This is a genomic window from Pseudomonas sp. TE36184 (assembly GCF_054060055.1).
This window is the reverse complement of the sequence record NZ_JBSSCU010000001.1, coordinates 3240467-3471152: the sequence shown is the minus strand read 5'-3', so window position 1 is coordinate 3471152 and position 230686 is coordinate 3240467. Positions and strand designations below refer to the sequence as shown.

The 230686-nt window shown below is 62.4% G+C and carries 177 protein-coding genes and 9 pseudogenes (2 of these 186 cut by a window edge); 104 read left to right on the top strand and 82 right to left on the bottom strand.

What is annotated here, in order from left to right; translation table 11 throughout:
* From ACVWZP_RS15515 to lpxC, 12 genes and pseudogenes are all read left to right on the top strand, one after another.
* Positions 1–673 carry the 3' end of a UDP-N-acetylmuramoyl-L-alanyl-D-glutamate--2,6-diaminopimelate ligase gene (locus ACVWZP_RS15515; protein WP_017845932.1) on the top strand. Its footprint begins 791 nt before the window's first position, so only the last 673 of its 1464 coding nucleotides appear in the window; the start codon falls outside the window, past its left edge; its stop codon occupies positions 671–673.
* Complete coding sequence (locus tag ACVWZP_RS15510) at positions 666–2036, top strand: UDP-N-acetylmuramoyl-tripeptide--D-alanyl-D-alanine ligase (protein WP_169881199.1); 1371 nt, start codon at positions 666–668, stop codon at positions 2034–2036. The genes ACVWZP_RS15515 and ACVWZP_RS15510 overlap by 8 nt, the downstream gene beginning before the upstream one ends.
* The gene (mraY, locus tag ACVWZP_RS15505) at positions 2036–3118 is read left to right on the top strand and encodes a phospho-N-acetylmuramoyl-pentapeptide-transferase (protein WP_017845930.1); all 1083 of its coding nucleotides are present in this window, start codon (positions 2036–2038) and stop codon (positions 3116–3118) included. Before ACVWZP_RS15510 ends, mraY begins: the two co-directional genes overlap by 1 nt.
* 6 nt (positions 3119–3124) lie before the next feature.
* Positions 3125–4472: pseudogene (gene murD / locus ACVWZP_RS15500) on the top strand (UDP-N-acetylmuramoyl-L-alanine--D-glutamate ligase).
* Positions 4469–5692 (top strand): putative lipid II flippase FtsW, encoded by a 1224-nt coding sequence (gene ftsW, locus ACVWZP_RS15495; RefSeq protein WP_017845928.1) that lies wholly within the window; start codon positions 4469–4471, stop codon positions 5690–5692. Before murD ends, ftsW begins: the two are co-directional and overlap by 4 nt.
* Positions 5682–6752 carry an undecaprenyldiphospho-muramoylpentapeptide beta-N-acetylglucosaminyltransferase gene (gene murG, locus ACVWZP_RS15490; protein ID WP_457369912.1) on the top strand — a complete coding sequence of 357 codons (1071 nt, stop codon included), beginning with the start codon at positions 5682–5684 and terminating at the stop codon, positions 6750–6752. The genes ftsW and murG overlap by 11 nt, the downstream gene beginning before the upstream one ends.
* Positions 6745–8205 (top strand): UDP-N-acetylmuramate--L-alanine ligase, encoded by a 1461-nt coding sequence (murC, locus tag ACVWZP_RS15485; protein WP_046384651.1) that lies wholly within the window; start codon positions 6745–6747, stop codon positions 8203–8205. Before murG ends, murC begins: the two co-directional genes overlap by 8 nt.
* Entirely contained in the window at positions 8202–9170 is a 969-nt protein-coding gene (locus ACVWZP_RS15480) for a D-alanine--D-alanine ligase (protein ID WP_017845925.1), read from the top strand. The genes murC and ACVWZP_RS15480 overlap by 4 nt, the downstream gene beginning before the upstream one ends.
* A gap of 3 nt (positions 9171–9173) precedes the next feature.
* Entirely contained in the window at positions 9174–10043 is an 870-nt protein-coding gene (locus tag ACVWZP_RS15475) for a cell division protein FtsQ/DivIB (RefSeq protein ID WP_026139894.1), read from the top strand.
* Between the two features lie 15 nt (positions 10044–10058).
* Positions 10059–11321, top strand: a complete 1263-nt coding sequence (gene ftsA / locus ACVWZP_RS15470; protein ID WP_017845923.1) for a cell division protein FtsA — start codon at positions 10059–10061, stop codon at positions 11319–11321.
* Positions 11322–11388: 67 nt separating this feature from the next.
* Positions 11389–12594 carry a cell division protein FtsZ gene (gene ftsZ, locus ACVWZP_RS15465; RefSeq protein ID WP_017845922.1) on the top strand — a complete coding sequence of 402 codons (1206 nt, stop codon included), beginning with the start codon at positions 11389–11391 and terminating at the stop codon, positions 12592–12594.
* A gap of 112 nt (positions 12595–12706) precedes the next feature.
* The gene (lpxC, locus tag ACVWZP_RS15460; RefSeq protein ID WP_003171886.1) at positions 12707–13618 is read left to right on the top strand and encodes a UDP-3-O-acyl-N-acetylglucosamine deacetylase; all 912 of its coding nucleotides are present in this window, start codon (positions 12707–12709) and stop codon (positions 13616–13618) included.
* A 95-nt stretch (positions 13619–13713) separates the two neighbouring features.
* On the opposite strand, the gene ACVWZP_RS15455 is transcribed toward lpxC, so the two are convergent.
* The 6 genes from ACVWZP_RS15455 to ACVWZP_RS15430 all read right to left on the bottom strand — a co-directional run bounded on the left by ACVWZP_RS15455 (position 13714) and on the right by ACVWZP_RS15430 (position 23256).
* Positions 13714–15207 carry a sensor domain-containing diguanylate cyclase gene (locus ACVWZP_RS15455; protein WP_046384650.1) on the bottom strand — a complete coding sequence of 498 codons (1494 nt, stop codon included), beginning with the start codon at positions 15205–15207 and terminating at the stop codon, positions 13714–13716.
* 86 nt (positions 15208–15293) lie between these two features.
* A complete protein-coding gene (locus tag ACVWZP_RS15450) occupies positions 15294–16622 on the bottom strand; it encodes an OprD family porin (protein ID WP_457369911.1) in 1329 nt (442 codons plus the stop codon).
* Between the two features lie 334 nt (positions 16623–16956).
* Positions 16957–18321, bottom strand: a complete 1365-nt coding sequence (locus ACVWZP_RS15445; protein WP_457369910.1) for a heavy metal sensor histidine kinase — start codon at positions 18319–18321, stop codon at positions 16957–16959.
* Positions 18311–18988, bottom strand: a complete 678-nt coding sequence (locus ACVWZP_RS15440; RefSeq protein ID WP_017845918.1) for a heavy metal response regulator transcription factor — start codon at positions 18986–18988, stop codon at positions 18311–18313. The genes ACVWZP_RS15445 and ACVWZP_RS15440 overlap by 11 nt, the downstream gene beginning before the upstream one ends.
* A 9-nt stretch (positions 18989–18997) precedes the next feature.
* The gene (locus tag ACVWZP_RS15435) at positions 18998–22093 is read right to left on the bottom strand and encodes a multidrug efflux RND transporter permease subunit (RefSeq protein WP_079442882.1); all 3096 of its coding nucleotides are present in this window, start codon (positions 22091–22093) and stop codon (positions 18998–19000) included.
* On the bottom strand, positions 22090–23256 hold the full coding sequence (locus ACVWZP_RS15430) for an efflux RND transporter periplasmic adaptor subunit (protein ID WP_457369909.1): 1167 nt from the start codon (positions 23254–23256) through the stop codon (positions 22090–22092). Before ACVWZP_RS15430 ends, ACVWZP_RS15435 begins: the two co-directional genes overlap by 4 nt.
* A 215-nt stretch (positions 23257–23471) precedes the next feature.
* Between ACVWZP_RS15430 and ACVWZP_RS15425 the strand changes: the two genes are divergently transcribed.
* Together ACVWZP_RS15425 and ACVWZP_RS15420 are read left to right on the top strand one after the other, a co-directional pair.
* Entirely contained in the window at positions 23472–23705 is a 234-nt protein-coding gene (locus tag ACVWZP_RS15425; protein ID WP_017845915.1) for a hypothetical protein, read from the top strand.
* 168 nt (positions 23706–23873) lie between these two features.
* Entirely contained in the window at positions 23874–24662 is a 789-nt protein-coding gene (locus ACVWZP_RS15420; RefSeq protein ID WP_057004272.1) for a transporter substrate-binding domain-containing protein, read from the top strand.
* Here ACVWZP_RS15420 and ACVWZP_RS15415 read toward each other — a convergent pair.
* From ACVWZP_RS15415 to ACVWZP_RS15395, 5 genes are all read right to left on the bottom strand, one after another.
* On the bottom strand, positions 24659–25402 hold the full coding sequence (locus ACVWZP_RS15415) for a YkgJ family cysteine cluster protein (RefSeq protein ID WP_046484579.1): 744 nt from the start codon (positions 25400–25402) through the stop codon (positions 24659–24661). The two genes, ACVWZP_RS15420 and ACVWZP_RS15415, sit on opposite strands and share 4 nt — an antisense overlap.
* A gap of 108 nt (positions 25403–25510) precedes the next feature.
* The gene (locus ACVWZP_RS15410; RefSeq protein ID WP_457369908.1) at positions 25511–25993 is read right to left on the bottom strand and encodes a GNAT family N-acetyltransferase; all 483 of its coding nucleotides are present in this window, start codon (positions 25991–25993) and stop codon (positions 25511–25513) included.
* Between the two features lie 3 nt (positions 25994–25996).
* On the bottom strand, positions 25997–26899 hold the full coding sequence (locus ACVWZP_RS15405) for a chemotaxis protein (RefSeq protein ID WP_017845911.1): 903 nt from the start codon (positions 26897–26899) through the stop codon (positions 25997–25999).
* Positions 26900–26995: 96 nt separating this feature from the next.
* Positions 26996–27970, bottom strand: a complete 975-nt coding sequence (locus ACVWZP_RS15400) for a 2-hydroxyacid dehydrogenase (protein WP_046384642.1) — start codon at positions 27968–27970, stop codon at positions 26996–26998.
* Positions 27971–28976: 1006 nt separating this feature from the next.
* A complete protein-coding gene (locus ACVWZP_RS15395) occupies positions 28977–29945 on the bottom strand; it encodes a LysR family transcriptional regulator (RefSeq protein ID WP_017845908.1) in 969 nt (322 codons plus the stop codon).
* A 182-nt stretch (positions 29946–30127) separates the two neighbouring features.
* On the opposite strand from ACVWZP_RS15395, the gene ACVWZP_RS15390 reads away from it, so the two are divergent.
* Genes ACVWZP_RS15390 through ACVWZP_RS15375 form a run of 4 tightly spaced genes read left to right on the top strand, consistent with a single transcriptional unit; the run spans position 30128 to position 34912 of the window.
* Complete coding sequence (locus ACVWZP_RS15390; RefSeq protein ID WP_079442885.1) at positions 30128–31639, top strand: efflux transporter outer membrane subunit; 1512 nt, start codon at positions 30128–30130, stop codon at positions 31637–31639.
* 10 nt (positions 31640–31649) lie between these two features.
* Positions 31650–33851, top strand: coding sequence for an FUSC family protein (locus ACVWZP_RS15385; protein WP_079442886.1), 2202 nt, complete (start codon positions 31650–31652; stop codon positions 33849–33851).
* Positions 33841–34041 (top strand): DUF1656 domain-containing protein, encoded by a 201-nt coding sequence (locus tag ACVWZP_RS15380; protein WP_017845905.1) that lies wholly within the window; start codon positions 33841–33843, stop codon positions 34039–34041. The genes ACVWZP_RS15385 and ACVWZP_RS15380 overlap by 11 nt, the downstream gene beginning before the upstream one ends.
* A 10-nt stretch (positions 34042–34051) precedes the next feature.
* On the top strand, positions 34052–34912 hold the full coding sequence (locus ACVWZP_RS15375) for an efflux RND transporter periplasmic adaptor subunit (protein WP_046484565.1): 861 nt from the start codon (positions 34052–34054) through the stop codon (positions 34910–34912).
* 34 nt (positions 34913–34946) lie between these two features.
* Here the strand turns inward: ACVWZP_RS15375 and ACVWZP_RS15370 are convergent, their stop codons facing one another.
* The 20 genes and pseudogenes from ACVWZP_RS15370 to yaaA form a co-directional block, all read right to left on the bottom strand.
* The gene (locus tag ACVWZP_RS15370) at positions 34947–35849 is read right to left on the bottom strand and encodes an HlyD family secretion protein (RefSeq protein WP_017845903.1); all 903 of its coding nucleotides are present in this window, start codon (positions 35847–35849) and stop codon (positions 34947–34949) included.
* Positions 35846–36496 (bottom strand): annotated as a pseudogene (locus tag ACVWZP_RS15365) (ABC transporter ATP-binding protein); the annotation flags it as partial. The gene ACVWZP_RS15370 and the pseudogene ACVWZP_RS15365, both read right to left, overlap by 4 nt.
* Before the next feature lie 109 nt (positions 36497–36605).
* Entirely contained in the window at positions 36606–37736 is a 1131-nt protein-coding gene (locus tag ACVWZP_RS15360; protein ID WP_046484561.1) for an ABC transporter permease, read from the bottom strand.
* Positions 37736–39082 (bottom strand): efflux transporter outer membrane subunit, encoded by a 1347-nt coding sequence (locus tag ACVWZP_RS15355; RefSeq protein WP_457369907.1) that lies wholly within the window; start codon positions 39080–39082, stop codon positions 37736–37738. The genes ACVWZP_RS15360 and ACVWZP_RS15355 overlap by 1 nt, the downstream gene beginning before the upstream one ends.
* Before the next feature lie 310 nt (positions 39083–39392).
* Complete coding sequence (locus ACVWZP_RS15350; RefSeq protein ID WP_017845899.1) at positions 39393–39794, bottom strand: hypothetical protein; 402 nt, start codon at positions 39792–39794, stop codon at positions 39393–39395.
* Positions 39795–40607, bottom strand: a complete 813-nt coding sequence (locus tag ACVWZP_RS15345; protein WP_017845898.1) for an SDR family oxidoreductase — start codon at positions 40605–40607, stop codon at positions 39795–39797.
* Between the two features lie 14 nt (positions 40608–40621).
* Positions 40622–41086, bottom strand: a complete 465-nt coding sequence (locus ACVWZP_RS15340; RefSeq protein WP_288077334.1) for a multidrug transporter — start codon at positions 41084–41086, stop codon at positions 40622–40624.
* Positions 41087–41733: 647 nt separating this feature from the next.
* On the bottom strand, positions 41734–43185 hold the full coding sequence (locus ACVWZP_RS15335) for a mannose-1-phosphate guanylyltransferase/mannose-6-phosphate isomerase (RefSeq protein WP_046384632.1): 1452 nt from the start codon (positions 43183–43185) through the stop codon (positions 41734–41736).
* Positions 43186–43406: 221 nt separating this feature from the next.
* On the bottom strand, positions 43407–44060 hold the full coding sequence (locus ACVWZP_RS15330; protein ID WP_046384631.1) for an alginate O-acetyltransferase AlgF: 654 nt from the start codon (positions 44058–44060) through the stop codon (positions 43407–43409).
* A gap of 16 nt (positions 44061–44076) precedes the next feature.
* Positions 44077–45261, bottom strand: coding sequence for an alginate O-acetyltransferase (locus tag ACVWZP_RS15325; protein WP_457369906.1), 1185 nt, complete (start codon positions 45259–45261; stop codon positions 44077–44079).
* 11 nt (positions 45262–45272) lie between these two features.
* The gene (locus ACVWZP_RS15320) at positions 45273–46805 is read right to left on the bottom strand and encodes an MBOAT family O-acyltransferase (RefSeq protein WP_046384629.1); all 1533 of its coding nucleotides are present in this window, start codon (positions 46803–46805) and stop codon (positions 45273–45275) included.
* A gap of 195 nt (positions 46806–47000) precedes the next feature.
* The gene (locus tag ACVWZP_RS15315; RefSeq protein ID WP_126587567.1) at positions 47001–48110 is read right to left on the bottom strand and encodes a mannuronate-specific alginate lyase; all 1110 of its coding nucleotides are present in this window, start codon (positions 48108–48110) and stop codon (positions 47001–47003) included.
* Positions 48111–48118: 8 nt separating this feature from the next.
* The gene (locus tag ACVWZP_RS15310; RefSeq protein WP_046385355.1) at positions 48119–49567 is read right to left on the bottom strand and encodes an alginate O-acetyltransferase; all 1449 of its coding nucleotides are present in this window, start codon (positions 49565–49567) and stop codon (positions 48119–48121) included.
* 11 nt (positions 49568–49578) lie between these two features.
* Positions 49579–51168 (bottom strand): mannuronan 5-epimerase AlgG, encoded by a 1590-nt coding sequence (gene algG / locus ACVWZP_RS15305; RefSeq protein WP_457369905.1) that lies wholly within the window; start codon positions 51166–51168, stop codon positions 49579–49581.
* A complete protein-coding gene (locus tag ACVWZP_RS15300) occupies positions 51168–52655 on the bottom strand; it encodes an alginate export family protein (RefSeq protein WP_457369904.1) in 1488 nt (495 codons plus the stop codon). Before ACVWZP_RS15300 ends, algG begins: the two co-directional genes overlap by 1 nt.
* Positions 52652–54079 (bottom strand): alginate biosynthesis TPR repeat lipoprotein AlgK, encoded by a 1428-nt coding sequence (gene algK, locus ACVWZP_RS15295; RefSeq protein WP_457369903.1) that lies wholly within the window; start codon positions 54077–54079, stop codon positions 52652–52654. The genes ACVWZP_RS15300 and algK overlap by 4 nt, the downstream gene beginning before the upstream one ends.
* A gap of 83 nt (positions 54080–54162) precedes the next feature.
* On the bottom strand, positions 54163–55329 hold the full coding sequence (locus ACVWZP_RS15290; RefSeq protein ID WP_017848639.1) for an alginate biosynthesis protein Alg44: 1167 nt from the start codon (positions 55327–55329) through the stop codon (positions 54163–54165).
* Between the two features lie 38 nt (positions 55330–55367).
* Positions 55368–56849 (bottom strand): mannuronan synthase, encoded by a 1482-nt coding sequence (gene alg8 / locus ACVWZP_RS15285; RefSeq protein WP_457369902.1) that lies wholly within the window; start codon positions 56847–56849, stop codon positions 55368–55370.
* Positions 56850–56932: 83 nt separating this feature from the next.
* Complete coding sequence (locus tag ACVWZP_RS15280) at positions 56933–58249, bottom strand: nucleotide sugar dehydrogenase (RefSeq protein ID WP_046384626.1); 1317 nt, start codon at positions 58247–58249, stop codon at positions 56933–56935.
* 887 nt (positions 58250–59136) lie between these two features.
* Positions 59137–59916 (bottom strand): peroxide stress protein YaaA, encoded by a 780-nt coding sequence (gene yaaA / locus ACVWZP_RS15275; RefSeq protein ID WP_457369901.1) that lies wholly within the window; start codon positions 59914–59916, stop codon positions 59137–59139.
* A gap of 131 nt (positions 59917–60047) precedes the next feature.
* Here yaaA and ACVWZP_RS15270 point away from each other — a divergent pair, with 131 nt between their 5' ends.
* The 5 genes from ACVWZP_RS15270 to moaE all read left to right on the top strand — a co-directional run bounded on the left by ACVWZP_RS15270 (position 60048) and on the right by moaE (position 64228).
* Positions 60048–61172, top strand: a complete 1125-nt coding sequence (locus ACVWZP_RS15270) for a polysaccharide deacetylase family protein (RefSeq protein WP_126587572.1) — start codon at positions 60048–60050, stop codon at positions 61170–61172.
* Between the two features lie 349 nt (positions 61173–61521).
* A complete protein-coding gene (locus ACVWZP_RS15265) occupies positions 61522–62916 on the top strand; it encodes a PhoH family protein (RefSeq protein WP_017848644.1) in 1395 nt (464 codons plus the stop codon).
* Between the two features lie 147 nt (positions 62917–63063).
* Positions 63064–63537: a cyclic pyranopterin monophosphate synthase MoaC gene (gene moaC / locus ACVWZP_RS15260; RefSeq protein ID WP_301555812.1), complete on the top strand. Its 474-nt coding sequence runs from the start codon at positions 63064–63066 to the stop codon at positions 63535–63537.
* A complete protein-coding gene (locus tag ACVWZP_RS15255) occupies positions 63534–63776 on the top strand; it encodes a MoaD/ThiS family protein (RefSeq protein ID WP_046384622.1) in 243 nt (80 codons plus the stop codon). Before moaC ends, ACVWZP_RS15255 begins: the two co-directional genes overlap by 4 nt.
* A 2-nt stretch (positions 63777–63778) precedes the next feature.
* Complete coding sequence (gene moaE / locus ACVWZP_RS15250; RefSeq protein WP_017848647.1) at positions 63779–64228, top strand: molybdopterin synthase catalytic subunit MoaE; 450 nt, start codon at positions 63779–63781, stop codon at positions 64226–64228.
* A gap of 147 nt (positions 64229–64375) precedes the next feature.
* Here moaE and rhlB read toward each other — a convergent pair whose 3' ends face one another.
* Positions 64376–65851: an ATP-dependent RNA helicase RhlB gene (rhlB, locus tag ACVWZP_RS15245; protein WP_032804813.1), complete on the bottom strand. Its 1476-nt coding sequence runs from the start codon at positions 65849–65851 to the stop codon at positions 64376–64378.
* A gap of 96 nt (positions 65852–65947) precedes the next feature.
* Positions 65948–66604 (bottom strand): alpha/beta hydrolase, encoded by a 657-nt coding sequence (locus ACVWZP_RS15240; protein WP_017848649.1) that lies wholly within the window; start codon positions 66602–66604, stop codon positions 65948–65950.
* A 345-nt stretch (positions 66605–66949) separates the two neighbouring features.
* On the opposite strand from ACVWZP_RS15240, the gene ACVWZP_RS15235 reads away from it, so the two are divergent.
* The 4 genes from ACVWZP_RS15235 to ACVWZP_RS15220 all read left to right on the top strand — a co-directional run bounded on the left by ACVWZP_RS15235 (position 66950) and on the right by ACVWZP_RS15220 (position 71119).
* Positions 66950–67981, top strand: coding sequence for an amino acid ABC transporter substrate-binding protein (locus ACVWZP_RS15235; RefSeq protein WP_010564018.1), 1032 nt, complete (start codon positions 66950–66952; stop codon positions 67979–67981).
* A 72-nt stretch (positions 67982–68053) separates the two neighbouring features.
* On the top strand, positions 68054–69235 hold the full coding sequence (locus ACVWZP_RS15230) for an amino acid ABC transporter permease (protein ID WP_288082850.1): 1182 nt from the start codon (positions 68054–68056) through the stop codon (positions 69233–69235).
* A gap of 10 nt (positions 69236–69245) precedes the next feature.
* Positions 69246–70343 (top strand): amino acid ABC transporter permease, encoded by a 1098-nt coding sequence (locus ACVWZP_RS15225; protein WP_017848652.1) that lies wholly within the window; start codon positions 69246–69248, stop codon positions 70341–70343.
* An 11-nt stretch (positions 70344–70354) separates the two neighbouring features.
* Complete coding sequence (locus ACVWZP_RS15220) at positions 70355–71119, top strand: amino acid ABC transporter ATP-binding protein (RefSeq protein WP_003171943.1); 765 nt, start codon at positions 70355–70357, stop codon at positions 71117–71119.
* Positions 71120–71183: 64 nt separating this feature from the next.
* On the opposite strand, the gene ACVWZP_RS15215 is transcribed toward ACVWZP_RS15220, so the two are convergent.
* Positions 71184–71672 carry a type II toxin-antitoxin system MqsA family antitoxin gene (locus ACVWZP_RS15215; RefSeq protein WP_046384619.1) on the bottom strand — a complete coding sequence of 163 codons (489 nt, stop codon included), beginning with the start codon at positions 71670–71672 and terminating at the stop codon, positions 71184–71186.
* Positions 71669–71980 (bottom strand): type II toxin-antitoxin system MqsR family toxin, encoded by a 312-nt coding sequence (locus tag ACVWZP_RS15210; RefSeq protein WP_057004286.1) that lies wholly within the window; start codon positions 71978–71980, stop codon positions 71669–71671. Before ACVWZP_RS15210 ends, ACVWZP_RS15215 begins: the two co-directional genes overlap by 4 nt.
* A 159-nt stretch (positions 71981–72139) precedes the next feature.
* Between ACVWZP_RS15210 and ACVWZP_RS15205 the strand changes: the two genes are divergently transcribed.
* Together ACVWZP_RS15205 and ACVWZP_RS15200 are read left to right on the top strand one after the other, a co-directional pair.
* A complete protein-coding gene (locus ACVWZP_RS15205; RefSeq protein WP_017848655.1) occupies positions 72140–72799 on the top strand; it encodes a FadR/GntR family transcriptional regulator in 660 nt (219 codons plus the stop codon).
* Positions 72789–74054 carry a CynX/NimT family MFS transporter gene (locus ACVWZP_RS15200; RefSeq protein WP_079442897.1) on the top strand — a complete coding sequence of 422 codons (1266 nt, stop codon included), beginning with the start codon at positions 72789–72791 and terminating at the stop codon, positions 74052–74054. The genes ACVWZP_RS15205 and ACVWZP_RS15200 overlap by 11 nt, the downstream gene beginning before the upstream one ends.
* Here the strand turns inward: ACVWZP_RS15200 and ACVWZP_RS15195 are convergent.
* From ACVWZP_RS15195 to ACVWZP_RS15160, 8 genes and pseudogenes are all read right to left on the bottom strand, one after another.
* Positions 74051–74692 (bottom strand): DUF1120 domain-containing protein, encoded by a 642-nt coding sequence (locus tag ACVWZP_RS15195; protein WP_017848657.1) that lies wholly within the window; start codon positions 74690–74692, stop codon positions 74051–74053. The two genes, ACVWZP_RS15200 and ACVWZP_RS15195, sit on opposite strands and share 4 nt — an antisense overlap.
* A gap of 17 nt (positions 74693–74709) precedes the next feature.
* Complete coding sequence (locus tag ACVWZP_RS15190; protein ID WP_457369900.1) at positions 74710–75834, bottom strand: DUF1120 domain-containing protein; 1125 nt, start codon at positions 75832–75834, stop codon at positions 74710–74712.
* 10 nt (positions 75835–75844) lie between these two features.
* Positions 75845–78284: pseudogene (locus ACVWZP_RS15185) on the bottom strand (fimbria/pilus outer membrane usher protein).
* Positions 78285–78408: 124 nt separating this feature from the next.
* On the bottom strand, positions 78409–79137 hold the full coding sequence (locus tag ACVWZP_RS15180; RefSeq protein ID WP_046384613.1) for a fimbria/pilus chaperone family protein: 729 nt from the start codon (positions 79135–79137) through the stop codon (positions 78409–78411).
* Positions 79138–79216: 79 nt separating this feature from the next.
* Complete coding sequence (locus ACVWZP_RS15175; protein WP_017848661.1) at positions 79217–79843, bottom strand: DUF1120 domain-containing protein; 627 nt, start codon at positions 79841–79843, stop codon at positions 79217–79219.
* 56 nt (positions 79844–79899) lie between these two features.
* The gene (locus tag ACVWZP_RS15170; RefSeq protein WP_046488637.1) at positions 79900–80526 is read right to left on the bottom strand and encodes a DUF1120 domain-containing protein; all 627 of its coding nucleotides are present in this window, start codon (positions 80524–80526) and stop codon (positions 79900–79902) included.
* Positions 80527–80582: 56 nt separating this feature from the next.
* A complete protein-coding gene (locus ACVWZP_RS15165) occupies positions 80583–81203 on the bottom strand; it encodes a DUF1120 domain-containing protein (RefSeq protein ID WP_104903870.1) in 621 nt (206 codons plus the stop codon).
* A 44-nt stretch (positions 81204–81247) separates the two neighbouring features.
* Positions 81248–81877, bottom strand: a complete 630-nt coding sequence (locus tag ACVWZP_RS15160) for a DUF1120 domain-containing protein (RefSeq protein ID WP_017848664.1) — start codon at positions 81875–81877, stop codon at positions 81248–81250.
* Positions 81878–82291: 414 nt separating this feature from the next.
* On the opposite strand from ACVWZP_RS15160, the gene ACVWZP_RS15155 reads away from it, so the two are divergent.
* The 8 genes from ACVWZP_RS15155 (at position 82292) to dacB (ending at position 90811) form a co-directional block, all read left to right on the top strand.
* Positions 82292–83119 carry a response regulator gene (locus tag ACVWZP_RS15155; protein ID WP_232566258.1) on the top strand — a complete coding sequence of 276 codons (828 nt, stop codon included), beginning with the start codon at positions 82292–82294 and terminating at the stop codon, positions 83117–83119.
* Positions 83120–83300: 181 nt separating this feature from the next.
* Positions 83301–83936: a response regulator transcription factor gene (locus ACVWZP_RS15150; protein ID WP_026140231.1), complete on the top strand. Its 636-nt coding sequence runs from the start codon at positions 83301–83303 to the stop codon at positions 83934–83936.
* A gap of 227 nt (positions 83937–84163) precedes the next feature.
* Positions 84164–84802, top strand: a complete 639-nt coding sequence (locus ACVWZP_RS15145) for a DUF1120 domain-containing protein (protein ID WP_046384610.1) — start codon at positions 84164–84166, stop codon at positions 84800–84802.
* A 100-nt stretch (positions 84803–84902) separates the two neighbouring features.
* The gene (locus tag ACVWZP_RS15140) at positions 84903–85373 is read left to right on the top strand and encodes a nuclear transport factor 2 family protein (protein WP_079444987.1); all 471 of its coding nucleotides are present in this window, start codon (positions 84903–84905) and stop codon (positions 85371–85373) included.
* Positions 85374–85409: 36 nt separating this feature from the next.
* The gene (locus ACVWZP_RS15135) at positions 85410–85685 is read left to right on the top strand and encodes a GIY-YIG nuclease family protein (protein ID WP_026140234.1); all 276 of its coding nucleotides are present in this window, start codon (positions 85410–85412) and stop codon (positions 85683–85685) included.
* Positions 85686–85761: 76 nt separating this feature from the next.
* Positions 85762–86697, top strand: a complete 936-nt coding sequence (locus ACVWZP_RS15130; protein ID WP_017848670.1) for a glutathione S-transferase family protein — start codon at positions 85762–85764, stop codon at positions 86695–86697.
* A 111-nt stretch (positions 86698–86808) separates the two neighbouring features.
* Positions 86809–89223 (top strand): TonB-dependent siderophore receptor, encoded by a 2415-nt coding sequence (locus ACVWZP_RS15125; RefSeq protein ID WP_457369899.1) that lies wholly within the window; start codon positions 86809–86811, stop codon positions 89221–89223.
* Positions 89224–89353: 130 nt separating this feature from the next.
* Entirely contained in the window at positions 89354–90811 is a 1458-nt protein-coding gene (gene dacB / locus ACVWZP_RS15120) for a D-alanyl-D-alanine carboxypeptidase/D-alanyl-D-alanine endopeptidase (RefSeq protein WP_457369898.1), read from the top strand.
* A 1-nt stretch (position 90812) separates the two neighbouring features.
* On the opposite strand, the gene ACVWZP_RS15115 is transcribed toward dacB, so the two are convergent.
* Entirely contained in the window at positions 90813–91592 is a 780-nt protein-coding gene (locus tag ACVWZP_RS15115; RefSeq protein WP_046384607.1) for an IclR family transcriptional regulator, read from the bottom strand.
* A gap of 119 nt (positions 91593–91711) precedes the next feature.
* Between ACVWZP_RS15115 and hmgA the strand changes: the two genes are divergently transcribed.
* The 3 genes from hmgA to maiA are packed head-to-tail and all read left to right on the top strand — an operon-like array spanning position 91712 to position 94932.
* Positions 91712–92995, top strand: coding sequence for a homogentisate 1,2-dioxygenase (gene hmgA / locus ACVWZP_RS15110; RefSeq protein WP_017848674.1), 1284 nt, complete (start codon positions 91712–91714; stop codon positions 92993–92995).
* A 3-nt stretch (positions 92996–92998) separates the two neighbouring features.
* Positions 92999–94285 (top strand): fumarylacetoacetase, encoded by a 1287-nt coding sequence (gene fahA / locus ACVWZP_RS15105; RefSeq protein ID WP_177031849.1) that lies wholly within the window; start codon positions 92999–93001, stop codon positions 94283–94285.
* An 11-nt stretch (positions 94286–94296) separates the two neighbouring features.
* Positions 94297–94932 (top strand): maleylacetoacetate isomerase, encoded by a 636-nt coding sequence (maiA, locus tag ACVWZP_RS15100; RefSeq protein ID WP_457369897.1) that lies wholly within the window; start codon positions 94297–94299, stop codon positions 94930–94932.
* A gap of 15 nt (positions 94933–94947) precedes the next feature.
* Here the strand turns inward: maiA and ACVWZP_RS15095 are convergent, their stop codons facing one another.
* Positions 94948–95751 (bottom strand): SirB1 family protein, encoded by an 804-nt coding sequence (locus ACVWZP_RS15095; protein ID WP_046488617.1) that lies wholly within the window; start codon positions 95749–95751, stop codon positions 94948–94950.
* A 185-nt stretch (positions 95752–95936) separates the two neighbouring features.
* On the opposite strand from ACVWZP_RS15095, the gene ACVWZP_RS15090 reads away from it, so the two are divergent.
* Positions 95937–96956 carry a Leu/Phe/Val dehydrogenase gene (locus ACVWZP_RS15090; RefSeq protein ID WP_017848678.1) on the top strand — a complete coding sequence of 340 codons (1020 nt, stop codon included), beginning with the start codon at positions 95937–95939 and terminating at the stop codon, positions 96954–96956.
* A gap of 55 nt (positions 96957–97011) precedes the next feature.
* Here the strand turns inward: ACVWZP_RS15090 and ACVWZP_RS15085 are convergent, their stop codons facing one another.
* A complete protein-coding gene (locus tag ACVWZP_RS15085) occupies positions 97012–97272 on the bottom strand; it encodes a YebG family protein (protein WP_010564043.1) in 261 nt (86 codons plus the stop codon).
* A gap of 248 nt (positions 97273–97520) precedes the next feature.
* On the opposite strand from ACVWZP_RS15085, the gene ACVWZP_RS15080 reads away from it, so the two are divergent.
* Both ACVWZP_RS15080 and ACVWZP_RS15075 read left to right on the top strand, forming a co-directional pair.
* Positions 97521–97727: a hypothetical protein gene (locus ACVWZP_RS15080; protein WP_457369896.1), complete on the top strand. Its 207-nt coding sequence runs from the start codon at positions 97521–97523 to the stop codon at positions 97725–97727.
* A gap of 89 nt (positions 97728–97816) precedes the next feature.
* Complete coding sequence (locus ACVWZP_RS15075) at positions 97817–98254, top strand: phosphate-starvation-inducible protein PsiE (protein WP_057004297.1); 438 nt, start codon at positions 97817–97819, stop codon at positions 98252–98254.
* Between the two features lie 121 nt (positions 98255–98375).
* On the opposite strand, the gene ACVWZP_RS15070 is transcribed toward ACVWZP_RS15075, so the two are convergent.
* Positions 98376–99593, bottom strand: a complete 1218-nt coding sequence (locus tag ACVWZP_RS15070) for a DNA cytosine methyltransferase (protein ID WP_082643817.1) — start codon at positions 99591–99593, stop codon at positions 98376–98378.
* 60 nt (positions 99594–99653) lie between these two features.
* Here ACVWZP_RS15070 and ACVWZP_RS15065 point away from each other — a divergent pair, with 60 nt between their 5' ends.
* Positions 99654–99935 (top strand): helix-turn-helix domain-containing protein, encoded by a 282-nt coding sequence (locus tag ACVWZP_RS15065; RefSeq protein ID WP_338137034.1) that lies wholly within the window; start codon positions 99654–99656, stop codon positions 99933–99935.
* Position 99936: 1 nt separating this feature from the next.
* A complete protein-coding gene (locus ACVWZP_RS15060) occupies positions 99937–100695 on the top strand; it encodes a hypothetical protein (protein WP_169881184.1) in 759 nt (252 codons plus the stop codon).
* A 435-nt stretch (positions 100696–101130) separates the two neighbouring features.
* Here the strand turns inward: ACVWZP_RS15060 and ACVWZP_RS15055 are convergent, their stop codons facing one another.
* Positions 101131–101448 carry a DUF3509 domain-containing protein gene (locus ACVWZP_RS15055; protein WP_057004300.1) on the bottom strand — a complete coding sequence of 106 codons (318 nt, stop codon included), beginning with the start codon at positions 101446–101448 and terminating at the stop codon, positions 101131–101133.
* 569 nt (positions 101449–102017) lie between these two features.
* Here ACVWZP_RS15055 and ACVWZP_RS15050 point away from each other — a divergent pair.
* Entirely contained in the window at positions 102018–102428 is a 411-nt protein-coding gene (locus tag ACVWZP_RS15050; RefSeq protein ID WP_046384600.1) for an HPF/RaiA family ribosome-associated protein, read from the top strand.
* A 54-nt stretch (positions 102429–102482) separates the two neighbouring features.
* Here the strand turns inward: ACVWZP_RS15050 and ACVWZP_RS15045 are convergent, their stop codons facing one another.
* Entirely contained in the window at positions 102483–104003 is a 1521-nt protein-coding gene (locus tag ACVWZP_RS15045; RefSeq protein ID WP_079442910.1) for an MFS transporter, read from the bottom strand.
* 106 nt (positions 104004–104109) lie between these two features.
* On the opposite strand from ACVWZP_RS15045, the gene ACVWZP_RS15040 reads away from it, so the two are divergent.
* The 6 genes and pseudogenes from ACVWZP_RS15040 to ACVWZP_RS15015 all read left to right on the top strand — a co-directional run bounded on the left by ACVWZP_RS15040 (position 104110) and on the right by ACVWZP_RS15015 (position 108879).
* Entirely contained in the window at positions 104110–105021 is a 912-nt protein-coding gene (locus ACVWZP_RS15040; protein ID WP_026139741.1) for a LysR family transcriptional regulator, read from the top strand.
* A 96-nt stretch (positions 105022–105117) separates the two neighbouring features.
* Positions 105118–105420 carry a DUF3649 domain-containing protein gene (locus tag ACVWZP_RS15035; RefSeq protein WP_457369895.1) on the top strand — a complete coding sequence of 101 codons (303 nt, stop codon included), beginning with the start codon at positions 105118–105120 and terminating at the stop codon, positions 105418–105420.
* Positions 105417–106991 carry a PepSY domain-containing protein gene (locus ACVWZP_RS15030; RefSeq protein ID WP_108525914.1) on the top strand — a complete coding sequence of 525 codons (1575 nt, stop codon included), beginning with the start codon at positions 105417–105419 and terminating at the stop codon, positions 106989–106991. The genes ACVWZP_RS15035 and ACVWZP_RS15030 overlap by 4 nt, the downstream gene beginning before the upstream one ends.
* The gene (locus ACVWZP_RS15025; RefSeq protein WP_046384596.1) at positions 106992–107318 is read left to right on the top strand and encodes a DUF3325 domain-containing protein; all 327 of its coding nucleotides are present in this window, start codon (positions 106992–106994) and stop codon (positions 107316–107318) included.
* A gap of 7 nt (positions 107319–107325) precedes the next feature.
* A pseudogene (locus ACVWZP_RS15020) lies at positions 107326–107905 on the top strand (RNA polymerase sigma factor).
* The gene (locus tag ACVWZP_RS15015) at positions 107902–108879 is read left to right on the top strand and encodes a FecR family protein (RefSeq protein ID WP_457369894.1); all 978 of its coding nucleotides are present in this window, start codon (positions 107902–107904) and stop codon (positions 108877–108879) included. The pseudogene ACVWZP_RS15020 and the gene ACVWZP_RS15015 overlap by 4 nt, the downstream one beginning before the upstream one ends.
* Here ACVWZP_RS15015 and ACVWZP_RS15010 read toward each other — a convergent pair whose 3' ends face one another.
* The gene (locus ACVWZP_RS15010; protein ID WP_017844532.1) at positions 108880–109230 is read right to left on the bottom strand and encodes a glutaredoxin family protein; all 351 of its coding nucleotides are present in this window, start codon (positions 109228–109230) and stop codon (positions 108880–108882) included.
* Positions 109230–110234, bottom strand: coding sequence for a nucleoid-associated protein YejK (gene yejK / locus ACVWZP_RS15005; RefSeq protein WP_017844533.1), 1005 nt, complete (start codon positions 110232–110234; stop codon positions 109230–109232). Before yejK ends, ACVWZP_RS15010 begins: the two co-directional genes overlap by 1 nt.
* A gap of 397 nt (positions 110235–110631) precedes the next feature.
* Here yejK and ACVWZP_RS15000 point away from each other — a divergent pair, with 397 nt between their 5' ends.
* On the top strand, positions 110632–110913 hold the full coding sequence (locus tag ACVWZP_RS15000) for an HU family DNA-binding protein (protein WP_003188840.1): 282 nt from the start codon (positions 110632–110634) through the stop codon (positions 110911–110913).
* 68 nt (positions 110914–110981) lie between these two features.
* Here the strand turns inward: ACVWZP_RS15000 and rlmF are convergent, their stop codons facing one another.
* The 5 genes from rlmF to ACVWZP_RS14975 form a co-directional block, all read right to left on the bottom strand.
* The gene (rlmF, locus tag ACVWZP_RS14995; RefSeq protein WP_046384592.1) at positions 110982–112004 is read right to left on the bottom strand and encodes a 23S rRNA (adenine(1618)-N(6))-methyltransferase RlmF; all 1023 of its coding nucleotides are present in this window, start codon (positions 112002–112004) and stop codon (positions 110982–110984) included.
* Positions 112005–112160: 156 nt separating this feature from the next.
* Complete coding sequence (locus tag ACVWZP_RS14990) at positions 112161–115007, bottom strand: valine--tRNA ligase (RefSeq protein ID WP_457369893.1); 2847 nt, start codon at positions 115005–115007, stop codon at positions 112161–112163.
* A 174-nt stretch (positions 115008–115181) separates the two neighbouring features.
* Positions 115182–115586, bottom strand: a complete 405-nt coding sequence (locus ACVWZP_RS14985; protein ID WP_457369892.1) for a DNA polymerase III subunit chi — start codon at positions 115584–115586, stop codon at positions 115182–115184.
* Positions 115587–115593: 7 nt separating this feature from the next.
* Positions 115594–116022, bottom strand: coding sequence for a DNA polymerase III subunit chi (locus ACVWZP_RS14980; protein WP_177029750.1), 429 nt, complete (start codon positions 116020–116022; stop codon positions 115594–115596).
* Positions 116023–116074: 52 nt separating this feature from the next.
* On the bottom strand, positions 116075–117565 hold the full coding sequence (locus ACVWZP_RS14975) for a leucyl aminopeptidase (RefSeq protein WP_017844539.1): 1491 nt from the start codon (positions 117563–117565) through the stop codon (positions 116075–116077).
* Positions 117566–117851: 286 nt separating this feature from the next.
* On the opposite strand from ACVWZP_RS14975, the gene lptF reads away from it, so the two are divergent.
* The 10 genes from lptF to tadA all read left to right on the top strand — a co-directional run bounded on the left by lptF (position 117852) and on the right by tadA (position 128331).
* A complete protein-coding gene (lptF, locus tag ACVWZP_RS14970) occupies positions 117852–118970 on the top strand; it encodes an LPS export ABC transporter permease LptF (RefSeq protein WP_457369891.1) in 1119 nt (372 codons plus the stop codon).
* Entirely contained in the window at positions 118963–120042 is a 1080-nt protein-coding gene (lptG, locus tag ACVWZP_RS14965; protein WP_288078306.1) for an LPS export ABC transporter permease LptG, read from the top strand. The genes lptF and lptG overlap by 8 nt, the downstream gene beginning before the upstream one ends.
* A gap of 151 nt (positions 120043–120193) precedes the next feature.
* The gene (gene lepA / locus ACVWZP_RS14960; protein ID WP_017844542.1) at positions 120194–121993 is read left to right on the top strand and encodes a translation elongation factor 4; all 1800 of its coding nucleotides are present in this window, start codon (positions 120194–120196) and stop codon (positions 121991–121993) included.
* Positions 121994–121998: 5 nt separating this feature from the next.
* Positions 121999–122853 (top strand): signal peptidase I, encoded by an 855-nt coding sequence (gene lepB / locus ACVWZP_RS14955; protein WP_046384586.1) that lies wholly within the window; start codon positions 121999–122001, stop codon positions 122851–122853.
* Positions 122854–123000: 147 nt separating this feature from the next.
* A complete protein-coding gene (gene rnc / locus ACVWZP_RS14950; RefSeq protein WP_046384585.1) occupies positions 123001–123690 on the top strand; it encodes a ribonuclease III in 690 nt (229 codons plus the stop codon).
* The gene (gene era, locus ACVWZP_RS14945) at positions 123683–124585 is read left to right on the top strand and encodes a GTPase Era (protein ID WP_003210432.1); all 903 of its coding nucleotides are present in this window, start codon (positions 123683–123685) and stop codon (positions 124583–124585) included. The genes rnc and era overlap by 8 nt, the downstream gene beginning before the upstream one ends.
* Before the next feature lie 156 nt (positions 124586–124741).
* Positions 124742–125431 carry a DNA repair protein RecO gene (recO, locus tag ACVWZP_RS14940; RefSeq protein ID WP_017844545.1) on the top strand — a complete coding sequence of 230 codons (690 nt, stop codon included), beginning with the start codon at positions 124742–124744 and terminating at the stop codon, positions 125429–125431.
* Between the two features lie 52 nt (positions 125432–125483).
* Complete coding sequence (gene pdxJ, locus ACVWZP_RS14935) at positions 125484–126227, top strand: pyridoxine 5'-phosphate synthase (RefSeq protein WP_128191559.1); 744 nt, start codon at positions 125484–125486, stop codon at positions 126225–126227.
* A gap of 224 nt (positions 126228–126451) precedes the next feature.
* Positions 126452–127834, top strand: a complete 1383-nt coding sequence (locus tag ACVWZP_RS14930; protein ID WP_102617542.1) for a multicopper oxidase family protein — start codon at positions 126452–126454, stop codon at positions 127832–127834.
* On the top strand, positions 127834–128331 hold the full coding sequence (gene tadA / locus ACVWZP_RS14925; RefSeq protein ID WP_046384584.1) for a tRNA adenosine(34) deaminase TadA: 498 nt from the start codon (positions 127834–127836) through the stop codon (positions 128329–128331). The genes ACVWZP_RS14930 and tadA overlap by 1 nt, the downstream gene beginning before the upstream one ends.
* A gap of 140 nt (positions 128332–128471) precedes the next feature.
* Here the strand turns inward: tadA and cmoB are convergent, their stop codons facing one another.
* From cmoB to ACVWZP_RS14895, 6 genes and pseudogenes are all read right to left on the bottom strand, one after another.
* Positions 128472–129428 carry a tRNA 5-methoxyuridine(34)/uridine 5-oxyacetic acid(34) synthase CmoB gene (gene cmoB, locus ACVWZP_RS14920; RefSeq protein ID WP_046384583.1) on the bottom strand — a complete coding sequence of 319 codons (957 nt, stop codon included), beginning with the start codon at positions 129426–129428 and terminating at the stop codon, positions 128472–128474.
* A complete protein-coding gene (gene cmoA / locus ACVWZP_RS14915) occupies positions 129425–130168 on the bottom strand; it encodes a carboxy-S-adenosyl-L-methionine synthase CmoA (RefSeq protein WP_017844550.1) in 744 nt (247 codons plus the stop codon). Before cmoA ends, cmoB begins: the two co-directional genes overlap by 4 nt.
* Positions 130169–130204: 36 nt before the next feature.
* The gene (locus ACVWZP_RS14910; protein WP_046384582.1) at positions 130205–130861 is read right to left on the bottom strand and encodes a lysoplasmalogenase; all 657 of its coding nucleotides are present in this window, start codon (positions 130859–130861) and stop codon (positions 130205–130207) included.
* A gap of 1 nt (position 130862) precedes the next feature.
* On the bottom strand, positions 130863–131252 hold the full coding sequence (locus ACVWZP_RS14905; protein WP_017844552.1) for a protease inhibitor I42 family protein: 390 nt from the start codon (positions 131250–131252) through the stop codon (positions 130863–130865).
* A gap of 191 nt (positions 131253–131443) precedes the next feature.
* Positions 131444–133865: pseudogene (gene lon, locus ACVWZP_RS14900) on the bottom strand (endopeptidase La).
* Between the two features lie 154 nt (positions 133866–134019).
* A complete protein-coding gene (locus tag ACVWZP_RS14895; RefSeq protein ID WP_046384581.1) occupies positions 134020–135009 on the bottom strand; it encodes a GntR family transcriptional regulator in 990 nt (329 codons plus the stop codon).
* A 350-nt stretch (positions 135010–135359) separates the two neighbouring features.
* Here ACVWZP_RS14895 and ACVWZP_RS14890 point away from each other — a divergent pair, with 350 nt between their 5' ends.
* From ACVWZP_RS14890 to ACVWZP_RS14835, 12 genes and pseudogenes are all read left to right on the top strand, one after another.
* On the top strand, positions 135360–136691 hold the full coding sequence (locus ACVWZP_RS14890) for an amidase (protein ID WP_457369890.1): 1332 nt from the start codon (positions 135360–135362) through the stop codon (positions 136689–136691).
* Positions 136692–136703: 12 nt separating this feature from the next.
* Positions 136704–137582: a polysaccharide deacetylase family protein gene (locus tag ACVWZP_RS14885; protein WP_046488589.1), complete on the top strand. Its 879-nt coding sequence runs from the start codon at positions 136704–136706 to the stop codon at positions 137580–137582.
* A 160-nt stretch (positions 137583–137742) separates the two neighbouring features.
* Positions 137743–139083, top strand: coding sequence for an MFS transporter (locus ACVWZP_RS14880; protein WP_017844557.1), 1341 nt, complete (start codon positions 137743–137745; stop codon positions 139081–139083).
* A 10-nt stretch (positions 139084–139093) separates the two neighbouring features.
* The gene (locus ACVWZP_RS14875) at positions 139094–139855 is read left to right on the top strand and encodes an SDR family NAD(P)-dependent oxidoreductase (RefSeq protein WP_017844558.1); all 762 of its coding nucleotides are present in this window, start codon (positions 139094–139096) and stop codon (positions 139853–139855) included.
* 37 nt (positions 139856–139892) lie between these two features.
* Positions 139893–140642 carry an SDR family NAD(P)-dependent oxidoreductase gene (locus ACVWZP_RS14870; RefSeq protein WP_017844559.1) on the top strand — a complete coding sequence of 250 codons (750 nt, stop codon included), beginning with the start codon at positions 139893–139895 and terminating at the stop codon, positions 140640–140642.
* 13 nt (positions 140643–140655) lie between these two features.
* Positions 140656–140955 (top strand): hypothetical protein, encoded by a 300-nt coding sequence (locus tag ACVWZP_RS14865; protein WP_017844560.1) that lies wholly within the window; start codon positions 140656–140658, stop codon positions 140953–140955.
* Between the two features lie 112 nt (positions 140956–141067).
* A pseudogene (locus ACVWZP_RS14860) lies at positions 141068–141381 on the top strand (GTP-binding protein); the annotation flags it as partial.
* 154 nt (positions 141382–141535) lie between these two features.
* A pseudogene (locus tag ACVWZP_RS14855) lies at positions 141536–141888 on the top strand (GTP-binding protein); the annotation flags it as partial.
* Positions 141889–142042: 154 nt separating this feature from the next.
* Positions 142043–142357, top strand: a pseudogene (locus ACVWZP_RS14850) (GTP-binding protein); the annotation flags it as partial.
* Between the two features lie 154 nt (positions 142358–142511).
* A pseudogene (locus tag ACVWZP_RS14845) lies at positions 142512–142864 on the top strand (GTP-binding protein); the annotation flags it as partial.
* Positions 142865–143017: 153 nt separating this feature from the next.
* Positions 143018–143992, top strand: coding sequence for a CobW family GTP-binding protein (locus tag ACVWZP_RS14840; RefSeq protein WP_046384577.1), 975 nt, complete (start codon positions 143018–143020; stop codon positions 143990–143992).
* Entirely contained in the window at positions 143989–145161 is a 1173-nt protein-coding gene (locus ACVWZP_RS14835) for an ABC transporter substrate-binding protein (RefSeq protein ID WP_026139746.1), read from the top strand. The genes ACVWZP_RS14840 and ACVWZP_RS14835 overlap by 4 nt, the downstream gene beginning before the upstream one ends.
* 62 nt (positions 145162–145223) lie before the next feature.
* Here the strand turns inward: ACVWZP_RS14835 and ACVWZP_RS14830 are convergent, their stop codons facing one another.
* Positions 145224–147635 (bottom strand): glucose/quinate/shikimate family membrane-bound PQQ-dependent dehydrogenase, encoded by a 2412-nt coding sequence (locus tag ACVWZP_RS14830; RefSeq protein ID WP_046384576.1) that lies wholly within the window; start codon positions 147633–147635, stop codon positions 145224–145226.
* Between the two features lie 533 nt (positions 147636–148168).
* On the opposite strand from ACVWZP_RS14830, the gene ACVWZP_RS14825 reads away from it, so the two are divergent.
* Entirely contained in the window at positions 148169–149293 is a 1125-nt protein-coding gene (locus ACVWZP_RS14825; protein ID WP_032804350.1) for an IS481 family transposase, read from the top strand.
* A gap of 443 nt (positions 149294–149736) precedes the next feature.
* On the opposite strand, the gene ACVWZP_RS14820 is transcribed toward ACVWZP_RS14825, so the two are convergent.
* Positions 149737–151755, bottom strand: coding sequence for a TonB-dependent receptor (locus tag ACVWZP_RS14820; RefSeq protein ID WP_046384575.1), 2019 nt, complete (start codon positions 151753–151755; stop codon positions 149737–149739).
* A 210-nt stretch (positions 151756–151965) separates the two neighbouring features.
* Between ACVWZP_RS14820 and ACVWZP_RS14815 the strand changes: the two genes are divergently transcribed.
* The gene (locus tag ACVWZP_RS14815) at positions 151966–152199 is read left to right on the top strand and encodes a VF530 family protein (RefSeq protein WP_010212838.1); all 234 of its coding nucleotides are present in this window, start codon (positions 151966–151968) and stop codon (positions 152197–152199) included.
* A gap of 4 nt (positions 152200–152203) precedes the next feature.
* Positions 152204–152827, top strand: coding sequence for a Pr6Pr family membrane protein (locus tag ACVWZP_RS14810; RefSeq protein WP_017844565.1), 624 nt, complete (start codon positions 152204–152206; stop codon positions 152825–152827).
* A 1-nt stretch (position 152828) separates the two neighbouring features.
* On the opposite strand, the gene ACVWZP_RS14805 is transcribed toward ACVWZP_RS14810, so the two are convergent.
* Both ACVWZP_RS14805 and ACVWZP_RS14800 read right to left on the bottom strand, forming a co-directional pair.
* Complete coding sequence (locus ACVWZP_RS14805; RefSeq protein WP_046384574.1) at positions 152829–153596, bottom strand: siderophore-interacting protein; 768 nt, start codon at positions 153594–153596, stop codon at positions 152829–152831.
* Positions 153593–154162: a PadR family transcriptional regulator gene (locus ACVWZP_RS14800; RefSeq protein ID WP_457369889.1), complete on the bottom strand. Its 570-nt coding sequence runs from the start codon at positions 154160–154162 to the stop codon at positions 153593–153595. The genes ACVWZP_RS14805 and ACVWZP_RS14800 overlap by 4 nt, the downstream gene beginning before the upstream one ends.
* 157 nt (positions 154163–154319) lie before the next feature.
* On the opposite strand from ACVWZP_RS14800, the gene ACVWZP_RS14795 reads away from it, so the two are divergent.
* From ACVWZP_RS14795 to ACVWZP_RS14770, 6 genes are all read left to right on the top strand, one after another.
* On the top strand, positions 154320–160031 hold the full coding sequence (locus ACVWZP_RS14795) for a dermonecrotic toxin domain-containing protein (protein WP_457369888.1): 5712 nt from the start codon (positions 154320–154322) through the stop codon (positions 160029–160031).
* Positions 160032–160475: 444 nt separating this feature from the next.
* Positions 160476–160967 (top strand): CS1 type fimbrial major subunit, encoded by a 492-nt coding sequence (locus ACVWZP_RS14790; RefSeq protein WP_046384572.1) that lies wholly within the window; start codon positions 160476–160478, stop codon positions 160965–160967.
* A gap of 114 nt (positions 160968–161081) precedes the next feature.
* The gene (locus ACVWZP_RS14785) at positions 161082–163601 is read left to right on the top strand and encodes a TcfC E-set like domain-containing protein (RefSeq protein WP_457369887.1); all 2520 of its coding nucleotides are present in this window, start codon (positions 161082–161084) and stop codon (positions 163599–163601) included.
* A gap of 118 nt (positions 163602–163719) precedes the next feature.
* Positions 163720–164460 carry a hypothetical protein gene (locus tag ACVWZP_RS14780; protein ID WP_017844572.1) on the top strand — a complete coding sequence of 247 codons (741 nt, stop codon included), beginning with the start codon at positions 163720–163722 and terminating at the stop codon, positions 164458–164460.
* The gene (locus ACVWZP_RS14775; RefSeq protein WP_017844573.1) at positions 164457–164927 is read left to right on the top strand and encodes a CS1 type fimbrial major subunit; all 471 of its coding nucleotides are present in this window, start codon (positions 164457–164459) and stop codon (positions 164925–164927) included. Before ACVWZP_RS14780 ends, ACVWZP_RS14775 begins: the two co-directional genes overlap by 4 nt.
* A 41-nt stretch (positions 164928–164968) precedes the next feature.
* Positions 164969–166183: a hypothetical protein gene (locus ACVWZP_RS14770; RefSeq protein ID WP_017844574.1), complete on the top strand. Its 1215-nt coding sequence runs from the start codon at positions 164969–164971 to the stop codon at positions 166181–166183.
* Positions 166184–166226: 43 nt separating this feature from the next.
* On the opposite strand, the gene ACVWZP_RS14765 is transcribed toward ACVWZP_RS14770, so the two are convergent.
* The 3 genes from ACVWZP_RS14765 to ACVWZP_RS14755 all read right to left on the bottom strand — a co-directional run bounded on the left by ACVWZP_RS14765 (position 166227) and on the right by ACVWZP_RS14755 (position 179764).
* On the bottom strand, positions 166227–171305 hold the full coding sequence (locus ACVWZP_RS14765; protein WP_457369886.1) for an NEL-type E3 ubiquitin ligase domain-containing protein: 5079 nt from the start codon (positions 171303–171305) through the stop codon (positions 166227–166229).
* Between the two features lie 82 nt (positions 171306–171387).
* The gene (locus tag ACVWZP_RS14760) at positions 171388–174489 is read right to left on the bottom strand and encodes a transglycosylase domain-containing protein (RefSeq protein WP_057004325.1); all 3102 of its coding nucleotides are present in this window, start codon (positions 174487–174489) and stop codon (positions 171388–171390) included.
* Between the two features lie 73 nt (positions 174490–174562).
* Positions 174563–179764 carry a hypothetical protein gene (locus ACVWZP_RS14755; protein WP_457369885.1) on the bottom strand — a complete coding sequence of 1734 codons (5202 nt, stop codon included), beginning with the start codon at positions 179762–179764 and terminating at the stop codon, positions 174563–174565.
* A gap of 481 nt (positions 179765–180245) precedes the next feature.
* Here ACVWZP_RS14755 and ACVWZP_RS14750 point away from each other — a divergent pair, with 481 nt between their 5' ends.
* The gene (locus tag ACVWZP_RS14750) at positions 180246–181664 is read left to right on the top strand and encodes an amino acid permease (protein ID WP_017844578.1); all 1419 of its coding nucleotides are present in this window, start codon (positions 180246–180248) and stop codon (positions 181662–181664) included.
* A 45-nt stretch (positions 181665–181709) separates the two neighbouring features.
* Here ACVWZP_RS14750 and ACVWZP_RS14745 read toward each other — a convergent pair whose 3' ends face one another.
* Entirely contained in the window at positions 181710–188231 is a 6522-nt protein-coding gene (locus ACVWZP_RS14745) for an NEL-type E3 ubiquitin ligase domain-containing protein (RefSeq protein WP_457369884.1), read from the bottom strand.
* Between the two features lie 62 nt (positions 188232–188293).
* Complete coding sequence (locus ACVWZP_RS14740) at positions 188294–189442, bottom strand: OpgC family protein (RefSeq protein WP_457369883.1); 1149 nt, start codon at positions 189440–189442, stop codon at positions 188294–188296.
* 222 nt (positions 189443–189664) lie between these two features.
* On the opposite strand from ACVWZP_RS14740, the gene ACVWZP_RS14735 reads away from it, so the two are divergent.
* The 3 genes from ACVWZP_RS14735 to ACVWZP_RS14725 are packed head-to-tail and all read left to right on the top strand — an operon-like array spanning position 189665 to position 192578.
* Positions 189665–190039, top strand: coding sequence for a GtrA family protein (locus tag ACVWZP_RS14735; protein WP_046384565.1), 375 nt, complete (start codon positions 189665–189667; stop codon positions 190037–190039).
* Positions 190036–191010: a glycosyltransferase family 2 protein gene (locus ACVWZP_RS14730; protein WP_046384564.1), complete on the top strand. Its 975-nt coding sequence runs from the start codon at positions 190036–190038 to the stop codon at positions 191008–191010. Before ACVWZP_RS14735 ends, ACVWZP_RS14730 begins: the two co-directional genes overlap by 4 nt.
* A complete protein-coding gene (locus ACVWZP_RS14725; protein WP_457369882.1) occupies positions 191007–192578 on the top strand; it encodes a glycosyltransferase family 39 protein in 1572 nt (523 codons plus the stop codon). Before ACVWZP_RS14730 ends, ACVWZP_RS14725 begins: the two co-directional genes overlap by 4 nt.
* A gap of 79 nt (positions 192579–192657) precedes the next feature.
* Here the strand turns inward: ACVWZP_RS14725 and ACVWZP_RS14720 are convergent, their stop codons facing one another.
* Entirely contained in the window at positions 192658–194277 is a 1620-nt protein-coding gene (locus ACVWZP_RS14720) for an FMN-binding glutamate synthase family protein (protein ID WP_046384562.1), read from the bottom strand.
* A gap of 303 nt (positions 194278–194580) precedes the next feature.
* On the opposite strand from ACVWZP_RS14720, the gene ACVWZP_RS14715 reads away from it, so the two are divergent.
* Both ACVWZP_RS14715 and ACVWZP_RS14710 read left to right on the top strand, forming a co-directional pair.
* Positions 194581–194859, top strand: coding sequence for a type II toxin-antitoxin system RelE/ParE family toxin (locus ACVWZP_RS14715; protein WP_457369881.1), 279 nt, complete (start codon positions 194581–194583; stop codon positions 194857–194859).
* 8 nt (positions 194860–194867) lie between these two features.
* Entirely contained in the window at positions 194868–195173 is a 306-nt protein-coding gene (locus ACVWZP_RS14710; RefSeq protein WP_017844583.1) for a HigA family addiction module antitoxin, read from the top strand.
* A gap of 80 nt (positions 195174–195253) precedes the next feature.
* Here ACVWZP_RS14710 and ACVWZP_RS14705 read toward each other — a convergent pair whose 3' ends face one another.
* The 4 genes from ACVWZP_RS14705 to ACVWZP_RS14690 are packed head-to-tail and all read right to left on the bottom strand — an operon-like array spanning position 195254 to position 201351.
* Entirely contained in the window at positions 195254–196645 is a 1392-nt protein-coding gene (locus ACVWZP_RS14705; RefSeq protein WP_046384561.1) for an ATP-binding protein, read from the bottom strand.
* Positions 196642–198456, bottom strand: coding sequence for a DAHL domain-containing protein (locus ACVWZP_RS14700; RefSeq protein ID WP_457369880.1), 1815 nt, complete (start codon positions 198454–198456; stop codon positions 196642–196644). Before ACVWZP_RS14700 ends, ACVWZP_RS14705 begins: the two co-directional genes overlap by 4 nt.
* Positions 198457–198466: 10 nt before the next feature.
* Entirely contained in the window at positions 198467–199453 is a 987-nt protein-coding gene (locus ACVWZP_RS14695; RefSeq protein WP_457369879.1) for a cytochrome-c peroxidase, read from the bottom strand.
* Between the two features lie 23 nt (positions 199454–199476).
* Positions 199477–201351: a putative bifunctional diguanylate cyclase/phosphodiesterase gene (locus ACVWZP_RS14690; RefSeq protein WP_457369878.1), complete on the bottom strand. Its 1875-nt coding sequence runs from the start codon at positions 201349–201351 to the stop codon at positions 199477–199479.
* A gap of 257 nt (positions 201352–201608) precedes the next feature.
* Between ACVWZP_RS14690 and ACVWZP_RS14685 the strand changes: the two genes are divergently transcribed.
* Complete coding sequence (locus ACVWZP_RS14685) at positions 201609–202955, top strand: HD domain-containing phosphohydrolase (protein WP_448125803.1); 1347 nt, start codon at positions 201609–201611, stop codon at positions 202953–202955.
* A 48-nt stretch (positions 202956–203003) separates the two neighbouring features.
* Positions 203004–203417 (top strand): NUDIX hydrolase, encoded by a 414-nt coding sequence (locus ACVWZP_RS14680; protein WP_017844589.1) that lies wholly within the window; start codon positions 203004–203006, stop codon positions 203415–203417.
* 31 nt (positions 203418–203448) lie between these two features.
* On the opposite strand, the gene metR is transcribed toward ACVWZP_RS14680, so the two are convergent.
* Positions 203449–204366 carry a transcriptional regulator MetR gene (metR, locus tag ACVWZP_RS14675; RefSeq protein WP_017844590.1) on the bottom strand — a complete coding sequence of 306 codons (918 nt, stop codon included), beginning with the start codon at positions 204364–204366 and terminating at the stop codon, positions 203449–203451.
* A 289-nt stretch (positions 204367–204655) separates the two neighbouring features.
* On the opposite strand from metR, the gene ACVWZP_RS14670 reads away from it, so the two are divergent.
* On the top strand, positions 204656–209590 hold the full coding sequence (locus tag ACVWZP_RS14670) for a dermonecrotic toxin domain-containing protein (RefSeq protein ID WP_457369877.1): 4935 nt from the start codon (positions 204656–204658) through the stop codon (positions 209588–209590).
* Positions 209591–209626: 36 nt separating this feature from the next.
* Here ACVWZP_RS14670 and ACVWZP_RS14665 read toward each other — a convergent pair whose 3' ends face one another.
* Positions 209627–215278 (bottom strand): dermonecrotic toxin domain-containing protein, encoded by a 5652-nt coding sequence (locus ACVWZP_RS14665; RefSeq protein ID WP_457369876.1) that lies wholly within the window; start codon positions 215276–215278, stop codon positions 209627–209629.
* A gap of 207 nt (positions 215279–215485) precedes the next feature.
* Between ACVWZP_RS14665 and ACVWZP_RS14660 the strand changes: the two genes are divergently transcribed.
* From ACVWZP_RS14660 to ACVWZP_RS14640, 5 genes are all read left to right on the top strand, one after another.
* Entirely contained in the window at positions 215486–216505 is a 1020-nt protein-coding gene (locus ACVWZP_RS14660; RefSeq protein WP_046485800.1) for an alpha/beta fold hydrolase, read from the top strand.
* 55 nt (positions 216506–216560) lie between these two features.
* Positions 216561–217214 carry a DsbA family oxidoreductase gene (locus tag ACVWZP_RS14655; protein WP_046384553.1) on the top strand — a complete coding sequence of 218 codons (654 nt, stop codon included), beginning with the start codon at positions 216561–216563 and terminating at the stop codon, positions 217212–217214.
* 123 nt (positions 217215–217337) lie between these two features.
* The gene (locus ACVWZP_RS14650) at positions 217338–218258 is read left to right on the top strand and encodes an arginase family protein (RefSeq protein WP_017844595.1); all 921 of its coding nucleotides are present in this window, start codon (positions 217338–217340) and stop codon (positions 218256–218258) included.
* Complete coding sequence (locus ACVWZP_RS14645; protein WP_017844596.1) at positions 218255–218635, top strand: DMT family transporter; 381 nt, start codon at positions 218255–218257, stop codon at positions 218633–218635. The genes ACVWZP_RS14650 and ACVWZP_RS14645 overlap by 4 nt, the downstream gene beginning before the upstream one ends.
* Entirely contained in the window at positions 218632–219036 is a 405-nt protein-coding gene (locus ACVWZP_RS14640) for an EamA family transporter (RefSeq protein ID WP_017844597.1), read from the top strand. Before ACVWZP_RS14645 ends, ACVWZP_RS14640 begins: the two co-directional genes overlap by 4 nt.
* 132 nt (positions 219037–219168) lie before the next feature.
* Here ACVWZP_RS14640 and ACVWZP_RS14635 read toward each other — a convergent pair whose 3' ends face one another.
* Positions 219169–219939, bottom strand: a complete 771-nt coding sequence (locus ACVWZP_RS14635; RefSeq protein ID WP_457369875.1) for a MipA/OmpV family protein — start codon at positions 219937–219939, stop codon at positions 219169–219171.
* A 229-nt stretch (positions 219940–220168) separates the two neighbouring features.
* Between ACVWZP_RS14635 and ACVWZP_RS14630 the strand changes: the two genes are divergently transcribed.
* From ACVWZP_RS14630 to ACVWZP_RS14605, 6 genes are all read left to right on the top strand, one after another.
* Entirely contained in the window at positions 220169–220882 is a 714-nt protein-coding gene (locus ACVWZP_RS14630) for an MtnX-like HAD-IB family phosphatase (RefSeq protein ID WP_457369874.1), read from the top strand.
* The gene (locus ACVWZP_RS14625) at positions 220875–222269 is read left to right on the top strand and encodes an aspartate aminotransferase family protein (protein WP_017844600.1); all 1395 of its coding nucleotides are present in this window, start codon (positions 220875–220877) and stop codon (positions 222267–222269) included. Before ACVWZP_RS14630 ends, ACVWZP_RS14625 begins: the two co-directional genes overlap by 8 nt.
* A complete protein-coding gene (locus tag ACVWZP_RS14620) occupies positions 222266–223177 on the top strand; it encodes an alpha/beta hydrolase (protein WP_126587626.1) in 912 nt (303 codons plus the stop codon). Before ACVWZP_RS14625 ends, ACVWZP_RS14620 begins: the two co-directional genes overlap by 4 nt.
* Positions 223178–223255: 78 nt before the next feature.
* A complete protein-coding gene (locus ACVWZP_RS14615) occupies positions 223256–224380 on the top strand; it encodes a GNAT family N-acetyltransferase (protein WP_046384550.1) in 1125 nt (374 codons plus the stop codon).
* Positions 224380–226149: a HAMP domain-containing sensor histidine kinase gene (locus tag ACVWZP_RS14610; protein WP_046384549.1), complete on the top strand. Its 1770-nt coding sequence runs from the start codon at positions 224380–224382 to the stop codon at positions 226147–226149. Before ACVWZP_RS14615 ends, ACVWZP_RS14610 begins: the two co-directional genes overlap by 1 nt.
* Positions 226139–227536, top strand: a complete 1398-nt coding sequence (locus tag ACVWZP_RS14605; protein ID WP_017844604.1) for a sigma-54-dependent transcriptional regulator — start codon at positions 226139–226141, stop codon at positions 227534–227536. Before ACVWZP_RS14610 ends, ACVWZP_RS14605 begins: the two co-directional genes overlap by 11 nt.
* 131 nt (positions 227537–227667) lie before the next feature.
* Here ACVWZP_RS14605 and ACVWZP_RS14600 read toward each other — a convergent pair whose 3' ends face one another.
* The 3 genes in view from ACVWZP_RS14600 to aauS are tightly spaced (at most 19 nt apart) and all read right to left on the bottom strand, a layout consistent with a single transcriptional unit that may run on beyond the window.
* Entirely contained in the window at positions 227668–227997 is a 330-nt protein-coding gene (locus ACVWZP_RS14600) for a GlpM family protein (protein ID WP_162231505.1), read from the bottom strand.
* A gap of 19 nt (positions 227998–228016) precedes the next feature.
* Complete coding sequence (aauR, locus tag ACVWZP_RS14595; protein ID WP_017844606.1) at positions 228017–229357, bottom strand: two-component response regulator AauR; 1341 nt, start codon at positions 229355–229357, stop codon at positions 228017–228019.
* On the bottom strand, positions 229354–230686 hold the 3' portion of the coding sequence (gene aauS / locus ACVWZP_RS14590; protein ID WP_017844607.1) for a two-component sensor histidine kinase AauS. It continues 569 nt past the right edge of the window; 1333 of the gene's 1902 nt are visible here — the last part of the coding sequence; its start codon lies beyond the right edge, outside the window — the gene reads right to left on this strand; the stop codon is at positions 229354–229356. Before aauS ends, aauR begins: the two co-directional genes overlap by 4 nt.

The following is a 230686-nucleotide window of genomic DNA, read 5'->3' as shown; positions in this document are numbered from 1 at the left end:
CCGCGAAGCCCAATTCAATGACGAGGGCGTGCGCGCCACGTTGGTGACGCCGCAGGGCGAGCACCATTTGCGCAGCACCTTGCTGGGTCGTTTCAACCTGAGCAACGTCCTCGCGGCGATCGGTGCGCTACTCGGCCTGGATTACGCGCTCGATGAAATCCTGCGCGTGCTGCCGAAGCTGGAAGGCCCGGCCGGTCGCATGCAACGTCTGGGCGGCGGTTCGCAGCCGCTGGTGGTGGTCGATTACGCCCACACCCCGGACGCACTGGAAAAAGTCCTGCTGGCCCTGCGCCCACACGCCAAGGGCAAGTTGCTGTGCCTGTTCGGCTGTGGCGGTGATCGCGACCGCGGCAAGCGTCCATTGATGGCCGAGATTGTCGAGCGTCTGGCCGATGGCGTGCTGGTCACCGACGACAACCCGCGCAGCGAAGACCCGAGCCAGATTTTCGACGACATCCGCGTCGGCTTCAAAGACCCATCCAAAGCCAGTTTCATTGCCGGTCGCGGCGCGGCCATTGCCCAATTGATCGCCAGCGCCAGCGTCGACGATGTCGTGGTACTGGCTGGTAAAGGTCACGAGGACTACCAGGAAATCAACGGCGAGCGCCACGCTTTCTCCGATCTGGTCGAGGCCGATCATGCCTTGACCGCCTGGGAGGTCGCCCATGCTTAAAGCGATGAAATTCAGCGAGCTGACCCAGGCCCTCTCGGCGCGCATGCTGTCGGGTGATTGCAGTTTCAATGGCGTCAGTATCGATAGCCGTGCGATCAAGCCGGGCCAACTGTTTGTTGCCCTGGCCGGTCCGCGTTTCGACGGCCATGACTACCTGAATGAGGTCGCCGCCAAAGGCGCGGTCGGTGCCCTGGTGCAACGCGAAGTGGCGGACTCCACCCTGCCGCAATTGCTGGTGGCCGACACGCGCCTGGCCTTGGGCCAACTGGGTGCGCTGAACCGTGCGGCGTTCACCAAGCCGGTGGCCGCGATCACCGGCTCCAGCGGCAAGACCACGGTCAAGGAACTGCTCGCCGGTGTCCTGCGCACGCGCGGGCCGGTGCTGGCCACCCGTGGCAACCTGAACAACGATTTCGGCGCACCGCTGACCCTGCTCGAACTGGCCCCGGAACACACGGCGGCCGTGATCGAGCTGGGCGCTTCGCGTATTGGCGAAATTGCCTACACCGTGGCGCTGACCAAGCCTCACGTGGCAATTATCAACAACGCCGGGACCGCCCACGTCGGCGAGTTCGGCGGCCCGGAAAAAATCGTCGAAGCCAAGGGCGAAATCCTCGAAGGCCTCGATGCCTCGGGCATAGCTGTGTTGAATCTTGACGACAAGGCCTTCGAGACCTGGCGTGTACGCGCCGCCGGTCGCAAGGTGCTGACGTTCGCCGTGCTGAATGCTGCGGCCGATTTCCACGCGTCGAACATCGCGGTCGACGCCCGTGGTTGCCCGTCCTTTACCTTGCATTCGCCGCAAGGCGAGCAGCATGTGCAGTTGAACCTGCTGGGCAACCATAACATCGCCAATGCCTTGGCGGCCGCGGCTGCGGCTTACGCCCTGGGCGTGTCGCTGTTTGGCATCGCCACCGGCCTGGGCGCGGTGCAACCGGTCAAGGGCCGTACCGTCGCGCAATTGGCCAGCAATGGCATGCGCGTGATCGATGACACTTACAACGCCAACCAGTCCTCGGTCTGCGCCGCCATCGACCTGCTCAAGGGTTTCGATGGGCGCAAGGTGCTGGTGCTGGGTGATATCGCCGAACTGGGCGATTGGGCCGAACAGTCCCATCGGGAAGTCGGCGCTTACGCCAACGGCAAAGTCGACGCGCTCTACGCCGTCGGCCCGAACATGGCTCATGCCGTCAATGCCTTCGGCCCCGGTGCGCGGCATTTCGCCACCCAGGCCGAGTTGATCCAGGCGCTGCGTGCGGGCGAACAAGACAAACACACAACCATTTTGATCAAGGGATCGCGCAGCGCGGTGATGGAAAACGTCGTCGTGGCCTTGTGTGGCTCAAGTACGGAGAAACATTAATGCTGCTGCTGCTGGCTGAGTATCTGCAACAGTTCCACAAAGGCTTCGCGGTCTTCCAGTACCTGACCCTGCGCGGGATTCTGGGCGTGCTGACCGCGCTGTCTCTGTCGCTGTTCCTGGGGCCGTGGATGATCCGCACCCTGCAGAGCCTGCAAATTGGTCAATCGGTTCGCAATGACGGCCCGCAGTCGCACCTGTCCAAATCCGGCACCCCGACCATGGGCGGCGCGCTGATTCTGTCGTCCATCGGCATCAGCACCTTGCTCTGGGCCGACCTGTACAACCGCTACGTTTGGGTGGTGCTGCTGGTGACCTTGTTGTTCGGCGCCATCGGCTGGGTCGATGACTATCGCAAAGTGATCGAGAAAAACTCCAAGGGGCTGCCAAGCCGCTGGAAGTATTTCTGGCAGTCGGTGTTCGGCCTGGCCGCCGCGATCTTCCTCTACATGACGGCTCCAAGCGCGGTCGAGACCACCTTGATCATCCCGATGCTCAAGGATGCGAGCATTCCGCTGGGCATCGGCTTCGTGGTGCTGACCTACTTCGTCATCGTCGGCTCCAGCAACGCGGTGAACCTGACCGACGGCCTCGACGGCCTGGCGATCATGCCGACGGTGATGGTAGGCGGCGCACTGGGCATCTTCTGCTACCTGTCGGGTAACGTGAAATTCGCTGAATACCTGCTGATCCCGTATGTGCCGGGCGCCGGTGAACTGATCGTGTTCTGCGGCGCGCTGATCGGTGCCGGGCTGGGCTTCCTGTGGTTCAACACCTATCCCGCGCAAGTGTTCATGGGCGATGTCGGCGCACTGGCGCTGGGCGCGGCCCTGGGCACCATCGCGGTGATCGTTCGCCAGGAAATCGTGCTGTTCATCATGGGCGGTGTGTTCGTGATGGAAACCCTGTCGGTGGTCATCCAGGTGGCTTCCTTCAAATTGACCGGGCGCCGCGTGTTCCGCATGGCGCCGATCCACCACCACTTTGAACTCAAGGGCTGGCCTGAGCCGCGTGTGATTGTCCGATTCTGGATCATCACCGTGATTCTCGTGCTGGTCGGTCTTGCCACCCTGAAACTGAGGTAGAAACGAGTGTCCCTGATCGCTTCAGACCACTTCCGCATCGTTGTCGGCCTCGGCAAGAGCGGCATGTCCCTGGTTCGCTTCCTGGCGAACCAGGGCACGTCGTTTGCCGTCGCCGATACGCGGGAAAATCCACCGGAGCTGGTCACGCTGCGCCGTGACTACCCGCACGTGGAAGTGCGTTGTGGCGAGTTGGATGTCGAGTTTCTGTGCCGTGCCGACGAGCTCTACGTGAGCCCCGGCCTGGCCCTGGCGACACCGGCCCTGCAAGCCGCAGCGGCGCGTGGCGTGAAGCTGTCCGGCGATATCGACCTGTTCGCGCGCAACGCGAAGGCGCCGATCATCGCGATCAGCGGTTCCAACGCGAAAAGCACCGTGACCACCCTGGTCGGCGAGATGGCGGCTGCGGCCGGCAAGCGCGTGGCCGTGGGCGGCAACCTCGGCACCCCGGCGCTGGACCTGCTCAGCGACGACGTCGAGCTGTACGTGATGGAACTGTCGAGCTTCCAGCTGGAAACCACCCACGACCTGGGCGCTGAAGTGGCCACCGTATTGAACGTCAGCGAAGACCACATGGACCGCTACAGCGGCCTGCCGGCCTATCACCTGGCCAAGCACCGGATCTTCCGCGGCGCCAAACAAGTGGTGGTCAACCGCCAGGATGCCCTGAGCCGTCCGCTGATGGGTGAAGGCCTGCCGTGCTGGACCTTCGGCCTGGGCAAACCCGACTTCAAGGCCTTCGGTATCCGTGAAGAGAACGGCGAGAAATACCTGGCCTTCGAATTCCAGAACCTGATGCCGGTGCGCGAGCTGAAAATCCGTGGCGCCCACAACCAATCCAATGCCCTCGCGGCCTTGGCGCTGGGGCATGCCGTGGGCTTGCCGTTCGACGCCATGCTCGCGAGCCTGCGCACCTTCGGCGGCCTCGAGCATCGCTGCCAGTGGGTCCGCGACCTGAATGGCGTCAGCTATTACAACGACTCCAAGGCCACCAACGTCGGTGCGGCCCTGGCCGCCATCGAAGGCCTGGGGGCCGATATCGACGGCAAGCTGCTGCTGATCGCCGGTGGCGACGGCAAAGGCGCCGACTTCAAGGACCTCAAGGGGCCGGTGGCCGCCCATTGCCGCGCCGGTGGTGCTGATGGGCCGCGATGCCGACTTGATCGCCGCCGCCCTCGGTGATGCGGTGCCGCAAGTGCGCGCCAGCTCCCTCGACGACGCGATTGCCCAGTGCAAAGCCCTGGCCCAGCCGGGTGATGCGGTGCTGCTGTCGCCGGCGTGCGCCAGTTTCGACATGTTCAAGAACTACGAAGAGCGCGGCCAGCTGTTCGCCCGCGCCGTGGAGGCCTTGGCATGAATCTCAACCTCCGTAACATCATCAAGCCGTACCCGTCGCCGATCATTACCGGGCGCGGCATCGACCTCGACTTCCCGATGCTCGCCGGTTGCCTGGCTTTGCTGGGCCTTGGGCTGGTGATGATCACGTCGGCGTCCTCCGAAGTGGCGGCCGTGCAGTCGGGCAACACCCTGTACATGATGATCCGTCACCTGGTGTACCTAGTGATCGGCCTCGGCGCGTGCATCGTCACCATGATGATCCCCATCGCCACCTGGCAGCGTCTGGGCTGGCTGATGCTGATCGGTGCGTTTGGCTTGCTGATCATGGTGATCCTGCCCGGCATCGGCCGCGAGGTGAACGGTTCGATGCGCTGGATCGGCTTCGGTGCGTTCAACGTGCAGCCGTCGGAAATCGCCAAGGTGTTCGTGGTGATCTACCTCGCCGGCTACCTGGTGCGGCGTCAGAAAGAAGTGCGTGAAAGCTGGATGGGCTTCTTCAAGCCGTTCATCGTGCTGCTGCCCATGGCCGGCCTGTTGCTGATGGAACCCGACTTCGGGGCCACCGTCGTGATGATGGGCGCCGCTGCGGCGATGCTGTTCCTCGGCGGGGTCGGGCTGTTCCGCTTCACCTTGATGGTGGTGCTGGCGGTGGCTGCCGTGACCGTGCTGGTGCAGGCGCAACCTTATCGGATGGCCCGTCTGATCACCTTTACCGACCCGTGGTCCGACCAGTTCGGCTCCGGCTATCAGTTGACCCAGGCGCTGATCGCCTTCGGTCGCGGCGAGTGGCTGGGCGTGGGCCTGGGCAACAGCGTGCAGAAACAATTCTACCTGCCGGAAGCGCACACCGACTTCGTGTTCTCGGTGCTCGCCGAAGAGCTGGGCGTGGTCGGTTCGCTGTGTACCGTCGCGCTGTTCGTGTTCGTGTGTGTGCGCGGCATGTACATCGGCTTGTGGGCCGAGAAGGCCAAACAGTATTTCGCTGCGTATGTGGCGTATGGCTTGTCGTTCCTGTGGATCGGCCAGTTCCTGATCAATATCGGCGTGAACGTCGGCCTGCTGCCGACCAAGGGCCTGACCTTGCCGTTCCTCAGTTACGGCGGCAGTTCGTTGGTGATCTGCTGTGCCTGTCTTGGCTTGTTGCTGCGCATCGAGTGGGAGAGTCGAACCCACCTGGGCAGCGAAGAGATGGAGTTCAGCGAAAGCGACTTCGCCGAGGAGCCGACCCATGGGCGCTAACGTGCTGATCATGGCGGGCGGCACCGGGGGCCATGTGTTCCCGGCCCTGGCCTGTGCGCGCGAATTCCAGAGCCGTGGCTACAGCGTGCATTGGCTGGGAACGCCGCGTGGTATCGAAAACGAACTGGTGCCGAGCGCCGGCTTGCCGCTGCATTTGATCAACGTCACCGGCCTGCGCGGCAAGGGCAAGCTGTCGCTGCTCAAGGCACCGTTCGTGTTGCTCAAGGCGGTGTGGCAGGCGCGCAAGGTCATCCGTGAATTGCGGCCGGTGTGTGTGCTCGGTTTCGGCGGTTACGTGACCGGCCCCGGCGGCGTCGCGGCCAGGCTCGCGGGCGTGCCGGTGATCGTGCATGAGCAGAACGCGGTCGCCGGCACCGCCAACCGCTTGCTGGTGCCGCTGGCGGCGCGGGTGTGCGAAGCGTTCCCGAATACCTTCGGCGCCTCGGACAAACGCCGCACCACCGGCAACCCGGTACGCACCGAGCTGTTTATGGACATTGCCCGGCAGCCCTTGGCCGGGCGCAAGGCGCACCTGCTGATCCTGGGCGGGAGCCTGGGCGCCGAGCCGCTGAATAAATTGCTGCCGCAAGCGCTGGCGCAACTGCCTGTGGACGTGCGCCCGCAGGTCTTTCACCAGGCCGGCAAGAACCACGATGAAGTCACCGCCACGCGTTATCGCGAGGCCGGTGTCGAGGCTGATGTGCAGCCCTTCATCAAAGACATGGCCCAAGCCTATGGCTGGGCCGACCTGGTGGTCTGTCGCGCTGGTGCGCTGACCGTCAGTGAACTGGCCGCCGCCGGTCTGCCGTCCTTGCTGGTGCCTTTGCCCCATGCGATCGACGATCACCAGACCCGCAACGCCGAATATTTGGCCGGGGAGGGCGCTGCCTTCCTACTGCCGCAAAGAACGACTGGCGCCGCCGATTTGGCCGCACGCCTGACCGAGGTTTTGATGCAACCGGAACGACTCAACAACATGGCGAGCACCGCACGCCGCCTGGCCAAACCTGACGCAACCCGCACCGTGGTCGATATCTGCCTGGAGGTGGCCCATGGTTGAGAATCAGAAAGCCATGCCGCAACCGGAAATGCGCCGCATCCGTCGTATCCACTTCGTCGGGATCGGCGGCGTGGGCATGTGTGGCATTGCCGAAGTATTGTTGAACCTGGGCTACCAGGTGTCCGGCTCCGACTTGAAAGAGTCGCCGGTCACCGAGCGCCTGAAGTCCTTCGGCGCGAAAATCTTCATCGGCCACCGCGCCGAGAACGCCGTCGAGGCCGACGTGCTGGTGGTGTCCAGCGCCGTGAACACCTCCAACCCGGAAGTCGCCAGCGCCCTTGAGCGTCGCATTCCCGTGGTGCCCCGCGCCGAGATGCTGGCCGAGCTGATGCGCTACCGCCATGGCATTGCTGTCGCCGGTACCCACGGCAAGACCACCACCACCAGCCTGATCGCCTCGGTGTTCGCCGCCGGTGGCCTGGACCCGACTTTCGTGATCGGTGGCCGCCTGAATGCAGCTGGCACCAATGCACAACTGGGCACCAGCCGCTACCTGATCGCCGAAGCCGACGAAAGCGATGCCAGCTTCCTGCACCTGCAACCGCTGGTGGCCGTGGTCACCAACATCGACGCCGACCACATGGCGACCTACGACGGCGACTTCAACAAGTTGAAGAAAACCTTCGTCGAGTTCCTGCATAACCTGCCGTTCTACGGTTTGGCAGTGGTGTGCCTGGATGACCCGGTGGTGCGCGAGATCCTGCCGCTGGTCAAGCGTCCGACCGTGACCTACGGCTTCAGCGAAGACGCCGACGTGCGTGCGATCAATGTGCGCCAGCAAGGCATGCAGACATTCTTCACCGTGCTGCGCCCGGACCGCGAACCGCTGGACGTGTCGGTGAACATGCCGGGCAACCACAACGTGCTCAATTCCCTGGCGACCATCTGCATTGCCTCCGATGAAGGCGTCAGCGATGAAGCCATTGTCGAGGGCCTGTCGGGCTTTGCCGGCGTGGGCCGGCGCTTCCAGGTCTACGGGCAACTGCCGGTGGAAGGTGGCGAGGTGATGCTGGTGGACGACTACGGTCACCACCCGACCGAAGTCGCCGCCGTGATCAAGGCCGTGCGCGGTGGTTGGCCGGAGCGTCGCCTGGTGATGGTCTACCAGCCGCACCGCTACAGCCGCACCCGCGACCTGTATGACGATTTCGTCAATGTACTGGCCGATGCCAACGTGCTGCTGCTGATGGAAGTCTACCCGGCCGGTGAAGAACCGATCCCCGGGGCGGACAGCCGCAAACTGTGCAACAGCATCCGTCAGCGTGGCCAGTTGGACCCGATCTACATCGAGCGCGGTGTGGACCTGGCGCCGATCGTCAAGCCGCTGCTGCGCGCCGGCGACATCCTGTTGTGCCAGGGTGCCGGTGATATCGGCGGTCTTGCGCCTAAATTGCTGGCGAGCCCCTTGTTTGTAAACAAAGCACTTGCTGCTGAACAGGGGAAGTCGAAATGACCACGAACTACGCCTCCCTGTTCTCCACCATCGCCCCTGCCGACTTCGGCCGCGTGGCCGTGCTGTTCGGCGGTAAGAGCGCTGAGCGTGAAGTGTCGCTCAAGTCCGGCAACGCCGTGCTCGAAGCACTGCAAAGCGCGGGCGTGAATGCGTTCGGGATCGACGTGGGTGACGACTTCCTCGCACGCCTGCAGGCCGAGAAGATCGACCGCGCCTTCATCATCCTGCACGGCCGTGGTGGTGAAGACGGCAGCATGCAAGGCCTGCTGGAGTGCGCCGGGATTCCTTACACCGGCAGCGGCATCCTCGCCTCGGCGCTGGCCATGGACAAGTTGCGCACCAAGCAGGTGTGGCACAGCCTGGGAATTCCTACCCCGCGTCACAGTGTGCTGTGCAGCGAAGACGATTGTATTTCTGCAGCCAAGGAACTGGGCCTGCCTTTGATCGTCAAACCTGCCCATGAAGGCTCCAGTATCGGCATGGCTAAAGTGAACTCGGCCGCCGAATTGATCGACGCATGGAAAGCGGCAAGTACCTACGATTCGCAAGTGTTGGTGGAACAGTGGATCCAAGGTCCCGAGTACACCATCGCCACCCTGCGTGGGCAGGTATTGCCGCCCATCGCCTTGGGCACGCCCCACACCTTTTACGATTACGACGCCAAGTACCTGGCTTCCGATACCCAGTACCGGATCCCCTGCGGCCTTGACGCAAGCAAAGAACAGGAATTGATGGACCTCACGGCGAAAGCCTGTGAGGCGCTGGGTATCGCCGGTTGGGCGCGGGCAGACGTGATGCAGGACGACCAAGGGAATTTCTGGTTCCTGGAAGTCAACACCGCACCGGGCATGACCGACCACAGCCTGGTCCCTATGGCCGCGCGCGCAGCCGGCCTGGATTTCCAGCAGTTGGTGCTGGCGATCCTGGCGGCCAGCGTTGCCGGTGAAGAAAGGCAGCGAGGCTAAGACATGAAAGGCGCATCGCTTCGTCATCAGCCCCCACCCGCACCCGGCCGCAAGCCGGTGCCACGGGGTGCCAGCCGAATGGTGGCTAAAGAGCCGATGTCGGCGCGCCTGCCGAAAGCCAACTTTGGTTTCCTCAAGGCGCTGTTCTGGCCGGTGTTGCTGGTGGTGTTGGGCTTCGGCACTTACGAAGGCGCGCAGCGTCTATTGCCTTATGCCGACCGGCCGATCACCAAGATCAGCGTGCAGGGCGACTTGAGCTACATCAGCCAGCAAGCGGTGCAGCAGCGCATCGGCCCGTTCCTGGCGGCGAGCTTCTTCACCATCGACCTGGCCGGCATGCGCCGGGAGCTGGAGCAGATGCCGTGGATCGCCCACGCCGAAGTCCGCCGTGTATGGCCGGACCAGGTGACGATCCGCCTGGAAGAACAACTGCCCGTGGCCCGTTGGGGCGATGAGGCACTGTTGAACAACCAGGGCCAGGCGTTCACCCCGCGTGAGCTGGCCAATTACGAGCACCTGCCGCAGCTGTTCGGGCCGCAGCGGGCGCAGCAGCAAGTGATGCAGCAGTACCAGGCCTTGAGCCAGATGCTGCGGCCGCTGGGCTTCTCCATTGCACGCCTGGAATTGCGTGAACGGGGCAGCTGGTTTTTGACGACCGGGGCAGGCAGTTCCGGCCCGGGCATCGAGTTGTTGCTGGGACGCGACCGCTTGGTGGAAAAGATGCGCCGCTTTATTGCCATCTATGAAAAGACCTTGAAAGAACAGATTACGAACATTGCGAGCGTCGACCTGCGTTACGCCAACGGCCTTGCCGTCGGCTGGCGTGAACCGGCTGCGCCCACGGCAGCGCAACCCGCTGTCGCGAAGAATTAAGAAGAGGCAGGACCCATGGCAAACGTGCAAAGCGGCAAAATGATCGTCGGTCTCGATATCGGCACCTCCAAGGTGGTGGCGCTGGTGGGCGAGGTCGGGGAAGACGGCACGATCGAAATCGTCGGTATTGGCACGCATCCGTCCCGGGGCCTGAAGAAGGGCGTGGTGGTGAACATCGAGTCCACCGTGCAATCGATCCAGCGCGCCATCGAAGAAGCGCAGCTGATGGCCGGTTGCCGGATTCACTCGGCGTTCGTCGGCGTGGCGGGCAATCACATCCGCAGCCTGAACTCCCACGGCATCGTGGCGATCCGCGACCGCGAAGTCAGCGCGGCCGACCTTGAGCGCGTACTCGACGCCGCCCAGGCCGTGGCGATCCCGGCGGACCAGCGCGTGCTGCACACCCTGCCGCAGGACTACGTGATCGACAACCAGGAAGGCGTGCGCGAGCCCCTGGGCATGTCAGGCGTGCGCCTGGAAGCCAAGGTCCACGTGGTGACCTGCGCGGTCAATGCCGCACAGAACATTGAAAAGTGCGTGCGTCGCTGCGGCCTGGAAATCGACGACATCATTCTCGAGCAACTGGCTTCGGCCTACTCGGTACTGACCGACGACGAAAAAGAACTGGGCGTGTGCCTGGTCGACATCGGCGGCGGCACCACCGACATCGCGATCTTCACCGAGGGTGCGATCCGTCACACCGCCGTGATCCCGATTGCCGGCGACCAGGTCACCAACGACATCGCCATGGCGTTGCGCACACCGACGCAGTACGCCGAAGAGATCAAGATCCGCTATGCCTGCGCCCTGGCCAAACTGGCCGGCGCCGGTGAAACCATCAAGGTGCCGAGCGTGGGCGACCGTCCACCGCGCGAGCTGTCGCGCCAGGCCCTGGCCGAAGTGGTCGAGCCGCGTTACGACGAGCTGTTCACCCTGATCCAGGCGGAACTGCGCCGCAGCGGCTACGAAGATTTGATCCCGGCCGGCATCGTGCTGACCGGTGGCACCTCGAAGATGGAAGGCGCGGTCGAACTGGCCGAAGAGATCTTCCACATGCCAGTTCGCCTGGGCGTGCCCCATGGCGTCAAAGGCCTGGGCGACGTGGTGCGCAACCCGATTTATTCCACCGGTGTGGGCTTGCTGTTGTACGGGCTGCAAAAGCAGACCGACGGCATTTCCCTGTCGGGCCCGAGCATCCGCGACAGCTACCGCGGCGACGACGAAGCGAAAGCGCCGTTGTTCGAACGGTTGCAGGCTTGGGTCAAAGGCAATTTCTAACGATTTACCGCAACACCGTAAAAAAGCAGTAGGCGAAAAAACTAGAGAACACGAAAGGAGAGGGAAAATGTTCGAACTCGTAGACAACATCCCCGCAAGCCCGGTCATCAAAGTGATCGGTGTCGGCGGTGGCGGCGGCAACGCTGTCAACCATATGGTCAAGAGCAACATTGAAGGCGTTGAATTCATCTGCGCCAACACTGATGCCCAGGCGCTGAAGAGCATCGGCGCGCGGACCATCCTGCAATTGGGCACCGCCGTGACCAAGGGCCTCGGCGCTGGCGCCAACCCGGAAGTCGGCCGTCAAGCCGCGCTGGAAGACCGCGAGCGTATCGCCGAAGTGCTGCAAGGCACCAACATGGTGTTCATCACCACCGGCATGGGCGGCGGTACCGGTACCGGTGCAGCGCCGATCATCGCCGAAGTGGCCAAGGAAATGGGGATTCTGACGGTCGCCGTCGTGACCCGTCCGTTCCCGTTCGAAGGCCGCAAGCGCATGCAGATCGCCGACGAAGGTATCCGTCTGCTGTCTGAAAGCGTCGACTCGTTGATCACCATCCCCAACGAGAAGCTGCTGACCATCCTGGGCAAGGACGCGAGCCTGCTGTCCGCGTTCGCCAAGGCTGACGATGTACTGGCCGGTGCCGTCCGCGGTATCTCCGACATCATCAAGCGCCCGGGCATGATCAACGTCGACTTTGCCGACGTGCGTACCGTGATGAGCGAAATGGGCATGGCGATGATGGGCACTGGCTGCGCCAGCGGTCCGAACCGTGCGCGTGAAGCCACCGAAGCGGCCATCCGCAACCCGTTGCTCGAAGACGTGAACCTGCAAGGCGCACGCGGCATCCTGGTGAACATCACCGCCGGTCCTGACCTGTCCCTGGGTGAGTACTCCGACGTGGGTAGCATCATCGAAGCCTTCGCTTCCGAGCACGCGATGGTCAAAGTCGGCACCGTGATCGATCCGGACATGCGCGACGAACTGCATGTGACCGTGGTCGCGACCGGCCTGGGCGCAAAAATCGAGAAGCCTGTAAAGGTCATCGACAATACCGTTCACACCGGCCACAACAGTCACGCCAGCCAGGCGGCTGCCGCTCCAGCGCCTGCGCGCCAGGAACTGCCGTCGGTGAACTACCGTGATCTGGACCGTCCGACCGTGATGCGCAATCAGGCTCAGGCCGGTGCTGCAGCGTCCCGTAGCCCGAATCCGCAAGATGATCTGGACTACCTGGACATCCCGGCATTCCTGCGTCGTCAGGCCGATTAATGGAATGTATCAGGGCTATGAAGGTGATTGGTGTTCAGCAAAGGTCTGGTCTGCTATTATCGCCAGCCTTTGTTGATACCAGTTCGCAATTTGCGCTGAAGCGGTCCAAGCCATGATTAAACAACGCACCCTGAAGAATATTATTCGTGCCACAGGTGTAGGTCTGCACTCCGGGGAGAAGGTATACCTGACCCTCAAACCTGCACCTGTCGACACCGGCATCGTGTTTGTTCGTGCCGACCTGGACCCTGTGGTGCAGATTCCTGCTCGCGCGGAAAACGTCGGCGAAACCACGATGTCGACCACATTGGTCAACGGTGACGTCAAGGTGGACACGGTGGAGCACTTGCTCTCGGCCATGGCTGGCCTGGGCATCGATAACGCCTACGTCGAGCTCTCCGCGTCCGAAGTCCCCATCATGGATGGCAGCGCTGGTCCCTTCGTATTCTTGATTCAATCTGCCGGCCTGGAAGAACAGGACGCAGCCAAGAAGTTCATTCGCATTCTGCGGGAAGTGACAGTAGAAGACGGCGACAAGCGCGCCACCTTCGTCCCGTTCGAAGGCTTTAAAGTGAGCTTTGAGATCGATTTCGATCACCCGGTATTTCGCGACCGCACCCAAAGCGCAAGCGTGGATTTTTCCAGTACTTCGTTCGTAAAAGAAGTCAGCCGCGCCCGCACCTTTGGTTTCATGAGTGACATCGAGTACCTGCGCAAGCACAACCTCGCACTCGGCGGCAGCGTTGAAAACGCCATTGTGGTCGACGCGGATGGTGTACTGAACGAAGACGGCCTTCGCTATGAAGACGAATTCGTGAAGCACAAGATCCTCGATGCAATCGGTGACCTCTACCTGCTGGGCAATAGCCTGATAGGCGAGTTCAAAGGCTTCAAGTCGGGCCACGCCCTTAACAACCAGTTGCTGCGCAAGTTGATTGAGCAGACAGATGCTTGGGAAGTCGTGACCTTCGAAGATGCCAGCACCGCACCGATCTCTTACATGCGTCCCGTTGCGGCGGTGTAAGTAACAACTCTCTTTCTTTAGTTTTTAAGGGCTGCCTTCGGGTGGCCCTTTTTATTTTCCGTGGCGAGCGAGCCACAATGGCCTGTTCGCCTCAGTCATCGCGCCGTTGCCTCCACGATGCAATTGCGCCCACTGTGCTTGGCTTCATACAGCGCGCGGTCCGCACTGAGCTGCAAGTCCTCCAGGGACATGCGACTGCGCTTGTCCCACGTACTCAGGCCAATGCTCACGGTAATCGGCCGTTCATCCCCCGCCACCCGTGGCAAGTGCTCGACGCCGCGGCGGATATGCTCGGCGATTAGCCATGCGCCCCTGATATCGGTAGACGGCAACACCACGGCGAACTCTTCACCGCCATAACGTGCGGCCAGGTCGGCCGGGCGACGGATGTTGCCGCCGATCACCTGGGCGACGTTGCGCAACGCCTCATCGCCGCCGTGATGGCCATGACGGTCGTTAAATGCCTTGAAGTGGTCGACGTCGATCATCAACAGCGTCAACGGTTCGGCGGAGCGCTGGGCGCGGTCCCATTCCAGGCGCAGGCGTTGGTCCAGAATGCGCCGGTTGGCCAGGCCGGTGAGCGCGTCGGTGGCTGCCAGTTCTGACAGCACCTTCTCCGCGCGAAAACGGCGGCGCAGTTCCCGGCGCAGCATCCAGGTCAGCCATAACAGGCCGATACACAGGATGCCGGTGGCGCCGCCGGTCAGCGTCGCCGCGCGCTTCCATGGCGCGAACACGTCCTCACTGGACAATGCCACGACCACAATCAGCGGCAGCTCGCCGACATTGGTGAAGGTATACAGGCGCTCCTTGCCGGTGATGGTCGAGATGGCCCGAAAGCTGCCGCTTCTTTCGCGCAGCATGCGCTTGAAGTTGGGGCGATCACTCAGGTCCTTGTTGATCATGTCGCGCTCCAGCAGCGGTTGCTGGGCCAGGAGAATGCCGTGGCTGCTCAACAGGTTGACCGAGCTGCTATTGCCGATGGTCAGGCTGTTGAACAACTGATCGAAGTACGCCAGGCGCATGGTGGCCACCGCGACCCCGAGGAACTCGCCGTTGGCGCCGGTGACGCGGCGGCTGAACGCGATGCGCCAGACTTGCTCGCAATGGCACTGAATCATGAACGGCCGGCTGATGAACAGGTCGCTCTGGTTGGTGATTTTATGCACGAGGAAGTAGTCGCGATCAGCCAAATTACGCGAGGTCGGCTTGAGCGTCGAAGAGTCAGCAACGACGGCGCCATTGGCGTCCAGCAACAGCACTTGGTCTTTGAACAGCGCGGCCGTCGACAGCTCGAATTGCACCAGATGCCGGATATCCCCCGATACCTTGGACAAATCCGTGCGCTGCGTGGCGGCGATCAACCCTTGCAGCGCGAGGTCGTATAGCTCGACGTTACGCAGCACATCGGCGTTGATCAGTTGGGTGATGTTGGTGGTTGAGCGTTTCGCCGCCTGCAGGGTGCTGGCGTGTTCGCGGATCAACAGCACCGCGACGATAATCACAATCAATGCGACGGTGAAGCCGCTGCCTAGCATCAACAATAATTCTGTGCGTTCAGATGGGGTACGAAAAGGGCGTGGACTCATCGGGCAGACTTCAACGGTGAAGATACTGGCAGTTTAGTTCTACCCGATGAAAATTGATTGTTTGGTTGCAAAGAAAGTGCGGCGACTTAGAACACGTTGATCGGATAGTCGACGATCACCCGGTATTCATCCACATCCCGATCCACCGCCGAGTAGCCATTGCTGCCGCGGTTGGTCGCCCATTGCAGGCGCAGGGACAGATCCTTGGCCTTGCCGCCCTGTACCACGTATTTCACGTCGATGTCCCGTTCCCAGTGCTTGGCGTCCTGGCCGTCGGCGCTGTACCAGGCGCTGTAGCCCCGGCTGGTGGGATCGACTTTGCTCAGGTCGGTCTTACCGCTGCTGTAGGACACGGCAGTGGTCAGGCCCGGCATGCCGAGGCCGATGAAGTCGTAGGCGTACTTGAGCTTCCACGACCGCTCGTTGGGGCCGTTGAAGTCCGAGTATTGCTGGGAGTTGTCCAGGTACACGCTGTCGCCCTGGGTGATGTAGTCGAACGGTGTGTTGCCGTTGACCCGCTGGTACGCGGCGGTGACGCTGTGGCTGCCCACGACTACGGTGAAATGCAGGCTGTAGGTGTTGTTGTCGATGTTACCCAGCAACGACTGGCCGCTGTCTTGGGTGTGGTAGTAGTGCAGGCCGGGGTTGAGGCTGACCAGGTCGTTCAGCGCGTAGGTGTAGTCCAGGTCGTAGTAGTACTGGTGCCACACATCCTTGAGTTCGGCGGCGTACAGGTTGCTGGTCAGTCCCGGCACGCCGCTGAACGACACGCCGGCCCAGTCCAGGTGCTGGCTGTCGGTGTGTTCCGGCAGTGTGCCGTAGCTGGTGCCGATGCGCTGGTGGCCGCTCTGGTTGTAGAGCTTGGTGAAGCTGGCCTGGCCGCCTTCGATCATCCAGCCGTCGAGGCTGTGGTTGGTCAGGCTTACGCCGCGAAAGGTCTGGGGCAGCATGCGGGTCATGCCGCCGGCGATCACCGGGTTGTTGAGGAACAGGTCGCCGGCTTTCAGTTCCGTGTCGAACGCGCGCATCTTCAACGTGCCGCCTGCGGTGGAGAACGACCCCGGCGCCTTGCCGCTGCCTTGACTGTTGCCATACGGGAGGATGCTGGAGCCGTCGGTGCCGCCACCGCCGTCGAGCTTGAGGCCGAGCATGGCGTGGGCATCCAGGCCGAAACCGACGGTGCCCTGGGTGTAGCCGGATTCGAAGACGCCGAGAAAGCCCTGGCCCCATTCTTTGTTGTCATCGGTGTGGATGTCGTGACGGTCGCGGTTCATGTAGTAGTTGCGGGCGTTGAGCTTGAGGCTTGCGCCTTCGACGAAACCGTCGACGGGGGTGGTGTCTGCTGCGTGGGCGAGGGGGGCGATCGTTGCTGTAATCGCGAGGAATAACGGGGTGAACGTCAGCGAGTTCTTCACCGGTGGAGCTCCTTTGGTCAAACGGAAACGGCCAATGTCGTGGGGGTGTGCCTGGCCTTTTTTGCGGCAAAAAAAAAGCCGCTGAAGTCAGCGGCTTTAAGACAGATTCCCAGTGTAGAGCCCTGGAAAAAAGTCGAGGGAAATTCGGGTAAGCGGGTCAGCTGTCTTTGCCGTCGCGCTCATCGATGCGTCAAATTAACGCAGGCGAGCGCTGCGATACAGAGTGTAACAAGATAATGACTGTTGCCCAAATCGCAACAGTCAGAGTTTTGGCGCAAGCCAATGTGGGAGGGGGCAAGCCCCCTCCCACATTGGTCTGAAGTGTTCTCAAGCGTTAGACGGGCAGGGTAATACCGAAGGTGTTGCCGCCCGCGTCACTGCGCACGAACACATCGCCGCCATGCATCAGCGCAATCGCCTTGACGATGGCCAGCCCCAGCCCATGGTTGGCGCCGCTGTTGCTGCGCGATGCGTCCACTCGATAGAAGCGTTCGAACAGCCGAGGCAGGTGCTCGCTGGCAATCGCGTCGCCGGGGTTGGTCACGGCGATCGCCACCTGATGCTCCCGCACGTCGATGTTCACCGCGATGACCTGCCCTGGCGCGGTGTGCTGCACCGCGTTGCTCAGCAGGTTGATCAGTGCGCGGCGCAGGTGGGCTCTTTCGATCTGCACCTGGGCGTCGCCGTGGACGTGCACCCGGACCTGGGCGTCTTCGAGGATGAAGTCCAGGTAGTCGAGGGTGGTCGCCACTTCGTCGGCCAGGGAGCTTTCGATCAGCTTGGTGGCCTTGCTGCCCTGGTCGGCGCTGGCGAGGAACAGCATGTCGTTGATGATCGAACGCAGGCGCTCCAGTTCTTCCAGGTTCGATTGCAGCACCTCGAAATAATGTTCGGCCGAGCGCCCGCGTGTCAGGGCCACCTGGGTCTGGCCGATCAGGTTGGTCAGGGGCGAGCGCAGTTCATGGGCGACGTCGGCATTGAACGATTCCAGGCGCGAGTAGGCCTGTTCGACGCGGTCCAGGGTGGCGTTGAACGAGTTGACGAACTGACGCAACTCCGGCGGCAGCGGCGACAGTTGCAGGCGCCCGGAGAGTTTCGGCGGTGCGAGTTTCTGTGCTTCGTCCGAGAGTTTGCTCAGCGGCTTGAGGCCGATGCGCGAGACCCAGAACCCCAGCAGCGCCGCCAGCACCACGCCGATAAACGCCAGGCTGATCAGCGCCACCAGCAAGTGGTGCTGGGTGGCGCGGAAGTTTTCGGTGTCGATGGCGATCATGAAGCGCAACGGCGGGCGCTGGTCCTGGGCGGGGAACTGGCTCACCAGCACCTTGAACGGTTCGGCGTGATCGGCCAGGCGCAAGTCGCGCTTGCCGGTCGGGCCGGTGGCGAAGGCGCGGATCTGTGCGTCCGGGCTGCCATATTCGTAGTTCGGGTCGCTGCTCACCACCCAGAAACGGATGCGCTTGTCTTCCTCGGCCAACAACTTGAGTTTGGCCTTGATCTTGGTCCAATGCTCCGGCGTGCCGAAGCGCTTCACCGAGGACTCCAACACGCTGTAGCGCGCATCCAGTTCGGCCTCGGGTAACAGGCCCAAGCCACGGTCCACCTGCTGATAGAGCGCGCCGCCGATCAACAGGAAGATCAGCAGCGCCACCAGGGTGAACATGCCACTCAAGCGCAGCGCGATGGAGTTAGTTGACACCGCGGTTCTCCAGCACATAACCCATGCCACGGATGGTGTGCAGCAGCTTCTGTTCGAACGGCCCGTCGAGCTTGGCGCGCAGGCGTTTGATCGCGACTTCGACCACGTTGGCGTCGCTGTCGAAGTTGATGTCCCAGACCATCTCCGCGATGGCGGTCTTGGACAGGATCTCACCCTGGCGCCGCGCCAATACGCTGAGCAGCGAGAACTCCTTGGCGGTCAGGTCCAGGCGCACGCCGTTGCGGCTGGCTTTGCGGCTGATCAGGTCGATCCACAGGTCGGCGACCGTCACCTGCACCGGTTCGTGCCCGCCACTGCGGCGGGTCAGGGCTTGCAGGCGCGCCACCAGCTCCAGGAACGAAAACGGCTTGCCCAGGTAATCATCGGCGCCTTCACGCAGGCCGCGAATACGGTCTTCCACGCGCTCGCGGGCGGTGAGCATGATCACCGGCGTTTGCTTGCGCGCGCGCAGGGCACGCAACACGCCGAAGCCGTCGAGACCGGGCAGCATCACGTCGAGCACGATCACCGCGTAATCGTTTTCCAGCGCCAGGTGCAAACCTTCGACGCCTTCACGCGCCACGTCGACGGTGTAGCCTTGCTCCGTCAGGCCGCGATGCAGGTAGTCCGCGGTTTTTTCTTCATCTTCAACGATCAGTACGCGCATGACCCCGCCTTAATGTGTGGTCGCCAACGCGGGCGTTGGTGTGGGCCGGTGGAAAAACCGCTCAAGGTACAAGTATATGATCGGCGTGGTGAACAGCGTCAGCGCCTGGCTCACCAGCAAGCCGCCGACCACCGCGATCCCCAGCGGTTGGCGCAACTCGGCACCGGGGCCTGCGCCAAGCATCAGCGGCACGGCGCCGAGCAGGGCGGCGAGGGTGGTCATGATGATCGGCCGGAACCGCGTGACGCAGGCTTCGTAGATCGCTTCCTCCGGCGGCAGGCCTCTGACCCGCTGGGCTTCGAGGGCGAAGTCGATCATCAGGATGCCATTCTTCTTCACGATGCCGATCAGCAACACCAGGCCGATCAGGGCCATGATCGAAAAGTCCTGGCCCAGCAGCCACAACATGATCAACGCGCCCAAGCCAGCCGAGGGCAGGGTGGAAATGATCGTCAGCGGGTGGACGAAACTTTCGTACAGCACGCCGAGAATGATGTACACCGCCACCAGCGCCGCGAGGATCAGCCACGGCTGGCTGGCCAATGAACTCTGGAACGCCTGGGCCGCGCCCTGGAAGTTGCCGAGGATGGTGGCCGGCATGCCGATTTCGTTCTTGGCCTGGTTGAGCATGATCACCGCATCCCCCAACGCCACGCCGGGCGCCAGGTTGAACGACAGGTTGGCCGCCGGGAACATGCCGTCATGGCTGATGGACAGCGGGCCCACGCTGGGCGGGTCGACCTTGGCCAGGGCCGACAACGGCACCATCTCGTTGGTCAGTGGCGAGCGCAGGTAGAAGTAATTGAGGCTTTCGGCTTTGCCGCGTTGCTGGGTATCGAGTTCCAGCACCACTTGGTATTGGTTGATTTCGGTCTGGAACTCGTTGATCTGGCGCTGGCCGAACGCGTCGTACAACGCCTGGTCGACATCGGTGGCGGTCAGGCCGAAGCGCGCGGCGGCCTGGCGGTCGATGCTGATGTGGGTGATGCTGCCGCCCAGTTGCAGGTCGTTGGACAGGTCGCGAAACGCCGGGTTGGCGCGCAGTTTTTCGGTGAGGCGCTGGGTCCAGGTATTCAATGTCGCGCCGTCGTTGCTCTTGAGCACGTACTGGTACTGGGCGCGGCTGGGGCCGGAGCTGAGGTTGATGTCCTGGCCGGCGCGCAGGTACAGCACGATGCCCGGCACCTTCGCCAGTTTCGAGCGGATGCGGTCGATGAACTGGCTGGCGGACACGTCGCGATCGCCGCGGTCTTTCAAGGCGATCCAGAAACGGCCGTTGGCGATGGTCTGGTTGCTGCCGGTGACGCCCACCGAATGGGAAAACGTTGCCACCGCCGGGTCAGCCTTGATGATCTCGGCCAGGGCCTTGTGCTTGGCGACCATGTCCGGGAACGACACATCGGCCGCCGCTTCGCTGGTGCCAAGCACGAAGCCGGTGTCCTGCACCGGGAAAAAGCCCTTGGGGATGAACACGTAGCCGACCACCGCCAGCGCCAGCGTGACCACGAAGATCGCCAGCATGCTGCGTTGATGGACCAGGGCGCGGCGCAGGTTGCGCGCATAGCCGGCCAGCAGGCGTTCGCTGAAACCGGGCTTGGCCTGGGCCGGATGGGTCGGGGCGCGCATGAACAGCGCCGCCAGGGTCGGCGCCAGGGTCAGCGAAACCACCACCGAAATCAGGATGGTCGAGGTCGCCGTCAGCGCGAATTCCTTGAACAGGCGCCCGACCACGCCGCCCATGAACAGCAGCGGAATGAACGCCGCCACCAGCGAGAAGCTGATGGACACCACGGTAAAGCCAATCTCGCCGGCGCCCTTGATCGCCGCTTCACGCTTGCCCAGCCCGGCTTCGAGATGGCGGTGAATGTTCTCCACCACCACGATCGCATCGTCCACCACAAAGCCCACGGCGATGACGATCGCCACCAGGGTCAGGTTGTTCAGGCTGAAGCCCATCAGGTACATCAGGGCGAAGCTGGCGATCAGCGACACCCCGAGCACGCTCGACACAATCAACGTCGCCGACAGCTGGCGCAGGAACAACGCCATCACCGCCACCACCAGCAGCACGGCGATCAGCAGGGTCACTTCCACTTCATGCAGGGAGGCGCGGATGGTCTTGGTGCGGTCGCTCAACACGCTGACCTGCACCGACGCCGGCAGCATGGCCTGCAGGCGCGGCAGTTGCGCTTGAATGCGGTCGACGGTCTCGACGATGTTCGCGCCGGGCTGGCGTGAGATCACCAGGTTGACCCCCGGGGTGTCGCCGGACCAGGCCTGTACGTAGGCGTTTTCCGAGCCGTTGATGACTTTAGCGATATCGCGCAGTTGAACCGGTGCGCCATTCTTGTAGGACACGATCAGTTGGGCGTAGTCCCCGGGCTGAAACAGCTGGTCGTTGGTCGACAGCGTCGACACGCTGTTCTCCCCGTAGATCGCGCCTTTGGCCAGGTTCAGGCTCGACTGCTGGATCGCCACGCGGATGTCGGCCAGGGTCAGGCCGATGGCCGCGAGCTTGTCGGGCGAAGCCTGCACGCGAATCGCCGGACGTTGCTGGCCGGTGATGTTGATCTGGCCGACGCCGTCGATCTGGCTGATCTGCCGTGCCAGCAGGGTTTCCACGTAATCGCTCAGCTCGGTGCTGGGCATGCTGTCGGAACTGACGCTGAGGATCAGCACCGGGCTGTCTGCCGGGTTGACCTTCTTCCAGGTCGGCAGGGTCGGCATATCCCTGGGTAGCTTGCCGGAAGCGGTGTTGATCGCCGCCTGGACTTCCTGGGCGGCGGTGTCGATGCTCTTGTTCAGGGTGAATTGCAGGGTCAAGAGGCTGGAGCCCAAGGCGCTGCTGGAGGTCATCTGGGTCATGCCGGGGATGGCGCTGAATTGCACCTCCAGCGGCGTGGCCACCGACGAGGCCATGGTGTCCGGGCTGGCGCCGGGCAGTTGCGCGCTGACCTGGATTGTCGGAAATTCCGCTTCCGGCAACGGGGCGATGGCCAGTTGCGGGAAGGCAATCAGCCCGAGCAACACCAGGGCGAAGGTCAGCAGCAGGGTCGCGACCGGGTGGTCGACGCACCACGCCGACGGCGAGCGGCTGGCGTTCATGGTTGCACCTTGGCGTCGACGGTCTGGATCACTTGCGGCGGTTCTTTGAGCACGTCGACCCGAGCGCCGGCCTTGAGCCGCGACTGGCCATCGCTGACCAGCACATCACCGGCCTGTACGCCTTTGATGAGCGTCACGTCGCTGTTCTGGTAGGTGACCTGCACCGGCACCACCTCCACCTTGTCGCCGTTGACCCGGTACACAAAGTGCGCGTCCAGGCCGCGTTGCACCACGGTCGGCGGCACCACCAGGGCGTTTTTGTCGAGGCCGGTCTGGATCTTGATGGTCACCAGTTGCCCCGGCCACAGGCGCTGCGTGGCGTTGTTGAACTCGGCCTTGGCGCGCAGGGTGCCGGTGGTGGAACTGATCTGGTTGTCGATCAGGCTCAGGTGGCCTTCACCGAGCAGGTCGCCGGTCTGGCCGTCGGTGTCGGCGCCCAGGTAGGCGTCGACGCTGGCCGGGATAGGGGCCGCGATCAGGCTTTGCAGAGCGGGCAGCATCTGTTGCGGCAGGGAAAATTCGACGGCAATCGGGTCGATCTGCGTCACCGAGAACAGCCCCTGGGCATCGCTCGTGCGCAGGAAGTTGCCTTCATCCACCGTGCGAATCCCTACGCGGCCGCTGACCGGTGAGCGAATCTGAGTGTAGGAAAGCTGCACCTTTGCCGCATCGATCGCGGCCTGATTGCCCTGGACGGTGGCATTGAGTTGGTTGACCAACGCCTGTTGCTGGTCATAGGTCTGCTTGGACACGCCGTCGTCGACACTCAATGCCTTGTAGCGCTTGAGGTTGATCAGCGCGACTTGCAACTGCGCCTGGTTTTCCGCCAACAGCGCCTTGGCCTGCTCGAGGCTGGCGCGGATCGAGCGGTCATCGATGGTCGCCAACAGGTCCCCGGCCTTGACCTGCTGGCCTTCCTTGACCAGCAATCGGGTGAGGATGCCGTCGACCTGTGGGCGGATCACCACGCTGTGCAACGACAGCACCGTCCCAATGCCGCTGACGAAACGCGGGATGTCCTGTTGCGCCACGCTCACCACCCGTACCGGGATCGCTGTCGGCGCCGCCAGTTTGGGTTTGGCCGGCCGCGTCAGGGCCCAGGCTGCAATCGCCAGCACCACGAGGACTCCGACGATCAGCGCGGTTTTTCGTTGAATTTGCATGGAAGTGAGGTGCCAGGGCAGAGGAACGGAAGAGTGAGGTGTCTTTATAGCCCGTCAACCCGGTCAGCAAGGTGACTGCTAACTGACAGCGCTGTCAGTAAACGCCGACCATTCGTACAGGCGGTGGTTAAAGATCCTGAGGGCGCAGGTATACTGCGCGCCAGTGTGGCCCGCAAGCTGGCCCCGCATCAATTTTTGCCTGCTCCGGAGCTTCCATGACTTCCCCGACACATCCCCCTGTTGAAGCGGCCGACCTCGTCGATCCGGCCAGCGCTGAAAGCGTTGAAAAAACCGAGATCCCGGCGTTCAAGTTTCCGTTCAAGCCGGGTGAACTGGCCGGGGCCAAGAATGCCGCCCAGCCGTGGTACAAGAACGGCGCCAAGAATGGGCATACCAAGTCCCCGGGCATGGCGCCGCCGGGCACCCGTCGTTCGATGGGTAAACGCTGAGAATAATAAGTCGCACGCTGTGTCGACTATTGCCTACAACGTCTGCTGAAATTTCTGATTGTAGGGCCACGACCGTTTCTTGAAAGCTTGCACAGCCTCCGTGCCGCCCCGGCGTTTTCCGTCGGTGCGGGAGGGTGAGGTTGGACTTTCCGGAAAAGGACGTTTCCTGTGGCTCTGATACACATTTGTGCCGTGCTCGCGTTATTGCTGGCGGCCGATAACGTTGCCGCCGGTGAGTCGCCACGGCGCGAGATCCGTTTCGCCGTCGCTGCGCAATTCTCGCCTTTCCAGAGCCGCAACCCGCAAGGCCAACTGGTCGGCCTGAACATCGACCTGGGTAATGCCCTGTGCGTGCAGTTGAATGTGCGTTGCACCTGGGTCGACCAGGTGCTGGTGGAAAACTTCCCGGCCCTGGAGGCCCGGCAGTTCGACGCAATCATGGGCATGGCGCCTACGTCGATGCGTCGGCGCTGGGTCAACTTCACCGATGAGCTGTATCCGTTCACCACGCGCCTGGTCGCCCGCAGAACATCCGGCCTGCTGCCGACCGTGCGGTCGCTCAAGGGCAAGCGTGTCGGGGTGTTGCTGGGCAGTAATCGCGAAGCCTTCGCCCGAGCGCGGTGGGCGCCCAAGGGCGTTATCGTCAAGAGCTTCTGGCTCAATGACGAACTGATTCGCAGCCTGGTGGCGGGGGATATCGATGCGACCCTGCAAGGCACCGTGGAAATCCGTGAGGTGCTGCTCGATACCGTCGATGGCCAGGACTTTGACTTCCTCGGCCCCGCGATTTCGGCCGAACTCCTGGGCAGCGGCGTGGCGATCGCGGTGCGCAAGCCCGATACCGCCTTGCGCAATGCCCTCAACTGCGCCCTTGAACAACTGATGCAAAGCGGCGAATACCAACGGATCATTCAGCCCTACCGCCTGGATGCCGTTTCCGTCGCGCCCAACGACTAGGCGGCGCGCAGCGGGATAAACGCATAGTTGGCCGGCACCTCGGTGGCAAGCTGTGCCCCCGCGTCCAGCAACTGTTCGGCGATGTCCATCGCGGACACATGAAACACCCACTCATTCGCCACGCCAGGCTGGCTCGCCGCCCGCTCGATCGCCTGGGTAAAGGCATCCATCTGCGGCAGGTACGCCGTAAAGCCATCGCCCTTGAGCGCCGTGGTGCGAATCCCCAACAGGGCACACACCGCCTCTTTGGTCTGCACATCGTCGCGGTCGGCCTGGCGCGAGCGGCGGATCAGTTCAGCCAGTTCCGCGTCCATCAACTCGCCGCCGGCAATCAATACCGGGCCCTGTTCCCACGACTCCGGCGGGCATTCCTTGGCGGCAGGGTTCAACGGGATGTGCGGGTTGATCTCCATCGGATAGATGCGGCAGACCAACGGTCGGCGTTCATAGATGCGGCACAGGTTGTCTTCGTCAAGATTCCGGCAGCGTCCGGGGTTGTAGGCGGCAAAGGTGATGGCCACGAATGCCTGGGTCGTGCCGCTGGGCACCATCGCCGAACGGCGTTCGGCATGTTCGCGTTGTTGCAGTGGCAGGCCCAGGCCGTTGCCGAGAAAACCTTCCACCAGAACGATCACGCTGCCGCCGTCAGCCGCCCACTGGCGGGCTTCTGCGAGGGTCAGGGGGACATGGTGGTCGGTGCAGCATTTGCCACAACCGACGCAGGAAAAATGAGTGTTCATGGCAGATCTGTCACCAGGCTAGGTCAGAGGGCTCGCGCGAACGGTGACGGGTTTTCACCTCTTTTCAACGTTCGGGAGCACTGAAAGCAAGTTGTGCGCCAGTGCCCGTCAGTCTTCGCTGACCACATCGCGCAGCACGAACACCATGCCTGCGCTTTCATAGAGTTGCCGGGCGCGTCGGTTGCTTTCCAGGACCTTGAGGTCCACGTAGGGTTCGCCGCGCTGCTTGAACACCTGGAAGGCGTGCAGCAACAAGGCGCGGCCCAGCCCCTGGCCCTGGGCGCAGGGGTGTACAGACAGGTTCTTGATGAAGGCGCTGGTCCAGCACTGGGCCACGCCGAGGATGCCCTCGGCATTGTTCGCCACCAGGCACAGCGTGGGATCGAACTCGGCATCGGTCACGAACTGCCGCTGCCAGGTTTGCAGGTCGGCGACGTGGCCGCCGCCTTGCGCCTGGGTCATGCGCAACACCGCGTGAATCGCCGGGGCCCATGCGTCGCGGTAGTGATCCAACTGCGTACCGGCCGGCCACTGCGGCGCGGGCAGGCCGCGGGTGAGGTCGCGGCGTAGCAGTTGGAAATACTCGGCCACCGCTTACAGGCCCTTTTGCGCCACGGTCTGGGCGGCCACCACCAGGCATTTGGTCAGTTCGGGCGAGGAGAATTTGGTCAGCACCGCGTCGGCCCCGGCCACGCGCGCTTTTTCGCTGTTCATCGCGCTGTCCAGGGAGGTGTGCAACAGCACGTAAAGGTCCTGGAAGTCCGGGGTTTCGCGCAGGGTGCGGGTGAGGGCGTAACCGTCCATTTCGGACATTTCGATGTCCGACACCACCACATTGATCTGCTCGACGGTGCCCTGCAGTTCCAGCAGCACGTCGATCGCTTCCTTGGCGCTGCGTGCGGTGTGGCAGGTCAGGCCGAGGTTGCGCAGGGTGTGTACTGATTGTTGCAGGGCGACCTGGCTGTCATCCACCACCAGGATTCGCGCGTTGCCCAGCACTTCGGCCTCTTCCATGGTCAAGTCGGTCGGCGCCATTTCAATCGGTGCCGGGGCGATGCCGTGGATGACTTTTTCGATGTCCAGCACCTGCACCAGCCCGCCTTCCACCTGGGTGACCCCGGTGATAAACGAGCGATTGCCGCCGGCGCCGAAGGGCGGCGGACGGATATCGGTGGTCAGGCAATGCACGATCTTGCTCACCGCCTGCACATGCAGGCCCTGCTTGGAGCGGCTGACATCGGTGACGATCAGGCAGCCGCCGTCCGGGTCTTCCAACGGCATTTCGCCGAGGGCGCGGCTCAGGTCGATCACCGACAGCGAGGTGCCGCGCAGCATGGCGATACCTTTGACGTGCGGATGGGACTCCGGCAGCTTGGTCAGCGGCGGGCACGGAATGATTTCGCTGACTTTCAGCAGGTTAATGGCCATCAACTTGCCGCTGCGCAAGGTAAAGAGCAGAAGCGAGAGTGAGTCTGCGCGGGCTTTAGACGTGGACATAAAAACCTTCTGTGGATCAGGGTTGATCATCTATGGAGGGTTATCGACTTCATCGGCCCAGGCTTTAGGGGAATGGGCCGATGAAGTTGACTTATCTCAGCCCTTCCATACCTGCGGGTTGACCAGATCCTGCGGGCGGTGGCCGAGCAGGGCGCTGCGCAGGTTGTCGAGGGCGCGGTTGGCCATGGCTGTGCGGGTTTCGTGGGTCGCCGAGCCGATGTGCGGCAGGGTCACCGCATTGCTCAATTGGAACAGTGGCGACTCGGCCAGCGGTTCCTTTTCATACACGTCCAGCCCCGCCCCGCGAATACGCTGGGTTTGCAGGGCTTCGATCAGCGCCGGTTCGTCGACCACCGGGCCGCGGGAAATATTGATCAGGATCGCGCTGGATTTCATCAGCCCCAGCTCGCGATGACTGATCAGGTGCCGGGTCTTTTCGCTCAACGGCACCACCAGGCAGACGAAGTCCGCTTCGGCGAGTAACTGATCCAGGCTGCAGAACTGTGCGCCCAGTTCCTGTTCCAGGGCGGGCTTGCGGCTGTTGCCGCTGTACACAATCGGCATATTGAAGCCCAGGCGCCCGCGCCGGGCCACGGCGGCGCCGATATTGCCCATGCCAACGATGCCCAGTGTCTTGCCATGCACGTCGCAGCCGAACAACGACGCGCCCACGCTGGCTTTCCACTCGCCGGCCTTGGTCCAAGCGTCCAGCTCGGCCACCCGGCGTGCGCTGCTCATCAGCAGGGCGAAGGCGAGGTCGGCGGTGCTTTCGGTGAGGACGTCGGGGGTGTTGGTGAGCATGACCCCGCGTTCGTTGAGGTAGGCCACGTCATAGTTGTCATAGCCCACCGAGATGCTGGACACCACTTCCAGCCGGCTCGCGCCTTCGAGTTGCGCGCGGCCCAGCTTGCGCCCCACGCCGATCAGGCCGTGGGCATGGGGCAGGGCTTCATTGAACTGTGCATTGATGTCGCCCAGCTTGGGGTTGGGGGCGATCACCTCGAAATCCTGTTGCAGGCGTTCGATCATTTCCGGGGTGATACGGCTGAAGGCGAGGACAGTCTTTTTCATTGCAGGCGGGCTCATCGACTACGGAAGAATGCCAAGCAAGCTAACATTCCTGCCGGCAATTGTCAGGACACCGTTGAACCTCTGTGGGAAGGGGCTTGCCCCGATAGCAGTGTGTCAGCCAATACATGCATGACTTCACTACCGCCATCGGGGGCAAGCCCCCTCCCACATTTTTGACCGCGTCCAGCTTCCAGGCTCAGGTTGGTTATAAGGCCGCTCCTAAGAGCAAGAGCCAAATGAGTTCTATCTGATCCATGGAGATCCAAATGTGGGAGGGGGGCTTGCCCCCTCCTACATTTTTGACCGAGTCCAGCTTCCAGGCTCAGGTTGGTTATAAGGCCGCTCCTAAGAGCAAGAGCCAAATGAGTTCTATCTGATCCATGGAGATCCAAATGTGGGAGGGGGCTTGCCCCCTCCCACATTTTTGACCGAGTCCAGCTTCCAGGATCAGGTTGGTTATAAGGCTGCTCCTAAGAGCAAGAGCCAAATGAGTTCTATCTGATCCATGGAGATCCAAATGTGGGAGGGGGCAAGCCCCCTCCTACATTTTTGACCGAGTCCAGCTTCCAGGCTCAGGTTGGTTATAAGGCCGCTCCTAAGAGCAAGAGCCAAATGAGTTCTATCTGATCCATGGAGATCCAAATGTGGGGGGGGGCTTGCCCCCTCCTACAGTTTTGACCGAGTCCAGCTTCCAGGCTCAGGTTGGTTATAAGGCCGCTCCTAAGAGCAAGAGCCAAATGAGTTCTATCTGATCCATGGAGATCCAAATGTGGGGGGGGCTTGCCCCCTCCTACATTTTTGACCGAGTCCAGCTTCCAGGCTCAGGTTGGTTATAAGGCCGCTCCCAAGAGCAAGAGCCAAATGGGTTCTATCTGATCCATGGAGATCCAAATGTGGGAGGGGGCTTGCCCCCGATAGCAGTGTGTCAGCCAATACATGCATGACTTCATTACCGCTATCGGGAGCAAGCCCCCTCCCACATTGGATCGCTATCGTCTGGCAGAAATCAGTTCGCCATCCGCACGCCGCCCAGGCTGCCGCTCAACTCATACGCGACCAATTCCGCCTGGTGCGCCGCGAGAATTTCCGGCAGCGAACCGCGCAGGTATTCCACCCAGGTCTTGATCTTCGCATCCAGGTACTGACGCGATGGGTAAATGGCGTACAGGTTCAGTTCCTGGGAGCGATAGTTGGGCATCACCCGCACCAGCGTGCCGTTGCGCAGGCCTTCGATGGCGGCGTACACCGGCAACAGGCCGACGCCCATGCCGCTGGTGATGGCGGTTTTCATCGCATCGGCCGAGTTCACCAGGAACGGCGATGTGTTGATCGCGACACTTTCCTGGCCGTCAGGGCCGTTGAAGCTCCATTTATCCAGCAGGACCACCGGGCTGACCAGGCGCAGGCAGGCGTGGTTGAGCAGATCGTGGGGCCGTTGCGCGCAGCCTTTGGCCTTGACGTAGTCCGGCGAGGCGCAGGCGATGCTGTAGGTGATGCCCAGGCGCTGGGACACGAAGCCCGAGTCCGGCAGTTCGCTGGCCAGCACGATGGACACGTCGTAGCCTTCATCGAGCAAGTCCGGCACGCGGTTGGCCAGGGTCAGGTCGAAGGTCACGTCCGGGTGAGTGCGGCGGTAGCGGGCAATGGCGTCGATGACGAAATGCTGGCCGATACCGGTCATGGTATGCACTTTCAACTGGCCGGCGGGGCGCGCGTGGGCGTCGCTGGCTTCGGCCTCGGCTTCTTCGACGTAGGCCAGGATTTGCTCGCAGCGTAATAAATAGCGTTTACCCGCCTCCGTGAGTGCAATGCGGCGGGTAGTGCGGTTGAGCAAGCGGGTTTGCAGATGGGCCTCCAGGTTGGAGACCGCGCGCGAAATGTTGGCGGTGGTGGTGTCCAGCTGTGCGGCGGCGGCGGTGAAGCTGCCGGCTTCGGCCACAGAACTGAAGGCGCGCATGTTTTGCAAAGTGTCCATGGGGTGTTCTCAAGGGAGATAGCAAATTGTGACAGAAAGTTACGTAGACCAGTGATCCCTACGAAGGGATTATCGCCTGAACGGTAATAAAGATTCACAGGAATACCAGCTTATCGTCATTCCCCTCGCGTCCTAGAATTACACCACCTACCCTGCATCACCCACCTCAGGAATTCGCAGCAGTGCCGCGTCGCATCAGCAGAGAGCTGAAGACTCTCAGTGTTTGGGCCTTATCGTTAGCAATCAGCGGCTGCATCGGAACCGGAGGAATCGCCCCCCAAGACCAGGCCCTCAGCGCCAATACCCTGGCCACCGACGAGGCGATCCAGAGCGCCGCCCGGGACGCCCGCTGGCCCACCGCGCAATGGTGGCAGGCCTATGGCGATCCCCAGCTCAACCGCTGGGTCGAACTCGCGACCCACGACAGCCCGAGCCTGGCCATGGCTGCCGCGCGTGTGCGTGAAGCGCGGGCCATGGCCGGGATTGTCGAGTCGGCCGAGTCGTTGCAGATCAACAGCGACACCACCCTCAAGCGCCACAACTGGCCGAACGACCAGTTCTACGGCCCGGGTGCATTGAGCGGTTCCAACACCTGGGACAACAATACGTCCCTGGGCTTCAGCTACGCCCTTGACCTGTGGGGCCGCGAAAGCAACGCCACCGAGCGTGCCGTCGACCTGGCGCACATGAGCGTGGCCGAAGCACGCCAGGCCCAGCTCGAACTGCAGAACAACGTAGTGCGCGCCTATATCCAGCTGTCGTTGCATTACGCCAACCGCGACATCGTCGCGGCCACGCTGGCCCAGCAACAGCAGATTCTCGACCTGGCGAATAAACGCCTGAACGCGGGCATTGGCACGCATTTCGATGTGAGCCAGGCCGAAACCCCGTTGCCCGAGACCCATCGCCAACTCGATGCCCTGGACGAAGAGATCGCCCTGAGCCGCAACCAGTTGGCGGCGTTGGCGGGTAAAGGCCCGGGCGAGGGCGCGCGACTGCAACGTCCGACCTTGTCCCTCGGCGCGCCACTGAAATTGCCGTCCAGCCTGCCCGCGCAATTGCTCGGCCAGCGCCCGGACGTGGTCGCCAGCCGTTGGCAGGTGGCAGCGCAGGCGCGTGGCATCGATGTCGCGCACGCCGGTTTCTACCCCAACGTCGATCTGGTCGGCAGCCTCGGCTACATGGCCACCGGCGGCGGCATGCTGGGTTTTCTGGCCGGCAAGAAATTCAACTACAACGTCGGCCCGGCCATCACCCTGCCGATCTTCGACGGCGGCCGCCTGCGTTCGCAGCTGGGTGAAGCCAGCGCCGGCTATGACATCGCCGTGGCGCATTACAACCAGACCCTGGTCAACGCGCTCAAGGGCATCAGCGACCAGTTGATCCGCCGCGAATCCATGGACAAGCAAAAGGGCTTCGCCGCAGAGTCGGTGGCCTCGGCGCAGAAAACCTACGACATCGCGATGATCGCCTACCAGCGCGGCCTTACCGATTACCTCAATGTGCTGAACGCCCAGACCCTGTTGTTCCGCCAGCAGCAAGTCGAGCAGCAGGTGCAGGCCGCGCGTCTGACGGCCCACGCCGACCTGGTGACCGCCCTGGGCGGCGGGCTGGGCGCCGGCAACGATGTTCCGCAAGACACCAAGACTGTCCCGAGCAAGACCCCGGCGGCGCTCGCCGTGTTCGATCACTGAGTAGGATTTGATGACTCCCTTGCCTGCACCGCTGCGCTGGCTGTATTCCCTTGAGTGGCGCCGTGGCTTTTTCGACTGGGCACGCAGTGACGGCGTGACCTGGGTGTACATCTTCAAGGTGCTGATCGCTGCGTTCGCCACGCTGTGGCTGGCCATGCGCCTGGAACTGCCGCAACCGCGCACCGCGATGATCACCGTGTTTATCGTGATGCAACCCCAGAGCGGCCAGGTGTTCGCCAAGAGCTTCTATCGCTTCCTCGGCACCTTGGCCGGGTCGGCGGTGATGGTGTTCCTGATCGCCTTGTTTGCGCAGAACACCGAGCTGTTCCTCGGCTCGCTGGCGATCTGGGTGGGGATCTGCACCGCTGGCGCCACGCGCAACCGCAACTTTCGCGCCTATGGCTTTGTGCTCGCCGGTTACACCGCTGCGATGGTCGGCCTGCCGTCCCTGGCCCACCCGGACGGGGCGTTCATGGCGGCCGTGTGGCGGGTGCTGGAAATTTCCCTGGGGATTCTGGTCTCCACGCTGGTCAGCGCGGCGATCCTGCCGCAGACCTCCAGTGCGGCGATGCGCAACGCGCTGTACCAGCGCTTTGGCGTATTCGCGCTGTTCGTCACCGACGGCCTGCGTGGGCGCAGCCAGCGCGAAACCTTCGAAAGCACCAACGTGCGCTTTATCGCCGAAGCCGTGGGCCTGGAAGGCCTGCGCAGCATCACCGTGTTCGAAGACCCGCACATGCGTCGGCGCAACGGCCGGCTCAGTCGCCTCAACAGCGAATTCATGAGCATCACCACGCGCTTCAACGCCTTGCACCAGTTGCTCGAACGCCTGCGTGCCGATGCCGCGGACCACGTTGTCGCCGAAATCAAACCGGGCTTGCAGGACTTGGCCGAGGTGCTCGACGGGTTCTCCGGCCGCGCCCTCACCAGCCCCGACGCGGCGCGGCTGGTCAACCAGTTGAGCGTCTACAAGGACGGCTTGCCCGCCAAGGTCCGCAGCCTGCGAGCGATCTTCCAGCAAGGCAACCCGAGCGAAGACGAGCAGTTGGACTTTCATACCGCCTACGAGCTGCTCTACCGCTTCGTTGACGACCTGCACAACTACGCACAGACCCACGCCTCCCTGGCCGATCACAGCCATGCGCGGGAACAGTGGGACGAAACCTTCATCCCCAAAACCAACTGGCTGGCCTGCGTGGCCTCGGGGGTGCGGGCGTCGTTCATCCTGATCGTGCTCGGCAGCTACTGGGTGGCGACCGCCTGGCCGAGCGGCGCGACCATGACCATGATCGCCGCCGCCACCGTCGGCCTGTCCGCCGCCACGCCGAACCCCAAACGCATGGCGTTCCAGATGGCGTGCGGCACCCTGATCGGGGCGCTGGTGGGCTTCGTCGAAATGTTTTTCGTGTTTCCCTGGATCGACGGCTTCCCGCTGCTGTGCGTGATGCTCGCGCCGGTGATCATCCTCGGTGCCTTCCTCGCTTCACGCCCGCAATACGCCGGGGTCGGCGTGGGCCTGCTGATCTTTTTCAGCACCGGTTCGGTGCCGGACAACCTCACGGTCTACAACCCCTACAACTTTATCAACGACTACATCGCGATGATCATCGGCATGCTGGTGTGCGCGGCGGCAGGGGCGATCATCCTGCCGCCCAACAGCCGCTGGCTGTGGCGCCGCCTGGAACAGGACCTGCGCGAGCAAGTGGTGTACGCGATCAGCGGCAAGCTCAAGGGCCTGGCGTCGAGTTTCGAAAGCCGCACCCGCGACCTGCTGCACCAGGCCTACGGCCTCGCTGTCGGCCAGCCGCAAGTGCAACGCAACCTGCTGCGCTGGATGTTCGTGGTGCTTGAAGTCGGCCATGCGATCATCGAGTTGCGCAAGGAACAGGCGATCTTGCCGATCCACCCGGCCTACGCCGAATCCCAGCCCTGGCGCCAGGCGATCCGCGTGATGGGCCGCTCACTGGTGCGCCTGTTCCTGCAACCCAGCGCCAGCAACCTGGAGCGCGGGCTGATTGCCGTCGACCATGCGATCAGCCGCGTGCAGGCGACCGACGAACCCTTCGCGCCGCACTTCGATACCTCGGCCCTGCGCCGGGTGAAAAGCTACCTGCACTTCATCCGCACTTCGCTGCTGGACCCGCAATCGCCACTGGCGGCCTACAAGCCCCAAGGCGCGCTTATGTTGAAAGGAGCTGGGCATGCCTCGTGAAATCGCGTTCCACGGCATTTACATGCCGACCGTGACCCTGATGTTTTTGATCGCGGCGGGGTTGGCCTGGGCGCTGGACCGCTTCCTGGGGGGGTTCGATCTGTACCGTTTTTTCTGGCACCCGGCGTTGCTGCGCCTGAGCCTGTTCGTTTGCCTGTTCGGCGCCCTGGCGCTGACCGTCTACCGTTGAGAATGCCCCGATGAAAAAGTTTTTCAGCCTGCTCGCGACCTTGCTGGTTCTGGCTCTGGCGATCTGGATTGGCCGCACGCTGTGGGTGCATTACATGGAAACCCCCTGGACCCGCGATGGCCGCGTGCGTGCCGACATCATCAATGTCGCCGCCGACGTCACCGGCGAAGTGGTCAACGTGCCGGTGCGTGACAACCAGTTGGTGAAAAAGGGCGACCTGCTGATGCAGATCGACCCCGAACACTACCGCCTCGCCGTCAAACAGGCGCAAGCCCTTGTCGCTTCGCGCAAAGCCACCTGGGAAATGCGCAAGGACAACGCCCACCGCCGCGCCGACCTCGACGCGCTGGTGATCTCCAGGGAAAACCGCGACGACGCCGGCAACGTCGCCGACTCGGCCCTCGCCGACTACCAGCACGCCCAGGCACAACTGGAAGCCGCCGAACTGAACTTGAAACGCACGCAAGTGGTGGCGGCCGTCGACGGCTACGTCACCAACCTCAACGTGCATCGCGGTGACTACGCGCGCATCGGCGAAGCCAAGATGGCCGTGGTCGATATGAACTCGTTCTGGGTCTATGGCTTCTTCGAAGAAACCAAACTGCCCCACGTCAAGGTCGGCGATAAGGCTGATATGCAGTTGATGAGCGGCGAAACCCTCAAGGGCCATGTGGAAAGCATCTCTCGCGGCATCTACGACCGCGACAACCCCGAGAGCCGCGAACTGATCGCCGACGTGAACCCGACCTTCAACTGGGTGCGCTTGGCCCAGCGCGTGCCGGTGCGGATTCATATCGATGAAGTGCCCGAAGGCGTGTTGTTGGCGGCGGGGATTACCTGCACGGTGATTGTCGACTCTATCCAGCACTGAACCTCTGTCGGGCTGGGCGGGTCGTGACGATTACCTACGGCCCAAACCGCACCAGCAGGCGCTGCCCCACGCGCAGAGACGGTGGCGCCGGCTGATCGAACGCCAATATGCATTCAACGGTACGCGTATTGGCCCTGACCAAGGCGTCGTCTTCCAGGGTGCTGTTGCCCAGTACCGCGCTGATCCGCACCACGTGGGCGGTCAGCGCCACTGAACCATCGGCGCTGTCATCGGTGACTTCGGCCTTCATTCCGGGGCGCACCGCACCGGTAAATGACTCGTTGAGCTCAGCCCTTACGATACGCGCCTGGTTCGGCAACAAAACGAAAGCCGGCCCGGACTGTGCAGACACTGCGGCACCGGGTTGAATCAGGCGCCGAACCACCTCGGCGTCGACCGGCGCACGCAGGCTGCGTTGCGCCAGTTCGTAGCGTGCCGCCGTCAGCTTTCTCGCGGCGACTTCGGCGTCTGTCTGAGTCTTTTCAATCTCGTCGCGCAAGCGCTCGGCGGCCTCGTGGGCCCCATCGGCACTCTGGCTGTCGCCGGCGCCTGCCTTGGCGGCGGCGGTCAGGCGGCTGGCCTGCTGCTCGGCGAACTTGAGCTGCCTTGCCAACTGTTTGGCTTGGATCTGCACTTGGCGTTGCTCGGTCAGTGCGGCGGCGACTGCCAGTTGCGCCAGTTCACTGTCCAGGGTGGCGAGCAGTTGGCCTTTCTTGACTTGCTCGCCTTCCGTCACCTTGATCTCGGCGACCACTCCGTCGCGACTCGCGCCGAGCTTGAGCAAACCGCCTTCCACATCGATACGGCCGCGCGCGACGGCCAGGTAGGTTGGCGCCGTTGACGTCGGCGTGGAAGGCGCATCTTCACGGGAGCAGGCGCTCAGCAATACAAGTGCGGTACTCAGAAGCAGCCAAGAGCGAAGCGGGCGCGCGTTCATACAGAGTGTTCCTGGGTTCCGACCATAGCGGCCGGTTGGAAGGGAAGGGATTGATCGTTCAAAATGCGGCCGTCTTCTATGGTCAGCACGCGGTCGCAATTACTGATCAGGCGCGGATCGTGGCTGACGCACAGCACCGTGGTGCCACGCGTGCGGGCGATGCGGTGCAAAATATCGATCACGATCTGGCCGTTGGCTGCATCGAGGGCGCTGGTCGGTTCGTCGGCGAACAACAACTCGGGGGCCTTTGCCACGGCGCGTGCAATCGCTACGCGCTGCTTTTCGCCGCCGGACAATTCGGCCGGGCGCAGTTGCATGCGCGAGCCCAGCCCGACGTCCTCCAGCGCCTCAATGGCGCGTGCTCGGACTTCCGTGCTCGGCAGCCCCAGGTAGCTCAAGGGCAGCTCGACCTGTTGCTGCGCAGTCAACGCCGGAAACAGGTTGAACCCCTGGAATACGAAGCCGGTGTGGCGCAGGCGAAAATTCTCCAGGGCCCGCGTGTCGAGGCTTGAAAGGTCGTGCCCCAGGGCCGATGCGCTGCCGCGGTCGGGCTGCTGCAGGCCGCTGAGGATCGCCAGTAGCGTGCTTTTGCCACAGCCGGACGGGCCTGAGATCAGGGTCAGTTCGCCGGGCCGTATCGCCAGGGTAATGTCATGCAGCACTGGGGTTACGACCCGCCCCGAGGTGAACGATTTACTGATACTGCTGGCTTGCAGCGTGAAGGGTGTGGCGGATGTCAGGAGACTCATGGCAGTGCTATCTCAGAAGGCTGGCCGGGTCGGCGTGGCGTAAGGTGCGGATGGCCGCCAGGCCCGACACGAGTGCCAGGAGCATGCTCAGGCACAGGCAGGCGAGGGCCGCGACGGGCGAGAGCTGCACCGGCACGTTGTAGTGCGCCGCCAGGGCGAAGAACAGGCCGGCGAGCACCGAACTGCCCAGCAGCCCCAGTGCCCCGACCCAGAAAGCCTGCTCCATGACCACTTTGCGCAGGGCATTCACGCCGACGCCAAGGGCGTTCAAGGTGGCGTACTCGCGGATGGAACCGACGACCGCGGCGACCAGCGTCTGGCTGGTGATGACCGCGCCCACCAGGAACACAATCGCGGCCAGAAACAGCACGCCGGCACCGGCACCGGTGTCGAACATCCAATACATCTGCGAGCGCTGGGCGAACTGTTGTGCGGTCCATACCGAGTAGTTGCCGAATGCAGGGCCGTCGCTCAGGCGCGCGGCAACCGCACCGGCCTGAGCGGGATCGCGCACTTTGGCCACCAGGTAGGTGATGCGGTCTGCTGCGGTGGTGGTGTCGAGCTGCCGGGCGGTGGCCAGCGACGCCAGCACATTGACCCCACCCAGCGCGCGCAGGCCGCTGGTGACGCCCACCACGCGCACACGTTGCCCGTTGATGGTCGCGGCGTCCCCCAGGTTCACGCCCAGGGTGCTCAGATCGGCGCGGTCGACGATCACCGCACCGGGCTCGGCCAGGCGGGCGCGCAGTGCCGTCGGCAGGGCGCGCGCAAACATCAGGCCGTCTGGCCCGACGTCGATGCCGCTGACAAACACCGACACGCCACCGGTATCTCGCGCACCGCGCCAATCGGCGTCGACCCAGCGAAACGACTCGACACGCAGGACATCGGCGTCCATGCGCAGGCGCATTTCCACGCCGGCATCGATCGGTCTCCCGAGGTTGACGCTTTGCGTGCCGGGGTAACCGACCCAGAGGTCCGCCGTAGAGCCGGTGATATAGACGCTGGCACTGCCGAAAATACCCAGCACCAGCGCGGCCTGGAGCAACTGCAGCAGCCCCGCGAAGCCTACGGCAATCATCGCGGGCAGGAAGCGCCGCCATTCGTGGATCAGTGTCAGACGGGCAAGCGCCACCATCAGTCAGCATCCTTCACTGTCGGGTTCGGTAACGGTGCGCCGCCCAGGGCTTTATAAAGCGCGATGTAGGCGATGTCCCGTTCGGTGCTGGCGCTGTCGGCCTGTCGCATGGCTTGCAGTGCCTGCACGTGGGCGCTCGTCAGCTCCAGTGGGCTCATGAGCCCCAGGCGCTCGCGTTGTTGCAAGGCCTCCAGGCGCGTCTGCGTCGCCTTATGGGCCTGGCGCGAGGCGTGCTCGCGCAGGCGCGTTTGTTCGAGGTCGCCCAGGGCGATTTCGGCTTCGGCAACGCCTTGCAACACCGCCTGGCGATAAGTCAGAACCGCTGCCTGCAACAGGTGGTCTTTCGCGCGGGCAGTGGCGATACGTTGGCCCCAGTCGAACAACGGGATGCTGATCCCCGGCCCGGCCGAGAAAATACTGTTGCCGCTGGGCGTGCGCTTGCGGTTGCTGGCAATGTTCAGCGACCACTGCAACGAAGCGCCCAGGCTGAGATGCGGGTAGATATCGGCGCGGCTCATCCCCAACTCCCCGGCGGCCACAAGAACCTCGGCCTCGGCGCTGGCAATTTCCGGGCGTGTGCGCAGCAGGTCCGCCGGCACGTTGTTGAGTTGCCACTGGCCGAGCGTGGGCTGCGGTCCGGGCTGCAGCCAGCGCGGGTCGGGCTCCGGCCGACCCGACAACAGCGCCAACTGCTGGGCATGGCGGTGGATCCGTCGTTGCGGCCCGCTCAGCTGCATCTCGGCCCGCGCCAGTTCCGCCTCGGCGCCCGCCACGTCAGCGTGCGGCGCCAGGGCAAGTTGCTCGCGCACGCGCAGCAGCACCAGTTTTTCCTGCTGAGCGTCACGAATGGCCGTCAGCGCGCGTTCGGCGTGTTGCGCCGAACGCAGCTCAACCCAATGCCGGGTGACTTCGGCGACCAGCGACACCTGGACGCTGCGCAAGTCGGCGGCCACCAGCGCCTGGTTGCCCTCGGCGATGCGATCCGCGCTCTGCCTGGCGCCGAACAGTGGCAGTTCCCATTGCGCATCGAAGCCGATCAGGAAGTACGAACTGCTGGTGTCGGGGCTTATCGCGTCGTGGGTCTTGATCCCGATCGAGGGCAGATAGGGCGCTTGCGAATGTTGGCTCAGCACTCGCGCGGCCCGCAGGCGCTCGACTGCGGCGGCGACGTCGAGGTTGTTGTGCAATGCCTGATCCACCAGGGTATCGAGTTCAGGATCATTGAAGGCGTGCCACCACCGATTGAGGTCGGGCTTGGCCGGCGCCAGTGGGGACGGTGCATTGCGCCATGCCTCTGGCGCGGGCGGTTTCAACGCGGGCAGAGGTGCGACCGAACAGCCTGTCACCGCAGTTAACCCCAGTGACAGTGTGAGCAGCGTCCGACAGGCGCGCGATTTGTTTAAAGGCTTGATAGGGGTCACCCAAGAGGTACCGGAACGGCTGTGTCGAATCGACGCGAACAGCGATCAACGACAAGCTAGGTATGAGGTCTGAGCGTGTTGAGTCAGAAGTCAGCGCGTCACTCTAGCGAGAGTGTCCGTTCAGTTCTGTAGCGAAATTGTATTGCCGCCAATGAGCGGGGGACTCAGGGCGATGGGCTGTGCGCGCAAGCGGGGGGAGGCTTGCGCGCATACGGGCGGGGTGTTGCCTGGCGGTTCAGGCCTGGCAGTACGTCTCGTGCAAATGGCGCCACAGCAGTGCGCCGCTGGCCTGTTTCTCGAAGACCACCGTGGCGCGGCGATCGGTCTGGGTGCCGCTGTCGTCGATCTGATGTTCGCGGTAACTGACGACGGCGCCGCGGGCATGCCGGTCAATGCCGCTCAGTTCGCTCAAGGTGATCTTCAACCCTGGCCGCTGGCCGCCCAGGCGGGTGAACAGGTAATTGACCCCAGCGGCGTTCATGCGTGTGCCGGTGGAGGGCGCAATCATGCTGAACTCCGGCGAGAAGCGCGCGAGCAGCCTTTGCAGCGTGCCTTCAGGCGCCACGCCGGCGAACCACTGTTCGATCTCGACGTGGGTCTGGATCACTTCTTCGAAAAAGTCGCTGTAGTCGATCATTTACAAACTCCTATTCAAACCAAAGCGTCGCTTCAATACGTTTTCCAACAACCCTTTGGGCAGTAACGCCGCCATCAACGGCAGTGCCCGACTGCCATTGCCCGCGCGCAATAAGCGGGGCGGTGTCGGTTGTTGCACGGCGTTCAGGACCTGGCTGGCAAATCGGCTGGCCGGTGTCGGGTTGTCCTGGGAGGCCCGGGAGCGCGCGCGGATGCCTTCGCGCAACGGCCACCACGGCGATTGTTCGTTGATCAACAGCTCCGCCTGGGCCCCGGCGTTTTTCGCAAAGCGGGTATCGATTGCGCCCGGTTGCACTTCCATCACCCGCACGCCAAACGGCGCCAGCTCCATGCGCAGGGCATCGCTCAAGGCATGCACGGCGGCTTTGGAGGCGCAGTAGGCGCCAGCGAATGGCGTCACCAGCACCCCGGAAACGCTGCCGATATTCACCACCAGGCCTTTGCCGCGACGCAGTGCGGGGAAGAACGCCTGGGTTACACCGACGATGGAGAACACGTTGGTTTCGAACTGACACTGCAGCGCCTCGGTGCCGCCGTCGAGCAACGGGCCCATGGCGCCGTAGCCGGCGTTGTTGACCAGCACATCCAGCTCGCCCCACTGCTCGGCCAGGTGCTGCAAGGCGGCGCTGTCGTTGACGTCCAGTTGCACCGCGTTGAAGCCGGCGGCGGACAAGCGGGCGACGTCTTCCGGTTGGCGGGCGCTGGCCCACACGTCGAAGCCGGCGGATTTGAAGGCCTCGGCCAAGGCGCGCCCGATGCCGCTGGAGCAACCGGTGATGAGTACGTTGGGCATGGATCGGTCCTTTGTCAGTCCGAGAAGCTGCCTTGCAAATGCTCGGCGCGAAATTCCAGGGTTTGCGGGCGGTAGCCAGGGCGCAGCGGCGGGGTGGGCAGGCAGTCGTCCCAGGTGGCGCCGGCCTGCAACTCGCCGGGGCCGCGATAGCGTGGGGCAGCATAGACGTTGTCGGCCAGGTTGACCGTATCGCCCGGCGCATAGGCAGCGACGCGCCAGCGCAGTTCGGTCAGCGGTACGTCGTTGCCGTTGTTCAGGGTCAGTTTCAGTGGGCGGTCGGCCGGGCAGTCCTGTGGGGCGTAGATGATGCGCAGCTCCAGGCGCGCCAGTTGCGACGCTTCACGATTGTCCAGCCACACCACCCACACGCCCACCAGCCCCAGGCCCACAGCGGCGGCCAGCGATACGGGCAGGGCTTTGGCCGGGTAGCGCAGCAACAGGACCAGCCAGGTGATGATCAGGAGAACGCCGAAGAACATGGAGACCACCTCGAATCGGGAACGAGCATCCTAACTTAAGCGTAGGTGGGATTGGCTACCTTGAGTGCTGCGGTGGCCGGGCGGGGCTCATCGGGGGCAAGCCCCCTCCCACCTTTGATCTGTGAATACATTCAAATGTGGGAGGGGGCTTGCCCCCGATGAGGCCCTCACAGCCAGCGCAAATCCCAAACAAAAAGCCCCCACCCACCTTTGATCTGTGAATACATTCAAATGTGGGAGGGGGCTTGCCCCCGATGAGGCCCTCACAACCAGCGCAAATCCCAAACAAAAAGCCCCCTCCCACCTTTGATCTGTGAATACATTCAAATGTGGGAGGGGGCTTGCCCCCGATGAGGCCCTCACAGCCAGCGCAAATCCCAAACAAAAAGCCCCCACCCACCTTTGATCTGTGAATACATTCAAATGTGGGAGGGGGCTTGCCCCCGATGAGGCCCTCACAGCCAGCGCAAATCCCAAACAAAAAGCCCCCACCCACCTTTGATCTGTGAATACATTCAAATGTGGGAGGGGGCTTGCCCCCGATGAGGCCCTCACAGCCAGCACAAATCCCAAACAAAAAGCCCCCACCCAAGCCACTGCGGATAGGGGACGCAATGACCTGGGCGAGGGCTTCTTTTACGACTGTTTTACTGCGCGATCGTTTTCACCGACACGCCACGTTCTACCGGCGTCGAGCGACCGTAGATATCCTCAAACCGCTCGATATCGTCTTCGCCCAAATAGCTGCCCGATTGCACTTCGATGATCTCCAGCGGGATTTTGCCCGGGTTGCGCAGGCGGTGTACCGAGGCGATCGGGATGTAGGTGGACTGGTTCTCGCAGAGCAGGAACACGTTCTCGTCACAGGTGACTTCGGCGGTGCCGCTGACCACGATCCAGTGTTCGGCGCGGTGGTGGTGCATCTGCAGCGACAGGCACGCGCCCGGCTTGACCGAGATGTGCTTGACCTGGAAGCGCCCGCCCATGTCGACCGAGTCGTAGGAGCCCCACGGACGGTAGACTTCGCAGTGGTTCTGGGTTTCGCTGCGCCCTTGTTCGTTGAGGGTGGCGACCATCTGCTTGACGCCCTGGACCTTGTCCTTGTGGGCAATCATCATCGCGTCCTTGGTTTCCACCACCACGATGTTTTCCAGGCCGATCACCGACACCAGCTTGCCGTTGCCGTGGATCATGCAGTTCTTGCTGTCCTGGATCACCACGTCGCCTTTGGTGACGTTGCCGTTGACGTCTTTATCGTTGACCGCCCACAGCGACGCCCAGCAACCCACGTCGCTCCAGCCCGCGCTCAGCGGCACCACGCAGGCGCGCTGGGTTTTTTCCATCACCGCGTAGTCGATGGAATTGTCCGGGCAGCAGGCGAAGGTGGCTTCGTCGAAGGTCACGGTGTCGGCGGTCTGCTCGCTGCGTTCGAGGGTCAGCACGCAGGTGTCGTAGATGTCCGGGTCGTGCTTTTTCAGCTCTTCGAGAAAGCGGCTGGCGCGGAACAGGAACATGCCGCTGTTCCAGAAGTAGCCGCCGCTTTTGACGAACTCGACGGCGCGTTTTTCATCGGGTTTTTCCACGAACTGTTGCACGCGGCTCACGCCTTCGGGCAGCAGCGAATCGTTGGCGGACTTGATGTAGCCATAACCGGTTTCCGGACGGGTCGCCGGCACGCCGAACAGCACCATCTCGCCACGCTCGGCGGCCACGGTGGCCAGGGCCAGGGCGCGTTGCAGGGCTTTCTGGTCGTCGATCACATGGTCGGCCGGCAGCACCAGCATCAGCTCGTCGCGGCCTTCATTGACCAGCATCATCGCGGTCAGCGCCACGGCTGGCGCGGTGTTGCGGCCGAAGGGTTCCATCAGGATGCGCTGGGCTTCCAGCTTGCGCACGCTCAGTTGCTCGTTGACGATGAACCGATGGTCTTTGTTGCAGACCACGATTGGGGTGTCCATGCCATCGAATACCAGGCGCTCCAGGGTTTGCTGGAACAGCGTGTGCTCGCCGGTCAGGGCCAGGAACTGTTTAGGAAACTGTTTGCGCGAAAGCGGCCAAAGACGTGAGCCGCTACCACCGGAAAGGATTACTGGGATCATGCTGTTTCTCCTTGAATCGATTTGGGTCAGAGCTACGAAGGTTTGTCGTTCCACTCTTGTTTTTGTCTCGGTCCGAACTGACGCCTCTGCCCTCTGTAGGCGCGAGCTTGCTCGCGAAGAACTCCCAGACACCGCGTACATCCAGAATGCCCGCGTCATCAGTGGCGATTTTCGCGAGCAAGCTCGCTCCTACAGTGGGTTGCTGTCAGTCCGAGAAATGTTTAGCGGGTCGACACGGGGCGTTTCACCCACACTGGCGACAGGCTTGAACCGGAGCCGGTGATGTACAGCACCGCCGCCTCACCACGCTCCAGGGCTACCGGTTTCACGTCGCCGACTTTCTTGTCGCCGTCGTACAGCGCCAGGCTGACCTTCACCGGGTTGATTTCACGCTCGCCACGGCCTTTGGCGGCGACGGCCTTGACCACGTCGGTCTTGCCGTCGGCGGTTTTCAGGGTCAGGGCCTTGTCGCTGAGGTTCTGCACGCGCACCAGGGATTTCTGTTTGTTCTTGAACGGCGGTTCTTCGATCAACTGCGGCTGACCGCTGCTGTTGTTGACCAGGGTGTAGTAGTGGTCGGCGGCGAGCTTGACCGACACGGTCTGGCTGCCCACCTTGGCGCTGTAGTCGCCGCCGGGCATGAAGCTGAAGTCGCTGCTGGCCAACGGGGCGACGTCGCTCAGGTTGGTGGCGCCGACGGTGGCGCTGACTTCCTGATTGGAGGCGTTATAGACACGCACGAAGCTCGAGCCTTTCGGTGCGACAGGGCCGTACAAGGCCGCGTCACCGGCGAAGGCGGACATCGATACAACGCTCATGCCGGCAACCAGGGCCAGGGTCTTGGCGAGACGACGCGGAGTAGTAGTGAAAGTCATGTGAGTTACCTCTCTTTCAGTTTTGCGCCCGTTCGGGCGTCTCGGATTTTGGGTGTTTAGCTGGAGTGTTCAGAGCCATGTTCTGTTGGCGCGCACCGGCTTGTTTGAGTTGCGCGACCCACTGCGGGTCGGCATCGCCGATTTCGTTGTTGACAGGCAGATAGCGTTCGGGGAACTCCCAGATCAGCACCTGGGGCGGGCGGTTCTTGAAGTCATCGCTTTTGAGGTAGCTGAGCATCGGCAGGATCGGGCCATGGCCGTCTTCGGCGTAGCTGATCACGTCGCTGCCCAGGGCTTGCTTGAGCGCCCCGACGAAGTTCCAGTTGGGGTTGGCGCTGTAGCTGGTGCCGACCAGTGCCACCGGGGTTTCGCTGTCGCTGAACAGCGCGTCGTCGCCTTTGGTTTCGGCCAGGTGCGTGACGCGTTTTTCCAGCGGCTCCTTGGGCGGCATCAGGTTTTCGAACAGCGGGTCGAGCGGCAGGAACAGGCGCAGGTCGCCCTTGTGCGGTGCGGTTTTCTCGGCCTCGGTGACAAAGCGCTGCGGTTCGCCGCTCAGTGGGGCCTTGTCGGCGATCGCCTTGGCCAGTTGCTTGGCGGCGATTTCGGCACCGTCCGGGGTCCAGTGGGTGTCGGTGCGCAGGAACACTTGCTGGCCGCCGAGCTTGGCCTGTTGCAGCGGGCCAAGCAGGTCGGGGGCGAGGATCTTGTCGGCGGCGACACGGGCGTGGAAGTCCTGATACAGGTTGGCGTGGATGCTCGCCGGTTTCACGTCACCCAGGTGTTCCGGGTACAGGCGCACCTTGGCCGGCACGATGGCGAGCACCAGTTGAACGCCTTGGGCCTTGAGCTGCTGGCGCACGCCTTCGACCAGGGCGTAGTTGCCCTCCAGGTTCTGCTCTTCGTTGACGGCGGGGTTGAACTCCTCGTCGCTGTACAGCCAGTGATCGCGGCCCAGCACCACGCCGGGGCGGCCTTCATTGAACAGCTTGTAGTCCAGCGCGGCCCAGAGGTTGGTGCCCAGGCGCTTGATCGGGAACTGTTCGTCGTAGTGGGTCTCGACGGCTTTGGTCCAGCGGCCGTTGAGCACGGTGGCGTCGGCATTGGTGCTGAAGCCGAAGAAACCGCGCAACGACCAGGCGCCCAGGGCGAGCAGCACCACCAGGAACAGGCTGATATAGAGGACGCGCAATGATCGGGTCATGGTCGGCTCCCTCAGAATTGGAAGTAAAGGAACGGCGAGAAACTCTGCGCCGACAGTTTCAGAATCGACGCCACGAACAGCAGCAGCACGGCAGCGCGCATGGCGTAGCGTGGCCAGTCAGCGGTCCAGTAGGCCGGTTGCACGGCGGCGTCTTTGCCCACGGTGAAACCTGGCTGGTGGATGCTGCCCGGGTCGTCGCCCGGTACGGCCTTGATCAGGCTCGGGTCGGCCGCCTTGGTTTTCTCGGCAGGGCGGTTGCTGTAGAAGTCGCGCAGGCCAAAGAACGCCAACGTTGCGTAGGCCACCACCAGGGTCGCCACTTGCAGGCCGGTGAGGCTGGCGCGGTTGAGTTCCGACAGCGACCATTCGCCAAAGCTGAACATCGCGCCGTACATGCGCCCGGCGACGTGCAGGTTTTCGGAACGGAAGATCACCCAGCCCATCACCACCAGCAGGAAGGTCAGCGCCCAGCGGATCGGGTTGAAGCTGCGCGGCGAGGTGTTCAGGCCGATGGCTTTCTCGATCGCCAGCCACATGCCGTGCCAGGCGCCCCACACGATGTAGGTGATGTTCGCGCCGTGCCACAGGCCACCGAGCAGCATGGTCAGGAACAGGTTGCGGTAGGTGATCAGCGTGCCTTTACGGTTGCCGCCCAGGGTGATGTAAAGGTAGTCGCGCAGCCAGGTCGACAGGCTGATGTGCCAGCGCCGCCAGAACTCGGTGATCGACTGGCTGATGTACGGCTGCTTGAAGTTTTCCATGAAGCGGAAACCCATCATCAAGCCCAGGCCGATGGCCATGTCGCTGTAGCCGGAGAAGTCGAAGTACAACTGCGCGGTGTACGCCAGCGCACCGAGCCAGGCATCACCGGTGGTGGGGTTTTGCAGGGCAAAGCAATGGTCGGCCACCACCGCCAGGGTGTCGGCGATGAAGACCTTCTTGATGAACCCCTGCATGAACCGCGTACAGCCTTCGGAGAACTTGTCGAGGGTGTGGGTGCGGTTGTTGAACTGGTCGGCCAGGTCGCGAAAGCGCAGGACGGGGCCGGCGATCAGGTGCGGGAAGATCGCCACGAACGCGGCAAAGTCGATGAGGTTGCGCGTGGCCGGAGTGTCGCCGCGATACACGTCGATGATGTAGCTGATGGACTCGAAGATGTAGAACGAGATCCCGATCGGCAACAGTACGTGGGTCAGGATGAACGGCTCCAGGCCCGCCGACTTCATCATTACGTTGATGCTGTCGACGCCGAAGTTGGCGTACTTGAAGTAGCCGAGGATGCACAGGTCGACCGCCACGCCCAGCAGCAGCCAGCGTTGCGCCGGCTTGGTACGCACGCCGGCGGCACCGACCTTGAGGCCGATCCAGTAATTCCACAGCGTGACGGCGGCGAACAGCGCCAGGAAGTCCACTCGCCACCAGGCGTAGAACACGTAACTGGCCAGTAGCAGCAGCAGGTTGCGATAGCGTTGCCCGCTCAAGTAGTACAAGCCGAGAAAGATCGGCAAGAACAGAAACAGGAACACATTGGACGAGAAAACCATCCCGATCTCTCCATGTTTAACCAACAGTCAAGGGCCGCAGCCCCCCCAAACCCCCCCACGAATCCGGGGGGAGGTTGTATTGCTCAAATGTGGGAGGGGGCTTGCCCCCGATGGCGGTGTAACAGTCGCCATCTGTGTTGAATGACACACTGCTATCGGGGGCAAGCCCCCTCCCACATTTCTAACCGCGTTTCGTCAGCTGCCTTTGTTGCCTTTTTCGTGCGTCGGGTCGTAGACCTTGGTCAGGTCGCCCCCGAGGCGGAAGGTCTTGAACGGCTGCATCCCATGTTTGCGCTCGAGCACATCCGGCGCGCAGGTGTAGAGGGTGCAGAAGGGTTCAAGCCAGGCGAATTTCATGTCTTCCTTGAGGTCCTTCATGTCCTGCTCTTTGCCGTTCTTCTGCTCGAAGATCTGCGGGTCCTTGACCCCGGCCAGCACCTTGTCGCCCAGGCGTTTGAGCGCGCCGTTGTTTTCCTGGCGCAGGTCCACGCCGTTGACCAGGGCAAAACTGGCGATCATCGACAGCGGCGGCAGGGCGTAGTTGTGGTACGACAGCGCGCGCTGCTGGCGCTTCAGTTCGTTGGGCAGGAAGCCCTGGTCGTCGACCTGGTTGGCGCCGACTTTGTATTCCTTTACCGCCCAGTCAAACAGGTCGCGACGGTTGGTGGCGATGGACGTCGCCATCACCGACCAGGCGGCCCAGTAGGAGTGGTTGTTGGTTTTTTCCAGCGGCAGGTTGTCCCAGTCGCTCACCACCTGATCGGCCAGCCGGTTGAACCAGGCTTCGATCAGTTGCGATTCCTGCTGATGGTTGGCCAGCGGGTGCGAGTCGGAGAACTTCAGGCGCACATAGGCCGAGGCCATGCTGCCCAGCGCCCATTTGCGCATGGATTTGCCGGTGTGGTTGAAGTCCTTGGACATCAACGCATCCGCCTTGGCCCAGCTGGTCAGCCAGTTGAGTGTGCATTCCAACTGTTCCGGGCGACCGTCGCGCATGAACTGCATCACGCGCTTGCTGGTGTCTTTTTCCAGCTTGGTGATGTCGGCGGTGCTGTCGCGAAAGGCCTTTTCCGACTGCACGTTCAGCGTGGAACGGGCCTTGTCCGAGCCTTCGTACTTGCTGCGAAACTGCAGCGAGCCGGTGTACGGCGCCGGCATGGCGTCGCAGCCGTCCTTGAAGTCGCCGGTCTTGAACGCTTCCACCGGGGCGAAATAACCCTGGGGCGGACGCAGTGGCGCGGCGGCATTCACAGAACCGGCGAAGATCGCCAGGCCCAGCAATGTGGGGATCAATAACTTCTGCATAGGTAACCTCATTGCCCGAGTGAGGCAGTCTTCTGACCGCCGCTTGGGAATACGTTGCGTGTGCAAATTTTCGCTTCGACTTTCTGCGCGGCAGCACCCGCTTCGGGGCCCTGCACTTCCACGGCCAGCAAGTTCTGCGAGGCCCAGTCTTCGTCGGTGCGCAGTTCAAAGGCGAAACGCCCGTCTGTATCGGATGTTTCGGGTTTTTCGATCTTGATGTCCTCGTGGCGCCCGTTCATGTACCAGAGGGTGGCTTGCAAGGTTTTCACCGACGGGTCGGCGAAGCGGATGTCGACCTGATGGTTGGCGTTGCGCAGGTCTTTGTTCGAACTGTTGACCAGCAATTCGTTCTTGCCGGGTTTCAGGGTGGCGCTGGCGCTCATCTGCGCGGTCTTGCCTTCGCAGCCGTTGTCCAGCAGCGCCATCATCTGGCGGTAGATGGTTTCCTGGTCGAGGCGGTACAACGGCGAGAATTCCCAGATCAGGATTTTCGGCGGGGTCTTCTGGAACTCGTCGCTGCCCAGGTACTGGATCATCGAGCCTTCCAGGCCTCCGCCGGGGAAGGCGACGTTGAGGATGTCGGCGCCGATTTCCTGTTCGAGGAAGCCGGCGAAGTTGTAGTTCTTGCCGCTGTGGCTGGTGCCGACCAGGGTGATCTGCGGGTTGCCCGAATCGCCGAACAGGTCGCCGTCGCCGGCTTCGCCCTTGGGTTCGGTGGTGAACTGGTCCATGTACTGGATCGCGTAGCTGGTGCCGCACAGTTGCCCGGCCATGTTGTGCAGGGTGCCGGTCTTGCCCATGCGCCCGGAGCGCTTGGTTTCGAATTCGCGCTTGGGAATCTCGGCGAACTCGGGCATCGCGCGCACTTTGGCACCGACGATTTTCGCGGTGCGCTGGGCGCCGTAAGGGGTCCAGTGCTGGTCGCCGCGGAAGTAGAAATCGTGGGCCGGTAATTCATCGGGCAATTGCTCGTTGGTCAACGGCGACAGGTCCGGCACCACGTAGCCCATCTTGGCGAAACGGCCGAGCATGCTCTTGTAGTTGCCCAGGGCCTTGTCGAAATCGAACGCGGCTTTCTCTTCGGGGTTGAGCTTGTTGCGGTTTACCAGGCCACGGGTCGGCTGGTAGACCACCACCAGTTCCACGCCCTTGGCCTTGAACGCATCGTGCAGCTGTTGCATGCGTTTGTAGCCGGCGGGGCTGGTGTCGAATTCGGTGCGCAGGTCTTCCTGGGTACGGAACAGCCAGTCGCCCTGGGCTTGCACCAGGGTGGTGAAGTTCTGCTGGTAGCGCGTGGTGTAGTTCTTCGCGTCGTGGGCCGCCGGGCACAGGCTGCAGCACGGTTCGGCGCTGAAGGTCGGCGCCTTGATCTCGTCGGCGCGCACGCCCTGGCTGGCCGCGAGCAGGCCGAGGGTCAGACCCGAGAGGCTCAACAGTTTGATCATGTGTGGGTGCATAAGGGTCATCCTCAGTCCTGCATTTCGGTCTGGCGTTCGACAGGGTCGATCAGCACGGCTTTCTGCTGGCGTACCAGCAGGTCGAGAATTTCTTCCTGGCGCTCGCCAAGAATGCCGTTGAAGCTGATGCCGCTGGATTTGGTCGGCGCCAGCATCGACACGCGGTACAGCTCGATACTCAACGGCGAGTCGATCGACAGCGGCCCGCTGCCGTTACCGGCCAGTTCGCCGCCGACCACGATCAGCGAGACCTTGGTGTCGAACGGGTCGAGGGCGATGTCGCGGTCGGTGTCGGTCAGGTCCTTGATGTGGCCATAGACGCCGGTCAGCCCGTTGGCCATCGAGGTGTTTTCGTACAGCTTGATGTTGACGCTGTTGCGTATGCGGATGCCGTGGCGACGGTTGGCGATCACCTTGTTGCCCCACAACAGGTTGTCGCCGCTCTCATAGAGGGTGATGCCGTCGGTGTGGTTGCGGTAGATCTCGTTGTCGGCGATCAGGTTGTTCACGCTGTTACGGTCGATCACCAGGCCCGAGAGCTTGTTGTCGTAGCTGCGGTTGTTGAAGATGAAGCTGTTGTTCACTTCCCGGGAAATGATGATGCCGTGCTTCTTCTTGGTGCCGTAGACGGTGTTGTCCGCGATGATCAGGCCGTGGGAACGGTCGTGGGGGTCAATGCCGTAGACAATGTTGTCTTTGTAGGTGTTGCCCTTGATCACGAAGCCTTCGGTCTCGTAGCAGTAGAAGCCGTACCACATGTCCGAGAACTCGGAATCGATGATCCAGCCGGTCGGCTCAGGGCGCTTGAGCACCTTGGCCATGTTCGGCGTGTACTGGGAAATACTCACCCCATACGACTTACTGTTGGCGTAGCCGAAACTGGCCATCTTGGTGTTGGCGATGTAGGTCTCGGTGCCGCCCCAGGCCAGCAGGAACGGGCGGAATTCCTGGGGCGACTGGAAGGTCGCCGGGCCGTTGGCCTTTTCTTTCCAGCCGGTGATCTTGGTATCGCGCACGAACAGCTGGCCGTCGTTGATCAGGAACGCACCGGCCTCCTGGGACAGGCGCAGTTCTTTGGTGTGCTTGTCGATATCGAGGATGCCCTTGCGCCCGACCACGATCGGCAACTTGGCGAGGAACACGCCCGGCGAGGTTTCGCTGAGGTACTGCTTGGGCACTTTGCCCAGCAGGTCCTTGAGGTTCATGTAGCCGTCGTCGATAAAGATCGCCTGGGGAATGCCGTGCTGGCGCACCACCCACTCGGCCATCTTGTTGTCGCCGCCGATGAAGTCCTTCAGCGCGTCTTCCTGCATCATGCGGCGGATGCTGATTTTGCCCGGCTTGGTTCTGACGATTTTCTTTTCCATCGCCGCGGCGGTGTAGCCCGACAGGTCCGGCAGGGCCGGCTTGGGCATTTCCAGCGGCGCGGTCGGCGGGCTGGAAATGGTGTAGGTCTTGGCCTGTTGCAGTTCTTTGGCGATGGTCGGCGCCTTGACCGGCTGCGCGGTATCGGCGAAGGCTGTGGCATTGGCCATCAGCATCGCGGTCACCAGCAAGCATCTGCCTGTGAAGGGGTGAGCAATCATTGCGCGGGCTCCCATCAGAACTTCCAGATCACGTCGACAAAGGCGCGATGCATGTACGAGTCGACCTGGCTGCCATAAGCGTCGCCCGGTTTGAACACGCCGGCACGAAAGCGCACCAGGGCCGACGGTTCGTCGATCGACTGGCTGAGCGCGGCCGGCAGCAGGCCTTTCTTGAAGTACTTGGTGACGACCAGGTCCATCTCCTGGCCCAGGTCTTTCTTGCCGTCTTCAAGGGGCAGGGAAGTGCTGGACAGGATCGCGCCGGTCACGTCGTCGGTGTTGTTCTGCACGGCGTCGATGCCGTTGCTGCCCACCGGCTTGTTGCCGTCGACGCGCCAGAACTTGTGGTACACCAGGCTGGCGTCGTAGTCCTCGCGTAACTGCCAGGAGCCGAACAGGCTCATGGACTGCATGTTGTTCATCTCGCCGCGGAACGCTTCGCCGAAGCGATGCAGGCGGGACTGGGTGCCGGTGAAGTTCGAACGGTTGCTTTGCAGGCCGTTCTGTTCGTACTCGGCGCTGGCGCGGGCATAGGCCGCACCCACTTGCCACTGCGGGTCGAGGCGCAGGCGGATACCCAGGTCGGTGGCCCAGCCGCTCACGTCTTCGCTGCGCTTGGCGTTGCTCGGGCGGGTGCCGTCGGCGTTCAACGCGTTGACGGTGTCGCGGTCGCCCTGCATGCCGGTGACGCTGGCCCAGTAGTTGACGGTGTTGGTGTTGCGCCAGTTGTAGGCGTCGCTGTTGGCTTCGATGCCGAGCCAGGTCAGGTCGCCGTTCTCGCGCTTGTCCAGCGGGTCGCTGGCCACGCCGGGTTCGGCGTAGTCGAGCTTGCCGTCGTCATGGGTGTGGTGCCCGCGCAGGCCGATCCACTGGCCCGGCGTCCACTGGTAGGCGGCGTCGGCGTAGAAGTGCTGGCGGTCTTTTTCGTCGGGCGACAGCTCCTTGAGGTCGGTGCGGTATTCGCTGAAGCGTTCGGCGGCGCCGACGTTGGCCTTGAGCAGGGTGGTGTCGAAGGTCCAGTTCAGCGCTTCGATGTTGGTGTCGCGCCATTGGCCGTCGTCATTGCGCAGACGCTGGCGGCCGAACTTGAGGAGCTCGCCGGGGTAGGGCGTGAAGCCGCTGTAGCCGACCCAGAACTCGCGCAGGGCCAGGTAGTTTTTCTTCGCTGTGCGGTCGCTGTTGCTCGACTGCTCGGTGGTGTCATCCGAGGACTGCTGCAGGGTGTCGGTCTCGATGATGTCGCTCGAGGCAACGGCCTGGCCCATGGCGTAGGCGCTCCAGTTGCCGCTTTCGCCGTAGACCCACGGGCGCAGGTCGAGGCCGATGCCGTTGACGTCGCCACCCTTTTGGGTGCCGAGGTCGCGGTCGTCTTCGGACTGGCCGGTGACTTTGACTTCCAGGCCGAAGTTATTGGCTTCGGTCAGCGCGGCCAGGGTCGGGCACGACCACAGCAGGGCGAAGGTCAGGCCGATACCGGCCTGCACGAATGGATTGAGCTTCATAGGGATTCCTCGCCGTCTTCTTCTTGCAGGGCGTGCAGTTGCAGCGTGCTCTGGGCCAGGGTGCCGCGCGCGGCCAGTTCCTGTTGCACCAGGCGTTGGCCTTCGGCGCGTTGTTCCGGCGTCAGCGGGGCTTCGAGCTGCGTGGCCAGGTCATTGGCCTCTGGCGTGTCCTGGGCTTTAGCCAATTGGCTGAAGACATAGGCGTTCAATGGGTCGGGCTTGGTGCCCTTGCCTTGGGAAAACAATTGCGCGATGGCGAAGTCGGCGCTGTTCTGGCCGTTGCGCGCAGCAGTCAGCAGGTGGTCCAGGGCTTTTTGCGAGTAGACCTTGCCCAGGTAACCACGGCGGTAGATCTGGCCGAGGTAGTAGTCGGCGGCCACTTCGCGGCCCAGGGCTTTCTCGAAATGCGCTTCGGCGGCCTTGGCGTCCGCCGGCACCCACTTGCCATCGTAGTAGAGCTTGCCCAGCAACAGCTCGGCGCGCGGCTGGTCGGCGGCGCGGCCGTTGTCCAGGTACTTCATCATCTGGTCGACGTCGCCCAGTTCCGGGAAGTCGTAGAGCAATTGCGCCAGGCTGACCCAGGATGCGGGGTAGCCGGGGGCGATTTTTTCCAGCAGCGCCTGGGCGGTTTTCTCGTCGGTCTTGCCCAGCGTTGCGTCGCCCAATACGCGGGCCACGCTGTCGATGCGCTGTGCGGTGACGGTGCCGCTGCTGTAGCCGGCTTCCATTTGCTTGAGCAGTTCGGCCTGTTTTTCTGGCTCGGCTTTTTTCTGATAGACCGTGGCCAGTTCGACGTAGCAGATGTCGGTGGTGTTCAGCGCGGCCTTGCAGATGCGCTCGACATCATCCAGATGCTGGTCGTAGGTGTCCTGGGTGCGATACAGCAGCACCTGGGCCAGACCGGCTTCCGGGTAACCGGCGGCCTGCCATTTGTTGATCTGCTGCTGGGCGTTCACGTTGGGGAAGCTGTGCGGGTATTGCAGGTACAGCATCGCCAGCGGGATCAGGGTGTTGCCTTCGCCATTGGCAAAGGCTTTTTTCAGCAGGCCTTCGGCTTCATGGTGTTCGGCTTCGGTGGCGCCGGGCTTGGCCACCAGCAGGCGCCCCAGGCGGGCCTGGGCGCGCGGCGAAATATCCGCAGCGGCGCGGTAAGTGGCCTCGGCCTGTTTGATCTGCGCCGGATCGCGTGTGCCGACCTGGATATCGGCCAGGCCCACCTGGGCCTCGCTGTAACCCAGGGTCGCCAGTTGCTGGTAATTCTGCTGCGCGGTGAGCGTGTCGCCCCGCTTGAGGGCTTCGTTGGCCAGGCGCTGGTCGGGCAGGCCGGCGCAACCGGCGAGGCTGACCGCAAGTGCCAGCAACGCGACAGGGCCCTTGTGGGAGCGGGCTTGCTCGCGATGCAGGCCGTGCGGTCCGTCAGGCAAACCGCACTGATCCCATCGCGAGCAAGCCCGCTCCCACAGGGATTGCGGTGTTTTCAGGAGAGTCGTCACAGGCAGGTCCTCGCTTACAGTCCGGCAGCCATGGCTTTATCGATCAGCCAGTTCAGCGATGGGCCACGGTCGCTGGTGACTTCCACCGGGCGGCCGGCGTAGGCGCTGTCCAGCGGTGCGTCCGGCTTGATCTGCACGCGGATGTCGGAGGACAGGTCGGCGCTGTTCAGGCTGGTGCTGCTGACGATGGTGCCGGTGCGGGTCTGTTCTTCGTCGGCGACCTGGAAGTTCACCGGGGTACCTGGGCGAACGTCAGCGAACTGGCGGTAGGAGAAGCGTGCTTCCACGTTGGCCAGGCTGCCGCGTGGCACCAGTTGGAAGATCACGTCGCCTTTGCTTGCGTATTGACCGTCGGCCACCATTTGCTGGGCCACGATGCAGTCGCAAGGCGAGGTCAGGGTGCCGGTCATTTGCTTGCCGAACAGTTCTTCGACCTTGGCCGGTTGCAGTTGGTCTTCGTCCAGATGGCCCTTGAGCACGTCGAGCATGCTGGTGCTGAAGGTCGCGAGCGGCGCGCCTTTGGCCGCCACCGCGTCGCCTTTGAGCAGGCTTTGCACGGTGCCGTCGCGGGGCATGGTCACGTTCATGCCGGGCACGCTGACCAGGCCGGCCTGGGCGTGGCTGACGAAGTACATGCCGTACAGCGATTTGAAGACGAAACCGAATGCCGCCAGGCCCACCAGGAAGATCGCCAGGCTGAACGTCACGGCGCGCAGGCGGCCGAAGACGCTCATGTTGCTGCCGCCATCCTTGACCTTGCGCGCCTTGGTGAAGTTGTCGCGTTGCAGGGTGGCGAGTACGTCGCCCATGGTCACGATATCGCCCGACAGGTGCGACGTGATCAGGTGACGCAGCGTGGAAATATCCTGCGCGTCGAGGTTCTGGAACTGGCAGCCGGTGCGCCCGCTCTGGCGGTCGTAGGAGCGAATCTGCAGCTCCACATCCATCGCCAGGCCGAGGTTGTCGATGACAAATTGCAGGCGACCCTTGTGCACTTCGCCAACGATCAGCGGCTGGGTGGCGGTGAACGCCAGGCCGCCGGCGGACAGGTCGATGACCCGCGCTTCGGTCGGCGTGCGGTCAGTGTTGAAAAAGCGCAACTTGGCCGGGATTTTGACCCGGGCGTGCTGGCGTTGGGCTTCGGATTCGTGGACAACGTTGGCGTTTACTTGGCTGTTCATCAGGGCAATTTCCTAGAGTTAATTCAGGCTTGGCAGGGTCAGACCATCATCAGCAACACGGCGACGAAAATGCTGCCGGCGGAGAAGGTCATGGTCCGAGACGACCAGGTGTTGAACCAACGTTGAAAGCTGGCCAAATCGCGGGTCAGTTTGGTGTCTTGGCGGGTCCAGGACTGTTGATCGAGGCGGAAGAACACGTAGATCTTCACCAGCGCGCCCATGATCTGGTTGTAATAGAGAATCACCGGGTACGCCGGGCCGATCCTGTGCCCGGAGCACGACAGCAGCACGGTCAGGATCAGGCGGGTGATGCCGATCCACAGCAGGTACACGAGGATGAACGCGCCGCCGTACTTGAAGGTGGCGATGATCGCCACAGTCAGGCCGAGCAGCGAGGTCCACATCGACACGCGCTGGTCGAACAACACCACGCTGGTGAACAGGCCGAGGCGACGTACACCCAGGCCCAGGGCGCGGGAGTTCTGGCGCAGGTTGTTGCCGTACCAGCGGAACATCAGCTTGCGGCTGGCTTTGATAAAGCTCTTTTCCGGCGGGTGCTCCACGGTGTTGATTGCGGCATCCGGTACGTAGAAGGTGTCGTAGCCCAGGCGCATCAGGCTGAACCAGCTGGACTTGTCGTCGCCGGTCAAAAACTTGAAGCGGCCCAGGCGCCAGTGTTGCAGCGAGTCGCTTTCCACATCGGCGATAAAGCCCGGGTCGGTGACCACGCTGGCGCGGAACACCGACATGCGCCCGGTCATGGTCAGCACGCGCTTGGACAGGGCCATCGAGCACATGTTGATGTGGCGCTGGGCGAAGCGCAGTTTGTGCCATTCGCTCATGATGTAGCCGCCGCGCACTTCGCAGAACTCGTTGGTGGTCAGGCCGCCGACATTGCCGAACAGCTGGAACCACGGCACGGTTTTGCGCACGACGCCTTCGGCGAGCACGGTGTCGCCATCGATCACTGCAACCACGGCGCGGTCATCCGGCAAGTGGCGGGAGATGGCGCGGAAACCGAAGGCCAGGCCGTCGCGCTTGCCGGTGCCGGCGATACGCACGAAGTCGAGCTTCACATGGCCCGGCGGGTTCATGCGTTCCCACAGGCTTTTCACCAGCAGTTCATCGGACATTTCCACCAGCGAGCAGACCACGGTGGTGGGGAAGCCGCATTCGATCGCTTCGCGGATCACCGAGCTGTAGACCTGCGCGGTGGTCAGCGCATCGATCCGGAAACTGGTGACCATCAGGAACACATGGGACGGGTCCGCGGCCTTGCCCAACTTGCGCACTTTGCGCCGCAGGTGGGGGTAGACCACGTACAGGAACAGCATGCCGCGAAAGAAATGCGTCGCACCCATCGAGTAGCGCCAGATACCGACGGCGCCAATCAGGAAAATAAAATTCTTCGACTCGGAGTCGAACGTACTCGCCGGCAACAGCAGGGCGAGTCCCATCAGCAGGCTCAAGAAGAACAGCCAGCCGGCGGATTGGAGCAGTACGTGTTTTAACTTGGACATAGGCGTCATCCGCAGGTGAAGGAGGTTTCGAGCTGCAAGCGCTGGGGATCAGGACGCCGGCAGCCCGAAACTTGCGGTTGCTGTTACCAGCAAATACCTTCGGTACGGCCGCTCACACTGGTGGCCTTGGACATGAAGCCCACCAGGTCGACCACTTGCTTGCCGTGCGGTGCGTTATGGGCCAAGGCCCGGAACTTCTCGTCACGGTTGCCGAGGATGATCACGTCGCAGTTGTTGATCACATCGTCGAAGTCCGAGTTGAGCAGGGACGACACGTGCGGGATCTTGCCTTCGATGTAGTCCTTGTTCGCGCCGTGGACACGGGCGTACTCGACGTTGCTGTCGTAGATGCTCAGGTCGTAACCCTTGCCGATCAGCATTTCCGCCAGCTCCACCAGAGGGCTTTCGCGCAGGTCATCGGTGCCGGCCTTGAAGCTCAGGCCCAGCAGGGCGACTTTGCGTTTGTCGTGGCCGGCGACGATGTCGAAGGCGTTCTGCACCTGGGATTCGTTGCTGCGCATCAGCGAGTTGAGCAGCGGCGCTTCCACGTCCAGCGAGCCGGCGCGGTAGGTCAGGGCGCGCACGTCTTTGGGCAGGCACGAGCCGCCGAACGCGAAGCCCGGGCGCATGTAGTACTGGGACAGGTTGAGGGTCTTGTCCTGGCAGACCACTTCCATCACTTCGCGCCCGTCGACGCCGACGGCCTTGGCGATGTTGCCGATCTCGTTGGCGAAGGTCACCTTGGTGGCGTGCCACACGTTGCAGGTGTACTTGATCATTTCGGCAACGGCGATGTCCTTGCGGATGATCGGCGCGTCGAGTTCTTCGTACAGCGATTGCAGGACATCACCGGAGGCTTTGTCGAATTCGCCGATGACGGTCATCGGTGGCAGGTCGTAGTCGGCGATGGCGGTGGATTCACGCAGGAACTCCGGGTTGACCGCAACGCCGAAGTCGACGCCGGCTTTCTTGCCGGAGCAGTCTTCGAGGATCGGGATCACCACATTGGCCACGGTACCCGGCAATACGGTGCTGCGCACGACGATGGTGTGGCGGGTGGTCTTGTCACGCAGGACAAAGCCGATCTCGCGGCATACCGATTCGATGTAGTTGAGTTCCAGGTCGCCGTTTTTCTTGCTCGGCGTACCGACGCAAATCATCGACAGGTCGGTAGCGCGGATGGCTTCGGCGAAGTCGGTCGTACCGCGCAGTCGTCCGGTCTCGATACCCTGGCTCAGCAGCTCGCCCAGGCCCGGTTCAACGATCGGCGATTTGCCTGCGTTGATCAGGTCGATCTTTTCCTTGGAGATGTCTACGCCGACCACTTCATGGCCGCGGGCAGACAGGCAACCGGCACAGACTGCGCCAACGTAACCCAAACCAAATATGCTGATACGCATCGCATTTACCTCTGTATTAAATCATGCCATTAAATGGCCGGAGTTCATGTTTGCAAGCGTCACTGATGCCGCGAAAGTTAGGCGAATAGACGCCGACTTGCCGCGTGCAGGCATGTTGAATAACGAGTGACTAACTATTGCACTCAAGTTGTGCGCAACGTGGCCTTGTTATTGGTGCTTGCCCTGAAATGCAGCCGGCCTTCCTGGGAGAAGGGCCTGGCGCCAGTGCAACAGGGCCTTGATAAAAGGCTGTAAGCCTATAATTATCAATGCCTTGGGTTGTAGCACTGACCCATTGGGGTAAGCACGGCCTTGGCCTTATAGTGTGTGGCAATCGATCCTTATCGCCGCTCTTAACTAATCGGTTGGTAATATGAGCCCAGAGTCAAAGTTTAATGTGACAACTTTGCTACTTCCGTTGGTCGCCATGTAAGTCACCTCTTACAGAAGCAGAGAATTCCGTTACCGGTGGTATGAGCGGTGCTTTAGGGCTAAGTTCCTGGCCGCTCATCCTGTTTCCGGAAATTTCTTGAAATATCAGCAAAGATGGCACTGGTACTATATTGATAGCACTTGCTATTTGGGCCAGTAGTTACGGGGAGTTGGCGCGCGGGAATAGTTTTGTGCCACTAGTGATTTAAAAAAGTGGTGCCACTACGAAAAAAAATGACGAATGTCGAGTGAAATATTTGTTAGAGATGCGTCAGGATATTTTTTGACGCCAAACAATTGACGATTTCCGCTGTGAAATGCAGACAAAAATGTGGGAGGGGGCTTGCCCCCGATGGCGGTGTGTCAGTCTATCCATGTATGACTGATCCCCCCCCATCGGGGGCAAGCCCCCTCCCACATTTGATCTTTAGCGTCTATGAGGGCGGAGCAGGGCCTTATTCCGGTGCGTGATCGCGCAGGAACACCAGGTTGTCCGGCTTGGACTGCTCGGCATTGAAGCGATAACCCTGCACATCGAACTGCTTGAGCTGGGCCGGGTCGTTGATGCGCTCTTCGATCACGAAGCGGCTCATCATGCCCCGCGCCTTTTTCGCGTAGAAGCTGATGATCTTGTACTGGCCGTTCTTCAGGTCCTTGAACTCGGTATTGACGATCCGCGCATTCAGCGCCGTGCGCTTGACCGCCGAGAAGTACTCGTTGGATGCGAGGTTGAGCAGCACGTCATCGCCTTGTTCGGCCAGGGATTGGTTGAGCCACTCGCTGATCCGGGTGCCCCAGAAGGCGTACAGGTCCTTGCCACGGGCGTTGGCCAGTTTGGTGCCCATCTCCAGGCGATACGGCATCATCAGGTCCAGGGGGCGCAGCAGGCCGTACAGGCCCGAGAGCATGCGCAGGTGGTCCTGGGCGTAGCTGAAGTCGGCGTCGCTGAAGGTGTCGGCGTTAAGACCGGTGTACACGTCGCCCTTGAACGCCAGCAACGCCTGCTTGGCGTTGGCCGGTGTGAACGCCGGGGTCCAGCTGCCGAAGCGCGCGGCGTTGAGGCCGCCGATCTTGTCGGACACATGCATCAATTCGCTGATCTGCGCCGGGCTCAGGTGGCGCAGTTGCTCGATCAACTCCTGGGAATGGTCCAGGTACTGCGGCTGGGTAAAGCGCTGGGTCGCAGGCCTGGACTCGAAGTCGAGGGTCTTGGCGGGGGAAATCACCATCAGCATGAAGTTGGCTCCTGTAATCGTGCTTGTAACGTGGGCGGGATTCTAGGGGGTTGGGCACTTTGACTCCACCTATGATGGCGATAGGCGCGATCCGTTATGATGGCCGGTGATTCTGGAGAGGGAGACCCTGTGTGCGAATAGCGCTTTTATTGTCGGCGTGCCTGTTTTGCCTGAACGCCCACGCGGCGCCGGTGGACGTGGCCAGCCTGGATCGCGGCGTCTGGCCGGAAAAACTCAGCAGCCCTGCGCTGTTCGACGTGGCCTCGCGCGCTGAAATATTGATGTTCGCCCGCAGCCTGATCGGCAGCGAAGCCCTGGATGAAGCGGCGCTCAAACAGCGCCTGGGCCTGAAGATCATCAACCTGGCGGCCATCGACGATCTGCGTCGCCAGCTCTGGCGGCGCCTTCTGGAGAATTACACCGCTGCCCAGGAAAGTTGCGAGGAGGATGCGTCGTTCTGCTACCTGGTGGAAAACATGGACGACCTGCGCGAGCAGGCCGGCAAGTTCGAGGTCAGTGACAACTCCTTCTATATAGGCTGGGCCGGCCCAAGCCACAATTTCCACGAGCGTTACCTGGACGAGCTGCTGCGCAAAGCCGCGCTGTTCCCGCAGATCAGCAGCGAAATCGCACGTTTCGGTGACCATGAGCGCAATGGCGACGAATTCAACGACCGCCTGTTCCTGCTGACCTTCGACGGCGGCCCGGCACCGGTCAGCGGCAATACCGACTGGCTCACCGATTACCTGCGCAAGCAGAAGATGAACGCCACGTTCTTCGCCCTCGGCAGCAGCCTGCAAAACCGTGTGGAGCGCAGTTCCGTCGCGGATGTGCAGGCGCTGTATCAGGGGCAGTGCGTGGGCACTCAAGGTTGGCAGTACCGTTCCCACAGCCATTGGGTCGACTGGCAAAGTTCGATCATCCGCAGCGCCGCGCTGGCGCAGAACCTGATGCCGGAAAACTACGTGCCGCTGTTCCGTCCACCCTACGGCCAGCGCCGCGCGGACAGCCAGGGTTTCTTCCAGTCCCAGGGTTTGCAGGTGGCGTTGTGGGATATCGACTCCCAGGACGAGCCAGGCAAGCTCAAGGCCGATGAGTCGGCGCAGCGGGTGCTGACATTGATGTTGTTGTGGCGCAAAGGGGTGATTGTGTTTCACGACACCCAGGACAAGGCGCGGGTCGCATTACCGATGGTATTGCAGGCAACGGCGCAAAGCGGGCTGGGTTGGCAGGACTGCCGGGAGGCGTTTCGCTGAAGAGGCTGAAGTGCCCGTTCCCGTTGGGGATGCGGCATTTTCGGGGTGATTTTGTACGATATTTCTATGCGGGCCGACTTCCGACTTTAACGGGGTAGCTGGCACTCGGCTAGTGCTATTCGTCATCCTGAAAAATAAACTTCAAAAAAACGTCAAAGTGCTTTTTCCTGTCATGGGTTTTGCGGTATTACGAAGTCAGATCGCCGAAACCTGCAACACAGGTGGCGTCTTCCAAGACTCCTCATGTGGGCACTGCACTTGACGTCACGCAAGGTGCAGTCGGTGGTCGAATCGAGGCGCAGCACTGTTGTGGTATTGCGTCGACTGGCTCCCACAAAGGTGACCGAGTATGGATGATCATGGACGTAACCCTTCTTCCGACCAGCCAATCCTTTATGTGCTTGATACCAACGTACTGATCCACGATCCGAACGCTCTGCTTAACTTCGAAGAACACCACGTCGCCATCCCGATGATCGTGTTGGAGGAACTCGACAAACTCAAAAGCGGGCATCACAGCGTGGCCGCCGAATGTCGCCAGGCCATCCGCCTGATCGACAAAACCCTGGGTGAAGCGTCACCCGAGGACGTCGAAGTCGGCGTGCCGATCCAGCGCGGCAAAAGCGGGCCCAAGGGTTTGTTGTCGATTTTGATGAGCAAGCGCAGCGAGCCCAACAGCCTGCTGCCGGAAAACCTCAACGACAACAAAATCATCAACCAATTGATCGACCTGCACGCTCGTGACAAGGACATGCGCGTGGTGCTGGTGACCAAAGACATCAATATGCGCCTCAAGGCACGAGCGTGTGGGATCGCTGCCGAGGACTACAGTACCGACCAACTGGTCGACGACGTGTCGATGCTGTCCCGTGGTTATCACACCATGACCGGCTCGTTCTGGGACCGCGTCAGCAAGGTTGAAACCCGTCAGGACCACGGTCGCACCTGGCACCAGGTGCAACTGATCGACAACCTGCCGGCGGTACACGTCAACGAGTTCATCATCGACGAACAGGGCTTCGTGGGCTGGATCAAAGAGATCCAGGTCGACAGGCTGCTGATCCTCGACCTGCATCAGGAACCCCTGTTGCACCAGGAAGCCTGGGGCCTGAAACCGCGTGATATCTACCAGAGCCTGGCGCTGTATGCGCTGCTCGACCCGGACATCCATCTGGTCAACCTGACCGGTGCCGCCGGCTCGGGCAAAACCATCCTGGCTCTGGCCGCCGCCATCGAACAGACCATGGTGACCAAACGCTATCGCCGCATCATCGCCACCCGCAGCGTGCAGGGCCTGGACCAGGAAATCGGTTTCCTGCCCGGCACCGAAGCGGAAAAAATGGAGCCGTGGCTGGGGGCGATCACCGACAACCTCGAAGCTTTGCACATGGATGACGAAAACACCCATGGCAGCGTCGACTACATCCTCAGCAAAGTGCCGTTGCAGTTCAAATCCCTCAATTACATCCGAGGTCGCAGCTTCCAGCAGAGCCTGATTTTGATCGATGAGTGCCAGAACCTCACGCCGCACCAGATGAAAACCATCATCACCCGTGCCGGCGCCGGTTCCAAAGTGGTGTGCCTGGGCAACCTGGCGCAGATCGACACCCCTTACCTGTCCGCGACCAGCTCCGGGCTGACTTACCTGACGGAACGCTTCAAAGACTTCCCGAACGGCGTGCATATCGCGCTGCAGGGAGTTCCACGTTCGATCCTGGCCGAATACGCCGAATCTCACTTGTAAACGCGGTCCATGTAGGAGCGAGCGTGCTCGCGAAGAGTGTCAACGATAACGCGGGGTCTCTGGAGCCCCGCGTTGTTCTTTGGTTTTTCGCGAGCAAGCTCGCTCCTACAGGGTTTACAATCGACGCTCCTGATCAGGAGTATCCCTGTGCTGACTCATCTCGATTCCCAAGGTCGCGCCCATATGGTCGACGTCACCGACAAGTCCGTGACGTTCCGAGAGGCGGTGGCTGAAGCGCGGGTGCGTATGCTGCCCGAGACACTGAAAATGATTGTCGATGGTGCCCATCCCAAGGGCGATGTGTTTGCCGTGGCCCGTATCGCCGGGATCCAGGCGGCGAAAAAAACCAGTGATTTGATCCCCTTGTGCCATCCGCTGATGTTGACCGGCGTCAAGGTCGAACTGAGCGCCGAGGGCCTAGACTCCGTGCACATCGTGGCGCGCTGCAAACTCTCGGGCCAGACCGGCGTAGAGATGGAAGCGCTGACGGCCGCCAGTGTCGCTGCGTTGACCATCTACGACATGTGCAAGGCCGTGGACCGCGGCATGACCATCGAAAACATCCGCCTGCTGGAAAAGCTCGGCGGTAAAAGCGGGCATTTCAAGGCGGACCAGGCATGAGCATCAACGTACTGTTTTTTGCCCGCTACGGCGAAACGATCGGCCTGGATTCCCTGGAGATGGAAGGCGACTTCGCCACCGTCGACGCGGTGCGCCAGGCATTGGTTGGCGATCCGGGCTTTGACGTGCTCAACGAGACCAGCTTGATGTGCGCGCGCAATCAGGAAATGTGCAGCGTCGACGAGCCGCTCGAAGCCGGTGATGAAGTCGCCTTCTTCCCACCCGTGACCGGAGGCTGAGCATGGCCATCCGTGTGCAGCCCGCGCCGTTTGACCCCGGCGCCGAAGTCAACGCGATGCACGCTGCCAATGTCGGCGTCGGCGCGGTGGTGAGTTTTGTCGGCTATGTCCGCGACTTCAATGACGGCCACGACGTGGCGGGGATGTTCCTGGAGCATTACCCCGGCATGACCGAAAAGGCCCTGGCCAAGATCGCCGTGGAAGCCGAACAGCGCTGGCCGCTGCTCAAGCTGGAAGTGCTGCACCGCATCGGCGCGTTGGAACCGGGCGAGCCCATCGTCTTCGTCGCCGCGGCTAGCGCGCATCGTCAGGCTGCGTTTGATGCCTGCGCGTTTGTGATGGACTACCTGAAGACCCGTGCGCCGTTCTGGAAGAAAGAAAGCACCAGCGAAGGCGCGCGTTGGGTGGACGGGCGCGACAGCGACCACGCCGCAGCGGATCGCTGGAAGTAGCCAGCCGAACACCTATCTCAAAATCAGCTGAAATCAAATGTGGGAGGGGGCTTGCCCCCGATAGCAGTGGGTCAGTTGGCAAATTCTGCGACTGACACTCCGCTATCGGGGGCAAGCCCCCTCCCACATGTTTGACCGCATTTGAGCTTAGGGGCGTTTGCGTTCTACAGCCCGGAGCAAGTGCGTCGGCGGTGTCTCGCAGCTGATCTTGCGGCCCAGCAGCGTCTCGATCGACGGCAACTGATACGAGTCATCCTCCCCGGCAAAGCTGATCGACACACCCGCTGCCCCGGCACGGCCGGTACGGCCAATACGGTGTACGTAGTCGTCGGGCATTTCGGGCAGGGTGAAGTTGATCACATGGCTGATGCCGTCGATGTGAATCCCGCGCCCGGCCACGTCGGTGGCCACCAGCACGCGGATCTTGCCTTCGCGAAAGCCTTCCAGGGTCTTGATGCGCTTGTGCTGCGGCACGTCGCCTGACAGTTGCGCGGCGTTGACGCCATCACGCACCAGGCGCTCTTCGATACGGCGCACTTCGTCCTTGCGGTTGGCAAACACCATCACGCGCTCCCAACCGTTGTCGTTGATCAGGTTGTAGAGCAGCTTGTACTTGTCGGCACCGGCCACGGCGTAGATGTGTTGCTCGACGTTTTCGCTGGCGACGTTCAGCGCCTCGATCTCGACGATGGACGGCTCGGTGGTCCACTGCTTGGCGAGGTTCATCACGTCTTCGGTGAAGGTCGCGGAGAACAGCAGGGTCTGGCGCTCGTTTTTCGGCGGGGTCTGGCGAATGATCTGGCGTACTTGCGGGATAAAACCCATGTCGAGCATGCGGTCGGCTTCGTCCAGCACCATCACTTCGACCATGTCCAGGTGTACGTCGCCGCGCTGGTTGAAGTCGAGCAGGCGGCCCGGAGTGGCGACCAGGATGTCGCAGTGGCGCGCTTCGAGGTGCTTGAGCTGCTTGTCGAAGTCCATGCCACCGACAAACGTCATGACGTTGAGGCCGGTGTACTTGGTCAGGTCGGCGGCGTCCTTGGCGATCTGCACCACCAGCTCGCGGGTCGGGGCGATGATCAGCGCGCGCGGCTCACCCATGTAGCGTTCTTTCGGCGGCGGCGTTTGCAGCAGTTGGGTGATGATCGAGATCAGGAACGCGGCGGTCTTGCCGGTGCCGGTCTGGGCGCGGCCGATGGCGTCTTTGCCGGCCAGGGTGAAGCCCAGCACCTGCGCCTGGATCGGTGTGCAGTACGGGAAGCCCAGGTCCTGGATGGCGTGCATCAGTTCCGGTGCGAGCTTGAAATCGTGGAAGCGGGTTTTGCCTTCCTGGGGTTCGACGACGAAATCTTCGAGTTTCCACGGTGTGACGGGCGGCTTGGGCGCGCGTTCACGGCGTGCGGCTTTTGGCGCAGGCGCGGTTGCCGCAGCGGCTTCGGCCGGTTTCGGCGGTTCGGTTGGCGTCACCTCGAGCGGTTTCGGCGCGGTCACAGGCGCGGCCAGGCCAGGCTGTTTACCGTCGTGGCGGCTGCCGGGTGTCGGGACGGGAGCACTGGGAACTGGCGCGAGCGGCTCAGCCTCGCTTTTGCCGAACATCTTCTTGAGTGCTTTGAGCACGGTGATCTCATTAATTGGTTAAGGAATATACGCCGGCCAGTGTAATGCAAGAATCGGGCGCGGCGTAGTGCGTCTGTCATGTGGCTAAATAAACGGCGGTGTTCAGCGCAGTCGTTCGGCCAACCACGTACCGATATCGCTGATCTCTTCAGGTAACACTTCGTGACCCATTGGGTATTCCTGCCATGTCACGGTGACACCACGGGTCTTCAAGTGCTCGTAAGCGCTGCGTCCCATTGCGTTCTGCACCACCTCGTCGTACTGGCCATGCAGGCAAAGGACCGGAATGCGCTGCTGACTGGCGGATAATTCCAGCTCGTCGTCGAAGGTCGGCGCATAAGTGGAGAGGGCAATCACGCCACCCAAGGCGCCTTGCCATTTATGGAAAGCGGTGTGGTACACCACGGCGCCACCCTGGGAGAAACCCGCCAGGAAAATCCGCGAGGCGTCTATTCCGCTGCTTTTTTGTTCCTTGATCAAATCCGTGACCATTTTGGCCGACTCTTTCAGCTCTTCCAGGCTGATGGACCGCGCCGGGCTCATCGCCCTGATGTCGTACCAACTGGGCATCTCATAGCCGCCGTTGATGGTCACCGGGCGGGTCGGTGCTTGAGGCAGGACGAAGCGGGTGGTCAGCAGGTTTTCCTGCAGCGCTTGGGCCACCGGTTGGAAGTCGTAGCGATCGGCACCCAGGCCATGCAGCCAGATTACGCAGGCGTCTGCAGGCTTGGTGGGCTGAAGAATCAAGGGGTTGCTCATGTCTGCTCCATTAATGTGCGTGCGCTCCGATTGAGTGCGACGGAACGGTGCGCAATAGTTTGATCTGTTACGAGAATGTCGCAAGGTTGAATCTTTTGCCATTGACCTTGGGCTGAATCGACTCAGCAGCCACTCTGGTACGCGCTTTGCTATGTGTAGGTCGATGTCAGATCTTTCCTGGGACGGTAACACTATCAGTGACTGCCGTTTGTGGGATAGCAACTGGAATTACTGCGACTGCCTCATGCTGCTTGACCCTAATAAAAGCCAACACGGGTCGATATCGCCTCATAAGGGTGCGCTGAGGTTCTAGCTCCGACACAACAAGAGCAACTGGAGGTTTGAATGAAGGTATTGAAATCCACCCTGGCCATCGTTTCCGCGGCCGCTGTATTGGGTGTCAGTGGTTTCGCCCAAGCCGGCGCCACCCTGGACGCCGTGCAGAAGAAAGGTTTTGTGCAATGTGGCGTGAGTGACGGCTTGCCGGGTTTCTCGGTACCGGATGCCAGCGGCAAGATCCTCGGGATCGACGCTGACTTCTGCCGCGCGGTAGCCGCTGCTGTGTTCGGCGACGCGACCAAGGTCAAATTCAGCCAGTTGAACGCCAAGGAGCGTTTCACCGCGCTTCAATCCGGCGAAGTCGACATTCTGTCCCGTAACACCACCATGACCAGCTCCCGCGATGCGGGCATGGGCCTGAAATTCCCCGGCTTCATCACTTACTACGACGGCATCGGCTTTCTGGTAAACAACAAGCTGGGCGTTAAAAGTGCCAAGGAACTGGACGGTGCAACCATCTGCATCCAGGCCGGTACCACCACCGAGCTGAACGTTTCCGACTACTTCCGTGGCAACGGTCTGAAATACACCCCGATCACCTTCGACACCTCCGACGAAAGCGCCAAGTCGCTGGAGTCCGGGCGTTGCGACGTACTGACCTCCGACAAGTCCCAACTGTTCGCCCAGCGCAGCAAGTTGGCCTCGCCGAAAGACTACGTGGTTCTGCCGGAAACCATTTCCAAGGAACCGCTGGGCCCGGTCGTGCGTAATGGCGACGACGAGTGGCTGGCCATCGTGCGCTGGGTTGGCTACGCCATGCTCAACGCGGAAGAAGCCGGTATCACTTCCAAAAACGTCGAAGCTGAAGCCAAGTCCACCAAGAACCCGGACGTTGCGCGTCTGCTCGGTGCCGACGGCGAATACGGCAAAGACCTGAAAGTGAAGAAAGACTGGGTCGTACAGATCGTCAAGCAGGTCGGCAACTACGGTGAAGTGTTCGAGAAAAACCTCGGCAAGAGCACGCCACTGGAAATCGACCGTGGCCTGAACGCGCTGTGGAACAACGGCGGCATTCAATACGCACCCCCTGTGCGCTGATCGCTGATGGTTCTATCACCCGGTGGGCCAACCGCCGGGTGATGTTCTGTTCCATTCTTTCCGGGGCACTTCATGCAAAATAAAATCGGCGCACCCAAGCAGAAGCTCAGCTTCAGCGACCCCAAAGTGCGTGCGTGGCTCTTCCAGATCATCACGATTGTGGCGGTGGTCTCGCTGGGCTGGTACCTCTTCAACAATACCCAGACCAACCTTCAACACCGGGGCATTACCTCGGGCTTCGACTTTCTTGAGCGCAGTGCCGGCTTCGGCATCGCGCAGCACCTGATCGACTACACCGAATCGGACAGCTATGCCCGGGTGTTTGTGATCGGGCTGCTCAATACCTTGCTGGTGACCGTGATCGGCGTGGTCCTGGCGACCCTGCTCGGGTTCATCATCGGCGTGGCCCGCTTGTCGCCCAACTGGATGATCAACAAGCTGGCGACGGTGTACGTGGAAGTGTTCCGCAACATCCCGCCGTTGCTGCAAATCCTGTTCTGGTACTTCGCGGTGTTCCTGACCATGCCGGGGCCACGCAACAGCCATAACTTCGGCGACACGTTCTTCGTCAGCAGCCGTGGCCTGAACATGCCGGCCGCGCTGGCCGCCGACGGGTTCTGGCCGTTCGTGGTCAGCGTGGTCGTGGCCATCGTGGCCGTCGTGCTGATGACCCGCTGGGCCAACAAGCGCTTTGAAGCGACCGGCGTACCGTTCCACAAATTCTGGGCGGGTCTGGCGCTGTTCGTCGTGATTCCGGCGTTGTGCGCGTTGATCTTCGGCATGCCGTTGCACTGGGAAATGCCCAAGCTGCAAGGCTTCAACTTCGTCGGCGGCTGGGTGCTGATCCCTGAACTGTTGGCGCTGACCCTGGCGCTGACCGTGTACACCGCGGCGTTTATCGCCGAGATCGTGCGCTCGGGCATCAAGTCCGTCAGCCACGGCCAGACCGAAGCCGCACGCTCCCTGGGCCTGCGCCCCGGGCCGACGCTGCGCAAGGTCATCATCCCGCAAGCCCTGCGGGTGATCATTCCGCCGCTGACCAGCCAATACCTGAACCTGGCGAAAAACTCGTCGTTGGCCGCCGGTATCGGTTACCCGGAAATGGTTTCGCTGTTTGCCGGCACGGTGCTCAACCAGACCGGCCAGGCCATCGAAGTCATTGCCATCACCATGAGCGTGTACCTGGCGATCAGCATCAGCATTTCCCTGCTGATGAACTGGTACAACAAGCGCATTGCGCTGATCGAGCGGTGAGGAAACGAGCATGAGTTCGCATACGTTCAAACCTGATATGCCACCGCCGAGCAAAGTCTTCGGGCCGATGGCATGGATGCGCGCCAACCTGTTTTCCAGCTGGCTCAACACCCTGCTGACCTTGTTGGCGTTTTACCTGATCTACCTGGTCGTGCCGCCGATACTGCACTGGGCCATTCTCGACGCCAACTGGGTCGGCACCACTCGCGCCGACTGCACCAAAGAAGGCGCCTGCTGGGTGTTTATCCAACAGCGCTTCGGGCAGTTCATGTACGGCTACTACCCCGGCGACCTGCGCTGGCGCGTAGACCTGACCGTGTGGTTGGCCATCGTGGGCGTGGCGCCGTTGTTCATCTCGCGTTTTCCACGCAAGGCGATCTACGGCCTGGGCTTTCTGGTGTTGTACCCGATCATTGCCTTCTTCCTGTTGCGCGGCGGCATTTTCGGCCTGACCAGCGTGGCCACCAGCCAATGGGGCGGCCTGATGCTGACCCTGGTCATCGCCACCGTCGGCATCGCCGGTGCCTTGCCGCTGGGGATTGTGCTGGCGCTGGGGCGGCGTTCGAACATGCCGGCGATTCGTGTGGTCTGCGTGACCTTCATCGAATTCTGGCGCGGCGTGCCGTTGATCACGGTGCTGTTCATGTCCTCGGTGATGCTGCCGTTGTTCCTGCCCGAAGGCATGGGCATCGACAAGCTGCTGCGGGCGTTGATCGGCGTGATCCTGTTCCAGTCGGCCTACGTGGCGGAAGTGGTGCGCGGTGGCTTGCAGGCGATTCCCAAAGGTCAGTACGAAGCGGCCGCGGCGATGGGCCTGGGTTACTGGCGCAGCATGGGCCTGGTGATTCTGCCGCAAGCCCTGAAGATGGTGATCCCCGGCATCGTCAACACGTTTATTGCGCTGTTCAAGGACACCAGCCTGGTGATCATCATCGGTTTGTTCGACCTGCTCAACAGCGTCAAGCAAGCCGCCGCCGACCCGAAATGGTTGGGCATGGCCACTGAAGGCTACGTGTTCGCCGCCCTGGTGTTCTGGATTTTCTGTTTTGGTATGTCGCGCTATTCCATTCATTTGGAACATAAGCTCGACACTGGCCACAAGCGTTAGGAGTTGATGTTATGAGCGAAGCGATCAAACAGCCTGTGAGCCCTGAAGGCATTATCCAGATGCAGGGCGTGAACAAGTGGTACGGCCAGTTCCACGTATTGAAAGACATCAACCTCAACGTCAAGCAGGGCGAGCGTATCGTGCTGTGCGGCCCGTCGGGTTCGGGCAAGTCCACCACCATCCGCTGCCTCAACCGCCTGGAAGAACACCAGCAGGGCCGCATCGTGGTCGATGGCGTGGAGCTGACCAACGACCTCAAGCAGATCGAAGCGATCCGCCGCGAAGTCGGCATGGTGTTCCAGCACTTCAACCTGTTCCCGCACCTGACCATCCTGCAGAACTGCACGCTGGCACCGATGTGGGTGCGCAAGATGCCCAAGCGCAAGGCCGAAGAAATCGCCATGCATTACCTGGAGCGCGTGCGTATCCCGGAGCAGGCCCACAAGTTTCCGGGGCAACTCTCCGGCGGCCAGCAACAGCGCGTGGCGATTGCCCGGGCGCTGTGCATGAAGCCGAAAATCATGCTGTTCGACGAACCGACCTCGGCCCTCGACCCGGAAATGGTCAAGGAAGTGCTCGACACCATGATCGGCCTGGCCGAAGACGGCATGACCATGTTGTGCGTGACCCACGAAATGGGCTTTGCCCGCACCGTGGCCAACCGCGTGATCTTCATGGACAAGGGCGAGATCGTGGAACAGGCGGCGCCGAATGACTTCTTCGACAACCCGCAGAATGATCGGACCAAGTTGTTCTTGAGCCAGATTCTGCATTGATCGATGGTTGATGCTTGAAGCGATAAACCCGGCACCAGGCCGGGTTTATTTTTGCCTGCTGTTTTTACGCGGACGCTTGAGTTGCAAGCTGCGCATCTTTTGCGATCAGCAGATGGTTCAGGTCTTCGCCGGCATTGAGTGCCTCTATTTCGGCCAATAGATGCGGATGTTTATCCAGTAGACGCATCAATGTGAGCAGTGGCGCGGGCGGAAAGATCTCAGCCCTTTCGTAGCGGGAAAATGCGTTATGGCCGCGGCCGGTCAATAGCCTCACCGCGTCTTTCTGCGTCAGATGCAATTTGCGGCGAATTCGTTTCATTTCGGCGGCGATGATTGTCCTGGCATCCATTAACAACTTATCGCTGGCATCGGAATAACGCTCTGCGCTATCGGTGTCCGAATCGAACTCGACCTCGTGACAGGCCTGGCATTCCCAGCCTGCAATATCAGGGATATCCCGGATCATGCCGCGTGTGTTGATCGTGAAGTTGCGACCTTCGAAATGCTGCATTGCGTCATGGGTTCCGCAGCTCACGCATTGTTGGGTTTTCATAAGGTTTTCTCCTTGAAGGAGATTACGGGAGGACCACCGCCTGGGCGGTAAGTCACTTTGATGTAAATCTCCGTAGCGTAAATCTTGATCAGATAGACGTCCTGCCACACACGGTGGTCTGAATAGGTCGTCATTGACGTGTACAACATTCGATTCTCAAGGGCGCAGACCGCGAGTCGCATCTGGCCGATGTTCAACTCAAGTTGTCGAGCCGCCTCCCGCGCGCTTGCGGTGAATGCTCTGCTACCCAACCTGATGACATCCGCCTTTATCACCGCCAAATCGTAATGAGGTGTGTACTTTTCCATAAGACACCTAAGGCTGAAATTACCCTTTAAGGGTAATTTTAACAATCGAAAATACTGCTCCGTTTCCCTGCCTGAAAACCCTAGTGCGTTGCCTTTGTAGGCAAGTCCGAATAGGCTGTAGGTAAATTCATCCTATGATTGGACGAAAGCGCAAACCTCATGACAGACATCTCCCCGCTGATCAAACGCTCCCTGGTCGACCAAGCCCTCGAGCAGCTGCGCCAGCGCATCACCCAAGGTACGTGGGCCATCGGCGAGCGCCTGCCCACCGAGCCTGAGCTGGCGGCGGAACTGGGCATCAGCCGCAATACCGTGCGCGAGGCCATGCGGGTGCTGGCATTCTCTGGATTGATCGAGGTCCGCCAGGGCGACGGCAGTTACCTGCGTTCGATGACGGACCCGCTGGGCGCCATGCGCGCGTTATCCCATTGCAGCCTGGAACAGGCGCAGGAGACGCGGCAGATCCTGGAAGTGGAGGCCATCGGTCTGGCCGTCCTGCGTCGCACCGAGCAAGACCTGCACCGGTTGCGCGAGGCGCTTGATGCCAGCGCCGCGCTGTATCACGGTGAGCTGGAGGCCTACATCAGCGCCGATCTGGTATTCCACCAACGGCTGGTGGACGCGGCGCACAACCCGGCGTTGAGCGAGTTGTACCGGTACTTTTCCAGCATCATCGGCGCGCAACTGCGCCAGACCCTGAACATCTCGCCGCGTCGCCAGGCGGTGTTCGACCTGCACACCGCCCTGCTTGATGCCGTAGCGCAGCAAGACCCGGAGCGCGCCAAATCCCTTTGCCGGCAGTTGATCAATGAACCCTGACGCCCCACGCACGCCTGAGTTGGAAGAATTGCTGATCGACGCCGAGGCCGACGACGATGCAGTCCAGCACAGCCCCCCGCCGACGAGCCGGCCATGGCTGTTGCTGCTGGGCCTGGTGCTGGTGGCGCTGAACCTGCGCCCGGCGCTGTCGAGCCTGTCGCCGCTGCTCAGTGAGGTCTCGGCCAGCCTGGGCTTGTCGGCGGCCAGGGCCGGTCTGCTGACCACCTTGCCGGTGCTGTGCCTGGGCCTGTTCGCGCCGCTGGCGCCGCTCCTTGCGCGGCGCTTCGGTGCCGAGCGGGTGGTGCTGGGGATCTTGTTGACGCTGGCCGGCGGTATTCTGCTGCGCAGTGCGTTCGGTGAGGTCGGGCTGTTTGTTGGCAGCCTGATCGCCGGGGCCAGCATCGGCATCATCGGCGTGTTGTTGCCCGGTATCGTCAAGCGCGACTTCGCCAGGCAGGCGGGCGCGATGACTGGGGTCTACACCATGGCGCTGTGCCTGGGCGCGGCGTTGGCGGCGGGGGCCTCGGTGCCCTTGAGCGACTCCTTCGGCAACCGTTGGAGCATCGGGTTGGGCTTCTGGATGGTGCCGGCGTTGCTGGCCGCGCTGTGCTGGTTGCCGCAAGTCGGGCAGAAGCACGGCGCGCATCGCGTCGCCTACCGGGTGAAGGGCTTGCTGCGCGATCCGCTGGCCTGGCAAGTGACCTTGTACATGGGCCTGCAATCGTCCCTGGCCTACATCGTGTTCGGCTGGGTGCCGTCGATCCTCATCGACCGCGGCCTGAGCGCCACCGATGCCGGGCTGGCGCTGTCCGGTTCGATCATCGTGCAACTGCTCAGCGCCCTCACCGCGCCTTGGCTGGCCACGCGCGGCAAGGACCAGCGCCTGGCCATCGTGGTGGTGATGCTGCTGACCCTCGGCGGGCTGATGGGCTGCCTGTACGCGCCCCTCGACGGGCTGTGGGGCTGGGCGATTCTGCTGGGCCTGGGGCAGGGCGGTACGTTCAGCCTGGCGCTGACCTTGATCGTGCTGCGCTCGCGGGATGCCCACGTGGCCGCCAACCTGTCGAGCATGGCCCAGGGCTTCGGTTACACCCTGGCGTCCCTGGGCCCGCTCGCGGTGGGCCTGATTCACGACTGGACCGGCGGCTGGGCCGCCACCGGCTGGGTCTTCGCGGTGATCGGCCTGGGCGCCATCGTCGCTGGCCTCGGTGCGGGGCGCGCGCGGTACGTCGAGGTCAGCAGCGAGAAAGTCTAGAGGTACTCCACCTCCAGCGTCGCCGAACCGTCCATGAGGATGTCGGTACTCAGGTCCAGGTTCTGTTTGGCGTTGATCACCGTCTCCAGGCTCAGCGTGCTGGTCAGGTTCTGGATCGCCATGGGGCCGGCGGTGCTGCCCGCGGTGTCGGTGAAGCCCAGCAGGCTCTTGGCGCCGATATTGATCGGGTTGCGGTTGGCCGCGCGCCAGGCCACGCCGCCGGTGGTGGACTCGGTGCCGTGGACCTCGGCCACGCCACCCACCACGGTCTGCTGCGGATCGAACGTCAGCGAGTACACGCCGATCTTGTTCGCGCTGTTGTCCAGGCCCAACCCGTAATAAATCTCGCTGTTGACGTGGGCCGAGCCGTCGCGGTTGTCGTGCATGCGCAAGGCATAACGCACCGGGCCGTTGCAGATCACCGTCAGGTTCAGGGACTTGACCGGCAGCCGCGTGCCGGTCGTGAGGTTGAGGTCTTGCTGGGCGATCTTGCCGAAATCCACCACGCCGTTGGCCGACAGGCTTGGCGCGCAGGACACCGGGATGATCCGGCCGTTGACGTTCAGGTCGACGGGGGCGGCGGCCTGCGCCGGTTGGCTGAACAACAGGGGCACGAGGATCAGGTAGCGAGCAATCATGGGAGGCTCCGAGGGGCTTAGAAGTAGGTGATTTCCAGGGTCGCCGAACCGTCGAGCCGCACTTCGCTGCGCAGGTCCAGGCTGTCGAGCGGCGCGATGAAGGCTTTCAGGCTGAGTAATGCGTTGAGGTTTTGCAGGGCATTCGGGCCTTCGGTGCTGCCGGCCGTGGCGGTAAACCCGAGGAGGCTGCGCGCGCCCAAGGGGATCGCGCTGGCGCTGGCGCTGCTCCAGGCGGCGCCGCCCGTGGTCGAGTCGGTGCGATACAGCTGGGGCAGGTTGTCGGCGCTGGCCTGGGCGGGGTCGGCCAGCAGGTAATAACGGCCGACTTTCTGCCCGCGTGCATCCAGGCCCAGGCCGTAGGCGGTTTCATCGATGCCGCCGGTGGCTGAGCCGGCGCGGTTGTCGTGCATGACCAGGGCAAACGGAGTCGGGCCGTCACAGCTGACCGTGAGGCTCAGCGCGCGGGCGGGCAGGGCGGTGTCTTTGTCGCGGTGCAAGTCGCTGACCGACAACTTGCCGAAGTCCACCGTGCCGTTGTTGGTCAGGGTGGGCGTGCAGGCCGTCGGTGCGAAGCGCGCTTGCAGCTGCAATTCCCGTGAACGCCCGGAGGTGGGCGCGTCCACCTGCGCCGAGGCTTCCCAGGTTTCGGCATCGCGCACGCGGATCGCTTCGTCCCGCGCCCACGCACTCACCTGCAGTTGCGCGGCAAAACTGCGCCCGGTGGCGGGCTGGCCGTCGTGCAGCGGGACGATGCCGTGGTCGGCGCGCCACGCCAGGCTCGTGCCGATTTGCGCGGGCGCCTGGCCTGGGCCGGCGAGCAAGCCGAGTTGCACCGCGTGGCCATCGAGCACCGCGTCATGCACTTGCACGCGGTAACTGCCGCCGTCGCCCAAGCGCAAGCGCTCGGTGCCGGCAGCCAGGGCGCGGTAGAACAGGCTCATGTCAGCCGGTTGCGGGCAGTTCAAGGTCAAGGACAGGCGCCGTTCGCCGAGCAGGTGTTCCGCTGCCGGTGCTGACGCGACGGCGCGGTTCATCAGGCCAAAATCCAGGCGCGATTCGCTCAGGTCCAGGCGGCAGTCGTCCTCGGCCAGGGCCGTGCCGGCGAACAGCAGCAGGGCTGCCAGGCTGTGTTGAAGCTTCATATTGGGGTCCTCAAGGTCGCTGGCAGCGGGCCGGTGCGGTTTCGAAATACACGTGGGGGTCGGCCTTGGCCGGCAGTTCAAAGCGCAAGTGGCAGCGCGGCTGGTCAGGGGCCTTGATCCATAGCGGGCGGGTGTCGAGCACGTCGGGCAAGAACACTTGGTTGCCTTCCTGGACCAGGGTGATGAACTCGCCGTCCTCCGTGGTCACGGTCGAGCCGCGTGGCATCGGGGTGTCCAGGGTCAACAGCGCACGCCGGGTGAGCGACACGCCGAACTCGATGCGGTCCACCGCGCCGCGGCCTGCCGATACCACCGCAAGCCCGTTGTGGATGTCGGCATTGCGCGGCAGCGAACGGGTGTGGACTTCCAGCGGGCTGCGCCCATAAGCGCTGAGCTGAGGCGCCACGGCCTGGCCTTGCCAGTCGGTCCACACCGGGCCGCTGGGGGTGTTGACCTTGATCCCGGGCATGTCGCCCACCGCCAGCACGGCAAAGGTGTCGCGCACCGGGTAGGGCGAGAACGTCAACCCGTCGGCGTGCAGCACCATCCCGCCGCGTGCGCCGCCCTGGTAGCTGGAGCGTTCGGCGTCAGCGCGCGTGTAGTTGAAGTCCAACTGGCTGTAGAACGGCAGGGCCGACACGCCCAGGGACGATTCGACTTCGCGGTCGCGGGTGTCATGTTCGACGCCGACGCGATACGCCAAGTGGTCGTTGATCTGCTCGTTGAGCCCCATCCCGGTGCGGTGCTCGCCGCCGGAATTGCGCACCCAGGCGCGGCCACGACGGCTTTCGCCGAGGGGCAGGCTGACCGTCAGGTACAGGCTGTCGTCGTTGTAACGACGCCCGCCCATGTGCCATTCGGCGGTGGTGGAAATCGACATACCGGCGACCTGCGTACCCCAGGAGGCGAGGGCGCGGCTGCTGCTGTCGCCCTGGAACGAGGACGAACGGGAAACCCCCGCGCTGAAGGCGCCCAGCCACGGGTGCGACCACGAGCTGGTGGCGCTCTGCTGGTCGCGGTAACGCGCGCGTTGCTGCTCGCGGGTGTCGGCGATGTAGGTCGATTCGGTGAGGTCGCGGTAGCCCTGGGTGCGCCAGGAATTGGCTGCCGTGAAGGCCCAGCGCTCACTCAGTTTGTGCGACCACGACAGGTCGGTCTGCACCCCGCGTTCCTGGGTGCGCCGCGAGGCTTCGGAGGCGACCACGGCCACTTGCACCTGACTGTCCGGCAGCGGCAACAGGCCCAGGCTCAGGCCCGCCGAGCGATAATCCGCGGCCGCCAACAGCCCGCTGCCGAAGCTGAGCTGCGGATGCGGCGCGGCGCTCCAGCCGGCGCTCAGCACCCAGGGTTCGGCGCCCGGGCCGTCGCCGATATTGCGCACCCGCCCGGCCGCCACCGAGTAGCCGGGCGCGGGCCAGCCCCAGGCCGAGCATGGCGGCGGGCACGGTAAAGCGCCGTTCCTCGCCGGTGCTTTCCTTGACGGTGACTTCGACGTCGGAGCGCCCGTTGAGGCGCGGTACATTGCTCAAGCTGAACGGGCCGGCGGGCACCACTGTGGAGTGAATCAACGCGCCGTTCTGGCGCACTTCCACCTGCGCCGGGCCGTTGGCGATGCCGTTGATGGTCGCGCCCTGGTTCTGATCCTGCAGGGCCTGTTCGGTGAGCACCTGCACGCCGGTGATTGGCGCACCCGCGAGCACCGGGTTGTAGAGGTTGATCTGCCCGGCCTGCAACACCGCCTGGTGGCTGGCGAAGGTGCGCTGGGCGTAGGCGTCCAGATGGGTGGTGCTTGAGCGGCTGTCCTGCCAGGTCTGTACCTGGCGGCTGCGCACGATCCAGTCGCCGGCATTGAAGCCGACCTCGGTATTGGCCGAGCCAAAGCGGCTGGAATCGTTGCGGTAATGGTTGTACAGGCCGGTCACGTCGTAGTTGAGCAGCGCCGCGAAACCGCCGGTCTGATAGCCGGAAATGTCCTGGGTGAGCGGGCGCAGCGTCTGGGTGGGCACCACCAGGTTCAGGCTCAGGTTGGCTGGGTCGTGCTCGACCACGGTCTGTGGGTATTGCTCGAGAAAGGCATAACAACTGCTTTCTTCTGCCGGGCCCGAAGACGGTGTCACCAACTGCGCGGCGTCCAGCAGCGGCGGGTCGAAGCATGTGGCGCCGTGCTGATCCACGCTGACATCGACGCGCCCGCGCCGCTGGCCGTTGACCGTCAGGTTGAGCGCATGGCGCCCCTGGGTAAAACGCGGGGTCTGCATCAGCAGGCTGGCGAGTTCGGGATCGATGCCGCGCTGGAGCAGGGTCTGTGGATCAAACGAACCTGTCGACGACTGCTCTGCCCATGCCAGGTTCGTCAGCAACCCCTGACTGAGCGTCAGCACCAGTAATGCCAGGCGCGGTGAAACGCCGGGCACGGCTTTGCCGTCACGGTAATGGATGACTGTGTTCACACAAATGCACTCGGATGATGGAAGTACCCGGCGTGATTCCCTATCGCGTCAGGTCTTCCCGGTGGCCTTCAGTGGGTGGCCACTTCGTGATAGTGGCGCCGTCGTGTCCCTGGGCGCCGTTGCATCACAGGCTTATGGGCGCGTCGTGGGGCGCGACCGCAAAGCCATACACCGTGGCCGGTTGCAGGCGCACGCTGGTGGCGCCGGCGCCGGCGCCGGCGCCGCTGGCGGTGACGGTCAGCGTTTCACCGGGCAGCACATAGGTGCGCGGCAGCATCGCCGAAGCATTGCCGGGCAGCAGTTGCAGCTCCTGGGCCAGGCGCACCACATACGGGGACGGGTTGTGGACGCTGAGCTGGTCGGCTTTCAAGGTCCATTGCAGGCCCAGCCACGGCGTGCGATTCGGCGCCAGCCCCTTGGGATGAATGATCACCGGCAGGTTCTGCCGCACGGTCACGCCCACTTGCGCGCGCCCGAGCTGGGCCGGGTCGCGCTGGGCGGGCATGCCCTCGAAAATCACCCGTTTGAGGCGCTGGGTTTGCAGCGGCGCCTGGGTTTGCAGGATGAAGCGCACCAACTGGCTCTTGGACGCCTCGACGCGGGTCAGGGGTGGAGTCACGAACAGCAGCGTGTCGCTGTCCTCGGGGATGTTTTCGAGGGTGACGTGCAGCAAGGCCATTTTGGTGTCAGTGTTGGTGACCGAGACCGTGGCCTCGCCATCGGCCTCGTTGACGATCACCACCGAGGTGTCCGGGACCATGCCGTCGGCACGCGCGACGGTTGCACCGAGTACGGCCAGTGCCACGCAGCAGAGACGCGGCAGCCAGCGCCAAACGGAAAAAAACGAGTTCATAACAGGGCTCTTCTATACAGGGCGCTTCAAATGGGCCGACATGCGCGCGGTGGGTGACCGGGGCGCCGACGGCACGGTGTCAGAGGTAACGCAGGTCCAGCGTGATCGAGCCATCGAGGGGCACCTCTTCGTGGAGCGTCAAGGTGTTGGCCGGGCTGATCGAGGTGTCGACCCGCAGGGACGCCACCAATTGCCGGATCGGCGCGGGCAGCGTATCGCCGGCCCGGGCAAAGCCCATCAACAGACGCGGGTACATGTTAGGTTCGGGTTTCCAGCTAGCCCCCTGGTCGGATGAGGTCAGGGTTTGCATCGGCTGCGAATCGCCTACCGGGCCGCGCAACGACAGGCTGACCGACCCGAGGCGTTCGTCGGGGGCATGGGGGTTCATGCCCAGCCCATAAAAATAATCCGGCGCCAGCGATGACTCGCGCTTGTTGTCGATGCCCACCAGGGCGAACAACACCAGGCCTTCGCAACTGATGCTCAAGCCCATCTGCTGGTTCGGCAGCACGGTGAACTCACTCGGATGCAACGTCGTCGCCAGGATCTTGTCGTGGTCGACAAGGCCGTTGTCCGACAGCGATACGCTGCACGCGCTGGGGGTGATTCGCCCGTTGACGTCCAACTCCACGCTCGAGAGCGCGAAGGCCAAGGGCGCTGCCGCCAACAGAAGGGTGAGGGCCGGCAAGCGAGTAAGCAGGTTCATGGCTTGAGTTACCTGGTGTTGAACGGGTGGTACGGGCATCGGGCAAGGCGGTGGCGTTACAGGTAGAGGACTTCGACCGTGACCGAACCGTCGATCACCGTGTCTTCGGTAATCGTCAGGCCCTGGGCCGGCAGGATGAATGGCTTGACCGAGAGCGCCACCTGCGTGTTCTGGGCCGGCACAGGCACCCGCGCCGCGCCGATCTCTTGGATCGAGATCCATTGATTGGTTTGCCAGCCCATGTCTGGCCGCATAGAGTTCCAGGTGGTGCCGTTGTCCGACGACCGGATCATCCCGACGGGCGTGTTATCGGCGACGCCCTGGTCGAGGAACATGAGGTAGCCGCCAATACGCTGACCGGCACTGGTCTTACCGATGCCATATTCGATGATGCTGTTTGCCGAGTCGGTGCGGTTGTCGGTGGCCGTCAGGGCAAACAGGGTCGAGGCTTCGCAGTCGATGCCCATTTGCAGGGTGACCGGGGTGAGTTGGGTCCGGGTGTCCAGGTTAAGGTCCTTGACCGAGACCCGGCCGACGTCGATGGTCTCGGCCGACAGGCTCGGCATGCACGCCGAGGGCACAATCAGGCCCTTGACGGTCAGGTCAACGGTGGAGGCGGCGAGCACCGGGAAAGCGCAGCCGATCAGTACGCCGGTAACGCTGGTACGCAGTAGCTTTTTCATGACGGGTGAAGCTCCAGGGATGGATAGGAATACAGGGGGGCCAGGGGTTTACGCTGTTACAGGTACCTCATCTCAAGGGTCGTGTGCCCGTCGACGAGGACTTCGTCGGTGAGGGTCAGGCCATCGGCACGGGCAATTCGGGTGTAGAGCACAATGTCTGCGTCGAAGATCGTCACGGCCATTGGCTGAGTGGGGTTGTCCATTGCGGCAACCGCGAGCAGGTTGAGGTGGCCCAACTGCGTACCGGGGGTCCACGTGGTGCCGCCATCCAGCGACACGATGGTTCGCACGGCCATGGTGTCCGCCATGGGGTTGCTCAAACTCAGCGAAACGCTGCCCAGTTTCTCGTCGTTGGGGGTCGTGCCCAGGCCGTGGTGGTTGGGGATCACCGATGTGCCGTGGCGGTTGTCGATGGTGGTCATGGCGAAGAGCGTCGAGCCTTCGCACCGCACGTTCAGGTGCAGGGTGTTGCGCGGCAGCAACGTGTCTCGGTCTTGGTTGAGGTCGCGCACGGTCACCTTTCCGTGGTCGATGGTGCCGCCTTCAGCCAAGCCCGGCGTGCAGGCTTTGGGCGTAATTACGCCGCTCACGCTCAGCTCGGCCTGGCTGCTGGCTAAAGCGCTGGGCACGTTCGCCAGCAGCAGACTCGCCAACAATGCGGGGAAATATTTATCCATGAAATGAACAACCTCTCTGGGCAATGCCCTGCGTGGATGATGAGTTACAGGTACTTGACCTCGATCGTGGCGGAGCCGTCGATCAGCACTTCGTTGCTCAAGTCCAGGCTGTTGGCGGCGGCGATCTGGGTGTCGATCACCAGCTCGCTGATCACGTTCTTGATCGGGATCGGCTTGGGATCCTGACCGTTCGACCTGTCGCCAAACGCCGCCATGTACGGGTTTTGCCAAACCACATCGTCAATGGCTTGCCAGCTCACGCCATCCAATGACTCGATGGGCTCGACGGCGACGTTGTCGGCCACCGGATTTCTCAGGGAGAGCCAGAACGTGCCGATTTTCTGCAGGTTGTTGATCAGGCCCAGGCCGTAGCCGAAACCGTAGATTGACGACCCGGCGCGGTTGTCGGTGGTGCGCAACGCAAACAGGGTTGCGGCCTCGCAGTCCACATTGAGTTGCAGCCTGGCGGTGGGCAGGCTGGTCGGGCTGTCGAGGTTGAGGTCTTTTACCGAGACCTTACCGTGATCCACCACACCACTGGCGGACAACGTCGGTGTACAGGCGCTTGGGGTAATCACGCCTTTGACGGTCAATTCCACGGTACTGGCGGCGAAGGTCATACCGCTGCCGACAAGGGCGATGACGGCGGTGAATGCGGCTAAGGGCTTTTTCATGTGATCGAGCTTCCGATGCAAAGCTGATTGCCGAGGGGCAAGGGGGGACCCGTCGGTAACTAGGTGGCGACCGCCTGGAGTGGCCGGTCGCGTCCCGCTCTGGGGATGCCGGGCAATCTATCGGGGGGAGGGCGTCGGGCAAATACAACAAATACGACAATGGGCGGATGTCGCACACGCCCAATCGACTTGTCGGAACTCGTTTTTTTGTGTGTAGGAAATATAAGGGTTTCGTAGTTGTTGTATCGCGCAGGCGGCCTAATTCAAATAGCGTTCCGGCCGATACATCTTCACAGCACATTCGAACAGCCAGGCGTGTTGCGTGCCGTACCCGGTACCTATGTCGGCGGATGTTCTGTCGGCCATTGAGGTTGCCGATCCCCGCGCCGTGCGCTTATTGAATTTGAGGTAGTCATGTCATCAGGCCCTATCCCAGGCGACCGAGCAGGGGATGACCTGGCCGCACAGCCGGCGTCAACCCGGCATTGGCGTGAGCTCAAGGTGTTGTTGGTAGACGATCATCCCGCGTATTGCCTGCTGATGGGCGCGATGCTGGAGCGGCTGGGGCTGGCATTTGCAGTGTGCGCGCACGGCCAGGCTGCCCTGGCGATTCTGGACGTCAGCCGCGCCGACCTGATTTTCAGCGACTGCCAAATGCCGGTGATGGATGGCTATGCCATGACCCGCGAACTGCGCCGCCGCGAACTGCGCGACGGCGCAGAGCGCGTGCCGGTCATCGCGTTCACCGGCAAGCTGGGCGCGCGCGAAATCCAGCAGTGCCAGGCTGCGGGCATGGATGCCTGGCTGGCCAAACCGGTGACCTTTCAACAACTGCGCCAAGTCCTCGGCGACTGGCTGCCCGGCCCGCGTATCAGCGAGACCGCGCAGCCGGTCACGGCGGTGGAGGGGCGCTGGCCGAGTCGCGGCCGGTTGGGGCAACTGTTCGGCTGCAGCGAGGCGCTGCCCGGCATCCTGGCGAGCCTGGTGTATGAGGCCGAGCTCGATCTGCATGCGCTGGCCCAGGCCACCGACGGCCTGCAAGCGCAGGCCACGGTCGAGCATTTGCACCGCTTGATCGGCAGCGTGGCGTTCTTCGGCGCCACACCGCTGGAAATGCGCGGTCATCAGTTGATCGAGGCGATCAACCGCGACGGCGTGGCCATGCACCTTCAGCGCTTGCTCGCCTTGCGCAGCGACTTGATGGGGTATCTGAAATATTTGTCGCTGTTAGGAAAAGGATGACAGCTAAGACCGATGGCTTCTGTAGGTCTTCAGAGTGGGCAATTTCCTTTTTTTCTGTGGGGTAAAATTCTGCTCCCAGGGATTGCTGGGCTATCTGCCATTACGGCGTTTGGGGGCGGTTGTTGCCGATCCGATCCGGGAGTATTTTGCGCGGATTCAAGTTGCCATCATGGTGGTGCTCATGCTTCGCGTAATTATTGCTGACGATCATCCCATCGTGCGTATCGGGCAGAAAGTGGTGATAGAAGCCAATGGCCGGTGCAAAGTCGTCGCCGAGGCCGACGGCCCGGATCAGTTGCTGGCGCTGGTGGACAGCACCCCGTGCGATATCCTGGTGACGGACTTCGCCATGCCGGGTAACCAGCAAGCCGACGGCTATGGCTTGCTCGGCCTGATGCGGCGCCGGCACCCGGACTTGCCGGTGATTCTGGTGACCATGTTTGCCAATGTCGCCACGTTGCGCGAATCGTTTGCCCAGGGCGCGCGGGCGATCCTGGCCAAAAGCGCGTCGGCCCGCGAACTGCCCCTGGCGATTGCCGCCGTCAGTGAAGGGCGCACCTTCGTCAGCGAGTGTCTGCGCGCACAACTGGCGGAGGCCGGGACGGGCAATCAGCAAGCCGTGCCGCAGTTGTCCGGCAAAGAGCGCGAAGTGGTGCGGATGCTCGCCAGCGGCATGACCGTCAGCCAGATCGCGGCGCGGGTCAACCGCAGCATCTCGACCATCAGCAAGCAGAAAAGCACCGCGATGACCCGGCTGTGCATCTCCACCGATGTGGATTTGTTCGCTTATGCGCGTGCGGCGGGCATGGTGCCGTAGAAAGTTGCAGTTTCATGACGGTGCTAGAGTGAGTCAGGCAGTGTCTGAGTATCGTATTACTTGTATTAAGTTTGAATGAGTTATCCCTTAACTTGCGATGGCTGTCCTGGCATTGTTTGGTCGGGGCATACACTTCATTCTAATAGTTTTGTCTTGCTGGCGAGTTAAAGTAAGCGCGTCTGTGCGCTTGCCTGGCTCATCAAGTAATGACCGAAAGTGAGCCTGTTATGCAACCGTCCCGTGTACTTGTTGCCGCCGCGTTTTTACTGGCCGGTGTTTCTAATGTAATGGCCGCATCCAGTGTGGATATCAGCGTGGTCGGTACTATCATTCCGTCGGCCTGTACGCCAACTTTATCTGATGCCGGTACGGTGGATTATGGGAAGATCTCGATCAACGATTTTCCTAGACTGGGGGAGATGGTACTGCCAGCGGCGACGATAAACTTGGAGGTTACTTGTGACGCGCCGACTTTGATGGCAGTCAGGAGTCTGGACAATCGAGCCGGAACTGCGGCTGTTCAATCACCGTCACATGACCCGCTCACCGTGTATGGTTTGGGCTTGGCAAGTGGTGGGCAAAAGATCGGCAGGTACGAACTTAAGATGAACGATGTGACAGCCGACGAACAACCGAGAGTCGTGATTGAGTCCATCGATAAAGAGACGTGGTTTGCTGCCGATAACGCAACGTGGCAACCACGTTGGCTGCGCACCGTGAGTAACGGTAATATAATTCCCGTGGCAGTGACGACCCTTAAGACAGACCTGATGTTGAGTACAGTCCTCGCGCCCAAAGACTCTCTGCCGGGTGAGGAAGAAATCCAGATAGACGGCAGCGCCACTTTGGACGTTATCTACCTTTAACCCCGCCAGGCATCACTTATTCTCGTGACGAATAACCATGGCTTTCCCGTGTTACGAGGATTATCGTTCAGCACCCCTGACCATCGTGCGAATGTTGCCCATGAGTGATGCCCACAACGTCCTGATCACCGAGTTCTATACGGCCTTCCAACATCTGGATGCCGAAGCCATGGCCGCCTGCTACACCGACGACGTGGTGTTCAGCGACCCGGCGTTCGGCGAGCTGCGCGGGCGCGATGCCGGGGATATGTGGCGCATGCTCACCACGCGGGCCAAGGACTTTTCCCTGACCTTCGACCATGTGCGCAGCGATGACACCACCGGCAGCGCCCACTGGGTGGCGACGTACCTGTTCAGCGCGACCGGCAACACGGTGGTCAACGACATCGGCGCACGCTTCGTGTTTCGCGACGGCAAGATCTGCGAACACCACGACCACTTCGACCTGTGGCGCTGGTCGCGCCAGGCCCTGGGCCTCAAGGGGCTGCTGCTGGGCTGGTCGCCCGCGCTGAAAAACGCCGTGCGCGCCCAGGCGCTCAAAGGCCTGAGGGCATTTCAGGCCAGTCGTTGATAAGATTGGCGCTCCTCTGGTTTGCCGAATCGACCCGTGACTGATCTTCCTGAACCCAAGCCCTGGTTCGTGTACCTGGTGCGTGCCGCCAACGGCTCGCTGTATTGCGGCATCAGCAATGATCCGCTGCGCCGGTTTGCCTCCCATCAAAGCGGCAAGGGCGCGCGGTTTTTCCTCTCCAGCCCCGCCGTCGCGCTGGTGTACACCGAGCAGTGTGCGAGCAAGGGCGAGGCGCTGCGCCAGGAACGCTTGATCAAGAAATTGAAGAAGAGCGCCAAAGAATGCCTAGCGGCGAGTGGCTCATTGACCTGATTGATGGGGGCCTATTTCACCCACGCGTGATTTTGCAGGCTAAGCTGAATGCTCATTTAATTGAGCGGAGCCTGGCATGTCTGAGTTGATCCTGCACCACTACCCGCAATCCCCTTTCGCGGAAAAAGCCCGCCTGCTCCTGGGCTTCAAGGGCTTGTCCTGGCGCTCGGTGCTGATCTCGCCGGTGATGCCCAAGCCTGACCTGATCGCCCTCACCGGCGGCTATCGCAAGACTCCGGTGCTGCAGATCGGCGCCGACATCTACTGTGACACAGCACTGATCGCGCACCGCCTGGAACAGGAAAAAGCCGGGCCGGCGCTGTTTCCCCAAGGCCTGGAACTGGTCGCCCAGGGGTTCGCCGCCTGGGCCGATTCGGTGGTGTTTGCCCATGCCGTGGCCTTGGTATTCCAGCCCGAATCCCTGGCGGCCAAGTTCGCCAAAGTGCCGCCCGAAATGCTCAAAGTGCTGGTGGCCGATCGTGCCAAGCTGTTCAGCGGCGGCACCGCAGCCCGTCTGCATCTGGAGCAGGCCAAGCATCAATGGCCGGCGATCATCAGCCGCATCGACCAGCAATTGCAGCATCAAGAGGGAGATTTTCTGTTCGGTGAGCCTTCGATTGCCGACTTTGCCCTGGCCCATCCGCTGTGGTTCCTCAAAGGCTCGGTGGTGACCGCGCCGTTGGTTGACGCACATCCCGCCGTTGCCACCTGGCTCGACCGGGTGCTGAGCTTTGGCCATGGCACCGCCACCGAGATGAGCACCGAGCAAGCCCTTGACGTAGCGCGTCACGCCACCCCGGCGGCGTTGCCCGCTGAAGTGTTCGAGGACTTGAATGGCTTCACGGCCGGCCAGCAGGTGAGCATTGCGGCCACCGACTACGGCACCGACCCGGTGCTCGGTGAGTTGTTGTTTGCCGGCCGCGAAGAACTGATCCTGCGCCGTACCGACGAACGCGGCGGCACCGTGCATGTTCACTTCCCGCGCCTGGGTTTTTGCATTCAGGCGCAATAAAACCGGATTATTTTCAACCGGAGGTGAGGTAAACCCGACGCCCATCCGTGTAGTGCTTGAAACTGCGATCTATTCGCATTAACAGCGTTTTCTACACGGGTGCTCACAAGCATGAAATCGACGGCGGGCGGTTGGGTTAAACAGTGGCTGGGAGCCTCGGTCTTGACGGTATCGGGGCTGGCACTGCTGCCCCTGAGTGTGGCGCAGGCGCAGGAACAACAAAGTGCCCAGTTCAACTTTGCCCTGGCGGCCAAGCCGCTGCCCCAGGCGCTCAGCGATTTCAGCCGGGTCACCGGGCTCAGTGTGATCTATACCGACGAAGCCCCCTACGGCCTCAATGCCCCGGCCGTCAGCGGCCCGATGAGCGCGACCCAGGCCTTGCAACGCCTGTTGGGCGGCTCCGGTTTTACCTTCCGCCAGATCGACGCCCGCACCCTGGCCCTGGAGCCCGTGCCCAGCGACGGCGCGCTGAACCTGGGCGCCACCACCATCAGCGCGGTCGCCGAACCCGCCGACAGCACCAGCTACCAGCCGCCACCCACCAGCTCGGTCATGCGTTCCCGTGGCCTGCTGCTGGAGACCCCGCAAACCGTCAACGTAGTGCCCGCCCAAGTGCTGCGTGATCAACAACCGCGCAACCTGGATGACGCCCTGGCCAATATCAGCGGCATCACCCAGGCCAACACTCTCGGCAGCACCCAGGATGCGGTGATGCTGCGCGGCTTTGGCGACAACCGTAACGGTTCGATCATGCAGGACGGCATGCCCGTGGTGCAGGGCCGGGCGCTGAACGCTACGGCCGAACGGGTTGAAGTGCTCAAGGGCCCGTCGTCGCTGCTGTATGGCATCCAGGACCCGGGCGGCGTGGTCAATATCGTCAGCAAAAAGCCGCAGTTGCTGCAGTCCACCTCCTTGACCGTCCGCGGTTCGACCTTCGGCAACGGCAAGAACGGCAGCGGCGGCAACCTCGACACCACGGGGCCCATCGGCGACAGCGGGCTGGCGTATCGCCTGATCGTCGACCACGAGGACGAAGATTACTGGCGCAACTACGGCACTCACCGCGAGAGCCTGATCGCGCCATCCCTGGCCTGGTATGGCGACACCACCCAGGTGGTGTTCGCTTACGAACACCGCGAGTTTCTCTCGCCGTTCGACCGCGGCACCGCCATCGACCCCAAGACCAATCACCCGTTGGACATCCCCGCCACCCGGCGCCTGGATGAGCCGTTCAACAACATGGAAGGCCGCTCCGACCTGTATCGCTTGGAGGCCGATCACGACCTGAACGACGACTGGAAGGCGCACGTCGGCTACAGCTGGAACCGCGAAACCTATGACGCCAGCCAGGTGCGCGTCGCCTCGGTGAATGCCGACGGCACCTTGACTCGCAGCATGGACGGTACGCGTGGCGCACTGACCACCGACCGCTTCGCCACGGCCAGCCTGGAAGGCAAGGTCAAGCTGGGCGGCATGCAGCATGACCTGGTGTTCGGCCTCGACGATGAGTACCGCAAGATCTATCGCGCCGAACTGATCCGCCAGGCGCAGCGCAGTGCCTTCAGCTACGTCAATCCGGTGTATGGCAACGATGTGCAAGGCACCACGGTGAGCGCCAAGGACAGCGCGCAGACCGACTTGCTGCGCAGTGACTCACTGTTCTTCCAGGATGCGATTCACCTGACCGACCAGTGGATTCTGGTGGGTGGCGCGCGCTATCAGATGTACGACCAATACGCCGGCAAAGGCGTGCCGTTCAAGGCCAATACCGACGGCAATGGCCAGAAATGGGTGCCGCGTGCCGGCCTGGTGTACCGCTACACCGACGAACTGTCGTTTTACGGCAGCTACACCGAGTCGTTCAAACCCAACTCGACCATTGCCGCGCTGAACGATGGCAGCGTGCTTCAGGGCGACCTGCAGCCGGAGCAATCCAAGGCCTGGGAGCTGGGGACCAAACTCGACATACCGGGGCGCATCACCGCCAGCGCGGCGCTGTTCGATATCACCAAGCGCAACGTGCTGGTGTCCGTCGGCTCCGGTGTCGACACGGTCTACAGCGTGGCCGGCGAAGTGCGCTCCCGTGGCCTGGAGCTGGACGCCAGCGGCCAGCTCAGCGAGCGCTGGAGTCTGATCGGCAGCTATGCCTATACCGATGCCGAAGTCACCAAAGACCCGGCGCTGCAAGGCAAGCGCCTGCAGAACGTGGCCAAGCACACCGGTTCGTTGTCGGCGGTGTACGACGTCGGCAGCCTGATCGGCGGGGATGATCTGCGCGTCGGTGCTGGCGCGCGTTACGTCGGCCAGCGCGAAGGCGATGCGAATAACAGCTTCAATCTGCCGGGTTATACCGTGGCCGATGTGTTCGCCTCCTACAACACCAAAATCGACGGGCAGAAGGTCAAGTTCCAGCTCAATGTGAAGAACCTGTTCGATCGCACCTACTACACCTCGGCGGCCAGCCGGGTGTTTGTGTCGATGGGGGATGCGCGGCAGGTGTCGGTGTCCAGCACGCTGGAGTTCTGAGCCGGCGGCGAGGGCAGTGGTCGAGCCTGTCAGGGGCGCTTCGCCCCCCAGCGCGAGCACGCTCTCTCGCCACAAACGGCATGAGCTGTTAGCGTTGCCGCCACTGACGGCTTTGCGGAAAACGGTATTGATGCGGTTTGCACGAGGGTTACACACCAGCGCGATGCTGGTCGGCTTGAGCGTTTTATTGGGGGGCTGCGCCAGCGTTGCGCCGACCGCCGGCCCTTCAACCCTGGACCGCCTGTTGGCCGACCCGGCCCTCAATGGCGCCACGGTTTCACTCGTGGTGCGCGACGCCCGCAGCGGCAACACGCTCTATCAACACAACCCGCGCACGCGGCTGGTGCCGGCCTCCAACCTCAAGCTGCTGACCACCGCGGCGGCGATGGACGTGCTGGGCCCGCAGTATCGCTTTTCCACCCAACTGCTGAGCAGCGGCACGCAGCAAGGCGAGCGCCTGAACGGCAACCTGTACCTGCGCGGCCTGGGCGACCCGACCACGCAGTTCGCCGATTACCAGGCACTCGCCGCGCAACTGGCGAGCCAGGGCGTGCGTCAGGTGCAGGGCGACCTGGTGTTCGACGACAGCTGGTTCGATGCACAGCGCCTCGGCGTGGATTGGGCTCAGGACGATGAAAGCACCTACTACGGCGCGCAGATTTCGGCGCTGACCGTGTCACCCAATTCTGATTTTGATGCGGGCACCTTGATGGTCACCGCCACCGCGCCCATGAGCCCCGGCCAGCCGGTCAGTGTGGCGATCAGCCCGGCCACCGATTACGTGCAACTGAGCAACCGCGCGGTGAGCGGCCCCGGCAACAGCTATGGGATCACGCGCCAGCACGGCACCAACCTGCTGCAACTCACGGGCGCGCTGGCGCCGGGCAAGCACAGTCGGCAATGGGTGAGTGTGTGGGAACCGACGCAACTGGTGGCCAATCTGTTTGAACAGGCATTGGCGCAGCAGGGCATCCAGGTGCTGGGCCGTCGAGTGATCGGGGGCAGCAGTCCGGCGACGGCGCGGCTGCTGGCGGAGCATCAATCGGCACCGTTGCAGGAACTGATCACGCCGCTGCTCAAACTTTCGAACAACAACATGTCCGAAGCCTTGCTCAAGGCCATGGGCCGCCAGACCGCGAACGTCGGAACCGCGCAGGCGGGCGTGGCGGCGGTGGCGGCCTTCATGCGGCGCCAGGGGCTGGACCCGGCGAGCCTGAATCAGGTGGACGGTTCGGGGTTGTCGCGGCGCAATCTGGTGTCGGCGCAGACGCTCACCGACCTGCTGCTGGCGACGTCCAGGCAACCCTGGTTCGACGCGTGGTACAACGCCTTGCCGATTGCCGGCAACCCCGCGCGCATGAGCGGCGGCAGCCTGCGTTATCGCCTGCGCGGCACGCTGGCGCAAGACAACCTGCATGCCAAGACCGGCTCCATGGGCGGCGTGTCGTCATTGAGCGGTTACCTCACCGACGCCCACGGGCGGCGCCTGGTGTTTTCGATGATCAGCAACAACTACCTGAGCGACGCCGCACCGGTCCGCGCTCTGGAGAACCGCCTGGCGGTCGCCCTGACGCAATGGCACGACTGACTCAGGGCTGGTAGCCCATCCGCCAACTCACCGCCCGGGTTGCCGCCAGCAGGCGCTGCGCCGCCGGGCCGTCTTCATCGGCATGGAACAGCGAGGTGGGGCCGACCACGGTCATCACCGCCGCCACCTGGCCGACCGCGTTGAACACCGGCGCCGACAACGCATCCACACCCGGCATCAGCAGGCCATGCACAAAGTGCAAGCCACGCGCGCGGATCTGTTCGCAGGCGCTGGCGTAGGCCTGGTCGTCCGCCAGAGCGTGGGCGATGCCCGCCTGGATCTCGCGCTCGCGCAATTCGATGGTTTCCCGCGCTGGCAAAAAGGCGCTGAACACCAGCCCGGTGGATGAACTGAGCAGCGGCAACACCGAACCCAACTGCGTCACCACGGTGACCGCGCGCACCGCCGGTTCGATCTGCACCACGGTCGCGCCCTGGTTGCCCCACACCGCCAGGAAGCAGGTTTCATTCAACTCGTCGCGCAGCTCGGCCAGGGGCAGGGCGCCGACTTTGAGCACGTCCATGCTGCCCAGTGCGGCGAGGCCCACGCGCAACGCTTCGCGACCCAGGCCGTAATGGTTGGTGGCGCTGTTCTGCTCGGCGAAGCCCGACGCGATCAGGGCCTGGAGATAGCGGTGAACCTTGCTCGCCGGCATCTGCACATGCTCGGCCAGGCGCGACAGCGAGGTGGAGGGCGACAGTTCGGCCAGGGCCTTGAGGATGTCGGTGCCCACTTCGGCCGAGCGGACTTTCTGTTTACCGGTGTCGCGGGGCTTTTCCATGGGGCAACGGGAATCCGAGAGATGAGTGGGCGTCTTTATAGCTTGACGGTCGACAGTGATCAAATTACGTTATGCGTAACTGGATTACGATAAAAACAACTTCCGTCAGAGGATGATCCATGAACCTCGAATACCTCTCGGGCTTCGGCAATGAATTCGCCAGCGAAGCCCTGCCCGGCGCGCTGCCGGTCGGCCAGAACTCCCCGCAAAAAGCGCCTTACGGCCTGTACACCGAACTCTTCTCCGGCACGGCCTTCACCATGGTGCGCAGTGAAGCGCGCCGTACCTGGCTGTATCGCATCCAGCCGTCGGCCCATCATCCGGCGTTCGTCAAACTGGAGCGGCAACTGGCCGGCGGGCCGCTGGGCGCGGTGACGCCGAATCGGCTGCGTTGGGACCCGTTGGCGATACCGAGCGAGCCGACCGACTTCATCGATGGCCTGGTCGGCATGGCGGCCAATGCCGGGGCGGAGCAACCGTCGGGCATCAGCATTTACCATTACGGCGCCAACCGTTCGATGCAGCGCGTGTTCTTCAACGCCGATGGCGAGCTGTTGATCGTGCCCGAGCAGGGCCGCTTGCGTATCGCCAGCGAACTCGGGGTGCTGGAGGTCGAGCCGTTGGAAATCGTCGTGCTGCCACGCGGCCTGAAGTTCCGCGTCGAACTGCTGGATGCGCAGGCGCGCGGTTATGTCGCCGAAAACCACGGCGCCCCGCTGCGCCTGCCGGACCTCGGCCCGATCGGCAGCAACGGCCTGGCCAACCCGCGTGATTTTCTGACCCCGGTTGCCCACTACGAAGACCGCCAGCAGCCGACGACCCTGGTGCAGAAATTCCTCGGCGAACTGTGGGCCTGCGAACTCGACCATTCGCCCCTCGACGTCGTGGCCTGGCATGGCAACAACGTGCCGTACAAATACGACCTGCGTCGGTTCAATACGATCGGCACGGTGAGTTTCGATCATCCCGACCCGTCGATCTTCACCGTATTGACTTCGCCCACCAGCGTGCATGGCCTGGCCAACCTCGATTTCGTGATCTTCCCGCCGCGCTGGATGGTGGCCGAGAACACCTTCCGGCCGCCGTGGTTCCACCGCAACCTGATGAACGAATACATGGGCCTGATCCAGGGGGCCTACGACGCCAAGGCCGAAGGCTTCCTGCCCGGCGGCGCTTCGCTGCACAGCTGCATGAGCGCCCACGGCCCGGATGGCGAGACCTGCACCAAGGCGATCAATGTCGAGCTGGCCCCGCACAAGATCGATGACACCATGGCGTTCATGTTCGAGACCAGCCAAGTGCTGCGCCCGACGCGCTTCGCCCTGGACTGCCCGCAACTACAATCTGCTTATGATGCGTGCTGGGCCTCGCTGCCCGTCACCTTCGACCCGAACCGGAGATAACCCATGACGCAATCAACGCTCGCCCGCAGTTGGGTCACCAGCGCCAACGGTCATCGTGATTTTCCCCTGCAAAACCTGCCGCTGGGGGTGTTCAGCATCAACGGCGCGGCGCCGCGCAGTGGCGTGGCGATCGGCGACTGCATTCTCGACCTGCTGGCCGCCCGCGATGCGTTTGACGGTGAAGCGCTGCGCGCCGTCGATGCCACTGCCGGCGGGCAGTTGAACGCGTTCTTCGAGCTGGGCCGTGGCCCGCGCGTGGCCCTGCGCGAGCGCCTGTTGGCATTGCTCGGGGAGGGCAGCCCGCTGCAAGCACGCGAGGCCGAAGTGCTGCACCGCGCCGCCGATTGCCAGATGCACCTGCCCGCCAAGATCAATGACTACACCGACTTCTATGTCGGCATCGAACACGCGCAGAACGTCGGCAAACTGTTCCGCCCCGACAACCCGCTGCTGCCCAACTACAAGTACGTGCCGATCGGTTATCACGGCCGTGCATCGACCATTCGCCCGTCCGGCACCGAGGTGCGCCGCCCCAAAGGCCAGACCCTGCCGGCCGGCCAGACCGAGCCGAGCTTCGGCCCCTGCGCGCGGCTGGACTACGAGCTGGAGCTGGGCATCTGGATCGGCCAGGGCAATGCCATGGGCGACTCGATTGCCATTGGCGAGGCGGCCGAGCACATTGCCGGTTTCTGCCTGCTCAACGACTGGTCGGCGCGGGATATCCAGGCCTGGGAGTACCAGCCGTTGGGGCCGTTCCTGTCGAAGAGTTTTATCACCAGCATCTCGCCGTGGGTGCTGACGGCCGAAGCGCTGGCGCCGTTCCGCCAGGCACAACCGGCTCGTCCCGAAGGCGATCCGCAGCCGCTGCCGTACCTGCTGGATCAACGCGATCAGGCGGCGGGCGCGTTCAATATCGAGCTGGAGGTGCTGCTGACCACGGCGTCGATGCGTGAACAGAACCTGCCGGCCCAGCGCCTGACCCTGAGCAACACCCAGTACATGTACTGGACCGTGGCGCAAATGGTTGCGCATCACAGCGTCAATGGCTGCCAGTTGCAGGCCGGCGATCTGTTCGGTTCGGGCACCTTGTCCGGGCCGCAGCCGGGGCAGTTCGGCAGCCTGCTGGAGATCACCGAGGGCGGCAAGAAGCCGATTGAACTGGCGTCGGGCGAGGTGCGTAAATTCCTCGAAGACGGTGATGAAATCATCCTGCGCGGCCGTTGCAGCCGTGACGGTTTTGCCTCCATCGGCTTCGGCGAATGCCGTGGCACGGTGGTCGCGGCGCGCTGAGGGGCAGGGCGATGGAGCTTTACACTTACTATCGGTCTACCGCGTCGTACCGGGTACGGATCGCGCTGGCGCTCAAGGGCCTGGATTTCACCGCCGTGCCGGTCAACCTTGTGGCGCCGGCGGGCGGCGCCCATCGCCAGCCGGAGTACCTGGCGATCAACCCGCAAGGTCGCGTCCCGGCGCTGCACACCGATGACGGCGAACTGTTGATCCAGTCGTCGGCGATCATCGAATACCTGGAGGAATGTTATCCACAGGTGCCGCTGCTGTCCCGGGACCTGGCAGCCCGCGCCCATGCGCGCGCGGTGGCGTCGATCATCGCCTGTGACATTCACCCGCTGCACAACTCCAGCACCCAGAACCTGTTGCGCCAGTGGGGCCACGATGAAACCCAGGTGCTGGCCTGGATCGGTCATTGGATCAGCCAGGGCTTGGACGCGGTCGAGCAGTTGATTGGCGATCACGGGTTTTGCTTTGGCGAGCAGCCGGGGCTGGCGGATGCGTTTCTGATTCCGCAGCTGTATGCCGCCGAGCGCTTCAAGGTGGCGTTGGCGGGGTATCCGCGTATCGGGCGGGTGGCGGCTTTGGCGGCGCAGCATCCGGCGTTTATCCAGGCGCACCCTGCCAACCAGCCTGATACACCCTAGACGCGCTCGTTGTGTTCAGTGAATCACTGAGTTGGGCGGCAAGTGGCCCAGCCGCTGGGTCAGGCGCAGGCGCTGGATCGGGTCTTCGCTGAGCAGCAGCGCGTGCTCCAGGTCGAAACGCTCGGCGCTTGGGCAGTCCAGGCGTTGATACAGGCTGGCCCGCGCCAGGTAATCGGCGGCGCTGGCATGGCCCAGTTCCAGCACGCGCTCGGCGTCGACCAGGGCGGCCAGCGGGTCGTCATTGGAGAGGTACAACTGGCGCAGGTTGCGCGACAGCCGTTGCAGGATCGAGCGTGGGCTGGCGGTGCGCAGGTGGTCGGCCTGCAGCTTGAGGTCGGGGCCGTATTGGCGTTGCAACAGTTCGCGGCAATCGTTGGGGTACAGGCGTCGGCCGCCGCAAGGGTCGAGCAGGTGATCGGCGCCGGGTACCCGCAGCAGGAAGTGGCCGGGGAAGTTGACGCCGACCATCGGGATATTCAGGCGTTGCGCCAGTTCCATCGCGATCAGCCCCATGGCCAGGGGTTGCCCGCGCTTGCGCTGCAACACCTTGTCCAGCAGCGCGGCGGCGGGGCGCAGCGGGGTGAAGTCATCCTGGGCGAACCCCAGGTCATTCAGGCGTCGCAGCAACGGCTGGCCGAGCTCATCCGCCGGCAACAGGGGCATGCCCAGGCTGACCTGCTGTTGCAGCACGTTGAGCTCCTGCAGGATCAACAGCGGTTGCACCGTTGGGTCATGCTCGGCCGCAATCCACAGCGCAGCTTCAAACAGCGCAGGGGGCGAACGTTCCAGGCAGGCGAAAAAGGCGTGACGGGGGTTCATTGCATTCTCCGGCGGATGCTCCCGTTTTAGCCTTGCTGAGAATTTTCGTCCAGTAGCTTGAGAGATATCCTACTTGCTTATGTCGCAGGCCCCGCAAAACCGGGTGGCTTATTCCCGCGCACTTCGGCAGTTTTCTGCCGCAGGCCTATACTTGGCGACACCAGAAGTGATTCGGGAGCTTGACGATGTTTGCTCTCATGCACAGCACCCGCCTTGAATCGCTGCACCTAAGCATCGACCCGACGACCGGGTTGAAGGCGATCATAGCCATCCACAACAGCCGCCTGGGGCCTGCCCTGGGTGGTTGTCGTTACCTCGCATATCCCGACGACGAAAGCGCGGTGGCCGACGCCGCACGCCTGGCCCAAGGCATGAGCTACAAGGCCGCCCTGGCGGGTTTGCCGGTAGGCGGTGGTTGCGCCGTGATCCTGCGCCCCGCCCATGTGGAAAGCCGCGCAGCCCTGTTTGAAGCCTTCGGGCGATGTGTCGAGCAACTTGATGGCCGCTATATCACCGCCATCGACAGCGGCACCTCGGTGGCCGACATGGATTGCATTGCCCAGCAAACCCGCTTCGTCACCAGCACCACCGCCGCCGGCGACCCTGCGCCCCATGCCGCCATGGGCGTATTCGCCGGCATCCGCACCACCGCGATGGCGCGCCTGGGCAGCGACAATCTCGAAGGCTTGCGCGTGGCGATCCAGGGCCTGGGCAACGTCGGTTACGCCCTCGCCGAACAACTGCATGCCGCCGGCGCCGAACTGCTGGTCAGCGACATCGACCAAGGCAAAGTGCAACTGGCCATGGAGCAACTCGGCGCACACCCGATCGCCAATGACGCCTTGCTCAGCACCCCCTGCGACATCCTCGCGCCCTGCGGCCTCGGCGCCGTGTTCAATCGCAACAGCGTCGGCCAACTGCGTTGCGCCGCCGTGGCCGGTTCCGCCAGTGCGCAACTGACCAACCTGCAAGTCGCCGACCAGTTGGAAGGGCGCGGCATCCTCTACGCCCCGGACTATGTGATCAACTCCGGTGGCCTGATCTACGTCGCCCTCAAGCACAGCGGCGCCGAACTGCCGACCATCACCGCGCACCTGTCGAACATCGGCACGCGCCTGACCGAAATCTTCGCCCACGCCCAGGCCGAAAAACGCTCCCCTGCACGGGTCGCCGATGAACTGGCCGAGCGCCTGCTTTACCGCTAGCCCACGCATTAAAAAGGCCCTGAATCATCGATTCAGGGCCTGTTCAATTCGGACTTTATTCCGCCGGCGGGTTCAGCAACTCGGACAGCGCGTCCGGTTGGCTCTTGAACGCCTTGGCAAAGACATCGCGGTTTTTCGCCATGTAGATCCCGGCCTCTTCAACCTGCTGCTCGCTCAACGACGGCACGGCTTTTTGCAACACTTCTGCGAGCAACTCAGCGAGTTCAAGCATCTTGTCATGACGGTCAGCTTCGGCTTTATCCATGAACAAACGCTCCAGATCTCGGCTGCTGCGGTATACCACTTCGACGGCCATTCACCACCTCACATGCCTTCACGATAGTTGTCTTTTGCGACTACTGTATTTATATACAGCTAAAAGGGTAAGCCAAACCGTGGGGTTTGGGTAGCAGTTTTTTAATGTAGCCCGGAAATACAGGTTTGGAGTGTCTCATGTCACCCCGCCATCATCTTACCCCTGCCGCTGGCCTTTTTTCTGCATGCAGAACAACCGTCACATCCAAGCGGCACTATCCGGTCGAGCCGACCTAAGGAAGCATCATCGTGAAAATCAACCGGGTCGAAAAGCTGCGTCAGAATGTCCGCGGGCTGGCTGAGTCGCTGGGCAATCTGTTTGTCGAGTCGTTCGACTACCTGGCGTTGGCCGCCATGTTCTGGATTTACTTCAAGAGCAAGGTCAAGTTTACTTATATCCTTAACGTTGGCCTGTTTTTAGGAAGAACTCCGCAAGATCAATTTGTTACTGTGTAGCCTCGGATACGGGGGCTGGATGAGCCGTGCGGTAGAGGCAATGCGTGGTCTTTTTTTTCGGTTTGACGTGCGATGGGGAGTGGAAAGTTATGAAGTGGGCAGATCGGATGCGGGTGCGGCTTCATGCGGGGGCTAATAGCTTAGGGAACCTGAGTGTAGAGTTTTTTCACTATCTAGCATTGTTCGCAATTGGCGCAATCACCGTATGGGCGGGTATTTCGGCGTTTGTTGATATGCTGCATCAAGAGAAAGTCAGTGTCGATGACATCTTGCTGCTTTTCATTTATCTCGAATTACTCGCCATGTCGGGTATCTATTTTAAAACGAATCATATGCCATTGAGGTTCCTCCTTTACATTGGAGTGACGGCATTGATTCGGCTACTGATTAGCGATGTGTCGCACCACAAAGCTCCTGATGAAGGGATTCTGTATATCAGTGGCGGCGTTCTGCTTCTCGCTTTTTCGATTCTGGTTGTAAGATATTCTTCTTCAAAATATCCATCCGTGAAAGAAAGGAGTGATTGAGTGTCAAGGTTGTTTTGGGGTTGAGTATTTTTGTTGTTGGGGGTAATTCAATGTGCTGAGACTGTTTATTGTATGACGGTGGTGACTATGAAGGAGGATTTTCCTTCATAGTTACGTTGAATTATTGCGTCAGGTGGCTAAGGCTATCCTTATCTAATAGATCCGCTATCGCCTGTCCAAAAGCCTGAGCCATAAGAGGGGGGACAGCGTTGCCTATCATCTGAGACACAGGGTTTATCAAATCAGGAAATACAAAGTCGTCATCGAAGCTTTGCAACCGCGCGGCCTCACGCATGGTAATTGCTCTATCCTCGACTGGATGTGCGAATCTACCCGAACCGACATGGTAAACCCATGTGGTGATTGTCAATGCCGGCTCGTTCCAGTCGAGCCTTCTATAGGCACTGCCATAGAAGCTTCGAGTTTGTAAGCTTTCATCGACATGTTTCATTCTGCCTGTACCTACCGCGTTGATACGCTGTAAGCTCTTTTCACTGAGAATTCTCGCAATATGGTTGCGAACTTCACCTGATTTTGAACGCATCAAGGTCGCAAACGCATTCTGACTTTTCCTGTTGTAGGGGAGTCGTGTCCCTTGTACATAAGAGGGTTCAGGAAGGTCACCAATCGCATCGCTGACAGTGTTGTAAGGCTTGTCGGCAATAAGGTCCAGTTGGTTGCTGCTGGGTTTGACATGCGTAGGGGTAGGGAAAGGTAGCTTCGATGTTGGGATATCCATATAGCCGCGATGGATGCCAATAAATATTACCCGGTTGCGGATTTGAGGCACTCCATAATCGGCCGCGCAAACTTTTCTGTAATCGGCGGTGTAACCCAACTCATCTAATCGCTTTAATAAGTCTTCGGCAAATCGCCCTCCACCGAAACTCAGAAACTCTCTAACGTTTTCAATAAGAACAACCTTAGGCCTCAAGGTCTCAATGGTGCTCAAAAATGCACGGTATAAATGGTTTCTCGGGTCGTCATAGAAGCGTTTTACCCCGCACTCCTCGTACTGCCGAACGCCATTTCTACTGAAACCTTGGCAGGGTGGGCCACCCACCAATAAGTCCAGTTCTCCGGGAGTATCCAAGCCTGTAGGGCGTAGCCAATCACTGATGTTCTTTGTTGCGTCTGGTCCCGCTATTTCTCTTATATCGCCTTGGTACGAAAGTGGCGGAGACCCTGCTGAATTGAGATGGTTGGCCACAAATGTCCGTATTGGATGTGCTTCTATCTCGATCCCAGCTTCAATTGAGTAGCGCCCAGTGCGCTCAAGTCCCCTGCTGATTCCACCGCACCCACAAAAAAGGTCAATAACGCGATATTTTTTTTTCATTTCAAAAGGTACTGATAGTCCGTGGATTCATGGTCTTCATGTCCGGACTATACGCATCTCATGAGAGGGGTGCAAATGACAGCTGACGATATGTGGGGGGCCAAGGTAAAACAGGCTTTTGGTGATCGACTCCGGGGTCTACGCCATCAGCTATCTATTACCCAAGAAGGCTTGGCGCTCCGGTGTGGACTTGACCGTAGCTATGTCGGTCAAGTCGAGAGAGGGGAGCGAAATATTAGTCTTGAGAATATTTATCGACTTGCGGAGGGGTTGGGCATTCCTCCCAGTGAACTACTAGTGGAATTAGACGGTTTAACCAAGAATACAAGTTCTGGAGTGTAAGGTGAGCTATCTCTCGAAAGATCAGCTGGTGGAGCTGTCACGTCTGCTTAGAACTTTTTTCTGTTTGCCGTACTCGACCGATTTGGATGGCAAGGATGCAGAAACGTTAATCAGAATCGTAAAGAAAGCAGTTGGCCCCAGGTCGAAACGCAAGGAGCTTTTCGATATTATCGATGGGGATGTTGGGTATTCTGTTAAAACTTTATTCAAAAGTCCCAATGCGGTCAGGGTGGATCTTCAAGAGCAGCGATTTTGTGATGTAGATGAAGTTCGGGTTTTGCGTGCGGCGGGTGGTGATAATGCCGCAGCTCAAGGGAAAATACTTTTGAGCTATATGTACTCTCGAATCAAGGAGCAGATGGATGAACGCGGTATAAAAACTGCTAAATCTTTAATTCTTTTGAAACACTGGAATGTCAGTCGTACCGAGTTTGAGTTTGTTTATTGGGAAGAGGATTTTTTAGGGTTTGTCGAAAACCTGCTTGTTCGTGACGAGGCAGGCGAAATTGAATGGGTGATTCAAGGTGCGGGTCTCCATGCCAGGGACCGGTTGAGGCTCGCGCAGAAACGCGGCAAGAGCGAATCAGATCCTGAGGCCGTCAGGATGCTGCGAATGCATTATAAGCATAACCAGATATTTACAGATCACGATATTCCAGTGGGGGCTGACAGGATTTCGTTTTCCGCTTCTCCCTTGTCGTGGGATGATACGAATAGTTTGATCGATCTACACTTTGCTAATCAGCTTCGTGCTAATTAGTGCATAGATGTCGAGCTGGTTTTCCAGCTCGAATTTATTTCCTGTTGCATTCTCTCGTTCGCTGGATTATTGGAAGTTATTCCGTTCGCGTATTGGTGCTTTACTGGGGCTTCGGCTGAACAGCTCATTGCATCAAGGGCCGATAATTGCGCGGGATACGTCTGGACGGTCAGCGTTTATTTCTTAAATATAGCTGTTCTACCGAACGCTATCGATTATTGAAATATAGAGAAGTCGGTGCGAGTTTAAGACGCGTTTCGAGTAAGACACAGCTAGTCGATGGCTTGATGCACTCGAGAATGAATCGTCCATCCCTCTCGCGCAGTTCTGTCAGTCTCGGTGGTGATCAAAAACGTACCCATGGTTATTCTTCGGCGTTTCCGTCGGTGAAGGTGCAAGGCCCGCGCCGCATGGGTGAGAGCCCTGAAACAGCGTTTAAAACCTGACGCTCAAGGGCTGGGCGCGGGTGGGCGGTCGCTGCAACAGCTTGTGACTGTCCCCGTCCGTCATCACTGCCAGGATTTCCATGGCGCTGTGGCCCTGCTCGATGGCAATGCCGAACTGGATGCTTTGCACCAGGCGCTTGAGCCGTTGCGGGTCGTTGCGTTGTGCGGCGCTGATCATGCGCTTGACCACCACGCCCTGCTCATTCGAGAGGGTCAGCATGATGCTGCCATCCAGGCGCTGGATGCTCAGGTTGACCCGGTATTGTGGGGTGAAGGTGTCGGTGATGATCTGAAAAGGATTGTCCATGGTGCGTTACCGCCTGATAAGAACATGCAGTCATTGACGACCGAGGTCTGGATTAGTTCGCGTTGCCTGACCACCGGCCACTCCGTCGCTGAGGGTTCACAACATCCGTTTGCCTCATCAGCTGTACAGCAAGGGCCGTGCCGTACAGCGACCTGTCTGACGCTGGAACACACCTGTGGGAGAGGGCTGGCCCGCGATTGCGGGGGATCAGCTCATGAATCCTCGGCTGAGAGACGGCTATCGCGGGCCAGCCGGCTCCCACGTGGGTTGGCGTCGTGCTTTGTTTCAGGGCAATAGCGAGAATGCGGTGCATGATTGGTCGGCGGCGCAAGCAGGCGCGCGCGGGGCAACGATGAAGATTGCGGGGGGTAGGAAGATGTAACTAACTCCCCACCCTACCAGCGTTTTTGCTTGTAGTCAGGGTTAATTTGTAATGTGGGATTTATCTTTGCAAAGGGGTTGAATTGTTTCTCTGACTGCTCAATTGTGTAATCAAGAGGTCATGGTTTCACCACCCCGGTGTTGCAGTTTGTGACCTCTCGCGAGCTAGCTGAAATAAGGGAAGAACTATGCAAATCCAAGTCAATAGCGATAACCATATTGAAAGCAGCATCCGACTGGAGGAGTGGGTACGTAATACCATTGAAAGCACGCTCGAACGTTATGAAGAAGACCTGACCCGCGTTGAGGTCTACCTGCGGGATGAGAACGGCGACAAGCCCGGTCCCCACGATTTAAGCTGCCGCCTGGAAGCTCGGCCAAAGGGCCATCAACCGCTTTCGGTGCTGCATAAAGCCGATACGCTGGAACTGGCGATCGACGGTGCCGCGACCAAGCTGGACCATGCGTTGGAACACCTGTTCGGCAAACTGCAAGGCAAGCCACGCGCTGCCGCGAAAAATGTGCCGGCCAACAAAGTGAATGATGACGCGCTTGAAGAGGAATTCCTGGAAAACGAAAACGCTGCAATTAACAGCTGACAGTTTTTTCATTCCCCACTGAGAACGGGCCTGCAGATGCAGGCCCGTTTTTGTTTACCTGCTGCGTCGGAAAAAATACCCGCTCAACAACGCCAACCCACACGCCCCTACGCCCGCAAACAACATCGCCCAACCTGCGCCGTGGCGCAGCGCCGCTTGGGCATCCGCGCGCGCCAGCCCCATCGAGCTCAGCACTTCCAGCTTGCCCGCTGCAATGTGCTGACTGATCGCGGGCCAATCCAGTGCGCTGGTTTCGGGCAGCACTTCGGCCAGTTGATGGCTGATCCCCAGCAAGAGCACCAAACCCATCAGCGCAATATTCAGCGCCAGGGTGATCAGCCGCGCACTGAGGTCGATACCCGAGGCCATGCCGGCGCGATCCGCCGAGACCGAGCCGGTGGTGGTGTTGGTGGTCGGTGAGTTGGTCAGCGCCAAGCCCACGCCGGCCATCGCGCAACTGAACAGCACCAGCACGATGTTTGGATGCGCGGCGCCATTGGCGGCGGCCATGGCCAGAAAGCCGGTGCCCATCACCCCCAGGCCCAGCGGGATGATGCGTGCGGCGCCGTAGCGCAGGGCCAGGCGTTCGGCCAGCGGCGGTACCAGCAAGGTGGGCAGGGTATAGGCGAGCAGGGCGCTGCCGGTGGTCAGGGTGTCGTAGCCCAGGCCCGCCTGGAAGTACAACGGCAGGTAGATCATGAACGGCCAGAAACTGAAGTTCATGCCGATCGACCCCATCAACGCGCCGTTGAAGCGTTGGATGCGAAACACCGAAAAATCGAACATCGGATGGGCGCTGCGCCGCTCAATCAAGCTGAACAGCAGCAGCGCGGCCAGCGACAGGCCGGCCCAGCCCAGCATGGCCGGTGCGCCAAAGCCATTCTCGGTGCCTTGGGTGATGAAATAAACCAACGCAAACACCGACAGCGTCAAGGTGAGCATGCCGGCGATATCGAGGCGATGGCTGGCCGGGTCGCGCGACTCCTGCACGCTGACATGCAGCAGCACCAGAGTCAGCAAGGTCAGCGGCACATGTACGAGAAACACCCAGCGCCAGTCCGCCACCGCCAGGATCAACGCCCCGACCATCGGCCCGAAGCCCAGGCCCAGGCCCGCGATCACGCCCCACACCGCAAAAGCCCGCGCCCGCGCCGCCGGTTCACGGAACTGGTGCGACAAAATTGCGAACTGGCAGATCATCATCGCCCCGGCGCCCACGCCCTGGACGAAACGCGCGGTGATCAGCAGGGACGCGTCTTCAGCCAGCCCGCAGGCCAGTGAGGCCAAGCCAAACAGCCACAGGCACAGCACCAGCATGCGTCGCCGGCCAAAGCGGTCGGCTAGTGTGCCGGCAGCCATCAGTACGCTGGTGCAGGCCAGGGTGTAGGCGTTCATGATCCATTGGGCATCCTGGAAACCCGTGCCCAATTGTTGTTCCAGCGTGGGCAGGATCACCGGCACGCTGGAGATTTCCAGGCCGAACATCAGCGCCACCAGGCACACGGCGGTGAGGGCGAGCGCGTTTCTGGCGGAGCTTGATGGGCTGACAGCCGATACAGCGACGGCGGGAGGCATGGGGTCTTCCTTTCGAGAGGTGGAGCGTGTCATTCTCGCGGGAAGTAGATTCTTTATTCGTGACAAATTTTCCTTCAATCAGGGAATCAAAGGCGACAATTACAGCATGGCCACCCCACGTTTTGATGGCGTTGAACTCTTTCTGCAGATCGTCGAGAGCGGCAACCTGACCGAAGCCGCCGAACGGCTGAACCTCACCCGTTCGGCCGTGGGCAAAGGCTTGGCGCGCCTCGAGGCGCGCCTGGGCACATGCCTGTTGCAGCGCTCCACCCGTCGTCAGCGGTTGACTGAGGACGGGCAGGCTTATTACGAGCATTGCCTGCGCGCGCTGGCCGAGCTGGAAGCGGCCGAATCCGTGCTCGAAAGCGGTCGGCAACAGCCTCGCGGGCGCTTGAGGGCGAGCTTGCCGCTGGCTTTCGGGCATCACTATGCGGCGCCGGCGTTGTGGGGCTTGCTGGACCGTTTTGCGCAGTTGGAGATTGATATTTCGTTTTCTGACCGGCTGATCGACGTGGCCCAGGAAGGCTTCGACCTGGCGGTGCGAATCGGCGCGTTACCCGACACCGACCGCTTGAGCGCGCGGCGCCTGGGCGAACAGGCCATCGGCCTGGCGGCGGCGCCGGCGTATTTGCGCCGCGTCGGTCGAATCGAGTGTCTCGAAGATTTGGCCGGGCACCGCGGCATTGCCTACCGCTGCAATGCGCCGCGCCTGGAGTGGGAACTCAATGATGCCCAAGGCCGCCCGCACCGCGCGCGGGTCGCCTCGCCGCTGATGATGGACGACCTCCAGGCCGTGGCCGATGCCGCCATCGCTGGCGTGGGCCTGGCCTGGTTGCCGAGCTGGCTGATCGCGCACTATGTGCTGCGCGGGCAGCTGGAAGCGGTACTGCCGAGCTACCGCGAGCAACCCGCGCCGATCCATGTGATCTGGCCCACCGCGGCGCACATGCCGGCCAAGACGCGCTGCGCCATCGACGCCCTGGTCGCGGGCACCCCGAGTTGCCTGGCGGGCAGCTAGATCTCACGCCTTCGAGCAGGTGATTCATCCGTTCTCTTTTGCTTATGAGAATATTTATCATTAATATTGCGCTCTGATGAACCTGGCGCTCCCCGCATGAAAAGCAAAACCTCGCTTCCCGCCGCTTACCGCCTCGCTGTCACGTCACGCGTATTGGCCGCTGTGGTCGGCGGCTATCTGATGGCGTCTCTGGCCGCCGTCTGCCTGGCGCTGTGGCTGCCCACGTCCCGCGCCGACGCAGTGATCACCGGGATGATGAGTTCGTTTGTGTTCTACCTGTTGGCGGTGCTGTGGTGCTTTGCCTGCCGCACGGCATGGCGTGCCTGGTGTGGCGTGATGCTGCCGAGCGCGTTGTTCGCGACCCTGGCAGGTGTGGGTGTATGGATGGCACGCACATGAAAGAAGGATTCCGCCAGGCCATGGCCTGGTTGCACACTTGGGCCGGACTGATCTTTGGCTGGCTGCTGTTTGCGATTTTCCTGACGGGCACCTTGTCGTATTTCAAGGATGAAATCAGCCATTGGACCCAGCCCGAAGTGCAGGCCAGGCCGTTGGACGATGGGCGCAGCCTCGCGGTGGCCCAAGCCTACCTGCAGCGGCAGGCGCCCACCGCCGCGCGCTGGATTATCACCTTGCCGAACAGCCGCGACCCTGGCCTGTCGGTGATGTGGCAAGACAAGGTCGACCCGGGCAAACGCGGCAACTTCATCCAGAAAGTCCTCGACCCGGTCAGCGGCCAAGCCGTGCAAGCCCGCGAAAGCATGGGCGGCGAGTTCTTCTATCGCTTCCACTTCCAGCTGCAAATGCCGTACCCCTGGGGCCGCTGGTTATCCACCTTCGCCGCGATGGTGATGTTGGTCGCGTTGATCACCGGCATCATCACCCACAAAAAAATCTTCAAGGACTTCTTCACCTTCCGCCCCCGCAAGGGCCAGCGCTCCTGGCTCGACGGGCATAACGCCGTGGGCGTGCTGGTGCTGCCGTTTCATTTGATGATCACCTACAGCAGCCTGGTGATCTTCATGAGCATGGTCATGCCGGCCCCGATCGTGGCCTCTTACGGCAACGACAGCCGGGCCTTCTTCAACGAGGTGTTCCCCGCCACCGACAACGCCCCGGCGCTGGGCCAGCCCGGCACATTGTTGCCGTTGCTGCCGATGTACGAACAGGCGCGGGCGCAGTGGGCGGGCGGGCATGTCGGGCGCTTGGTGGTGAATAACCCGAGTGATGCGAATGCCTCGGTCAATGTGGTCCGCGCCGGCGCCGACCGCGTGGTGCATGATTTCGGCAGCACCGTGTCGTTCAACGGCAGTACCGGCGAGCGGCTGCGGGTCAGCGCCGAGCAATCGCTGCCGGCGGCGATCGGTGGCAGTTTCTATGGCCTGCACATGGGCCGTTTCGCCGGCCCGGTGTTGCGCTGGCTGTACTTTATCTGTGGGCTGGCGGGCACCGCGATGATCGGCACCGGCCTGGTGATCTGGCTCGGCAAGCGCCAGCTCAAGCACGCCAAAACCGGCGGCATGCCGTTTGAGCTGCGCCTGGTCGAAGTGCTCAATATCGCCAGCATGTCCGGGTTGTTGATCGCCATCGCGGCGTTCTTCTGGGCCAACCGTTTGTTGCCGGTGAGCTTCGCCCAGCGCGCCGACTGGGAAGTGCAAATGTTCTTTATCGCGTGGGGCCTGAGCCTGTTGCACGCCATGCTGCGCCGAGGGCGCCAGGCCTGGGTCGAGCAACTGAGCGTTGGCGCGCTGTTGTTTGGCGCGATCCCTGCGCTCAACGCGCTGACCACCTCGCACCACTTGGGCGTGTCACTGGCGACGGGCGACTGGGCCATGGCCGGCTTCGACCTGACGTGCCTGGGCAGCGGGGTATTCCTCGCCTGGGCCGCCTGGAAGATGCACCACCGCACGGCGCCCCAGCCCAAGGCCGAACGGGCGCGCGCGCTCACTCTCAAACCGGAGGCGCATTGAATGCTGCTTGCATGGCTGATGTGCTACGTCGGGTTTACCGCACTGTGCCTGTCCACCGACCGTCACCATGGCGAACTGCTGCGCAGCAAGCCGTCGCCGCGCCGCCGCCTGGGGTTGCGCGCGGTCGGCGGGGGGTGCTTGACGCTATCGATCTGGCCAGCGGTGGCTGCCTCGGGGTGGGCCCAAGGCCTGGTGGAGTGGTGCGCGGTGTTGATGCTCAGCGCGCTGCTGCTGGTGCTGCTGTTGCCGTATTGGCCGAGGTTGGCCTTGAGCCTGGCGGGCGTCGGCCTGCTGGCCGGTCCCGTCGCAGCCTTTGCCACCCTGTGAGCCGCGCATGATGATCAGTACGCCACCGGAACCCCAGGACAGCCCGCACGCGGACGCGGCGGGTGGGCGCGCGCATTTCCTGCAGGTGTTTTTGTCCCAGCGTTCGCAGATGGAAGCGCTGGTCAGCCGGCGCGTGGGCTGTCGTGCCACTGCAGCCGACCTGGTGCAGGACTTGTTCCTGCGCTTCTGGCGCCGGCCGCTGGTGCAGGTCGAAGAACTCAGCACGTACCTGCTGCGCTGCGCCGGCAATATCGCCATCGACCACCTGCGCAGCGAAGGCGCGCGGGTGCGCAGCAACGAAGGCTGGTTGCCCGAGCAGCAGGACAATCAAGGCTCCGAACCCCAGGCTGCACTGGAGGCCGGCAACGACCTGCGCCACGTCGAGGCGGCCTTGCGCAGCTTGCCCGAGCGCACCCGCCAGATCTTCCTGCTCCAACCGCATCCATGGCCGCAAATACGCGCAAATCGCCAAGGCCATGGGGCTGTCCCAAAGTGCCGTGGAAAAACATATGATGCGTGCCCTCGAAGCCTGCAAAGCCAGCCTTCGCGAGCCATCGCCTCCACGCACGCCAGGGAAAGCACCGTGAACGTCACTCCCACGCCCGACCAGCAACAGGCCGCACTGGCCTGGCTGAGCCTGTTGCACGACCAGCCCAGCAGCGGCGACCAGGCCACCTTCAGCCTTTGGCTGCGGGCTGATCCGGCACACGTCGAGGCCTATTCCCAGGCCCAGGTGTTATGGGAGTTGAGCGAAGTGCCGGCGCGTAAACTGGCGGACGAAGACGCGTTGGCCTTACACGGCTACCTGAATGCGATGCACACCTCGCAGCGCTCACGGGTCATGCGCGGGGTGGGCGCCCTGGCCATGGCCGCGTGCCTGGTGTTGATGGTGTGCATGGGCGGCGGCTGGCAACCGTCGCGCTGGGTCGATGACCTGGGGGCGGACTACGTGACGGCGCCGGGCGAGGTGAAAACCGTGACCCTGGCCGATCAATCCCGCGTCACCCTGGATGCCGACAGCGCCATCGCCGTGGATTTCAGCCAGGGTGAGCGGCATGTCCAACTGCGGCGCGGCGCGGGCTTTTTCAGCGTGACTCACACCGGCGCGGCATTTGTGGTGGGCGCGGGCAGTGGTGAAACACGGGTGCTGGGCACGCAGTTCGAAGTGCGCCTGCAACCGGCGGGCGCGCAGGTGACGGTGTTGTCGGGGCGGGTCGGCGTCACGCCGGCCAAGCAGGGTGCGCAGCAAATTCTTACGGCGGGCCAGCAAATGAGCTACGCCGAGGGCGTGGCCGAGCCCCGGCACGCGGTCGACAGCGAATCACGCCTGGCCTGGCGCGACGGCTGGCTCAACTACTACAAGGCACCGCTGGCCGAGGTGATCGAGGATCTGCAGCGTTACTACCCTGGGCGCATCCTGCTGCTCAACGACGAAGTGGGCTCCCGGCGTGTCAGCGGCAGCTTCCCGAGCAACGATCCGCAAGCCGTGCTGAATGGCTTGCAAGCGGTGCTGGGGTTCGAGCAGCACACGCTGCTGGGGCGGCTGATCGTGGTGCGCTGATTACTTCAGCGCCGCCATGATCTTCTCGGGGCTGTAATCGCGAATCAACGTGCCGTTCACGTCCACAAACGGAATCCCGCCGCCGCCCAACGCTTCATAGGCCTTGCGCGCCTGGGCGTCTTTTTCGATATCGAGCGCCTGGTACGGAATGCCTTTCTGGTCGAGGAAGCGGCGGATCTGTTTGCAGTAGCCACACCACTCGGTGGAGTAGAGCACCACGCGCGCCGAGGCCCGCGTTTGCTCCGGGACCACCTGGGACGGGTTGAACAGCCGTTCGACCTTGCCCCAGTTCTGGATCGCCACCACCACCAGCAACACCAGCAGGACTTTTTTAAGGACCCCGCCGAGCATCAGTTGCGGCGCTTGAGCTGGTCGGTCAGTTGGGTCGGCAGGCCCTTGATGATCAAGGTGCCGGCGGCTTCGTCGTACTCGATCTTGTCGCCCAGCAGGTGCGCTTCAAAGCTGATCGACAGCCCTTCGGCGCGCCCGGTGAAGCGGCGGAACTGGTTGAGGGTGCGTTTGTCGGCCGGGATCTCCGGCGACAGCCCATAGTCCTTGTTGCGGATGTGGTCATAAAACGCCTTAGGCCGATCTTCATCGATCAGACCCGACAGTTCTTCCAGGCCCATCGGCTCGCCGAGCTTGGCCTGGCTGCTGGCGTAGTCCACCAGGGTCTTGGTCTTTTCGCGGGCGGTTTCGTCCGGCAGGTCCTCGCTTTCAACGAAGTCGCTGAACGCCTTGAGCAGGGTGCGCGTTTCGCCCGGGCCGTCGACGCCTTCCTGGCAGCCGATGAAGTCGCGGAAGTACTCCGAGACTTTCTTGCCGTTCTTGCCCTTGATGAACGAGATGTACTGCTTGGACTGCTTGTTGTTCTGCCACTCGGACACGTTGATCCGCGCCGCCAGGTGCAACTGGCCCAGGTCCAGGTGGCGCGATGGCGTCACGTCCAGTTCGTCGGTGACCGCCACGCCTTCGCTGTGGTGCAGCAGGGCGATGGCCAGGTAGTCGGTCATGCCTTGCTGGTAGTGGGCAAACAGCACGTGGCCGCCGGTGGAAAGGTTGGACTCTTCCATCAGCTTCTGCAGGTGTTCGACGGCGGTGCGGCTGAACGTGGTGAAATCCTGGCCCCCGTCGAAATACTCCTTCAACCAGCCGCTGAACGGGTGCGCGCCCGACTCGGCATGGAAGAAACCCCAGGCCTTGCCTTGTTTGGCGTTGTAGCTCTCGTTGAGGTCGGCAAGCATGTTCTCGATCGCGGCCGACTCGGCAAGTTCGGAGTCGCGGGCGTGGAGAACTGCGGGTGTGCCGTCGGGTTTTTTGTCGATCAGGTGGACGATGCAATGACGGATCGGCATAGGCTTCTCGGCTGGTTGATAGGGGAGCGGTTGGCCTCCCCGAAAAGTCGCCCAGTGTACCGCACCCATTGGCCAAGACGTGCTTTGAAGGTGTTTTGGAAGGCCTCCGACGGGCCATATGCCTTTTTTTCACGGTTTAGAGCGATAAAGCTGACCAAATGGGTAGGTAGAAGCGGATATTTCCCCGTCTCTGTGCTAGTTTTGCCCGGTCTTACGCCCAAGACTCGGCGTTAAGCGTGCATTCAGTATTTGTCAGGTCGAACCAATCCTCGTTTCAAGCATCTATAACCCCGATCTCCGAGGTTATAGCCGGGGATGCCAGGCCTTGACGGTCGGGCTCGACGGCTGACACTGCACTCTGCAATCCATATGAATTTGATAGGGAAGGAACACCACAATGGCTATTACTAAAGACCAACTGATCGCTGACCTGGCTGAAGCAGTAGACGCACCGAAAACCACCGTGCGCGCTCTGCTGGACCAACTGAGCCAAGTTGTTGCTGATCAGCTGGAAAACGGCGGCGAAATCACTCTGCCAGGCGTTGGCAAACTGAAAGTGACCGAGCGTCCTGCCCGTACTGGCCGTAACCCTTCGACTGGCGCTGCCATCGAAATCGCTGCCAAGAAAGTTATCAAGCTGGTTGTGGCCAAAGGCCTGACCGACGCTGTTAACAAGTAAGACGCAGCAAAAAAAAACCGTGCGCCGGAGCGATCCGGGCACGGTTTTTTGTTGCCCGGGATTTAGGCTCAGTCTTTGCGCGCCCAGCGCTGGCGCCATACCTGCTGCTCGGACGGGGTCTGGAAGGTCCAGGCGACAAAGCGGCTCTGTTTCTGGCCCTGGGACATTTCCACCACCTGGCTTTGCAGCACGCCGGCTTTTCTCAGCGCGGTCTCGATCGCGGGCAGGTTCGAGGCTTTCGACACCAGGGTGCTGAACCACAACACCTTGTGGGCAAAGTGCGCGCTCTCGGCGATCAATTGCGTCACGAAGCGCGCTTCACCGCCTTCACACCACAGTTCGGCCGATTGGCCGCCGAAGTTCAGCACCGGCAACTTGCGTTTTGGGTCAGCCTTGCCCAGGGCGCGCCATTTGCGTTCGCTGCCTTTGGTGGCCTCGTCCATGGACGCATGGAACGGCGGGTTGCACATGGTCAGGTCAAAGCGCTCGCCCGGTTCCAGCAGGCCCAGCAGGATCTGTTTGGGGTTGCTTTGCTGGCGAAGCTGGATCGCCTTGTTCAGGCCGTTGGACTGCACAATGGCCTTGGCGGCGGCGACGGCGGTGGGGTCGACTTCCGAACCGAGGAAGTGCCAGCGGTATTCGCTGTAGCCGATCAGCGGGTAGACGCAGTTGGCGCCCATGCCGATGTCCAGCACCTTGACCGGCGCGCCGCGGGGAATTTCGCCGTCATTGACGCTGGCCAGCAGGTCGGCGAGGAAGTGGACGTAGTCGGCACGCCCTGGCACCGGCGGGCACAGGTAATCCGCCGGGATGTCCCAATGCTGCACGCCATAGAAGGACTTCAACAGCGCCCGGTTGAATACGCGCACGGCGTCCGGGCTGGCGAAGTCGATGCTTTCCTTGCCGTAGGGGTTGATGATCACGAATTGCGCCAGTTCCGGCGTGGTCTTGATCAGCGCCGGGAAGTCGTAACGGCCCTGGTGGCGGTTGCGCGGGTGCAGGCTGGCCTCTTTGCGCGGCACGACGGGTTTGGCCGTGGCGGCGGTCTTGGGCTTCTTGCGCGGAGGTTTCGGTGTGCTGGGGGCGGTCATGATGATTCTGGTGTTGGCTCAAAGTGGTGGGCATTGTCACACATCCTGAGGTCAACTCGATCAAATGTGGGAGGGAGCAAGCCCCCTCCCACATTGATCGGGTTTGCAAAGGAAAAAAAAGAGACCCGCAGGTCTCTTTTTTCACACGGCTAGCCCTTACAGGCTGGAAATCCGCGCATGTTGCTCCGCCAGCTTGCCCAGGGCCTGTTCGGCCTCGGCCAGTTTGGCGCGTTCTTTGTCGATCACTTCAGCCGGTGCCTTGTCGACGAATGCCGCGTTGGACAGCTTGCCGCCGACCCGCTGCACTTCGCCTTGCAGGCGTGCAATTTCCTTGTCGAGACGGGCCAGTTCTGCGCCTTTGTCGATCAGGCCGGCCATCGGCACCAGCACTTCCATGTCGCCGACCAGTGCGGTCGCCGACAGTGGCGCTTCGGCGTCATCCGCCAATACGGTGATCGATTCGAGCTTGGCCAGCTTCTTGAGCAGCGCATCGTTCTCGCTGAGACGCCGCTGGTCTTCGGCGCTGGCGTTCTTCACGAACACCGCCAGTGGCTTGCCCGGGCCGATGTTCATCTCGGCGCGGATGTTGCGCGTGCCGAGCATCAGGGTCTTGAGCCATTCGATATCGCTTTCGGCAGCCTCATCGATGCGGGCTTCGTTGGCCACCGGCCAAGGTTGCAGCATGATGGTCTTGCCTTGGATACCGGCCAGCGGCGCGAGGCGCTGCCAGATTTCTTCGGTGATGAACGGCATGAATGGGTGCGCCAGGCGCAGTGCCACTTCGAGGACGCGCACCAGGGTGCGACGGGTGCCGCGCTGGCGTTCGACCGGCGCATTTTCGTCCCACAGCACTGGCTTGGACAGTTCCAGGTACCAGTCGCAATACTGGTTCCAGATGAACTCGTACAAGACCTGCGCGGCCAGGTCGAAACGGAACTGGTCGAGTTGGCGGGTCACTTCGGCTTCGGTACGCTGCAGTTGCGAGATGATCCAGCGGTCGGCCAGGGTCAGTTCGACTTCTTCGCCGTTCTGCCCGCAGTCTTCGCCTTTATCCAGCACGTAGCGCGCCGCGTTCCAGATCTTGTTGCAGAAGTTGCGATAGCCTTCGACGCGGCCCATGTCGAACTTGATGTCGCGACCGGTGGACGCCAGCGAGCAGAAGGTGAAGCGCAGGGCGTCGGTGCCGTAGCTGGCGATGCCGTCGGCGAACTCGTCGCGGGTCTGCTTCTCGATCTTCTTCGCCAGTTTCGGCTGCATCATGCCCGAGGTGCGTTTCTGCACCAGGGTTTCCAGGTCGATACCGTCGATGATGTCCAGGGGGTCCAGAACGTTGCCCTTGGACTTGGACATTTTCTGGCCCTGGCCATCGCGCACCAGGCCGTGGACGTACACGGTCTTGAACGGTACTTGCGGCGTGCCGTCTTCGTTCTTCACCAGGTGCATGGTCAGCATGATCATCCGGGCAACCCAGAAGAAAATGATGTCGAAGCCGGTGACCAGCACGTCGGTGGAGTGGAATTTCTTCAGGAACTCGGTTTGCTGTGGCCAGCCCAGGGTGGAGAAGGTCCACAGGCCCGCGCTGAACCAGGTGTCCAGTACGTCGTTGTCCTGCTGCAGCGCCACGTCCGGGCCGAGGTTGTGCTTGGCGCGCACTTCGGCTTCGTCGCGGCCGACATAGACCTTGCCCGACTCGTCGTACCAGGCCGGAATGCGGTGGCCCCACCACAGCTGACGGCTGATGCACCAGTCCTGGATGTCGCGCATCCACGAGAAGTACATGTTTTCATACTGTTTAGGCACGAACTGGATGCGGCCATCTTCCACGGCTGCAATCGCAGGCTCAGCCAGCGGCTTGGTAGACACGTACCACTGGTCGGTCAGCCACGGTTCGATGATGGTGCCGGAGCGGTCGCCCTTCGGCACTTTCAGGTTGTGGTCGTCGACGCTGACCAGCAGGTCGGCGGCGTCGAAGGCGGCAACGATCTGCTTGCGCGCTTCGAAACGGTCGAGGCCGACGTATTCGGCCGGGATCTTGCCGTCGATGCTCGCGTTCAGCGTGCCGTCCAGATTGAAGACCTGGCAGGCCGGCAGTACGGCGGCATTCTTGTCGAAGATGTTCAGCAGTGGCAGGTTGTGGCGCTTGCCGACTTCGTAGTCGTTGAAGTCGTGGGCCGGGGTGATTTTCACGCAGCCGGTGCCGAATTCGGGGTCGCAGTAGTCGTCGGCGATGATCGGGATGCGGCGGCCGACCAGCGGCAGCTCGACGAACTTGCCGATCAGGGCCTGGTAGCGCTCATCGTTCGGGTTCACGGCCACGGCGGCATCGCCGAGCATGGTTTCCGGACGGGTGGTGGCGACGATCAGGTAGTCGTGGCCTTCAGCGGTCTTGGCGCCGTCGGCCAGCGGGTACTTGAGGTTCCACAGGAAGCCTTTCTCGTCGTGGTTTTCCACTTCGAGGTCGGAAATCGCCGTGTGCAGCTTGGTGTCCCAGTTGACCAGGCGCTTGCCGCGGTAGATCAGGCCGTCTTCATGCAGGCGCACGAAGGCTTCTTTCACGGCTTCCGACAGGCCGTCGTCCATGGTGAAGCGCTCGCGGCTCCAGTCGACGGACGAACCTAGGCGACGGATCTGACGGCTGATGTTGCCGCCGGACTGGTCCTTCCATTCCCAGACTTTCTCCAGGAATTTCTCGCGGCCCAGGTCGTGACGGCTCTGGCCGGTGGCTTCGAGTTGGCGCTCCACCAGCATCTGCGTGGCGATACCGGCGTGGTCGGTGCCCGGTTGCCACAGGGTGTTGCGGCCCTGCATGCGGCGGAAACGGATCAACGCATCCATGATCGCATTGTTGAAGCCATGGCCCATGTGCAGGCTGCCAGTGACGTTCGGTGGCGGAATCATGATGGTGTAGGAATCGCCCGCACCTTGCGGAGCGAAATAATTCTCGGACTCCCAGGTCTGGTACCAGGAAGTTTCAATAGCGTGCGGCTGGTAGGTCTTATCCATGCGCGGCGGGACCCTAGTTGGCATTAATTCAGGAAAGCCGGCAAGTATAACGGGGGATAGGGGCGAGGGGTAGGAGCGAGCTTGCTCGCGAAAACCTGAAGGGCCGCGCGTTCATTCAGGATGTCCGCGCCATCATTGACGTTTTTCGCGAGCAAGCTCGCTCCTACAGGGGCGCTAATTCTGGTACTGGCTGAGCAACCGTTCCATCCGCGCATCCATCCGGCGCTTGATCTCGGTTTCGATATGCGGGGCGAAGTCGTCGATCACGTCTTGCATGATCAGTTGCGCGGCGGCGCGCAGTTCGTTGTCCAGGTGCAGCAGCAAGGCATCCGGGGTTTTTTCGGCAGGCGCGGCAGCGGGCGCCGCTTCGACAACCGGTGGGGCCGGCGCAGGTGGCGGTTCGAGCGGCTCAACCGGCTTGGTGCCGACCATGTCGAACAGCAGGGGAATCTGCACGTCGCCATTGACGGTTTCCGTCAGCAGCGGCGGTTGAAGGTTGTCATCACCCAGCAACTGACGGATCGACTCCAGGTCGTCCAACAGGTGGTCGTCTTTTTTTAGCGTGTTCGGGGTGTCCATCATGCACTCAAAGTCGTTGTAGCCGGTGATCCTGCAAAGGATAGCCCTGTTCGCGATAGAAACGGAAACTCTCCCGCGCGGCCTGACGAATAGCCGGATCTTCCACCACCACTTCCGCCACGCGGGCGAACGCCTTGGCAAAGGCCGGGACTTTCAGGTCGAGGTTGACCAGCAGGTCATGGTGATCGCCGCAGCTGTCGCCTACGCCCAGGACCACCTGGCCCTCGGGTTCACTTTCCGCAGGGCCGTGGGGCACGAAACTTTCGCCCTTGAAGCGCCACAGGCGTGCGTCGAGCTCGTCGCGTTGGGCGGCATCGCTGCAATGCAGGTAGATGCGGTGGCCCATGCGCCAGGCTTTTTCGGTGAGTTTGCAGGCAAAGTCCAGGCGCGCGAGCGGATCGGCGCTGGGCAGTATATAGAAGTCAACTTGGGTCATTGCGGTTCCTGGAGCCCGAGGCGGCGGTAACGCCGCCCCGGAGTCACGGTTTTCAGGCCTTGGCGCGATCCAGCAGGTACTGGGTCAGCAGAGGCACCGGACGGCCGGTAGCGCCCTTGTCCTTGCCGCCGCTGGTCCAGGCGGTGCCGGCGATGTCCAGGTGTGCCCAGTTGAAGTTCTTGGCGAAGCGCGACAGGAAGCAGGCCGCGGTGATGGTGCCGGCCTTCGGGCCGCCGATGTTGGCGATGTCGGCGAACGGGCTGTCCAGCTGTTCCTGATACTCGTCGAACAGCGGCAGTTGCCAGGCGCGGTCGTCGGCGGCCTTGCCGGCGCTGAGCAGTTGCTCGATCAGTTCGTCGTTGTTGCCCAGCAGGCCCGAAGTGTGGGAGCCGAGGGCGACGATGCAGGCACCGGTCAAGGTGGCGATGTCGATCACCGCCTGTGGCTTGAAGCGTTCGGCGTAGGTCAGCGCATCGCACAGCACCAGGCGGCCTTCGGCGTCGGTGTTGAGGATTTCGACGGTCTGGCCGCTCAGGGTGGTGACGATATCGCCCGGACGGGCCGCGCCGCCGCTCGGCATGTTCTCGGCGCAGGCCAGGATGCACACCAGGTTGATCGGCAGCTTGAGCTCCAGCACCGCGCGCAGGGTGCCGAACACGCTGGCGGCGCCGCCCATGTCGTACTTCATCTCATCCATGCCCAGGCCCGGCTTGAGGCTGATGCCGCCGGTGTCGAAGGTGATGCCTTTACCGACCAGGGCGTAAGGCTTCTCGGCCTTCTTGCCGCCGTTGTATTGCATCACGATCAGGCGTGGCGGCTGGTCGCTGCCCTGGCCGACCGCATAGAACGAGCCCATGCCCAGTTCCTTGATCTTCTTCTCATCCAGCACTTCGACTTTCAGGCTTTTGAATTCCTTGCCCAGCGCCTTGGCCTGCTCGCCCAGGTAGGTCGGGTGGCAGATGTTCGGCGGCAGGTTGCCGAGGTCGCGGGTGAACGACATGCCGGCGGCGATGGCCTGGGCGTGGCTCACGGCGCGTTCGACTTCGGCCTGGGCGGCCTTGATGGTCAGCAGGGTGACTTTCTTCAAGGCACGCGGTTCGGCTTTCTGGCTCTTGAACTGGTCGAAGATGTAGCCGCCGTCGAGCAGGCTTTCGGCCAGCAGGCGGGTCTTGCCGTAGCTGTCACGGCCCTTGACCACGATTTCATCGAGTGCCAGCGTCGCGTCGCTGCCGCCCAGGCCCTTGAGGGTGGTGAGAATGCCGCTGATGATCTTGCGGAACGGGCGGTCGCCGAGTTCGGCGTCCTTGCCCACGCCCACCAGCAATACGCGCTCGGCCTTCAGGTTCGGCAGGCTTTGCAGCAGCAGGCTCTGGCCGACCTTGCCGGCCAGGTCGCCGCGCTTGAGGACCGCGCTGATGGCGCCGCCGCTCAGTTCGTCGAGTTGTTTGGCCGCAACGCCGAGCTTGCGGCCTTCGCCGACAGCGACCACGAGGGTGGCGGTTTTCAACGTTTCGGGGCTAACGCTTTTTACAACCAATTCCATGTTCGGGTCCCTTATAAAGGTCTGTGAGCCTGGAGTCTGTGTGCTCCGGCTTTTAAAGCCTGGCAGCCGTGTAAACCGCCAGCGACAAAGGCCGCAGTTTGAACCTCGGCGGCGGAGCCTGACAACCCTTGCCGCAGGCTTTGTGTACGCGCATGAGTAAGCTCCGTGACAGGCGCGGTCAATCACAGGATAATGCGCAATCTTTTTAGCCGGCCTGTTTAAACGGGCCGACTCGTTATGCTTGCTTGTTTGGCCGCCTTAGCCTGACAACCCTGGAGTGTCTGGTTTGATTGTCTTCCGTTATCTGTCCCGCGAAGTCCTGTTGACCCTGAGTGCCGTGAGCGCGGTATTGCTGGTCATCATCATGAGTGGTCGTTTCGTCAAGTTCCTTGCCCAGGCGGCTTCTGGCGCCCTGGATCCGGGCTCGCTGTTCTTGATCATGGGCTTTCGCCTGCCAGGCTTTCTGCAGCTGATTCTGCCGCTCGGCCTGTTCCTCGGCATTCTTCTGGCCTACGGCCGGTTGTACCTTGAAAGTGAAATGACTGTGCTTTCGGCCACCGGCATGAGCCAGCAGCGTCTGCTGGCCATGACCATGGTGCCGGCCGCCGGTGTTGCCCTGCTGGTGGCCTGGTTGAGCATGAGCCTGGCGCCGCAAGGTGCCATGCAGTTCCAGTTGCTGCTGAACAAACAGGACGCGATGACTGAGTTCGACACCCTCGAGCCCGGGCGCTTTCAGGCACTCAACGACGGCACGCGGGTGACCTACACCGAAACCATGACCGATGACCGCGCCAACCTCGGCGGCGTGTTCATTTCCCAGAAAAACTTTGGGCAGAACCAGAAAGACCGTGGCATTTCGATTCTGGTGGCCGACAGCGGCCGGCAGGAAGTTCGCCCCGACGGCAGCCGTTACCTGATCCTGGAAAATGGCTATCGCTATGACGGCAGCCCGGGCCTGGCGGATTATCGGGCAATCAAATACGACACTTATGGCGTAATGCTGGCTCGTCCTGATATCAGCGAAGAAGTCACCGACCGCGATGCACTCCCGACGTCGTCGCTTTTCGGCAGCCCGGAACTGCGTTCCATCGCCGAGCTGCAATGGCGTATTTCCCTGCCGTTGCTGGTGTTCATCGTGACGCTGATGGCCGTGCCGCTGTCTCGCGTCAACCCGCGCCAGGGCCGCTTCCTCAAGCTGCTGCCGGCGATCCTGCTGTACATGGCCTACCTGACCATCCTGATCTCCGCCCGTGGTTCCCTGGAAAAGGGCAAGCTGTCGCCGACCCTGGGCCTGTGGTGGGTACACGGGGTTTTCCTGATGATCGGCCTCGGGCTGCTCTACTGGGAACCTATACGTCTGAAAATGAAGAGCCGTCGTGGCCAGAAGGAGTTGGCTCGTGGCTAAGCTCGATCGCTACATCGGTAGCAGCGTACTGATCGCCATCCTGGCGGTGTTGGGCATCATTCTCGGGCTGGCGTCGTTGTTCGCCTTCATTGATGAAGTGGGCAACGTCACCGACACCTATACCGTGACGGACGTATTGAGCTTCGTGGCGCTGACCGCCCCGCGTCGTCTCTACGAAATGATGCCGATGGCCGGGTTGATTGGCTGCCTGATCGGCCTGGGCGGCCTGGCCAGCAACAGCGAGCTGACGATCATGCGTGCGGCCGGGGTTTCCATCGGCCGTATCGTCTGGGCCGTCATGAAACCGATGCTGTTGCTGATGGCGTGCAGCGTGCTGATCGGCGAATACGTGGCGCCACCGTCCGAAGCGACTGCCCAGGCCAATCGTGCCCTGGCCCAGGGTTCGGGCGATGCACAAAGCGCCAGGCATGGCCTGTGGCACCGTCAGGGTGATGAATTCATCCACATCAACGCCGTGCAGCCCGACGGCCTGCTGATTGGTGTGACGCGCTACACGTTCGATAAAGAGCGGCACATGCTGACCTCCAGTTTCGCCAAGCGCGCGCAGTACAGTGCTGAGAAATGGACGCTGAGTGATGTCACTACCACTTACTTCCGCAATGTGGGCCAAGGCATCAAGGCCAGCACCGAAGTGATCAGTGTGCCGACCGAGCAATGGGACATCGCCCTGAAGCCGGAACTGCTCAGCACCGTGGTCATGATCCCGGAAGCCCTGCCGATCTCCGGTTTGTGGAGTTATATCCACTACCTCAAGGATCAGGGCCTGAATAACGGCCGTTACTGGCTGGCGTTCTGGGTCAAGGTGCTGCAGCCGGTGGTCACCGCCGCGCTGGTGCTGATGGCGATCTCGTTCATCTTCGGCCCGTTGCGCTCCGTGACCCTCGGTCAGCGGGTCTTCACCGGCGTGCTGGTGGGCTTCGCGTTCCGGATCGCCCAGGATTTGCTTGGCCCGTCGAGCCTGGTGTTCGGCTTCTCGCCGCTGTTTGCGGTGCTGGTGCCGACCGCCATCTGCGCCCTGGCCGGGTTCTGGCTGCTGCGCCGCGCCGGGTGAGCCTGCGCTTATGAGCAAAAAATGCCCCGTTCGAGAGATCGGGGCATTTTTGTTCTGGTCAGCAAAGATGACGTCCTGCCCGAGCATCAGGTACAATTCCCGGCTATTTTTCAGCGGGCAGTCTGCCTGCAGCCTTTTTGAGTGTTGATCCGTGAGTGATTTGAGTCATATCCGCAATTTCTCCATCATCGCCCACATTGACCATGGCAAGTCGACGCTGGCCGATCGATTCATCCAGATGTGCGGCGGCCTTGCCGAGCGTGAAATGGAAGCCCAGGTACTGGACTCCATGGACCTCGAGCGCGAGCGCGGGATCACCATCAAGGCCCACAGCGTGACTCTGTACTACACCGCCAAAGACGGTATCAAGTACCAGCTGAACTTCATCGACACCCCAGGCCACGTCGACTTCACCTATGAAGTCAGCCGTTCCCTGGCGGCCTGCGAAGGCGCGCTGCTGGTGGTGGACGCGGGGCAGGGCGTCGAAGCCCAGTCCGTGGCCAACTGCTACACCGCCATCGAGCAAGGCCTGGAAGTCATGCCGGTGCTGAACAAGATCGACCTGCCGCAGGCCGATCCGGACCGCGTGAAGGAAGAAATCGAAAAAATCATCGGCATTGACGCCACCGACGCCGTCGAGTGCAGCGCCAAGACCGGCCTGGGCGTCGACGAAGTGCTCGAGCGCCTGGTCAAGACCATCCCCGCGCCTACCGGCAATATCGAAGATCCGCTGCAGGCGTTGATCATCGACTCCTGGTTCGACAACTACCTGGGGGTTGTCTCCCTGGTACGCGTGCGCCATGGCCGTGTGAAGAAAGGCGACAAGATCCTGGTCAAATCCACCGGCAAGATCCACCTGGTGGACAGCGTCGGTGTGTTCAACCCGAAGCATACTGCCACCGTTGATCTGAAAGCCGGTGAAGTCGGCTTCATCATCGCCGGCATCAAGGACATCCACGGCGCGCCGGTGGGTGATACCCTGACCTTGAGCAGCACCCCTGACGTCGACGTGCTGCCGGGCTTCAAACGCATCCAGCCGCAGGTCTACGCCGGCCTGTTCCCGGTCAGCTCCGACGACTTCGAAGACTTCCGCGAAGCCCTGCAGAAGCTGACCCTCAACGACTCGTCGTTGCAGTACACCCCGGAAAGCTCCGACGCCCTGGGCTTCGGCTTCCGTTGCGGCTTCCTCGGCATGCTGCACATGGAGATCATCCAGGAGCGCCTTGAGCGCGAATACGACCTGGACCTGATCACCACCGCGCCAACCGTTATTTTTGAGCTGTTGCTGAAAAACGGTGAAACGATTTACGTCGACAACCCGTCCAAGCTCCCGGACCTGTCTTCCATCGAAGACATGCGTGAGCCGATCGTGCGCGCCAATATTCTTGTGCCGCAGGAGCACCTGGGCAACGTCATTACCCTGTGTATCGAGAAGCGCGGCATCCAGCACGACATGCTGTTCCTCGGGACCCAGGTACAAGTGACCTACGATTTGCCGATGAACGAAGTGGTCCTGGACTTCTTCGACCGTCTCAAATCCACCAGTCGCGGCTATGCTTCGCTGGATTACCATTTCGATCGTTACCAATCGGCTAATCTGGTGAAACTGGATGTGTTGATCAACGGCGACAAGGTCGATGCCCTGGCACTGATCGTGCACAAGGACAACGCGCACTACAAAGGTCGACAGTTGACCGAGAAGATGAAAGAACTGATTCCGCGCCAGATGTTCGACGTCGCGATCCAGGCCGCCATTGGCGGGCAGATCATTGCGCGGACTTCCGTCAAGGCACTCAGAAAGAACGTACTGGCCAAATGCTACGGTGGCGACGTCAGCCGTAAGCGCAAGCTGCTTGAGAAGCAAAAGGCCGGTAAAAAACGCATGAAGCAAGTGGGCAACGTGGAAATTCCACAAGAAGCCTTCCTTGCGGTGCTCAGGTTGGATAGTTAGGTCCTATGTCGCTAAATTTCCCGCTGTTGCTGGTCATCGCCGTTGCCGTTTGCGGACTCCTGGCGTTGCTCGATCTGGTGTTCTTCGCCCCGCGTCGGCGGGCGGCTATCGCGTCCTATCAGGGCAGCGTCAGCCAGCCCGATGTCGTGGTGATCGAGAAGCTGAACAAAGAGCCTTTGCTGGTTGAATACGGCAAATCGTTCTTTCCGGTGCTGTTCATCGTGCTGGTACTGCGTTCGTTCCTGGTGGAGCCGTTCCAGATTCCGTCGGGGTCGATGAAACCGACCCTGGACGTGGGCGACTTCATCCTGGTGAACAAGTTTTCCTACGGGATCCGCTTGCCGGTGATCGACAAGAAAGTCATCGAGATCGGTGACCCGCAGCGCGGCGACGTGATGGTGTTCCGCTACCCGAGCGATCCGAACGTCAACTACATCAAGCGTGTGGTCGGCCTGCCGGGTGACGTGATTCGCTACACCAGCGACAAGCGCCTGTTCATCAACGGTGAGTCGGTGGCCGAGAAGCTGCTGGGCGCCGAGCCGAACACCCTGGGCAGCGCTGAGCTGTATCAGGAAAAACTCGGTGCGGTGGAGCACGAAATCCGCAAGGAAATGAGCCGCTACCGCGCAATGCCCGATGGCGAATGGAAAGTGCCGGCCGGGCACTATTTCATGATGGGCGACAACCGCGACAACTCCAACGACAGCCGCTATTGGGATGACCCCACCATTCCCAAGGACCTGCTGGGCATGGTTCCCGACCAGAATATCGTCGGCAAGGCCTTCGCGGTCTGGATGAGCTGGCCGGAACCCAAGCTCAGCCACCTGCCGAACTTCTCGCGGGTCGGGCTGATCAAGTAATACAGACGGCGCTGTGATCACAGCGCCGAATGCTTTTCTGGGGCTGGGACAATTTCCGGCCTCATGCAGCACCAATCAGGATTTGAATTTGAACACTGCGTCAATCGTCGATGGCCGCCGGTGCCACCAAACAGATATGGGTAAACCGTGAGCGTTTCTCTAAGCCGTCTCGAGCACCTGCTCGGCTACACCTTCAAGGACCAGGAACTGATGGTCCTTGCCCTCACACACCGCAGTTTTGCTGGGCGTAACAACGAACGCCTGGAATTCCTCGGTGACGCCATCCTCAATTTCGTTGCCGGTGAAGCGCTCTTCGAACGCTTCCCGCAAGCCCGTGAAGGCCAGTTGTCGCGCTTGCGTGCGCGGCTGGTGAAGGGCGAGACCCTGGCCGTGCTGGCCCGTGGTTTTGGCCTGGGCGAGTACCTGCGCCTGGGCTCCGGTGAGTTGAAAAGCGGCGGTTTCCGTCGCGAGTCGATCCTGGCCGACGCCCTTGAAGCGCTGATCGGCGCCATCTATCTGGATGCGGGCATGGAAGCGGCCAAAGCGCGCGTCACCGCCTGGCTGACGTCCGAGATCGAAAGCCTGACCCTGGTCGACACCAACAAAGATCCCAAGACCCGCCTGCAGGAATTCCTGCAGTCCCGCGGGTGCGAACTGCCACGCTACGAAGTGGTGGATATCCAGGGTGAGCCCCATTGCCGCGTCTTTTTCGTGGAATGTGAAATCACCTTATTGAATGAAAAAAGCCGAGGTCAGGGTGTGAGCCGTCGTATTGCCGAACAGGTAGCGGCCGCTGCAGCACTGATTGCCCTGGGCGTGGAGAATGGCCATGACTGATTCAACCGCAACACGCTGTGGCTATGTCGCCATCGTCGGCCGTCCCAACGTGGGCAAGTCCACGCTGCTCAACCACATCCTCGGCCAGAAGCTTGCGATCACCTCGCGCAAGCCGCAGACCACCCGCCACAACATGCTGGGCATCAAGACCGAAGGCGCCGTACAAGCGGTCTACGTCGACACCCCGGGCATGCACAAAGGTGGCGAGAAAGCCCTGAACCGCTACATGAACAAGACCGCCTCGGCCGCGTTGAAAGACGTCGACGTGGTGATCTTCGTGGTCGACCGCACCAAGTGGACCGACGAAGACCAGATGGTTCTCGAACGTGTGCAATATGTCACCGGCCCATTGATCGTCGCGCTGAACAAGACCGACCGCATCGAAGACAAAGCCGAGCTGATGCCGCACCTGAGCTGGCTGCAGGAACAACTGCCGAATGCCCAGATCATGCCGATCTCGGCCCAGCACGGGCACAACCTCGAAGCCCTGGAGCGCGTGATCGCCGGCTACCTGCCGGAGAACGAGCACTTCTTCCCGGAAGACCAGATCACCGACCGCAGCAGCCGTTTCCTCGCCGCCGAACTGGTACGCGAGAAAATCATGCGCCAGATGGGCGCCGAGCTGCCGTACCAGATCACCGTCGAAATCGAAGAGTTCAAGCAGCAGGGCAAAACCCTGCATATCCATGCGCTGATCCTCGTCGAACGTGACGGCCAGAAGAAAATCATCATTGGCGACAAGGGCGAGCGCATCAAGCGCATCGGCACCGAAGCGCGCAAGGACATGGAATTGCTGTTCGATTCCAAGATCATGCTGAACCTGTGGGTGAAGGTGAAGGGTGGCTGGTCCGATGATGAGCGCGCATTGCGCTCCCTGGGTTACGGCGACCTGTAAGAACACCGCAGGGCAAAAAATGTGGGAGGGGGCTTGCCCCCGATAGCAGAGTGTCAGTCACTAAATATTTTGACTGAGCCACCGCCATCGGGGGCAAGCCCCCTCCCACATTAGGTTTGTGTCGTTTTCACTAGTGCATTCCAGCAACGAGAACCCATGTCCTCAACCCCGCCTCCCAGCCAGCCCGCTTACGTGCTGCACAGCCGCGCCTACCGCGAGACCAGCGCCTTGGTGGACTTCCTCACGCCCCAAGGTCGCCTGCGCGCGGTGTTGCGCAGTGCGCGGGGCAAGGCGGGCACGTTGGCGCGGCCATTCGTGGCGCTGGACGTGGAGTTTCGTGGCAAGGGCGAGCTGAAAAACGTCGGCCGACTGGAAAGCGTCGGCAACTCTGCCTGGCTCAATGGCGAAGCGCTGTTCAGTGGCCTCTATCTCAATGAATTGCTGATCCGCCTGCTGCCGGCCGAAGACCCGCACCCGGCGGTCTTCGATCACTATGCCGCGACGCTGCTGGCCCTGGCCGAAGGCCGCCCGCTGGAGCCGCTGTTGCGCGCGTTCGAATGGCGCCTGCTCGACGACCTCGGCTATGGCTTCGAACTGAGTAACGACCTGCATGGCGAACCCATTGCCGCCGACGGCATGTATCGTCTGCAGGTCGACGCCGGCCTGGAGCGTGTGTACCTGCTGCAACCCGGCCTGTTCCAGGGCACCGAGCTGCTGGCCATGAGCGAGGCCGACTGGAGCGCCCCCGGCGCCTTGTCCGCCGCCAAGCGCCTGATGCGCCAGGCCCTGGCCGTGCATCTGGGCGGGCGGCCGCTGGTCAGTCGCGAGTTGTTTCGAAAGCCCTGACAACCCCGTGTATGCTGTGCAGCGTTTCTTTCCCCTTTTCAGGAGCGCTTCCGTGACCACCAGCAATCGCATTCTTCTCGGCGTCAATATCGACCACGTCGCCACGCTGCGCCAGGCCCGGGGCACCCGTTACCCAGACCCGGTCAAAGCCGCGCTGGACGCCGAAGAAGCGGGCGCCGACGGCATCACCGTACACCTGCGCGAAGACCGCCGTCACATCCAGGAGCGCGACGTGCTGCTGCTCAAGGACGTGCTGCAAACCCGCATGAACTTCGAAATGGGCGTCACCGAAGAAATGATGGCGTTCGCCGAGCGCATCCGCCCGGCGCATATCTGCCTGGTGCCGGAGACCCGTCAGGAACTGACCACCGAAGGCGGCCTCGACGTGGCCGGCCAGGAAGCGCGGATCAAGGCTGCGGTGGAGCGTCTGTCGCAGATCGGCAGCGAAGTCTCGCTGTTCATCGACGCCGACGAGCGCCAGATCGAAGCCGCGCACCGGGTCGGTGCGCCGGCCATCGAATTGCACACCGGGCGTTATGCCGATGCGACCACGCCGAGCGAAGTCGCCGCCGAGTTGCAGCGCATTATCGACGGCGTGGCCCAAGGTCTGCGTGAAGGCCTGATCGTCAACGCCGGCCATGGCCTGCATTACCACAACGTCGAAGCCGTGGCGGCGATCAAGGGCATCAACGAGCTGAACATCGGCCACGCGCTGGTGGCGCATGCGCTGTTCGTCGGTTTCAAAGGTGCGGTCGCCGAGATGAAGGCCCTGATCCTGGCCGCTGCCAAGGCCTGAAACAACAGCGAAGATCCAATGTGGGAGGGGGCTTGCCCCCGATAGCGATGTGTCAGTCAACTCATCTATAGCTGACCCACCGCAATCGGGAGCAAGCCCCCTCCCACATCAGTCCTCGGTGTTTTTGGCATGCGGCAATGCGAAGTCTTACTGTTTAGCCGTCGCAGGTGTATCGTATCTGCCCTTTGCAGGCCCTCGGCCCGCAGCAGATACGTGAGGTTGTTGTGTCCCGATCCTTTTCCCGTCGACAAATCCTGGGTGGTCTTGCCGGCCTGGCCGTAGTGGGCGTCGGTGCCGGTGGCGGCTACCGCTACTGGCTGGGGAAAGTCGCCGAGGCCGAGGCGGGACACGACTACGAACTGATCGCCGCGCCCCTCGATGTGGAACTGGTGCCGGGGCACAAGACCCAAGCCTGGGCGTTCGGCCCGTCGGCCCCCGGCACCGAACTGCGCGTGCGCCAGGGCGAATGGCTGCGGGTGCGTTTCATCAACCACCTGCCGGTCGCCACCACCATCCATTGGCATGGCATCCGCCTGCCGCTGGAAATGGACGGCGTGCCCTACGTCTCGCAATTGCCGGTGTTGCCCGGCGAATACTTCGACTACAAGTTCCGCGTGCCCGACGCCGGCAGCTACTGGTATCACCCCCATGTGAACAGCAGCGAAGAACTCGGCCGTGGCCTGGTCGGCCCGCTGATCGTGGAAGAGCGCGAACCCACCGGTTTCAAGCACGAACGCACCCTCAGCCTGAAAAGCTGGCACGTCGACGAAGAGGGCGCCTTTGTCGCCTTCAGCGTGCCCCGTGAAGCGGCGCGTGGCGGTACGGCCGGGCGCCTGTCGACCATCAATGGCGTGGCCCAGGCGGTGATCGATTTGCCGGCCGGGCAGATCACCCGTGTGCGCTTGCTCAACCTCGACAACACGCTGACCTATCGCCTCAATATTCCCGACGCCGACGCGCAGATCTATGCGCTGGACGGCAACCCCATCGAGCCGCGCCCCTTGGGCAAGGAATACTGGCTCGGCCCGGGCATGCGCCTCTGCCTGGCGATCAAGGCCCCGCCGGCGGGCGAAGAATTGTCGATCCGCAACGGCCCGGTGCGCCTGGGCACGTTCCGTTCGGTGGCCAACGCCGACGCGCCGAGCGCATGGCCGCCGGCGCTGCCCGCCAATCCGATCAGCGAGCCGGACCTGGCCAACGCCGAGAAACTCAACTTCAATTTCGAATGGGTCGGTTCGGTGTCGGTCAACGTCGACAACGGCAAACCGCCGAGCCTGTGGCAGATCAACGGCCAGGCCTGGGACATCACCGACAAGGCCTGCGCCGACCGCCCGATTGCCAGGCTGGAGAAGGGCAAGAGCTACATCTTCGAACTGAAAAACATGACCCAATACCAGCACCCGATCCACCTGCACGGCATGAGCTTCAAGGTGATCGCTTCGAACCGCCACACGGTGATTCCGTACTTCACCGACACCTACCTGCTGGGCAAGAACGAACGTGCCCGCGTCGCGCTGGTGGCGGATAACCCGGGCGTGTGGATGTTCCACTGCCATGTGATCGACCACATGGAAACCGGCCTGATGGCCGCCATCGAGGTAGCGTGATGCGCCAGTTTCGCCCCACGGCGATCATCGACCGCAGCCGCGACCAGGACTTCATGCGCGAAGCCCTGGCCCTGGCGGCACAGGGCGCGGCGTTGGGCGAAGTGCCGGTGGGCGCGGTGCTGGTGCAGGACGGTGTGATCATCGGCCGTGGCTTCAATTGCCCAATCAGCGGCAACGACCCCAGCGCCCATGCCGAAATGGTCGCCATCCGCGCCGCCGCCCAGGCGCTGAGCAACTATCGCCTGCCCGGCAGCACGCTGTATGTGACGCTGGAACCGTGCAGCATGTGCGCGGGCCTGATCGTGCATTCGCGCATTGCGCGGGTGGTCTACGGCGCACTGGAGCCGAAGGCGGGGATTGTGCAAAGCCAAGGGCAGTTTTTTACCCAGGGTTTTCTCAACCATCGGGTGCTGTTTGAAGGCGGGGTACTGGCCGAGGAATGCGGGACGGTGTTGAGCGAGTTCTTCAAGGCCCGCCGGGCCAAACCAGCCCTCTAAAGAACACTGATGACCAAATGTGGGAGGGGGCTTGCCCCCGATGGCGGTGGGTCAGTTATAGATAAGCTGACTGACACACTGCTATCGGGGGCAAGCCCCCTCCCACATTTTTGATCTCCATTTTTTCAGGGAGATTGGGGTCACTTCCTGGCGATGATCACCGCCCGCATCGGCGCCGGCAGCCCTTCGATGGTCTTGCTGTGATCGTCCGGGTCGAGGAAGTCACTCAGCGACTGATACTTCATCCACTCCGTCCCCCGCTGTTCTTCAACCGTGGTCACGCTCACATCCACACAGCGCACCTCACTGAACCCGGCCCGGCGCAGCCACAGCATCAACGCCGGCACCGATGGCAGGAACCATACGTTGCGCATCTGCGCGTAGCGGTCTTCCGGCACCAGCACCTGTTGCTGATCGCCTTCGATCACCAGCGTTTCCAGCACCAGTTCACCGCCTTTGACCAGGCAGTCTTTCAGCGCCAGCAAATGCTCGATCGGTGAGCGACGGTGGTAGAACACGCCCATGGAAAACACAGTGTCGAAGCCTTCCAGGTTCGCCGGCAAGTCCTCGAACGGGAACGGCAGGTGCCAGGCGTTCGGCGCCGACAGGTAACGTTGCACCGCCTGGAACTGGCAGAAGAACAGCCAGTTCGGGTCCACGCCGATCACACTGTCGGCACCGGCGCCGAGCATGCGCCACATGTAATACCCATTGCCGCAGCCTACATCGAGAATGCGCTTGCCCTTCAGGTCCAGGTGCGGCGCGACCCGCGACCACTTCCAGTCCGAACGCCATTCGGTGTCCACATGCACGCCGAACAAGTGGAACGGGCCCTTGCGCCACGGGCACAGGCCCATCAATGCGCTGTGCATCTGCGCGCGCGTGGCGTCGTCGCAATCGCTGTCGAGGGTCAGGCCATTGAGCAAATCGACTTCGCTGGGCTGGATCTTCGGCAATGCATCCAGCGCGCTCTGCCAGCGCTCCAGGTCGCCATGCCCCTTTTCCATCTTGCTATCGAGTTGCGCTTGCAGGCCCTGGGCCCACACGGCCAGGGGAGTGCCGACCAGATGGCGGGCGAGGGGGGACAGATCAATCATGGCAAGGCAATCAACGAGGCAAAGTTAAGACACTGGAACCACGGCACGACTTTCGAGAACCCGGCTGCCAGCAGGCGTTCGCGGTGTTCTTCGAGGCTGTCGGGCTTCATGACGTTTTCGATGGCGCTGCGCTTCTGGGCGATTTCCAGCTCGCTGTAGCCGTTGGCGCGTTTGAACGCGATGTGCAGGTCGGTGAGCAGCGCGTGTTCTTCAAGGTCATTGAAGCGCAGCTTTTCCGAGAGGATCAGCGCACCGCCGGGCAACAACGCCTGGCGGATGCGCCCGAGCAACGCCAGGCGCTGATCGGGGGCGATGAATTGCAGGGTGAAGTTCAGCGCCACCACCGAGGCCGGCTGGAACTGCAGCGCGAGGATATCGCCCTCGATCACCTGGACCGGCAGCAACTCCTGGAACATCGAGTCCTGGCCATTGAGGTACTCGCGGCAGCGCTCGACCATCGCCGTCGAATTATCCACCGCGATGACGTGGCAGCCGTCGGTACGCACGTGGCGGCGCAACGCCTGGGTGACCGCGCCGAGGGAGGACCCCAGGTCGTACAGCACACTGTTGGGCTGGGCGAACTGCGCGGCGAGCACGCCGAGGTTTTCGACGATGGTCGGATAACCGGGCACCGAGCGCTTGATCATGTCCGGGAACACCCGCACCACGTCTTCGTTAAAGGCGAAGTCCGGCACCTGGGGCAGGGGCTGGGCGAATAGGCGATCGGGTTCTTTGCTCACGGTTGTTCCGGCGACGAGGGGGGAAAGGCGGGCATTTTAGCCAAGTTGCTCCTTGGATGCGCGGGTTGTCTGATGGAACGCCGAGGCGGTGATGCCCCATTGGCCGAGCCAGTAAGTGGCGATCAGCAGATACGGCGCCGCGTCGAAGCTCAGCACAAAGCGATTGATACCGATCAGCGTGTCGGAAACCACAAACGATACGGCCCCCGCCGCCGCCAGTAGCGCCGAACGCTTGGGCACCGCGCTGCCCAGTCGCGCCAGCGCCCGCCAGAGCATCGCGCTGATCACCAAGGCGTAGACCACCACCGGAATCAGCAAGTCGCCGAGGCCATGGGCGATCAGGATGCTCAGCAGCATCGCGCCGACGCCCAGCGCCAGCACCAACGGCAGCCATGCCAAGCGTCGGCAGTCGCTGAAATAGGCTTTGAGGTACGCCAGGTGCGCGCACAGAAACGCGCCCAGGCCAAAGATAAACAAGTCGCCCGGCCACGCCAGCAACACATCGCCGACCAGGGAGAAAATCAGCCCCAGGCTGATCCAGCGTCGATAGTCGCTCGGCGGCGCATCATGCAGCCAGCCCAGCAGCGCCAGCACCGGCAACGGTTTGACCAGCAGGCACAGTAACGCCGCGTGGACGGTCAGGCCGTAGATAAAGGTGCCGGCGCCCATCAACGCAAGAATCAGCCATGGCATATCAGTTCACCGTGATGGCGCAGTCGAAGGTCTCGGCCGGTTCGGCTTCCGGTTCCCAGGGTTGCTGGGAGGTCAGGCGCAAACGGCCCTGGCCGGCCGCAAAGGCCTGGAAGCGCCAGGTGGACTGGCCGCCGCCGCCGATCACGCCGGATTCCGTGCTGCTGTAGACCTCGGGCCCCAGGGCGCGCAGCACGCCGCCGGCGGAATCCTGGATGGCCCAGCGGTAGCCGGTGGTGGGGTTGCTTGGCAGGGTCAGGATCAGGTTTTGTCCGTTTTTGAGCTGGAGCGGGCAGGCGCTCTGTTTTTCCACGCTGACGTTTTGCTGCGGGGCACTGGCGCACGCGGCCAGCAGGGCAAGGCTCAAGGGGAGAAGCAGGCGGGCAGCGGTCATGAAGACTCCGTTGATGTGCGACGAAGGGCGAGCATAACCGAAGATGCGACAGGGTGTGACAAGAGGGCGGCGACGGACGCCATCGCGCGCAAGCCCGCTCCCACATCTTGGCCGCCTTCCAAAGGATGTACTCGGTCAAGTGTGGGAGCGGGCTTGCGCGCGATGACGCCCGCCCAAGCGCTAAAGGACGATCAGAACAGCACCTTGGCCACATCCGCAAAGCGCTTGGCGAAGTGGACGGTCATCCCTTCCTTCAGATACTCCGGCAATTCCTCAAAGCTGCCGCGATTCGGCTCCGGCAAGATCAACTCGTGAATCTTCTGGCGCCGCGCCGCGATCACCTTCTCACGCACCCCGCCAATCGGCAGGACATGCCCGGTCAGCGTCAGCTCGCCGGTCATGGCCACGCCTTTCTTCGGTGGCTGGTTGCGCGCCAGCGACAACAGCGCACTGGCCATGGTCACGCCAGCGCTGGGGCCGTCCTTCGGCGTGGCGCCTTCGGGGACGTGCAGGTGGACGAAGGCTTCATCGAAGAACTTCGGATCACCGCCAAACGATTTCAGGTTGGAGCTGACGTAGCTGTAGGCGATTTCAGCGGATTCTTTCATCACCTCACCCAACTGCCCGGTGAGCTTGAAGCCGCGATTGAGCGTGTGGATGCGGGTCGCCTCGATCGGCAGGGTCGCGCCGCCCATGCTGGTCCAGGCCAGGCCGGTGATCACGCCGACGCCAGACAGCACTTGTTCGTTGCGGAACACCGGGATGCCCAGGGAGCTTTCCAGGTCCTTGGTGCCGATCTTTATCACCGCGTCCGGCTCATCCAGCAGCTTGACCACCGCCTTGCGTACCAGCTTGCCCAGTTGTTTCTCCAACTGGCGCACCCCGGCTTCGCGGGCGTAGCCGTCGATCAATGCGCGCAGGGCGCCGTCGCTGATGGTCAGGCTGTTTTTCGACACGCCGGCTTTTTCCAACTGCTTAGGCCACAGGTGGCGCTTGGCCGATGGCGACTTTCTCTTCGGTGATATAGCCCGACAGGCGAATCACTTCCATGCGGTCCAGCAGGGGGCCGGGGATCGAGTCGAGGGTGTTGGCGGTACACACGAACAGCACTTTCGACAGGTCCAGGCGCAGATCCAGGTAGTGGTCGAGGAATTCGACGTTCTGTTCCGGGTCGAGGGTTTCCAGCAGCGCCGAAGCCGGGTCGCCCTGGAAGCTCTGGCCCATCTTGTCGATCTCGTCGAGCATGATCACCGGGTTCATCACTTCCACATCTTTGAGCGCCTGCACCAGCTTGCCGGGCAGGGCGCCGATGTAGGTGCGGCGATGACCCTTGATCTCGGCCTCGTCGCGCATGCCGCCGACGCTGAAGCGATAGAACGGCCGCCCGAGGGATTCGGCAATCGATTTACCCACGCTGGTCTTGCCCACGCCCGGCGGGCCGACCAGCAGCACGATGGAACCGGCGACTTCGCCTTTATAAGCGCCCACCGCGAGGAATTCGAGGATACGACTCTTGATGTCGTCCAGCCCGGCATGGTGTTTGTCCAGGACCTTGCGCGCATGTTTCAGGTCGAGCTTGTCCTTGCCGTACACGCCCCACGGCACCGAGGTTGCCCAGTCCAGGTAGTTGCGCGTCACCGCGTATTCCGGCGAACCGGTTTCGAGGATCGACAGTTTGTTCAGTTCTTCATCGATGCGTTTCTGCGCCTGGGCTGGCAGCACTTTGCCTTCCAGGCGCTGTTCGAACTGTTCGACGTCGGCGCTGCGGTCGTCCTTGGTCAGGCCCAGCTCCTGCTGGATGACCTTGAGCTGTTCCTTGAGGAAGAATTCGCGCTGGTGCTCGCCGATCTTGCGGTTCACCTCGGCGGAGAGTTCTTTTTGCAGGCGCGCGACTTCAACTTCCTTGCGCAGCATCGGCAGGACTTTTTCCATGCGTTTGAGCATGGGCACGCAGTCCAGCACTTCCTGCAACTCATTGCCGGTGGCGGAGGTGAGGGCGGCGGCGAAGTCGGTCAGCGGCGACGGGTCGTTGGGGCTGAAGCGGTTGAGGTAGTTCTTCAACTCTTCGCTGTACAGCGGGTTGAGCGGCAGCAGTTCCTTGATCGCATTGATCAGCGCCATGCCGTAGGCCTTGACCTCATCGGTCGGCTCGGTCGGCTGGTGCGGGTATTCGACTTCCACCAGGTACGGTGGGCGATGGTGCTTGAGCCAGGTGCGAATCCGCACGCGGGTCAGGCCCTGGGCGACGAATTGCAGTTTGCCGTTTTCGCGGCTGGCGTGGTGGACCTTGACCAGGGTGCCGTACAGCGGCAGCGCGGAGGTGTCGAAATGCCGCGGGTCTTCGGGCGGCGTGTCCATGAAGAACAGGGCCAGGGAGTGATGGTCGGATTTGCTCACCAACTCCAGGGTTTCGGCCCACGGCTCTTCATTGACGATCACCGGCAATACTTGCGCCGGGAAGAACGGTCGATTGTGAATCGGGATGATGTAGACCTTGTCCGGCAGGTTCTGCCCAGGCAGGGCCAGGCCGGTATTGGACGAGTGAACCTCGGCGTTTTCAGGGTCGGCGTATTCGTTGGCGTCGTAATCGGGGGTATCTTGCTGGTCGCTCATGGGGCACCTGCATCAGGAAGTATGCAAGTTAGATGGGGCGGGCCAGCGGCGGTTTCAATGGCGGGGGCTAGATAGCAACATATTGCATGAAATTACTGCAGAGACTCGGTCAAGGTGGGAGGGGGCTTGCTCCCACAAGGTTAACCGCATGCCGTCAGCTGATTTTGTGCAGGTAGGCGGGCAGGGGCTGTTCCGGCAACACCGACAATACCTTCAACCGCTGCAACATCCGCTGCCGCGCCCGTTGCAGGTGCTCGCGCAGGTTCAACGCCGCCGCATCGAACGCGCCGTGCAGCAACAATTCAAGGATCAAGCGGTGTTCGGCGAGCATCGCCGGGTCGGCGCCGATCCCCAGCAAGCGATAGAAAATCCGACTGATGATCATCGGGCTCTGGCCCTGGCGGATCAGCGCGGCGATCTTGCGGTTCTGCAGGCCGGCGAGGCAGCGTTGGTGCAAGTCTTCTTCGATCTGCTCGATGGCTTCCAGGCTGCACTGCGGGCTGTCCTGGGCGTCGAGCACGCGTTGCAACATGGCTTCGAGCAGCGCGCGGTCAAGGTTCGGCGCGCTCTGGCGCAGCGCTTCAGGCTCCAGGCAGGCGCGCAGTTCGTAGTCTTCGGTGACTTCCCGCGCCGTCAACGGCCCGGCCAGCCATTGGGAGTAGGGCTCTTTTTCCACCAGGCCACGGTCGCGCAGACGCATCAGCGCTTCACGCACCACTGCGCGGCTGACGCCATAGTGGTCGGCGGCGGCTTGCTCATCCAGGCGATAATGGCCAAAGGCTATGCAGGTGGACAGCGCCGCGCCGATTTCCTCGACGATCCGCTCGCCCAACGGCCGTGTATCCACCAACTCGTCCTCGTCGTTCAGGCCCAGGTGCGCAGCGCTCAGCGGCAGGCGCAGCGGTTCCATGGCCACGCCCTCGGGGTTGATCAGGTAACCGCGCCCGTTGAAACGGCAGATCAACCCTTCGGCATGCAGCAGGTCCAGCGCCTTGCGCACCGGCACGCGGCTGGTGCCGAACAATTCGGCCAGCGGCGCTTCGAGCAGGACCAAGCCGTGGCGGGCGGTGCCGTTGACGATCGCGTCACGCAAAAGCTGGTGAATCATCGCGTAACGGGAGGCCGAGGCGGACACTGCTTTCATCGTGTTCTCTGAGGTAAAGAGGTCTGGTGTATGTAGGACGAAGCCGGGGATTCTCTCATAGATGCGCCTGTCACTCCGCGCCACGTCGGTGGCACTTTTTTGGGGCCTTGAATCTAGGACTGTTACTTTTCTGCACTAAAATGTACTTATTAATAAAAGATACATTATTGGCTTGGGCGTGCGTTGCAGAGTCCGCACCAGGCTTTTTTGCTTCCTACAAAACCATCTAGCCCGGCGCTCTGGTCGATAAAGCGCAACCGCGGGAAAAGCCATCGACACAGACTGGCACGAAAGCTGCCTTTATTAAATGTACATTTTATTAATATGTACGTTTTATGAGGGTCAACCTGATGTCAGACGCCACTTCAATGGCCGAGGATTTCGCCAGCGGTCGCAGCGACCCGGTGCAAGCCCTCGAACAGGCGCTCGACCACGCGAGCCGCGCGGCCGCGGTGTTTATCACCCTGACCGCCGACCGCGCCCGCCGCGAAGCCGAAGCCGCCGCCGCCCGGTGGCGCGCCGGCCAGCCCTTGAGTGTGTTCGACGGCGTGCCCCTGGCCTGGAAAGACCTGTTCGACGTGGCCGGCAGCGTCACCACCGCCGGCGCCGCCTACCGCCGCGACGCGCCCGCCGCCTTGCTCGATGCGCCGAGCGTGGGCCTGTTGTGCCGCGCCGGGATGGTCAGCGTGGGCAAGACCAACCTCAGCGAGCTGGCCTATTCCGGCCTTGGCCTGAACCCGCATTTCGGCACGCCGCACAACCCCCATGGGCGTGACCAGTCGCGGATTCCCGGCGGTTCGTCGTCCGGTTCGGCGGTGGCCGTCGCCGCCGGCATCGTGCCCATCGCCATGGGCACCGACACCGCTGGTTCGATCCGCATCCCCGCCGCCTTCAACGGCCTGGTCGGTTACCGCAGCAGCAGTCGGCGCTACAGCCGCGACGGTGTGTTCCCGCTGGCCCGCACCCTCGACAGCCTCGGCCCGCTGACCCGCAGCGTGCGTGATGCGCTGGCCATCGACGACCTGCTCAACGGCCGCCGGCAAACCCACCGCGCCCGCAGCCTCAAGGGCCTGCGCCTGGTGCTTGAGCAACGCCTGCTGGATGACGTGCAACCGGCGGTGCGCAACAACCTGCTGCGCGCCGTCGAGCAACTCAACGCCGCCGGCGCGCTGATCGACGTGCGCCCGTGCGCCACTTTCCAGGCCACCCTGGAACTGATCCAGCAGCAAGGCTGGCTCGGCGCGTTCGAAGCCTTCGCCCTGCACGAAGCGCTGCTCGACAGCCCCGACGCCGCTCGGCTCGACCCGCGTGTCCGGCGCCGCCTCGAAGCGGCGCGGTCGCTGCCGGCCAGCCGCCTGCTCCAACTGATCGACGCGCGTCGCCGCCTGCAACAGCAACTGGTCGACGAACTCGACGGCGCCCTGTTGATCACCCCGACCGTCGCCCATGTCGCCCCGGCGCTGGCAGCGCTGGAAGTCGACGACGAACGCTTTGCAAGCACCAACCTCGCCACCCTGCGCCTGACCATGCCCGGCAGTTTGCTCGACATGCCCGGCGTCAGCTTGCCCAGCGGCTGCGACGCCCTGGGCTTGCCCACCGGGCTGCTGCTCAGCGCCCCGACGGGCGAAGACGCACGCCTGTTGCGGGCGGCGCTGTCCGTCGAATCCCAACTGACTATCTAAGGAGACACCCCCATGGCTAAAGACATCCTCTGTGCATTCGGCGTCGACGTTGACGCCGTCGCCGGCTGGCTCGGTTCCTACGGCGGCGAAGACTCGCCCGACGACATTTCCCGCGGCCTGTTCGCCGGTGAAATCGGCACGCCGCGCCTGCTCAAACTGTTCGAGCGCTACGGCCTGCGCACCACCTGGTTCATCCCCGGCCACTCGATGGAAACTTTTCCCGCGCAGATGAAGGCGGTGGCCGACGCCGGTCACGAAATCGGCGTACACGGCTACAGCCACGAAAACCCGATCGCGATGACCGCCGAGCAGGAAGAAATCGTGCTCGACAAGTCCATCGAACTGATCACCCAAGTGACGGGCAAACGTCCGACCGGCTACGTCGCACCGTGGTGGGAATTCAGCAAGGTCACCAACGAGCTGCTGCTGAAAAAAGGCATCAAGTACGACCACAGCCTGATGCACAACGACTTCCACCCCTACTACGTGCGCAAGGGCGACAGCTGGACCAAGATCGACTACAGCCAGCACCCCGACACCTGGATGAAACCCCTGGTACGCGGCGAAGAAACCGACCTGGTGGAGATCCCGGCCAACTGGTACCTCGACGACCTGCCGCCGATGATGTTCATCAAAAAGGCGCCCAACAGCCACGGCTTCGTCAACCCGCGTCACCTCGAAGAAATGTGGCGCGACCAGTTCGACTGGGTCTACCGCGAACACGAACACGCGGTGTTCACCATGACCATCCACCCCGACGTGTCCGGCCGCCCGCAAGTGCTGCTGATGCTCGAACGCTTGATCGAACACATCCAGAGCCATGCCGGCGTGCGCTTCGTCACCTTCGACGAAATCGCCGATGACTTTATCCGTCGGCAACCGCGTACCTGATCCCCACCCCTTGTAGGAGCGAGCTTGCTCGCGAAAAACCTGAGAACGCCGCGTGCATCCAGGATGCCCGCGTCATCGTTGATGATTTTCGCGAGCAAGCTCGCTCCTACAAGATGGGTTCAAACCGCGTAGCTGATCCCCCACCTTTGAGGCGCGATTCATGTCCATCTACAACAAGCTTGACCTGACTGGCTGGAAACCCCGGCAACTGACGTCCCAGGAAGTGCGCTTCGCCACCTGGATCGCGTTTTTCGCCTGGGTGTTTGCGGTGTACGACTTCATCCTGTTCGGCACGTTGCTGCCGGAGATCGGCCGGCACTTCGGCTGGGGCGAGGTGGAGCAAGCTGAAATCGCGACCTGGGTGGCGGTGGGCACGGCGGTGGTGGCGTTTGCCATTGGCCCCGTCGTCGACAAGTTGGGGCGACGCAAAGGGATCATCTTCACCGTGGCCGGTTCCGCAGTGTGCTCGGCGCTGACCGCGATCGGTGGGGCGTGGGGCAAGTCGCCGCTGATTCTGATCCGTTCGTTGGGCGGTCTGGGCTATGCCGAGGAAACCGTCAACGCCACGTATTTGAGCGAGCTGTATGGCGCCTCGGAAGACCCCCGACTGACCAAGCGTCGCGGGTTTATCTACAGCCTGGTGCAGGGCGGCTGGCCGGTCGGTGCTTTGATTGCCGCCGGTTTGACCGCGCTGTTGCTGCCGATCATCGGCTGGCAGGGGTGCTTCATTTTTGCTGCGATCCCGGCCATCGTGATTGCGATCATGGCGCGCAAGCTCAAGGAGAGCCCGCAGTTCCAGATCCACCAGCGCATCAGCGAGCTGCGTAAAAGCGGCGCGGTGAGTGAAGCGCAAAACGTTGCCGTGACCTATGGCGTGGACTACGACGAGCACAGCAAAGCCGGCCTCAAAGCCGCCTTCCGAGGCCCGGCCCGCCGCGCCACCCTGGTGATCGGCGCCGCGCTGTTGCTCAACTGGGCGGCGATCCAGGTGTTCAGCGTGCTCGGCACGTCGGTGATCGTCAGCGTTCACCACATCTCGTTCGAGAACTCGCTGATCATCCTCGTGCTGTCGAACCTGGTGGGTTACTGCGGTTACCTCAGCCACGGCTGGATGGGCGACAAGATCGGCCGCCGCAATGTCATCGGCCTGGGCTGGATGCTCGGCGGGCTATCGTTCGCCGGGATGCTGTTCGGCCCGAGCAACATGGCGATGGTGGTCGGGCTGTACAGCCTGGGCCTGTTCTTCCTGATCGGGCCGTATTCGGCGGCGTTGTTTTTTATCAGCGAAAGTTTCCCCACCAGCATCCGCGCCACCGGCGGCGCGATCATCCATGCCATGGGCCCGATCGGTGCGGTGGTCGCGGGGTTCGGCGCGACGCAAGTGTTGTCCGCCGGCAGCGACTGGCAGACCGCCGCCCTGTGGTTCGGCGCCGTGCCGTGCTTTTTGTCCGGCGTGCTGATGTTCGCCGCACGCCATGTGCGCCCGGAAACCGTGCAGTAAGGAGTGTTCGATGAACCGTAAAGTTGCCTTGATTACCGGTGCCGCCAGCGGCATCGGCCAAGCCCTCGCCGTGGCCTATGCGCGTTGCGGCGTGGCCGTGGTGGGCGGGTATTACCCGGCCGATCCCCATGACCCGCGCACCACCGTGTCCTTGGTGGAGCAAGCGGGCGGCGAGTGCCTGATGCTACCGCTGGACGTCGGCGACAGCGCCTCGGTGGACGCCTTGGCGGCCCAGGCCGTGCAGCATTTTGGCCGCCTCGATTACGCGGTGGCCAATGCTGGTCTGCTGCGTCGGGCGCCGCTGCTGGAAATGACCGATCAGGTGTGGGACGAAATGCTCAATGTCGACCTGACCGGGGTGATGCGTACCTTCCGCGCAGCGACCCGGCATATGCCCGCAGGCGGTGCGCTGGTGGCGATTTCGTCGATTGCCGGCGGCGTATATGGCTGGCAGGAACACAGCCATTACGCGGCGGCCAAGGCCGGTGTGCCGGGGTTGTGCCGCTCGCTGGCGGTGGAGCTGGCGCCGTTGGGGATTCGCTGCAATGCGGTGATCCCGGGCTTGATCGAGACGCCGCAATCGCTGGATGCGCAGAACTCCCTCGGGCCGCAAGGCCTGGCCAAGGCGGCGCGGGCGATTCCGCTGGGCCGGGTGGGCAGGGCGGATGAAGTGGCCTCGCTGGTGCAGTTTTTGACCAGTGACGCGTCGAGCTATTTGACCGGGCAAAGCATCGTCATCGACGGTGGCCTGACCGTGCGCTGGCCCGACTGACCCCACCTGGGTACTGTGTTTTTTCAGGAGTTTGTGTATGCCTCAACTGACTAACCGCCGCGCCGTGATCACCGGCGCCGGCAGCGGCATCGGTGCCGCCATCGCCCGTGCCTATGCCGCTGAAGGCGCGCGCCTGCTGCTGGCCGACCGCAATGCCGTCAGCCTCGCCGAAACCGCCGTCACCTGCCGCAACCTCGGCGCGCAAGTGTTCGAGTGCCTGGCCGATGTCGGCACCGTCGAAGGCGCCCAGGCCAGTGTCGACCGTTGCGTCGAACATTTCGGCGGCATCGATATCCTGGTCAACAACGCCGGCATGCTCACCCAGGCGCGCTGCGTCGACCTTACGATCGAAATGTGGAACGACATGCTGCGCGTCGACCTCACCAGCGTCTTCGTCGCCAGCCAGCGCGCCTTGCCGCACATGCTGGCGCAGGGCTGGGGACGGATCATCAACGTCGCCTCGCAACTGGGGATCAAGGGCGGCGCCGAGCTGACCCACTACGCCGCGGCCAAGGCCGGGGTGATTGGCTTTACCAAATCCCTGGCGCTGGAAGTCGCCAAGGACAACGTGCTGGTCAACGCCATCGCGCCGGGGCCCATCGAAACGCCGCTGGTGGGCGGCATCAGCGACACCTGGAAGCGCGCCAAGGCCGCCGAACTGCCCCTGGGCCGCTTCGGCCTGGCCGACGAAGTGGCGCCGACCGCCGTGCTGCTGGCCAGCGAGCCGGGCGGCAACCTGTTCGTCGGCCAGACCCTGGGCCCGAACTCCGGCGATGTCATGCCATGAGCGGGGTATAGCCATGTGCGGACTCTGCGGGCTGCTCGGCGAAGACCTGCACTGGAGCGACCCCCTGGGCGACGAGTTGCCCCGGCGCCGCGAACGCCTGCGCCGGATCGCCGCGATCAACCAGGTGCTGGCGGTGTTCCGGCTCAAGGTCGAAGACTTCCAGGGCGCGTCGTACCTGCTGCTCGGCGCGACCGGCAAGCAGGCGTTGGCCAGCGGCCTGGATCAACTCTGGCAAGCGGCCGAAACCATGCTCGGGCGCCAGCTGGACCCCCTCGACCCGCAACTACTCGATCACTTGGAATGCCCCCTGTAGGAGCGAGCTTGCTCGCGAAAAGCCCGAGAGCGCCGCGTGCATCCAGGATGCCCGCGTCATCGTTGACGATTTTCGCGAGCAAGCTCGCTCCTACAAGGGGCGGAGGTAACATATGAGTATTGCCCTCAACGTCATCACCGGCTTCCTCGGCAGTGGCAAGACCAGCTTGCTCACGCGCCTGCTGCAGGGCGAGAGCCTTGGCGACACGGCGCTGCTGATCAATGAGTTCGGCGACGTCGGCATCGACCACCTGCTGGTGGAAGAGGTGGCCTTCAAGCGGGTGATCCTGGAAACCACCGGCCTGGCCGACCCGGCGCCATCCTCGCGACCCTCAACAACGACGTGCAACTGCGCGGGCGTGTTCATATCGGCCTGGATCAACTCTGGCAAGCGGCCGAAACCATGCTCGGGCGCCAGCTGGACCCCCTCGACCCGCAACTACTCGATCACTTGGAATGCCCCCTGTAGGAGCGAGCTTGCTCGCGAAAAGCCCGAGAACGCCGCGTGCATCCAGGATGCCCGCGTCATCGTTGACGATTTTCGCGAGCAAGCTCGCTCCTACAAGGGGCGGAGGTAACATATGAGTATTGCCCTCAACGTCATCACCGGCTTCCTCGGCAGTGGCAAGACCAGCTTGCTCACGCGCCTGCTGCAGGGCGAGAGCCTCGGCGACACGGCGCTGCTGATCAATGAGTTCGGCGACGTCGGCATCGACCACCTGCTGGTGGAAGAGGTGGCGCCGGACACGGTGCTGCTGCCCGGCGGCTGCGTGTGCTGCTCGATTCGCGGCGAACTCAAAGACGCATTGCTCAGCCTGCGGCGCCGATCCTCGCGACCCTCAACAACGACGTGCAACTGCGCGGGCGTGTTCATATCGGCCTGGATCAACTCTGGCAAGCGGCCGAAACCATGCTCGGGCGCCAGTTGGACCCCCTCGACCCGCAACTACTCGATCACTTGGAATGCCCCTTGTAGGAGCGAGCTTGCTCGCGAAAAGCCCGAGAGCGCCGCGTGCATCCAGGATGCCCGCGTCATCGTTGATGATTTTCGCGAGCAAGCTCGCTCCTACAAGGGGCGGAGGTAACATATGGGTATTGCCCTCAACGTCATCACCGGCTTCCTCGGCAGCGGCAAGACCAGCTTGCTCACGCGCCTGCTGCAGGGCGAGAGCCTTGGCGACACGGCGCTGCTGATCAATGAGTTCGGCGACGTCGGCATCGACCACCTGCTGGTGGAAGAGGTGGCCTTCAAGCGGGTGATCCTGGAAACCACCGGCCTGGCCGACCCGGCGCCGATCCTCGCGACCCTCAACAACGACGTGCAACTGCGCGGGCGTGTTCATATCGGCCTGGATCAACTCTGGCAAGCGGCCGAAACCATACTCGGGCGCCAGCTGGATCCCCTCGACCCGCAACTACTCGATCACTTGGAATGCCCCCTGTAGGAGCGAGCTTGCTCGCGAAAAGCCCGAGAACGCCGCGTGCATCCAGGATGCCCGCGTCATCGTTGACGATTTTCGCGAGCAAGCTCGCTCCTACAAGGGGCGGAGGTAACATATGAGTATTGCCCTCAACGTCATCACCGGCTTCCTCGGCAGTGGCAAGACCAGCTTGCTCACGCGCCTGCTGCAGGGCGAGAGCCTCGGCGACACGGCGCTGCTGATCAATGAGTTCGGCGACGTCGGCATCGACCACCTGCTGGTGGAAGAGGTGGCGCCGGACACGGTGCTGCTGCCCGGCGGCTGCGTGTGCTGCTCGATTCGCGGCGAACTCAAAGACGCATTGCTCAGCCTGCGGCGCCGATCCTCGCGACCCTCAACAACGACGTGCAACTGCGCGGGCGTGTTCATATCGGCCTGGATCAACTCTGGCAAGCGGCCGAAACCATGCTCGGGCGCCAGCTGGACCCCCTCGACCGCAACTACTCGATCACTTGGAATGCCCCTTGTAGGAGCGAGCTTGCTCGCGAAAAGCCCGAGAACGCCGCGTGCATCCAGGATGCCCGCGTCATCGTTGATGATTTTCGCGAGCAAGCTCGCTCCTACAGGGGGCGGAGGTAACATATGAGTATTGCCCTCAACGTCATCACCGGCTTCCTCGGCAGTGGCAAGACCAGCTTGCTCACGCGCCTGCTGCAGGGCGAGAGCCTTGGCGACACGGCGCTGCTGATCAATGAGTTCGGCGACGTCGGCATCGACCACCTGCTGGTGGAAGAGGTGGCGCCGGACACGGTGCTGCTGCCCGGCGGCTGCGTGTGCTGCTCGATTCGCGGCGAACTCAAAGACGCATTGCTCAGCCTGTTGCAACGCCGCGAGCGCGGCGAGATCCCGGCCTTCAAGCGGGTGATCCTGGAAACCACCGGCCTGGCCGACCCGGCGCCGATCCTCGCGACCCTCAACAACGACGTGCAACTGCGCGGGCGTGTTCATATCGGCCTGGTCATCACCTTGGTCGACGCCAGCCACGCGGCCCTGCAGGAACGCCTGCACCCGGAATGGCTGGCCCAGGTGGCGGCGGCGGATCGCTTGCTGCTGAGCAAGACCGACCTTGTGGACGACTGCACGCCGCTGCGCCTGCACCTGCAGGCGCTGAACGCGGGCACGCCGATCCTTGATAGTCGCGACATCCACAGCGGCGATCAACTGCTGCTCGGCGCAGGTCTGCGCAGCGCCGAACCGGCCGCCGAAGTCAGGCGCTGGCAACTGCACCGGACCACCACCGCCCGCCACGGCGCCGCGCAAGTCTGCTGCCTGAGCTTCGACCGGCCGCTGGATTGGGTCGGTTTCGGAGTGTGGTTGTCGATGCTGTTAAGATGCCATGGCGAACGAATCCTTCGCGTCAAAGGACTGCTCAACGTGAACGCAAGCTCGGCCCCCATCGTCATTCATGGTGTGCAGCACTGCCTGCATGCGCCGGTCCACCTGCCAGCGTGGCCGGGCAGCGACCGCCAATCGCGCCTGGTGTTTATCCTGCGCGGCCTCGACCCGGTGCTACTGCGCCGCTCGTTTGAGGCGTTTTCACGGCGGTTCGCGGCATGATCACCTTAAGAGTCCTCGGTACGTCGGTGACCTTGCTCGAATGCTTGCGCGTGCGGGCCGAACAGGAACTGGGCATTCGCCTGGTGTACCAGGTGCATGACGTCGAACAGGCCCAGCGCATCGCCGTGATGCAGCCCGACAGCTACGACCTGTACGACCAGTGGTTCCACAACGTCGACTTCGTATGGCCCGCCCGCGCGATCCAACCCATCGACACGCGGCGCATCGCCTTGTGGCACGAGATCAACGACCTGCCCAAGCGCGGTCGCCTGTCGCCCAGCGACCGCCTGGGCAGTGGCAGCGTGCCCAGCGAGCGGCTGTTTGTGCAGCACGATGGTAGCCTCGGCAGCACGGTCACCGAACGCATCAGCATGTTGCCGCTGACCCACAACGCCGACAGCTTCGCCTACCGCCCCGAGCGCCTGCCCGAGGCGTTCAGCCGCAGCAACGAAAGCTGGGGCTGGCTGCTCGACCCGCTGTTGCGCGCGCGCACCGCGTTGCAAAGTGACGCGGCCATCGGCGCGCTCGATGCCGCGTTGGCGGTGCAGGGCGCCGGGCTGGCGAGGTTCAGGGACATCGGCAACATGAGCATCGAAGAGATCGACGTGCTCGCCGATATCCTGGTGCGCAAGCAGAAGGAAGGGCACTTCGCGGCGTTCTGGTCCGACGATGAAGAAGCCGCGCAATTGATGCTCAGCCCGAACATCGATATCCAGAGCCTGTGGTCGCCGACCCTGATGCGCCTGCATCGCGCCGGGGTGAAGTACCGCCTGGCGGTGCCGCGTGAAGGCTATCGCGCCTGGTTCGGCGGCCTGTCGTTGTCGCGCCATGCCCAGGGCCCGGTGCTCGACGCGGCTTATGCGTACCTCAATTGGTGGTTGTCCGGCTGGCCGGGCGCGGTGATGGCACGCCAGGGTTACTACATCGGCAACCCGGCACGCAGCCGCGATCACTTGACCAGCGCCGAATGGGACTACTGGTACGCCGGCAAGCCCGCGCGCGAAGAGTTACCGGGCAGCGACGGCCTGCCGCTGATCGATATCGGCGAAGTGCGCGACGGCGGCTCCTATGAACAGCGCATGGGGCATATCGCGGTGTGGAATTCGGTGATGGATGAACACAACTACCTGGTGCGGCGCTGGGGGGATTTCATGCGCGCGCGAGGCTGATGCCAACCAAAAAAGGCGGCTACCTGTGAGGGTAGCCGCCTTTGTTTTGCTGCAGGTTTTGCTTAATCCGGCAGTTTGAACGCCATCACATAGTCACCCTGCTTGGTGCCCAGGGAGCCGTGACCGCCGGCCATGACCAGCACGTATTGCTTGCCGTCCTTGCCGGTGTAGGTCATCGGTGTGGTTTGCGCACCGGCTGGCAGGCGACCTTCCCACAGTTGCTTGCCGTTTTTCACGTCATAGGCACGCAGGTACTGGTCGAGGGTGCCGCTGAGGAAGGACACGCCACCGGCGGTGGTGAAAGTGCCGCCCAGGCTAGGCACGCCCATGGTCAGCGGGAGCGGAACCGGCGAGCTGTCGCGCACGGTGCCGTTCTTGTGCATCCAGATGGTTTTGTGGGTGGTCAGGTCGACCGCCGCCACATAACCCCACGCCGGTGCCTGGCACGGCAGGCCCATCGGCGACAGCATCGCTTCGAGGATCACGCCGTAGGGCGCGCCTTTGTTCGGCTGCACGCCTTGGGTTTCGCTGATGCGCGGGCCTTGCTTGGCAATGTCGGCGGCCGGGATCAGTTTCGATTTGAACGCCATGTAGTTCGGGTTCACGAACGCGATCTGGCGCACCGGGTCGACGGAAATGCCACCCCAGTCGAACACGCCGAAGTTACCCGGATAAACGATCGAACCTTGCAGCGAAGGCGGGGTGAACGCACCGTCGTAGCGCATGGATTTGAAATCGATGCGGCACAGCATCTGGTCGAACGGGGTCACGCCCCACATGTCGCGCTCTTTGAGCGGCGGTGGCATGAAGTTCAGATCAGACTTCGGTTGCGTCGGCGCGGTGTGATCGCCTGCGACTGCGCCTTGCGGCACGGCCACTTCGTGGATCGGCACCACCGGTTGGCCGGTGGCGCGGTCCAGCACGTAGATGCTGCCTTGTTTGGTCGACGCCATCACCGCTTGTTTCACGCCGGCTTCGGTCTTGATGTCGATCAGCGAAGGCTGGCCACCCACGTCCATGTCCCACAGGTCATGGTGGGTGAACTGGAAGGTCCACTTCACGTGGCCGCTGTCGATGTCCAGGGCGGTCAGGCCGGCGCTGTATTTTTCCGAGTCTTCGGTACGGTCGCCGCCGTATTGGTCGGGCATCTGGTTGCCCATCGGCAGGTAGAGCATGCCGAGTTTTTCATCCACAGAGAACATGGACCACATGTTCGGCGAGTTGCGGGTGTAGGTCTTGCCTTCGGCCAACGGGGTGGTGTCGTCCGGGTTGCCGCTGTCCCAGTTCCACACCAGCTTGCCGGTGTGGACGTCGAACGCGCGGATCACGCCGCTGGGCTCGTCGGTGGAGACGTTATCGGTGACGTGACCGCCGATCACCACCAGGTTTTTGGTCACCGCCGGTGGCGAAGTGGAGTAGTAACCGCCTGGGGCGAAGCTGCCGATATTGGCACGCAGGTCGACCTGGCCTTTGTCGCCGAAGTCTTCGCACATCTTGCCGGTGTCGGCGTTCAGGGCGATCAGGCGAGTGTCGGCGGTCGGCACGAAGATGCGTTTCGGGCAGGCGTTCGGCGCGGCAGCCGGGCTGGCGCTGCCGGTCGGGCTCTGTTCGGAGGCGTAGGCGGCGTCATCGTGATACGACACGCCACGGCAGGTCATGTGCGCCCAACCCTTGAAGTTTGCGGCACCTTCGGTGCTGATCTTCGGGTCGAAACGCCAGATTTCCTTGCCGGTATCCGGGTCCAGGGCAATCACCTGGCTGTGCGGGGTACACACGTAGAGCATGCCGTTGACTTTCAGCGGGGTGTTTTCCGCGGTGGTCTCGCCCGGGTCGTTCGGGCCTGGGATGTCGCCGGTGCGGTAGGTCCACGCTGGAACCAGTTTGTGGGCGTTTTCCGGGGTGATCTGCGCCAGAGGCGAGTAGCGATCGCCGTAGGCCGAACGGCCGTAGGAATTCCAGTCGCCATCGGCCTGGGTCGGCGCGGCGCTGGCCATGCCCGGTACTGCGTCGCGGTCCAGTTGGCCTTTGATTTCACCCGGGTGGGTGAATTGGCTGGCCACGGCGGCAGCGCCGGCCAGGACCACGGCCACGCTCAGCGCGCCGGTGCCCAGTGGTGCCGATTGGCCACGCAGCAACGGACGGCGAAACCATGGGAGCAACATGACGATGCCCAGGGCGAACAGCAGTGCCAGGCGCGGCACCAACTGCCACCAGTCCAGGCCGACTTCCCACAGTGCCCACACGGTGCTGGCGAACAGTACCAGTGCGTATAGGCCCAGTGCGGCGCGGCGGGTGGCCAGCAGCAGAAGGCCGGTCAGGGTGATGCCGATACCGGCCAGCAGGTAGTACAGCGACCCGCCGAGCAGGCTCAGCTTGATACCGCCGGCCAGTAAGGCCAGGCCCATGATCAGCAGCAAGACGCCTAGCAGCCTGGGCAGTAGGCGGCTTGGGCTTGAGGCACCATCAGTGCTCATAGTGTGTTTCTCCGTGACGTTGGAATTATGTGTCCCCGTGTGTCTTCACTGTAGATGACGATTTGGCACGGGCTTGGTTCAGCGTGAGTCGGTTTTTCCTGGGGATAGCGGGGGGTATCCACAGGGGGGTGATTTATTTTTAGGCGCGGTCGGGTGTGAGACAGCGCTGTCTTTGTGGCGAGGGGTGTTCGGTAGGTTGGGGTTGACCGAGAGTGAATCGTTTCAGGTTATTGCCGCCAAGGATAATGCGGTGGGGCGTTGAGAGAAAGTGAAAATCGCAAGATGCATTATTTCGGATTTGGTAACAGTGACAGAATGTCGCTGTGGGATGAGGGGGTGGGGTTGTTGTTAGGGGGGCTGGTGGATGGCCTTGGGGGAGGGGGCATATCCGTTTCTTCGGTAACGGCGGCTATGGGTTCCGCCCTTACGGCGGGTCACTTTGGAAAAGCCTGTACGGACCGGACACATGGTTGACGGGTGTGCGGGGACATGGTGGACACTTTCCAGCGAGCTAATTTCGCCGGAAAACCATCATGCCTTGGACTACGAGAGACACCATGAGCCTGAAAGAAGAATTCGTTGCCTTAGCACGGCAACCCGGCAGCAATAAACGTGAGCTGTGCCGACGATTCAGTATCAGCCCGCAAACAGCGTACAAGTGGATCGAACGCTACGAAGCGCAGGGCCAGTCTGGTCTGCAAGAAAAATCCCGCAGACCAGCGACCAGCCCCAAACTGACCCCGGCCGCTTTGGAAGCACAAGTCATCGCCCTTAGGCAGGCCCATCCAGCATGGGGCGGACGCACCATTAGCAGCCTGTTGGAAAGGCGTATCGCTCCAAGTACCGTTACCAATGTCTTGCGCCGGCATGGCCTGATTCAACCGTCTCAGAAAGAACAAGCGGCGACGCTGCGGTTTGAACACGACGCGCCTAATGATCTTTGGCAGATGGATTTCAAAGGGCATTTCGCGCTGCAACAAGGTCGGTGCCACCCCCTGACCCTGCTGGACGACCACTCTCGGTTCAGCCTGGCCATTCAGGCTTGTGACAACGAACGGGGAGCCACGGTGAAGGAGAAGATGATTGAGGTTTTCCAGCGCTATGGCTTGCCGGCTCGTATCAACGTTGATAACGGCCCGCCCTGGGGTTCGCCACGCAATCCAGGAGAAATTACAGAGCTGAGTATCTGGCTGATTCGACTGGGAATTCGGATCAGCTTTAGCCGTCCTCGACACCCTCAAACCAATGGAAAGCTCGAGCGTTTCCATCGTTCACTCAAAGCAGAAGTGCTCAATGGACGTCACTTTTCCACACTGATGGACGCTCAATCGGCTTTTGATCAATGGCGTGAGGTTTATAACCTACAACGCCCGCATCAGGCGCTGGGCTACAAGGTGCCTATGGACCGCTATCGGAGCAGCCCCTGGGCGTATCCGCAGCAACTGTCAGACTTTGAATATGGCCCGGATGATGTGTTGGCCAAGGTTTATCACAGTCGGTTTCGCTTTCAGAAACGCTACTTCAGCATCGCCAAAGGACTGGTTGGACAGCACATCGCAATACGCCCTAACGCTGAAAGCGATGGCTTGTTTGACGTCTACTTCTGCCATCACTTCCTACGGACCTTCGACGTGAATACCCCTGACTACGGTGCATAATGTGTCCACTATGTCCCCGCACAGGTGTCAACCATGTGTCCGGTCCGTACAAAAAGCCCCAAAGTAACCAAAGGGCTCTTGCCCCACCACTCGGCACCTCGCTAGTGCTCGGTGTGCCCTCACTCCGGCTTGAATCCGTGGGCCGCCGTCATGGGCCATCCTTGGCCCAGGACGGCTAACCCGGCGTCCTGCCGGGTTACCCACGGATTCAAGCCTGCGTTCGGCCAGCGTGGTTTAACGGGGCGCCTCAGATCAAGATCAAGAGCCTCGCTTCGCATTGTGGAGTGCTTTGGATCAAAAGCGGATCAAGAGCCTCGCTTTGCATTGTGGGGGGCTTTGGATCAAAAGCAGGTCAAGAGCCTCGCTTCGCATTGTGGGGTGCTTTGGATCAAAAGCGGATCAAGAGCCTCGCTTTGCATCGTGGGGCGGTTCTTTTTGGATAGTTAGAAGGTGGTGCGCAGGCCCACTTGTACGCTTCTGCCTGCTGCCGGGGCGATGTCGCGCAGGATCGAGCTGGCATAGCGCACGGTTTGGTTGGTCAGGTTTTCGCCATTGACGAATGCCAGCCACTGGCTGCCGCCGACGTTGAAGCGATAGCCGGCGCTGGCACCCAGTGTGGTGTAGCCGTCGGTGCCGCTTTCGTTGGAGGGCACACGGCCTTGTCCGGCGGCGTGTTCGATGTCGATGCGCGCTTGCCAGCGGTCCAGTTCCCACAGCAAGCCGCTGTTCAGGCGCAGCGGTGCGATGCGCGGCAGGGCTTCGCCGGTGTCGAGGTTGGTGGCGCGGGTGTAGTCGCCCGACAGTTCCAGTGCGAACTTGCCGTAGGCGCCTTCGCCGAGCTTCCAGTGATCCTGGGCTTCAAAGCCGGCGAAACGGGCGCGCACTCCCGAGTATTCGTATTCGGGGATGCCGCCGGCGTCTTCTTCACCTTCGTCGTTCAATGTGCGACCTGTGCCCAGCAGGCCGATGTAGTTGGAGAAACGGCTGTAGAACACGCCGAAGCTGCCCTTGTGCGTGCCGTTGTCAAAGCGCAGTGCGAGGTCGCTGGATACGGCTTTTTCTTTCTTCAGGTTGGCGTTGCCCAACTCGTAGGTGCCGGTGGCGACGTGAGCGCCGTTGGCGTACAGCTCGTAGAAGGTCGGCGCGCGTTCGGTGTAGCCCAGGGTTGCGGCCAGCGACCAGATCGGCGTGAGGGTGTACACCGCGCCGGACGACAGGCTGCCGGCGGTGAAGTCGTTGGTCTTGTCGGCATTGGCGAAGCGCGCGTTGCCTTTGCTGTCCGGGTCGACGCTGGTGTGCTCCAGGCGCCCGCCGAGGCTGAGTTTCAGGCGCTCGGTGGCCTGCATTTCTTCGAGGATGAACAGCGCGCCGGCGTTGGTGTCGGTCTGCGGCACGAAGGCTTCTTCGCCGAGGGCCGAGAACTCGTTGCGGGTCACTTGTGCGCCGACCACGCCGTCGAACGGGCCGAGCGGCTGGTGGCGCGCTTCAACCCGGGCTTCATAGCCTTTGTTCTTGAAGATCGTGCCGGTTTCGCCGCCTTCGATTTCGCGGTGCTCGTAGTCGGTGTAGCCGGCGTCGAGTTTCACCGAGGTGAACGGGCCTTGCAGGTTGCGTACCTCGGAGGCAAACGCGTAGTGGTCCTGCTTCATGCGGATCCGCACAGCCTGTTCGGCGGGTGAGCCGTAGTTGCTGTCGTAGGTGCTGTAGGACAGCCCGGCATAACCGTCGTCCCAGGTGTAGGAACCGCCCAGCGCACCGCCGTCCTGGCGCCCGTCGCTGTTGCCCAGGCGGCCGTTTTTGCCGGGGCCGTCTTCGGCTTCCGGGGCGTGGCGGCTGCGGGCTTGGCCCGGGATTTTGAGGTCGTTGAATTCCCGCGCATTCGCGTCCAGGTGTAGGGCGAAGGTGCCGTTGCCGGCTTCGAGTTTGCCCGCGCTGCTGCGCGTGGTGTCGGCGCCGCCGTAGCGTAATTCGCCGGCGCCGTGGATGCCTTCGATGGCTTCGGTGGGGATGCGATTGTCGAAGGTGTTGACCACCCCGCCGATGGCGCTGCCGCCGTACAACAGGGCCGCCGGGCCGCGCACGATTTCGATGCGGTCGACGTTGACCGGGTCCAGCGGCACGGCGTGGTCGTAGGACAGCGACGACGCATCCAGCGCGCCCACGCCGTTGCGCAGCAGGCGAATGCGGTCGCCATCCTGGCCGCGGATGATCGGTCGGCTGGCGCCCGGGCCGAAGTAGGACGACGACACGCCCGGTTGCTTGTTCAGGGTTTCGCCGAGGCTGCCTTTTTGCTGCAGGGTCAGCTCATCGCCTTCCAGCACGGTGGTCGGCGAAGCCAGTTGCGCGCTGCCCAGGGGGTTGGCGGTGATGACTTGGGGTTGCAGTTCCAGCGCATGGGCTTCGGAGCAGATCAGCAGGGCGGCGGCGAGGGGCGACAAGCGCCAGGCAGAGGAGAGGGACATCGGACATTCCTTGGCAAACGACAAAAAGAGAAGGCGGCAAACGGTAACGAACAGCTTACGGTTGATAATTATCGTTACAATATAACATCTCTTTTTGCCCTGAAAAGGGCAACTTTTCCCCAGGGGCTATATTCAATGCGGTGCTTCCACCTGTTCGCCCCGTCGGCTAAGGTGCGCGGCTGTATTTCCTCTTTTTGCAAAAGGCCTGGCATGACCGCGACAAGCAACGACCCGCTTCACGGCGTGACTCTGCAACACGTCCTCACCACCCTGGTGGAACACTACGAATGGAGCGGTCTGGCCGAGCGCATCGATGTCCGCTGTTTCAAGAGCGACCCGAGCATCAAGTCGAGCCTGACGTTCCTGCGCAAAACCCCGTGGGCGCGGGAGAAAGTCGAAGGGCTGTACGTGAAACTGATGCGTACCAAACGCCCGTTGGACTGAGCCCATGAAACGCTGTGTGACGGCGGCGGCCCTGGCCGGTTGGGTGGGGTTGGCGATTCAGCAATACCTGATTTTCTATTCGCGCTGGTCGACGGGCGCGAGCCTGTTGGGCGGGCTGGTCAACTTCTTCAGCTTCTTCACCGTGTTGACCAACACCCTGGTGGTGGTGGTGCTGAGCTACGCCGTGGTTGATCGTGATTCAGCGGCGAAGCGGTTTTTCCTGGCGCCCAGGGTCAGCAGCGCGATTGTCGCCAGCATCGTGCTGGTGAGCCTGGCCTATAACCTGTTGCTGCGGCACCTGTGGCAGCCCGAAGGGTTCCAGTTCATCGCCGACGAATTGCTGCACGACGTGATGCCGCTGCTGTTTGTCGTCTACTGGTGGCGCTGTGTGCCCAAGGGCACGTTGCAGTGCAAACACATTGGCCTGTGGGTGTTGTACCCGTTGGTGTACTTCGCCTATGTGCTGCTGCGCGGGGATTTGCTCGGGCAATACCAGTACCCGTTTTTCGACGTCGGCACCCTCGGTTATCCACAGGTGTTCGTGAATGCCGGGGGGATCCTGGCGGGGTTCGTGCTGATTGCTCTGGCGGTGGTGGGGTTGGATAAAAGCATCAAACCCCACGGATGACTCATTCTTCCTCACTGCCCTCGGCGCGCCAGTAGCCGACGGCCTTGAGGAACGCTTCATCGACCTTGTGCGTATCCAGCAGCACCCGGCGCACCTGGCGCGACAGCTTGGTTTCCATCGCGACGAAGGTGTACAGCGCACCGCTCGGCAGCGTCAGTGCGCGCACGGTGTCAAGCAGGTCGGCCTGGCCGCGCACCACCCAAATCACTTCCACCTCGGCCGCGCTTTGCAGTGTTTGCCGTTCCGCCGCATCGGCGATTTCGATCACCGCCAGCACCGTGCGCCCGGCCGGCAGTTCTTCGAGGCGGCGGGCGATGGCGGGCAGGGCGGTTTCGTCGCCGATCAGCAGGTAGCTGTCGAAGATGTCCGGCACGATCATCGAGCCCCGTGGGCCGCCGATGTACAGGTGCTGGCCGACTTGAGCCTGCTCGGCCCAGGTGGAGGCGGGGCCGTCGCCGTGCAGCACGAAGTCGATGTCCAACTCGCCGAGGCTCAGGTCGAAACGCCGTGGCGTGTAGTCGCGCATGGCCGGCTGCGGGCCATCGCCCTTGATGCTGAAGGTCGGGCTTTGTAGCGCGGCTTGCTCGGCGGCGTTCTGCGGGAACATCAGCTTGATGTGATCGTCACTGCCCAGGCTGACAAACCCCGCCAGTTCGGGGCCGCCGAGGGTGATGCGGCGCATGCGCGGGGTGATATCGACCACCCGCAGCACGTCGAGGCGACGGCGTTTGATCTCGTGGCTGACGCGATGGATGACGGGCGTATTCATTGATTTTCCCCCTGGACAGTTTGAACGGCCGGGCCGTCGACGATGGCTTGTGCGGTGCTATTGAGCAGCGTGGCGACCCGCGCGATTTCTTCGGCGCTCCAGCGTCCGTGGTGCAGTTGCAAGGCATGACGCAGGTTATGCACCGCCTCGTGGATTTCGGGCGGGCGATCATGGCCGCGCAGCGAGCGTTTGCTCACGTCGATACGCATTCGCACGCCTTCCAGTGCAATCGCCTGCTCACTTAAAGAAAGACGACCGGCGTCGGTGATGGTGTAGCGTTTTTTTCCGCCTTCGGCATCGCCGCTGATCAATTCGCTTTCTTCAAGGAAGGTCAGGGTCGGGTAGATCACACCGGGGCTGGGGCTGTAGGCGCCGTCGAACAGGCCTTCGATCTGGCGGATCAGGTCGTAGCCGTGGCACGGCTGCTCGGCGATCAGCGCCAGTAACAGCAACTTCAGGTCGCCGGGGGCGAACACGCGTGGGCCGCGACCGCCGCGTTCACGGCCGGGGCGTTTTTCGAAGCCGTCGCGGCCGTCGCCGTGGGAATGGGGATGATGCTCTCTCATTTTGGGTCTCTCCGTTTTGGTTAAGATATAACTTAAGATATATCTTTAGACTGTTCAAGATCAGTCGACCAACGGTCGCGGCCTACTTAACTACCACCGTCCCGCGTGATGCGCCCAGCATGCTGATGGCTCTTCCCATGTGCATGGAGCCAGTGCGATGAGCACATTGATTTCTCCCCCTTACTCGCCAACCTCCTTGGAAATACGCGGTTATCTGCATCAGATCGGTCACCAGTTGCTCGAAACCGACACCCCGTTACTGTCCAAGCGGCCGCTCCCCGTCGAGTTACAACAGCTTGAAAAACTCAACCAGACGCTCACGGCGCACGCGCGCGCTCACTTCGACCGCTGTCGTGCGCTGTATGCCGATGTGGCGCAGGCCGACCTGCAAAGTGACGAGGGCAAGCAACGGCTGGCGACGCTCAAGCGCGACCTCACGGCGCACTTGCAGAAACTGGACGAAACCGGGGTGTTGGGCGGCCAAAGCCTGCGCACGTTCATGGCCAACGACGCCGGCCTGGTCGCGTTGGAACTCGAAGCCAGGCTCAACATCCAGGACTCTCTGCTGCATCGTGAAGAGGCCCGTCTGGTGCAGAACCTGGGGCTCGGGCCGAGCTTTCGACCGGGCATCTATGCGCTGACGTTCAGCTATCGAGCCCAGACGATCGAGTTCGCCGGGGCCTTTGTGTTGACCGAAAAAAACACCCCCGTGGTCGCGCAGCTGACCCCGGCCGACGATGCCGGCTACGTCGTGCTGTTCACGCCGGCCCGCGGCTTCGAGTCGTTCAGCTCGCTGGCCGAGATGAACCGCCGACTGCGCGAGACGATAGCGGTCGGCAGTTGGCGCAAGGAGTTCATGCGCCTGCTGCCGCGCCGGTACTGGGGGCTGTCCGTCATGGGCGTCTGGCCGTTGCAGTTGGTCCCCATCAACAGCGAACCGCTGTGCGAACACACCTACGACGCCAGGCTGGCCAAACGCGCGCTGGATATCGATTGGGCCTTGAGCCTGGACGCCAACCCCGACCATAGCGCCCGACAGCTGCTTGCCGAGCTGGACGACGCGATTCGCGCGGCCTTGCCCGACCTCAGCCCGCGCCTGGAATTGCGCGCCCAGCGCCTGCTCGACCGTTGCCTGGAGCACAGCGCCCCGGCCTGGTATCGCAACGCGCCGAGCCACCAGCGCGAGGCCCTGGCGCGGCAGCTGAGCGAGTACGACGAGGCCCGCCAAGCCCTGCTGAACCTGTTCGGCCATGCCGCCTCGCCGCAGGCCCTGGCGCGCTATCAGTTGCTCGAACAACTGGCCGCTGACCTGGAAATCACCGACCTGGACCCTGACCGCCTGCAAGTCCGCACGCGCCGCAGTGTGGCCAGGGTCGGCGCCTACGAGCAGAAACACAACCTGACCGCGCTGGCGCTGCGCGGCCTGCACACCGGCGACGAACTGCCCGGCTCGGCGTTTTTGCTCAATACCACCCTCACGTATGCCGACGCGCCACTGCCCGAGCGCTATCAAGACCTGACCCCGGCCTATCTGGTCAGCCTGCTCGACAGCCTCAAACCGCGTGCGGAGTTTGAGGCCGTGCGCCGCGAGTACTACGCCAAGCCGCAGATCCATGCCGCCATCGAACAGATGCTCGACCGCCGCATCAATGCCCTGGCCTACACGGCCACGCTGCAAAACCACATCACCGAGGCCGACTATCAACGCGTTACCCGCCTGCGTCGCGGCACCGACGCGCAACTGCACGCGAGCAGCGTTGCGCTCAATGGCTGCGTGCTCAAGGACCTCTGGCTGCTGCGCGAGCGCGACGAGCAGGGCGCGATCCAGCGCTTGCTGCTGTGTACCCCCGAAGCGCCGCAGGCCCAGCAGTTTCATGGGTTCGACACGGAAACCGGCTGCCAGGCGCATATCCTCGGCTGGTGCGCGGACGAAACCATGCGCGCTTATCTGCTGGGGCAAGTCGCCCTCAAGTCCCGTGCGGGTCTGGAAACGTTCATGGCTGGCCTGGGCTTCATTCCGGCGCGCCAGGAATATCGCCACGTCACCTTCAGCCAGGCGGCCGACCACGGCGATTGCCTCAAGGCCCTGCGCGCCCAACTGCTGCAGGTGCAGACCGACGATTACCACTGGGGCACCCCGACGTGGTACCGGGCCGCCACCGAGGCCCAGCGTCGACAACTGACTCAACTGGCGGAAAACGCCGAAGGCGCGGCGAACACCTATGCGCAAAACCCGTTATCCGACGCCCGCTTCATCAGCTTCGAGCGCTTCCTGCATGCGCAGGCCAAGACGCAGCTCAACGCCCTGCTGGGGCGCCAGCGGCAAAACGATGTCGACCCCGATACGGTGTGGGTGCATTACCCCAAAGACTTCCCGGCGTTGACGCGCCCCGCGTCGGTGTCCTACACCCGCCTGTATCGCGATGGTTATGAGGATTCGCTGGGGTTTCTCGACGCCAGGTTCGACACCGTCGCCACCTTCATGGGCCCGGCCGGGGTCGACCTGAGCAAGCTCACGCCGCGCAAGGTCGCGCTTTCGGTGCGTGGCGTATGGATCGGCCAGCGCTACGCCGATGAAGTCCAGGCCAAACTGCAAAACCCGGCCAGCCCCGGATATGCCCTGCGCCGCGACGCAACGCTGGCGATCAACCAGTTGCAGTTGCACAGCGCGGCGCTCGAATCGCGCCTCAAAGGCCATATCGCCCAGGTCGATCTGGATTGGTTTGAACGCGCCATCAAGAGCCTGGACGACACCTCGGTCGAAGCGCGCAGCACCTACAACGTGCATCGCCTGATGATCGACGGCGACTGGGTGATCGACACCTTGCTGTTCAGCCACGGCGCGAATCCGGTGTTGCTCTATACACCGCAGGCGCCGGACGGCGTGTTCTTGCGCGAAGCCCGGCTGTTCAACTACCTGCTGAAAAAAGTCGACGGCATGCTCGATTACTTCAGCGCCCGCGTCGGTGTGCAGTCCCGGGTGCGCGTGCGGCGTTTTCTGCAAACCGCCCAGGCCGGCCTGCCCGCAGACCTCAACAGCACCGACCTGAGCCTGGCGCGCTACGACGCGATCGAGCGCGTGCCGCCCGTGCTCGACCTGCGTCACCTGCTGCACGACATGAAGCTGCAACGCAAGATCGACGACGTTGCCGCCACCACGCTCAATCGCACCGACATGATCATGGGCCTGGTCTGGAGTTGCCTCGAACCGCTGATCGCCATTGCGACCGCACCGTTCCCGGTGTTGAGCCTGAGCCTGGGCCTGCTGCTGGCGCTCAAGGACGGCATGCTGGCCCTGCACGCCTACAACCAGGGCGACACCGATGCGGCGCTGCAACACTTCGTCGGCTACCTGAGCAACAGTCTCGGCGCGGTGTTCACCGACCTGCGCCCGGCACTCAAGTCCATCGGCCCGCTGCTCCGGCCGATGCGCCACCTCATGCGCCCAGCAGCGCCGCGCCAGGCCATGGCGTTGATCCAGCAACTGCAGCCGCCGAGCCCCGCGCTCGCCGGTATGCAGGCGGTGTGGTTCGAGGGCCGGCCGTTGTGGGCGGGCAAAACCCCCGATGCCTTGGGCCGCTATCTGCTGTTTCGCCAGGACCCGGTGAGCGGCAAACTCGTGTCGACCGCCCGCCTGGTCAACCAGAACGCCGAGGGCCGCTGGGTGCGCTCGGGCCTCACCGGCGGGGCGCCGAAACGCCCCGCGCCAAGCCCCCACGCGTTGCAGCGCTATGAAGTTCCGCCGGAGCTGGCCAAAGACTACGAAAGCGTTCTGAGCGTGGAGTTTCGCAACACCTCCAGCGTCGATGAGTTGTTGGGCGAGGGCACCCGCGACAGCCTGCTGACCTATGAAATGGCCCCGCTCCAGGCCCCTTACCTGCACGCCTACCTGCAGTTGCGCGGCGATGCCGACACGTTCTTCGCCCAGCTCAATCCCATCGTTCCCAGGGCCGATGTACTGGCCTTCGAAGCCAGCGCGAGCCATCGGCACATCCTGGAAAGCGCCTTCAAGGAAAACCCCGGCTTGGTGGTGGGCGCCGTGCCTGGCTCGCTCGCCGCCAAACAGCTGCTGATCGACAATATGCACACCCTCTACGAGCAGGGCGTGCGGCGCCTGTACATCGAGTACCTGCCGGCGGACCTGTTCCGGGGCAAACTGGACAAGTTCAACGCCGGCGGCAGCTACTGGCACATCAGCGAGTACCTGAAAAAAGTCGAGGCAGCCCTGGGGATCGCCAACGACTCGCCGCATTCCTATCGCGCCCTGATCCTTGCGGCGCGCCGGCAAAACATCGCCGTCTGTGGGCTGGACGCGTCCACCGGCTACGAGGTAGACAAAGCCTTCAACCTGAAAAACGGCGCGCTGGTCAGCCCTCGGCCCAACGCCCAGCGAAACTTCTACTCCCACACGCTGATCGAGGCCGACATCGGCGCAAAACCCGGCGAAGGGTGGGTCGCCCTGGTCGACAGCCGCCGTCTCAACACGCACACCCAGACCCCGGGCCTGGCCGACCTGCAAAAGACCCTGAGTGTGCGCGTCGAAGACGTCGCCCCCGGCCAACCGGTGGGCATCTGGAACGATACGCCCGGCGCGATCGTCGACGACCCGGCGGCCAAAGCCGACTTCAAGCTGACCCTGCAAACCGCCTACACGGCGCCCCCGGCATTTGTCACCGCGCCTGGCCGCGCAAGCGCGTACAGCGAGTTCGACATCGACTCGCGGTTCGTCCCCGAGCTGCATGAAATGGGCAAAGGAGCGCATGCGTTCGACACCCGTTATGGGTCGCTCAACCCGAAAATCGCCGCTGCCGAAAGCGCCTTCCGCAAGACCCGCGAGCGCCTGAACAAAACGGCGCAGGCGTTCTTCAAAACCCCTGAACTGCCCCCCAGGCCGACGTTGCCGGACCTGCCGGCGAACACCACGCCCGCCGACTTTATCGCGCAAAGCTACCAACACGCTCGGGGGCTGATTGTCTGCGAGAGCCACGTCGAGCAATCGAGCAAGGCGCTGCTGATCGATCAGATGAAGGCGCTCAAGCAGCAAGGCGTCAAAACCCTGTACATGGAGCACCTGTTCACCGACCTGCACCAGGCCGACCTGGATACCTTCCAGCGCACGGGCGTATTGCCCCCAGCGCTCAAAGACCGCCTGTGGACCCTCGACCGGGGCCACATGCCCGAGTACCGCGGGCCGCACACGTACACCAGCGTGGTGGAAGTGGCAGGCAAACACGGCCTGCGCATCCGCGCATTGGATTGCGTATCGAGCTACCACACCAAGGGTATGAGCGCGCCGCAGACGTCGCGCATTGCGATGTTCAACTTCTTTGCCGGCGAGGTCATCCGTCTAGACCAGGCGGCCCAGGGCGCGCACAAGTGGGTGGCGCACATGGGCAATGCTCATGTGCATTCGGTCGAAGGGATTGCGGGGGTGGCCCAGACGCAAGGGGCGATCAGCCTGCGGCTCTCAGATGTACCGGCGGGCACGGCCAGCGAGCTGCGCTCAGGGCTGCAATGGACCGTCGCCTACGGATCGTCGTTGTACCCCAACCGGCTGACGGCGATCCGCAGCGACTTCACCCTGGCTGTCGGCGTCCCTGGCATGCGTCCTCCTCGCGCCTATGTTCCCGCCGATCGTTCACGCTTGACGCGACCGGGGCAGTTCATGGTCGAGCAGCTTTCACCCCATGAAGTGAATCTGGTGCATCACTCGCGCAGCGGCGAGATCCTTTCCACGCCGGTGCAGATCGACGATCAAGGCCGCTTCTTCATCGAGCGCTGGGCAGAACTGAAGGACGAACGGTTCAGCGCGTTCGAACGGCTGCTCTCGGCCCTCGATCAGGTGGTGAAACTCACCCACGTCCAGTAAACCTGACCCCCCTGCCGGCGCGGGCAGGGGGGTGGAAAAGTCCAGATCCTACGTCAATAACACCGTCGTCAATCTAGGCGGCGGCCGTTGAAGGCGTAGAGTGACGCCCTCGTGTAGTCCCTATACTACAGATGTGAAGTTGTACGTTAAGTGTCTCTTGATAACTGTACTGCTTTTATTGAATTATCTGTGTGTCATTAACGTCTTACAGTCGTTTTTTTAAAAATCGTATTTATTGCATTTCTTCCTCCAGCGTAATGGCCTATTGGCCTGCATGTTTCTCGGAGCTTGCCTGCTTACTTTTAAAGCGCATTGGTCGAATATTTCCCGGCGTTGAATGTTCAGCCAAACAATGAACATTGCGCCGCGCTGTTAGTTGGAAGTGAGTCTTGACTTGCTTTTTAGTTAACCGCCTTCCTTTAAATGACTACTAGGTATTCAAGCATGATCAAGAAGTTTGCTGTTCTGCTCCCGCTGGCTGTTGCGGTATTGGGTTCTTCGGCTGCCATGGCCGCCAACGATGCAAGCACCACGATCAACATCAAGGCCGACATCCCTACCAAGCAGTTCCACGCCCAGCCCCTGGACCCCAACTTCGGTCGCGACGAAATCATGACCTACAACACCGTGACCGGCGAACTGAGCACGCTGTCCTCGATGTTCACCCTGAAAAACACCGGTGGCTCGATCGACGCCTACCTGCAGGACGGCCCGGCGGCGCTCACCAACGGCACGGACTCGATCCCGCTGACCATCACCCTGGGCACCGTGGCCCTGACCGGTAGCCCGCAAGAAGTGGCCGCCGACGCAGAGTCCAACCCCGGCCTGCAAAAAATGATGACCATCAAGGCCGCCAAACCGGCGGACACCCAGACCGGTCTCTACACCAGCGTCGCCACCGTGATCTTCGACAACGTGCCGCGCACCGCTTTCTAAGCACCCGGCACGCGATAAGGCCGCGCCTTATCGATCACACCCACCGCCCGCAGGTTGTGTTCGCCTGCGGTCGGTTTCCAGATGGTTTGCAGTTCGCCATAGAGTATTAAGTTCATGTTCCCGATGAAACCCATCGCGGCGGCGCTGGCCCTGCTTGCCTGTTCGGCTGCCTGGGCGGCGGCTGATAATAGTTATACGCCACGCAGTTTACTGGCTCAGGCGAAAGGTTTGCCGAGCGAATTCGAAGAGCATTTTTTTGATGTGCCCCTGGCCGTGCGTATCGAACGCGACGAAGTCTTTCTGGGCGAGGCGATGGTGATACTTTCGCGCGATGACCGCCTCACGCTGCTGGACTTTACCGATATCAGCGACAGCCCGATACAACCCGCTGAGCGCGATACCTGGAGCCACTACCTGCAACAAGGCGCGGCCCTGGGAAGTTGCACGCAAACCTGCCCGGAGAAGATGTTGGCGGTGCATTACAACCTGGAAAGCTCGCTGGTCTCGATCCTCACGGAGAACGCCGAGCACGACACCGATCATCAGCGTTATTACCACCAGCCCCAGGACGGCAGCACGGGCTTGATTGTCAGCAACCAGTTGAACCTCAACGGCGGCCAAGCGCAGGAACTCGGCGGACGTTTCGGGGTTGAAGCCAGCAGTAGCCTGGGGAACTGGAGCCATGCGCTCAACCTGCAACTGGCACGCCTCGGCGGGCCGGACACCCAGCTTTATCACGCACTGTATTCGCTGTACGCCCAGCGCGAATTCGAAGGCCAGTTCCTGCGCCTGGGCTATTTCACGCCCACCTCCGAGGGGCTCAATCGCCAGCCGCGTGCGTTCGGCGCCGCGCCGGATATCGCCGTGGGTGTGATGCTCGGCAGTTCCGACAGCCTGGCTATCAACAACCCCAAGCCCAGCGTGTACCCGATCTACGTCACCTCCAACCGCCAGGGCTCGGTGGAGATTTACCGCAACGGCCTGCTGATCAACACCCAGGCGGTGGCCGCCGGTTTGCAGAGCATCGATACGCGGCCGTTGCCCGGTGGCATTTATGAAGTGGAAGTGCGCCTGGTCGAGGACGGCCAGGTCACTGCCACCACCCAGGAGTTGGTGTACAAGCCCAACAACTGGCGCAACCATGACGAGCGCTGGCGCTACAACGTGTTCGCCGGCCGCGAAAGCACCTTGTTCAACAACTGGGAGCAACGCGACAAAGGCGATATGACCGCCGGCGCTTCGCTCAATTACCTGCTGCACCCGCGTGTGATCGTCGGCTTGTCCGGGCGCCAGGTGCAGGAGCGCATGCAATACGGCGCTTCCATCGACTGGACATTGGCGACCCAGGCGAGCCTGTACGCCAACGTCTACCAGACCCAGGACCACGGCACCGGCATGGACGTGCAAGGCCTCTACAGTTATGGCGCCGGCAGCGTGATCGCCAGCCACAACCGCAGTTGGCTGGACACCCGCAACACCTACGACACGCTGCCCGACGGCACGCGGCTGCGCACCCGGCAAACCTTCGTCGGCCAGACCAGTACCTCGTCGCTGTCGATCAATCACCGCCTGATCAACCAGCATTCGCTCAATGCACGCCTGTCCCACAGCCAGGGCAACGTCGAGGGCGTCGGCCTGGACCTGGGTTGGAGCAAGCACGACCGGTTGTTCGGCAGCGATGCCAATTGGCGCCTGTCGCTGTTCGACCGCCCCGCCAGCCGCAGCACCGGCGACCGGCGCAACCGTGGCGTCGACCTGACCCTCAACCTGGCCCTCGGTGGGCCGGGCGAGCAGTGGTCGGGCAGCATCGGCTCGCGCACCTCGCGCGACGGCAAACGTGACAACAATGGCTCGCTGACCTACCGCAAAGACCTCAGCGGCCATGTGCTGCAGAACGTCTCGGCCACCGTGCTGACCGACACCTACGGCGTCGGCCTGTCCGGCATGACCAGCTTCCACGGCGACATGCTCGCAGGCGATGCATTTGCCCAGCGCTCCTCCTTCAACGGCAACCTCACCGGCGGCCTCAACCTGCACAGCACCTTCGCCGTCGGCGGCCGGAAGATGGCCCTGACCAGCCAGTACCACGGCGACGGCGCGGGCATGATCGTCGATGTGGAAACCGACCTCGACGACATCACCCTGCGCGCCGACGACCTCAGCGGTGGCAGCACCGCGCTGCGGCCGGGGCGCAACTTCGTGCCGCTCACCGCCTACCGGACCGGCTCGGTGGCGTTCGACTTCGACGGCAACCACCCGCCGGCGGCGAACATCCAGCCGCCGCGCAGCGCCTACCACATCAACAAGGGCGGGGTGGACTACCGCAAGATCCGCGTGATGAAAACCGTCACCGTGCTCGGTCGCCTGCTCGACCCGCAGGGCCGCCCGCTCAAGGGGCATCACGTGATCAACCATGCCAGCCGTGGCGTCAGCGAGGTCGACGGGTTCTTCTCGATGGAAATGAACGCCGGCTCGCCCACCCTGGAAGTGCGCCGGGGCAACCAGTTGCTCTGTCAGTTCCGCCTCGACCCGAGCAAGGCCCGCAGTGAAAACGATGTGCTGATGATCGGCGACCTGCGTTGCACGCCGGATACCTTGGCCGATAGCGCATTCGAGCGGCCGACGTCGGGGTGATTCGCACAGGGTGTAAGCCATGAACATCGATACGGATAGGCCTGTTCGGGCGCGGGTATTTGCGCTTCGCAAGTCGAGTGGGTTGGCTTCAGGCCAACCGTTAATGAGGTGTAAAGCAATGAAAGTATTAGCCGCAATCCTGGGCGTGTGGATGGTTTCCCTGGGGGTCCAGGCGGGCCCGAATATCAACGTCGGCGTGGTCTATGACTACCTGGACGGGAGCAAGAGCAGCTACCTCAAACGCATCTTCAACGGCGGCACCAGCACCGCGTTCGTCAAGGTCGAGATCCTCGAAATCGTCTACGACGCCAGCGGCGTGCCCCAGGAAATTCCCGTGCAATCCCAGGCTGACGCCAGCGCCCGCGATGGCCTGATGGCCAGCCCCGCGCGCCTGATCGTGCCGGCCAACGGCATGCAGGGCACGCGCTTGCTGTACATGGGCGAGCGCGCCAGCGAGCGTTACTTCCGGGTGCGCTACATCCCGGTGGTGCCGGAAAAAGAGGACGCTTTTGCCCTGTCCGAAGAAGAGCGTGAGGAATATCAAAAGACCCTGCAGGCCGGCGTCAGCGTGCTGGCCGGCTATGGCACGGTGTTTTTCGTGCGCCCCAAGGACACCCGCTACGACACCCGCATCAACGATGGCGCCACTCGCTATGAACTGCGCAACAACGGCAACAGCGTAATCGTGGTCGACGAGTTCAAGAACTGTGTGGCCGGCAAGCCGACCGATTGCCATCCGACCACCAAGAACCACGTGCTGCCGGGGCGTGCCTTTACCTTCGATAAACAAACCGGGCGCCACTACACCTTCAAGCTGGTGGAAGGCGACACGCAGAAGAATCAAGAGGTGAAAGGATGAGCCGCTGGGCTGTGTTGGCGCTGTTGAGCGCGCTCAGCTTCAGCGCCCTGGCCGCCCGCGAGGAGGCGGTGTTCCAGGTGTCGGTCAAAGTCCCCACCAGTGACTTCTATGTATTGCCGCTCAACCCCGGCTTTCTGGAGCGTGAGCAAACCCTGAGCTGGAACCCGGTGACTGAAACCCTGAGTGCGCTGCGCGAGCCTTTCGATGTGAAAAACGTGTTGGGCGCGGTGGACGCCTACCTCGCCTATGAACCGGTGCTGTTCAACGGCCGCGACAACATTGCGCTCACCGTCACCTTCAATCAGCAGGTGCTGGGGCTCGACGCCATGCGCGTGGTGCCGGAAGCCGAGGCCCGTGTCGGCAAACGGGTGCTGCTGGAAATTGCCGCACAGAAGCCTGAGGACGGTTACCTCCCCGGCCAGTACTTCGGCAACGTGCAGATCATTTTCGATGCGTTGCGCCCATGAACCGGGGGCCACGCTTGAGTTTTTTCAGAACGAGTGAACCCATGCAAATCAAAAACAAGGTGTTGGGGCTGTGGTTGGCCGGGCTGCTGGTGGGGCTGCCCGCCGACGTAACGGCGGCCACCGTGGACATCCTGGCCTCGTTCCGGCCGGACCCCAGCCAGCCGGCGCGCAACGTGTTCAAAAACCACACGCCGCCGGGTAACAGCTATTGCACCTGGGCGCCGCAGTACTGCAACGAGACGCGCTACAGCATCGGTCTTCCGATCGATTTTCGGATGAGCGCGCCGATCGTGCCGGGTGGAGACGATCGCAATCATCTGTTGTTTCATGCGCCGACCGAACGCAGAAACATCACCGTCGTGCATGACGAAACGGGAGAGGCCGAAACCCTTCAGTTCCGGATCAGTGGCATTGGCATGGTGTTCCGGTGGCTGCGGCAGGACCCCACTGTGCGTTGGGAACACGATTATCCACCGCCACCGTGTCAATCCAGCGGGGTGAGTGTCGGCAACCAATGGCTTTTCGCGTTCACCTGGTTTTTGCCGGAAGGTGTCAGGGGGTGTGCGCAAAGAGCCGCCAGCCATATCCCCGCCGAGACATTTTGGTTCGATGGCCTCGGTTTCACCTACGAATTGGTCACGCCCGATCCCCTGGGGATGAGGGCCGGGACCTACCGCGGGCAGGTGACGTACAGCGTCGGGCCGCACAAGGACTTCGACCTGGGCAACGTGATGTTACCCAACGATGAGCAGATCACCCTCAATTTCATTCTTTCGGTCGATCACATCCTCAAGGTCGAGATCCCGCCGGGCGGTGAGCGCGTCGAGTTGCTGCCCCAGGGTGGCTGGCAAGGCTGGTTGAGCCAGGGGCGCAAACCGACGCGGCTGTTCAGGGACCAGACCTTCAACTTCTATTCCACCGCGCGCTTCAGGATCGGCATGGAATGCCAGTACGTCGAGGCGGCAGACAACACCTGCCGGATCCGTGACGCCAGGTCGGGGCGCTCGGTGCCGTTGCAGGTCGGCGTGACCATGCCCCACGGCATCGTCGACCCCGAGGGCCAGCCGGTCCAGCGCCGTCCGCTGCGGCTGGACGGCAGCGGCACGCACCTGTTGCTGTCGACGATGTTCGTCGACCGCAAGCCTGGCACCCTGCATTTCGAAGTGGCGCGCGACGATGTGGAGACGATGTTGCAGCCCGGTGAGTCCGGCACCTATGAAGGGAACGTCACAGTGATCTGGGATTCGGAGGTGTAACCCGCGGGGGTTGCAGGCGCGGGCATGCGCGCCTGCAGTGCCCTCACGTGTCGGACAACGGCGCCCGGTTACGCTGTTGAGCGGCGTTTTTCAGGGCTGTGCGGGTCAGGCCGCGCATCCAGTCTTTCTCCTTGTAGCCCAGGTCGTTGAGCAGGCGGTTGTAGAGCGCGTCGCTGATCGGCGTGTCGCTGAGCACGAGGTTTTCGGCCGTGTCCAGTTCGTCCGCCAGGGCCTTGAGCTGCTCGGCGAGCTGGGCTTTTTGCTGCGGCTCCCGTTCTTCGCGCCATTGCGCCTGCAGGGTTTGCAGGTCGTCCAGGCGGTAGAACTTCTGCGTGTACTCGGTGAGATTCTGTTGATAGCGGTTGTCGTAGGTTTCCTGCAGGAAGGTCTCCCAATACGGCTCAAGGAGGATCTGGTTGACCAGGCCGTCGCCCTGGCCCATTTCCCTTACCGTGGTGTACGCCTGCTGGATGCGGTCCGGGCTGACATTGGCGGTGTCGCGGTAGAGCATGTGGTCCGACAGCCAGGGCAAATCCAGCCTGTTGGCCAGGGCGGTCTGGTAGGCCAGGTGGATATCCACTTCGTCCACCTCGCCGGCCTCGCCGTCCACCAGCTCGGAGCGCAGGCGCTGGCCTTCGCCACCGGCGTCGATGGGCCGCAGGCGCCGGGCGACGTCCGCCTGGGCCACCAGGTTCAGGTGCTTGAGGCGCGCCGCGCCCTTGGCCAAGGTCACCAGTCGGCCTTCGAGTTCAGCCAGTGACGCGGAAAAGCGCCGGCCTTCGCTGGCCATGACCTCGATCCCCATCTCATTGAAAATCTGCGCGCCGCCGTCGCCGCACAAACCGGGGAAGCTCGACAGCTTGAACAAGCGCTCGCGCAGGGCGCTGTCGGCGTGGGTGGCGTTGATCAAGCGCCATACCCGTTGCGTCAGCTCCGCTTGGTTGCGGGCGTAGCGCTGCTGGTCCTGGGGGTTCTCGAAAAACTCGGGCGGCTCAAGCAGCTTGATGACTTCGAAAAAGCCCTGGGAGCCGTGTTCGTCTTCGACGGCGTCCCACAGCTGCTCGCGGACAAGCCGGGTGTTGGCGTCGACGCCTTCCAGCCAGGGATCGCTGCTGCCCTGGGGCTCATAGGTGCGATACGGGTCCAGCCCGGCCTCGCTGCGGTAGCGTTCGTACAGAGTGCGCTGATCGTCGTTCAGCGTGTTGCGGTCCAGGCGGGTGCGCGCCACGGTGCGCGCAGCCGTGGGTTCTGGCGTCAGGGTGGGCAGGGCGCGGATCGGGTTGCCGCTCAGGTTCAGGTCGAACGCATCGTTCCTGGGGTGGGCAAACAGGCCGCGGGGCCATTGGCCGATCTGTGTGTGGCTGAGGTCGAGGCGGCGCAGGTTGGGCATGCGCGTGATGTCCGGCGCGAGGCTGAGCGGGTTGTGGCTGAGGATCAGGACTTGCAGGCGGCGCAGGTTGCGCAGGCGCGTCACGTCTTCGGGGAACAGGGCCATGCGGTTGCTCGCGAGGTTGAGGTTGCGCAGCAAACGCATCGCGCCAAGCTCGACCGGCAGGCTGGTCAGGTGGTTGTCGCTCAGGTCCAGGGAGTGCAGCGCCGGGAAGTGCTTGAGCAAGCCGCAATGGGTTTGCCCGACGCTGCTCTGGCTCAGGTCCAGGAATGTCACATGTTCAAAGTTGACGGTCAGCGCGGGCAGCGATTCGGGTAACGGCATGCCGTTCATGTCCACCCGAGCGCCGCGTTGGGTGCGGCCCCAATCGTCGGTGTATTCGGCGTAGCGGTCGGCCCAGGTCTGTTCGAGGAGCAGCGCCAGGCGTTTGCGGCTGGCCAGTTGTTGACGCTCCTGGACGCTGCCTTTGGGGTGATGGGTGGGCGATTGTTTCCAGGTCTGCAATTGGCTGTGCAGGGTTTGTTTCTCCAGGGTCAGGTCGTTCAGGGTGGTGCCCAGTTGGTCGGTGGGGATCGCCTCGATAAAGCGGCTCAGCCGTTGCTCGCTGAGGCTCGGAAACAAGCGTTGCAAGACCTCCCTGGCAAACGTCGCCGGGTGATCGGCAGGGGCGGCGCGGCAGCGACTGAGCAGCGGGCCGCCGAGCAACTGTTGGGTGTGCCGCTCCATCACCCGGTGAGTCGCCGGCTCAGCGAGGAGCGTGCGGCGCGCGGCCAAGGGTTCCAGGGCGGTCATCAGCCAGCGCCGCAGGTCTGCGCCTTCGCCGGGGCGGTAACCCAGCCCGCTGTGCGACGCGGCGGGCAGGCTCGACAACACGGCTTCGTACAGATTGGCCGGGCTGTGCAACGGTTGGCCGGCGCCGTCATAGACCGCATAACCGAGGCTGTTGTGGACCAACACCCGGCGAGTGGTGGCAGTGTCCGGGCCGGCCTGGCTGCGCAGGGGGCCGGTGACGGCGCCGTTGCGGATTTCAAGGTGCAGGTCGCTGAGCACGTCGGCGTGCAATTGCAGGGTCTTGAGTACCAGGGTTTCCGTGGCCGGGCTGGGCGACGTCGGTGGATAGAAGCCTTCGTAGGCGCGTGCCGCCTCGGCGGCCACGTGCAGCTCGTCGGCCAGGTTGCGCAGGCGCAACGGCCCGCGCCGGTGCGCGGCCAGGGCCTGGCGTTCGGCGGGGCGGGCGGTGTCGAGCAGGCGGCGGGCCAGGCTCAGGTCGAGGTCGGGATGGTCGTGGCGCAGGCTGATAATGCCGGGGTCGTCGCTCTCTTCACGGGCGCGGTAGACCGCCGGGGCGATGTCGCGGCTCTGGCTCAATACGTAGTCGGCCAGTTGCTCGCGTAACGCGTGTACCCGCTGCGACTTCGGCACCTCGGCGCCCAGCAGGCGGGTGATTGCCGCTTCATCGAGAAAGCCCAGCACCCGTTCCGGCAAGTGCCCGGACAGCACTTCGCCGAGGCTGATGCGCAAGGTGTCGGCGGCGCTGGCTTGCGCAGCGCCATAGCGGTGCGAGCTGCCGCTCAGGTCGGGCTTGAGGAACACTTGCAGTGCTTTGTTCGGGGGCCAACCGTCGAGTTCGGTGACCATCTGCTCGAACCAGTCCGAACTCGGGTCGGCGCTCAAAGCCTGCCCAGAGCGGATTTTTTCGCTGGCCACCTGGATGGAGTCGGCCGCTTCGAGCCGTTTGAGGCCGGCATCGAGCAACGGCGGCAGTGTTTCGTTGTACTCGTACATGCGGCGTAGGGCGCCGTCTTCGGTGGCGCTGGCGACCCTTAGCTGTTCCAGCTGCGTGTCACTGAACGGTTGCACCCGATGCCCGAGACGTCGCAGCAACTGCGCACGCTCCCAGGTGCGCGGGCGTTCGCCCTCGTGGGTCGCCGCGCCGTCGCCGTTCAATTGCAGGCGCGGGCGGTAGGCGTTCGGGCGTTCGGGGTGGACCACGCGGTGCGCGTCGCTGAGCGGGTCGTATTGCACCTCCAGGTGATGGTCGCCCAGGGCCAGCAGGGTTTTGCCGTCATGCTGATGCAGGCCCGCGGGCGACGGTATCGAATCGGCGGGGATCGGGGTTTTCCGGGCGAACGCGCTGATGTCCGGGTTCCACAAGCGCCGGCTGCCGTCGGCTCGCTGCACCGGGACCAGGCCTTCGATGAAGGGCGAGAGCTTGAGCCGCGCCAGCTGACCGATGTGGCCGCCCGCGGCAAACAGGGCGAACTGGATCACGCTGTCGGCCACCCCCGCCACATGTTCCCAGGCTTCGGTGCGCCGGCCTTCGCTCCAGTCGACGACGCCTTCGCACACCTCGTCCATGATCTGGTAGGCGCTGTAGACCAGCATCAGTTCGCCGAGCACCGGCACGAAGGGCGTCAGCACCAGCAACGCGGCATTGAGGAGGTCGGCGAACATCTGCTCCAGGTTGTCCCACCAGGCCCAGCGGGCGTGGCGTTCGACGTCGGTGCTGGACACGGCGATAGTCCGCGCATCGTTGACGATTTTGTTCAGTTGCACGCGATACAGGTAGCTCCACAGGGTGTCCGCGTGGGGTGTCGGCGGGCGTTGGCGATAATCGTCCTGCCAGCGTTGCACGCTGAAGTGCAGGTTGGGGTCGCTGATCGGCGTGTCTTTCCAGCTCGGCCCGCTGTCGGTGCGGGCTTTTTGGTGCCATTGGATGTGGCTGAGGCGCGCATTGAGCCCGGCAAAAAAAGCCCCGCGCTCGGCATGGGGCACGAACTGGCTGAAGAACACCTGGTAGCGCGCCTTGTCGCGCAACTGACGGGTCAGTTCGGCCATGAACGCCAGGGGCGACGGGTATGCCTTGAGCGGGTGTTCGGGGTCTTCGGCGACATAGGCGATCACCCGAGGGCCTGGCGCGGCGATAAACAGCACGATGCCCACCAGCGCGACGTTCATCACGCTGAGGGTGTAGGCCTGGAGCGGGCTTGGCCGGTCGTTCAGCAGGTCAAGCATCGAACCGTGCGTCTCGGGCTCGAGGTCGCCCTTGGCCAGGGCCAGGTGGGCGGCGCTGTTCAGCGCGGCTTTGTGGCGTGCGACCACCTCGTCGTGAACCGTGCGGGCCAGCGGCGGGTTATTGAAGCCGAGCGCCTGACTGAGCTTGAGTTGATACTGCGCGCCGAGATCCAGCTGGCGGCAAATGTCTTTGAACCCCTGCGCCGTGAGGTGGGCGCCGCTGGTGCGGTGGGTGATCGACAGCACATCGCGCTGGCCGCGTGCATCGCTCGGGCCGAGGAAGGCGAAGTCGAGAAAGTCGTCACTGGCGGCGAAGTTGCCCAGCGCCGCATCGAGCAATGACACGGTCTTGCTGGTCTGTGCGCCGCTGATGTTGATCTTCCACCAGGCCAGGTTGGCTTCGACATAGAGGCGCAGGTAGGTGTTGCGCACATCCACCGCGCCATAGTCGCGCAGGGCGTGTTTGAGCAGCGGTTCGGCGAAGGCGTACACGTCGTTCAACGCGGCGAGCCGTTGGTCCAGGCGGTTTTGCCGCTGCCAATGTTCGGCAATGGCGGCCTTGAGCGGGGCCGGTGCGGTCAGGCTGTTGAGGCGCGCGGTTTTCAATGCGCCGAGGCGTGCGGGCGTGGCCTGGGTGAGCCAGGCCGGCAGGGCGTTGCGGATGTGCGCGTAGTGGGCGCCGTTGAAGGCGCTGTCGAGTGACGGTAGAGCGGGCATGGATCAAGTCCTGTAAAGGGTGATCCATGAGTGTGTGTGGCGGCGTCGCGCCGCGGTGGCAGATAGGTAGTGCAGCCGGGCGTCAGGGTTGGCGGGCCAGGCACAGCGTCGGGTCGCCCGGTTGCAGCAGCGGGTTGAGCATCGGCGCCATGCCCTTGAGCACCTGCACCGGCAAGGCCGAGGTGAAGGTGAAGTGCTGCGCCGACGCCCCCGGCACAAACGCGGTGAGGGTGCCGAAGTGATGCGCGCCGATGTAGAACACGAAGGTCGCCGTGCGGTTGATCGATTTCGAACTGAGCATGCGCCCGCCGGGCCCCATGGCCTCGATGCGGTTATCGCCGGTGCCGGTTTTGCCGCCCATCGCCAGCGCCGTGCCGTCCGCCAGTTTGAAGCTGCCGGCCACTCGCTTGGCGGTGCCGGCGTCGACCACTTGCGACAGCGCGCCGCGCAACGCCGTGGCGACTTCGCTGGGCAGCACCCGTTTGCCGCGGTTTGGGTCGTTGACCACGCGGGTTTCATAGGGCGTGCCGCTGGCGAATTGCAGGCTGTCGATACGCAGCACTGGCAAGCGCACGCCGTCGTTGAGGATGATGCCCATCAGTTCCGCAAGGGCGGCGGGGCGGTCGCCGGAACTGCCGATGGCGGTGGCCAGCGACGGCACCAGATGGTCGAACGGGTAGCCCACGGCCTGCCAGCGCTGGTGGATATCGAGGAACGCTTCGATCTCCAGCATGGTGCGGATCCGGCTGTCACGCGCACTCTGGTGACGGCTCTTGAACAGCCAGCTGTAGACCTCTTGGCGTTCGAATTCACTGGCTTTGACGATTTCGTCGAAGCTCGCCTCAGGGTGGTTGAGCAGGTAGCCCAGCAGCCACAGGTCCAGCGGATGCACCTTGGCGATATAGCCCTGGTCCGGCAGGTCGTAGGCGCCGGGTCCGTAACTCTGGTAGAGCCGTTCGAGGCGCTCGTCGCTGAGCGTGTCGGGGGTTTTGAGGTTTTTCAGGTGCGAGCGCACGAAGGTGTTGAAACTCGCCTGGCTGGCCTGGGGCAGCAAATAGCGGTGGACGGCGGCCAGGCGGATCGCGGTGGGGTGGAGGCTGTCCATGAAGGTGTCGAGCCGGGCCTGGGTGTCTTTGTGGCGGTATTTTTTCCAGAACTTGAGCAGGAACGCGGTGCCTTCGTGGTCGGCGAACTTGGCCAGGTATTCCTGGCGGCGCGGGTCGTTGTCGTCCTTGAGCAGCCGTGCGCTGTTGTCTTCGCCCGAATAGGTGGTGTAGCGCACCAGGTCGCGCATCAGGCGAATGAACGGCAGGTTGATCGACTCGCGCAGGGCATCGCGCAAGGTCGGGTTGCGGCCGTTGTCTTCGTTGCGAAAGTTATGGAAGCGGTGCAGGCCGCCGCCGGTGAAAAACGCCTCGCCGGGGCTGGCCGAGTAGGTGCGGTCGAGGGCGGCGTCGAGCATTTTCGCCAGGTCGCGGTCGCTGTGCTGGATCAGGTAATTCAGCGCCCAGCGCGAGAGCACATCCTGCTCGGGCAGCTCGACGCTTTTCAGCTCGGCGGGCGTGCGCGCCTGGTAGCGTGCATGCAGCTCGGTGACGATCTGCAGGTAGGTGGTCAGCACCCGCAGCTTGGCGGTGGAGCCCAGTTCGAGTTTGCTGCCTTCGTTGATATCGAACGGCTGGTCGGTGTTGTCGGTCTGCACCCGCACGCGTGCGCCGTCGGGCGTCAGTTCGTAGAGGGTGAAGCTGTAGCGCACCTGCGGTGTGCTTTGCGGCGTCAGCAGGCGCGGGCCGAGCAGGCCCATCTGCGCGGCGAACGCCGGGTCGGCCAGGTGCTTGAGGTAGTCGGTGGCCTGGGTTTGCAGCGCGTAATGCAAGGTGCTGGTGGCCGACAGGTCGAGGCGGTCGAGGTCATACAGCGAGCGGTTGAGCAGGCTGGCGAGACGGCTGCGGGCGACGTTGATGGCTTTGTTGGTTTCTACCGGCTGGAGGGTCGGTTGCTGCTGCCAGTCGCGGTAGGTCACGTGGCTGGCGAGGGCGGCGGCGGACAAGGTGGCGGGGATCACCTGGTTCTGCGCGAGCAGGCGGATATGGCTGTCGGTCAATTGCGCCAGCTCTTCGCGACCTTTGGTCAGGTAGTGCGAGGGCCGGCGTTGGGCAATCATCAGCGACAGCACCTGGCGCAGGGCCAGGCCGCGTCTGGCCAGGCTCGCCGGGTCTTGTGCGCTGTCGCTCAGCGCCTGGTTGACCTGATTGAAGTCGGCGCCGTACCACACCCGCAGGCCTTCGGCCAGGCCATGCACTTCGCCGTGGCCCGGCACGGCGGACAACGGCACGCTGTTGAGGTAGTCGCGCACGATATTGCGCCGACTGCCCGAGGTGTCCGGCCCGGCCTGGTAGGCCCGCACGCTGGCGGACATCATCTGGCGGATTTTCTCACCGCCGGACAAGGTCAAGCCGTCGGGCGAATGGCGATATTTCTCGAGCTGTGTGGCCAGGGTGCTGCCGCCGGCGGTCTGCCCCGGCAGATGCAGGAGTTTGGCTACTTGCGACCAGGCCGCCTTGGCAAAGCGCGGCCAGTCCACCGCCGGGTTGGCCAGCGGTTGCGTGGGGTCCAGCAGGTCGCGGTCCTCAATGAACAGCAGGCTCTGCACCACCAACGGCGGAACCTCGGCAAAGCTGGCGTAGAGCTGTTGCGGGTAGGTGAAGGCATACAGCGGCGCGGCGCGGCAATCGGTGATGCTCAGGCCGGCCTGGACTTTTTCCGCGTAGGGCACGAACAGCCCGTGCTCGGCATAGCCCAGCAAGGCCGGGGAGAAGCGTGTCTGGGCCTGGATCAGGTAATTGCGCTTGAGCAGGCGCGGTAGGAATTCATTCAGCGCGCTGTAGCCCAGGCGCCGGTCGAACGGGCCGTCGCCGGGGTACACGATGGCATCGCTGGCGCCGGGCTCCAGGCGATAACTGAGGGTGGCGGCCAACGGGCTCAGGTAGCGGGCCTGCAGGCGCGAGGTGTGCATTTCCACGCTGGCGGCCCAGCCCAATGCCAGCAGCGCGAGCAACAGTACCAGCCACACCAGGCGCCACCACCCGGATCGCCGGCGGGCGCTGTGTGGCAATGGCAGTTGATCCGGGCTGTCGGTCGGCAGCGCAGCCTGTTTCGAATCGGTTTGCCATAAAGCGCCCATAGTCGATTCATCCATTTACGCAGATTGATCGGACTTGGGTGAAGCTTAGTCGTTGGTGACGAAATGTGTCGGCTCACGGCTGCGGGCGTTTCACGCCGTTGCGCAGCAGCGCCAGCCAGTTGCGGTCGTTGGCCTGGCCCCAGCGGTAGGTGCCGCGATCGTTGAAAAACACCGAAATGTCTTCCAGGTACCACATGTGCATTTTGACGTTGAGTTGACGCACATAGTCGCTTGCCGGGCAGACGATGGCTGCCCAGGGGTCGCATATCCACAGGCCGACCCAGCCCGCTTCGCTGAAGTCCAGGGTCGAGCCCAGCGTCGCCGGCGGGTTCCCCACCACCACAAACGCGTGGGCGGGCGGGCTGGTGCCCCAGACGCGCGCGGCGCCACCGTTGAACCTGATCAGTTCGCTCGCCACGTGGGCCATCTGGTCGCAATTGCCTGCGCCGGTCTTGAGGATCACTTCGGTGTAGTTGGGCTGGCCCGCCCGGCTGTACTGCCACATCACCAGCGGTTCGGCGATGGCCAGCCGTTCCAGCTCGTCGACCCCCGTGCCCACGATGTTGGCCGAGCCGATCCCGGTGCTTTTGACCAGCGCCACGGTGCTGGCCTGGGCCTTGCTGGCCAGGTACTGATTGAGGGTCTGGCCAGGCTGGGCGAGGTAGGGCGGCCAGGTGTCGAGTTTCAAGGGTGTGACGGCCACGCTCATGCCCAGGCGCTGCCCCTGATCGCTGGCGTTGAGCAACAACTCGCGCTGCTTGATGACCCGCAGGCCGCGTGACTGCTCGAGCAGGCGCTTGAGTTTGGCCGCACCGAAGCCGCGCCTGGCCAGTTGTTGGCTCAGTACCTCCAGGGTGGGCAGTGTGACCAACGGGCGGTTATGCACAAACCCGGCGGCGCTCAAGTAGTCGAGCTTGCGCTGGCTGAATGCGCGGATCAGCTGTTCGGGTTCACCGCCCAGGTTGAAGTCCAGGCGGTTGAACAGCATCGCCGGAGCGGGGGCGATGGCGATGCCTTCGTAAAAGACCCCGGCGTCGGCCTCCACGATAATCCGCGTGCCTCCCGCCGGGGTCAGTTCGATCGCCATGGCGCGCAGGGTTCGGCTGTCATCGGTGCCCACTGTCAGCCCGGTCAGCTCGACCACGCGCGTGTCGCGGTTGAGTTGATTGTCCAACTGATTGTTGGGCAGGCCGAACTGCGCTTCGTTGGCGATGAGCCGACCGGTGAGCTGGGGCTTGTAGGTCAGCGGCGCGGTCCTGGCCACTGGCGTCAGTTCAAAGCTAGTGCCTTGGGGCAGCGCTTCGTACAGCCGGCGGTTGTGAACCAGCTTGCGCGGGTCGGGGCCGACGGCGGGGGCGGGGATCAGGCGCAGGTGCTCGATGGCCTGGGCGCGGCGTTGCTGGATCGAGGCGTTGAACGCGGTGAGTTTTTTGGTGAAGCAGATCAGTGGGATCGGGCTGCGTTTGCTGCGCGCCGCACCGCACAGGCTGTCGAAGCCTTCGGCGGCCTTGAAGTAGGCGGGCGAGGCCAGGTCGTCCAGGTGGGTCGGCGCCTGGTGCTCCAGGCGGAGCAGGTTGTCGCCGTCGAGCAGGTCGGTGGCGTCGCGACGCGCAATCAGCAGCGGCTGGGTGGCGAACAGCCGTTCGCTGACCAGCACCTGCTGCCCGCGGGCGTTCTGCATCGGCGCCACGCCAAGGGCGCTGTCCAGACGAAAGGTGTGGCTCGGCGGCCCATAGGGTTTGCCGGTGAACGGGTGGCACGGGTACCAGTGGTTTTTGTGCAGCAGCGCATTGATCCGCAGCAGGTCGCTGCCGCGCAGCAGCGTGCCGCTGCCGAGGTCGGCGCCGGCGAGCAGCCGGGGGTAGTCGAGCAGGAACCGGTCGGCGGTGTGACGTTGAACCTGTTCGATGGCCGTGTGGAGGATTTTCCGCGCGCCGCCGCTCAGCCGGATCACCCCGCTGCGAGCCAGCCTGAACAGGCCCGGAAGGCCGTCCAGCGGGTTCAGCGCGGTGTTGAGGAAGGCGCCGCTCAAACGGGCCAATTGCAGCAGTTTGATCGGCAACGGCGCGGTTTTTTTCAACACCGCCAGGGACGCCGTGAGAAAGCGCTGGGTGGGGAACAGCAGCGCCAACAGGTCGATAAAGCAGGTGTAGCCGCCGTCGATGACACGGCGGGTGTCGCCGGAAGCGAGGTCCTCGGCGCAGGACCAGAACGGCACGAGGGCTTTGAGGCGTGTCCACAACCGATCCCAGCGCTGTTGCATCTGCTCGCGCTGCGTGGTCCCCCGGGCTTGCAGGTGCAAGGCGTCGACTTCGAGGAAGAAGTGCTCGCGCACGATGGCTTGGGCAATGGCGCGGTTGAGCGTCGAACCATAGGTCAGCGCCGCCGTCGTCGGCGGCTGGGCGGGGGGCGGGCTGAATGACCACAGCGTCTGCACAATGACCTTGGCGCGCACCCCCGGCCGTGGCGGGCGCCCGTTGGCATAGGCGTCCCAGTCCAGCGGCAGTTCATCGCCCATCAGCAGTTGGGTGACCGGGCGGGTGGCGTGGGGAGTGCCGGTGGCCACCGACATCAGCGTGCCGCCCTCGCGGAATGCCAGCGGTGCGCCGCGGCGTTTGTCGACGCGGTTCAACAGCGGGAACAGCTCGTATTCCTGCACCGCGCTGGGCGATGTGCCGCGCAGGATCACGCCCATTCGGGCGCTACGCGCCAACGCTTCCTCCGGGCTCAGCAGGGCGAGGTCTTTGCCGGGTTCTTTTTTCAGTACCAACAGCTGCAAGTCGGCTTGTTGCAGGTGGTGTCGGTCGGCCAGCGGCAGTTGCGCCAGCAGGTCTTCGATCAGGCTGCTGTAGGCCTGCTTCAGGCGTTCGATGTAGGCCGCGAACGCGCTGTCGAAGCGTTGATGGATGTTGCCCAGGCGCCCGAACGATGGGCGCAGTTGTGCCAGGTCCAGTTGGGGCTCGGTGGACTGCCAGCGGCTGTCGCTCAGTTGGCCATCCATGTGCAACTCCACCAGGCTGTGCAGGCTGTAGTTCCGGCGCTCGTGATGGTGCATCGGGAAGCGCAGGCTGCCGCTGGCGAGCGGCGGGACGGGGCGCCACAGGCAGGCTTTGTCCAGCAGCGTCTGGTTGGGGAATAGGTTTTTCAGGTCGGCCAGGGCAATGCTGCGGCGGGTCGGTGGCGCGTCGGCAAAGGTGATCAGGGCTGCCTTCAAGGCGTGCAGGCGTTGGCTGAGGCGCAGCTTCAGCGCGTCGACTTCATGCGCGAGGTAGGCGGTGTTGTCGCGTTCGGGCAGTTCGCCCACGGTGATGGCCCAGTCGAGCAGGGTGCGGGTGGCGAGGTATTCGCGCCACTGTTGTTGCTGGCCGGTCGTGGCGGGCATGGATGCCAGGGCGAGCATGTCGTGGTAGCTCAGCTGGCGCGGTGAGCCGGGCGCCATGGCCTGCGCGATCAAGACCCCTTGCTTGAAACTCATCCAGGCGATCGAGCTGCGAAAGCGCATCGTCGCGGGCAGCCCGCGCACCAGAAATTCCGGCGCGGCGCCGGCCAGCAACAGGTGGGCGGCGAGGGGCGCAGCGCGGGTGGAGACCTTGCAGGTTCGCACCAAATGCAGTTCCAGGTCTTGGCGCACTTCGCCGTGGGGCTTGCCCGCGTGGGCGCTCAGCTCGAAACCGGCGATGGGAGCGCCTGCTTCGCCGGCTCCAGGGTCGAGGTCGAGGATCAGGGCGCTCAACACCAACAGGTCGAGGCTGGTCTGGCTGGCGGCTTCGTCCGGGTGCTGGCCGTACCAGTGCAGCGCCGTCACCAGTTGTTGGCCCAACTGCCGCGCCGGTCCGCGCCGCAGCAGTTGTTTGAGCAAGTGGTCGGCCTGGGCGCGGATCGCGTCAGCACTCAGGTCGCTCAGCAGTGTGCCGCACAAGCGGTCAAGCAGGCGTGGGTGGCCATCGGGCAGGCCGTGATTGGCGGTGGCGAGAACGCTGTGGCGCTGTTCGCTGAGCAGTCGTACCGGCGAGTGGGGTGTGGCGCTCAACAGCCCATGATAGTCGCCGAACTCGGGGCGGCGGGGCAGGTTCATCTCCAGGGTTTGCAGGGTGTCCTGGGCTTCGTCGACGCTGGTCGGTGGGGCAAGATCATGCTGTTGCAGCAGTTGCTGGAGGGTGAAGGGGCCGCAGATGGGGTGCGGGACAACGGCGGGATGGTGCGGCGCGCCGGAGTCCGGTGCGGGGTGCAACGTCACGCTGGCCGTGTCGATCACGTGGTCGTTGGGCGGGGCTTGGATCAGGCCTTTCAAGCACTCGGCCATGACGTCGCGGTCATGGTCCTGGGCCAGCCACTGCTGGTGCTGCATCAGGGCGAGATCGGCGTTGGCCAGGTCGCTGACCGGCAGCGTGGTCAACGCCGTCGACTGGCGCAGCGTGTCGATCAGTACGCGGGCTTCGGCGGGTGTGTCGGGCACCGGCAGATCATGGCAATTGAGCAGTTGGGCGAGGCTGAACTGGCCGCTCTGGTGGACAAAGCTCCCCAACTGCTCGGCGACTTCGACCAGTTGTTCAAGCTGGCCGTCCAGGGGCAGCGCCAGCAGTTGTTCGATGCCGATATCCACCAGCCCGCCCCAGGCTTTTTTGCCGCTGAGCCGGCGTGTGGCGGGATCGAACATATACGTGCCGGGTTGCAGGCCGTCGACCGCTTCCAGCGCCAGGAACGACGGGTTGCGGGTGATGGCGTCGAGTAACGCGGCGCCGGTTTGCTGGGCGGTGGCCCAGAACGAACCGGAGTCGAGTTTGAAATAGCTCCTGTAGCAGGAAAACAGGCTGAAATCGTCGTCGTCGAGCAGGGCTTGCAGTTGGTCGGCGATCTGTTGCCGGTCTTGATTCAACCGCTTCAACCCGTCATCCAGCCCCGCCTTGGGCTCGGCGAAACTGTTCGATTGATCGAGCGCCTGGGAGATCACCCTGCGCTCGCCGCGATGCTCGGGGTAGGGATAGCCATAGAAATTCAGCACCGATTGCGCCGGCAGTTCGAGCGGCGCGGTTTCGAGCGGCACGTCCAGGCCGGCCAGGTCCACCGGCAGGCGCGTGGCCCAGGCCCGCAGGTGTGGGCGGCTGAGTGCGCGGCGGTATACCTGCAGCCAGCAGCCCAGGGTGGAGTGCTCGGGCACGATCACTGTGGTGGAGTCGCCGTTTGTCAGGTGATTGAACAACGCGCTGATCAATTGGCCATCGGCGGCCAGGCGTCGTGCCCGGCCTTGCTGGAGTACGTCGAGGGTGGTCGGCATGGGGAGATCCTTTCGCTGGGATTGCCGTCCTGGCAATCGAAGCACCCCATGGTGAAGGGGCGGCCCGGCGGCGGGTATGGCGATGCTTCCCGTTCGGCCGTGGCCGGCTTCCGCGTTGTCCGCCCGATGGGCTGAAAGTATTGAAGCAGAGCCTTCGGCTGGGTATATACGGCCTAGGTAGGGGCATGACGCTGCACCAAAGCTGTGCAATACTCGGCGCGCGTCAAACGGAGAAAATCCTTACGCTATCCAGGTAATGCCCCTCCACAAAAGCCGCTTTTACCGCGAGTTCTCGCTGAATCTTGCCGTTTATTAAGTGAAAAACCCTGGGTTGAGCTTTTTATACTGCACCCCCGCTGAACTGGCCCTGGCCAGACGGGTTGGCCCATGAGGCGAACCCGGTGTGAGGCGTCCTGGCAGACCTGCTGCGACGTCGAGTACTCGGTGGCTTAATCCAATAACAAGACGAGGTTGTACCCCTATGCCAGTTGGCAACCACCTGCCTCATGGCGAGACCGCTCAGGGCGGCCCGCTGAAACGTGAACTGGGCGAACGGCATATTCGCCTGATGGCCCTCGGCGCCTGCATCGGTGTCGGCCTGTTCCTTGGCTCGGCCAAGGCCATTGAAATGGCCGGCCCGGCGATCATGCTCTCTTACATCATTGGCGGCCTGGCGATCCTGGTGATCATGCGCGCGCTTGGCGAAATGGCGGTCCACAACCCTGTCGCCGGCTCGTTCAGTCGCTATGCCCAGGATTACCTCGGCCCGTTGGCGGGCTTTCTCACCGGTTGGAACTACTGGTTCCTGTGGCTGGTGACCTGCGTCGCGGAAATCACCGCCGTGGCCGTGTACATGGGCGTCTGGTTCCCCGATGTGCCGCGCTGGATCTGGGCCCTGGCAGCCTTGATCAGCATGGGCACGATCAACCTGATCGCGGTCAAGGCGTTCGGTGAGTTCGAGTTCTGGTTCGCCCTGATCAAGATCGTCACCATCATCGCCATGGTGATCGGTGGCGTCGGCATCATCGCGTTCGGTTTCGGCAATGACGGCGTGGCGCTGGGGATTTCCAACCTGTGGGCCCACGGCGGCTTCATGCCCAACGGTGTGCAGGGGGTGTTGATGTCCCTGCAAATGGTGATGTTCGCCTACCTGGGCGTGGAAATGATCGGCCTCACCGCCGGTGAAGCGAAGAACCCGCAGAAGACCATCCCGAATGCCATCGGCTCGGTGTTCTGGCGCATTCTGTTGTTCTACGTCGGCGCGTTGTTCGTGATTCTGTCGATCTACCCGTGGAATGAAATCGGCACCCAGGGCAGCCCGTTCGTGATGACCTTCGAGCGTCTGGGCATCAAGACCGCCGCCGGCATCATCAACTTCGTGGTGATCACCGCTGCATTGTCGTCCTGCAACGGCGGCATCTTCAGCACCGGGCGCATGCTCTACAGCCTGGCGCAGAACGGCCAGGCCCCCGCGACCTTCGGTACCACCTCGCGCAACGGCGTACCGCGCAATGCGTTGCTGCTGTCGATCGCTGCGTTGCTGCTGGGCGTGCTGCTCAACTACCTGGTGCCGGAGAAAGTCTTCGTCTGGGTCACCTCGATTGCCACCTTCGGCGCGATCTGGACCTGGGTGATGATCCTGCTGGCGCAGCTCAAGTTCCGTAAGAGCCTGAGCCCGGCGGAACAGGCGGGCCTCAAGTACCGCATGTGGCTGTACCCGGTCAGTTCCTACCTGGCATTGGCGTTCCTGGTGCTGGTGGTGGGCCTGATGGCGTACTTCCCGGACACCCGCGTCGCGCTGTATGTCGGCCCGGTATTCCTGGTGCTGCTGACGGTGCTGTTCTACACGTTCAAATTGCAACCGACCCAGGTTGCCCAAGGCGTCGCGCGCTCGGCGTAACGCTTGTTCAAGGCGGCCTGTGGCGCACAGGCCGCCTTGATGCGCTCAATCGCGCGGCAACGCGTGAAGGGCGGCGTCCGTCAACTGGCCGATGAGGCGGTTGCGCTCGGCGGTCTGCGTGTCGATCAGCGCTTGCAGGCGGTCGAGGTGTTCATCGGAGTGTTTGTCCGGCAGCTCCTTTTGCAAGAGCCCGATCTTGTAGCGGGTCACTTCCTTGATCGTTAAGAAGGGCGCGGGAAAGCGTCGTTCCAGGTAGTCGAGCCAGAAGTCGCAGGTTTTGTATGCGTTCACCAGCCCAGGGGAATCCTTCAACCCGCGCAGCATTTGACGCGCCTGTTGGACATCGTTGTCGACCACGCCGTACCCCTCCACTGAATACAACATTTGGTCCGCCTGGACCGGCAGGTTGAATTCCTCGCGCAACATCACCCGATAGAACAGGGTGATTTCGGCGGGGTCCGGCGAACGCCCTTGCGCGGTCAAGCGGCTGATGTGATCGTCGGCGAACTGGTCGAGCTGCTCCAGGTAATACACTTGTTTGGCCAGGCCGAGGAGTTCGCGGTCGATGCGGTTTTCGTCGTATCGAGCGAGGGTCTGATGCACTCGGTGCATGAGCTCCATGTTGTTGAACAGCAGTATGGCGCCGTCGCCACAGGTGCCCGCCGCATGGGTGTTGAGGAACACTTTTTCGCGCAGCTCGGTGGAGTTGCTCAGGCCATCGAGCAGGTTCCAGACCCGGAATGTCAGTTTTTTACGTGCATTTCCAGCGATGGTGTACTCCAGAGACTTGGTCAAGTCCGCCAACACTCTGAAGACATCATCGGGACGGGCGCCTTCATGGCTTGACAGACCGTTCCACAGTTCTCTGGCGCTGTCGTGTTTAAAGGGTTTCAGGTGGACCAGCCAAGGCAAAATGCCGCGTTCGGCGGGCGGCGTGTGGGCGATGCCGGGGAGGGAGCCCCCTACGGCCATGCCAATGTCGGCTTGGTATTGCCTAATGCGCTGCAAGGTTTGGGGCGACAGCGGATTGTCATGCAGGAACGTCGAACGATTTCGGATGATGGCTCTGGGGTGGGTAAACACGCGCTCGGGAATGCTGGAGATCTGGTTTTCCTGCAAGTACAGGGTGTTCAGATTCGCGTGATCTGCGGCGCCGATCGGCCATTGTTGGGTATGGGTTGCTCTTAAATCCAAGGTCGAGAGTTGGCTCATTCGCGTGACGTCGAGCGTGATCCCCAGGGGGTTGTAACCCAGGTTGAGGTTTTCCAGGTTGACCATGGCGGCGAGGCGTGCGGCGGACTCCTCGGTTAAAACCAGCGCGTTGCCTTCCAGGTTCAGGCGGGTGAGTTGCGTCATCTGAGTGATGGCGCTCGGTAGCTCGCTCAACTGGCAGTCGATTTGCAGGGCCCGTAAGCCTGGGAAGAGCGCGAGGAATGCATGGCCCGAGGCGGGGAAGCTGTCCCCGGCGATACTCAGGTGCTCGATGTGCTCGAAGCCCCTGAACCCGTTGATAAAGGCCGCCGTGGGCAGATCGATGGTGTCCAATTGCAGTGTTAATGACTCCGCATGAAACAACCCATCGATGTAGACCTGTGGCGGCTCATCCCGTCGCCAGGCCCTGCGCTGTGTGTTGGCGATATGGCGACGACGGCCCAGATGGAGGCCCAGTGGGTCGGTTTCGTCGTTGTCGGTGTCACGGGGGGTGTCGCTCCAGCGGGTCAGTTCAATGTCCAGGAAGCTGTATTCGGCCTGGCGTCGGTCAAGCTCGATCAGGGCGGCCGGCTCATCCAGGTTGAGCCAGCGGATGAAGGTGCGGGCGGTGTCATTGTCGAATCGGGGGTAGAGTTCCTGGACCCTGCTCACCAGGTCCGGCGCGCGATTACCGCCGAATGGCCACAGCCAGTTCCAGGCGGGGTACACCAGAAATGAGCGATCCAGGCCCATCGGCGGTTGCAGCCAGGGTTGCAGGTGCGGCAGGTCCAGCAGGCTTTTTATCGCCACGCGCTGGGACAGCGCCAGCTTGGCGATCTGCTCCTGGAGTGGCGCGAGGTCGTCTTCATGTGTGATTCCCAGCGTGCTCCGTTCGGTGTCGGTCAACGTCTGGATGATGGCTGACAGCAGGTTGCTGCCGCTGCCGGCGGGCGCGGCGAGAGGCGCTCCTTGTGAGTCGTAGGCGTGGTAGACCTGGTGTTGCTTGACCAGCACTTTTTGGCGCGTCCCGGCCGGGTTGCCGGCGGCTTCGATGCTGGAGCCGCTGAAGTGTCGGTCGCGGACTTCGATGCGCAGGTCGCTGGGCCAGCCGGGCACGGTGTTGAGCAGGTGCAGGATGATCCGGTCGCTGTCCGGGTTGATCAGGTTGTCCAGGTACAAGCCCTCGAAGGCGCGGTTCAGACGCACCTCGTGGGCGGTCAGTCGGGCTGTTTCGCCGAGGCGCAGGCTCACCTTGCCGTGTTCGTGCAGTTGCTTGAGTTCGCGGGGCGTTGCGTGGTCGAGGATGCTGTCGACGGTGTTGTTGGGTAAGTCGGCATGTGCGGCCTTGAAGCGTTCGCGCGCGACGTTGGGGCTGCGGTGCTCGCTCTCTTGGTAGAGCGAATTGAACAGATGGTTGGTTTCTTTCTCGGCGAACTCGACGATTTTTTTCACCAGTTTGAACAAGCGCTCTTCAGCGGAGCTGGGCAATTCGCCCAACAAGGCATTGATCAGCGTGTCGTAGCCGGTGAGTTGGTTCAGCAGGCGGGCGTCCCTGTAGTCTTGCTCGGTCACGAGGATTGTTTCAGCGTTCGGGCCCGCACTGGCCGGGTATTGATAGCGCACCTCGTTCCCGGGGCCGACGATCTGCAGTCTGTGGTTGTCCGGCCATCCCGGCAACGCGGAGATCACCAGCAATTGCAGGGCCGGCTCGGCTTCCTGGGTGTTGGGGTTCACCCGCAGTGCGTTGATGAAGTGTTGAATCTGTTGCTCGATCTTGAAGCGTTTGCAGGTGTCGGCCAACAACGGCGGCACCGGGTGGGTGGCACGGTGTACCTGGCGCAGCACGTGGTCCGGGGTGTCGGTCAGGGCGAGGATTTGACTGGCCCGTTCCTGCGTAAACGCGTAGTCCTCGTGCCCCAGGCGGTGGAATAGCTGGTGGGTGTCCCAGGTCATCGGGTTCTCGCTGGCCAGGCGCCAGGTGCCCTGGCCGTTGTGCTCCAGGAGCGGGGTGTCGACACCGATTTTTTTCGGGTGCTTGAGCCGCCATTTGAACAGCGTTTTATCGAAGACGATGCGGAACAGGCTGCCGAACAGCGGCAGGTATTCGTTGCCCTCAATCATGAAGATCCCGTCGGTCCTGGGTTTGAGGCCTGGTGACAGCATTAGGTTGTGTTGGTAGGGCACCAGCGAGCCATTGACCAGGCTGACGTGACCTTGGGGGTTGCGTCGGGCGCTCATGTTGTCCCCCAGGGTTTTGCGCAGGCCCTTGGCGTCGGTGACACTGCTCATGCCCAGTTGTTGACGTTCGTGGGGGTGGAGCACCGAGGCGATGGCCAGGTAGAAGCTGTCTTGGGCGGGTGAGACGGGGATTTCACTGTCGTTGCGGATGTCATAGGCCTGGTAGCGACCGCCGGGGTGCAAGCGCAGGTTGACGGTGAGGTCATCCGCACCGCTGGGCACGAAGGTCTCGCCCTGGCTGACATCCGTGACCACGAAGGGACGCTTGAGGGTGTCGCGGATCAGCGCTCCAGCAAATTCCCGGGCCCAGAGGTCGGTGTCGGCATTGAAGTCGCGGGGGTTGTACAAGCTGTCGATCACCGCGTCGATGCGCAACGCGGTACGTTGGCGATCGAGTGTTTCAACGAACGCTACCGGCAGGGTGCCACCGCTCAGAAACGCCTCTTGCTGGCGTGCTGTCAGCGGGTGCTCGGCGAGTAATCGCGCAAGGTTGGCGGCGGTCAGGGGCGGGTTCAGGTCGCGCAGTTTTTTCAACAAGGGCGTGACGGTAATCAAGGCCGGTGACACCTTGACCGGCAGAAACCGTCTTGCCGCCGGTGCGGCGGCGAGTTCCGCTTTTTCGTAGCCCCAGTAATCGAACAGCGCCGAAAACAGCGCGTGGCGCTCGAGGCTTGCCAATGCGCCAACCTGTTGGCGTACGCTGCTGACGCGCGCGTCCTCGGAGGCGTTGGGTTGGTCCTCTTTACCCAGGGCCGAGTCGCGTGGTTGCTGGCGGATGATCAGTTGAAGCAGGTGCTCGTTGCCCTCGGGGCCGCTGCCCGCGTCGTTGAGGTCTGTGTAGCTGCCATCCTCGCGGCGCTTGAGGTTGATGGCATGGGCGCGTGGGGGTGGTTGCTCGGTTTTGCCGTAGGTCTCGATCCGCGTGCCTTGTGCATCGTGGATATGCAGCAGGGTGTCGGTCGGCCAGCCGTTGAGTTGGGTCAGCAGGCAGAAGACCGTGCTGTCGGCATGCGCCGGCAGTTGGCCGGGTTGGGGGAACCGCTCGATGATTTGCTGGATGACCTGATCGACCTGCAGTCGCCGGGCGCCTTCGATCAGGTTCAACGGTGCCGGCTGGGCGCGCCACACGCGGTCCAGCGTATCGCGAGTGGTGGCGGTGCTGCGTAGCATGTGTTCAAGGTCGGCCGACGGGATCGTCGACGGCCCGTTGGGCAGCATGCGTTGCAGCAACTCCGGGTTGGACAGGAGATGGGCATTGTGCAGATCGAAGGTCCAGGCCTGGAGCTCTGGGGCGAATATGATCGCTGGGGTGTAGCCGTCTTTACCGCGTGTGAGTACATAGCGTTTGTGCGCGTCGTCGAATTTGACTTCGATCAGCACGTCCAGCTCGCCCTGGCGCAGTTTGGCGTAGAGGTGACCCTCGACCGTGTAAATGCCCAACGCGTTGGGCGTGATACCGTTGACCAGGCGCTGGTTGTCGTGGGCATACGGTTGGGCGTCGGCTTTCCAGAGCCCATGGCTGCCGTCGGCGCGCGTGATTTTGTACGGGTTGCCGAGTTTTTCCAGGTACGCGTGCATGCGTTGGCGATGGGCCCTCCCGGCGGTTGAGATCAGCTTGCCGCTGACGGCCAGGTCGGTGACATCGGCCAGCGCCGAGGCAAATCCGCTGGCTTCGCCCTTGGCCAGCTCATTCACGCCCTGGGCGGCGCTGTAGGTCAGGCTGCCCATGACCGCGAGTTGCATGACCCGGTTCATGCCGGTGACGCCGCCGGGCAATGGCGTAAGCAGCATCTGCAGCACTTCACCGGCAATCGCCGCCGCCGCATCTTTGAGGGCTTGCCAGTCTTTTTCCGAGCGGGTTTGCGCCAGTGTGTCGAGGTCTGACTGAAAGCGCTGGATCTGGCGATAGGCGCACGCCTGCACCAGGGTGATTGCGCGCCCGGATTTGATGTCGGTGTTGAAGCGGATGTTGTCCAGGGTCTTTGTTGAGAAGGCCAGGTGAAAACCGTCGTACACATAAGCGCCTAACCAACTGAACCCCTTCAGATGCGGCGCTTTGTTGATCAGTGATCTGAACACCGACAGCCCGATCAACGGCAATTGCCGGGAGAACCAGCCCAGGTCTTTTTTCGCGTGGCTGTCAGTGAGTTGTGTGCGAAACGCGTACTCGGCGGCCTGGGCATCGTCGTGGTATTGCAACGCCCCGCCGGGACGGAAAGGGAAGTAGGACAACACGCCCAGGCTGGCCACGCGAATCAGCATTAAGGGCACGGGGATGCAACTGTCCCAGGGGACGAAGGGCACGGAGATCAGGGGGGTGATACCGGAGCTCAGGTTCAGCGTGTCGAACGGCAATTGTGCACCAGTGCCTTCGATGGCGGCGTTGAGTCGCGTGTAGATCTCCAGGGTGACGCCGGTAGTGGCACGGTTGCGGTAGGCTTCGATTACGTCGAACAGCAGGCTGGCCTTGGCCGACGCCTCGAACAATGGGCGCAACGGCCCACCCGGCGCCATGGCGGTACGGGCTTTGTCGCGCAACTGAGCGCCCAGGTCCAGCGTGCGGGCGGCTTCGATGAAGGCCAGTGCGCCCAGGCTTCTGTCGTTGTCCGGCCCCACGATATAGCTGGCTTCCACCAGGCTGAAACCCGAGTCCCCGTGAATGGAGTGGGTGAAACCGTAGTTGAGACAGGCCGCTTCCCACAGCGACATGTGCTTGAGATGCTCAATGTAATGGAAGTCGTAATGGGCCCGACGATAGCGTGCGGCGGGCAGGGGCACGGTATTGAGCGGAAGGAGCGGCTGCGGCGGGTCCCAGGGGAAGCCCTGCTCCCGTTTCTCTTTGTAGCGGGTGAACAGGGTGTATTGCTCGGGATCGCGCCCGCCGATTTTTTCCCGCAGTTGCGCAAGGCCTTGAGTCTTGAAGTCGCGGGTCAGCGCTTGCTGGGCGTGTTCCAGAGCGGTCAAGGCGCTCAATGCTTCGCGTTGCAACCTGACGTAGCGGGCTTTTTCCTGTGGGTTCAAGCTGCTCATGGCTTGAATCACGTTGTTCTGAATCTGCTCAAGGGCTTGTTGCCGTGACCAGGAACTGCTGGACTGCAAGTTGCCTGATAACCCGTTGAGTCGTTGATAAGTTGACATCAGCCATACCCTTTCACGATAAGTGGAAGGGCATGGAAGCACCGTCGCGAAAACGGCCGGGGCTATCTATTTAATGATGACGTGGGCAGTGAGCGACGCGCTTGCAACCTGCTGTCCAGGCGTTTGTTGAATTCCAGCCAGGTCGCCAGAGCGCCCATCAACACCACGCCTGCCAACGCGCTGAATAGCTGCATGGCCAACGCGTCGCCGGCCAGGGCGTTGAGCATGTCCGCCAGCGGTGCGAGCAGCACGCCGAGACAGAACACCTCCAGGGAATAGCGGCCCATGCGGCAACTCTGTTGCGCCAGCCAATGGCGGGTCCAGCCGGCATGGGGCAAGAGCTTGGCGGTGACATAAGCCAGCGCCAGGAAGTGCACCAGGCGCACCGGCGACAGGTCGGTCTTGCTGATGGGGTACAGCCGTTCGCTGAGCCACGCGGGCATCAGCGCGTCATGCACCTCGGGCCAGCGCCAGGCCAGCGTGATGATCGCGGCCAGCAGCGAGTAGCCCGCGGCTGCCACAAACAGCGGCTGACACAGTAGCGCGCGGCGCTCTGCCGGGCGTGGCCGGCGGGCATGAATCGCCGCCGCGCCGCCGAGCACAAACAGCAACTGCCAGGTAACGGGGTTGAAGTACCACACGCCATCGGCAATCGCCCGCAGGTTCCAGCCCATCCACGGCGCCAGCAGGTACACGCTCAACGACACGGCCACCACCGCCCAGGTCTGGCGCAGCAGCAACGGCAGCACCAGCGGCAACCCGCCGAGCAGCACGATGTACAGCGGCAGCGGGTCCATCAGGTTGGGCTTGAAGCGCAACAGCAATTCATCGGTGAGCGCTTGCTGCGGGCGGGTGACGAAGTGCGTCAGGCCCATCTCTTCGACCAGGTCGCGGGTTTCCACATGGCTGTTGGCGAAGAACACGATGCCCATCAGCATCGCCAGCAAAAAGATATGCACCACATACAGCACCCAGGCGCGCCGCAGGATTTTCAGCGAGGCGATCCAGTAGCCGTCGCGTTGCAGGACGTTGCCGTAGGCCAATACGGCGGCGTAACCGGCGAGGAACACAAACACCTCTGCCGCATCGCTGAAACCGATGTTGCGCAGGGTGATCTGGCCGAGGGGGTTGTGGGGGACGTGATCCCAGAAAATGAAGATCAACGCCAGGCCCCGAAAAAAATCGATGCGCGGGTCGCGTCCGTTCAGCATGGTAGCGGGCTCTTGTACGAAAGGTTTAGTAATGACTGGCGCGCGCGGCTGTTGTCTTACGCCGCACGTCGAGCGGGCGCAGGTTGGCGGTATTTGTAAGCGATTGCAAAGGCTGGGTATTACTGAATGTCTCAATGGCGCGGGGGGCTACCTGTTAATTCTGACAGTAGACGGACCGCAGGCGCCGTGGCTTGCTAGAGCAAGGCCTGACGGGGCAACGGTATGACCAGATTGTGGAAGGGATTCTCCAGCTACACAGTGATTGGCATCGCCAATACGCTGATCCATTGGCAGCTGTTTTTCGTGTTCCGGGCCGCATTGGAGCTCAGCCAGGCGGTGAGTAATGTCCTCGCGTTTTGCGTGGCAGCGTCCTTTTCGTTTTATGTCAACGCGATCTACACCTTTGCCATGCCCCCTTCGCTGCCGCGTTACGCGCTGTTCATGGCCTGCATGGGCGGTGTGAGCCTGGGCGTGGGGTGGCTGGCGGATCGTTGGCAGGTGCCGGGGATTCTCACCGTGGCGGTGTTTTCGCTGATCAGCCTGGTGTGCGGGTTTTTGCTGTCCCGGTGGGTGGTGTTTCGCGAGCGTGGGCAATGAGGGTCTCGCTGGTGGTGCCTGTGTATAACGAGGAGCAGGCGCTGGGCGTGTTTTACCGCAGCGTGCGGCAAGAGGCCTCGTTGCACGAGCAGACGCTTGAGATCGTGTTTATCAACGACGGCAGTTCCGACCGCACCGCCGAGCATGCCCGGGCTATCGCCTTGGCCGATAGCGGCGTGGTGCTGATCAACTTCTCGCGTAACTTCGGCAAAGAAGCCGCGCTGTTCGCCGGGCTCGAATATGCCACCGGAGATGCGGTGATCCCGATGGACGTGGACCTGCAAGACCCGGTCGAGGTCATCCCGCACCTGTTGGCCGAATGGCAAAAAGGCGCCGACGTGGTATTGGCCAAACGCAGGGATCGCTCCAGCGACGGCTACCTCAAACGCCGCAGTGCGTCGCTGTTCTATCACCTGCTCAATCGTATTTCCTACACACACATTGAAGAAAACGTCGGCGACTTCCGGTTGATGGACCGCAAGGTGGTGGACGTGATCAAGGCCTTGCCCGAGCAGCAACTGTTCATGAAAGGCGTGTTGTCCTGGGCCGGCTTCAACGTCGCGATTGTCGAGTACGACCGCGCGCCCCGTGCTGTCGGCCAGAGCAAGTTCAACGCCTGGAAACTGTGGAACCTGGCACTGGATGGAGTCACCTCGTTCAGCACCTTGCCGCTGCGGTTGTGGAGCTATATCGGCGGCGGTATTTCGCTGCTGGCGCTGGTGTACGCCGGGTATCTGGTGGTGGACAAAGTGTTGTTTGGCAATGCGGTGCCGGGGTATCCGTCGTTGATGACGGCGATCTTGTTTTTGGGTGGGGTGCAACTGATCGGGATCGGGATATTGGGCGAGTATGTGGGGCGGATTTATATGGAGGCCAAGCATCGGCCGAGGTATGTGGTGAAGGATGTGTTGAATAGTTCAGGTAAATGTCAATTTCAAAGGCCGGATAATGAATCGGAGATGAGTAAGTGAACCTAAAAAATACGTTGGCTTCAATTGGGTTTACGCGTGATTTGCCTTTTTTTTTAATGATTGTCGGGCTTGCTGTAGCACTCCGATTCTATAACTTAACGGGTGCGTCTATCTGGTCTGATGAGGCATTTAGTCTGTTGTTTGTCACGTATTCGTACTCTGATATATGGGTGTTGAGCACTGTGGATGTTCACCCGCCTCTTTATTATTTTATACTGCGGGCCGTGATGCAGGGGGCGGGCAGCGATAGCTTAATCTGGATGAGGGGGTTCAGTGCAGTCGTAGGCGTCCTGAATGTAATTTTGGGTATGGTATTAGCCAGGCTGATCTCTACGCGCCGGGCATCCTTGATAGCCGGGTTATTTCTTGCCTTGTTGCCTATTGCAGTGCGCTATAGCCAGGATGTACGCATGTATGCGCTGATGGGGTTGTTACTAACGGCTGCCACAATCGCACTGGTGTGTTGGGTCAGGGATTCTGCCAGAACAGGCTACTTGGTGATCTATGTGTTACTGATGGGGGCGGGGTTTTATACTCATTATTTTGCAGTGTTTTGTGCGATTTCACACTGGCTGTACATTGTGTTTCTGCAGTTTCGCAAGCCTGGAGTGAATAGCTATATATCAGCTCCGGCTTGGTGGTTGGCAAATATTGCGATCGCTCTGCTATTTGCCCCCTGGTTACCGAGCTTTATTAATCAGACTCATAACACTTGGGCGATAGGGTGGATTTCAGAGGTAACGTGGTACAGCTTGCCTTCCGCAATATGGCGATTTCTTATATTAGAGGATGCTAAGGATTATCAGAGCGTGGTTTATTGGATGTTGCCCGTGGTGTGTTGGATAAGTGGTTTGGCAGTTCTTTTCAATGACAAAAGCAAATGGTCTTCTCAGGTGTTAATTGCTGTGTGTTTTTTTGTTCCTGTGCTAGGGGGGTTTCTCATCTCTTTGGTAAAACCTTTGTTTGTAGAGCGATATTTGTTTTTTTCGGCAGTAATGCTTGCTGTTGTTATGGCTGTGGCCGTTGATAAAATTAAAAATGCGGTGTTGTTTGTAGTCTCGGCTATGGTATTTTTAAGTGTTGAAATTTTTGGATTGATGAATTTTTATTGGGGTGAAACCACAATGAATAATCCAAGTAGGGTTCAGGTTGATAAAATGAATGAGCTGATGCTTGAGTATGAGCAAGGGCGTAGGCCGGGCGATGCAATAATTGTATATGACCCCTATATATTTTACGCTGCAATTTATTACGATAAAGGCAGAAGCAGGGTTTTATTATATACGCCGCCTACTTCGGATGGGCGATCAGGCCGACCCAATGGCAAAGGTTTTTCTATGCCGATGGATAAATATCCAGAGAGCACTTATGTCGATAGCTTTGAAGGGCTTATCCCGCCAACTCGTCGCGTATGGTGGATCGCAAATTTTGAGCAGGCGCAGCGGTCCGCCATTCGATTTCCCCGTAACTGGCGCTCTGTACATCAAGAGCGTAAAGGTGATCAGATTCTTGAACTTTATGTTATATGCGAAGCGAATCCGATAACTGATGTTGAGGTATGCGAGTAAGCCGCTGATGATGTAATGTCGGCGGCTGCCCCTGTCTTTTTCCTGTAGGTGTTCGTATGGGGAGGAGGCAGGATTGTGCTCAAGCCACTTTTACTTCACTGGGCTCAAAACTATCCGCCCGCGCCATCTGCCACATGCGCGAATAAAACTCGCCGTTCACTTCCCCGGTCAGCAATTCCCCAGGCTTGAGGAACACATGCAGCTGTGAGAACAGCTTGATCTCGGTCGCCGACATGCGTCGCACCAGATGCTTGGCCGACAGTTGCGACGGGTGTTCCAGGCCCGCTGCCGCGAGCATTTCGGCCAGGGCCTTGAGGGTGTTGCGGTGGAAGTTGAACACGCGCTGGGCCTTGTCCGGCACGACCAGGGCGCGTTGGCGCAGTGGGTCCTGGGTGGCGACGCCGGTCGGGCATTTGTTGGTGTGACAGCTTTGCGACTGGATGCAGCCGATGGCGAACATGAAGCCGCGCGCCGAGTTGGCCCAGTCGGCGCCGATGGCCAGGACGCTGGCGATGTCGAAGGCGCTGACGATCTTGCCGCTGGCGCCGAGTTTGATCTTGTCGCGCAGGTTCAAGCCCACCAGGGTGTTGTGGACGAACAACAGGCCGTCGCGCAGCGGCACGCCGATGTGGTCGGTGAACTCCACGGGCGCGGCGCCAGTGCCGCCCTCCTTGCCGTCGACCACGATAAAGTCGGGGAGGATGCCGGTTTCGAGCATGGCCTTGGCGATGCCCATGAATTCCCACGGATGACCGAGGCAGAACTTGAAGCCCACCGGCTTGCCGCCGGACAACTCACGCAATTGGGCGATGAAGTGCATCAACTCGATAGGCGTGGAAAACGCGCTGTGGCGCGACGGCGAGACGCAATCTTCGCCCATCAGGATGCCGCGTGTCTCGGCGATTTCCTGGGTGACTTTGTGCTTGGGCAGAATCCCGCCATGGCCAGGCTTGGCGCCTTGGCTCATCTTGATTTCAATCATGCGTACTTGCGGGTTCTGGGCCTGCACCGCGAAGCGTTCCGGGTCGAAATGGCCGTCGCGGGTACGGCAGCCGAAGTAGCCGCTGCCCAGTTCCCAGGTCAGGTCGCCGCCGTTTTCGCGGTGGTAGGGGCTGATGCTGCCTTCGCCGGTGTCGTGGGCGAAGTTACCCAGCTTGGCGCCCTGGTTGAGCGCGCGGATCGCGTTGGCGCTCAGAGAGCCGAAGCTCATGGCCGAGATATTGAATACCGAGGCCGAGTACGGCCGCTTGCATTGCGGGCCGCCGACCATCACGCGAAACGAGCTCGGGTCAGTCAACGGCGCGGGGCGCATGGAGTGGCTGATGAACTCGAAGCCCGACTGGTACACGTCGATCAAGGTACCGAAGGGTTTGTCGGCGGTTTCGTTCTTGGCGCGCGAGTAGACCAATGAGCGTTGCGCCCGGGAAAAGGGCAGGGCGTCGCTGTCGGACTCCAGCAGGTACTGGCGGATCTCCGGGCGAATGCCCTCGACCAGGTAACGGATATTGCCCAGGATCGGGTAGTTGCGGCGTATCGCGTGGCGGCTTTGCAGCAGGTCGAAGAGGCCGAGCAGGCTGAGGACGCCGGTGACCAGGGTCATGGGCCATAACCATTCATGTTCGACAAAGGGCAGGCTGGCGAGGGTGAACATCACGCATACGGCAAACACCGCGTAGCGGCTTAGCAAGGACAGGCTCATACGGTTACCTTGGGATCGGACTCTTCTGGTCGGTGCGGCATTCTGCGCCAGTAAGGAAACCCTGAACAACCTGTAGGTGCATTCGCTTGGGTCGCATAGACACGGCGGACTGGCCCGATATAGACAGTTGGCGTGAGGCGTTCCGGCCTTACCTCTAAGGCCGTTCCAGTGTCTGGAGCGGCTTTTTTTGACGGTGGCACTGACCGCTCGTCGCCCTCCCTCAGCGCCTATTCAACTGTCGGTTGAATATATCGACAACCCATGTAGAACTGGTCATTAACGAATAACGTTAAGCATTAAGCGATGATCAGAAGCTTTAAATGCGCCGAAACCCAAAAACTGTTTGAAACCGGTCGAACCCGACGTTGCTCCGCTGTCGTTTCCGTGGTGGAACGACAGCTGAGCATGCTGGATGCGGCGGTTGAACTCGCTGACGTGCGCTCACCGCCCGGGAATAGGCTGGAACCGTTATACGGTGACAGAGAGGGGCAACACAGTCTCCGAATCAATGGTCAATTCCGGGTCTGTTTCATTTGGGGGCCTCACGGCCCTGAAAATGTTGAAATTGTGGATTACCACTGAGGTGAATGATGTTTAAGAATGGCATGCGACCTGTACATCCTGGGGAAATACTCAAGGAAGAGTACCTGGAACCGCTGGGCCTGACCGCAGCCGCTCTCGCAAGGGCGCTGCATGTTTCCGCCCCTACGGTGAATGACATTGTATTGATGCGTCGGAGCATCAGTGCGGACGTTGCATTACGCCTGGCAGTCGCGTTGGAGACATCTGCACAGTTCTGGCTGAACCTGCAGACCGCCTATGATCTGCGCACTGCGGAAATTGCCAAAGGCGCCCAGATTTACAAAGAAGTCGAGAGAGTTGCGCATTGCGCATGAGCTCGTATCGGGTCCTATTCGAACTCGATGGAAAGTTCGGGCGTTGATCCAACCGTTGCGTGATGCTTTTTCGAACGGGCCTACACCGCTGTTTGGCGAATGGGCAGCACTACCCGGAACGTGGTGCCTTTGCCCAGTTCGCTGCTGACGGAGATTTCGCCATGGTGTTTCTTGACGATGCCGTAGGAGAGTGACAGCCCCAACCCCGTGCCTTCGCCCACCGGCTTGGTGGTGAAGAACGGATCGAAGATTTTCAGCTGGGCGTCCGGGGCAATCCCGCAGCCGTTGTCCGCGATTTCCAGCCAGATGTTCTCGCCGTCCACGCCGTTGCTGATGGTTATGGTGCCGCGCTCCGGCCCGATGGCTTGCGCTGCGTTGATCACCAGGTTCATCACCACTTGGTTGAGCTGCGAGGCCAGGCATTCGATTTCCGGCAAGGGCGCATAGTGCTTGATGACGTCGGCTTTGTACTTGAGCTCGCTGGCGACGATGTTCAGGGTCGAATCGATGCCTTGTTGCAGGTTGGCCCACTGCCAGGTCTGGTCGGTGTCCACTCGGGAAAAGTCTTTCAAGTCCTTGACGATCTGCGCCACACGGCCAATGCCTTCCTTGGATTCGTGAATCAGCGTCGGAATATCTTCCCTGAGAAAGTCCAGGTCCAGGCGTTGGCGCAGGGCTTGGAGCTGATCATCGCCGATCGCGGCTTCGGCCTGGCGGTAGGCATCGAGCATCTGCTGCAGCTGTTTGAAATAGCCTTCGAGGGTGCCGAGGTTGGAGGAAATGAACCCTACCGGGTTGTTGATCTCGTGCGCCACGCCCGCGGCCAGTTGCCCCAGGGACGCCAGTTTTTCCGATTGCACCAACTGGCTTTCGAGCTGTTTGCGTTCGTCGATCTCCTGTTGCAGGGCCTGGCTGGCCTGGGTCAGCGCTTGGGTACGCTGTTCCACCAACAGCTCCAGGTGGCTGGTTTGCAAGGACGCGCGGCGGGCCATGTCCCATTTGGCGGTCAGGGTGTTGGCCATTTGCTGGACTTCGATATTGTCGAACGGCTTTTTCAGGATCAGCAGCCGGTCATGGGCACGCAGGCGAAACAGCAGCTCTTCCCAGGAATAATCCGAGTACGCCGTACACACCACCACCTGCAGGTTCGGGTCGACCTTCCACAGTTCTTCGATGGTTTGCGCGCCGTCCCAGCCCTGGGGCATACGCATGTCGACGAAGGCCAGGGCGTAGGGCAGTTGCGCCGCCATGGCCGCCTCGAGCAGTTGTAAACCTTCCTGCCCACCGTAGGCGGAGTCCAGCTCGAACAGCGGGCTTTGCGGTTGTTTGTCGCTGGTGCCGAACAGCGCGGCTTCCATCGCGTCCAGGGCCTGGTTCTGTTCCAGGGGCGGCTTGAGGATCTTGCGGAAATCTTCGTGAATCGAGGGCGTGTCGTCGATCAGCAGAATGCGCCGGTTCGGTGGTTGGTTCATGCGGGGCCTGCAGCATCGTTGAGGGGGATTTGCAAGGTGAACAGCGCGCCTTTGCCCGGACCATCGCTATAGGCGGTAAGCCGGCCATTCATTTCAATCGCCGCCAGGGCGCAGCTGTGCAGACCGAAGCCATGACCTTCCTTGCGAGTGGTGAAGCCGTGGGTGAAGATCCGCGTCATGTTTTCGGCGGGGATGCCTTCACCTTCGTCTTTGACGCTGATTTGCAGGATGTTGTCCTCTATCGTCTGGATCGACAACGTAATCTGCCGAGGCCGGTCGGTCAGGTTGGACATGGCGTACTTGGCGTTGCTGATCAGGTTGACCATGATCAGCAGCAGCCGGTGTTTGTCGGCCATGATCTGCGGTACGTCGGCGTATTCCTTGACCACTGTCACATGATGGCGATTCAGCGCGCCGGAATTCATGCGCAGCGCGTCGTCCATCAGGGCGCTGACCTGCAAGGGCTCCAGCACGCTGGAAACGCCGGCGTAGGATTGCTGGGTGGAGACGATGTCCTTGATGTGGTCGACGCTTTTGCTCAATTGCGCCAGCTCGTCGGTCAGGCCCTGTTGCTCGACGGCAATGGCTTCCACCAATTGGTTGAGGTAGCCCGGCAGCAGTTTGCCTTTTTCGTCTTCGCGCAGGTAAGTGCCCAGGTCATCGGGGTGTTCGTTGATCAACTGCATGGCCTTGCCCAACCCCAGTGCTTTGCTGGTGCGCAGCTTACGGGCGACCAGGTCGGCGGAGATGTTCACGCTGTTGAGCACGTTGCCCACGTTGTGCAGCACATTGGTTGCGATTTCCGCCATGCCGGCCTGGCGGGCGCTGTCGAGCAGTTCGCTTTGCGCATCCCTGAGCTGGCGCGTGCGTTTTTCCACGCGCTGTTCCAGGCTGGCATTGGCGGTGTGCAGGGCGCGGTTGACGCGGTTGATCACGGTGAAACTGCGCAACAGCCTGATGGCCAGGTACAGCAGCAATGCCACCAGCAGGGTGGAGAACACCAGCAAGTAGTTGTGATACTTCTGGTCGATCAGGTCGGCGGCCTGCTGATCCTGGTTGAGGTGGGTGGTCAGTTCGTCCAGGCGTTCGGCCACGGGAACCGCGGCGATGCGTTCCAACAAGGTGTTGACCAGCGGCTGTTCGCGCAGGATCAGTGCGACGTGGTTGCTGAGAATCTCCACCGGCAGGTGGAAGTCGGCCGGCAAGCGTTCTTTGTTCACCGCCAGCAGGTTCAGGCCCAACAGAATCTCGGCCGCGCGGTCGTCGCTGGCAACCTGGGCGAATTCCATGCTGCTGAGCAGCAGGTCATAGGTGTCGGTGGCCACGCTTTGCAGTGGCAGCCGCTGTTCGTCGTCGAGCCGTGTGAACGCGGCCTGGATATCGTTTTCAGCGGTCGGCAGGAACGCCAGGGAGTTGCGCAGCACTGCGTTATGGGACTTGAACTGGTCGACCAGCCGCGCTTTGTCCTGGATCGCCGCCTGACCGGCATCCAGGCTGGCTTGCCAGCCGGGCAGGTCGTTGGGCGCGTGATACGACTCGTGCTGGCGCAGTTCCTCCCAGATTCTTGTGATCTGCGTCAGCGGCGTCACCAGGGGGTCGTAATTGTGGGTCAGGGCGATTCTGGCCTTGAGCACCTCACTGTCCCACTGCGCGTTGAGCTGCTGCATCTGGCGGATCAGGTCGCGGGATTCGGTGTAACGGCTGGTCTGGTCAGTACTTGATTTGATGTACAGGAACACCAGTATCGATGCCAGCAGCAGGGTCGCGGTGCCCAGTAGTAGTTGGATGACGTAGTGGCGGGAGAGTCTCATGACCGTCTGCTCATAAAGGTTTGCCCGCCCATTGGCCGGTCAGGGTCTTGAGAAACTTGATGATCTGGTCCTTGTCTTCCGCCGAGGGCACGCGCCCCAGTTGGAATGTGAACATCACGTCCACGGCTTCTTCGAGGGTCTTGGCCGAGGCGTTGTGAAAATACGGCGCGGTGACGGCGACATTGCGCAGGCTGGGCACCTTGAACACGTGACGGTCTTCGTCGTCGTGGGTCACCAGGTAGCGGCCCAGGTCGCTGTCGGCGGGGGGGCGGTCCTTGAAGTAATCCCCCATCACGCCTAGTTTCTGGAACATGTTGCCGCCGATATTCATGCCTTGATGGCAGGCGATGCAGCCATATTCCTTGAAGCGTTGGTAGCCGTATTTTTCTTCGATCGTGAGGATCTCGGTATTGCCCAGCAGGTATTGGTCGAAGCGGGAGTTGGGCGTGAGCAGTGTGCGTTCATACGTCGCCAGGGCATTTTGCACATTGGCCGCCGTCACGCCGTCGGGGTACACCTGACTGAAGGCGGCCTGGTACTGCGGCATGGCGATGAGGTTGTCGACCACGGTTTTCCAGTCGCTGCCCATTTCCACCGGGCTGATGACCACCTGTTCGATCTGGGCCTCGAGGGTATCCACCCGACCGTCCCAGAACTGCTTGAAATTCAGGCTGGCGTTGAACACCGTGGGTGTGTTGAGTTTGACCGGCTTGCCATCAAAGCCCAAGGAAAACGGCTTATCGTCACCCCCGCCCGTTGCCAGCTGGTGGCAACTGGCACAGGACAGGCTGTCATTGACCGACAGGCGTTTCTCGTTGAACAACTGGCGGCCCAGCTCAACCGTTGCCGCATCCAGCAGCGGCACCGGCGGCAGTGGTTTGAGCGGCTCATCCAGTGGCGCGGCCGCCGCGGGCAGGGCGGCGCCAACCCCGAGGGCGACGGCAAGGCCGAGTGCCCAGGGTGACGGGCGAGGAGAGCGGGTGAGGGGACGGATCAAGCGTTCGTTCCTTGAATAGACAGTCACTGGGGGGGCATCAGGCTGCGTTGCCCGGCTTGCATCAATTGGGCGAATTCAGCGGCCGCCACGGCTTTGCTGAACAGGAAACCCTGGCCCTCCTCACAACGATGGGCTCTGAGGAACGCCAATTGCTCAAACGTTTCGACGCCTTCGGCAATGATGTTCAAGTCCAGACTCTTGCCCAGGCTGATGATGGCACTGATCAGTTGTGCATCCTGGCTGTTTTCGCCCAGGCCGCGCACGAAGGATTGATCGATCTTCAACACATCGATGGGAAACCGGCGCAAGTAACTGAGGCTGGAATAGCCGGTGCCGAAATCGTCGATCGACAGCCGCACGCCCAAGGCTTTGATGTCTTGCAGGGTGACGAGCGTGTCCTCGACGTTTTGCATCAGTACGCTCTCGGTGATCTCCAGTTCAAGCAAACTGGGCGTCAGGCCGGTGCGTTGCAGAATGGCCGCCAGGTTGGCGACAAAATTGCGCTGGCGAAAATCAATCGCCGAAATATTCACCGAGATACACAGTGCAGGCAGGCCGGCGGCGCGCCAGGCTTGTGCTTGCTCGCAGGCTTGGCGCAACACCCATTGGCTCAAGGGCACGATCAGGCCGCTGTCTTCGGCCACGGGAATGAAGGCTGACGGGTAGATCCAGCCGTGGTCGGGCTGGTGCCAGCGAATCAGGGCTTCGGCGCCGACGATCCGCCCGCTGCTCAAATCCAGTTTCGGTTGGTAGTGCAATATGAACTCATTGCGCTGCAAGCCCTGCCGGATCGCGCTTTCCAGGCTCTGCTGAGCCTGGGCGCGCAGGTTCATCTCGTTGACGAAGAAACTGAAGTCGTTGGGGCCATGGGCTTTGCTGGTGTGCATGGCGGTTTCGGCGTTCTTGATCAGCTCCACCGCGCTGAAACTGTCGTTGGGGTAGATGCTGATGCCCAGGCTTGCGGTGACACTCAAGTCATGCCCAGCCACATAGTGTGTCGTGCTGATGGCGCCGAGCAGTTTTTCGGCAATGTACTGGGTTTGCTGGGGATGCTTGATGTCGTTGAGGATCAGCACGAACTGGTCGGAGCCGTAGCGAAACACCGAATCCGACGCGCGCACCGTGGCCACCAGGCTTTGGCTGACCTGCTTGAGCATTTCATCGCCGACCGGATAGCCCAGGGCATTGTTGATGCGCTTGAAGCGGTCCAGGCCGATAAACATCACGGCCAACTGGGTGTCATGGCGCCTGCAGACGGCAATGGCCTGCGTCAGCCGGTCGCCCAGCAGGGTGCTGTTGGGCAGTTCGGTCAGGGCATCGTATTGCAGCAGGTGTGAGACCTTCAGCAGTTCCTGCACGCGTTCTTCGACCGTGCGCTCCAACCCCATCAGTTTGAGCGCGGCATCCTGGGCCAACTGCCATTTCCAGGTCAGCGCGCTGGCCATCTGGCGGATTTCCAGGTTGTCGAACGGCTTTTTCAGGATCAGCAACTGGTCGCTGTATTGGATGCGCGCTTCGATGGCTTCGAAGGAATAGTCCGAGTAGGCCGTACACAGGGCGATCTGCAGGTTCGGGTCGACGTTCCACAGTTGTTCGATGGTTTCCAGGCCGTCCCAGCCCGGCGGCATACGCATATCGATGAACACCAGGGCGTAGGGCGCGTTGTCGGCCAGGGCCTGGTTGACCAGGGCGAGGGCTTCCTGGCCCTGATAGGCAGAGTCCAGCACAAAAGTCTGGCGCACGGTGGGGGCGGTGCCGAACAGGGTTTCTTCGATGCTGTCCAGGGACTGGCCGCCTGTGGTATCGGCGCACAGGATCTTGCGGAAATCCTCGTGGATGGAGGCCGCGTCATCGACAATCAGCACCCGTCGATTGGCCCTTCCTGAGCACGGATTCATGGCTGACACCGGGACGCAGGCAACTGAAGATTCTTACGCATCGGGCTTCCTTACCTTGAATGCTTCAATAAACAGGGAACAGTCATGGCTTCATGCTACTAGCATAGCCGGGTCCCTTGAATAAGTACGCCAGTTGGCGTCAAATCACCCTCAGTTACCCCAGCGTGCATCTAGCGCTCATTGCTTATGCAAGTACAGCGATCGATCACGCCAGGGGGCAATGAAGCAACCGAGTACCATCGCCAGGAGGTGTCGCCATGGATGAACAAACTGCTACGACGTCCCCTTACAGACCTACTATTTTGCTGGTCGACGATGAAGAATCGATCCTCAACAGCCTGCGCCGCCTGCTGCGGGGCCAGCCTTATGATGTGCTGCTGGCCAGCAGTGGTGCCCAGGCCCTGGAAATCATGGCTGCCGAGCCCGTCGACCTGCTCATGACCGACGCGCGCATGCCCGCGATGGACGGGGCGATGCTGCTGGCCGAGACCCACCGCCTGTACCCGGCCACCACGCGCATCCTGCTGACCGGCTATGCCGACATGACCATGATGATCAAGGCGATCAACGAAGGTCAGATCCACCGCTATATCAGCAAGCCCTGGAACGACGAGGAAATGCTCCTGACGTTGCGCCAGTCCCTGGAACACCAGCATTCCGAACGCGAGCGCGTGCGTCTTGAGCAGTTGACCCGCGATCAGAACGAGCAGTTGAAGGCCCTCAACGCCACCCTGGAAAAGCGCGTCGAAGCGCGCACCAGCGAGCTGCAGCAAACCGCCGACATGCTCGACCTGGCCTACGACGAGCTCAAGCGCAGCTATGTGACCGGCACCGAAGTGTTTTCGCTGCTGGCCAACCTGCGCCTGCCCAAGCAGAAGCAGACCAACCGCCAGTTGATCGAGCTGATCCGCGTGTACTGCAAAGCCCAGGCGCTGGACGAAGCCAGCGCCCGTGACCTGACCATGGCCGCCGCGCTCTACAACATCGGCAAATTGAGCTGGAGCGACGGCATGATGGCCGTCCCGTCGGAACTGCTGCACAGCAACGACCGCGAACGCTATCGCGCATACCCGGCGCAGAGCGAGTCGTTGCTGATGACGCTCGAGCCGATGAAGGACGCCGCACGGCTGATCCGCCATCACCAAGAGCGGTGGGACGGCACCGGGTTTCCCGATCACCTCAAGGGTGAAACGATTCCCTTAGGCGCGCGCTTGCTCAAACTGGCGGTGGACTTCATCGAACTGCAGAAGGGCCTGATCCTGGAACGGCAGATGAACAGCGATGAAGCACTGCTGTACATCCGCAAGTACGCGGGGCGGCTCTATGATCCGGACATGGTCGAAGACTTCGTCCTGGCCTGCGCCGCGTTCCTCAACGACGTGACCCTGGGCGACCCGAGTGTCAAAGTGCTGAGCACCCGCGAACTGGCCGACGGCATGATCCTGGCGCGCAACCTCAACGCCGATAACGGCATGTTGCTGCTCAATGCCGGCAAAGTGCTCAACTTGCCGCTGGTGGACAAGCTGATCGCGTTTGAAGCCATGGAGGGCGCCAAGTACAGCGTGTTTATCCGCGAACCGGAAGAGCCGCATCTTTTGAGCTGAGGCGCTTCATGGGATCATTGTGTCTTTGCATTCAAGGTGATTTTGTCCATGCCAACCACTATCCGTATCGCCGCCGCGCTCCTGATCGGCGGCGACGGCCAGACGTTGCTGGTGCGCAAGCGCGGCACCCAGGCATTCATGCAACCGGGCGGCAAGATCGATGCCGGCGAACAACCGGTCGAAGCGCTGGCCCGTGAGCTGCACGAAGAGCTGAACTTGCGCATCGAGCCGAGCCAGGCGGTCTACCTCGGCCGTTTCTCGGCCCCGGCCGCCAACGAGCCAGGTTTTACGGTGCAAGCCGAACTGTTCCAGGTACGGATCGACGTGCCGGTGACCCCGGCCGCCGAAATCGAAGAAGTGCGCTGGATCGACCCGGCCGGAGACGGCGGCCTGCACCTGGCGCCCTTGACGCGTGAGCTGATCCTGCCGTTTTATCGCAAATCGCTGACCACCACCGCCTGATTGGCGGGTTCCAAGGACTGAGCCGTGCCCCTCAACGCACGGCGCTGACCCCATCCAGTGTGGAAAACGACGTGTCCTTGGCCGTCAGCAGGAAGTCGCGCATGTACGGCGCGTCCAGCATGTCTGCACGAATCCCCGCATACAGCGTCGCAAACAGGCCTTTCTCACCCAGGCGCTTGGCCTTGACGTAACCGCGCGAGCTGTATTCATGCAGCGCCCAATGCGGCATGCCGCAAACACCACGACCGCTGGCGACCAGTTGCATCATCATCACCGTCAGCTCCGAGGTGCGTACCTGGGCCGGTTCGACATCGGCGGGTTCGAGGAAGCGGGTGAAAATATCCAGGCGGTCGCGTTCCACCGGGTAGGTGATCAGGGTTTCGCTGAGCAGGTCTTGCGGCACGATGTACGACTTGTTCGCCAGGGGGTGCTGGTTGGCCACGGCCAGCATGGCTTCGTAGGTGAACAGCGGCACATACGTGATGCCCGGCAGCTCCAGCGGGTCGGAAGTGACCACCAGATCCAGGTCGCCACGGGCCAGGGCCGGCAGCGGGGCGAAGGCGAAACCGGACGCCAGGTCCAGCTCGACCTCGGGCCAGGCATCGCGGAACTGGTCGATGGTCGGCATCAGCCACTGGAAGCAGCTGTGGCATTCGATAGCCATGTGCAGGCGCCCGGCGGTGCCACCGGCCAGGCGCGCAATGTCGCGCTCGGCGCCGCGCAGCAGGGGCAGGGTGGCGTCCGCCAGTTGCAGCAGGCGCAGGCCGGCGCTGGTGAAACGCACCGGTTTGGTCTTGCGCACGAACAACGGCATGCCCAACCGCTCCTCCAGTTCTTTGAACTGGTGGGACAGGGCGGATTGGGTCAAGTGCAGGCGTTCGGCGGCTTCGACCAGGCTGTCGGCCTCGCGCAAGGCGTGCAGGGTTTTCAGGTGGCGGATTTCCAGCACCGTGGTCTCCATGAGCAATATTGATGAGCAATTCGAATAGGGTGAGTTTGTCTCATGTTGCGCGAGCTGTCGACCTGCCGGCCGGCGCATGAGGTTCATATCCCGCCATACATTGCGAAACGGCGCTGGCCCGGAGCCCCGGCGAGCCCCGCGTGTGTCGACATAGTCAATTACGCATTTCTTGTTTCACCGTAGGGATGAGTGGGTATTTTTGCCGCGACATTCGTCCCGAAGAGCGCTCCATGCGTCGTTGGGACGACACCGTATTGCCCCGCCAAGGATGTGCCCCATGACCGCTAGCGCCGCTGCAATGCCCTTCATCTCTCGTCTGTACCCCGCTGTACCACCGGCCAATCCAACCCCTTCGCCCCCTGCACCCGCGCCCACCTCCCTGAGCCGTGCCGGCGCCATCGCCGAGGTGCAACCCCGGCCCCGCGTCAGCCACCTCGCCGCCCACGCCGTCAGCAGCCAGTTCGCGACGCGGCCCGACGTGCGCTCGGTTGTCAGGGACATGCTCGGCGAGGCGATCAACAGCCTGTATCCAGCGCTGGAATTCGACGTAGCGCGGACCTCGGTGGCAGAACCGATCGCGGAAAACCCGGTTCAATACCGCTTGACCCCGCTGCTGGATGTCGCGCTCAACCACCTGGCCAGCGGGGCCGATATCGATTTCACCGACAAGTATTCATGGCCGCAGAAACTGGTCAAACAAGGAACCGGCACCACCCTCAGAGTCCCCGACGCTTCAGGCAACCGGCGCGAAGACATCGACATGTCAGCCATCGAACTGGCGATCCGCAGCCTTCGGCCCAGCCTCAAAGACGCGTTTGCGCGAGCCTTGACCCGTTACTGGGGACAAAATGCTGGCGGGGCGGACAACCGCTGGTTGTGGCTCAGCGGCATGCTCAGCGACAACCTGCGCAGTGCGGCGCTGAAACAGCCTGGCCTTACCGATGCGCAACGCGCCACCCTTGACCAGGTGGTCACCTGGCCCGAGCGTGCGCAACGCGTGAGTGCCAACGGCGACGATGCGGCGCGGGTCTTCGTGCTCGACACCAGCGTCCGCTACGGTGGCGGTGCCTCCACCCAGCTCAGCCCGGATCTTTTGATCACCCGCCAGATCGGCGCCAGCACCCAGGTTCTGCATGCCGCGGCCAACGGCCAGATTACCCCTTACGACTCGCTGGAAGCCTTCGGCAAGGCCTGGGGCGAGACGCTGGAAAACGACTTCGTCTTCGACCACTTGACCTGGAAACGCCAGGAGCCGGACGCGAATATCTTCGATGCGCAAGCGGGCATCATTCTGAACAACCAGTTGCAGGCGATAGACAGCATCGAACTCCCACCAGCCGGCAGCCTTCAGGCTCTGGAGCAGCGCTTCAGCGTGCTCAGCGATCCGAGTCCGTGGTTTGTCGGCGCCTATGCCGCAGATTCCGCGGAACTGGCACGGCTGCAGGAAAAACTGCCGCAGTGGATGCGCAACGCCGACCCAGCCGATCGCCTTGCCTACCATCGCCACGCCCTCGAACTGGCCAGCGATGTCCAACGCAACCAGGGGCGTAACTTTTTTTCGGACATCCCCGATATTCGCACCTATACCCAGCAACAGCTGCAAGCGCAGTTGCAGAACACCGGGCTGCTCGCGGACCACCTCGACGTCACCTTCAAAGTACCGGTCGGCACGTTGGGCAGCGGCTACATCGAGCGCGTCACGATGAGCCTGACCGACATGGCCTTGCGCAATCTGGCCGGGCTGCCGAAGGGCGAAATCGAAGTGCGCCACTTCGGTCAACCGATCAGCGACCCGGCAATGCCGCAGCGCTTGAAAGACATCGTCAGTCAGGTGGACATCGGCAAACACTATCCTGCGTTGCTGCAAACCCACCTGCTGGGTGACAGCGATGAGTCACGTCGGCGCAGCGCCTTGTTCGCCCAACAAGTCCCGCGCCAACTGGCGATGCAGGCGCTGGAGCTCAAGCTCAAGGGCGAAGCGGGCATCACCGCGCACGGTTACCGGTATGTGGAGGCGCTGCTGACGCCCGGCGCTGGAGCGAAACAGGTCGACGGGCAAGACATCGTCATGCGGCCCCTGGCGTTTATCCGCAAGCCCGGCGCGACACCCGATGTAGTCCAGAACATGTTCGTCATCGAGCCAGCGAATGCGGCTGTCGGCCCGCACCTTCTCTACCGGCCGATGTTGTCCCCGGTATTGCAGGAATTTGCCACGCGTCAAGCGCTGCTGGAGGCGGTGCAACAGCCCGGCCCCTTGCAGCAAAGCGTGCTGGCCTGGTTGCCCGACGACAGGACGCGCGCGGTATACGGCAACGGCGGCTTCAAGATTCCCAACATTGCCCGCTACAGCGTCTTCAACGAGTTCGACGCGCCCGCCCAACCGGCACCGACGACACTCGCCGTGGACGGCTATGACGCCGCCAGCACATTACGCCAGGACCTGGAGCAAGGGCGCCTGATGCAGCACCTGTACCAGAGCAACACCCACAGCCTGGTGAACCTGGCCCAGGGGCAATCGGTATCGGACGCGCAGAGCCGCTGGGCTTCCTTCAAGGAACTGGGCGGGTTGTTGTTCAACACCCTGTTACCCGTGTTGCGTGGGCCTGGGGCGATGGCGGGGTGGTTGTTGCAGTTGGCCGGTAGCGAGGACGATATCCGCAGACTGTCCAACCCCGCCGCCCAGGGCGACAGCACGGCCAGCGTGGTGGACCTGTTGCTCAATATGGGCATGGTCTTGACCCATTCCGCGCCCGCCGACGCCGCGCAGCCGCCGCTGACGCTTGACGCTCTCAAAGCCATCGCGCCAAACGATGGCCCGCTGCGCCGCGCCCCGGGCCAGACGCCGGGCGTCCATCGCGCGAGCATCCGCCAAGGCAGTGTGGAGCCTTCTGCCAGCGTCGTCGGCGGTCATGCGAGCATGCTGGATTTTGCGTTCTCCAGCCCGCGCCGCCTGAGCCCCGGCCAGCTCGCGCAGATCGAGTCATTCCGGGTAGCCGCGCCGGTCGATGTCGGTGCGGCGATTGCCGAGGGGCCAAAACAGGGCCTGTACCTGAGCCAGGGCGGGCTGTACGCCAACATCGACAAGCAGTGGTTCCGGGTGGCCAACGACCTCGACGGGGTGTTCATCATCGACGCGAACAACCGCGCGCGTACCGGCCCGCCGATCAGGCGTGACGCACAGGGGCGCTGGAGTTTCGACAGTCGCCCCCGGCTGCGCGGTGGCATGCCGCGCAAGAGCGGCGTCGCCGAGCGGGTCAAACAAAACAGGCAGGCACAACAGGCGCGAGGGGAAGCGTTCAGTCAGGCCGTCGAGGCCGCACTTGTATTGGATGGACCGAGGGCAGACTCGCGTAATCAAGTGATTGCGAGCATTACCGACTACTACAACGGCCGTAAAAAACTGCGCACGCTGTGGGGGCTGTCTACCACCGGGGAGCATCAACAGCGCTTTATCGCACCTTACCTGGCGCAGTTGGAACTCACGAAGAACCTCAGGCAGACCATCGACCAGCAACTCGTGCAACTCAAGCAACGCACTGAGGTACACAGTGCGGCGGCTCAGACCGCCATTGACCATCTGGTGCCGAAAAAACTCGGCGCAGTGGATGATCTTTCCGAAGAAAAACAGGCGCGCTCCAATCTCTATGAGACGGTGCTCGACAACTACCGTGAAATCGAACAGTTCTACACCACGCTGGCCGAAGACAGCAATCAACACGTCCCCAGCGGACGCTCGATGGCGGAGGTGGTGAGCGAGGCAAGGACCGGCTCCAAAAGCACGTATATCGAGCTGATGGACAATTTCGGCAGGGTTTACCGCGACTTGGAAAGCGTGCGGGAAGCCGCCCTGGCCTCCGCCGCTGTGCTGGAGAAATGGACGGACGATTCGTCGTTCGGCAAAACCAAGGCCGCGCACTTCCTCAAGCAGCAAGAGCGACAGCCACCTGCGATTACGGCCCTGCGCATGAAGCTGACCAGCCTGACCAACCTCAAAGAACTGAGCCTCGATCGCTATGCGCGAACGAGCGACCCTGTGGAGTCGTTTTACCTGCAGCGCTTGAGTTCAACCAACCTGATCCCCGTCTACAACGCTCACCTGGACCTGCGGCAGTACACCGGTTACAGCTTGAGCGAACGCAAGGCGACGCTGGAAACCGTCATCGGCACCTACCAGCGCGTGCTCAGCGACAGCCTGGCGATACAGGACACGAATCCCGGCCTTCAGCGAGCCGAGTATCAGCAGCTGTTTGCCGAACGCCTGCGCGATGTGATCAACGATGCCCAAACCGACCTGGCCGAAGTGATGCGCGAGGAACAAGCGCTGGTGCCTGCCGCCGTCGTGCGTATCGATCAACGGCAAAAACCGGCGGGCCAGCGCACGTTCAAGACCCGCGACAAGGAAACCCTGATCGGCACCGCGCGCCCCCAGGCGGCAGGCTCCGGCGCGATCATCGATGTGCTGGACCCGCAATCCGGCCGGTCGGTCGCCAGTTACAGCGAACACGCGAGCGAGGGCGAGTGGGTGAAGATCGTTCCCGCGCAACCCGCACGGCCCGCGTCATCGCCCAAGTCGCTGTCAACGCTCAAGTCCGACGCCAGGAAACTGCTCGACGAAAGCGCCGGCATTGAACGCACGATCGCGTTCCAGAAACGCAAACTCAACGACCCGCAACGCCGGGAGGGCATCAACCCGCTGGACTGGAACGACATGCTGCAAGCCCAGGCCGAGCGGCTTCAGGCGACCGCCTTGCAGGCCGAAACCCGTCACGGCAGCAATCCCGAAACCGAACAATGGGTCAAACAGTGGCGCACGGCGGCGGACGAACTGCTTGACAAGGCCCGCCAACATTGCGCCGATGGCTACAAGGTCCTACCCCCCAAACCGGAAAACATCGACTACCTGTGGAAGCACGGGTTCGTCGACATCAACCTGGTCCAGCGAGACATCGCGACCAAAAGCGGCGATGTCTTCACCGAGTACGCCGTGCGTGAAAAAGGCAAGGTCGACGTCTTGTGGTATGCCCATTTCCACTACCCGGCCAAAGGTTCGCCGCGCAATCTCTACACGGCGGCGCACCTGAAGATCCCGTCGCAGCGCACCAAGACCCAGAAAGACCTGGTGGCCGAGGCGGGCAATAACCGCGTGGTGGAACAGATCGTCAGGGCGCGGATCGGCCCGCCGCTGGATGAAAAACTGTTTCTGACGCTGTGACCGAAGCGCTCCGCTGACAGCCGCAGGCCGGCGCGGTTATTGGGCAACCCATAGCGGCCGGATATGCGGCAATGCAGCGGACTGCCTGCCGATGTCCGAGAACGGCAGCGACGGGTCGTCGGCATGGGTCAAGTAACGATGCTCCGGCAGTTTCAGGTGGGCCTTTTCGAACTCGTCGAAGATCGCCGTGCGGCGGTTGTAATGAAAGTGCGCGTACCACAACGGGCGCGGCGGGGTGGCGGTCAGGTCCCAGACTTCATATTCCTGCATGAAGTCGCGATGCCCGTTGGCACGCCTCGCCAGTTCGCTCATCGACGCGGTTCGACGCACCTCGACCACGTGATGCCTGACCAGGTCATCGAGCATGCCGTCGGTGGGTTTGCGGCTGGCCAACGATTGTCGGGTGCGCAAGGCGCGGCCGGCGGCGGTTAGTTCGCTGGCGGTCGTGCGCAATGGCTGGAGGCTCGGCTCCTCGGGGTCAAGGCGCGCGATGCGGTTTGCACGCAAGGTGAGTTCGGCGGCTTCGCTGACCAGCATGTGTTCAAGGTCCACCGGCAACATGCCCTGGCGGGCATAGGCGTCGACTTTGGCCTGGTACGCCGGTACGGCGCGCAGGCGGTTCTGGGCTTCGCTCACCATCACCGACTTCACGTTCGCCTCCGCCGGGAACTCCACGGGCGGCGCCGGTTGGCGCTGGGCCCGACCGTCCGGGCGTTGCTCCCAGGTCTCGGTGTGGCCGCTGAGGTTGTCGATGGTGTAGCGCGTGGTGTTGGTGCGAGGGTCGGTGCTTTTTATGCCGATCAGCAGCCGGTTGTCTTCGCTTTCAAACACCGTCCCTTGGGGTTCATCGAGCTGCGGGCGCCGCAGGCGAGGTGTTGTGCCGATACGGTGGCGGGCCAGTTGAATCATGCGCTCGAGGTTATTCAGCAAGGCGTCCAGGTTATCCAGGTCAAAATGTTGCGGGTAGCCTGCACTCAAGGTTTTAACGCTGAGGCTGAACCGCGCGTAGGCATCGATACATTCGTTGAGGATCCGCGTGCGCTGGCTGACGGTGGTGGGCGTTTTTGTCAGTGCGAAATGCGTGTTCAGGGCCAAGTGAGCGTCGAGATAGACGCGATTGACCTCACTTTGCAAATACAACCAGGAAGGATCGCTGACGTGATCGTAGCGGTTGAACGTATCGATGCTGTGGACGGTGCGCAGGTGCGTGCGAAACCCTTCATCGTAGAGCTCGTTCCAGCGCGCCGCGTCATCGCGAGCCTCGCCCGCCAGCGTGCGCGTATTTTGCAGGTCCGCGTCGATCTGTTGCGCGGTCCTGCGCGTGCTTCTGCCTTGGAGGCGCAGATCGGCCTCCAGCGCTGCCAGGTTGATCTGGCTGCTCCATTCGTTCATGACCAGGAAGACGCGGTCGATCCGGTCGAGTTCCTGCACGATTTTCTGGCTGAGACCTTTGCGGGTTTGCAGAAACTGCAGAATGGCGGCGGGGCGTGCTGGCGGCACCTGGATATCAGCGAATTGCCCGGTCAATTCCTGCAGCGCGGCCGCGGCGACTTTCAGGCGCTCCACGGCTCTGCTGGTGACAATCAAGGCAGCGCGGCTTTGCAAGCCTTGGAGGGCCAGGTGCTCTCTGTTGGGGGGGAAGGCGATCACGTCCTGAATGGCGTTGGCCTGCTGAATCGCCAGCTCGATGTCCTGGGTGTAGGCCTGATCAAGGGTTGGCTGCAATGTCTTGCGGGTGGCGAAGTCGCTTTGGTTGGACAGGTGTTGCAGGTTGCTGGTCGCGGCCAGTTGAGCGTCGAGCCGGCTGCTCAGCGTATTGAGCGCATTGCTGAGCGCCAGTTGGCGGCGCAGGACATGATCGGTCCACCAGATCGGCAGCCGTTGTCGAATCGCCATCGGCCAGAGCGGCTCGAGGGTGTCGGCCAGGTGCCCGAGCACACCGCCGCCGCCCGCCAGGCCCGCCGGTTGCGCGGTGCCGTAGACGCCGAAGTGGGTGTCCCATTGGCCGGCGTCATCCAGGGCAATCGGTTGTTTGTAGGTTTTCAGCGCGTTGCCACTCAAGCGCCAATGGCCGTTCTGCAGTTCGACCTGATAGACGTTGCCCTGCCGCACGATGAAGTGGCCGTCGGCATGGCGGTAGATGTTGCGGTAAATACCGTGGCTCGCCGGGGTCAGATGGGCCAGGGCGATCTCCTTGTCGTACTCATACCCGCTGAAGCGCTCGGCGATGCGGCGCGCCTTGCGGCTCATGGGCGGTTGCAGGTAGCGGCCGCCCTTGAAGGCATTGCGCAACTGGCGCCCAAGCGTGCGCGTGCGCGCTGCATTAGGCGTGATCAGCACCCCGCCGGCCACATCCACGCCGGCGTCGATCATTGATTGCAGGACCTGGGTGATGTCGTGCATGCCTTGGGCATGATCGCCGCGTCGAAATGCATCTACCGCGTCATTGGCGCTGACCCAGCCGTCGTAAAGGCCGATCACCGTACCCACCACGGGGACCACGCCGAGCGCCATCTTGATATAGCTGAAGGCCTGCACGCCTTTGATGGCATAGCGTTCCAGGTACAGGTCGCTGTTGGAACGGGAACTGGCGCGGTGGGCCTCCTTGACGCGGCCCATTTGCGCGTTGAGCAAATGGCCGGCCAGCGACGTGGTGACGGGCCAGGGGCGGCCGACGCCGATCAGCGCGTCGAAATGCCGGAGCAGCGCTTGATTGATCCGGCTGACGTGGTTGGCCACGTTGCCCAGCAAGGCGCGGCCGGCCAGGTAATTGATCATCGTGCTGCTCAGGCACAGGCGGTACAGCGCCAGCCGCGCGGCTTCAAGGTTGGCGTAGCTGCGCAGGTAGTGGCCGTCCGGGCTCTCGGGCAGATAGAGCAGGGTGAGCCCGGAGTTTTTCTGACGGATGAAGGTGACGCCGGACAACGTGCTTGAACCGTCCTGGGTGTCTGGCCCGCCGACACTGAGGTGGGCGGGGAGCAACTCAATGTCATTGCCATCGGCGCGCCAGGCTTCGGCCGTGCTGGCATTCACGGCGATGTTGAAGGTGTTCAGTTCGGTGGCCGTGATGTGCTTTTGCAGGAACGCCAGACGCCCCTGGAGCGTAAGCATCAGGCGCTGAGGTTCGAGCAGGCATTCGAGGCGATAGTCACGGCTGAAGTCCGTTTCGCGATCCGAGCCTTGGTAAGCCTCGACGATCAGGTCTTCATACGCTTGGGCCAGGTCCAGTTCCGGCACCAGCTTGCGCAGGTAGTTGGCGCTGAGCCCGGCGGTGAGTGCCTGGCCTTCCGTGGCGTCCTGGCTGCTGACCTCGACCTTCATGAACGTCAAGCGGTCGGCGATCGGCGTATCGATGTTGCTCAGCGCCAGCTCATCCAGGCTCATTTTGACCCGGGTGGCGCTGGGGACCTGCACCGTCTTGGTCGGAGTGCCCGGCGCGCCAGGGGCTCCGACGAAATGCTGTTGATGCGTGACCGATTCGGGAACGTCGAGCTGAACGCTGAACGGTTGTTTGAGCGAGAAGTCCCGGGACAGCCTTGCGTGCAGGCGTTTTGTGCAAAAACTGCTGATCAGCGGCAGCTTCAGGTTCAATACTTCATCGGCGCGTTGCAACGCCACGATGTAGCGCTCCAGCAGGGCCTTGAGTTCGGCCCTGTCGGCCGCTGAAACCTGGCCGAGCCAGACCGGCAGTTGCGCCGCCAGTGCGCCGCTCTGCTGCTGCTCCAGAAGCTGCGCATAGGCCAGTTCGCGCGCGGTGTTGGTCGATACGCCCAGTTCCTGGATCGCTTGCACGCGCATGGGTTGCAGCTCCCGGGCTTGGCGCTCGGTGTCGTCCGGGGCGCGGCGAAGCATCGCTTCGATCTGGGCGACCCAGTCGTCGAGTTGCACGGTGAGGCTGTACTCGAACGGGGTCTGATTGAGCAGGGCCAGTTCCAGCGACGACGCGTCCGAGGGCGTTACGCCGAGCCACTGTTCAAGCGCCTGGCGCGAAGCGAAGTGCTGCAGCCCGCCCTGGCTGCCCGGCCAGTACAACAACAGGTCCTGAGGCGTTGACGCATCGAGCAGCGCCGCTTCCAGGGTGATCAGCAGCACGCCGTCCAGTTCTTTGCGCTGGGTGTTGATTGCGTCGTTGCTGCGCTCGCTGATCGACAGCGTCAAGGTCGCCACCGACACTTTGAGTTCGGGGTCTGGCGCGTTGAGCGGGTCAAGCGCGGCCAGGAGCATGGCGTACCCGGCCGGGCTGATCTGGTTGAGTTGGCGCTGCAGGCTGGCTTCGGCAAGCAGCCCGTTCAGCCGTGCCTGGAGCAAGCGGTGATAGTCGGGGTTGGCCTGTTGGGACAGCTCCAATAGCTGGTTCTGGGGTTGATTCCACAGCGCGCTGGCCGCTTCGTGGGCTTGCTGTTGCGCCTCGTGCAAGCGGTTGAGTTGGCTGCGCAACGCGGCCTGTTGTTCATCGCTCGGCGGCGGCAATATGGCAGGCGCCTGCACCGTACCGAAGAGCGGCTGTTGTTGCCGCGACAGCGCGTGGCGGCGCTGGGTCAGGGGCAGGTCGGCGGTCAGTCCGGCGAAGACTATGGGCGCGCTGTCGAGGGGCGCGTCGTCCTCGGCGGGAGCGAGCGCGGATGCCGGCGGCAAGGCGAAAACCCCCTGGCTGCGCTGTTGCCGGTCCACCTGATCGGCTGCTTCCAGCGCTCTGTGTCCATGTTCGGCGAGGTCCCTGCCGTGGGGGTATTTCAGGCTGGCCTGCTTTTCTTTGAGGCGATGTTCCAACAGGTGCGTCACGCCGGCTTGTAAGGGCTCGTCGACCTCGCGGTAGTCGATCAGGTTGTCTCGCGCGATGGCCGTCACGCCGGGGAACAGCGTGGGGTGATCGAGCAACCACTGCTCCATGCCGACGCGGCTGTTGAACAGGTTCAGCGCCGGTTCTTCAGAGGGCAGGTACAACAGCTGGAGGACGACCTCGGCATCCAGGGTAATGACCAGCGCACCGGGTATCTCGGCATCGGCCAACCCGGTGCGTTTGAGCAGCAGTTGCTCGGCGTAGATCTTCTGACCGTCGAGCTGCAACGCGCCGCTTGGCGGGTCGAGGACGGTGAGCAACGGTTTCAATTGATCGGCCGTGATCGCCCCCGAGGCGCAGGCCAACTGCGCGGCGGCTTGGAGATGGCTGCTGTACTGCGCAACCGCGTGATCGCGACGCGAGACCGCAGTGCCAGGCGCGCGCGTGAACCACCAGTAGCGGACCCACGCGGTTCGCAGGGCCTGTTCCACGTTGAGCTGGGTAAAGGGTTTAACCAGCTCGAACGGCTGCGCTGCGTACTGGGTTTTGCCTTCCGGCAGGCCGATCACCCGGCAATGCTGGTAAAGCGCGGCGTAGGCGGGAAATTGATGAACGAAGGCACTGGCCTGGGTCAGTGTGATGGAGCGCGCCGGTCTTTCATCGGAGGCGGCAAAGTGCAACTGCACGCTGTCGCCGTCCAGGTCCAGTTGCTCGTTGATGAACGCGTTGAGCGAGGCGTGGACACTGGGCGCATCGGTGCTGAGCCGGAGCATCTGTTCGCGGCTGGCGTGCCAGCGGGCCGTGGCTTCCAGCAGCAGGCTTTCGTTCACGGGGCGAACCTGTGCGTGGGAAAACGGCGGAAAGTCGCGCACGGCAAGGGGGGAGAGCGGGTTGGATGTATCGGTCATGTGACGGCACTCGAAAAATAGGGGCAGAACGGTGCTTTACCGGTCGGAGCCCTATTTAAAGGTGGAGAACGAGGCGCGCAGGGATAGATAGTTAGTGAGTCGACCGTTGAGCGACATTCATTAAACTGTCACGCAACTGTGGCAGCGCGCTTGAACAAACTTCATCAGACTCGCGCCCTACTGGGGTTCTGTGTTTCGGTGTTTTTCATGCGCGTGTTGCTGTTACTGGCCGCTCTACTGTTCGGCCTGCCGTCTTTTGCGGCGTCTCGATGTGATGTCAATGTCCCGACCCAAACGGTCGATCTGGCTCAGGTGAGCATCGCCTACCAGAGCATCGGCCGTGCGTCCGATCCGGCCTTGTTGCTGGTGATGGGCCTGGGCGGGCAACTGATCCACTGGCCTGACGAGGTTGTCGTCGCCCTGTGCCAGCAAGGTTTCCGGGTGATCCGCTACGACAATCGCGATGTCGGCCTGTCCACCTGGCGCCAGGCTCCGGCCAGCGCCAACCTGACGTTTGAAGTGTTGCGCTACAAACTCGGCCTGCCCGTGGCGGCGCCATACACGCTGACCGACATGGCCGATGACGCCCTGGGCTTGATGGATGCGTTGCAGGTCCAGCAATTCCATGTCCTTGGGGCGAGCATGGGCGGCATGATTGCCCAGCACCTGGCCGCGATGGCGCCGCAGCGGGTGGAAAGCCTGACGCTGATCATGACCAGCTCCGGCGCCGAAGGCCTGCCGGCGCCGAATGCGGCGCTGGTGCAATTGTTGTCGCGGCGCAGCGCACCCAATCGCGCAGTGGCCCTGGAGCAACAGGCCGATTTGCTGGCCGCGCTGGGCAGCCCGTATGTCAAGGATGACCGCCAGGTGTTGCTGCATCAGGCGGCGTTGTCCTACGACCGTGCGTTCAACCCCGAGGGTGTGAAACGCCAGATCATGGCGATCCTCGCCGAACCGAGCCGCGTGCCGTTGCTCAACCAATTGCGCGTGCCGACCCTGGTGGTGCATGGCACCGCCGACCCGTTGTTGCCGGTGATGCACGGCGTACACCTGGCCGCGCATATCCAGGGGAGCCAGTTGAAGCTGATTCCGGGCCTGGCCCATCGTTTCCAGGAAGCGTTCAAGGCGCCGTTGCTGGCGGCGGTGTTGCCGTACCTGCAAGCCCATCGCGAAGACGCCGTCCATTGGGCGCAGATCGAGCCGCCGGTCTCGGCGAAGGTGTTGTGACATTGGTGTATCGTGCAGCTTTTGCGGCGCATTAATGCCAGCGAGGTTGCCTACCATGAGTACTGCCCTGAAAATCGATTTCGTCAGCGATGTGTCCTGCCCCTGGTGCGTCATCGGCCTGCGCGGCCTGACCGAAGCCCTCGACCAGCTCGGCAGCGAGGTGCAGGCCGAGATCCACTTCCAGCCGTTCGAACTGAACCCTGGCATGCCCGCCGAGGGCCAGAACATCGTCGAGCACATCACCGAGAAATACGGCTCCAGCGCCGAAGAGTCCCAGGCCACCCGTGCGCGCATCCGCGACATGGGCGCCGAGTTGGGCTTTGCGTTCCGCACCGACGGCCAGAGCCGCATCTACAACACCTTCGATGCCCATCGCCTGCTGCATTGGGCCGGGTTGGAAGGCTTGCAGTACAACCTCAAGGAAGCGCTGTTCAAAGCCTATTTCAGCGATGGCCAGGACCCGTCCGATCACGCGACGCTGGTGCGTATCGCCGAGAGCGTCGGCCTGGACCCGCAACGCGCCGCGGCGATTCTCGCCAGCGATGAATACGTCGCCGAGGTGCGCGAGCAGGAACAACTGTGGGTGTCCCGTGGCGTGACGTCGGTGCCGACCATCGTGTTCAACGGGCAGTACGCGGTCAGCGGTGGCCAGCCGGTCGAAACGTTTGTCGGGGCGATTCGCCAGATCATCCGCGAATCCCGATCCTGACGCTGGTCCCATGTGGGAGGGGCTCATTGTCCTCAAGAGAGTCCCTGGCCCGTCCCTTGCATTGACCCCCTAAAGCCCATCCGCAATCCGGTTGGGCGCTGCCATTGGGGGTGAAACATTACCTTGAATATTCTTGACCTCGACCACAGCCTTACGGGCCAGGCGCCGATTGCCCGGCGTTTGGCCAGTGGTCATGCCACCCGTCTCGACTTGCTGGACCTGGGCCCGAAACTGCGCCTGTGGTCCACCGAAAAAACCTGGAAGCGCTTCACCGAACGCCTGGCGGCACGGCCCCGGCCCACGGACGCGCGGCCGGAAATCCTGTTTGTCGGCTCCGGCGACTATCACCACCTGACGCCGGCATTTCTGGCCGACCTGAAAGAACCGATCAGCCTGATCCACTTCGACAACCACCCCGACTGGGTCCGCTTTGCGCCCAAGCGCCACTGCGGGTCGTGGGTCAACCGCGCGCTGAAGATGCCGGCGATCAAGCGCATCGTCACCCTCGGCCCGTGCAGCGATGACCTGCATAACCCGCAGCTGCGCGGCGGCAACCTCGGCGCCCTCACGCGCGGGCAATTGCAGCTGTTTCCATGGCAGCACCCGCCGTCGAAAGTCTGGGGGCGGGTCGGCGATGGCGCCGGCCACCAGCAGCAGGAAAACTACCTGTACTGGCGCAACCTGGCGGAGCTGGACTGGGCCGCATTCCTTGAGCAAATGATCAGCAGCCTGCCCACCGAAGCCATCTGGATCACCATCGACAAAGACGTGCTGGCCAGCGAAGACGCGGCCACCAACTGGGACCAGGGCGGCATGCGCCTGAGCCATCTGCTCCAGGCCCTGCGGGCCCTGGCGGCGCGCAAACGGATCATCGGCATCGATGTGTGCGGCGAGTTCGCCAAGCCCGTGTTCAGTAACGCCTTCAAGCGTTGGGAGGCCAAGTCCGACCAGCCGCCGGCCGAGCGCTGGAGCGCCGAGGACCTGCAGCGCAATGCCGCGACCAACGAAGCCCTGATCAACCTGTTTGAGGAGCTGTTCCCGTGACTTTGACCGTGGTGTTGCTGGTGGCCTTTTCCATCGTGCTCGATGTGGTCGGCCAGTTGTTTTTCAAGATGGGCCTGGACCGTTTGCCGGAGTTGGAGGGCGGCTTTCGCCTGAACGCGTTCTGGGGCCAGGTGTTCAATGCGCCGTTGTTGTGGGCGGGGCTCGGGGCCTACGCCATCGAGTTTTTCGTCTGGCTTGAAGCCTTGTCCCGCGCGCCGTTGAGCCTGTTGTTTCCGGCGGCGGCGCTGGCTTATTGCGGGGTGGTGCTGGCGGGCAAGCTGGTGCTGGGGGAAACCGTCAGCCGCCGGCGCTGGATGGGCACGCTGGTGATTACTTTCGGCGTGATGTTAGTCGCGATTGCAGGGGGTCAGGCATGAGTACGCAAAATATCGATCAGGGCTGGTTGCACGAACGCCTCGGCACCGTGGTGCTGTGGGCGTTGCTGATTTGCACCGAGAGCGCCGGGCAGCTGTTTACCAAGGTCGCCGGGGACCAACTGGGGCAGATGGATTTCAACTGGCAGTGGTTGTCCGAAGTGGCGCGCAACCCAGGGATTCTGGCGGCGATCGCCAGTTACATCGGCGCGTTTTTCGTGTGGATGCTGATCCTGCGGCGCAGCAGCCTGTCGCTGGCGTTTCCGCTGAGTTCGCTGGTGTTTGTGGTGGTGTTGCTCGGTTCGTGGCTGGGGCTGGGGGAACATATCAGCCTGCTGCACTGGGTGGGCGTTGGGGTGATTATCGTCGGGATCGGGTTGTTGGCCGAAGGCGAGGAAAACTGAAAGTATCGCGATGAAATACTGGCTCCATGTGGGAGGGGGCTTGCCCCCGATAGCGGTAGATCAGTCCCGTATGTATTGGCTGACCCTGCGCTATCGGGGGCAAGCCCCCTCCCACATTTTTATCGATGTGCATCAGTTGAACTTGTAGCTGATCGCCGTCTGCACCTGGCTCTGGTTCACTTCGCCGGCCTGCTTGACGATGCTGCTGTTCGCCGCCGAACCCACCAGGCGGACCCAGCTGGCACTGGTCAACAGCGACCATTTCGTCGCCAGGGGAAACTCGAAGCTCTGGGTGAACGTCACGTTCTGGAAGCCGCCGCTGGCGTTGTAGGGGCGGAAACCCGAGGCGGCGGCTTCGCTATCGCTCACGCCGAAAAACGTGTTGGTCTGGCGTCGGTCGGCAAAATGCGCCATCAGGTCGCTGCTGCCGATGATCCCGCCGACCAGCGGATAGCCCAGCTCGCCGCCGACCTTGCCGAGCACGCCGCCCTGACCCTGGGCGCCGCCCACGGCGCGACCCAGTTGGGCGTAGACGCGCCAGAAGTCGGCCGGCGCGTATTCCACGAACCCACCGACTTCGGCCATGCTCGACACTTCGCGCAACCCCGACAAGGCGCCGTTGGACGTGCGGCGCGACAGGTAGTTGATGTACGGGCCGGCGCTGAAACCGTTGGTTTTCAAGGCGCTCCAGGACAGGCCGTCATCGGTGCTCAGGCTGACGTCGCCCCAGTCCAGGTCGAGGTATGGAACGGCCGCGGTTTCATAGCGGGTGCCGGTGGGTTCCTTGGGCTGGTAGCTGATACCCGCGCCTGCTTCACCGGTGATGCCTTCGGCCTGCGCGGCTTGTGAAACGCTCCACAGCCCCAGTAACCCGGCGAATAGAGCGGAGGTGATCCTGAACATGGTCACTGTTCCTTGATTGAATATGCGCGCATGAACGCGCAAAGCGCAGCCTTGGCGCAAGCACTCATCTTGTTTGTAGCAAGCTACAAAAATTGTAGCTCCTTCGACACAAAACCGTCTGATATCCGCGCAAACCCCCAGCGCCATTGGGTGCTGGCCAGTTGGCACAGTCCCTGCTCTACACCTTCTGCAAGCGCACAGAGCGCGCTCCTCCTCAAGGTAAACGCAGATGATCCACTGGCATATCGTGTGTGACTTCGACGGGACCATTACCCCCACCGATGTCATCGACAACGTCCTCCAACGCTTCGCCGGCCCCGAGTGGGAAACCATCGAGCAGGAATGGTTGGATGGGCATATCGGTTCCCGCGAATGCCTGAGCCGCCAACTCGCGCTGATCAAGGCCACCACAAGTGAGCTGCTGGCGTATTTCGACAGCGTCGAGATCGACCCGGACTTCCCCGATTTCGTCGATCACGTCATTGGCCTGGGGGCCTCCATCGAAGTGGTCAGCGACGGCATCGAGCAAGGCATCGCGCGGATTCTGTCGCGCAACTACGTGAGCTTGCTGCCGATCCTCGCCAACCGCCTGCGCCAGGTCGACCAGAACAGCTGGCGCATCGACTTCCCGTATGCCAGCGATGCCTGCCGCGCCGCTTCCGGCAACTGCAAGTGCAAATCCACCCCGCGCAACAAGCGCGTGCTGGTGATCGGTGACGGCAAGTCCGACATGTGCGTGGCCTCCACTGCCGACTTCGTTTTCGCCAAGGGCAGCCTTGCCCGGTACTGCGAGGCCAACAACATTCCCCATGCGCGCTTCGACACCTTCGCCGAAGTGAGCGCATTGCTGGCCAAGCTGCCACAGGGCATCGCCGCCAACGCCACGACCTTTGCCCCTACTGACCTCTCTATTGAAAATCAGGAACTCTTCCACCATGTCTGATATCCGCATCGCGAGCGCCGAAGACCAGATTCTTCTGGATAAAGAAGCCAAATACTGCTCTTACGGCGACACCGTTCACTACATCGAGCCACCGCGCATTTTCAGCCGTTGCGAAGGCTCCTACGTGTGGGACACCGAAGATCAGGCCTACCTCGACCTGCAAATGTGGTACTCGGCGGTCAACTTCGGCTATGCCAACCCGCGCTTGAACAATGCGCTGAAACAGCAGATCGACACCCTGCCGCAAATCGCCAGCCAGTACCTGCATAAAGGCAAGATCGAGCTGTCGGAAATGATCGCGGTCGACGCCAAGAAGAAGTTCGGCCTCGACGGTCGCGTCCACTTCAACGTCGGCGGTTCGCAGTCCATCGAAGACTCCCTGAAAGTGGTGCGTAACGCTACCAACGGCAAGAGCCTGATGTTCGCCTTCGAAGGCGGCTACCACGGCCGCACCCTCGGCGCGTCGTCGATCACCTCCAGCTACCGCTACCGTCGTCGCTACGGCCACTTCGGCGAGCGTGCGCAGTTCATCCCGTTCCCGTACCACTTCCGCGGCCCTAAAGGCATGACCAAGGAAGAATACGGCAGCCACTGCGTGCAGCAATTCGCCCGCCTGTTCGAGACCGAATACAACGGCGTGTGGGACCCGAAAGTCGGCCAGAGTGAATACGCCGCGTTCTACGTCGAGCCGATCCAGGGCACCGGCGGCTACGTGATCCCGCCGATGAACTTCTACCGCGAGCTCAAGCAGGTGCTGGACCAGCACGGCATCCTGATGGTGTCCGACGAAATCCAGATGGGCTTCTACCGCACCGGCAAGTTGTGGTCGATCGAACACTTCGACGTACAACCCGACGTGATCGTGTTCGGCAAGGCGCTGACCAACGGCCTCAACCCGCTGGGCGGCATCTGGGCCCGTGAAGAACTGATCAACCCGAAGATCTTCCCGCCAGGTTCGACCCACTCCACCTTCGCCTCCAACCCGTTGGGCACGGCGGTAGGCCTGGAAATGTTCAAGATGACCAATGAAGTCGACTACGGCGCGATGGTCATGGCCAAGGGCAAGTTCTTCCTGGAAGGCTTGCAGGACCTGCAGAAACGCTTCCCGATCATCGGCGACGTCGACGGCCTGGGCCTGGCCCTGCGCTGCGAAATCTGCGGCCCGGATGGTTTCACGCCGGACAAAGCGACCCTGGACTACATGGTCGAAGAAGGCATGAAAGGCGACATGGTGGTGGACGGACGCAAACTCGGCCTGATCCTCGACGTGGGCGGCTACTACAAGAACGTGATCACCCTGGCACCGTCCCTGGAAATCAGCTACCCAGAAATCGAACTGGGCCTGAAGCTGCTCGAGCAACTGCTGGTGCGAGCGACTAAACGGTGAGCAACGTCGGGATCGACCTCGGTGAGGGTGATGCCGGCTTCGTTCTCGGTGAAGGGCCGGTCGGCATCCTGTTGATCCACGGCCTGACAGGCACGCCGACGGAACTGCGCCAGGTCGCCAAGGGCCTGGCCAAGGTGGGTAATTGCACGGTGTACGTGCCCACCCTGGCCGGGCACTGCGGCGACAACAGCGACCTGCAGGCCACCGGCTGGCTGGACTGGTACGAAGGGGTGCGCCGAACCTTCGCCCAGGTCCGTCAGCGCCATGAACAGGTGTTTGTCGGCGGTCTGTCGATGGGTGCGGTGATGTCGATGTACCTGGCCTCGGAGCATCCGGGCCAGGTCGCCGGGCTGCTGATGTATTCGACCACCTTGAAGTACGACGGCTGGAGCATCAATAAGCTGGCGTTCCTTACGCCGTTGCTGATGAAAATTCCGTTCGGCGTGCATATCTGTCGCTTTGAAGAGAAGCCGCCCTACGGCATCAAGAACGAACGCCTGCGGGCGATCGTCGAGCGGCAGATGAAGGAAGGGGAGAGCAGCGAGGCTGGCCTGCTGACCATGGAAGGCATCACGGTGCGCGAGTTGCACCGGATGAACGCCGTGGTCAAGAAGCGCATGCCTCAGGTCAAGGTGCCGGCCCTGGTGCTGCATTCGATCGAGGATGACATCACCAGCCGCTGGAACGCCGATTACGTGGAACGTCACCTCGGCGGGCCGGTGACCAAGATCCTGCTGGACAACTGCTACCACATGATCACCGTCGACCTGCAATACCGCCGGGTGATCGAGTTGAGTGCGGAGTTTGTCGAGCTGCACACCGCTTCCGTGGACGCCGGTGCGTTGTGGCGAGGGCGCTTGCCCGCGTCAGGCAGCGAAGCGAGCCTGGAACCTGCCACCTCGTTCTAGTTGTAAGGAGCGCGTGTCATTGAGGGGGCTGCTGCGCAGTCCAGCGGGAGTACGCTCCCTCGCTACAAAGGATTCGATGTGATAACCACCCAAGCCTTCCCGACCATCCGGGCCATCCGGCGCAGTGCCTGGAACGACTGTTTTCCCGGTGCGCTGGAGGACTGGGACTACTACGTTGCCGTGGAAAACGCCGCAATCAACGATTTTCAATGGCGCTACCTGGCGGTATTTGAAGACGGCGCGCTGGTGGCTGTGGCGGCCGCGTTCATCACCCATTACCGCCTCGATACCACGGTGTCGGGCGTCGGCAAGCGCTTGACCTCGCGGCTGGAGCGGCTGTGGCCGGGTGTTTTGCAAGTGGGGCTGTACGCCATCGGTTCGCCGGTGGCCGAGCGTTGTGACGCCGGGTTTGCCAGTGGCGTGCCTGAGGTTCGGCGCGCGCTGTTACTCAAGCACCTGCTGCTGGCGGCGCGCCAGGACGCCGATGAGTTCGGCATCGGCCTGGTGGCGGTCAAGGATGCCCCGACGCAGGACCCGCACTGGGCCGACAGTTGCCGCGCGGCTGGCTTTCAAAGCATGCCGAGCTTGCCCACCGGCTTATTGCCGCTGCCTTACGGCTCGGTGGACGCTTACCTGGGCTCGCTGGGCAAATCCACGCGCAAGGACTTGCGGCGCAAACTGCGCGCGCCAGGCCCGCGGGTGGAGTGGCGGCGCAACATCGACGATGTGCTGCCCGAGGTCATGCGCCTGTACGAAGCCACGCTGACCCGTGCCGAGCTGCAGTTCGAACGCTTGCCCGCGAGTTATTTCACCGGCGTGCTCGAACGCCTTGAACAACGCGCGGTCTGTGTTCTTTACTGGGTCGACGAGCACCTGGTGGCGTTCAACCTGATGCTGGTGGACGAGCATCGGCTGATCGACAAGTTCTTCGGGCACGACGTGGAGTTTACCCGTGACTACAACCTCTACTTCCGTAGTTGGTTGACCAATGTCGACTACTGTATCCAACACAATATTGCGTTGTATGAGTGTGGCCAGGCCGGATATGCCAGTAAGCTGCGGCTGGGGTGCGAGTTCCAGGGCAACAGCCTGTTCTTCCGCCACCGTAACCGGCTGGTCAACGGCCTGCTCAGACTCGTGAAAATGTTTCTTCGACCGGATCGTTCCGACCCTGCCATGGCTGCTGCGATAAGCGAAACCTGATGATCACCAAGACCCGCCAGAAAGCCCGCCCCTTTGCCATTTCGCGCTGGAGCGTCCAGCGCAAGTTGGTGCTGGCGTTCTGGCTGGTCAGTGTGATTCCGACCATGATCGCGGCCGAGCTGGCCGCCACCACGCTGTCGCAGATTTTCGACAGCAACGTGCGGATCTGGCTGCAGGAATCGACCAAGATCGTCAAGGACGAGATCGGCGACATCCTGCATGACAACGCGCGCATGGCGAAATTGTTCCTGCGCTACGCCAGCCCGCCCTCCAGCCGGGAGGCGGCCAAGCACGACAGGCTCGCCGCCGATATCGCCGAAGCCACGGACATCGACGTGGTGGCCCTGATTCGCAGCAGTGACCACCGGGTGGTGTTCAGCACCGCGCCCAATGACATCGTCAAGCAGATCAACCTGACCAGCAACGCCGCATTGCAGACCGTGCAAGTGGCGGGGGTGAATACCGGCATCGTGGTCTCGACTTTCGAGACCAGCCAGGACGGCGTTGACTACGTGCTGCTGGTGGCCACCTACCTGGACAGCAGTTTCCTCACCAGCGTAGCCGACGTACATTCCCTCGACCTGCGCCTGTACCTGGCCAACCCCGGCGGTTTCTCGGAAATTTTCTCGACCCAGCGCTTCATGGATCACCCCTCGCACATCCCGAAAGGCGTCGAAGCCGAGATGCGCAGCAGCAAGCAACCCAGCGAACAGTTCACCAACAAATACAGCGGTTTGTACTGGCCGATCTTCAACGATGCCGGCGAGCTGCAAGGCGTGATCTTCAGCGGCCTGCTGCGCCATACCAGCCTGGTCGGGCTGGTGAACCAGAGCAACCTGTTCGTGCTGATTTTCCTGCTCAGCTCGGCACTGTCCCTGGCGGCGGGGCTGCTGGTGTCGCGGCGCTTGACCCAACCGTTGCGCGATCTGTCCCAGGGCGTGAGCGCCGTGATCTCAGGCAATTATGCCCACCGTGTGGTGGTCAGCGGCGGCGATGAGCTGGCGCAATTGAGCAGCACCTTCAACCATATGACCGAACGGCTGGGGGAGTTGCATCACCTCGAAGCCCAACTGCGCCGGCGCGACCGCCTGCATGCCCTGGGCGAAGTCGCCATGGGCCTGGCCCACGAAATCCGTAACCCGCTGGGGATCATCAAGACCGCCACCCAACTGCTGCACCGTCGCGCCGACTTGCCGGAAGCCGACAAGCGCCACCTGGAATATGTGATCAGCGAAGTCAGCCGGATCAACGACCTGATCACCGAGTTTCTCGATTTCGCCAAACCCAACGCGCCGCTGCGCGTATTGCAACCGGCGCGCGCGCTGGTGGAGGAGATCCTCGGCTTCTGCAGCCCGGAACTGGCCAGCCACAAAATCGACGCCCACATTGACGACCAGGCGCCCGGTGCGACCATCTATGCCGACGCCAAGCAGCTCAAACAGGCCTGCCTCAACCTGATTCTCAACGCTATCGATGCAATGCCCGAAGGTGGCCGCCTGACCCTGGGCATTCGTTCGATGGGCGACAACACAGTCATCAGCGTCGCCGACACCGGCCAGGGTATCCCGGCGGATATGATCGAGCGCATCTTCACCCCGTTCGTCACCACCAAGGCCTCCGGCACCGGCCTGGGCCTGGCCAAAGTCTATTCGATCATGGAAAGTCACGACGGCAGCATCGAATGCATCAGCGAGAATGATGCCGGCGCTACGTTCAGCCTGTACATTCCGGCAATCGGCGAAGACGACGAGGACACTCATGACGCATAACATATTGGTGGTCGACGACGAGCCCAAGCTCTGTGACCTGTTGTCGTCGGCCCTCAGCCAGAATGGCGTCCAGGTGTTCACGGCGGGTAACGGCCTGCACGCGCTCAAAGTGCTGGAGCAGGAAGACATCGACCTGGTGATCAGCGACTGGCGCATGCCGGGCATGGACGGTCCGGCGCTGCTGGCCGAGATCAAGGCGCGCTATTCCCAGGTGCCGGTGATCGTGATGACCGCCTACAGCACGGTGAAAAACGCCGTACAGTCGATGCGCAACGGTGCGTATGACTACATTGCCAAGCCGTTCGATATCGACGAGTTGGACATCACCGTGGCCAAGGCCCTGCAGTTTCGCGACATCATGCGCGACAACGCCCGCATGCGCGCCGAGCTGGACGAGCAGGCGCAGTTCGACAGCCTGGTGGGCGACAGCCCGGCGTTTCGCAAGGTGTTGCAGGCAGTGGATTCGGTGCGCGACAGCAGCGCAACGATCCTGCTGACCGGCGAAAGCGGCACCGGCAAGGAAATGGTCGCCCGCGCCATCCACAAGCACGGCAGCCGGGCCGACAAGCCGTTCGTCGCGGTCAATTGCGCGGCGATTCCCGAAGGGCTGCTGGAAAGCGAAATGTTCGGCCATCGCAAGGGCGCCTTCACCGGTGCCGTGGCCGACCGGGTCGGGCGTTTTATGCAGGCTGACAAGGGCACGCTGTTTCTCGATGAAGTGGGCGACATGCCGCTGGCGCTGCAGGCCAAGATTCTGCGCGCCTTGCAGGAGCGGGTGATCGAGCCGGTGGGCGACCCCCGCGAGCGCAAGGTGGACGTGCGCGTGATCGCCGCCACCAACAAGAACCTGTTGGAGGCGGTGGCCAACAAGGAGTTTCGCGAGGACTTGTATTACCGCCTCAACGTGTTCCCGATCCCGCTGCCGCCCTTGCGCGAGCGCGTGGAAGACATCGCGCCCCTGGCCCGGCACTTCGCCCAGACCTTGAGCGTCACCGCGGGTAAACGCATCACCGGTTTCAGCCCCGAGGCCTTGCAGGCCATGACGGCGTATCACTGGCCGGGCAATATCCGCGAGCTGCAGAACTGCGTGGAACGCGCGACGATCGTGGCGTCATCGCCGGTGATTGAAGATATCGACTTGCCGGGTTATCTGTTCGCGTCCAAGCCCAGCGAGGGCGGCGTGACGGCGATCCTCAGCGACGGACCGGGCATTCCCCAGGACCTGGATGCGGCGCTGGCGGAGGTGGAGAAAGCCTACATCCAGGCGGCATTGCACGAGAGCAATGGCGTACAGGCGGCCGCGGCGGCGAAGATCGGGATTTCCGAGCGCAGCTTCTGGTATCGCCTGAAGAAGCTGGGGATTCAGGTCGACAAAATAGTCCGCTGAGTTGCCTGGCACAGCACTGTTCTAAATGTGGGAGGGGGCTTGCTCCCGATAGCAGTGGGTCAGACAGCCTATGTGTATCTGATCCACCGCCATCGGGGGCAAGCCCCCTCCCACATTTGGATTGTGGTGTGTCAGGTCTGCAGGCGTACCCAGACGCTGACCAGAACAGTCGCTGCCATCAACCACGCTAGCGCTGCTACGGCTAAAGAGGCTTCCAGGCGCAGGCGATCGACCAGCACGTAGAGCGTCGCCAGGTACACAAAGTACGGAATGATCGACCACATCCCGAACAGGATGGTGGTCTTCAAATCGTCCACCGAACGGCCTTTGCCGACGATGTAATGAGCGATCAGCGCAAAGGTCGGGAACAGCGGCACCAACCCGGCGATGTAGTAATTCCGGGTCTTGGCCAACGCGGCCAGTATCAGCACCACCGCCGCGCCCAGGGCGGCCTTCAATATCAGATCCACGCGCGGTTCCTCAGTGGCTCAAACCGTATTTCTTGACCTTGTCGAACAGGGTGGTCTTGGCCATTCCCAGTTCCTGGCTGGCCTGGGTCAGGTTGCCGCCGCTGCGTTGCAGGGCGTCGTTGAGCAGGTTGCGTTCGAAGGCTTCCACCGCTTCGGTGAAGGCCAGGCCCTGGCTGCCGCTGCTGGCGCCGCTTTTCTTGAAGGCGGGCAGGCCCAGGGCGAAGCGCTCGGCGACGTTGCGCAGTTCACGCACGTTGCCCGGCCAGTCGTGGCTCATCAGGTTGGATAGGGTCTGGTTGTCGAGGTCCGGCACGCTGCGGTCGAAGCGCAGGGATGATTGCTGCAGGAAGTGTTCGAACAGTTGCAGGATGTCTTCGCGGCGTTCGCGCAAAGGCGGCAGTTCCAGGGTCACGACGTTGAGGCGGTAGTACAGGTCGCTACGGAACTGGCTGGCGCGGCTCAATTCGTCGAGGTCGGACTTGGTGGCGGCGATCACCCGGCAATCCACCGCCACGCTCTGGTTCGAACCCAGGCGTTCGAGGGTGCGTTCCTGCAACACGCGCAGCAGCTTGATCTGCAGGTTGATCGGCATGCTTTCCACTTCATCGAGAAACAGCGTGCCTTCGTGGGCGTGCTCGATCTTGCCGATCCGACGTTTGCCGGCGCCGGTAAAGGCGTTGGCTTCGTGGCCGAAAATCTCGCTTTCGAACAGGTTCTCCGGCAGGCCGCCGCAGTTCAGCGCGACGAACGGGTGAGCGTGGCGTCGGCTGAAATCATGCAGGCACCGCGCGACCAGTTCCTTGCCGGTGCCGGTCTCGCCTTCAATCAGCACGTTGGCCGACGTATCCGCGACGTTGGCGATCAATTCGCGCAGATTCTGCATTGCCGGCGAGCGGCCGATGATGCGTCCTTCCAGGGAGTCGCGCTCGGCCAACTGGCGGCGCAGCGCCCAGACTTCCCGCGCCAGCCCGCGCTGTTCCAGGGCGCGGCGCGCGACGTCGACCAGGCGTTCGGGAGAGAAGGGTTTTTCCATGAAGTCATAGGCGCCGTTGCGCATGGCGCCGACCGCCATGGAAATATCGCCGTGCCCGGTAATCAATACCACCGGCAGGCTTTTATCCAGGGCCTTGAGGCGGGTGAGCAGTTCCAGGCCGTCGATACCCGGCAGGCGGATATCGCTGATGACGATGCCGGCAAAGTTCTCGCCGATGCGCTTGAGCGCCTCTTCGGCACTGCCCACGCCGACGCTGGGGATGTCTTCCAGTGCCAGGGCTTGCTGGCAGCCGAGCAGCACGTGGGGGTCGTCTTCGACGATCAGGACGGTGAGGTCAGGGTTTTTTTCTACGTTCATGACGACTCGGCTGTTTGAGCGCCCACCAGCGGCAGGCTCAGGACAAAGGCAGTACCACCACCGACGGGATGCTCCACGGCGAGGTTGCCGCCGGTGGCCGCGGCCAGGCTGGCGGACAACGTAAGGCCAAGGCCCAGGCCTTGCTCGCCGGGTTTGGTGGTGAAGAACGGTTCGAACAGATGCTTGCGCGCCTCGGGGTCGATGCCATGGCCGTTGTCGCGCACCTGCAGGCGGTATTTGCCGTCGGCTTCATGGCCTTCCAGCCACAGCTCCGGCGCCGGTTGTGCTTGCATGGCATCGAGGGCGTTGCCGATCAGATTGACCAGGATCTGCTCCAGGCGCGTCTGGTCTATCTGCAATTGGGCCGGGGCAAAGTCGCGGTGCAGCGTCAGCGGCAGGCTGTCGAGGCGTGCGCCGAGCACTTGGAACGCGGCATCCACGGCCTTGCCCAGGTTGGCTTCGCCCTGGTCGTCGCCGCGCCGCGCGAAGGAGCGCAGGCTGGCGGTGATGCGGCCCATGCGGTCGATCAATTCGTTGATGGTCTTGAGGTTGGCGCTGGCGGTATCCAGCGCGCCGCGTTCGAGGAAGCGCACGGTATTGCCGGACAACGTGCGCAACGCGGCGAGGGGCTGGTTCAATTCGTGGGCGATGCTGGTGGACATCTGGCCGATGGCCGCCAGCTTGCCCGCCTGCACCAGCTCATCCTGGGCGCGGCGCAGGGTTTCCTCGGCCTGGCGGCGTTCGCGAATCTGCCCCTTGAGGCGCTCGTTGCTCGCGCGCAGGTCGGCGGTGCGTTCGGCAATCCGGCGTTCCAGCTGGCTGTTGGCTTCCTGCAAGGCTTCCCGGGCGGCGAGGCGGGTGGCGATGACTTTGCGTCGTTCGTTCCAGGCAATCAGCAGGAGCGCCACCAGGCCAAAGGCGACGGCCACCAGGATGCCCTGGTTGATCGCTGCACGGCGCAGGTCGTTGAGCGGGGTGAGCAGGGTGAAATTCCACGGCGTGTCGCTCAGCGGCCGGGTCTGGGCCAGGTAGCTGACTTCGTGTTCGTCGGCCACCACTTCGCTGTTGGCCGGAAAGGTCAGTTTTTCTGTGCCTTCGTTGAGGCGCTCGCGGGCCAGGGGCTCCAGCTCGTTCAGCGTCGCCCAGTAATATTGCAGGCTGTGCGCCAGGCGGTCCTTGGTCTCATCGCTCAGGGGGCGCACGGCCTTGAGGCGGCGGGCCGGGTCGCTGGAAAGGATGATGATGCCGTTCTCGTCGCTGACAAACGCTTCGAGACGCGCGCGTTTCCAGCGTTCCTCCAGCGCTTCGAGGCGGACCTTGACCACAGCG

Bases quoted from the DNA above. Each gene is read 5' to 3' on its own strand.
- ACVWZP_RS14825 (WP_032804350.1), top strand. From the start codon at position 148,169: ATGCCTTGGACTACGAGAGACACCATGAGCCTGAAAGAAGAATTCGTT.
- ACVWZP_RS15030 (WP_108525914.1), top strand. From the start codon at position 105,417: ATGAAAGAAGGATTCCGCCAGGCCATGGCCTGGTTGCACACTTGGGCC.
- ACVWZP_RS14870 (WP_017844559.1), top strand. From the start codon at position 139,893: ATGCCTCAACTGACTAACCGCCGCGCCGTGATCACCGGCGCCGGCAGC.
- ACVWZP_RS15190 (WP_457369900.1), bottom strand. From the start codon at position 75,834: ATGAAGCTTCAACACAGCCTGGCAGCCCTGCTGCTGTTCGCCGGCACG.
- ACVWZP_RS14720 (WP_046384562.1), bottom strand. From the start codon at position 194,277: ATGAGCCTGTCCTTGCTAAGCCGCTACGCGGTGTTTGCCGTATGCGTG.
- ACVWZP_RS14770 (WP_017844574.1), top strand. From the start codon at position 164,969: ATGCAAATCAAAAACAAGGTGTTGGGGCTGTGGTTGGCCGGGCTGCTG.
- ACVWZP_RS15455 (WP_046384650.1), bottom strand. From the start codon at position 15,207: ATGAGTCCACGCCCTTTTCGTACCCCATCTGAACGCACAGAATTATTG.
- ACVWZP_RS15035 (WP_457369895.1), top strand. From the start codon at position 105,118: ATGAAAAGCAAAACCTCGCTTCCCGCCGCTTACCGCCTCGCTGTCACG.
- ACVWZP_RS14795 (WP_457369888.1), top strand. From the start codon at position 154,320: ATGAGCACATTGATTTCTCCCCCTTACTCGCCAACCTCCTTGGAAATA.
- ACVWZP_RS15235 (WP_010564018.1), top strand. From the start codon at position 66,950: ATGAAGGTATTGAAATCCACCCTGGCCATCGTTTCCGCGGCCGCTGTA.
- ACVWZP_RS15265 (WP_017848644.1), top strand. From the start codon at position 61,522: ATGGATGATCATGGACGTAACCCTTCTTCCGACCAGCCAATCCTTTAT.
- ACVWZP_RS15475 (WP_026139894.1), top strand. From the start codon at position 9,174: ATGAAAGGCGCATCGCTTCGTCATCAGCCCCCACCCGCACCCGGCCGC.
- ACVWZP_RS14780 (WP_017844572.1), top strand. From the start codon at position 163,720: ATGAAAGTATTAGCCGCAATCCTGGGCGTGTGGATGGTTTCCCTGGGG.
- ACVWZP_RS14875 (WP_017844558.1), top strand. From the start codon at position 139,094: ATGAACCGTAAAGTTGCCTTGATTACCGGTGCCGCCAGCGGCATCGGC.
- ACVWZP_RS14745 (WP_457369884.1), bottom strand. From the start codon at position 188,231: ATGTCAACTTATCAACGACTCAACGGGTTATCAGGCAACTTGCAGTCC.
- ACVWZP_RS15070 (WP_082643817.1), bottom strand. From the start codon at position 99,593: ATGAAAAAAAAATATCGCGTTATTGACCTTTTTTGTGGGTGCGGTGGA.
- ACVWZP_RS15440 (WP_017845918.1), bottom strand. From the start codon at position 18,988: ATGCGCGTACTGATCGTTGAAGATGAAGAAAAAACCGCGGACTACCTG.
- ACVWZP_RS15310 (WP_046385355.1), bottom strand. From the start codon at position 49,567: ATGCACCCACACATGATCAAACTGTTGAGCCTCTCGGGTCTGACCCTC.
- ACVWZP_RS14630 (WP_457369874.1), top strand. From the start codon at position 220,169: ATGATCCACTGGCATATCGTGTGTGACTTCGACGGGACCATTACCCCC.
- ACVWZP_RS15065 (WP_338137034.1), top strand. From the start codon at position 99,654: ATGAGAGGGGTGCAAATGACAGCTGACGATATGTGGGGGGCCAAGGTA.
- ACVWZP_RS15150 (WP_026140231.1), top strand. From the start codon at position 83,301: ATGCTTCGCGTAATTATTGCTGACGATCATCCCATCGTGCGTATCGGG.
- ACVWZP_RS14975 (WP_017844539.1), bottom strand. From the start codon at position 117,565: ATGGAATTGGTTGTAAAAAGCGTTAGCCCCGAAACGTTGAAAACCGCC.
- ACVWZP_RS14990 (WP_457369893.1), bottom strand. From the start codon at position 115,007: ATGGATAAGACCTACCAGCCGCACGCTATTGAAACTTCCTGGTACCAG.
- ACVWZP_RS15200 (WP_079442897.1), top strand. From the start codon at position 72,789: ATGAACCCTGACGCCCCACGCACGCCTGAGTTGGAAGAATTGCTGATC.
- ACVWZP_RS15290 (WP_017848639.1), bottom strand. From the start codon at position 55,329: ATGAACAGCCAAGTAAACGCCAACGTTGTCCACGAATCCGAAGCCCAA.
- ACVWZP_RS15160 (WP_017848664.1), bottom strand. From the start codon at position 81,877: ATGAAAAAGCCCTTAGCCGCATTCACCGCCGTCATCGCCCTTGTCGGC.
- ACVWZP_RS14885 (WP_046488589.1), top strand. From the start codon at position 136,704: ATGGCTAAAGACATCCTCTGTGCATTCGGCGTCGACGTTGACGCCGTC.
- ftsW (WP_017845928.1), top strand. From the start codon at position 4,469: ATGAATCTCAACCTCCGTAACATCATCAAGCCGTACCCGTCGCCGATC.
- ACVWZP_RS14775 (WP_017844573.1), top strand. From the start codon at position 164,457: ATGAGCCGCTGGGCTGTGTTGGCGCTGTTGAGCGCGCTCAGCTTCAGC.
- ACVWZP_RS15425 (WP_017845915.1), top strand. From the start codon at position 23,472: ATGACTTCCCCGACACATCCCCCTGTTGAAGCGGCCGACCTCGTCGAT.
- ACVWZP_RS14785 (WP_457369887.1), top strand. From the start codon at position 161,082: ATGTTCCCGATGAAACCCATCGCGGCGGCGCTGGCCCTGCTTGCCTGT.
- ACVWZP_RS15375 (WP_046484565.1), top strand. From the start codon at position 34,052: ATGAAAAAGTTTTTCAGCCTGCTCGCGACCTTGCTGGTTCTGGCTCTG.
- ACVWZP_RS15095 (WP_046488617.1), bottom strand. From the start codon at position 95,751: ATGAACCCCCGTCACGCCTTTTTCGCCTGCCTGGAACGTTCGCCCCCT.
- ACVWZP_RS15225 (WP_017848652.1), top strand. From the start codon at position 69,246: ATGAGTTCGCATACGTTCAAACCTGATATGCCACCGCCGAGCAAAGTC.
- ACVWZP_RS15180 (WP_046384613.1), bottom strand. From the start codon at position 79,137: ATGAACTCGTTTTTTTCCGTTTGGCGCTGGCTGCCGCGTCTCTGCTGC.
- ACVWZP_RS15075 (WP_057004297.1), top strand. From the start codon at position 97,817: ATGAAGTGGGCAGATCGGATGCGGGTGCGGCTTCATGCGGGGGCTAAT.
- ftsZ (WP_017845922.1), top strand. From the start codon at position 11,389: ATGTTCGAACTCGTAGACAACATCCCCGCAAGCCCGGTCATCAAAGTG.
- murC (WP_046384651.1), top strand. From the start codon at position 6,745: ATGGTTGAGAATCAGAAAGCCATGCCGCAACCGGAAATGCGCCGCATC.
- ACVWZP_RS14790 (WP_046384572.1), top strand. From the start codon at position 160,476: ATGATCAAGAAGTTTGCTGTTCTGCTCCCGCTGGCTGTTGCGGTATTG.
- ACVWZP_RS14665 (WP_457369876.1), bottom strand. From the start codon at position 215,278: ATGACCGATACATCCAACCCGCTCTCCCCCCTTGCCGTGCGCGACTTT.
- recO (WP_017844545.1), top strand. From the start codon at position 124,742: ATGTCCTCAACCCCGCCTCCCAGCCAGCCCGCTTACGTGCTGCACAGC.
- ACVWZP_RS14810 (WP_017844565.1), top strand. From the start codon at position 152,204: ATGAAACGCTGTGTGACGGCGGCGGCCCTGGCCGGTTGGGTGGGGTTG.
- ACVWZP_RS14735 (WP_046384565.1), top strand. From the start codon at position 189,665: ATGACCAGATTGTGGAAGGGATTCTCCAGCTACACAGTGATTGGCATC.
- murG (WP_457369912.1), top strand. From the start codon at position 5,682: ATGGGCGCTAACGTGCTGATCATGGCGGGCGGCACCGGGGGCCATGTG.
- ACVWZP_RS15140 (WP_079444987.1), top strand. From the start codon at position 84,903: ATGAGTGATGCCCACAACGTCCTGATCACCGAGTTCTATACGGCCTTC.
- ACVWZP_RS15175 (WP_017848661.1), bottom strand. From the start codon at position 79,843: ATGAACCTGCTTACTCGCTTGCCGGCCCTCACCCTTCTGTTGGCGGCA.
- ACVWZP_RS15370 (WP_017845903.1), bottom strand. From the start codon at position 35,849: ATGAACGCGCGCCCGCTTCGCTCTTGGCTGCTTCTGAGTACCGCACTT.
- ACVWZP_RS15320 (WP_046384629.1), bottom strand. From the start codon at position 46,805: ATGGTTTTCTCGTCCAATGTGTTCCTGTTTCTGTTCTTGCCGATCTTT.
- era (WP_003210432.1), top strand. From the start codon at position 123,683: ATGACTGATTCAACCGCAACACGCTGTGGCTATGTCGCCATCGTCGGC.
- ACVWZP_RS15400 (WP_046384642.1), bottom strand. From the start codon at position 27,970: ATGAAAAAGACTGTCCTCGCCTTCAGCCGTATCACCCCGGAAATGATC.
- ACVWZP_RS15360 (WP_046484561.1), bottom strand. From the start codon at position 37,736: ATGGTGGCGCTTGCCCGTCTGACACTGATCCACGAATGGCGGCGCTTC.
- ACVWZP_RS14830 (WP_046384576.1), bottom strand. From the start codon at position 147,635: ATGAGCACTGATGGTGCCTCAAGCCCAAGCCGCCTACTGCCCAGGCTG.
- ACVWZP_RS14605 (WP_017844604.1), top strand. From the start codon at position 226,139: ATGACGCATAACATATTGGTGGTCGACGACGAGCCCAAGCTCTGTGAC.
- aauR (WP_017844606.1), bottom strand. From the start codon at position 229,357: ATGAACGTAGAAAAAAACCCTGACCTCACCGTCCTGATCGTCGAAGAC.
- ACVWZP_RS14625 (WP_017844600.1), top strand. From the start codon at position 220,875: ATGTCTGATATCCGCATCGCGAGCGCCGAAGACCAGATTCTTCTGGAT.
- ACVWZP_RS15130 (WP_017848670.1), top strand. From the start codon at position 85,762: ATGTCTGAGTTGATCCTGCACCACTACCCGCAATCCCCTTTCGCGGAA.
- ACVWZP_RS15380 (WP_017845905.1), top strand. From the start codon at position 33,841: ATGCCTCGTGAAATCGCGTTCCACGGCATTTACATGCCGACCGTGACC.
- ACVWZP_RS14865 (WP_017844560.1), top strand. From the start codon at position 140,656: ATGTGCGGACTCTGCGGGCTGCTCGGCGAAGACCTGCACTGGAGCGAC.
- ACVWZP_RS15405 (WP_017845911.1), bottom strand. From the start codon at position 26,899: ATGTCCACGTCTAAAGCCCGCGCAGACTCACTCTCGCTTCTGCTCTTT.
- ACVWZP_RS15025 (WP_046384596.1), top strand. From the start codon at position 106,992: ATGCTGCTTGCATGGCTGATGTGCTACGTCGGGTTTACCGCACTGTGC.
- ACVWZP_RS15325 (WP_457369906.1), bottom strand. From the start codon at position 45,261: ATGACCCGATCATTGCGCGTCCTCTATATCAGCCTGTTCCTGGTGGTG.
- ACVWZP_RS14655 (WP_046384553.1), top strand. From the start codon at position 216,561: ATGAGTACTGCCCTGAAAATCGATTTCGTCAGCGATGTGTCCTGCCCC.
- ACVWZP_RS15280 (WP_046384626.1), bottom strand. From the start codon at position 58,249: ATGCGTATCAGCATATTTGGTTTGGGTTACGTTGGCGCAGTCTGTGCC.
- yaaA (WP_457369901.1), bottom strand. From the start codon at position 59,916: ATGCTGATGGTGATTTCCCCCGCCAAGACCCTCGACTTCGAGTCCAGG.
- ACVWZP_RS14820 (WP_046384575.1), bottom strand. From the start codon at position 151,755: ATGTCCCTCTCCTCTGCCTGGCGCTTGTCGCCCCTCGCCGCCGCCCTG.
- tadA (WP_046384584.1), top strand. From the start codon at position 127,834: ATGCGCCAGTTTCGCCCCACGGCGATCATCGACCGCAGCCGCGACCAG.
- ACVWZP_RS14815 (WP_010212838.1), top strand. From the start codon at position 151,966: ATGACCGCGACAAGCAACGACCCGCTTCACGGCGTGACTCTGCAACAC.
- ACVWZP_RS15090 (WP_017848678.1), top strand. From the start codon at position 95,937: ATGTTTGCTCTCATGCACAGCACCCGCCTTGAATCGCTGCACCTAAGC.
- ACVWZP_RS14680 (WP_017844589.1), top strand. From the start codon at position 203,004: ATGCCAACCACTATCCGTATCGCCGCCGCGCTCCTGATCGGCGGCGAC.
- ACVWZP_RS15215 (WP_046384619.1), bottom strand. From the start codon at position 71,672: ATGAAAACCCAACAATGCGTGAGCTGCGGAACCCATGACGCAATGCAG.
- ACVWZP_RS15480 (WP_017845925.1), top strand. From the start codon at position 8,202: ATGACCACGAACTACGCCTCCCTGTTCTCCACCATCGCCCCTGCCGAC.
- ACVWZP_RS14905 (WP_017844552.1), bottom strand. From the start codon at position 131,252: ATGACCGCTGCCCGCCTGCTTCTCCCCTTGAGCCTTGCCCTGCTGGCC.
- ACVWZP_RS14765 (WP_457369886.1), bottom strand. From the start codon at position 171,305: ATGCCCGCTCTACCGTCACTCGACAGCGCCTTCAACGGCGCCCACTAC.
- ACVWZP_RS15045 (WP_079442910.1), bottom strand. From the start codon at position 104,003: ATGCCTCCCGCCGTCGCTGTATCGGCTGTCAGCCCATCAAGCTCCGCC.
- ACVWZP_RS14685 (WP_448125803.1), top strand. From the start codon at position 201,609: ATGGATGAACAAACTGCTACGACGTCCCCTTACAGACCTACTATTTTG.
- ACVWZP_RS15395 (WP_017845908.1), bottom strand. From the start codon at position 29,945: ATGGACACTTTGCAAAACATGCGCGCCTTCAGTTCTGTGGCCGAAGCC.
- dacB (WP_457369898.1), top strand. From the start codon at position 89,354: ATGCGGTTTGCACGAGGGTTACACACCAGCGCGATGCTGGTCGGCTTG.
- moaE (WP_017848647.1), top strand. From the start codon at position 63,779: ATGGCCATCCGTGTGCAGCCCGCGCCGTTTGACCCCGGCGCCGAAGTC.
- ACVWZP_RS15300 (WP_457369904.1), bottom strand. From the start codon at position 52,655: ATGAAGCTCAATCCATTCGTGCAGGCCGGTATCGGCCTGACCTTCGCC.
- ACVWZP_RS14610 (WP_046384549.1), top strand. From the start codon at position 224,380: ATGATCACCAAGACCCGCCAGAAAGCCCGCCCCTTTGCCATTTCGCGC.
- ACVWZP_RS14660 (WP_046485800.1), top strand. From the start codon at position 215,486: ATGCGCGTGTTGCTGTTACTGGCCGCTCTACTGTTCGGCCTGCCGTCT.
- ACVWZP_RS15125 (WP_457369899.1), top strand. From the start codon at position 86,809: ATGAAATCGACGGCGGGCGGTTGGGTTAAACAGTGGCTGGGAGCCTCG.
- ACVWZP_RS14715 (WP_457369881.1), top strand. From the start codon at position 194,581: ATGATCAGAAGCTTTAAATGCGCCGAAACCCAAAAACTGTTTGAAACC.
- ACVWZP_RS14670 (WP_457369877.1), top strand. From the start codon at position 204,656: ATGACCGCTAGCGCCGCTGCAATGCCCTTCATCTCTCGTCTGTACCCC.
- ACVWZP_RS14740 (WP_457369883.1), bottom strand. From the start codon at position 189,442: ATGCTGAACGGACGCGACCCGCGCATCGATTTTTTTCGGGGCCTGGCG.
- ACVWZP_RS14705 (WP_046384561.1), bottom strand. From the start codon at position 196,645: ATGAACCAACCACCGAACCGGCGCATTCTGCTGATCGACGACACGCCC.
- ACVWZP_RS15145 (WP_046384610.1), top strand. From the start codon at position 84,164: ATGCAACCGTCCCGTGTACTTGTTGCCGCCGCGTTTTTACTGGCCGGT.
- ACVWZP_RS14640 (WP_017844597.1), top strand. From the start codon at position 218,632: ATGAGTACGCAAAATATCGATCAGGGCTGGTTGCACGAACGCCTCGGC.
- yejK (WP_017844533.1), bottom strand. From the start codon at position 110,234: ATGCCGATCCGTCATTGCATCGTCCACCTGATCGACAAAAAACCCGAC.
- ACVWZP_RS14805 (WP_046384574.1), bottom strand. From the start codon at position 153,596: ATGAATACGCCCGTCATCCATCGCGTCAGCCACGAGATCAAACGCCGT.
- ACVWZP_RS15115 (WP_046384607.1), bottom strand. From the start codon at position 91,592: ATGGAAAAGCCCCGCGACACCGGTAAACAGAAAGTCCGCTCGGCCGAA.
- mraY (WP_017845930.1), top strand. From the start codon at position 2,036: ATGCTGCTGCTGCTGGCTGAGTATCTGCAACAGTTCCACAAAGGCTTC.
- ACVWZP_RS15220 (WP_003171943.1), top strand. From the start codon at position 70,355: ATGAGCGAAGCGATCAAACAGCCTGTGAGCCCTGAAGGCATTATCCAG.
- rlmF (WP_046384592.1), bottom strand. From the start codon at position 112,004: ATGACCGCCCCCAGCACACCGAAACCTCCGCGCAAGAAGCCCAAGACC.
- ACVWZP_RS15205 (WP_017848655.1), top strand. From the start codon at position 72,140: ATGACAGACATCTCCCCGCTGATCAAACGCTCCCTGGTCGACCAAGCC.
- ACVWZP_RS15340 (WP_288077334.1), bottom strand. From the start codon at position 41,086: ATGTTCTTCGGCGTTCTCCTGATCATCACCTGGCTGGTCCTGTTGCTG.
- ACVWZP_RS15000 (WP_003188840.1), top strand. From the start codon at position 110,632: ATGGCTATTACTAAAGACCAACTGATCGCTGACCTGGCTGAAGCAGTA.
- ACVWZP_RS14880 (WP_017844557.1), top strand. From the start codon at position 137,743: ATGTCCATCTACAACAAGCTTGACCTGACTGGCTGGAAACCCCGGCAA.
- algG (WP_457369905.1), bottom strand. From the start codon at position 51,168: ATGGGAGCCCGCGCAATGATTGCTCACCCCTTCACAGGCAGATGCTTG.
- lpxC (WP_003171886.1), top strand. From the start codon at position 12,707: ATGATTAAACAACGCACCCTGAAGAATATTATTCGTGCCACAGGTGTA.
- ACVWZP_RS14980 (WP_177029750.1), bottom strand. From the start codon at position 116,022: ATGACCCAAGTTGACTTCTATATACTGCCCAGCGCCGATCCGCTCGCG.
- ACVWZP_RS15085 (WP_010564043.1), bottom strand. From the start codon at position 97,272: ATGGCCGTCGAAGTGGTATACCGCAGCAGCCGAGATCTGGAGCGTTTG.
- ACVWZP_RS14635 (WP_457369875.1), bottom strand. From the start codon at position 219,939: ATGTTCAGGATCACCTCCGCTCTATTCGCCGGGTTACTGGGGCTGTGG.
- ACVWZP_RS14910 (WP_046384582.1), bottom strand. From the start codon at position 130,861: ATGCCATGGCTGATTCTTGCGTTGATGGGCGCCGGCACCTTTATCTAC.
- ACVWZP_RS15430 (WP_457369909.1), bottom strand. From the start codon at position 23,256: ATGCAAATTCAACGAAAAACCGCGCTGATCGTCGGAGTCCTCGTGGTG.
- ftsA (WP_017845923.1), top strand. From the start codon at position 10,059: ATGGCAAACGTGCAAAGCGGCAAAATGATCGTCGGTCTCGATATCGGC.
- lepB (WP_046384586.1), top strand. From the start codon at position 121,999: ATGTCGCTAAATTTCCCGCTGTTGCTGGTCATCGCCGTTGCCGTTTGC.
- ACVWZP_RS14750 (WP_017844578.1), top strand. From the start codon at position 180,246: ATGCCAGTTGGCAACCACCTGCCTCATGGCGAGACCGCTCAGGGCGGC.
- ACVWZP_RS14690 (WP_457369878.1), bottom strand. From the start codon at position 201,351: ATGAATCCGTGCTCAGGAAGGGCCAATCGACGGGTGCTGATTGTCGAT.
- ACVWZP_RS15040 (WP_026139741.1), top strand. From the start codon at position 104,110: ATGGCCACCCCACGTTTTGATGGCGTTGAACTCTTTCTGCAGATCGTC.
- ACVWZP_RS14760 (WP_057004325.1), bottom strand. From the start codon at position 174,489: ATGGGCGCTTTATGGCAAACCGATTCGAAACAGGCTGCGCTGCCGACC.
- ACVWZP_RS14710 (WP_017844583.1), top strand. From the start codon at position 194,868: ATGTTTAAGAATGGCATGCGACCTGTACATCCTGGGGAAATACTCAAG.
- ACVWZP_RS15435 (WP_079442882.1), bottom strand. From the start codon at position 22,093: ATGAACGCCAGCCGCTCGCCGTCGGCGTGGTGCGTCGACCACCCGGTC.
- ACVWZP_RS14800 (WP_457369889.1), bottom strand. From the start codon at position 154,162: ATGAGAGAGCATCATCCCCATTCCCACGGCGACGGCCGCGACGGCTTC.
- ACVWZP_RS14755 (WP_457369885.1), bottom strand. From the start codon at position 179,764: ATGCCGACCACCCTCGACGTACTCCAGCAAGGCCGGGCACGACGCCTG.
- ACVWZP_RS15385 (WP_079442886.1), top strand. From the start codon at position 31,650: ATGACTCCCTTGCCTGCACCGCTGCGCTGGCTGTATTCCCTTGAGTGG.
- ACVWZP_RS15255 (WP_046384622.1), top strand. From the start codon at position 63,534: ATGAGCATCAACGTACTGTTTTTTGCCCGCTACGGCGAAACGATCGGC.
- maiA (WP_457369897.1), top strand. From the start codon at position 94,297: ATGGAGCTTTACACTTACTATCGGTCTACCGCGTCGTACCGGGTACGG.
- ACVWZP_RS14835 (WP_026139746.1), top strand. From the start codon at position 143,989: ATGATCACCTTAAGAGTCCTCGGTACGTCGGTGACCTTGCTCGAATGC.
- ACVWZP_RS14985 (WP_457369892.1), bottom strand. From the start codon at position 115,586: ATGGACACCCCGAACACGCTAAAAAAAGACGACCACCTGTTGGACGAC.
- cmoB (WP_046384583.1), bottom strand. From the start codon at position 129,428: ATGATTGATCTGTCCCCCCTCGCCCGCCATCTGGTCGGCACTCCCCTG.
- ACVWZP_RS14840 (WP_046384577.1), top strand. From the start codon at position 143,018: ATGAGTATTGCCCTCAACGTCATCACCGGCTTCCTCGGCAGTGGCAAG.
- ACVWZP_RS15330 (WP_046384631.1), bottom strand. From the start codon at position 44,060: ATGACTTTCACTACTACTCCGCGTCGTCTCGCCAAGACCCTGGCCCTG.
- hmgA (WP_017848674.1), top strand. From the start codon at position 91,712: ATGAACCTCGAATACCTCTCGGGCTTCGGCAATGAATTCGCCAGCGAA.
- ACVWZP_RS15195 (WP_017848657.1), bottom strand. From the start codon at position 74,692: ATGATTGCTCGCTACCTGATCCTCGTGCCCCTGTTGTTCAGCCAACCG.
- ACVWZP_RS15155 (WP_232566258.1), top strand. From the start codon at position 82,292: ATGTCATCAGGCCCTATCCCAGGCGACCGAGCAGGGGATGACCTGGCC.
- ACVWZP_RS15240 (WP_017848649.1), bottom strand. From the start codon at position 66,604: ATGAGCAACCCCTTGATTCTTCAGCCCACCAAGCCTGCAGACGCCTGC.
- ACVWZP_RS15055 (WP_057004300.1), bottom strand. From the start codon at position 101,448: ATGGACAATCCTTTTCAGATCATCACCGACACCTTCACCCCACAATAC.
- ACVWZP_RS14890 (WP_457369890.1), top strand. From the start codon at position 135,360: ATGTCAGACGCCACTTCAATGGCCGAGGATTTCGCCAGCGGTCGCAGC.
- ACVWZP_RS14700 (WP_457369880.1), bottom strand. From the start codon at position 198,456: ATGAGACTCTCCCGCCACTACGTCATCCAACTACTACTGGGCACCGCG.
- ACVWZP_RS15335 (WP_046384632.1), bottom strand. From the start codon at position 43,185: ATGATCCCAGTAATCCTTTCCGGTGGTAGCGGCTCACGTCTTTGGCCG.
- ACVWZP_RS15345 (WP_017845898.1), bottom strand. From the start codon at position 40,607: ATGCCCAACGTACTCATCACCGGTTGCTCCAGCGGCATCGGGCGCGCC.
- ACVWZP_RS15350 (WP_017845899.1), bottom strand. From the start codon at position 39,794: ATGATCGACTACAGCGACTTTTTCGAAGAAGTGATCCAGACCCACGTC.
- ACVWZP_RS15170 (WP_046488637.1), bottom strand. From the start codon at position 80,526: ATGAAAAAGCTACTGCGTACCAGCGTTACCGGCGTACTGATCGGCTGC.
- ACVWZP_RS15230 (WP_288082850.1), top strand. From the start codon at position 68,054: ATGCAAAATAAAATCGGCGCACCCAAGCAGAAGCTCAGCTTCAGCGAC.
- ACVWZP_RS15315 (WP_126587567.1), bottom strand. From the start codon at position 48,110: ATGCAGAAGTTATTGATCCCCACATTGCTGGGCCTGGCGATCTTCGCC.
- fahA (WP_177031849.1), top strand. From the start codon at position 92,999: ATGACGCAATCAACGCTCGCCCGCAGTTGGGTCACCAGCGCCAACGGT.
- ACVWZP_RS14730 (WP_046384564.1), top strand. From the start codon at position 190,036: ATGAGGGTCTCGCTGGTGGTGCCTGTGTATAACGAGGAGCAGGCGCTG.
- ACVWZP_RS15210 (WP_057004286.1), bottom strand. From the start codon at position 71,980: ATGGAAAAGTACACACCTCATTACGATTTGGCGGTGATAAAGGCGGAT.
- ACVWZP_RS15510 (WP_169881199.1), top strand. From the start codon at position 666: ATGCTTAAAGCGATGAAATTCAGCGAGCTGACCCAGGCCCTCTCGGCG.
- ACVWZP_RS15050 (WP_046384600.1), top strand. From the start codon at position 102,018: ATGCAAATCCAAGTCAATAGCGATAACCATATTGAAAGCAGCATCCGA.
- ACVWZP_RS14895 (WP_046384581.1), bottom strand. From the start codon at position 135,009: ATGAAAGCAGTGTCCGCCTCGGCCTCCCGTTACGCGATGATTCACCAG.
- ACVWZP_RS15010 (WP_017844532.1), bottom strand. From the start codon at position 109,230: ATGCTCGGCGGGGTCCTTAAAAAAGTCCTGCTGGTGTTGCTGGTGGTG.
- ACVWZP_RS15165 (WP_104903870.1), bottom strand. From the start codon at position 81,203: ATGGATAAATATTTCCCCGCATTGTTGGCGAGTCTGCTGCTGGCGAAC.
- alg8 (WP_457369902.1), bottom strand. From the start codon at position 56,849: ATGTCCAAGTTAAAACACGTACTGCTCCAATCCGCCGGCTGGCTGTTC.
- ACVWZP_RS15415 (WP_046484579.1), bottom strand. From the start codon at position 25,402: ATGAACACTCATTTTTCCTGCGTCGGTTGTGGCAAATGCTGCACCGAC.